208 protein-coding genes, 7 tRNA genes and 1 pseudogene (2 of these 216 only partly in view) are annotated in these 230686 nt (G+C 49.3%); 138 read left to right on the forward strand and 78 right to left on the reverse strand.

Features of this window, described 5'->3' with window-relative positions:
- From fliS to tnpA, 11 genes are all read left to right on the forward strand, one after another.
- Positions 1-333, forward strand: the 3' portion of a protein-coding gene (gene fliS, locus AGRI_RS00275) for a flagellar export chaperone FliS (protein WP_008983037.1). The gene continues 102 nt to the left of window position 1, outside the view; only the last 333 of its 435 coding nucleotides appear in the window; its start codon lies beyond the left edge, outside the window; its stop codon occupies positions 331-333.
- A complete protein-coding gene (locus tag AGRI_RS00280; protein WP_008983038.1) occupies positions 333-638 on the forward strand; it encodes a hypothetical protein in 306 nt (101 codons plus the stop codon). Before fliS ends, AGRI_RS00280 begins: the two co-directional genes overlap by 1 nt.
- Positions 639-659: 21 nt before the next feature.
- Positions 660-3476: a motility associated factor glycosyltransferase family protein gene (locus AGRI_RS00285; protein WP_008983039.1), complete on the forward strand. Its 2817-nt coding sequence runs from the start codon at positions 660-662 to the stop codon at positions 3474-3476.
- 168 nt (positions 3477-3644) lie between these two features.
- Complete coding sequence (locus AGRI_RS00290) at positions 3645-5582, forward strand: tetratricopeptide repeat protein (protein ID WP_008983040.1); 1938 nt, start codon at positions 3645-3647, stop codon at positions 5580-5582.
- Positions 5579-6295, forward strand: a complete 717-nt coding sequence (locus tag AGRI_RS00295) for a WbqC family protein (RefSeq protein ID WP_008983041.1) — start codon at positions 5579-5581, stop codon at positions 6293-6295. The genes AGRI_RS00290 and AGRI_RS00295 overlap by 4 nt, the downstream gene beginning before the upstream one ends.
- Before the next feature lies 1 nt (position 6296).
- Complete coding sequence (locus tag AGRI_RS00300) at positions 6297-6920, forward strand: class I SAM-dependent methyltransferase (protein WP_008983042.1); 624 nt, start codon at positions 6297-6299, stop codon at positions 6918-6920.
- Positions 6917-7582 carry an acetyltransferase gene (locus AGRI_RS00305; RefSeq protein ID WP_008983043.1) on the forward strand — a complete coding sequence of 222 codons (666 nt, stop codon included), beginning with the start codon at positions 6917-6919 and terminating at the stop codon, positions 7580-7582. The genes AGRI_RS00300 and AGRI_RS00305 overlap by 4 nt, the downstream gene beginning before the upstream one ends.
- A complete protein-coding gene (locus AGRI_RS00310; RefSeq protein WP_008983044.1) occupies positions 7579-8523 on the forward strand; it encodes a hypothetical protein in 945 nt (314 codons plus the stop codon). Before AGRI_RS00305 ends, AGRI_RS00310 begins: the two co-directional genes overlap by 4 nt.
- The gene (locus AGRI_RS00315; protein ID WP_008983045.1) at positions 8523-9350 is read left to right on the forward strand and encodes a phytanoyl-CoA dioxygenase family protein; all 828 of its coding nucleotides are present in this window, start codon (positions 8523-8525) and stop codon (positions 9348-9350) included. The genes AGRI_RS00310 and AGRI_RS00315 overlap by 1 nt, the downstream gene beginning before the upstream one ends.
- A gap of 23 nt (positions 9351-9373) precedes the next feature.
- Positions 9374-10519, forward strand: coding sequence for a dTDP-4-amino-4,6-dideoxygalactose transaminase (gene rffA / locus AGRI_RS00320; protein WP_008983046.1), 1146 nt, complete (start codon positions 9374-9376; stop codon positions 10517-10519).
- Positions 10520-10646: 127 nt separating this feature from the next.
- A complete protein-coding gene (gene tnpA, locus AGRI_RS00325) occupies positions 10647-11096 on the forward strand; it encodes an IS200/IS605 family transposase (protein ID WP_008983047.1) in 450 nt (149 codons plus the stop codon).
- Between the two features lie 189 nt (positions 11097-11285).
- Here tnpA and AGRI_RS00330 read toward each other — a convergent pair whose 3' ends face one another.
- The 8 genes from AGRI_RS00330 to pseB all read right to left on the reverse strand — a co-directional run bounded on the left by AGRI_RS00330 (position 11286) and on the right by pseB (position 18872).
- Positions 11286-12470 (reverse strand): class I SAM-dependent methyltransferase, encoded by a 1185-nt coding sequence (locus tag AGRI_RS00330; protein ID WP_040291121.1) that lies wholly within the window; start codon positions 12468-12470, stop codon positions 11286-11288.
- Between the two features lie 121 nt (positions 12471-12591).
- A complete protein-coding gene (rfbA, locus tag AGRI_RS00335) occupies positions 12592-13479 on the reverse strand; it encodes a glucose-1-phosphate thymidylyltransferase RfbA (protein ID WP_008983049.1) in 888 nt (295 codons plus the stop codon).
- Between the two features lie 22 nt (positions 13480-13501).
- On the reverse strand, positions 13502-13945 hold the full coding sequence (locus AGRI_RS00340; RefSeq protein ID WP_008983050.1) for a GNAT family N-acetyltransferase: 444 nt from the start codon (positions 13943-13945) through the stop codon (positions 13502-13504).
- Between the two features lie 3 nt (positions 13946-13948).
- Positions 13949-14998, reverse strand: a complete 1050-nt coding sequence (pseI, locus tag AGRI_RS00345; protein ID WP_008983051.1) for a pseudaminic acid synthase — start codon at positions 14996-14998, stop codon at positions 13949-13951.
- Entirely contained in the window at positions 14998-16029 is a 1032-nt protein-coding gene (gene pseG / locus AGRI_RS00350) for a UDP-2,4-diacetamido-2,4,6-trideoxy-beta-L-altropyranose hydrolase (protein ID WP_008983052.1), read from the reverse strand. The genes pseI and pseG overlap by 1 nt, the downstream gene beginning before the upstream one ends.
- Before the next feature lies 1 nt (position 16030).
- On the reverse strand, positions 16031-16729 hold the full coding sequence (pseF, locus tag AGRI_RS00355; protein WP_008983053.1) for a pseudaminic acid cytidylyltransferase: 699 nt from the start codon (positions 16727-16729) through the stop codon (positions 16031-16033).
- On the reverse strand, positions 16726-17874 hold the full coding sequence (pseC, locus tag AGRI_RS00360) for a UDP-4-amino-4,6-dideoxy-N-acetyl-beta-L-altrosamine transaminase (RefSeq protein WP_008983054.1): 1149 nt from the start codon (positions 17872-17874) through the stop codon (positions 16726-16728). Before pseC ends, pseF begins: the two co-directional genes overlap by 4 nt.
- Positions 17871-18872 (reverse strand): UDP-N-acetylglucosamine 4,6-dehydratase (inverting), encoded by a 1002-nt coding sequence (gene pseB, locus AGRI_RS00365; protein ID WP_008983055.1) that lies wholly within the window; start codon positions 18870-18872, stop codon positions 17871-17873. The genes pseC and pseB overlap by 4 nt, the downstream gene beginning before the upstream one ends.
- A 239-nt stretch (positions 18873-19111) precedes the next feature.
- Between pseB and AGRI_RS00370 the strand changes: the two genes are divergently transcribed.
- The 34 genes from AGRI_RS00370 (at position 19112) to AGRI_RS00535 (ending at position 52089) form a co-directional block, all read left to right on the forward strand.
- Entirely contained in the window at positions 19112-19897 is a 786-nt protein-coding gene (locus tag AGRI_RS00370) for a flagellin (protein ID WP_008983056.1), read from the forward strand.
- A gap of 128 nt (positions 19898-20025) precedes the next feature.
- Positions 20026-21510, forward strand: coding sequence for a sigma-54 dependent transcriptional regulator (locus AGRI_RS00375; RefSeq protein ID WP_008983057.1), 1485 nt, complete (start codon positions 20026-20028; stop codon positions 21508-21510).
- Between the two features lie 111 nt (positions 21511-21621).
- A complete protein-coding gene (locus tag AGRI_RS00380) occupies positions 21622-22680 on the forward strand; it encodes a sensor histidine kinase (RefSeq protein WP_008983058.1) in 1059 nt (352 codons plus the stop codon).
- Positions 22673-24016: a sigma-54-dependent transcriptional regulator gene (locus tag AGRI_RS00385; protein ID WP_008983059.1), complete on the forward strand. Its 1344-nt coding sequence runs from the start codon at positions 22673-22675 to the stop codon at positions 24014-24016. Before AGRI_RS00380 ends, AGRI_RS00385 begins: the two co-directional genes overlap by 8 nt.
- Before the next feature lie 74 nt (positions 24017-24090).
- Positions 24091-24429: a flagellar hook-basal body complex protein FliE gene (gene fliE / locus AGRI_RS00390; protein WP_008983060.1), complete on the forward strand. Its 339-nt coding sequence runs from the start codon at positions 24091-24093 to the stop codon at positions 24427-24429.
- 26 nt (positions 24430-24455) lie between these two features.
- Entirely contained in the window at positions 24456-26156 is a 1701-nt protein-coding gene (gene fliF, locus AGRI_RS00395; RefSeq protein ID WP_008983061.1) for a flagellar basal-body MS-ring/collar protein FliF, read from the forward strand.
- Positions 26149-27180, forward strand: coding sequence for a flagellar motor switch protein FliG (gene fliG, locus AGRI_RS00400; protein WP_008983062.1), 1032 nt, complete (start codon positions 26149-26151; stop codon positions 27178-27180). The genes fliF and fliG overlap by 8 nt, the downstream gene beginning before the upstream one ends.
- 16 nt (positions 27181-27196) lie before the next feature.
- Positions 27197-28003 (forward strand): flagellar assembly protein FliH, encoded by an 807-nt coding sequence (gene fliH, locus AGRI_RS00405; RefSeq protein ID WP_008983063.1) that lies wholly within the window; start codon positions 27197-27199, stop codon positions 28001-28003.
- A gap of 38 nt (positions 28004-28041) precedes the next feature.
- The gene (fliI, locus tag AGRI_RS00410; protein WP_008983064.1) at positions 28042-29385 is read left to right on the forward strand and encodes a flagellar protein export ATPase FliI; all 1344 of its coding nucleotides are present in this window, start codon (positions 28042-28044) and stop codon (positions 29383-29385) included.
- Positions 29382-29834: a flagellar export protein FliJ gene (gene fliJ, locus AGRI_RS00415; protein WP_008983065.1), complete on the forward strand. Its 453-nt coding sequence runs from the start codon at positions 29382-29384 to the stop codon at positions 29832-29834. Before fliI ends, fliJ begins: the two co-directional genes overlap by 4 nt.
- Before the next feature lie 86 nt (positions 29835-29920).
- Positions 29921-32131 (forward strand): flagellar hook-length control protein FliK, encoded by a 2211-nt coding sequence (locus tag AGRI_RS00420; RefSeq protein WP_008983066.1) that lies wholly within the window; start codon positions 29921-29923, stop codon positions 32129-32131.
- Positions 32132-32236: 105 nt separating this feature from the next.
- Complete coding sequence (fliL, locus tag AGRI_RS00425) at positions 32237-32752, forward strand: flagellar basal body-associated protein FliL (protein ID WP_008983067.1); 516 nt, start codon at positions 32237-32239, stop codon at positions 32750-32752.
- 12 nt (positions 32753-32764) lie between these two features.
- Positions 32765-33853, forward strand: a complete 1089-nt coding sequence (fliM, locus tag AGRI_RS00430; RefSeq protein WP_008983068.1) for a flagellar motor switch protein FliM — start codon at positions 32765-32767, stop codon at positions 33851-33853.
- Positions 33854-33858: 5 nt separating this feature from the next.
- Positions 33859-34236 (forward strand): flagellar motor switch protein FliN, encoded by a 378-nt coding sequence (gene fliN / locus AGRI_RS00435; RefSeq protein ID WP_008983069.1) that lies wholly within the window; start codon positions 33859-33861, stop codon positions 34234-34236.
- Positions 34236-34772 carry a flagellar biosynthetic protein FliO gene (fliO, locus tag AGRI_RS00440; RefSeq protein ID WP_008983070.1) on the forward strand — a complete coding sequence of 179 codons (537 nt, stop codon included), beginning with the start codon at positions 34236-34238 and terminating at the stop codon, positions 34770-34772. Before fliN ends, fliO begins: the two co-directional genes overlap by 1 nt.
- 8 nt (positions 34773-34780) lie before the next feature.
- A complete protein-coding gene (fliP, locus tag AGRI_RS00445; RefSeq protein ID WP_008983071.1) occupies positions 34781-35527 on the forward strand; it encodes a flagellar type III secretion system pore protein FliP in 747 nt (248 codons plus the stop codon).
- Positions 35524-35793: a flagellar biosynthesis protein FliQ gene (gene fliQ / locus AGRI_RS00450; RefSeq protein ID WP_008983072.1), complete on the forward strand. Its 270-nt coding sequence runs from the start codon at positions 35524-35526 to the stop codon at positions 35791-35793. Before fliP ends, fliQ begins: the two co-directional genes overlap by 4 nt.
- 10 nt (positions 35794-35803) lie before the next feature.
- Entirely contained in the window at positions 35804-36577 is a 774-nt protein-coding gene (gene fliR, locus AGRI_RS00455) for a flagellar biosynthetic protein FliR (RefSeq protein WP_193353420.1), read from the forward strand.
- A gap of 9 nt (positions 36578-36586) precedes the next feature.
- A complete protein-coding gene (gene flhB / locus AGRI_RS00460) occupies positions 36587-37717 on the forward strand; it encodes a flagellar biosynthesis protein FlhB (RefSeq protein ID WP_008983074.1) in 1131 nt (376 codons plus the stop codon).
- Between the two features lie 107 nt (positions 37718-37824).
- Positions 37825-39936 (forward strand): flagellar biosynthesis protein FlhA, encoded by a 2112-nt coding sequence (flhA, locus tag AGRI_RS00465; RefSeq protein ID WP_008983075.1) that lies wholly within the window; start codon positions 37825-37827, stop codon positions 39934-39936.
- Between the two features lie 9 nt (positions 39937-39945).
- Positions 39946-41373 carry a flagellar biosynthesis GTPase FlhF gene (gene flhF / locus AGRI_RS00470; RefSeq protein WP_008983076.1) on the forward strand — a complete coding sequence of 476 codons (1428 nt, stop codon included), beginning with the start codon at positions 39946-39948 and terminating at the stop codon, positions 41371-41373.
- Positions 41366-42232: a MinD/ParA family protein gene (locus AGRI_RS00475; RefSeq protein WP_008983077.1), complete on the forward strand. Its 867-nt coding sequence runs from the start codon at positions 41366-41368 to the stop codon at positions 42230-42232. Before flhF ends, AGRI_RS00475 begins: the two co-directional genes overlap by 8 nt.
- Before the next feature lie 47 nt (positions 42233-42279).
- The gene (locus AGRI_RS00480; RefSeq protein ID WP_197408356.1) at positions 42280-42960 is read left to right on the forward strand and encodes an RNA polymerase sigma factor FliA; all 681 of its coding nucleotides are present in this window, start codon (positions 42280-42282) and stop codon (positions 42958-42960) included.
- A gap of 42 nt (positions 42961-43002) precedes the next feature.
- Complete coding sequence (gene cheY / locus AGRI_RS00485) at positions 43003-43386, forward strand: chemotaxis response regulator CheY (protein ID WP_008949667.1); 384 nt, start codon at positions 43003-43005, stop codon at positions 43384-43386.
- A 26-nt stretch (positions 43387-43412) separates the two neighbouring features.
- Positions 43413-44162 carry a protein phosphatase CheZ gene (locus AGRI_RS00490; RefSeq protein WP_008983079.1) on the forward strand — a complete coding sequence of 250 codons (750 nt, stop codon included), beginning with the start codon at positions 43413-43415 and terminating at the stop codon, positions 44160-44162.
- Positions 44163-44177: 15 nt separating this feature from the next.
- Positions 44178-46349, forward strand: coding sequence for a chemotaxis protein CheA (locus tag AGRI_RS00495; protein ID WP_008983080.1), 2172 nt, complete (start codon positions 44178-44180; stop codon positions 46347-46349).
- Positions 46350-46360: 11 nt separating this feature from the next.
- A complete protein-coding gene (locus tag AGRI_RS00500; RefSeq protein ID WP_008983081.1) occupies positions 46361-47518 on the forward strand; it encodes a protein-glutamate methylesterase/protein-glutamine glutaminase in 1158 nt (385 codons plus the stop codon).
- Positions 47511-48254: a flagellar motor protein gene (locus tag AGRI_RS00505; RefSeq protein ID WP_008983082.1), complete on the forward strand. Its 744-nt coding sequence runs from the start codon at positions 47511-47513 to the stop codon at positions 48252-48254. The genes AGRI_RS00500 and AGRI_RS00505 overlap by 8 nt, the downstream gene beginning before the upstream one ends.
- A 3-nt stretch (positions 48255-48257) precedes the next feature.
- Complete coding sequence (locus AGRI_RS00510; RefSeq protein WP_008983083.1) at positions 48258-49229, forward strand: OmpA family protein; 972 nt, start codon at positions 48258-48260, stop codon at positions 49227-49229.
- Positions 49230-49231: 2 nt separating this feature from the next.
- Positions 49232-50008 (forward strand): ParA family protein, encoded by a 777-nt coding sequence (locus AGRI_RS00515; protein WP_008983084.1) that lies wholly within the window; start codon positions 49232-49234, stop codon positions 50006-50008.
- 1 nt (position 50009) lies between these two features.
- On the forward strand, positions 50010-50804 hold the full coding sequence (locus AGRI_RS00520; protein WP_008983085.1) for a chemotaxis protein CheW: 795 nt from the start codon (positions 50010-50012) through the stop codon (positions 50802-50804).
- 26 nt (positions 50805-50830) lie between these two features.
- The gene (locus AGRI_RS00525) at positions 50831-51325 is read left to right on the forward strand and encodes a chemotaxis protein CheW (protein WP_008983086.1); all 495 of its coding nucleotides are present in this window, start codon (positions 50831-50833) and stop codon (positions 51323-51325) included.
- Positions 51325-51759, forward strand: coding sequence for a DUF2802 domain-containing protein (locus AGRI_RS00530; protein ID WP_008983087.1), 435 nt, complete (start codon positions 51325-51327; stop codon positions 51757-51759). Before AGRI_RS00525 ends, AGRI_RS00530 begins: the two co-directional genes overlap by 1 nt.
- A gap of 12 nt (positions 51760-51771) precedes the next feature.
- Positions 51772-52089, forward strand: coding sequence for an EscU/YscU/HrcU family type III secretion system export apparatus switch protein (locus AGRI_RS00535; RefSeq protein WP_008983088.1), 318 nt, complete (start codon positions 51772-51774; stop codon positions 52087-52089).
- A gap of 10 nt (positions 52090-52099) precedes the next feature.
- On the opposite strand, the gene AGRI_RS00540 is transcribed toward AGRI_RS00535, so the two are convergent.
- The gene (locus AGRI_RS00540; RefSeq protein WP_008983089.1) at positions 52100-52687 is read right to left on the reverse strand and encodes a thymidine kinase; all 588 of its coding nucleotides are present in this window, start codon (positions 52685-52687) and stop codon (positions 52100-52102) included.
- Positions 52687-54735, reverse strand: a complete 2049-nt coding sequence (locus AGRI_RS00545; protein ID WP_008983090.1) for a recombinase — start codon at positions 54733-54735, stop codon at positions 52687-52689. The genes AGRI_RS00540 and AGRI_RS00545 overlap by 1 nt, the downstream gene beginning before the upstream one ends.
- A gap of 154 nt (positions 54736-54889) precedes the next feature.
- Here AGRI_RS00545 and AGRI_RS00550 point away from each other — a divergent pair, with 154 nt between their 5' ends.
- Both AGRI_RS00550 and AGRI_RS00555 read left to right on the forward strand, forming a co-directional pair.
- Positions 54890-55306, forward strand: a complete 417-nt coding sequence (locus AGRI_RS00550; RefSeq protein WP_008983091.1) for an MAPEG family protein — start codon at positions 54890-54892, stop codon at positions 55304-55306.
- A gap of 91 nt (positions 55307-55397) precedes the next feature.
- Complete coding sequence (locus AGRI_RS00555) at positions 55398-56591, forward strand: serine hydrolase domain-containing protein (RefSeq protein ID WP_008983092.1); 1194 nt, start codon at positions 55398-55400, stop codon at positions 56589-56591.
- Positions 56592-56631: 40 nt separating this feature from the next.
- Here the strand turns inward: AGRI_RS00555 and rlmA are convergent, their stop codons facing one another.
- Positions 56632-57420 carry a 23S rRNA (guanine(745)-N(1))-methyltransferase gene (rlmA, locus tag AGRI_RS00560; protein ID WP_040291124.1) on the reverse strand — a complete coding sequence of 263 codons (789 nt, stop codon included), beginning with the start codon at positions 57418-57420 and terminating at the stop codon, positions 56632-56634.
- 172 nt (positions 57421-57592) lie between these two features.
- Here rlmA and AGRI_RS00565 point away from each other — a divergent pair, with 172 nt between their 5' ends.
- A complete protein-coding gene (locus AGRI_RS00565) occupies positions 57593-57919 on the forward strand; it encodes a DUF440 family protein (protein ID WP_008983094.1) in 327 nt (108 codons plus the stop codon).
- Between the two features lie 42 nt (positions 57920-57961).
- Positions 57962-58507, forward strand: coding sequence for a hydrolase (locus AGRI_RS00570; RefSeq protein ID WP_008983095.1), 546 nt, complete (start codon positions 57962-57964; stop codon positions 58505-58507).
- 67 nt (positions 58508-58574) lie between these two features.
- Here the strand turns inward: AGRI_RS00570 and AGRI_RS00575 are convergent, their stop codons facing one another.
- Together AGRI_RS00575 and AGRI_RS00580 are read right to left on the reverse strand one after the other, a co-directional pair.
- Complete coding sequence (locus AGRI_RS00575; protein WP_008983096.1) at positions 58575-59354, reverse strand: S1/P1 nuclease; 780 nt, start codon at positions 59352-59354, stop codon at positions 58575-58577.
- 2 nt (positions 59355-59356) lie between these two features.
- Complete coding sequence (locus AGRI_RS00580) at positions 59357-60196, reverse strand: 23S rRNA (adenine(2030)-N(6))-methyltransferase RlmJ (protein ID WP_008983097.1); 840 nt, start codon at positions 60194-60196, stop codon at positions 59357-59359.
- A gap of 107 nt (positions 60197-60303) precedes the next feature.
- On the opposite strand from AGRI_RS00580, the gene AGRI_RS00585 reads away from it, so the two are divergent.
- A complete protein-coding gene (locus AGRI_RS00585) occupies positions 60304-61191 on the forward strand; it encodes a tRNA/rRNA methyltransferase (protein WP_008983098.1) in 888 nt (295 codons plus the stop codon).
- 10 nt (positions 61192-61201) lie between these two features.
- On the opposite strand, the gene AGRI_RS00590 is transcribed toward AGRI_RS00585, so the two are convergent.
- The 8 genes from AGRI_RS00590 to AGRI_RS16705 all read right to left on the reverse strand — a co-directional run bounded on the left by AGRI_RS00590 (position 61202) and on the right by AGRI_RS16705 (position 67477).
- Complete coding sequence (locus AGRI_RS00590) at positions 61202-61468, reverse strand: DUF1653 domain-containing protein (RefSeq protein ID WP_008610037.1); 267 nt, start codon at positions 61466-61468, stop codon at positions 61202-61204.
- Positions 61452-61871 (reverse strand): Holliday junction resolvase RuvX, encoded by a 420-nt coding sequence (gene ruvX, locus AGRI_RS00595; RefSeq protein WP_008983099.1) that lies wholly within the window; start codon positions 61869-61871, stop codon positions 61452-61454. Before ruvX ends, AGRI_RS00590 begins: the two co-directional genes overlap by 17 nt.
- Entirely contained in the window at positions 61871-62428 is a 558-nt protein-coding gene (locus AGRI_RS00600; protein ID WP_008949644.1) for a YqgE/AlgH family protein, read from the reverse strand. The genes ruvX and AGRI_RS00600 overlap by 1 nt, the downstream gene beginning before the upstream one ends.
- Before the next feature lie 38 nt (positions 62429-62466).
- Positions 62467-63426, reverse strand: a complete 960-nt coding sequence (gshB, locus tag AGRI_RS00605) for a glutathione synthase (RefSeq protein ID WP_008983100.1) — start codon at positions 63424-63426, stop codon at positions 62467-62469.
- Between the two features lie 8 nt (positions 63427-63434).
- Positions 63435-64163 carry a 16S rRNA (uracil(1498)-N(3))-methyltransferase gene (gene rsmE, locus AGRI_RS00610; RefSeq protein WP_083847121.1) on the reverse strand — a complete coding sequence of 243 codons (729 nt, stop codon included), beginning with the start codon at positions 64161-64163 and terminating at the stop codon, positions 63435-63437.
- Between the two features lie 117 nt (positions 64164-64280).
- Entirely contained in the window at positions 64281-65861 is a 1581-nt protein-coding gene (locus AGRI_RS00615; RefSeq protein ID WP_008983102.1) for an AbgT family transporter, read from the reverse strand.
- Positions 65862-66045: 184 nt separating this feature from the next.
- Positions 66046-67194, reverse strand: coding sequence for a methionine adenosyltransferase (metK, locus tag AGRI_RS00620; protein ID WP_008949640.1), 1149 nt, complete (start codon positions 67192-67194; stop codon positions 66046-66048).
- Positions 67195-67354: 160 nt separating this feature from the next.
- Positions 67355-67477 (reverse strand): hypothetical protein, encoded by a 123-nt coding sequence (locus tag AGRI_RS16705; protein WP_272941530.1) that lies wholly within the window; start codon positions 67475-67477, stop codon positions 67355-67357.
- Positions 67478-67573: 96 nt separating this feature from the next.
- Between AGRI_RS16705 and tkt the strand changes: the two genes are divergently transcribed.
- From tkt to AGRI_RS00670, 10 genes are all read left to right on the forward strand, one after another.
- Entirely contained in the window at positions 67574-69571 is a 1998-nt protein-coding gene (gene tkt, locus AGRI_RS00625) for a transketolase (protein WP_008983103.1), read from the forward strand.
- Positions 69572-69622: 51 nt separating this feature from the next.
- Positions 69623-70636, forward strand: a complete 1014-nt coding sequence (epd, locus tag AGRI_RS00630; protein WP_008983104.1) for an erythrose-4-phosphate dehydrogenase — start codon at positions 69623-69625, stop codon at positions 70634-70636.
- 39 nt (positions 70637-70675) lie between these two features.
- Positions 70676-71860 carry a phosphoglycerate kinase gene (locus AGRI_RS00635; RefSeq protein ID WP_008983105.1) on the forward strand — a complete coding sequence of 395 codons (1185 nt, stop codon included), beginning with the start codon at positions 70676-70678 and terminating at the stop codon, positions 71858-71860.
- A gap of 82 nt (positions 71861-71942) precedes the next feature.
- On the forward strand, positions 71943-73007 hold the full coding sequence (gene fba / locus AGRI_RS00640) for a class II fructose-bisphosphate aldolase (protein WP_008983106.1): 1065 nt from the start codon (positions 71943-71945) through the stop codon (positions 73005-73007).
- A gap of 244 nt (positions 73008-73251) precedes the next feature.
- Positions 73252-74022, forward strand: coding sequence for a DUF3450 domain-containing protein (locus AGRI_RS00645; RefSeq protein WP_008983107.1), 771 nt, complete (start codon positions 73252-73254; stop codon positions 74020-74022).
- 6 nt (positions 74023-74028) lie between these two features.
- Positions 74029-75396, forward strand: a complete 1368-nt coding sequence (locus AGRI_RS00650; RefSeq protein ID WP_008983108.1) for a MotA/TolQ/ExbB proton channel family protein — start codon at positions 74029-74031, stop codon at positions 75394-75396.
- 2 nt (positions 75397-75398) lie between these two features.
- Positions 75399-75923 (forward strand): MotA/TolQ/ExbB proton channel family protein, encoded by a 525-nt coding sequence (locus AGRI_RS00655; protein WP_040291200.1) that lies wholly within the window; start codon positions 75399-75401, stop codon positions 75921-75923.
- 11 nt (positions 75924-75934) lie between these two features.
- Positions 75935-76339: an ExbD/TolR family protein gene (locus tag AGRI_RS00660; protein WP_008983110.1), complete on the forward strand. Its 405-nt coding sequence runs from the start codon at positions 75935-75937 to the stop codon at positions 76337-76339.
- A 2-nt stretch (positions 76340-76341) separates the two neighbouring features.
- Positions 76342-76959 carry an energy transducer TonB gene (locus tag AGRI_RS00665; RefSeq protein WP_008983111.1) on the forward strand — a complete coding sequence of 206 codons (618 nt, stop codon included), beginning with the start codon at positions 76342-76344 and terminating at the stop codon, positions 76957-76959.
- Positions 76960-76962: 3 nt separating this feature from the next.
- Positions 76963-78228 carry a tetratricopeptide repeat protein gene (locus tag AGRI_RS00670; RefSeq protein ID WP_008983112.1) on the forward strand — a complete coding sequence of 422 codons (1266 nt, stop codon included), beginning with the start codon at positions 76963-76965 and terminating at the stop codon, positions 78226-78228.
- 91 nt (positions 78229-78319) lie between these two features.
- Here the strand turns inward: AGRI_RS00670 and prsR are convergent, their stop codons facing one another.
- From prsR to AGRI_RS00685, 3 genes are read right to left on the reverse strand one after another with little or no spacing between them, the layout of a single operon-like run.
- Positions 78320-79687: a PEP-CTERM-box response regulator transcription factor gene (prsR, locus tag AGRI_RS00675; RefSeq protein ID WP_008983113.1), complete on the reverse strand. Its 1368-nt coding sequence runs from the start codon at positions 79685-79687 to the stop codon at positions 78320-78322.
- A 1-nt stretch (position 79688) separates the two neighbouring features.
- Positions 79689-81755 carry an XrtA/PEP-CTERM system histidine kinase PrsK gene (gene prsK, locus AGRI_RS00680; protein ID WP_008983114.1) on the reverse strand — a complete coding sequence of 689 codons (2067 nt, stop codon included), beginning with the start codon at positions 81753-81755 and terminating at the stop codon, positions 79689-79691.
- A gap of 1 nt (position 81756) precedes the next feature.
- Positions 81757-82515 carry a S1 family peptidase gene (locus tag AGRI_RS00685; RefSeq protein WP_008983115.1) on the reverse strand — a complete coding sequence of 253 codons (759 nt, stop codon included), beginning with the start codon at positions 82513-82515 and terminating at the stop codon, positions 81757-81759.
- 181 nt (positions 82516-82696) lie between these two features.
- Here AGRI_RS00685 and AGRI_RS00690 point away from each other — a divergent pair, with 181 nt between their 5' ends.
- The gene (locus AGRI_RS00690) at positions 82697-83572 is read left to right on the forward strand and encodes a PEP-CTERM/exosortase system-associated acyltransferase (protein ID WP_008983116.1); all 876 of its coding nucleotides are present in this window, start codon (positions 82697-82699) and stop codon (positions 83570-83572) included.
- A gap of 4 nt (positions 83573-83576) precedes the next feature.
- Positions 83577-85187: an FAD-binding oxidoreductase gene (locus tag AGRI_RS00695; RefSeq protein ID WP_008983117.1), complete on the forward strand. Its 1611-nt coding sequence runs from the start codon at positions 83577-83579 to the stop codon at positions 85185-85187.
- A 146-nt stretch (positions 85188-85333) separates the two neighbouring features.
- On the opposite strand, the gene AGRI_RS16455 is transcribed toward AGRI_RS00695, so the two are convergent.
- The 3 genes from AGRI_RS16455 to prsT all read right to left on the reverse strand — a co-directional run bounded on the left by AGRI_RS16455 (position 85334) and on the right by prsT (position 90065).
- Positions 85334-86008, reverse strand: a complete 675-nt coding sequence (locus AGRI_RS16455; protein ID WP_156808340.1) for an Npun_F0296 family exosortase-dependent surface protein — start codon at positions 86006-86008, stop codon at positions 85334-85336.
- Between the two features lie 338 nt (positions 86009-86346).
- Positions 86347-87132 (reverse strand): PEP-CTERM sorting domain-containing protein, encoded by a 786-nt coding sequence (locus AGRI_RS00705; protein ID WP_008983119.1) that lies wholly within the window; start codon positions 87130-87132, stop codon positions 86347-86349.
- Positions 87133-87305: 173 nt separating this feature from the next.
- Positions 87306-90065: an XrtA/PEP-CTERM system TPR-repeat protein PrsT gene (gene prsT, locus AGRI_RS00710; protein ID WP_008983120.1), complete on the reverse strand. Its 2760-nt coding sequence runs from the start codon at positions 90063-90065 to the stop codon at positions 87306-87308.
- A 157-nt stretch (positions 90066-90222) separates the two neighbouring features.
- On the opposite strand from prsT, the gene AGRI_RS00715 reads away from it, so the two are divergent.
- Genes AGRI_RS00715 through AGRI_RS00770 form a run of 11 tightly spaced genes read left to right on the forward strand, consistent with a single transcriptional unit; the run spans position 90223 to position 105000 of the window.
- Complete coding sequence (locus AGRI_RS00715; protein WP_008983121.1) at positions 90223-91239, forward strand: polysaccharide deacetylase family protein; 1017 nt, start codon at positions 90223-90225, stop codon at positions 91237-91239.
- Positions 91236-93062, forward strand: a complete 1827-nt coding sequence (locus AGRI_RS00720; protein ID WP_008983122.1) for a carbamoyltransferase family protein — start codon at positions 91236-91238, stop codon at positions 93060-93062. The genes AGRI_RS00715 and AGRI_RS00720 overlap by 4 nt, the downstream gene beginning before the upstream one ends.
- A 1-nt stretch (position 93063) precedes the next feature.
- Complete coding sequence (locus AGRI_RS00725; RefSeq protein WP_008983123.1) at positions 93064-94206, forward strand: GNAT family N-acetyltransferase; 1143 nt, start codon at positions 93064-93066, stop codon at positions 94204-94206.
- Between the two features lies 1 nt (position 94207).
- Entirely contained in the window at positions 94208-95332 is a 1125-nt protein-coding gene (locus tag AGRI_RS00730) for a GNAT family N-acetyltransferase (RefSeq protein WP_008983124.1), read from the forward strand.
- Positions 95329-96594, forward strand: a complete 1266-nt coding sequence (locus tag AGRI_RS00735) for a glycosyltransferase family 2 protein (protein ID WP_237712989.1) — start codon at positions 95329-95331, stop codon at positions 96592-96594. The genes AGRI_RS00730 and AGRI_RS00735 overlap by 4 nt, the downstream gene beginning before the upstream one ends.
- Positions 96587-97942 (forward strand): O-antigen ligase family protein, encoded by a 1356-nt coding sequence (locus tag AGRI_RS00740; protein WP_008983126.1) that lies wholly within the window; start codon positions 96587-96589, stop codon positions 97940-97942. Before AGRI_RS00735 ends, AGRI_RS00740 begins: the two co-directional genes overlap by 8 nt.
- Positions 97942-99084 carry a glycosyltransferase gene (locus AGRI_RS00745; RefSeq protein ID WP_008983127.1) on the forward strand — a complete coding sequence of 381 codons (1143 nt, stop codon included), beginning with the start codon at positions 97942-97944 and terminating at the stop codon, positions 99082-99084. Before AGRI_RS00740 ends, AGRI_RS00745 begins: the two co-directional genes overlap by 1 nt.
- Positions 99085-101013, forward strand: a complete 1929-nt coding sequence (gene asnB / locus AGRI_RS00750) for an asparagine synthase (glutamine-hydrolyzing) (RefSeq protein ID WP_008983128.1) — start codon at positions 99085-99087, stop codon at positions 101011-101013.
- On the forward strand, positions 101010-102122 hold the full coding sequence (locus tag AGRI_RS00755) for a glycosyltransferase family 4 protein (protein WP_008983129.1): 1113 nt from the start codon (positions 101010-101012) through the stop codon (positions 102120-102122). Before asnB ends, AGRI_RS00755 begins: the two co-directional genes overlap by 4 nt.
- Positions 102119-103567 (forward strand): oligosaccharide flippase family protein, encoded by a 1449-nt coding sequence (locus AGRI_RS00760; protein ID WP_008983130.1) that lies wholly within the window; start codon positions 102119-102121, stop codon positions 103565-103567. Before AGRI_RS00755 ends, AGRI_RS00760 begins: the two co-directional genes overlap by 4 nt.
- 56 nt (positions 103568-103623) lie before the next feature.
- Positions 103624-105000 (forward strand): glycosyltransferase, encoded by a 1377-nt coding sequence (locus AGRI_RS00770; RefSeq protein ID WP_008983131.1) that lies wholly within the window; start codon positions 103624-103626, stop codon positions 104998-105000.
- Between the two features lie 46 nt (positions 105001-105046).
- Here the strand turns inward: AGRI_RS00770 and AGRI_RS00775 are convergent, their stop codons facing one another.
- On the reverse strand, positions 105047-105808 hold the full coding sequence (locus AGRI_RS00775; RefSeq protein ID WP_008983132.1) for an IS5-like element ISSpu10 family transposase: 762 nt from the start codon (positions 105806-105808) through the stop codon (positions 105047-105049).
- Between the two features lie 258 nt (positions 105809-106066).
- Here AGRI_RS00775 and AGRI_RS00780 point away from each other — a divergent pair, with 258 nt between their 5' ends.
- The 3 genes from AGRI_RS00780 to AGRI_RS00785 all read left to right on the forward strand — a co-directional run bounded on the left by AGRI_RS00780 (position 106067) and on the right by AGRI_RS00785 (position 108375).
- The gene (locus AGRI_RS00780) at positions 106067-107014 is read left to right on the forward strand and encodes a glycosyltransferase (RefSeq protein WP_008983133.1); all 948 of its coding nucleotides are present in this window, start codon (positions 106067-106069) and stop codon (positions 107012-107014) included.
- A gap of 122 nt (positions 107015-107136) precedes the next feature.
- On the forward strand, positions 107137-107394 hold the full coding sequence (locus AGRI_RS16635; protein WP_237712990.1) for a hypothetical protein: 258 nt from the start codon (positions 107137-107139) through the stop codon (positions 107392-107394).
- A gap of 60 nt (positions 107395-107454) precedes the next feature.
- Positions 107455-108375 (forward strand): sulfotransferase family protein, encoded by a 921-nt coding sequence (locus AGRI_RS00785; RefSeq protein ID WP_008983134.1) that lies wholly within the window; start codon positions 107455-107457, stop codon positions 108373-108375.
- Between the two features lie 50 nt (positions 108376-108425).
- On the opposite strand, the gene AGRI_RS00790 is transcribed toward AGRI_RS00785, so the two are convergent.
- From AGRI_RS00790 to AGRI_RS00830, 9 genes are read right to left on the reverse strand one after another with little or no spacing between them, the layout of a single operon-like run.
- Positions 108426-110057: a hypothetical protein gene (locus tag AGRI_RS00790; RefSeq protein WP_008983135.1), complete on the reverse strand. Its 1632-nt coding sequence runs from the start codon at positions 110055-110057 to the stop codon at positions 108426-108428.
- Between the two features lie 2 nt (positions 110058-110059).
- Positions 110060-111013 carry a glycosyltransferase gene (locus tag AGRI_RS16135; RefSeq protein ID WP_008983136.1) on the reverse strand — a complete coding sequence of 318 codons (954 nt, stop codon included), beginning with the start codon at positions 111011-111013 and terminating at the stop codon, positions 110060-110062.
- Positions 111010-111618, reverse strand: coding sequence for an acyltransferase (locus AGRI_RS00800; protein ID WP_008983137.1), 609 nt, complete (start codon positions 111616-111618; stop codon positions 111010-111012). Before AGRI_RS00800 ends, AGRI_RS16135 begins: the two co-directional genes overlap by 4 nt.
- Positions 111618-114179 (reverse strand): RIFT barrel domain-containing protein, encoded by a 2562-nt coding sequence (locus AGRI_RS00805; protein ID WP_156808342.1) that lies wholly within the window; start codon positions 114177-114179, stop codon positions 111618-111620. The genes AGRI_RS00800 and AGRI_RS00805 overlap by 1 nt, the downstream gene beginning before the upstream one ends.
- An 18-nt stretch (positions 114180-114197) precedes the next feature.
- Positions 114198-115679: an oligosaccharide flippase family protein gene (locus tag AGRI_RS16140; protein ID WP_008983139.1), complete on the reverse strand. Its 1482-nt coding sequence runs from the start codon at positions 115677-115679 to the stop codon at positions 114198-114200.
- A complete protein-coding gene (xrtA, locus tag AGRI_RS16145; protein WP_008983140.1) occupies positions 115676-117133 on the reverse strand; it encodes an exosortase A in 1458 nt (485 codons plus the stop codon). The genes AGRI_RS16140 and xrtA overlap by 4 nt, the downstream gene beginning before the upstream one ends.
- Positions 117133-118362, reverse strand: a complete 1230-nt coding sequence (locus tag AGRI_RS00820) for a TIGR03087 family PEP-CTERM/XrtA system glycosyltransferase (protein WP_008983141.1) — start codon at positions 118360-118362, stop codon at positions 117133-117135. The genes xrtA and AGRI_RS00820 overlap by 1 nt, the downstream gene beginning before the upstream one ends.
- 20 nt (positions 118363-118382) lie before the next feature.
- Positions 118383-119243 carry an XrtA system polysaccharide deacetylase gene (locus tag AGRI_RS00825; protein ID WP_008983142.1) on the reverse strand — a complete coding sequence of 287 codons (861 nt, stop codon included), beginning with the start codon at positions 119241-119243 and terminating at the stop codon, positions 118383-118385.
- A 2-nt stretch (positions 119244-119245) separates the two neighbouring features.
- A complete protein-coding gene (locus tag AGRI_RS00830) occupies positions 119246-120658 on the reverse strand; it encodes a TIGR03013 family XrtA/PEP-CTERM system glycosyltransferase (protein ID WP_008983143.1) in 1413 nt (470 codons plus the stop codon).
- Positions 120659-120864: 206 nt separating this feature from the next.
- On the opposite strand from AGRI_RS00830, the gene AGRI_RS00835 reads away from it, so the two are divergent.
- Genes AGRI_RS00835 through AGRI_RS00850 form a run of 4 tightly spaced genes read left to right on the forward strand, consistent with a single transcriptional unit; the run spans position 120865 to position 125604 of the window.
- Positions 120865-121503, forward strand: a complete 639-nt coding sequence (locus AGRI_RS00835; protein ID WP_008983144.1) for an XrtA/PEP-CTERM system exopolysaccharide export protein — start codon at positions 120865-120867, stop codon at positions 121501-121503.
- Positions 121504-121551: 48 nt separating this feature from the next.
- The gene (locus AGRI_RS00840) at positions 121552-123129 is read left to right on the forward strand and encodes an XrtA system polysaccharide chain length determinant (RefSeq protein WP_008983145.1); all 1578 of its coding nucleotides are present in this window, start codon (positions 121552-121554) and stop codon (positions 123127-123129) included.
- On the forward strand, positions 123126-123998 hold the full coding sequence (locus tag AGRI_RS00845) for an XrtA-associated tyrosine autokinase (RefSeq protein ID WP_008983146.1): 873 nt from the start codon (positions 123126-123128) through the stop codon (positions 123996-123998). The genes AGRI_RS00840 and AGRI_RS00845 overlap by 4 nt, the downstream gene beginning before the upstream one ends.
- Positions 123973-125604, forward strand: a complete 1632-nt coding sequence (locus tag AGRI_RS00850) for a TIGR03016 family PEP-CTERM system-associated outer membrane protein (RefSeq protein ID WP_008983147.1) — start codon at positions 123973-123975, stop codon at positions 125602-125604. The genes AGRI_RS00845 and AGRI_RS00850 overlap by 26 nt, the downstream gene beginning before the upstream one ends.
- Positions 125605-125640: 36 nt before the next feature.
- Here the strand turns inward: AGRI_RS00850 and AGRI_RS00855 are convergent, their stop codons facing one another.
- Positions 125641-126651: an ExeA family protein gene (locus tag AGRI_RS00855; RefSeq protein ID WP_008983148.1), complete on the reverse strand. Its 1011-nt coding sequence runs from the start codon at positions 126649-126651 to the stop codon at positions 125641-125643.
- Positions 126652-126871: 220 nt separating this feature from the next.
- On the opposite strand from AGRI_RS00855, the gene AGRI_RS00860 reads away from it, so the two are divergent.
- The 6 genes from AGRI_RS00860 to AGRI_RS00885 all read left to right on the forward strand — a co-directional run bounded on the left by AGRI_RS00860 (position 126872) and on the right by AGRI_RS00885 (position 127454).
- A tRNA-Ala gene (locus tag AGRI_RS00860) sits at positions 126872-126947 on the forward strand.
- Between the two features lie 12 nt (positions 126948-126959).
- Positions 126960-127035, forward strand: a tRNA-Glu gene (locus AGRI_RS00865).
- A 33-nt stretch (positions 127036-127068) separates the two neighbouring features.
- Positions 127069-127144 (forward strand) — tRNA-Glu (locus AGRI_RS00870).
- Positions 127145-127170: 26 nt separating this feature from the next.
- Positions 127171-127246 (forward strand) — tRNA-Glu (locus AGRI_RS00875).
- Positions 127247-127291: 45 nt separating this feature from the next.
- A tRNA-Ala gene (locus tag AGRI_RS00880) sits at positions 127292-127367 on the forward strand.
- A gap of 11 nt (positions 127368-127378) precedes the next feature.
- A tRNA-Glu gene (locus AGRI_RS00885) sits at positions 127379-127454 on the forward strand.
- A gap of 220 nt (positions 127455-127674) precedes the next feature.
- Here AGRI_RS00885 and AGRI_RS00895 read toward each other — a convergent pair.
- On the reverse strand, positions 127675-128259 hold the full coding sequence (locus tag AGRI_RS00895) for an arylesterase (protein WP_008983149.1): 585 nt from the start codon (positions 128257-128259) through the stop codon (positions 127675-127677).
- Here AGRI_RS00895 and AGRI_RS00900 point away from each other — a divergent pair.
- Positions 128258-128947, forward strand: a complete 690-nt coding sequence (locus AGRI_RS00900) for an ABC transporter ATP-binding protein (protein WP_008983150.1) — start codon at positions 128258-128260, stop codon at positions 128945-128947. The two genes, AGRI_RS00895 and AGRI_RS00900, sit on opposite strands and share 2 nt — an antisense overlap.
- Position 128948: 1 nt before the next feature.
- The gene (locus tag AGRI_RS00905) at positions 128949-131435 is read left to right on the forward strand and encodes an ABC transporter permease (RefSeq protein ID WP_008983151.1); all 2487 of its coding nucleotides are present in this window, start codon (positions 128949-128951) and stop codon (positions 131433-131435) included.
- A gap of 67 nt (positions 131436-131502) precedes the next feature.
- Here the strand turns inward: AGRI_RS00905 and AGRI_RS00910 are convergent, their stop codons facing one another.
- The 6 genes from AGRI_RS00910 to AGRI_RS16465 all read right to left on the reverse strand — a co-directional run bounded on the left by AGRI_RS00910 (position 131503) and on the right by AGRI_RS16465 (position 135639).
- Complete coding sequence (locus AGRI_RS00910; RefSeq protein WP_008983152.1) at positions 131503-132384, reverse strand: TIGR01777 family oxidoreductase; 882 nt, start codon at positions 132382-132384, stop codon at positions 131503-131505.
- A 42-nt stretch (positions 132385-132426) separates the two neighbouring features.
- Positions 132427-132792: a dihydroneopterin triphosphate 2'-epimerase gene (gene folX, locus AGRI_RS00915; RefSeq protein WP_008983153.1), complete on the reverse strand. Its 366-nt coding sequence runs from the start codon at positions 132790-132792 to the stop codon at positions 132427-132429.
- Positions 132793-132846: 54 nt separating this feature from the next.
- The gene (locus tag AGRI_RS00920; protein WP_008983154.1) at positions 132847-134163 is read right to left on the reverse strand and encodes an ATP-binding protein; all 1317 of its coding nucleotides are present in this window, start codon (positions 134161-134163) and stop codon (positions 132847-132849) included.
- Positions 134164-134841 carry a response regulator transcription factor gene (locus AGRI_RS00925; protein ID WP_008983155.1) on the reverse strand — a complete coding sequence of 226 codons (678 nt, stop codon included), beginning with the start codon at positions 134839-134841 and terminating at the stop codon, positions 134164-134166.
- 2 nt (positions 134842-134843) lie between these two features.
- Complete coding sequence (locus AGRI_RS00930; RefSeq protein WP_008983156.1) at positions 134844-135122, reverse strand: PepSY domain-containing protein; 279 nt, start codon at positions 135120-135122, stop codon at positions 134844-134846.
- A 235-nt stretch (positions 135123-135357) separates the two neighbouring features.
- On the reverse strand, positions 135358-135639 hold the full coding sequence (locus tag AGRI_RS16465) for a hypothetical protein (RefSeq protein WP_057785722.1): 282 nt from the start codon (positions 135637-135639) through the stop codon (positions 135358-135360).
- Here AGRI_RS16465 and AGRI_RS00935 point away from each other — a divergent pair.
- Positions 135631-135939, forward strand: coding sequence for a ComEA family DNA-binding protein (locus AGRI_RS00935; RefSeq protein ID WP_008983157.1), 309 nt, complete (start codon positions 135631-135633; stop codon positions 135937-135939). The two genes, AGRI_RS16465 and AGRI_RS00935, sit on opposite strands and share 9 nt — an antisense overlap.
- A gap of 13 nt (positions 135940-135952) precedes the next feature.
- Here AGRI_RS00935 and AGRI_RS00940 read toward each other — a convergent pair whose 3' ends face one another.
- From AGRI_RS00940 to AGRI_RS00975, 8 genes are all read right to left on the reverse strand, one after another.
- Positions 135953-137179, reverse strand: coding sequence for an EAL and HDOD domain-containing protein (locus tag AGRI_RS00940; RefSeq protein ID WP_008983158.1), 1227 nt, complete (start codon positions 137177-137179; stop codon positions 135953-135955).
- Positions 137180-137290: 111 nt separating this feature from the next.
- Positions 137291-138784: a sodium/proline symporter PutP gene (gene putP / locus AGRI_RS00945; RefSeq protein ID WP_008983159.1), complete on the reverse strand. Its 1494-nt coding sequence runs from the start codon at positions 138782-138784 to the stop codon at positions 137291-137293.
- Positions 138785-138966: 182 nt separating this feature from the next.
- Positions 138967-140610 (reverse strand): BatD family protein, encoded by a 1644-nt coding sequence (locus AGRI_RS00950; RefSeq protein ID WP_008983160.1) that lies wholly within the window; start codon positions 140608-140610, stop codon positions 138967-138969.
- Positions 140604-142397 carry a VWA domain-containing protein gene (locus AGRI_RS00955; protein WP_008983161.1) on the reverse strand — a complete coding sequence of 598 codons (1794 nt, stop codon included), beginning with the start codon at positions 142395-142397 and terminating at the stop codon, positions 140604-140606. Before AGRI_RS00955 ends, AGRI_RS00950 begins: the two co-directional genes overlap by 7 nt.
- Positions 142387-143373 (reverse strand): vWA domain-containing protein, encoded by a 987-nt coding sequence (locus tag AGRI_RS00960; protein WP_008983162.1) that lies wholly within the window; start codon positions 143371-143373, stop codon positions 142387-142389. Before AGRI_RS00960 ends, AGRI_RS00955 begins: the two co-directional genes overlap by 11 nt.
- Positions 143366-143866, reverse strand: a complete 501-nt coding sequence (locus tag AGRI_RS00965; RefSeq protein WP_008983163.1) for a DUF4381 domain-containing protein — start codon at positions 143864-143866, stop codon at positions 143366-143368. Before AGRI_RS00965 ends, AGRI_RS00960 begins: the two co-directional genes overlap by 8 nt.
- Complete coding sequence (locus AGRI_RS00970; RefSeq protein WP_008983164.1) at positions 143859-144806, reverse strand: DUF58 domain-containing protein; 948 nt, start codon at positions 144804-144806, stop codon at positions 143859-143861. The genes AGRI_RS00965 and AGRI_RS00970 overlap by 8 nt, the downstream gene beginning before the upstream one ends.
- 1 nt (position 144807) lies before the next feature.
- Positions 144808-145764: an AAA family ATPase gene (locus AGRI_RS00975; protein ID WP_008983165.1), complete on the reverse strand. Its 957-nt coding sequence runs from the start codon at positions 145762-145764 to the stop codon at positions 144808-144810.
- 223 nt (positions 145765-145987) lie between these two features.
- Between AGRI_RS00975 and fadI the strand changes: the two genes are divergently transcribed.
- The 3 genes from fadI to AGRI_RS00990 all read left to right on the forward strand — a co-directional run bounded on the left by fadI (position 145988) and on the right by AGRI_RS00990 (position 149803).
- Positions 145988-147298 (forward strand): acetyl-CoA C-acyltransferase FadI, encoded by a 1311-nt coding sequence (gene fadI / locus AGRI_RS00980; RefSeq protein ID WP_008983166.1) that lies wholly within the window; start codon positions 145988-145990, stop codon positions 147296-147298.
- Complete coding sequence (gene fadJ, locus AGRI_RS00985) at positions 147298-149433, forward strand: fatty acid oxidation complex subunit alpha FadJ (RefSeq protein WP_008983167.1); 2136 nt, start codon at positions 147298-147300, stop codon at positions 149431-149433. The genes fadI and fadJ overlap by 1 nt, the downstream gene beginning before the upstream one ends.
- A gap of 172 nt (positions 149434-149605) precedes the next feature.
- Complete coding sequence (locus AGRI_RS00990; protein ID WP_008983168.1) at positions 149606-149803, forward strand: hypothetical protein; 198 nt, start codon at positions 149606-149608, stop codon at positions 149801-149803.
- Here AGRI_RS00990 and AGRI_RS00995 read toward each other — a convergent pair.
- The gene (locus AGRI_RS00995) at positions 149789-150610 is read right to left on the reverse strand and encodes a LysR family transcriptional regulator (RefSeq protein ID WP_008983169.1); all 822 of its coding nucleotides are present in this window, start codon (positions 150608-150610) and stop codon (positions 149789-149791) included. The genes AGRI_RS00990 and AGRI_RS00995 overlap by 15 nt on opposite strands.
- 128 nt (positions 150611-150738) lie before the next feature.
- On the opposite strand from AGRI_RS00995, the gene AGRI_RS01000 reads away from it, so the two are divergent.
- Positions 150739-151086 carry a MaoP family protein gene (locus AGRI_RS01000; protein WP_008983170.1) on the forward strand — a complete coding sequence of 116 codons (348 nt, stop codon included), beginning with the start codon at positions 150739-150741 and terminating at the stop codon, positions 151084-151086.
- A 316-nt stretch (positions 151087-151402) separates the two neighbouring features.
- Here the strand turns inward: AGRI_RS01000 and AGRI_RS01005 are convergent, their stop codons facing one another.
- On the reverse strand, positions 151403-153472 hold the full coding sequence (locus AGRI_RS01005) for a putative bifunctional diguanylate cyclase/phosphodiesterase (protein WP_008983171.1): 2070 nt from the start codon (positions 153470-153472) through the stop codon (positions 151403-151405).
- A gap of 249 nt (positions 153473-153721) precedes the next feature.
- Positions 153722-156487 (reverse strand): insulinase family protein, encoded by a 2766-nt coding sequence (locus AGRI_RS01010; RefSeq protein ID WP_008983172.1) that lies wholly within the window; start codon positions 156485-156487, stop codon positions 153722-153724.
- Positions 156488-156706: 219 nt separating this feature from the next.
- Between AGRI_RS01010 and sixA the strand changes: the two genes are divergently transcribed.
- Complete coding sequence (sixA, locus tag AGRI_RS01015; RefSeq protein WP_008983173.1) at positions 156707-157195, forward strand: phosphohistidine phosphatase SixA; 489 nt, start codon at positions 156707-156709, stop codon at positions 157193-157195.
- Here sixA and smrB read toward each other — a convergent pair.
- On the reverse strand, positions 157192-157776 hold the full coding sequence (gene smrB, locus AGRI_RS01020) for an endonuclease SmrB (protein WP_008983174.1): 585 nt from the start codon (positions 157774-157776) through the stop codon (positions 157192-157194). The genes sixA and smrB overlap by 4 nt on opposite strands.
- 50 nt (positions 157777-157826) lie before the next feature.
- On the opposite strand from smrB, the gene prmB reads away from it, so the two are divergent.
- Genes prmB through AGRI_RS01035 form a run of 3 tightly spaced genes read left to right on the forward strand, consistent with a single transcriptional unit; the run spans position 157827 to position 161124 of the window.
- Complete coding sequence (gene prmB, locus AGRI_RS01025; protein ID WP_008983175.1) at positions 157827-158783, forward strand: 50S ribosomal protein L3 N(5)-glutamine methyltransferase; 957 nt, start codon at positions 157827-157829, stop codon at positions 158781-158783.
- Positions 158784-159890 carry a chorismate synthase gene (aroC, locus tag AGRI_RS01030; RefSeq protein ID WP_008983176.1) on the forward strand — a complete coding sequence of 369 codons (1107 nt, stop codon included), beginning with the start codon at positions 158784-158786 and terminating at the stop codon, positions 159888-159890.
- Positions 159891-159936: 46 nt separating this feature from the next.
- Positions 159937-161124 carry an MFS transporter gene (locus AGRI_RS01035; protein ID WP_008610128.1) on the forward strand — a complete coding sequence of 396 codons (1188 nt, stop codon included), beginning with the start codon at positions 159937-159939 and terminating at the stop codon, positions 161122-161124.
- On the opposite strand, the gene AGRI_RS01040 is transcribed toward AGRI_RS01035, so the two are convergent.
- Positions 161121-162518, reverse strand: coding sequence for a coniferyl aldehyde dehydrogenase (locus AGRI_RS01040; RefSeq protein ID WP_008983177.1), 1398 nt, complete (start codon positions 162516-162518; stop codon positions 161121-161123). The genes AGRI_RS01035 and AGRI_RS01040 overlap by 4 nt on opposite strands.
- 159 nt (positions 162519-162677) lie before the next feature.
- Between AGRI_RS01040 and AGRI_RS01045 the strand changes: the two genes are divergently transcribed.
- The 4 genes from AGRI_RS01045 to AGRI_RS01060 all read left to right on the forward strand — a co-directional run bounded on the left by AGRI_RS01045 (position 162678) and on the right by AGRI_RS01060 (position 166700).
- Positions 162678-163808 carry an ATP-NAD kinase family protein gene (locus tag AGRI_RS01045; protein ID WP_008983178.1) on the forward strand — a complete coding sequence of 377 codons (1131 nt, stop codon included), beginning with the start codon at positions 162678-162680 and terminating at the stop codon, positions 163806-163808.
- Positions 163808-164107 (forward strand): YfcL family protein, encoded by a 300-nt coding sequence (locus AGRI_RS01050; protein ID WP_008983179.1) that lies wholly within the window; start codon positions 163808-163810, stop codon positions 164105-164107. Before AGRI_RS01045 ends, AGRI_RS01050 begins: the two co-directional genes overlap by 1 nt.
- Before the next feature lie 104 nt (positions 164108-164211).
- Positions 164212-164826: a BamJ family beta-barrel-assembly machinery protein gene (locus AGRI_RS01055; RefSeq protein ID WP_008610132.1), complete on the forward strand. Its 615-nt coding sequence runs from the start codon at positions 164212-164214 to the stop codon at positions 164824-164826.
- 179 nt (positions 164827-165005) lie between these two features.
- On the forward strand, positions 165006-166700 hold the full coding sequence (locus AGRI_RS01060; protein ID WP_008983180.1) for a methyl-accepting chemotaxis protein: 1695 nt from the start codon (positions 165006-165008) through the stop codon (positions 166698-166700).
- A gap of 48 nt (positions 166701-166748) precedes the next feature.
- Here AGRI_RS01060 and dsbB read toward each other — a convergent pair whose 3' ends face one another.
- Positions 166749-167285: a disulfide bond formation protein DsbB gene (gene dsbB, locus AGRI_RS01065; protein ID WP_008983181.1), complete on the reverse strand. Its 537-nt coding sequence runs from the start codon at positions 167283-167285 to the stop codon at positions 166749-166751.
- Positions 167286-167472: 187 nt separating this feature from the next.
- On the opposite strand from dsbB, the gene fadR reads away from it, so the two are divergent.
- Positions 167473-168189 carry a fatty acid metabolism transcriptional regulator FadR gene (gene fadR, locus AGRI_RS01070; protein ID WP_008983182.1) on the forward strand — a complete coding sequence of 239 codons (717 nt, stop codon included), beginning with the start codon at positions 167473-167475 and terminating at the stop codon, positions 168187-168189.
- A 134-nt stretch (positions 168190-168323) separates the two neighbouring features.
- On the forward strand, positions 168324-170564 hold the full coding sequence (locus AGRI_RS01075; protein ID WP_008983183.1) for an aminotransferase class V-fold PLP-dependent enzyme: 2241 nt from the start codon (positions 168324-168326) through the stop codon (positions 170562-170564).
- 62 nt (positions 170565-170626) lie between these two features.
- Here AGRI_RS01075 and AGRI_RS01080 read toward each other — a convergent pair whose 3' ends face one another.
- On the reverse strand, positions 170627-171301 hold the full coding sequence (locus tag AGRI_RS01080; RefSeq protein WP_008983184.1) for a ChrR family anti-sigma-E factor: 675 nt from the start codon (positions 171299-171301) through the stop codon (positions 170627-170629).
- A complete protein-coding gene (locus tag AGRI_RS01085) occupies positions 171285-171875 on the reverse strand; it encodes a sigma-70 family RNA polymerase sigma factor (RefSeq protein WP_008983185.1) in 591 nt (196 codons plus the stop codon). Before AGRI_RS01085 ends, AGRI_RS01080 begins: the two co-directional genes overlap by 17 nt.
- A 252-nt stretch (positions 171876-172127) precedes the next feature.
- On the opposite strand from AGRI_RS01085, the gene AGRI_RS01090 reads away from it, so the two are divergent.
- Positions 172128-172730, forward strand: coding sequence for an FMN-dependent NADH-azoreductase (locus AGRI_RS01090; protein ID WP_008983186.1), 603 nt, complete (start codon positions 172128-172130; stop codon positions 172728-172730).
- A gap of 161 nt (positions 172731-172891) precedes the next feature.
- Entirely contained in the window at positions 172892-175360 is a 2469-nt protein-coding gene (locus tag AGRI_RS01095) for a S9 family peptidase (protein WP_008983187.1), read from the forward strand.
- Between the two features lie 50 nt (positions 175361-175410).
- On the opposite strand, the gene AGRI_RS01100 is transcribed toward AGRI_RS01095, so the two are convergent.
- Positions 175411-176109 carry an RluA family pseudouridine synthase gene (locus AGRI_RS01100; protein WP_040291224.1) on the reverse strand — a complete coding sequence of 233 codons (699 nt, stop codon included), beginning with the start codon at positions 176107-176109 and terminating at the stop codon, positions 175411-175413.
- 105 nt (positions 176110-176214) lie between these two features.
- On the opposite strand from AGRI_RS01100, the gene AGRI_RS01105 reads away from it, so the two are divergent.
- Positions 176215-176889 (forward strand): pseudouridine synthase, encoded by a 675-nt coding sequence (locus AGRI_RS01105; RefSeq protein ID WP_008983189.1) that lies wholly within the window; start codon positions 176215-176217, stop codon positions 176887-176889.
- Here AGRI_RS01105 and AGRI_RS01110 read toward each other — a convergent pair.
- The gene (locus tag AGRI_RS01110; RefSeq protein WP_008983190.1) at positions 176860-178323 is read right to left on the reverse strand and encodes a PAS domain-containing protein; all 1464 of its coding nucleotides are present in this window, start codon (positions 178321-178323) and stop codon (positions 176860-176862) included. The two genes, AGRI_RS01105 and AGRI_RS01110, sit on opposite strands and share 30 nt — an antisense overlap.
- A 241-nt stretch (positions 178324-178564) precedes the next feature.
- Between AGRI_RS01110 and AGRI_RS01115 the strand changes: the two genes are divergently transcribed.
- On the forward strand, positions 178565-179575 hold the full coding sequence (locus tag AGRI_RS01115; protein ID WP_008983191.1) for a Kelch repeat-containing protein: 1011 nt from the start codon (positions 178565-178567) through the stop codon (positions 179573-179575).
- On the opposite strand, the gene AGRI_RS01120 is transcribed toward AGRI_RS01115, so the two are convergent.
- Positions 179559-180032, reverse strand: coding sequence for a hypothetical protein (locus AGRI_RS01120; protein WP_008983192.1), 474 nt, complete (start codon positions 180030-180032; stop codon positions 179559-179561). The genes AGRI_RS01115 and AGRI_RS01120 overlap by 17 nt on opposite strands.
- A 288-nt stretch (positions 180033-180320) precedes the next feature.
- Here AGRI_RS01120 and AGRI_RS01125 point away from each other — a divergent pair, with 288 nt between their 5' ends.
- Positions 180321-181796: a DUF3360 family protein gene (locus AGRI_RS01125; protein ID WP_008983193.1), complete on the forward strand. Its 1476-nt coding sequence runs from the start codon at positions 180321-180323 to the stop codon at positions 181794-181796.
- A gap of 12 nt (positions 181797-181808) precedes the next feature.
- On the opposite strand, the gene AGRI_RS01130 is transcribed toward AGRI_RS01125, so the two are convergent.
- The 4 genes from AGRI_RS01130 to AGRI_RS01145 all read right to left on the reverse strand — a co-directional run bounded on the left by AGRI_RS01130 (position 181809) and on the right by AGRI_RS01145 (position 189918).
- Positions 181809-182801, reverse strand: coding sequence for a response regulator (locus AGRI_RS01130; protein WP_008983194.1), 993 nt, complete (start codon positions 182799-182801; stop codon positions 181809-181811).
- Complete coding sequence (locus AGRI_RS01135) at positions 182794-186093, reverse strand: MHYT domain-containing protein (RefSeq protein ID WP_008983195.1); 3300 nt, start codon at positions 186091-186093, stop codon at positions 182794-182796. The genes AGRI_RS01130 and AGRI_RS01135 overlap by 8 nt, the downstream gene beginning before the upstream one ends.
- 59 nt (positions 186094-186152) lie before the next feature.
- The gene (locus AGRI_RS01140; RefSeq protein WP_008983196.1) at positions 186153-188870 is read right to left on the reverse strand and encodes an HAD-IC family P-type ATPase; all 2718 of its coding nucleotides are present in this window, start codon (positions 188868-188870) and stop codon (positions 186153-186155) included.
- 133 nt (positions 188871-189003) lie between these two features.
- Complete coding sequence (locus AGRI_RS01145) at positions 189004-189918, reverse strand: LysR family transcriptional regulator (protein ID WP_008983197.1); 915 nt, start codon at positions 189916-189918, stop codon at positions 189004-189006.
- Between the two features lie 103 nt (positions 189919-190021).
- Between AGRI_RS01145 and AGRI_RS01150 the strand changes: the two genes are divergently transcribed.
- The 14 genes from AGRI_RS01150 to AGRI_RS01220 all read left to right on the forward strand — a co-directional run bounded on the left by AGRI_RS01150 (position 190022) and on the right by AGRI_RS01220 (position 204420).
- Complete coding sequence (locus AGRI_RS01150; protein ID WP_008983198.1) at positions 190022-191134, forward strand: muconate/chloromuconate family cycloisomerase; 1113 nt, start codon at positions 190022-190024, stop codon at positions 191132-191134.
- Positions 191135-191145: 11 nt separating this feature from the next.
- Complete coding sequence (gene catC / locus AGRI_RS01155; protein ID WP_008983199.1) at positions 191146-191436, forward strand: muconolactone Delta-isomerase; 291 nt, start codon at positions 191146-191148, stop codon at positions 191434-191436.
- A gap of 44 nt (positions 191437-191480) precedes the next feature.
- Positions 191481-192401: a catechol 1,2-dioxygenase gene (catA, locus tag AGRI_RS01160; protein ID WP_008983200.1), complete on the forward strand. Its 921-nt coding sequence runs from the start codon at positions 191481-191483 to the stop codon at positions 192399-192401.
- Between the two features lie 134 nt (positions 192402-192535).
- Positions 192536-193906 (forward strand): benzoate 1,2-dioxygenase large subunit, encoded by a 1371-nt coding sequence (gene benA, locus AGRI_RS01165; RefSeq protein ID WP_008983201.1) that lies wholly within the window; start codon positions 192536-192538, stop codon positions 193904-193906.
- Positions 193903-194409: a benzoate 1,2-dioxygenase small subunit gene (benB, locus tag AGRI_RS01170; RefSeq protein ID WP_008983202.1), complete on the forward strand. Its 507-nt coding sequence runs from the start codon at positions 193903-193905 to the stop codon at positions 194407-194409. The genes benA and benB overlap by 4 nt, the downstream gene beginning before the upstream one ends.
- 17 nt (positions 194410-194426) lie before the next feature.
- Positions 194427-195446, forward strand: a complete 1020-nt coding sequence (gene benC, locus AGRI_RS01175) for a benzoate 1,2-dioxygenase electron transfer component BenC (protein ID WP_008983203.1) — start codon at positions 194427-194429, stop codon at positions 195444-195446.
- Between the two features lies 1 nt (position 195447).
- A complete protein-coding gene (gene benD / locus AGRI_RS01180) occupies positions 195448-196239 on the forward strand; it encodes a benzoate diol dehydrogenase BenD (RefSeq protein WP_008983204.1) in 792 nt (263 codons plus the stop codon).
- An 81-nt stretch (positions 196240-196320) separates the two neighbouring features.
- Positions 196321-196980: a 3-oxoacid CoA-transferase subunit A gene (locus AGRI_RS01185; RefSeq protein WP_008983205.1), complete on the forward strand. Its 660-nt coding sequence runs from the start codon at positions 196321-196323 to the stop codon at positions 196978-196980.
- Positions 196981-196988: 8 nt separating this feature from the next.
- A complete protein-coding gene (locus tag AGRI_RS01190) occupies positions 196989-197648 on the forward strand; it encodes a 3-oxoacid CoA-transferase subunit B (RefSeq protein ID WP_272941529.1) in 660 nt (219 codons plus the stop codon).
- Between the two features lie 16 nt (positions 197649-197664).
- On the forward strand, positions 197665-198888 hold the full coding sequence (gene pcaF / locus AGRI_RS01195) for a 3-oxoadipyl-CoA thiolase (protein WP_008983206.1): 1224 nt from the start codon (positions 197665-197667) through the stop codon (positions 198886-198888).
- On the forward strand, positions 198878-199657 hold the full coding sequence (gene pcaD / locus AGRI_RS01200) for a 3-oxoadipate enol-lactonase (protein WP_008983207.1): 780 nt from the start codon (positions 198878-198880) through the stop codon (positions 199655-199657). Before pcaF ends, pcaD begins: the two co-directional genes overlap by 11 nt.
- Before the next feature lie 847 nt (positions 199658-200504).
- The gene (locus AGRI_RS01210) at positions 200505-201890 is read left to right on the forward strand and encodes an MFS transporter (protein ID WP_008983209.1); all 1386 of its coding nucleotides are present in this window, start codon (positions 200505-200507) and stop codon (positions 201888-201890) included.
- A 3-nt stretch (positions 201891-201893) separates the two neighbouring features.
- The gene (locus AGRI_RS01215; protein WP_008983210.1) at positions 201894-203075 is read left to right on the forward strand and encodes a benzoate/H(+) symporter BenE family transporter; all 1182 of its coding nucleotides are present in this window, start codon (positions 201894-201896) and stop codon (positions 203073-203075) included.
- A 22-nt stretch (positions 203076-203097) separates the two neighbouring features.
- The gene (locus tag AGRI_RS01220; RefSeq protein ID WP_008983211.1) at positions 203098-204420 is read left to right on the forward strand and encodes an OprD family porin; all 1323 of its coding nucleotides are present in this window, start codon (positions 203098-203100) and stop codon (positions 204418-204420) included.
- Positions 204421-204532: 112 nt separating this feature from the next.
- Here AGRI_RS01220 and AGRI_RS01225 read toward each other — a convergent pair.
- A pseudogene (locus AGRI_RS01225) lies at positions 204533-205758 on the reverse strand (Nramp family divalent metal transporter).
- A gap of 253 nt (positions 205759-206011) precedes the next feature.
- Between AGRI_RS01225 and AGRI_RS01230 the strand changes: the two are divergent.
- The 5 genes from AGRI_RS01230 (at position 206012) to AGRI_RS01250 (ending at position 212944) form a co-directional block, all read left to right on the forward strand.
- Positions 206012-207979: a methyl-accepting chemotaxis protein gene (locus AGRI_RS01230; RefSeq protein ID WP_008983213.1), complete on the forward strand. Its 1968-nt coding sequence runs from the start codon at positions 206012-206014 to the stop codon at positions 207977-207979.
- A gap of 43 nt (positions 207980-208022) precedes the next feature.
- Positions 208023-208382 carry a PAS domain-containing protein gene (locus AGRI_RS01235; RefSeq protein ID WP_008983214.1) on the forward strand — a complete coding sequence of 120 codons (360 nt, stop codon included), beginning with the start codon at positions 208023-208025 and terminating at the stop codon, positions 208380-208382.
- 100 nt (positions 208383-208482) lie between these two features.
- Positions 208483-211392 carry an alpha/beta hydrolase family protein gene (locus AGRI_RS01240; protein WP_040291144.1) on the forward strand — a complete coding sequence of 970 codons (2910 nt, stop codon included), beginning with the start codon at positions 208483-208485 and terminating at the stop codon, positions 211390-211392.
- A 341-nt stretch (positions 211393-211733) separates the two neighbouring features.
- Complete coding sequence (locus AGRI_RS01245; protein ID WP_008983216.1) at positions 211734-211943, forward strand: cold-shock protein; 210 nt, start codon at positions 211734-211736, stop codon at positions 211941-211943.
- A gap of 176 nt (positions 211944-212119) precedes the next feature.
- Positions 212120-212944, forward strand: a complete 825-nt coding sequence (locus AGRI_RS01250; protein WP_008983217.1) for a DODA-type extradiol aromatic ring-opening family dioxygenase — start codon at positions 212120-212122, stop codon at positions 212942-212944.
- Positions 212945-213204: 260 nt separating this feature from the next.
- On the opposite strand, the gene AGRI_RS01255 is transcribed toward AGRI_RS01250, so the two are convergent.
- The 3 genes from AGRI_RS01255 to AGRI_RS01265 all read right to left on the reverse strand — a co-directional run bounded on the left by AGRI_RS01255 (position 213205) and on the right by AGRI_RS01265 (position 215728).
- Positions 213205-213281: transfer RNA gene (locus tag AGRI_RS01255), tRNA-Val, on the reverse strand.
- 91 nt (positions 213282-213372) lie between these two features.
- On the reverse strand, positions 213373-214383 hold the full coding sequence (locus AGRI_RS01260) for a DUF3080 family protein (protein WP_008983218.1): 1011 nt from the start codon (positions 214381-214383) through the stop codon (positions 213373-213375).
- Positions 214355-215728 (reverse strand): MATE family efflux transporter, encoded by a 1374-nt coding sequence (locus AGRI_RS01265; RefSeq protein ID WP_008983219.1) that lies wholly within the window; start codon positions 215726-215728, stop codon positions 214355-214357. The genes AGRI_RS01260 and AGRI_RS01265 overlap by 29 nt, the downstream gene beginning before the upstream one ends.
- A 62-nt stretch (positions 215729-215790) precedes the next feature.
- Here AGRI_RS01265 and AGRI_RS01270 point away from each other — a divergent pair, with 62 nt between their 5' ends.
- Positions 215791-216414 carry a riboflavin synthase gene (locus AGRI_RS01270; protein WP_008983220.1) on the forward strand — a complete coding sequence of 208 codons (624 nt, stop codon included), beginning with the start codon at positions 215791-215793 and terminating at the stop codon, positions 216412-216414.
- On the opposite strand, the gene AGRI_RS01275 is transcribed toward AGRI_RS01270, so the two are convergent.
- Together AGRI_RS01275 and AGRI_RS01280 are read right to left on the reverse strand one after the other, a co-directional pair.
- Complete coding sequence (locus tag AGRI_RS01275) at positions 216411-216611, reverse strand: CPXCG motif-containing cysteine-rich protein (RefSeq protein ID WP_008610179.1); 201 nt, start codon at positions 216609-216611, stop codon at positions 216411-216413. The genes AGRI_RS01270 and AGRI_RS01275 overlap by 4 nt on opposite strands.
- A gap of 20 nt (positions 216612-216631) precedes the next feature.
- Positions 216632-217492: a fructosamine kinase family protein gene (locus AGRI_RS01280; RefSeq protein ID WP_008983221.1), complete on the reverse strand. Its 861-nt coding sequence runs from the start codon at positions 217490-217492 to the stop codon at positions 216632-216634.
- 139 nt (positions 217493-217631) lie between these two features.
- Here AGRI_RS01280 and AGRI_RS01285 point away from each other — a divergent pair, with 139 nt between their 5' ends.
- From AGRI_RS01285 to rplT, 6 genes are all read left to right on the forward strand, one after another.
- Complete coding sequence (locus tag AGRI_RS01285) at positions 217632-219125, forward strand: methyl-accepting chemotaxis protein (protein ID WP_008983222.1); 1494 nt, start codon at positions 217632-217634, stop codon at positions 219123-219125.
- Between the two features lie 59 nt (positions 219126-219184).
- Positions 219185-219667, forward strand: coding sequence for a DUF6436 domain-containing protein (locus tag AGRI_RS01290; protein ID WP_008983223.1), 483 nt, complete (start codon positions 219185-219187; stop codon positions 219665-219667).
- Between the two features lie 149 nt (positions 219668-219816).
- A complete protein-coding gene (gene thrS / locus AGRI_RS01295) occupies positions 219817-221733 on the forward strand; it encodes a threonine--tRNA ligase (protein WP_008983224.1) in 1917 nt (638 codons plus the stop codon).
- A 32-nt stretch (positions 221734-221765) separates the two neighbouring features.
- A complete protein-coding gene (gene infC, locus AGRI_RS01300) occupies positions 221766-222308 on the forward strand; it encodes a translation initiation factor IF-3 (RefSeq protein ID WP_082629007.1) in 543 nt (180 codons plus the stop codon).
- 91 nt (positions 222309-222399) lie between these two features.
- Positions 222400-222597 carry a 50S ribosomal protein L35 gene (rpmI, locus tag AGRI_RS16260; RefSeq protein WP_008949438.1) on the forward strand — a complete coding sequence of 66 codons (198 nt, stop codon included), beginning with the start codon at positions 222400-222402 and terminating at the stop codon, positions 222595-222597.
- A 17-nt stretch (positions 222598-222614) separates the two neighbouring features.
- Positions 222615-222971: a 50S ribosomal protein L20 gene (rplT, locus tag AGRI_RS01305; protein WP_008610188.1), complete on the forward strand. Its 357-nt coding sequence runs from the start codon at positions 222615-222617 to the stop codon at positions 222969-222971.
- 99 nt (positions 222972-223070) lie between these two features.
- On the opposite strand, the gene AGRI_RS01310 is transcribed toward rplT, so the two are convergent.
- The 3 genes from AGRI_RS01310 to upp form a co-directional block, all read right to left on the reverse strand.
- Entirely contained in the window at positions 223071-224195 is a 1125-nt protein-coding gene (locus tag AGRI_RS01310) for an META domain-containing protein (RefSeq protein WP_008983225.1), read from the reverse strand.
- A gap of 63 nt (positions 224196-224258) precedes the next feature.
- The gene (locus tag AGRI_RS01315; RefSeq protein ID WP_008983226.1) at positions 224259-225137 is read right to left on the reverse strand and encodes an alpha/beta hydrolase; all 879 of its coding nucleotides are present in this window, start codon (positions 225135-225137) and stop codon (positions 224259-224261) included.
- Between the two features lie 26 nt (positions 225138-225163).
- Entirely contained in the window at positions 225164-225790 is a 627-nt protein-coding gene (gene upp / locus AGRI_RS01320) for a uracil phosphoribosyltransferase (RefSeq protein WP_008983227.1), read from the reverse strand.
- A 211-nt stretch (positions 225791-226001) separates the two neighbouring features.
- Between upp and psrA the strand changes: the two genes are divergently transcribed.
- The 4 genes from psrA (at position 226002) to AGRI_RS01340 (ending at position 229849) form a co-directional block, all read left to right on the forward strand.
- Positions 226002-226661: a TetR family transcriptional repressor PsrA gene (gene psrA / locus AGRI_RS01325; RefSeq protein ID WP_008983228.1), complete on the forward strand. Its 660-nt coding sequence runs from the start codon at positions 226002-226004 to the stop codon at positions 226659-226661.
- An 18-nt stretch (positions 226662-226679) separates the two neighbouring features.
- The gene (locus tag AGRI_RS01330) at positions 226680-228995 is read left to right on the forward strand and encodes an acyl-CoA dehydrogenase (protein ID WP_008983229.1); all 2316 of its coding nucleotides are present in this window, start codon (positions 226680-226682) and stop codon (positions 228993-228995) included.
- 139 nt (positions 228996-229134) lie between these two features.
- The gene (locus AGRI_RS01335; RefSeq protein ID WP_040291226.1) at positions 229135-229629 is read left to right on the forward strand and encodes a GNAT family N-acetyltransferase; all 495 of its coding nucleotides are present in this window, start codon (positions 229135-229137) and stop codon (positions 229627-229629) included.
- A 28-nt stretch (positions 229630-229657) separates the two neighbouring features.
- The gene (locus AGRI_RS01340; protein WP_008983231.1) at positions 229658-229849 is read left to right on the forward strand and encodes a hypothetical protein; all 192 of its coding nucleotides are present in this window, start codon (positions 229658-229660) and stop codon (positions 229847-229849) included.
- Positions 229850-229967: 118 nt separating this feature from the next.
- Here the strand turns inward: AGRI_RS01340 and AGRI_RS01345 are convergent, their stop codons facing one another.
- Positions 229968-230686: the 3' portion of a Leu/Phe/Val dehydrogenase gene (locus AGRI_RS01345; RefSeq protein ID WP_008983232.1), read on the reverse strand. Its footprint extends 325 nt past the window's final position; only the last 719 of its 1044 coding nucleotides appear in the window; its start codon lies beyond the right edge, outside the window; it ends in the stop codon at positions 229968-229970.

Raw genomic sequence — 230686 nt, forward strand, 5'->3', positions numbered from 1 at the left:
GAGAATATGGCTAAGGCTAAAGGCTGTATTGACCGCAATGACTTCGCAGGAAAATCAGAAGCGGTATCTAAAGCAATTAGTATTATCTCGTCTTTACAAGGCTCTTTAGATATGAATGCGGGCGACATATCAGACAACTTGTTCGCGTTATATGAGTTCATGTTGAATCACCTTATCTTAGCCAGCCGCGAAAAAAGTATTGCTAAGCTGAATGAGGTAATGGAAATTCTGCTTACTATAAAAGGTGCTTGGGATCAAATCCCTGTGGCAGACAGAGAAAAAGGGTATCAGCTGCAAGCGCAGCGTGATCAACAACAAGCCGTAGGTGCCTGATGCAGCTTGCAAAAAAGGCAGAGCTATGTCAGAAGTTACGTGAAAAAATAGATCTGCTATTAGAAAGCGAAAGTTATGATATTGAGTTGGTGGTTGCATTAAACGATCAGCTTGGACAATTATTGGTTCAGGCTGTCGACCCCAGCGAAGATGTTGAACAGCATGCATTATTTTTACAGCAAAACCTTGACTGGCTTAAGGTTTCGATGGCAAAACTGTCTAAAGAGAAAGACGCTGTTGCTGTAAGCATGCTGCAAGTTCAAAAAGGGCGCCGCGCAAAGCATAGTTACACACAGCATAACTGAACTTTATAAAGGTTGAATGTAATGCTGAAGTATATCAATTATCAGTTAAACACTGACGAACTGGCGCAATCGTATTTAGAACAAACTGCAGCTAAGAACATTAAACACTACCTGCAAGACAATATTGCTGCGTTTAGCCACTACATGCCGAGTGTTGTCCCGCTTATCGAGCAACATAGCATGCAACAGTATTCAGTGTTTTGCAATAAATCGGGCGAACTTAACATTGTTGATTTTGCCACCGGCCGGGTTTGGTATGGCCCAACACCTTCGACTGAAGTCCGCACTGAAGTTGAACTTTTCTGTAATGCTGCGCCATTTTTTGAGTTAGACGCAGCAGACTTACCATTTCCTTCAAATGTCTGGCCGATTGAACCGTCACCAAAGCAAATAGACGTATTAGTGATGTTTGGCCTTGGTTTGGGACATCAGCTATCGACATTGCTGCAGAGCGTGTCAATTAAGTATTTAATCATCTATGAACCGAATGTTGACACGTTAGTCTGTTCTTTACAGAGTAACAATTGGCGGAAGATATTCGAAGTTGCTGAAAATATGGGCTGTCATATATTTTTGCAACTTGATAATGACGGTAGTACTGTTGCAGAAGATCTGACCGAGCTCAGCGAAGCCGCTGCTTTTAATCGGGTGTATGTTTACCGGCATTATTTTCATCCGGTGATGGATCAGGTGATTCTGCATCTGATGCGGCATAGGGGCGACAAACAGGAGTTACTTAGTAGCCGGCAACAATTTTTGCCTTTTGATGAAGTTCAGGATTACGTAGCAGAGCGTGCTGGCAATAATTTAGGTAATATTGTGTCTGGCAGCAAAATTCACGCTAAATCGCTTTATGAGAAAAACCTTACGGCGCTTAAGAAATATTACCCCAAAGTTCATGAAGAAATTATCAAGCACCAGCCCAAGCACTGGCAACTTGTAAAAGATATTGCCGGCAAACCAAACCTCTATCACGGTGAGCGCAGAGCGTTTTTTTATCAGCACATTTGGGATGAATCTGCGCAGCTGATCACATATTTTACGCAAAATCCTTATAAAGATGACGTACTGCTTGGACAAACCAGTGTAGATAAATTTCAGCACTACATTCATTATTCACATATTGCGAAAACTCAGCCTTTAATAAGTAAGCAGCTTAAGCAAAAAATTCATTTGCCTGAAGAAGTAGACTCTCTGTTATTGTTTGGTGTTGCTTTGGGCAAACATATTGAGTTGCTCACTGCAAAGCACAAAATCAAAAATTTTTATATTTGTGAACCGAATCTGGACTTTTTTGCCGCTAGCCTGCGTGTCACGGACTGGAGCGCGATTTTCGAGCAAGCAGAGAAAAACGGCCATCGGATTTATCTAAATTTAGGCGGTGATGGTTCCACCTATTTTTACGATTTGATGGCGCAGTTTTATCAAGTTGGTGCCTACTCAATCGCTAACACCTACATGTTCAGTGCTTATTACAATCATAAAATGCACCAGGCAATTGCTAACCTAAGGGCTGAGTTAAAAGTCGTGTTGGCACTTGGTGAATATTACGACCATTGTCGTTATGGTATTGCGCATACCCACAATAGTTTGGTTTGTGGCCATAAGTTTTTGAAACAAGACAACCAGCATTTTCGTCAGCTAGCTGCACTTGAACTACCTGTATTTATTGTTGGCAATGGTCCGTCGTTGGATAGTAGCTTCGAGTATATTCTGCAGCATCGGGAACAAGTTATTGTTATCAGCTGTGGTACGGCGCTGTACTCGTTGTATAAAAAAGGTATCACACCAGATTTTCACGCTGAGGTAGAACAAAATCGGTCAACTTACTGCTGGATTAGTCAGGTAAAAGATAAAGCTTATTTAAAGAAAATCCGGCTGATAAGTGTAAATGGTATTCACCCTGAAACGGCGGATTTATTTTGCGACACTTTGTTATGTTTTAAAGATGGAGAATCGTCGACCAACTTCTTCGATAGAGGGTTGAGAACACGTGACATTCATGTTGCTTCGCTAAGTTATGCTTACCCCACGGTAACTAATCTTGTCCTTAACTACGCATTACGCGTTGGTTTTAAAGTGTTTTACTTGTTTGGTGTAGATTTAGGTTATGCCGACGTCCGATATCATCACTCACAAGCATCAGCCTATTATCGTAAAGATGGCACTGAGGTATATGATTATCAGCAAACACATGGTGGAGGTTTACCTGCAATAGGCAATTTTCAACCATTAGTGTTTACCAAGCCTGAATTTGACATGTCACGCAAGTTATTAGAGCAGGCAATTGAAAAGGCAGGTCGCAAAGTTGAGGTATATAACTGCAGTAACGGTGTGCGAATAAAAGGGGCGGTGCCGTTAAAGCCGGAAAATATATTGTTCACTGATGTGCCAAAAAATAAAGAACAGTTACTGACTGAGCTGATAGCACAAGCTTTTTTTGACGATTTGCGCGAGCAGGGAAGCGCTATTTACGGCGAAATCGATTTTGACCTGTTCCGTCAGACAAAACAGGAATGGCTTGCATTGTTTGATATGGATATTAATACACAGGAGCAAGCGAAAAATTTCGTTAGTGAGCAGTGGCGTCTGTTGCAGCGCAAAGCCCGCCAGGCAGGGGATCCGACATTCTTCCTGTTTTATGGAAGCACCAATTATTTTGGTGGATTAATGACAAAAGTGGCTGCCTGTATTAGCAATGAAGATGAAGAGTTTTTGCGTGTATTCCATCAGGTTTTGCAAGTGTGGCGCGATTACGTAGTTTCAGCCTGCGATGCGTTTTTACTTCAGCCATTAAAGTTTGACGATGTCGATGTGGGGCATCTGTTTAGTAAGTAATGAAGTTGCCAATAGCGTGCTAGTAATAAATCTGGCGGATGAATGGCAAAAGCGGTACTGGCCAACATTTTTTGAGAAATGAATGTTTAAAAATTGACTCTGAATTATGGCATTATCTTTGCATGCGTGCTCTATAGTTAATTTATTGCACAGATTGGAAAGGTATTAATGGCAATTACTGAATGTAAGCCCAAAGGCATTTTTTTGCTGACTGTAGTGCAGACCGATGAGGTTGAGCAGCCGTCCAGCAGCGTCAGTCATATAGCCGATAATGTGCTTGAAGTAAAGGTAGCTTCGGCCAACGATATTGAACCGCTGCTGATAGCCCTCCGCCAATATTACAACACCTTTAGCGCGGTCTGTTTTTTATGTAGCGATGTTGAATTATATAATGAGCTTGCGCGCTATTTCCCGGAAATATTTCAATCCTTACTTAAGGTTCCATCTACTGAAGCATCAGATGCTGGTTGGTTCACTGAATATGCTGAGCAGGCAAAACCTCTACCTTACTTTGACCTTGCGACAGCCGAGCCGCTGGTATCGGAAGAGTTAAAGCAGCTCGTTGCGTTTTTTCAGCTGGATGAACGTCTAACAGATATTGCTGAGCAAGAGGCTATTGCCAATATGACACAGGCGTTTATCGCCAGATTGTCTGCTCAGCGTTGTGCGTTTTCGGCTTTTGTACAGATTCGTCTCTTAAGTTTTTTCGCTGGAAAAGTTAATAAATACGGCGATTCCTATTTTAGAAGTCTGGCACTTAAGTTCGGCGATAACTCGGTCTCAGGTGAGGATTTGTGGCGGCTTGTGCTTGACACGCGTTTCAGCCTCAAAGAACGTTTTTTTCTGTACAATCAGTTATTGTCGGTTGAGTTTAACGGATTAATCAAAGATCGGGCTGACTTTAAAACCCGCTACACGGCTTTTTCGTCTTTAGTAAAAGGTTTTGCTGCATCATTAGGTGAAGCCGGTCCATTTATTGACCAAAATGACAGAAACTCGTCTATTGTGTTTGTTTTTATCGGCCAGTTTCTCAGCCCCAATCATGCTCCCAGTAAAATAGTGCTGGAAACCATAAAAGCTTTATGTTTGTCGGCCAAAAAACAGGTAGTGTTAATAGATACCTGTGAATTGCTACCGGTAAATGGTGCTTTGCCATGGTACGACGCTGCCTATGCCAATCGCGGTCAGTATAAAGCTGACTCTCTAACCTTTGAGGGGGCAAGATTTAACTACCTGCAATTATCTGCGGGCATGCCTAACTCAGATGAAATTGCCGGCGTAGTGGATCTGGTCAAAACCTACAAACCTTACTTTACCATTACTGTTGGGGAAAGCCTGGTTGCAGATATTATAAGCCAGTGGGTGCCGAACGTAGTGGTTCCAACAGTAGCTCGCCTGCCTCATACTCTGAGTCAGTATCGGGTGTTTAATAAACGTTTTATTGCCAATGCTGATGATGTACCAGAAGCATTAAACCAGAGTATTTTATCCGTTGATATGTTGCCAGAGCGACCGATTGCTCATGGCAGTTTAACTCGCTCGATGCTGCAGTTACCAGAACAGGGAATTGTACTGGCGGTTCTTGGTAATAGGCTTGATGCCGAGATAACAGACGAGTTTATTAGCATGCTGTTGCAGTTGCCCACTAAAGCCTACTTTATTGTTTTTGCTGGTGTATTTAGGGGCTATGATGCGTTATGTGCTAAGTATCCGGCGCTAAAGGACATGTCGGTGAATGCTGGGTATCAGCAAGACTTAGTTGCTTTTATGCAACTTGTTGATGTGTACGTTAACCCGCCTCGCAGCGGTGGTGGCTTGAGTGCACTGTGTGCTCTTAGTGTTTCTGTGCCAGTGTTAACATTGAAAACTGGTGATGTATACGCATATGCCGGAGATGAATTTGCAGTTGCAACGCTATCGGATATGCTCAGCAAGTTAAGGTCATTTCATCAGGATCCTGCTCGACTGACAGCGCTTAAAACACAAGCTGGCGCCAGGTTTCTGGTTTTGGAGCAGCAAAGCGATAAGTACACTGATTTGTTTGACAAAGTGGTAGCAGGTCCATTGTTCAACCAACCTTCTTTTACTGTGGAGAGCAATCAGTGAAGCGTGTTGCTATTGTGCAGTCAAATTATATTCCCTGGCGGGGCTACTTTGGCCTTATTTCCTCGGTTGATGAGTTTATCTTATATGATGATATGCAGTACACGCGGAGAGACTGGCGTAACAGGAACAAAATTAAAACCAGCCAGGGGCTGTTATGGCTTACTGTCCCTGTTGATGTGAAGGGAAAATATTATCAGAAAATATGTCAAACACGAGTGTCAGACCAGCACTGGCGAAAGCAACACTGGCAAACGATATTGCAAAATTACAAAAAAGCGCAATATTTTTCAGATATAGCCAGCTGGTTGGAGCCTTTGTACTTAAATAGTGACGAATGGATGCTCACTGCGATCAACAAGCTGTTTATCAGTGCTATCTGTGATTATCTTAATATAACAACCAAAATTTCGCAGTCATCAGATTACCATTTAGTCGACGGAAAAACTGAACGCTTGGTAGATTTATGCCGCCAGGCTGGTGCGGGAGCATATCTGTCAGGCCCTGCTGCCAGAGAATATATCGATGATACGGTATTTCGCGAGCATCACATACAGTTGCACTGGGCCGATTACAGTGGCTATCTACCATATAGCCAACTTTGGGGGGGCTTTGAACCTTACGTTAGCATCATCGACTTACTCTTTAATTGCGGTCGTGGCGCCATAGATCATATTAAGCTACCCCCCGGTTCTTTGATGACGTTGGAAAAGTAAAATGAACAATGAAATTGTCAGCCAAGTGTCAGAATACTATAGTGAAAAACTTAACCAGTATGGTGAAACTCCGCGAGGAGTAGATTGGAATGGTGCAGAAAGTCAGTTGCTTCGCTTTAAACAACTAATGCGACTGGTTAATGATGACAAGTCATTTAGTATAAATGATATCGGCTGTGGATACGGTGCTTTTTATGAGTACCTAAGCACGGTCAATGCCGCGGTGGAGTATTGTGGTATTGACGTTTCTGCCGATATGGTCAAGGCCGCACAGCGCCGATTTTCCCATTGTAACAACGCTCGCTTTATCCATGCCAACACACCGGATGTACTAGCTGATTACAGCGTAGCCAGCGGGATATTTAATGTAAAGTTTGCTAACAAAGAAACCGACTGGTTGGCCTATATACTCAGTACATTGTCTCAGATGGATAAATTTAGTGCCAAAGGCTTTGCTTTTAATTGTTTAACGGCATTTTCTGACACAGAAAGAATGAAAGATAACCTTTATTATGCCGATCCATGTTATCTGTTTCAGTATTGTAAGACACAGTTTAGTCGCAATGTGGCGTTATTACATGATTATAACCTGTTCGAATTTACCATTATTGTGAGGAAGTCATGAAAAATAAATTGGTGATATTTGGTTCCGGGGACATAGCGCAACTCGCCCACTATTATTTTAGTGAAGACAGTGATTATGAGGTGGTGGCGTTCACAGTAGATGCAGCATACAAAACCGATGACACCTTCTGTGGTTTGCCGGTTATTGCCTTTGAAGAGTTGCAATCCGTATACAGTAGTGATGATGTCTATGTTTTTGTGGCACTAAGCTATTCCAGGTTAAATGCTATCAGAAAGGAAAAATACCTCACTGTTAAAAGCTTAGGTTATAAATTAGTGAGTTATATCAGTAGTAAAGCAACTGTTTTAAATAACCGGAATATCGGCGAAAACTGTTTTATTTTAGAAGATAACACGATCCAACCTTTCGTGCAGATTGGTAACAATATTACTCTTTGGAGTGGTAATCATATTGGCCATCATTCAGTAATAAAAGACCACACGTTTTTGGCATCGCATATTGTTGTATCGGGTGGCGTTTCGATAGGAGAGCAATGTTTTATCGGGGTTAATGCGACATTGCGTGACCATATTAGTGTTGGTGATCGCTGTGTTGTTGGTGCCGGCGCCTTGCTGTTGGAGAATGCGGAACCTGATGGGGTTTACAAAGGTGTGGCAACTGAACGCTCAACACGGTCAAGCTCTGGTTTGCGCAAAATATGAAGCGACAACCAATCTGGCACAAACAAGGATTGCTATATAGCCCGCAGCATAAAAAGCGCCATAGTAAACTGATCAGCCATGCAGCAAATCCGCTTGCGATCCACCTGCAAGATGATGTATTCCGCGTGTTTTACAGTGGCAGAGACCTACAAAATCGTTCATCAGTCGGCGCTGTTGATATTGATATTGTGCGTCAGGAAGTTGTCACAGATCATTTTGAACCGTTTTTTTTGCATGGAAAATGCGGAACCTTTTATGCTGATGGGGTTAGTATTGGTAATCACTATACGGTAGGTTCTAAAGGGTACATCCTGTTTATGGGCTGGCAGAACCCTCCTAATGGCCACTGGCGAGGTGATATCGGTCAGTTGATCGTTATGCCAGATTTCAGTCTCAAGTTAGCTCAGTCTCAACCATTGTTTGGCTCAGATGCTGTAGATCCCATCAGTCTATCCTATCCGTGGGTAATGCATACAGCTCCGGATCGCTACGATATGTGGTACGGCTCGACGATAAGCTGGGACGGTGGTAACGGAGAAATGGTGCATGTAATAAAGCATGCTTATTCGACGGATGGTCATATTTGGTGTAAGACAGGGGACTCCGTGCCCTACATGTTGAATTCAGCTCAGGCATTCTCGAGACCTGCTGTTATAAAGCATAGTAGTGGCGGTCTAGACATGTGGTTTTCGTATCGCAGCGGTCAAGGCCAGCGTTACCGTATTGGTTACGCCTATAATGATGGGGACGGCTGGCAATTGGCGTTGAAGCACAGTGGTATTACAGTTTCAGATACTGGTTGGGACGCAGAAATGGTTGAGTATCCATTTGTGTTTGAACACAAAAATACAACTTACATGCTGTACAACGGTAATGGGTTTGGCCTTACTGGTTTTGGTTTAGCAATATTGGATTATATGAGCACACCTGAGGCCTCCTGATGAAAAACGATTGCCACATTCCATCCAAGAGCTATGGTATTTTAGAACAAAAATACGTCGAAACGACACAAGATGCTCTCGCAGAGCAGTTTTTAGCCCAGGGCTTTGCGGTTCTGGACGTTGGTCTTTCAGAGCAACAGATTCAAGCAATAAAAAATGCCTTTGATGAACTGACTGAAAAATATATCCGACACTATGGTGCCGAAAAATTGAAAGGCTGCGATGAGTATCATACTGTGCGGGCGCCACTGCTTGTTGAAGAGCATGATGTATTTTTGCAGTTAGCATTGCAACCTCAACTATTGGACTTTATCTCAGGTATGATTAAGGGAGTGTTTATTCTTAATCAGCAAAATGCGATAACTAATCCGTCCCGGCAAGAATATAACCAAGGTTTGTGGCATCGAGACTTACCTTACCAGCATTTTGTCACATCGCGACCAATTGCGATAAATGCACTGTATTGCGTTGATGACTTTACACCTGACAACGGCGCAACTTTTGTGTTGCCATTTTCACATTTACGCGAAGAAATGCCATCAGCTGAGTACGTTCGGCAACATGCGACTCAGGTAAGTGCCAAAGCCGGTCAGTTTATTCTGATAAATTGTATGACGTATCACGCGGGAGGCTACAACAATACTGCCACTGCACGCAGAGCAGTGAACCATGTATTTAATATCCCGTTTTTTAAGCAACAGATTAAAATACCCGGCAATCTTAGCGCACAACATTTAACCAGGACGCAGCGGCAATTTCTAGGTTTCGAATATGAAGAAATCTCTTCTGTGGATGCGTTTATTTCGCAACGATTGAAGCGGGTCTGATGAGCGTATGAAAGGAAAACACTATGCAAATCTTGTTTAACAAACCTTTTATGACCGGCAGAGAAATTGACTATATTGCTAAAGCTCATGGTATTGGCAAACTGGCCGGTGACGGTGAATTTACTGCAAGGTGTCATCGTTGGCTGGAACAACATACAGGCTGCAACCGAGCGTTACTAACACATTCATGCACTGCAGCGCTTGAAATTGCGGCAATTCTACTGGATTTGCAACCTGGCGATGAAGTCATTGTGCCGTCGTATACCTTCGTGTCCACAGCGAATGCTTTTGTATTGCGCGGGGCGAAACCGGTTTTTGTTGATATCAGACCTGATACACTGAATATTGATGAGACGCTGATTGAAGCTGCTATTACATCTCGCACTCGGGCTATTGTGCCAGTTCATTATGCTGGCGTGGCTTGCGAAATGGACCAAATATTGAGTCTGGCCAAAAAGTATAATATTGCAGTTGTTGAAGATGCAGCGCAAGCTGTTATGTCCACTTACAAAGGGAAAGCATTAGGATCTATAGGCGATATTGGTACTTATAGTTTCCATGAAACGAAAAATGTTATCTCCGGAGAAGGCGGAGCCATACTGGTTAATCGACCCGATTTAGTGGTTCGTGCTGAAATTGTGCGTGAGAAGGGGACAGATCGGGCACGTTTTTTCCGTGGTTTTGTTGATAAATATACTTGGCAGGATATCGGTTCGTCTTTTCTGCCAGGGGAAATTATTGCTGCGTTTTTATTGGCGCAACTGGAAGAAGCTGAAAAAATAACCAATATTCGACTCGACTGCTGGAACTTTTACCATGCTCACTTGGTTTGGGCGCAAGAGCAGGGATTATTGACCCGACCTGTAATACCTGAACATGCCGGTCACAATGCACACATGTACTATGTTTTGCTAAATGCTAAAGTTGATCGACAAACCGTGATGGGAAAACTAAAACAAAAGCAGGTAAACACAGTATTTCATTATATCCCATTGCATGATTCGCCAGCCGGCGAGCGGTATGGTCGGGTGAGCGGCAGTATGGCCGTTACCGATGAAATATCCGGGCGTATATTACGTTTGCCGCTTTGGGTTGGTTTAACTCAAGCTCAACAGCTTCGGGTCATTGATGCATTGCTCACGAGTATCCAAGAGGCTATGTCAGCATAGCCTCTTTATTGTCAATCTTAAACCACCTCCTATGGAGGTGGTGATCGTTAATTCGGGGCTATGCCCGTAGAATACCCATGTTAGATACTTCGCTCGTTTGTAACCAGCAAATGAGGAAGTAAATAACATGAGTAGATATGAATCCGCATCACACGTCTTCTATCGGTGCCAGTATCACATCGTTTGGACGCCGAAGTACAGATACAAGATTCTGACAGGAAATCTTGGCAAAGAGCTGTACCGAAGTATTTATGTGTACTGTTCGATGAAGCGTTGCACAGTAGTAGAGCTTAATGTGCAGATAGATCATGTGCATTTAGTCGTGAGAACCCCGCCAAATGTAAGCGTGTCAGAGTTAATGGGCGTTCTGAAAGGTAGAACGGCAATCAGGCTGTTCAATAAGTTTCCGTACCTTAGGAAGAAGAAACTGTGGGGCAATCACTTTTGGCATCGGGGCTACTTCGTGGATTCGGTCGGGGCGAATGAAGAGATAATCCGTCGCTATGTAAGGCATCAGGACAAAGTGGCGAGAGAAGATGAAGAACGCCAGTTAAGGCTGGATGTTGAAAATAATTAAGCCCTCTTATAGGGGGCCAACGCAAAGCCACCTCTTATGGATGTGGATCTTTACTAAACGCTTTAAAAACAGCCGTAACTACATGCAGAAAAAACGCTATGTTGGCATTACTTACTTTTATTTTCAGCTCACGTTATGATGTGAAATATTTTTTGTCAGCATTTAATGTCATTCCAGTTTACCCTCGCTTTATACAGTTGGCACAATTATTTGGCTCTGGTTAAAACCTGCGGCGCTCAGTTTTTGCTCAACGGCAGGGCGAACAGAAGGGTTTAAGCCTATTAAAATTTGCTGATTGGTTACCCGTAGTTGGCCGAATTCAATAATCGGCTTATCAAACTGCCGCGCTCCAAGCACACTATCAACCGTTATCGCACTGACTTTGGCATAGGTCTTTGGCAGATAAGTACGAATTAACTGACTAAATTCTCCTGCTCCGAATAACAATAACGGTCGTGAAGCATCTAACTGTGACTTCAAGAGCGTATCCTGCTTGCTCCATTCAGCTAGAAGGCGACGTCTGACTTGGAACAGCTGTGTCGGTTTCGGCTCTTCCAATTGATATTGACCGCCAGTGGTCGGACGTAGCAAATACACTTGTGTCAACGTGTCCCAGCCGGCGACTTGCTGAGCAACCAGCTCCAAGCCAACCGCTTGACAACATAGTGCCAGACTTTGCGGCGTAAAATGGTAAAGATGGTCTGAAAACAAAAGTTCATTGCTGGCTGGTGTGTGTGCCGGACAACACACAATAAGACAGCCAGATGGCTCTATCATTTCACGGCACTGTTTTAGAAAAGCTCTGGTGTCGGCAATGTGCTCTATAACATTATTGGAAAAAATAATATCGAACTTGTGCTTGAAATGCTTGGTTGAAAACGTGTCAATAATAATATCAATATCATTTGTTTCAGGTACTTGTTCAGGAGACGGTTCTATCGACGTGATCTGAAGATGAGGCTTTAACTTTTTTAAGGCTAAAGCCGTGGCGAAGTTGGCTCCACCTATTTCCAGCACCCTAGCATCGCTTTTGCAAAGGGTACTTAGAATGCTTTGGTTACTGCTTGTCTCTAGTAAGTTGGCTATTCCATTGGCAACCGCTTGATGCCGTTTCAAATCAAACTCAGAGTTACCGCTTGAACGAAGATAGGCTTGTTCTGGCTGGTTGTTGCGGCCTAATAGCACTCCGCAATTAAAGCAATGCACTTTCGCTAGCGGTTCATTCAGCAGCAGGCCATCACTGCGCATTGCATAAGTCATAGATGTCGTAATGCTGGCGGTATTGTTACTTTGACAGATACTGCAACTGATGCCCGCCGTTTCAAACGGGCTAGAAATGTGCTGATTATGGCGTGTTCTGTTTTTTTGCATCATTCCTCATCCACAGTCTGCATTTATAAGATCAGAGTCGGCACGGTGTTAAGTGGTGCATTTAATTTTGCTACTTTGAATCTGTACTCAATATGCAGGGCATTATTCCAGCATAAAGAAGAGATTAGCATGAAAGCGGCATGGCTTTATTGATGATATTTTCGGCCAAGTAATCTTTATAGCCGCAATCAGGCATATTTTGCATAAGTGTTATTACCTGATCTTTAGAAAGCCAACCATTTAAGTGAGCAATTTCTTCTAAACAAGCAATTTGGTAGCCCTGGCGTTTTTCGATGGTTTCAACGAAAGTTGAAGCCTCCGACAAGCTTTCATGGGTACCTGTATCAAGCCAAGCGAAGCCTCGGCCCAATAACTCTATTTGTAACTGTTGTTGCGACAAATATATTTGATTTACAGAGGTTATTTCCAGTTCACCCCGTGCTGATGGCTGTGTTGATTTTGTGATATCAACAACCTGATTGTCGTAAAAATATAAGCCTGTTACGGCATACTTGCTTTGTGGGTGTATTGGTTTTTCTTCAATTGATTGCACTTTAAAGTTGCTATCAAATTTAACTACGCCAAAGCGCTCAGGATCTTTTACTTGATAACCAAAGATCACTGCGCCCGGCAGGCGGCTGCGTGCTCTATGTAATTTAGGGGTAAAGCCCTCACCGTAAAAAATGTTGTCGCCCAGCACCAGACATACTTCATCATTTCCGATAAACTTTTCTGCAATTAAGAATGCCTGAGCGATACCTTCAGGTTTATGCTGTACAGCATACTGCAGACTAATACCGAATTTGCTGCCATCACCCAGTAAGCGTTGAAATGCGGCTTGTTGGTCAGAAGTGGTAATCAGCAGAATATCGCGGATACCTGCCAGCATCAGAACGGATAATGAGTAATAAATCATCGGCTTATTATGAATAGGCAACAGCTGTTTGGAAATACCAAGGGTAATAGGAAACAATCGGCTACCTGTGCCACCAGCTAATAAAATGCCTTTCATCGCTCGCCCTTACGCTATGCCGTTAGTCTGATTTTTTAACAAAATACATAATACCGTTTTCGGTGCACTGATATTTTAAACCGGCGTGTTCGGCCACGCGTATTGATGCTATATTACTGGGCCGAATTTCAGCGACTATTTTTCCAGTTAGCTGGTCAACTAACAATTTCACCATAGCCTTCGCTAAGCCTTTGCCACGATACTCGGTGGCCAATGTCCAGGAAATAAGATGACTTTCTGCTGTTGAGTCCACTCTGACGGTGCCAACAGGTTGGCCGTTATATTCGGCGATAAACAGCCTGCGTTTCGGATTACTCAGGCTTTTTTCCAGCCAGTGCCTATGCTGCTGCTCAGTAACTAACTCTGGGTTAAGACTAAAGCGGCGTGTGTCTGCGTCATTACGCCAGTGCAACAAACGGTCTGCATCAGCCATATTGGCTAAACGCAGCAGGACAGACGCCGTCATGCCTTAGATTAACTCCCAGCTTAGCGGAGTGCCCATGGCGACATCCTGATTTACTCTACGACCGAGAAACTGTGGTAGATATTTCGGTGCCAGGCCAAGCCCCGGGCGCACAGAGCGCAGGTTTTCTGTAGTAAACATATCACCGGCTTTCATCTCTTTGGCAATATAGAGCGAGCGGCGGTGTATCCGTGAGACTATCTCTTTCTCAGTACAGCCATAATGCACCATACCAAGCGCATCATGCGCGCGGGCGGTTTCCTCTACCAGCATTTTTAGCTCTGTTGGCTCGAGGGAAAACTCGGCATCAACTTCACCACCGTTTCTGTCCAGTACAAAGTGTTTTTCGATTACAGTAGCGCCTAATGCGACAGCTGCTACAGAAACGCCTACGCCAGGGGTGTGATCAGACAGGCCGACCTGACAATTAAACAGCCGTGCTAAATGGGGAATGGTGCGCAAATTGGCATCTACCGGGCGGGCAGGGTAGTTGCTGGTGCATTTTAGTAAAATGAGATCTTTACAGCCGTTGCTGCGCAGCACCTCGACAGATTCTGCCAGCTCTGCTTGGGTTGCCATGCCGGTTGACATAATAACAGGCTTGCCTGTTTTAGCTACCGCCGCTAACAGGCCATGGTCGATATTTTCAAAGGAAGCGATTTTGTAGCCGGGCACATTAAGTGACTCAAGAAAGTCGACTGCCGTTAAGTCAAACGGCGAGCTAAATGCCAACATGCCTTTGCTAGTTGCATAGTCAAAAATCGGTTTGTGCCACTCCCAGGGGGTCATCGCAACTTTGTATAAGTTATACAGCGAGTTACCCTGCCACAGGCTATTTTTATCAGCGATAAAAAACTCGCGCTCGTGCACATCCAGTGTGATGGTATCTGGTGTGTAGGTTTGCAGTTTTAGTGCATGTGCGCCCGCCGCTGCGGCGGCATCAACTAAGGCCATGGCTTTTTCCAGCGATTGGCCATGGTTACCCGACATCTCAGCGATAATAAAGGGCTGTTGTGTTGGCCCAACCAAACGGTTACCTATTTTTATCTCTGACATTATATTCCCGCCACTACATTAAATATTTGCTCTATCACTAAAGGCGTACCGGCATGAGCCGGTACCAGGTTTTTCGCCTGCTGGCCAATTTCTTCAAGCAGTGCTGGCTGGGACAGGTAATAGCATAGTTGCTCTGCAAAGAACTCTGCTGACATTTCAGCAGCCTGACCCAACCAGACACAAGCGCCGAGCTCGTTTAAATAGGCCGTTGTCGCCTGCTGATTTTCGGCAACGGTAACGATTAAGCCCGGCAGGCCACAAATACACCTTTCCCAATGTGTGGCACCACCCGCGCCGAGCATGAGTCTTGCCCGCCGCATCAGTGTCGCCATATTTTTGCACTGTACGTGTAATTGCACATTAGGCAGACATGCGATTTGCTGCTCAAGCATTGCACGCCACGGGTTATTTGCACCTATTACTATATCGGCCGTGATTTGCATCGGCTTTAATTTATCAATAGCCTGAACTGCGAGTTTGGTTAAATTTTGCTCATCGCTGCCGCCAAATCCAACCAGAATATGTTGCGTTTGCCTAGGGTTATGAACCTGATAAAACTCATCTCGTAATAACGCATAACGTGGCCCCAGTAGCTGAGTGCAGGAAGGCGGCACTAAATGTCGATAACGCAAAGTGCTATCAGGGAACAGGTTTTGGTCAAGTAACAGATCGCAATCATGCTGGCGGTTTGCCAGATCGTCTATTACCATGATGTGCGTGCAGTAGGGACGCAGAATTTGACAAAAGGGAGCACTAAGTTGGTAGTGATCAACAACTAATAGCTGATAATGCCCGGTGATAACTGAGAGGCAAAATTGCGCATCTTCCTCCTCAGAGTTGATAGTCTGCGGGATGGTCATCACGTTGATATTCTGATCCCGCAACCAGGTGATCAAATTCCCATCGCTTTGCCGGCAAATAAACTCACAAGTCACCCCGTGTTGCTGCATAGCGCTTGCCAGAGTCAGGCAGCGCATAATATGGCCGCTGCCAAGCGTTACCGACGCATCAGCTCGTAACAGGGCTCTCATCTCAGATTTTTTCCTGCTGCAAAACTTGGTACAACAGTTCTGCCCGGTACCAATCCTCTGGGGTATCAATGTCCTGAACCAGGTGATCCGGTAGCACCAGCATTCGTGATTGCTGACTAAAGATCGTTTTATTTTTGTCCAGCCAGGAGCTAGCTTTTCCCCAATAAAGCTGCCCAGCATCATGGTATGCTGGTGTTAAATCTTGCGAGCGCTTTCCTATATTGCTTGGGTCAAACGGCGCTATGCCACCATTTTCGGTTATCAGCAACGCGCGTTGGATCGGAAATGAGAAACGAGCACCGGTAAACACATAATCAGCATCCTGCTGCTGCAGTAATTCGAGTCCGGCGCGGATGACATTAGCAGCCAGTAACGGTGTTGTCGCGTACACGCATGCGCAATAATTCACTGTCCAGCCAAGGTCTTGTAGTTGCTGTATCGCATCGCGAATTACTGCGCTAGTGCCTGTGTAGTCATCGGCCAAGGTTGGGCTACGCATAAATGGCACCTCAGCACCGTATTGGCGAGCTACGGCGGCAATTTCATCATCATCAGTCGATACGACTACTTTATCAACCACACCGCTTTGCAATGCAGCTTTAATTGGGTATGCCAGCATCGGCTGGCCACAGAAATTTTTGATATTTTTGCGTGGAATGCGCTTACTGCCACCACGGGCGGGAATAATCGCCAGCCTCATGCCAGCAGCCTCGCCAGGGTGTCTGCAATAAATTTCTGTTGCTCATTTGTTAACTCAGGAAACATCGGTAGACTGATAATCCGCTCATAAAAATCTTCCGCTACCGGTAAATCGCCCCAGTCAAATCCAAGTTGCTGATAATAAGGTTGAGTATGAATTGGAATGTAATGCACGTTGACGCCAATACCCGCTTCCCGCATTCCGGCAAAAACGGCGTGGCGTGTCGTTTTATCATTTAGCCGGATGATAAATAAGTGCCAGGCGCTTTTGTTAATTTTGTCCAGTGGCGGCAATTGCAGTGGCAATTCGGCCAGCAAATGATGGTACTTTTCAGCCAGTAACTGACGTTTCTGAACAATCGATTGTAACCGATGGCTTTGACTTAATCCGAGCGCAGCTTGCATATCAGTCATGCGATAGTTAAAGCCTAATAATAATTGTTGATAGTACCAGGCACCATGGCTTGGCTCTGTCATCAAATCTGCATCACGGGTAATGCCATGGCTGCGTAACAGCCGCATTTTTTCGGCAAACTGAAGATTATTGGTCAATGCCATACCACCTTCAGCAGTCGTTATGATCTTTACCGGGTGAAAGCTAAATACGGTGATATCGCTATAGCGACAGGTGCCTACTGGTTCGTTTTGATAACTTGCCCCCACTGCATGAGACGCATCCTCGATGATGGAGAAACCAAATTGTTGCCCTAAATCATGAATTTGTTTCATATCGCAGCTGGAGCCCGCCAGATGTACCGGGATTACCACTTGCGGCAGGCAGTTATTGTCACGGGCGGCTTCCAGCTTTTGCCGGAGTTTAGCTACCGACATATTGCCGCTTTCTGGCTCTATATCAACAAAGTCAACATCAGCGCCACAATAGCGGGCACAATTGGCTGAGGCAACAAAACTAATCGGTGAAGTCCAAACCCGGCTACCCGGTCCAACACCTAAAGCGAGGCAAGCAAGATGTAAAGCCGAAGTGGCACTGTTAACGGCTACCGCGTACTTAGCCGTCGTCAGCTCACAAAGACGCTGCTCAAAAGCCGGTACCGCCGGTCCCTGGGTCAGAAAGTCACTTTGTAATACTTCGGTTACAGCATCGATATCTGCCTGAGTAATATTTTGACGGCCATACGGGATCACGAAAGTGCTTCCTCATTAAACTGTCGCATCTGCCCAACACTGAGAAAGTCAGGATTCGTATCAGAGACATACTCAAAGCCGGGTGCCACAAGCTTACCTTGTTCGTTTAACGCATTAGTTGAAAAGTCGTTACTGCGATTAAAGAATTTAATCGCGGGTGCGATGACAAAATGGTCGCTGAACTCATAAGTATGATAGGACATATCACCCGGACACATCATTTCATGCAGTTTTTCACCAGGCCTAATCCCAATCACTTTTTGAGGTAAATGTGGTGCCATTGCTGTAGCCAGATCGACGATGCGAATTGATGGGATTTTCGGGACAAAAATCTCACCACCGAGCATGCGTTCAAAGTTCTTCAATACAAAATCAACACCCTGTTGCAAACTAATCCAAAAGCGTGTCATCTCGGGATGTGTAATGGGAATGTGGTCGCTACCACTTTTAATCAATTGTTCAAAGAAGGGCACGACGGAGCCACGGGAACCTACCACATTACCGTAGCGCACCACAGAAAAACGTGGCCGGCTACCTCCAGTCATATTATTGGCAGCAATAAACAGTTTATCAGAGGCCAGCTTCGTGGCTCCGTATAGGTTCACAGGGTTGGCTGCCTTGTCAGTTGATAGGGCAATGACTTTCTCAACATTAGTCTCAATAGCTGCATTGATCACATTTTCTGCGCCATTGATATTAGTGCGGATACATTCAGTGGGATTGTATTCTGCGGCGGGGACTTGCTTGAGTGCTGCAGCATGAATCACATAATCGACACCATGCATAGCACGCACCAAACGATATTCATCACGCACATCCCCAATAAAGTAGCGCATGCAACTTTGATTAAATTTTTGCTGCATCTCGTACTGCTTTAATTCATCGCGCGAAAAAATGATGATTTTTTTTGGTTTATAGCGCGTTAATAGCGTTTGTGTGTATTTATGGCCAAAGGAGCCGGTGCCGCCTGTGATCAGGATCGTTTTCCCATCAAACATAATAATCATCCGCAGTCAAAACTAATTACATTAAGCAGTTAGTGTGCCAAATTAGCAGGTTTTATCTGAAAAGCCATACTAATCAATAGCTCTTCGCTTCAGTGTAGATACTTTCTGCTGTGGGGCAAGATTCATCCCGTTATAATCGGCTAATATTGCAAATATGACGCAAAGTTGAGCACCTGAGTAATCCCAGCTATGCTTAAGCTATGTGCAACCCTGATGTACCGAGGTGTCAAATGAAGGTTACCCCTTCCAACGGCAATATTTTGAGTAACGTGATGCAGCAGCAACAAAAATTGCTGCAACAGCAAGCTACTGCAAAGCGTATTAACAGTGCAGCCGATGACGCGGCTGGCCTGCCAATCAGTAACCGTTTAACCAGTACCATCAATGCCCAGCAACAAGGGCAGCGGAATCTGGCAGATGGTATCGCCTTTGCACGGGTTTACGATCAGGCGTTGCAGGGGGTTAATGATAATCTTCTGGAGTTAGATCGTTTAGCGATAGCTGCGGGTAATGGTATCTACAGTGCGCAAGATCGGCAGGCGTTGCAGGCAGAAGCCGAGGGTTATCTGGCCAATATTCAGCAAGGTTTAGCAACAGAATTTGCCGGTAACCGCTTATTTACTGATTCGACGCGCAGCTTTAATGCCGGCGATGGTGAATTGAGCTTGCAAACCCGTGATGCGCAGGCGCTGTTGTCGGCACAGAATATCTTTAATCTCGACCTCACCAACCCTCAGGGTTTAACGGCTGCACAAAGCAGTATCCGCGCTGCCAGTGAACAAATCAGTGCTTTTCAGGCCGAAACCGGCGCCGGGATTAATAGCTTGCAAAGCGCATTAAATGCCGCCTCCGGGCGTGAACTGGCAACTTCTGAGGCGCGAAGCCGCATCGCTGACTTAGATTATGCCCGTGCCAGTAGTGATCGGGCGGCAGCAAATATTCTGACGCAAAGCTCCATAAATGTGGCATTGCAGGCCAGAGTTTCATCGGAACAGGCGTTATCCCTGCTGAGTTAACTGGCGTGGTTTTTCGCTGGTTTTTTGACGTAAACCTTGTTTTAGCGTCAAAAAACCAGCATTCCACCTTGCATACCCACACTTAGCTTGTACAATAAAGTCAAATAACCAGAATAAATTGTGCTGCTATGTCCTCCACACCGCCGCTGTATATCTTTGATTTACAATTAAATCGTGCTGAGCGTTTAGCCACTGTGCTGAGTTTTATTGGCGAGGCACAGCAAGTATTGACCGCTGAAAATGTGCTGGACAAATTACAGCAGCAGCCCGAAGCGGTAGTGTTGTTGGGGGCTTGTGGAGAGCTGGCACCTGATAAACTGGTACGGCAGTTTCCGGCTTCGGCTTTTTTAGTTGTCGGCGAGAGCCTTAGTTTCTTGCTGGAGCATGCTAACGTCATTGGCGTGTTATCCGAACCTTTTGCTTACGCCAGTTTGACGCAATTACTGCGCGATGCGCAGCAGTATCATCGTTTGCTGCCCACGCATAAACAGGCAGATAGCCAGGCCAAGTTTGATGGCATGGTTGGACAAACGCCGGCGATGCAGAAGGTACGGTTTTTAATTCAGCAGGTGGCAAAAACCGAAGCCAATGTGCTGGTGTTGGGGCCATCAGGTACCGGTAAAGAAGTGGTGGCACGCAATATCCATTTGTTGTCAAACCGTGCCAGTGGCCCCTTTGTGCCGATTAACTGCGGTGCGATTCCGGCGGAACTATTAGAAAGTGAGCTGTTTGGCCACGAAAAAGGTGCCTTTACCGGCGCCATTTCAACCCGTAAAGGCCGTTTTGAGTTGGCGCAGGGCGGCACGCTGTTTCTGGATGAGATAGGCGATATGCCGCAGCCAATGCAGGTTAAGCTACTTCGGGTGCTGCAGGAGCGGATTTTTGAGCGGGTGGGGGGCGCACAAACCATCAAAGCGGATGTACGGATTATCGCCGCTACGCATCGCGATCTGGAAACGATGATTAGCGATGGCAGCTTCCGTGAAGACTTGTATTACCGGTTAAATGTATTTCCAATTGAAACCCCTGCTCTTAGTGAGCGTGCCGACGATTTACCATTGTTAATCAATGAACTGTTACAGCGGCAATATCAGGCGCATCAGGCCAGAGTAAAGTTTACTGAGCGGGCATTAGAAAGTCTGAAGTTACATCCATGGCCTGGTAATGTCCGTGAGTTGGCTAATTTGTTAGAACGGATGATAATTATGTATCCGGATCAAGTGGTTGACGTCGCAGAGTTACCGAAAAAATATCAACACCTGGAAGTAGACTCTTATCAGCCGGTGTACCCCGAAGAGCTGCAAGAACGGGATTTACTGAATTCCTTATTTCAGTCACCCGATGAAGAAGCTGAGTCTGCAGCGGAATCTGAGACAACCTTAGCGGAAATCCAGTTCGCCTTTGCTGCGGGTACGCAACCCCTTGGATTACAAGATTTGCCGGATAGTGGTTTGGATTTAAAAGAGTTTTTGGCTGAGCTGGAAGTACGTTTTATTTCGCAGGCACTGGAGCGACATGACTTTATTGTGGCCCGGGCTGCTGAGGTGCTAGGTTTGCGCCGCACTACCCTGGTTGAGAAAATGCGCAAATATAATCTGGGCAAGGATGAATAAGGGTTGTCAGTTTTTTGACTGGATAAGTTCTTATAAATCATAATTTTAATGCTGGCATAATCTCTGCATGATCAGGTCTAGTTATTCACCAGACCTGAGCTATGTAACCCAATGTCTGATACCTCACGTTTTGAGCAAATTCTGCGGGCTTTGCCTTCCGGCGTCATTATTCTTGACGCCAAAGGTCTGGTAGTGGAGGCCAATCCGGTGGCTTTGGCAATGTTGGGTGAACCAGTGCTGGGGCAGCGCTGGTTAACTGTGATCAACCGCTGTTTTCAGCCACGTAGCGACGATGGTTTGGAAGTGTCACTTAAAGACGGGCGTCGCCTGCACATTGCGATCAGTGCGTTAAACCCTGGCCAGCTGATCGTGCTGACTGACCTAACTGAAACCCGCGCCTTACAGCAACGCTTGAATCATCTGCAACGTCTGTCAACCCTCGGCAAAATGATGGCCACACTGGCGCATCAAATCCGTACCCCCTTAGCCTCAGCTATGCTCTACGCCGAGAATTTAGCCAGTCCGCAATTGGCAGTGCCGCGACGTGAGCAATTCCAGCAAAAACTGGTGTTACGTTTGCGTGAGTTAGAGCAGCAGGTCAATGATATGTTGCTTTTTGCGCGTTCCGGTACAGCTCAAGCGGTGCAAGCCGTAAATCTGCAGCACTTGTTGCAGACGTTTTCCGAGCGCAGCGAGGCGATGTTAGCCAGCGCCAGGGCTGAGCTCCAGTTATGCTGCGCTGATGCTGAGCTGCTACTGCTGGCTAATCCGCAAAGCTTGTGTGAAGCCTTATTAAATTTACTGCAAAACAGCATCCAGGCGACCGGCTCCGGTGGGCAGTTCCGTGTCGTGTTGCAACGCGAAACCGGGTCGCAGCTCACTTTGCTAATCAGTGACAACGGTCCAGGTATTGCGCCTGAGTTATTACCGCATATTTTCGAGCCTTTTTTCACCCGCAAAGCCGGAGGCAGTGGTCTGGGGCTGGCAGTGGTGCAGGCGGTGATCCAGAGTCATCAGGGGCAGATCCATTACTTATTGCCCGCCGATCGGCCCGCAGGGCAGCTAAGTGGTGCTTGTTTTGCGATTACGCTGCCATTAATGGCACCAAGTGCGAAGAGCAGAGTGGCTTTAACAGCCAAACAGCTGCAACAGGAGACCAGTCATGTCTGATTTAGTGGTATTAGTCGTCGAAGATGATGCCGGATTACGCGAAGCCCTGTGCGACACCTTGTTACTGGCTGGCTATGCGCCACTGGCGGCTGACTGCGCCGAACAGGCGCTGTTACTGTTAAAAAAGCAAAAAGTCCAGCTGGTGGTATCAGATGTGCAGATGGGATCAGTGTCAGGCTTGAATTTACTGCAAACCCTGAATGAGCATTATCCGCAACTGCCGGTGTTATTAATGACCGCCTACGCTAACGTGCAGGATGCGGTTGAAGCTATGCGTTTGGGCGCCATTGACTATCTGAGTAAGCCTTTCTCACCGGAAGTGCTGGTAACGATGGTCAGTCGCTATGTGAAAGCTGTCTCAACGTCGGCTAATCAGCCGGTAGTCGCCGATCCGAAAAGTCAGGCGCTGTTACAACTGGCAGAAAAAGTGGCGCGCAGCGAGGCCAGTGTGATGATTTTGGGCCCAAGCGGCTCGGGTAAGGAAGTGCTGGCACGTTATATTCACCAGCAGTCCAACCGCAGTGGCGAACCCTTTGTCGCGATTAACTGTGCGGCGATCCCGGAGAATATGCTGGAAGCAACCTTATTTGGTTACGAAAAAGGCGCCTTTACCGGAGCGGTGAATGCCTGCCCGGGTAAGTTTGAACAAGCTAATGGCGGCACCTTATTATTAGATGAGGTGACCGAGATGCCGCTAAACCTGCAAGCTAAGCTTCTGCGGGTGCTCCAGGAGCGTGAGGTAGAGCGCCTGGGCGGTCGTAAGCTGATCAAACTGGATATCCGAATTCTGGCTACCAGCAATCGCGAGCTGCGTCAGGCTGTTAATGACGGCGTACTGCGCGAGGATCTGTATTACCGGTTAAATGTGTTTCCACTATGCTGGCCAGCGTTAAGCGAGCGGCCGGGTGATATCCTGCCGTTGGCAGAGCATCTGCTGGCAAGGTATGCCAGACAGCAGGAACGCAGTATCCCGTCTTTGACCGCCGCAGCGAAACAGCGCTTAGCAGGCTATAACTGGCCGGGTAACGTTCGTGAGCTGGATAATGTGATGCAACGGGCGTTGATTTTACAAAGTGGCAGCCTGCTTGAGGCGAACGATATCCTGCTCGAATCCCATCCTTTTGTGCCGAGCGCTGCGAGTCAGCATCCCGAAACGCTGGCGGAAGAAAGCCACTTTAAAGCCGAAATCCACCAACAGGAACACAAGCTGATCCTGGCTACCATGCGTGCTTGTGATCATAAACGCAAAGAGGCCGCAGCCAGACTTGGGATCAGTGACCGTACTTTACGTTATAAACTGGCCAGAATGCGCGACCTAGGTATCGAGGTGGCGTAACCCTTGCTGAGGTGGCATAGCCCTTGCTTAAGTCCCTGTATCAGCTTAACAGCAAATTTTTGACAGGCACTCTTATGCAAATCAAAGGTCAGGCGTTATACGCACAGATGCAAAGCATGGCCAGCCAGGCCAGAGCCTTACCGGCAGACGCTAAACCCGCCATGGATATCGCGCCGGTTAATGGTAGCCAGTCTGATTTTACTACCTTATTTAAAAATGCCCTGGGCAACGTTAATGATCTGCAGCAACAGGCCAGTGCGATGCGCAATGCTGTTGAGCTGGGAGATCCCAGAGTATCACTGGCTCAAGCCATGATCGCATCACAAAAATCATCATTGGCCTTTGAAGCCACAGTGCAGGTACGCAATAAAGTCGTTGAAGCGTACAAAGAAATTATGTCAATGCCGGTTTAAGCTAGGCAGGCAGTAGGAGAAGCAAGGTGGCAGAGAATCAATCAACTGAGCTGGCATTGACCAATACAGACTTTAATACCGAGGCTCAGGGTCAGAGCAAAGGCGGCATTTTAAATTCATTTAATAGCGGCGGCGATTTGGTACGCCAGATCACGTTGGTTGTGGCCTTAACCATTTGTCTGGCCATCGCCATTCTGATCATCCTGTGGGCGCGGGCGCCGGAAATGCGGCCCTTGGGTACTTACGGTACCCAGGAGCTGATTCAAACTCTTGATCACCTTGATGCGCAGAAATTCAAATATAAACTTGAAGGTAATGTCATTCTGGTTCCGGAGAATACATTACAGGATGTGCGCTTAAGTTTGTCTCGTGCCGGCATGACCAATGAACCTTCACTTGGCACGGAGTTTTTACTGCAGGATAGCGGCTTTGGCGTCAGTCAGCGGTTGGAAATGGAGCGCCTGAAACATAGCCGCGAACAACAATTAGCGCGTACCATCGAAGAGTTACAAAGCGTTGCCCGCGCACGGGTTCTGTTAGCCATTCCAAAAGAAAATGTTTTCGCGAGGCAACAAGCGCAGCCGTCAGCGACGGTGTTAGTTACTGCCCGCGGCGGCCGGGTAATTCGTGATAGTGAAGTGGATGCTATTGTCGATCTGGTTGCCTCAGCAGTGCAAGGTCTGGCACCAAGCCGGGTAACGGTAACGGACCAAAATGGCCGGCTGTTAAACTCAGGTTCAATAGATGGTAGCGCGGCCCGTAACAGGCGTGAGCTGGAAATTCAACGTAGCCGTGAAGACGAATATCGTCAGAAAGTTGACTCTATTCTGATGCCAGTGCTGGGGGTAGGTAACTATACCGCGCAAGTGGATCTGGTGATGGACTTTACCGCCATCGAACAAACGCAGAAACGTTTTAATCCGGATTTACCGGCAGTACGCAGTGAAATGGTTATCGAAGAAAGTAGCGTTGGCGGCAGTAGCGGCGGCGTACCCGGTGCCTTATCGAATCAACCACCGATGCCATCGGCAATACCAGAGCAGGCAACCGGTAACGCTAGCCAGGCCGTCGTACCGGGGCGTAACCATCGCGAGTCCACCCGCAACTTTGAGCTTGATACCACTATCAGCCATACCAGTCAGCAAAGTGGTATTATCCGCCGGTTGAGCGTCTCAGTCGCGGTAGACTATCAAAATGTCACTGCCGATGATGGTACAGTAGTGCCGACCCCGCGCAATCAGGCTGAGCTGGAGAATATTCGCCGCCTGTTACAAGGTGGGGTTGGCTTTGATGTACAACGTGGTGATAGTATTGAAGTGATTTCAGTGCCTTTTGTGCGTGAGGAAGTGGCGGTAGATACCACAGTGCCATTTTATTTGCAGGATTGGTTCCTGCAAGTGGTGAAGGTGGTGATGGGCGCCTTGCTGGTTATCGTCATTATGCTGGCGATAGTCAAACCCATGCTGCAAAAACTGATGAATCCGGCCGATACCTCTGATACCTATGATGAAAATGCGTTAAGTCAGGGCCTGGATTTAGGTGATGATTTTGATATGACAGCCTCAACGTTCGACGACAAAGCCGTAGGTTTTGCGCCAGACGGTACCCTGATGCTGCCAGATCTGCATGGTGATGAAGATTTATTACGAGCGGTACGGGCGCTGGTAGCGAACGAACCTGAACTGTCCTCTCTGGTCGTTAAAAACTGGTTAGCTGAAGATGAGTGAGAATAAAGCGATAAAAGAATTCGACATCAGCAAACTGGATGGTGTCGAAAAAGCTGCCATCCTGCTGCTAAGTTTATCAGAAGAGGATGCCGCACAAATCTTGAAGCATCTGGAACCGAAACAGGTGCAAAAGGTCGGTTTAGCGATGGCGCAAACCACGGATCTGAATCAGGCTAAAATTGCTGCGGTGCACCGGCGCTTTATTGAGCAGATCCAGAATTTCAGCACCATCGGCTTCCAGAGTGAAGAATTTATTAAGCGTGCCCTGACCGCGGCACTGGGTGAAGAAAAAGCCGCTAATCTGATTGACCAAATCGTTCTGGGTGGCGGTGCCCGCGGTCTGGACTCATTAAAGTGGATGGACTCAAAACAGGTTGCCAATATTATTCGCAACGAGCACCCGCAAATCCAAACTATCGTTTTATCTTATTTAGAGCCAGAGCAATCGGCGGAAATTTTATCGCAATTCCCGGAAAAGGTGCGGCTGGATTTGACGATGCGGATTGCCAATCTGGAGGAAGTACAACCGGCGGCGCTGCAAGAGCTAAATGAAATTATGGAGAAACAGTTTGCTGGTCAGGCTGGTACTCAGACCGCGAAGATGGGGGGCTTAAAAGCGGCTGCCGATATCCTGAACTACCTGGATACCAACCTGGAAGGTCAGCTGATGGATGCTATTCGTGAGCAGGACGAAGAGATGGCACAACAAATTCAGGATTTGATGTTTGTGTTTGAAAACCTGATTGATGTCGATGATCGCGGTATCCAAACTATCTTGCGTGAAGTACAACAGGATGTGCTGATGAAGGCACTGAAAGGCACAGACGAGAACCTGAAAGAAAAAATCTTCAAAAATATGTCAAAACGTGCGGCTGAATTATTGCAGGATGATCTGGAGGCGATGGGGCCGGTGCGGGTTAGTGAGGTGGAAACAGCGCAGAAAGAAATTCTGTCCGTGGCGCGTCGCTTATCAGATGCCGGTGAAATTATGCTGGGCGGTGGTGGCGGTGAGGAATTCCTCTAAGGGTTAAACAAACAGCATGACAACCGATGCCTTTCGTTTCAAAAAGCCTTTTTCACCTGATGCCGAGGCGGAAAAACTACTACAGGCTTGGCAAACGCTGGATTTAACTGAGGAAACCGAGTTAAAGCCAGGCCAGACTAATGCGCTGAATATGCGGCGGCCTGCGGCGACAAAGCTAGTCGCGCCAGAGGAGGAAAACCCGGAGTATAAACCCTTAACCGCCGAGGATATGGAGCAGATCCGCCAGGCCGCCTATGACGAGGGTTTTGCTGAAGGCAAAGAGGAAGGCTTTGGTAAAGGTTATGCCGAGGGGCGTCAGCAGGGGTTGGCGGATGGCACGGCACAGGGTTTGGCTGAGGGCAAAAAACTTGGCCTGAGTCAGGCGCAGCAAGAAATTGATGACAAGCTCACCCAACTTACCGCGCTGCTGTCGCAATTACAACAGCCGTTATCTGGTTTAGATCAACAAGTCGCTGGCGGGATCACTGAACTGGCTTTGGCGATGGCAAAAGCGGTGATTGGTGTTGAAGTGACCACCAACCCTCAGGTGATCCTGCAAGCGGTGCAGGACGCCACATCAGCTTTGCCACTACAAACCGAACAAATGCGGATTAAACTGCATCCGGATGATCTGGCGATTCTGCAGCAATATTACAGTGCGGAGGAGCTGCAACAGCGACACTGGCAATTGCGGGCAGAGCCCACAGTGGAGCGTGGTGGTTGTCTGGTTGAATCCGAAAAATCCAGTGTCGACAGAAGTTTGACGCAGCGCGTAAATACCAGTCTGGAACACTTCCTGCATCAGGCCTCTACATCAGACTAATGTCGCCGGTTCCGCACCGGCAAACTCATTGAGTACTTATGGCCGATAGCGCAAGTCTGCTGCAACATTTGCAGCAACAACATCAATATATTCATCGCAGTCGCCCGGCAGTTTCCGGCCGTTTGGTGCGGGTTGTCGGCTTGACACTGGAAGCCACCGGCTGCAGTGCGGCTATTGGCCAGGCCTGTCTGGTAGAAAGTGCCCGCGGGGAAATTCTGGCCGAAGTCGTCGGGTTTGCCCAGGAGCGGGTGTTTCTGATGCCGCAGGAAGAGATCGAGGGCGTAGTCCCGGGCGCTAAAGTCACCCCGATGCTGCAATATAAAGGTATACCACTGAGCATGGCGCTACTGGGCCGGGTGATTGACGGCGTTGGCCGGCCGCTTGACGGCAAAGGCCCTATTCCCGCCAGTCAATACGCCAGCGGTAAAGGCAAAGCTATTAACCCACTGCATCGCCGGCCGATCAAGCAACCGCTGGATGTTGGGGTGCGATCGATCAATGCGATCCTGACGGTGGGTAAGGGCCAGCGTATGGGCTTATTTGCCGGCTCCGGCGTCGGTAAGAGCGTACTGTTAGGTATGATGACCCGCGGTACCGCTGCCGATGTTATCGTCGTCGGCCTGGTCGGTGAGCGTGGCCGCGAAGTGAAAGAATTTATCGACGAAATCCTCGGTGAAGACGGTAAGGCTCGCTCTGTCGTGGTCGCCGCGCCGGCCGATGTGTCGCCCTTGATGCGCTTAAAAGGCTGCGAAACGGCAGTGCAGGTAGCCGAGTACTTTCGTGATCAGGGTTTGGATGTATTGCTGCTTATCGATTCTATTACCCGTTATGCGCAGGCGCAGCGTGAGATAGCGCTCGCGGTAGGAGAGCCACCGGCAACCAAAGGTTATCCGCCCTCGGTATTCGCTAAACTGCCGGCACTGGTTGAGCGTGCCGGCAACGGCTCGGGTAATCAGGGCTCGATTACCGCGTTTTATACCGTGTTATCGGAAGGAGACGATTTACAGGATCCAATCGCCGATGCGTCCCGCGCTATTCTGGATGGGCACATTGTACTGTCCCGTAACCTGGCCGATGCCGGTCATTTTCCGGCGATTGATATTGAAAAATCCATCAGCCGGGTGATGCCAGCTGTTACCAGTGAAGAGCATCAGCTGTTAGCCCGCAGCATCAAGCAGCTTTATGCCAGTTACCAACAAAGTAAAGACCTGATTGCTATTGGTGCTTATGTTCGCGGTAGCGATCCACAACTGGACCAGGCCATCAACATGTTGCCGCGGATCAACCAATTTTTGCAGCAGGGCATGAAAGAAGTGGTGCCCTATGACGATTGTTTAACGGCCTTGAGTCAGTTAGCGCCAACGCAGCGGGGTAGAGCATGAGCAGTAATAAACTCGCGATGTTAATCCGGGTACAAAAAGAGCGTGAAGAAAAACTGCAGGCGCAGTTTGTCAAAGCACAGCAACAGTTTCAGTTGGCGGAACAGAAATATCAGGGATTGGCGAATTATCGTACCGAGTATATTCAACAAAGTATGCAACAAGGCGCCATTGGCTTGGGTAGCCGGCAGTACAACCAGTACGTCGCCTTTATCAGCAAACTCGATGAGGCACTCAGTCAGCAAGGACGGGTAGTACAGCAAAGCCGCAATGTCGCCGAGCAGCGGCGCCAAAGCTGGTTAAAGATGCAAACCAAACGTAAAGCGCTGGAAAAATTAGTCGAACAGGCACAGCAACGCGAACAGTTGCTACAGCAACGGCAACAACAGAAACTGGCCGACGAATATGCGGCACAGCGTTTTTATCAACAGCAGCTGGCTGAACAGTACTAATCACAAAAAGTGGCCTGTTTTTTGTATGTAATGGTTATAAACCATTTTGCTACCCGTAGTAACCGCTGACAGAAGGCATCACAAACATGACACAGGGTTTACAGTTTTCAGTGTTATTTAGCAGCGCCGACAATATGTTAAGTATTGACGCGTCGGCAGCTAACCTTAGTCAGACGAGTCCGGAGCTGCAACAACAGGCCGAGCGCTTTCGGCAAGTATTGGCAAGCGAACAAGCCGATGGAACTGTCCGGCAAGATGTTGCCGCTGTAACACAAGACGTGGAACACGGGGTAAATCATCAAGCCAAGCCGGCGGTGCCCGGCAAAGACACTCAACTTAGCAAGGCAGCTAATGAATCTGCTGATACTAATAAGCAACCATCAGCATCTGACGAGTCTTCAAACGTTACTGACGCAGCTGGCGAGCTGCTTGGCTTAATCCAACGTGCTAACCTCACTGCCAGTCAGTTACAGAAAAAAGCGGACACTGCCGCTGAGCAGCACCATATAGTGCCGCAGCCGCAGCTTGATAAGGCTGAGCCGGTTGAAGATGAACTTTCGGTTATTCGCGACACTGCTTTACCTGTTGCATCTGACAAAGATTTGACAGCTCATGCCGGCAGTAAAGAGGATGACACTAAGTTAAAAGCTGTGACACCGGTTTTGTCTGAAGACCCCGTCACTCCTGAGTCTAATCCTGAAGTCACAGCTGATAATAAAACTTCCCTTAGGGTCGTAAATAGCGAGCTCGCGGCGACAGGCAGTGCGCAAGCACAAACACAGCCGGTTACACTGGCCGATACTCAGTTACCTGACGATGGTTTAACGCCAGTGCCGGGAACGGAGCAGAGTGAAGTTATTTCTGCTACTGCGCCTAAAGCTCAGCAAAGAGAAGCGGAACAAAAACGGGCTGATCGATCTGCATCAGAGGCTAAACTGTCAGCACAGGTTGCACAAAGCCAGGGTAATGATGCCAAATCTACGCCAACGGCAATAGCACAGAGTGTAATTAAGGCCGCTCATGCTGCCAGTGCTACCGACAAACTACCGCGAGCTGAAGGAGACTTAGCCGAACAGACTGCGCTGGATAGTGCGGTAACACCAAGCTCTGAGTTCGAAATAACCAGATCAGCGACAACGGGCACGGCTCAGTGGTCGGAGAGGATCAGAGTAAGTCCGGATGCAGAAGCATCTGAACAATCAGCACTAAGGCCGGCTAATACAAGTGAGCAGCAGCCAGCAGCCGCGCAATCAACTTATCCAGTCCAATCAGTCAGCAGCAAAGAAAAAGAAGCAAGCGCTGTATCTGGAGTCGCTGAACTGAGCCAAAGTAAAGCGTTAAACCAAGCTTCAACAGCGCCGGATGCGCTAGTTCAGCCAGTCATGACACCAACGACATCTGCCTTGTCTGGCCGGGAAGGGGCAGAACGCGACATTGCCGGTAATACCATACGAGAGGACGTAAGGTCTGTAATAGACGCGACAGCTGCAACTCAGGTAGCAGTGCAGGCAGAGGCAGTGGCTCGTACTGCACTAAGTCCTGCTGATTCTGCCAGCACTCAGGAGTCAAAAGCCAGCCGGCAGACTAGTCAACAACCAGCTAACATGGCCAGTAGCAATGATGTATTAAAGAGCGATACCAATGCTAAATCTACCGGCGATGAGCGGGGAGCGGAACAGGGAACCGAGCAACGCTTATTTCAACCTAGTCGTATAGATGTGACGCTGACATCCGGCTCCGCAGGCCAAGGCAGCACTCAGAGCGAGAGCTTTCAGCAGCAACTGGCCCGGCTTGACGCCTCAGTTGCCAGCGTTGTAGCCGCTCAGCGTGCAAGTGAGAAAACACCAGTGTCTGAGCTAAGCGCCCGACTTAAACAGCTTAATTTGCAGCAGCAAGATGCAGCGGGGCAGTTACGCGAACGCGTGCAGTTAATGGTGCGGCAGAATATACAGGTCGCAGAGATCCGTCTGGATCCGGCGGAGTTAGGGCAGATGCAAATCCGCATTAACTTACAGCAGGAACAGGCTTCAGTGCAGTTTATTGTGCAGCAGCAACATGCAAAAGAATTATTAGAACAACAAATGCCACGCTTGCGCGAGCTGTTGCAGCAACAGGGGATTCAGCTCGGAGAGGGGCAGGTGCAGCAACATAGCCGGCAGCAGCAAGGCAATGGTGATGGTAGCCAGCGCCCGGGACAAACAGCAAATCATTCAGCAGACAGTTTTAATGATGATTTGCCTGCTGCCAACACGGTTGAGGTACAACATCGGGAAAGGCTGGTGGATTATTATGCATAATCCGCTATTGTCGTTTCATCAACCGGACTTTTCGTTTACAAAGCGAAACCGCGGTGAGCATAATAACCAACTGCGAATTCTCAGCCTGGATGGGAGCCTATAGTAATGGCCGATAATGAGTTAGAGTTGGTAGATAAGGCAGCAAAACGTAAAAAGCTGATACTAATCGGTGCTGCTGTATTGCTGTTAGTGATTGCGGCTGGTGGGTATTTTCTACTATCAGGGGATAGCAGCGCGCCTGAGGGGGGGGTTGAGGAAGGCCCAGTGCCAACAGGTAGTCCGGAAAGTACCGCCATCAGCGGCACAGCTTTATACGTACAGATGCCCAGGCCCTTTGTGTTTAATGTGGCTGGCAGTAACCGGGATCGGCTAGTACAGATCCGGGTACAGATAATGGTACGGGGGGATGCGAATCAGGCCCTGGCGCTTAGACATATTCCGCTGATTGAAGGCACCTTGCTGGCGACCTTCAGTGCGGCAAATGCCGATGAGTTGATTACAACTACCGGTAAAGAAGAGCTGAAAAACCGTGCTTTGATTGATTTACAAAATGCCATGCTGGACGTGGTAGGTACTGTGGTGGTAGCAGAAATTCTGTTTACCGGTTTTGTCATGCAATAAGAGTGAGCAACCGTGTCGGATTTATTATCGCAAGATGAAATAGATGCGCTATTGCATGGCGTTGATGAAGTTGTCGAAGAAGAAGTCGACGCCAGTGAGCCCGGTGACGGCTCCCGCACTATGCAGTTCGATTTCTCATCTCAGGATCGCATTGTCCGTGGCCGGATGCCGACCCTGGAGATGGTTAACGAGCGTTTTGCCCGCCATATGCGGATTAGCCTGTTTAATATGATGCGTCGTACTGCAGAGGTCTCAATAAACGGCGTGCAAATGATTAAATTCGGCGAGTATGTGCACACTTTGTTTGTACCAACCAGCTTGAATATGGTGCGCTTTCGGCCGTTAAAGGGCACAGGCCTGATTACCATGGAAGCGCGGTTAGTCTTTATTCTGGTAGATAACTTCTTCGGCGGCGATGGCCGCTACCATGCCAAGATCGAGGGCCGCGAATTTACTCCGACCGAGCGGCGCATTATTCAGATGCTGCTGAAGTTAATCTTTGAAGATTATAAAGAGGCCTGGGCGCCGGTAATGGACGTGTCATTCGAGTACCTTGACTCTGAAGTTAACCCGGCGATGGCGAATATCGTCAGTCCGACCGAAGTCGTGGTGATCAGCTCCTTTCATATTGAACTGGACGGCGGTGGTGGCGATTTCCATGTCGCGCTACCTTATTCGATGCTGGAGCCCATACGTGAACTGTTGGATGCGGGGGTACAAAGCGACAAGGAAGATACAGACCTACGTTGGTCGAAAGCCTTGCGTGATGAAATTATGGATGTGAAAGTCGATCTCACCACCCGTATGCTGGATGTAGATTTAACGCTGCGCGATATTATGGAGCTAAAAGCTGGTGATATTATCCCGGTTGATATTCCGGGGCATGTCACGGTTATGGTTGAGGATCTGCCCACCTTCCGGGCTAAGGTCGGACGGTCGCGCGATAACGTTGCGCTGAAAATTATTGAAAAAATTAAACGCCCTGAATCTGTTAAGTCAGAACTACAGGTGTTCACCAAAGGTGGCCGGCGTCTGGATAATGATGCCGATATCTCAGAATTAGAAGCTGATCTGAATTTCAGCGACAGAGACAGAAGGTAAACAAAATGGCAAATGATCAGGACACCATGGACGAATGGGCAGCCGCCATGGCGGAGGCCGAGGGCGGAGCTAAAGCCGTCGAACTGGAAGAGTTGCAGGATGAAAAAGGTGCCGCAGTTGATAAACGCAAGCTGGATACCATTTTGGATATTCCGGTTACCATCTCAATGGAAGTCGGTCGGGCCAAAATCAGCATCCGCAACTTGCTACAACTGAATCAGGGCTCAGTTGTGGAGCTGGACCGGATCGCCGGTGAACCGCTGGATGTGCTGGTAAACGGCACGCTAATCGCGCACGGCGAAGTTGTTGTGGTGAACGACAAATTCGGTATCCGGCTGACTGACGTGATTAGTCAGATCGAACGGATTAAGAAGCTGCGCTGATGCTAAAACTGGTCGCAAAACTTGCGTTATCACTGCTACTGCTGCTGTCACCCATTGGTGTTACCGCATCGAATCAGGTGTCAGCAGAGCCAAGCCAACAAGTAGCAACAGCAGCGGCACAGAGTCAGGCAGAGGAGCCAGTTGCCGAACCTTTGCCCACTGAAAATAGCCGTCCCAACCGGTTAGTCAGCCGTGACGCTGTATTAAACCCTGGCAGCGATAATAGCAGTGGTTCAATGGCGCTTGGCAAAATCGCCATTTCTCTGGCACTGGTGATTTTGTTGGTGTTGGGTCTGGGCTGGTTATTCAAAAAATTGACATTGCGCCTGCCGGGCAGCCGGCATATGAAAGTAATTTGCACCCTGCCACTTGGGCAGCGTGAACGTATCTTAATTATTGAAATACAAGGAAAACAGCGGGTGATAGGTGTGACGCCTCACAGCATCAATTTGCTGTTTGAATTAGAAAATCCTCTTCCGGAAGAAAAGTTGGCATCAGATTTTCATACACAGTTGCAGTCATTCCTGAGAAAATAGACGTTTACATGCTGCGATTGCTGTTTATTCTGTTGCTGGCGCTACTAAGCCCACAACTGCTGGCCGATAATGGCACCTTATCGGCCGTTACTGTTACCACCAATGCCGATGGCTCTCAGTCCTATAGTGTAACGCTGCAAGTACTGGCCATTATGACCGCGCTGAGTTTTATTCCGGCGATGGTGATTATGATGACCAGCTTCACCCGCATCATCGTAGTACTGGCAATTTTGCGTCAGGCTATCGGTTTACAGCAAACTCCCTCAAACCAGGTGCTGATCGGCATTACGTTGTTTCTAACCTTTTTTATTATGGCGCCGGTGTTCAAAACTATTAATGAACAGGCGATCCAGCCTTATCTGGAAGAGACGCTGGATCCTGTGCAGGCGCTGGACGCGGCTATTGTGCCGTTAAAGGCTTTTATGCTGCATCAAACCCGGGTGCGCGATCTGGATACCTTTGCTCAGATTGCCGGGCTGGAGGTCGCTGAAAATACGCAGGATTATCCGATGACGGTGGTGATCCCGGCCTTTGTCACCAGTGAGCTGAAAACCGCGTTCCAAATTGGCTTTATGTTGTTTATCCCGTTTCTGATTATCGATTTGGTCGTGGCCAGTGTGCTGATGGCGATGGGTATGATGATGCTGTCACCGATGATTATTTCGCTGCCGTTTAAACTGATGATGTTCGTATTGGTAGACGGCTGGATCCTGGTGATGGGGACTCTGGCGACCAGTTATGGAGTAGGGACATGAGCCCGGAAACCTTTGTCGATGTGCTGCGCGACTCCTTATTTATTGTGATTTTGCTGGTTAGTGCCATTATTTTGCCTTCGCTGTTTGTGGGCTTAATTGTTGCGGTGTTTCAGGCGGCAACCTCAATTAACGAACAAACCTTAAGCTTCTTACCACGCTTAATTGTTACCTTGCTGGCACTGATTTTCGGTGGTCATTGGTTGGTGCGGGTCATCATGGACTACACCATCGATCTGTACCAAAGTATTCCACAGGTTGTTGGGTAGGCCAGCGTCAATGGAAATTCTGATGGCGACCCTGATGCAAACCATAGCGGACTTTTTGCTGCCGCTATGTCGGGTGTCCGGTATGCTGCTGATTATGGCAGGTCTGGGCGTGCGTAATATCCCCACCCGGATAAAAACCGGTCTGGTGGTGTTGATCACGGTGGTGATGATGCCGATGCTGCCGAAAACCGTCTATCCGGAACTGATTTCCTTTGCCATGGTGTTAGAAGTCATGTTGCAGCTGACGATTGGTTTTGCGCTGGGTTTTATCTCATTAATGTTTATCAATACCTTCGTGCTGGCTGGTCAGTTACTGGCAACGCAAACCGGTTTGGCTTTTGCATCGATGGTCGATCCTGCCAGCGGCATGACAGTGCCGGCAATAGGTCAGTTTTATCTGATCCTGGCGAGTTTATTATTCTTTGTTTTTAACGGTCATCTGATTATGATTCAGATGCTGGTGTTTAGTTTTGAAACGCTGCCAATTAACGGTGAGTGGTGGGATGTGACCAGCTACTGGACCATTATTGAGTTTGGTGGCTGGATGTTTGCTACGGCTCTGGCTATTGCTTTAGCACCCATAGTCGCCATGCTGGTGGTCAATCTGTCGTTTGGCATTATGACCCGTGCTGCACCACAGCTGAATATTTTCTCGATCGGTTTTCCGATTACTATGTTATCCGGCTTACTGATCCTTTGGCTGACGCTGGATACCTTCTTATTTCATTATGAAAAGCAATGGGAGCATGTCATCGACTATAGCTGCCGGCTGATTGGTTGCTAGGAGGCTGACGTGGCAGAAGATTCCGGCGCCGAAAAAACCGAACAGCCCACCCCCAAGAAGCTGCAAGACGCAGCGAAAAAGGGCCAGATTGCCCGCTCAAAAGACCTTGGCACGGCTTTTGTGTTAATCGGCAGCGCGGCGGCGTTGCTGGTATTTGGCAAGATGCTGGCAATGGCGATGCTGAATATTGGCCAGCGTATGATGCGGCTGGATCAAAAAGATATTTTTGAAACCAATAGTATGTTTACCGCCTGGGGCGATGCCGGCAGAGAGTTAGCGGCACCGTTATCAGGAATTTTTATATTAATTCTGATCGCCGCCTTTGTTGGTAATACCTTACTGGGTGGCTTTAATTTTAGTTGGGAAGCCGCTGGTCCGAAGGCCAGTAAAATGAGCCCAATCCAGGGTTTTAAGCGGATGTTTGGCTTGCAGGCGCTGGTGGAGCTGGTAAAAAGCATCTTAAAAGTTTTGGTGGTGGTGGGGATCGCTTATTTACTGTTAAAAGTGTTCTTTATGGATATTATGGCGCTGTCGCTGATGAGCGAGCCAAATAATATCGAATCAGCGCTATATTTTCTGGCTTGGTTGTTTTTGGGCCTGTGCGCCAGTATTTCGGTGATTGCGGTGGTCGATGCGCCCTATCAGGTTTGGAATCATACCAAACAACTGAAGATGTCATTGCAGGAAATTAAAGACGAACACAAAAATTCCGAGGGTAGCCCGGAAATCAAAGCCCGCATCCGCCGTACCCAAATGCAGATGTCGATGAAACGCATGATGCAACAGGTCCCGACCGCAGATGTCATAGTGACTAACCCGACACACTATGCAGTAGCGCTAAAATACGATCAGGGCAAATTCCGGGCACCGGCAGTGGTCGCCAAGGGGGTCGATGAAGTCGCAATGCATATCCGGAAAATCGCCTCTGAGCATAAAATCCCGATTATTGAGTCGCCGGCACTGGCACGCTCCATTTATTACACGACAAAACTGGATCATCCAATCCCGGAGCAGCTGTTTGCTGCGGTAGCCCAGGTGCTGGCTTATGTATTCCAGCTCAATTTGTATCGTAAGGGTAAAGGCAGCCGGCCGAAAGCGCTGGCAAAAGAGTTACCTATTCCTGAGGATGTGCGGCACTAAGGTGATTCGTTAGCGCTGCTAATTTCGCCACTTGCGCGACTAGATATCCACAATGGAACACTTCTTGCTGAAACCTGCTGTTGTGTCAACACTTTGTCAGGTCACGCATGCAGTTAGCCCAGTATTTTAGTAAATTCGATAAAGCTCATCTTCGGCATCTCAAGGGAGTGGGCACGCCCATTCTGATCCTGGCTGCGTTAGCGATGGTGGTATTACCGCTACCGCCGCTGATGTTGGATGTGTTGTTCTCTTTTAATATTGCGTTGGCACTGGTGGTGCTACTGGTGACTATCTACACCAAAAGACCGCTGGATTTTGGTATTTTCCCCAGCGTGCTGCTGGTGGCAACCATTCTGCGTTTAGCGCTGAACGTTGCCAGCACCCGGGTGGTGTTACTTGAAGGTCATAACGGTGGTGACGCTGCGGGTGCCGTCATTGAAGCCTTCGGCTCGGTGGTAATTGGCGGTAACTATGCCGTTGGTATCGTTGTATTCCTGATCTTAATTATCATCAACTTTGTGGTGGTGACCAAGGGTGCTGGTCGCATCGCTGAAGTGTCGGCCCGTTTTACGCTGGATGCGATGCCAGGTAAACAAATGGCGATTGATGCTGATCTTAACTCTGGTTTGATTACGCAGGAAGAAGCCCGTACCCGCCGCGAAGAAGTCACCAGTGAAGCCGATTTTTATGGCTCGATGGACGGTGCCAGTAAATTTGTCAAAGGTGATGCCATAGCTGGCATTGTAATCCTGGTGATCAATCTGGTTGGTGGCTTGTTTATCGGCATGATGCAACATAGCCTCAGTTTTGGCGAGGCGATGGAAATTTATACCTTACTGACGATTGGTGATGGCCTGGTAGCACAAATTCCCGGTTTATTACTGTCTATCGGTACAGCGATTATCGTCACCCGGCAGAATAAAGAGGGTGATCTCGGCAAGCAGATGCAAAGTCAGCTTGGTGATAACACTGATGTGTTATTTATCGCCGCCGGTGTGATGACCCTGATGGGAATTGTACCCGGTATGCCACATTTCGCCTTTCTATCATTAGCGGCTCTGTTGGGTGGCGTTGCCTGGTATACCAAAAAACTGGCAACGGCTAAGGTCGCACAACTACAGCCCCGACCTGCTAACGTAAGTGGTCAGCAAATGGCGGATAGTCAGCCGGTTAAAGAAATTGGTTGGGATGATGTTCAGGGCGTAGATGTTATCGGTTTGGAAGTGGGTTACCGTTTAATCCCCTTGGTCGATAAAGCGCAGGGCGGCGAGCTATTAAACCGGATTAAAGGTGTACGTAAAAAGCTATCGCAGGAATTAGGTTTCCTGGTGCCGCCGGTACATATTCGCGATAACCTGGATCTGGAACCCAACAGCTATCGGGTGGCGTTAATGGGAGTGACGAACGGTGAGGGAGAACTGCGCCATGATAACGAGCTGGCGATTAACCCGGGGCAGGTGTTTGGTACCGTCAAAGGCATCGCCACTAAAGATCCTGCCTTTGGTTTAGATGCGGTCTGGATCAGTAAAGATCAGCGTGAGCATGCCCAAACTCTGGGCTATACCGTGGTTGATGCTGCCACCGTTGTTGCTACTCATCTTAGTCAAATTCTGACCAATAATGCCGCCAGCCTGCTCGGCCACGAAGAAGTACAGAATCTGCTGGATATGCTTGGTAAGCATTCGCCAAAACTGGTCGAAGGCCTGGTACCGGAAACCTTGCCGCTGACCGCAGTAGTAAAAGTACTGCAAAATCTGCTACATGAAGGCGTACCAATCCGCGATATGCGGACTATTGTGCAAACGCTGGTGGAATATGGTGCTAAGAGTCAGGATATTGACGTCCTGACCGCAGCCTGCCGCATTGCGCTGCGCCGGCTGATAGTGCAGGAAGTGGTTGGTAGCAAACAGGAAATTCCAGTGATTACCTTTGCGCCGGAACTCGAGCAAATGCTGCATCAATCCATGCAGGCAGCCGGTAACGACGGCGCCGGCATTGAACCGGGATTAGCCGATCGCATCCAACAATCGTTGCAGGAAGCACATCAAAATCAGGAATTGACCGGTGAAAGTGCGGTAATGCTGACGTCAGGAATTTTACGCTCAGTGATGGCACGATTCGTGAAATACACTATTCCAGGATTACGGGTGCTGTCGTATCAGGAGATTCCGGATGACAAGCAAATCCGCATTGTTAGCGTTATCGGTCAGTCGAACTAGGAGTAACTCATGAAAATCAAACGCTTTGTTGCCAAAGATATGCGCAGCGCCCTGGCTGAAGTCAAAGAGTTTCTCGGACCGGATGCGATTATCCTGTCAAATAAAAAGGTCGCTGAAGGGGTAGAAATTGTTGCCGCTATTGATGCCGAACCTGCCGCCAGCAGCAAGCCAGCCGCAAACGCGCGGGTGGAAGATATTACGCCGCTGACCAAGCGCGCCGAACCAAAAGTCAATATCCGGATTGATGATCAGGCAGAAGCAGAGCCGGCCGATTCGTTACGGGCCTTGTTAGCCCGGCAGATGCTAAAGCAACAGAGTCGTGAACTGGCATCGGCTAATGCTAAGCCAGCCGCTGCTACAGACCCATCTGCTGGCCAGGCACCAGCCGCTGCCGTGAACCGGGCGCCGCAGTTTGAACGTCAAAATTCTGCCGCTCAGACGATGAATTCGCCGCAATGGCAGGAGTTAAGCAAATTACAACAACAGCAAGCCGAGCTGATGCAACAACAGTTTGCGCAAATGCAGGCGGAAATGTTTTCAATGCGCCAATTGTTACAGCATCAGGTTTCTGGATTAATGTGGCAGGATCTGGCACGACGCGAGCCGGTAAGGGCATTAGTGATCGAAAATCTGCAACAACTGGGTTTGTCGGAGCAGGTGGCTGATCAACTTGCTTGCTTTATGCCGGAAGATTTAAATGTTAAAGATGCCTGGCAAACCGCATTGGAATTACTTGCCGGGCAGTTAACCACAACTAACGATGACATTTTACGCCGGGGCGGTGTGGTCGCGCTGGTTGGGCCGACGGGCGTTGGCAAAACGACCACAGTAGCAAAACTGGCCGCGGGCTTTGCCAAACGGCATGGCGCCGATCAAGTTGCGTTGATCACCACCGACTGTTTTCGTATCGGTGCTTTTGAACAGCTGGCGACCTTTGGCCGGATTATTGGTTGTCCGGTTAAGCAAGCAAAAGACAGTGAGGAACTCTCTGTCTTGTTGAATCAACTACAACAACGTAAACTGATTTTGATTGACACCGCCGGCATGAGCCAACGGGATCTGCGTCTGGCCGAGCAACTGGCATCACTGGTGCATAACTCCCGTGTCAAAATCCGTAGTTATCTGGTATTGTCTGCGACAGCACAGGCAAAAGTGATGCAGGAAAGTATGCAACAATTCAAGCGCATAGCGTTGTCAGGTTGTATATTTACCAAGCTTGATGAATGCTTAAGTCTGGGTGAAGCCATTAACGTGGCGTTGCAACAGGCGTTGCCTATTAGTTATCTGACCGACGGGCAGCGGGTACCCGAAGACTTAAAAGTAGCAGACGCAGCAGAGCTGGTGGCACAGGCCGAACAATTACGATTACAACATTGTGCACCATCACATCAGTGGTACCAGAACGAGATGTCTCAAGTAGATGCAGTGTATGCCTAATAATTTAGCAGCAGATGATCAGGCCAGTGGTCTCAGACGCATGAATAAACAAAAAAGCAAAGTCATATCGATTACCGGTGGCAAAGGTGGGGTAGGTAAAACCAACATCACCCTGAACCTTGCTATGGCCCTGGCACAACTCGGTAAGAAAGTGTTAGTACTGGACGCGGATTTAGGACTAGCGAATTGTGATGTGATGCTTGGTCTTAGAGTTGAAAAAAACTTGTCTCATGTGCTGGCAGGTACTGCCACCCTAGACGATATTTTGGTCACCGGGCCTTTTGGCATTCAAATTATCCCAGCGACGTCCGGCAATCAGGATATGACCGAATTATCGCCGGTCGAGCATGCCAGCCTGATCCGGGCGTTTAGTGAGTTGCAGACCCCGGTTGACGTGTTACTGGTGGATACCGCGGCTGGTATCTCGGATATGGTACTGAGTTTCTCGCGGGCGTCACAGGATGTGCTGGTGGTAGTCTGTGATGAACCCTCTTCGATTACCGATGCTTATGCTCTGATGAAAATTCTCAGCCGTGATCATGGGGTAGAAAAATTTAAAATTGTTGCCAATATGGTGCGAAGCATCAAAGAAGGGCAGGAATTATTTGCTAAACTGACTCGTGTTACCGACAGATTTCTTGATGTCAGTCTGGAGTTGGTTGCAACAGTACCGCAGGACGAAAACGTACGGCGGGCGGCGCGCAAACAAAAAGCCTTTATTGACGCCTATCCGACCACAGCTGCCAGTATGGCCGTAAAAGCCTTAGCATTAAAAGCCGTGAAATGGCCCTTGCCTGATACGGCATCCGGTCACTTGGAATTCTTTCTGGAACAACTGGTGCAGCCGCAATCTGAGTAGGGGGTTCTGTGAACAGTAAGTTAGCCGCTTATGGTGGTGTGGACCAGATGCAACAAATGGTGGAACGCCATGCCCCTTTGGTTAAGCGTATAGCCTACCACTTACTGGCGCGTTTACCGGCCAGTGTTCAAGCTGATGATCTGATCCAAGCCGGGATGATCGGCCTGTTAGAGGCTGCGAAAAACTTCGATGGCTCAAAAGGGGCCAGTTTTGAAACCTTCGCCGGTATTCGGATCCGCGGCGCTATGCTTGATGATATCCGCCGTGGCGACTGGACGCCACGCTCGGTGCACCGTAATGCCCGCCTGATTGCCGATACCATCGCCGAACTGGAAGCGCAGTTAGGTCGCGATGTTAGGGACTTTGAAGTTGCAGAAAAACTTGCTATCTCTTTAGATGAATATCATCATATGCTTAGTGATGTAAGCTCTGGTCGGATTATTGGCATTGAAGACTTGGGAATATCTGAAGATGTACTGGTTACGGCGGATGATGTTGAACATGATCAACTGTATCAAGAACAGGCTAATGAAGCCTTTAATTCAGCCTTAGTAAAACATATCAGTAGTTTACCGGAGCGGGAAGCGTTAGTATTGTCGTTGTATTATAATGACGAACTAAACTTAAAAGAGATCGGGGCGGTGCTGGATGTCAGCGAGTCACGGGTCAGTCAGATTCATAGTCAGGCATTGGTGCGGTTAAAAGCCCGAATGCAGGCTTGGTTGTAATGTTTCCTGCTTTGCAGGACGACTTTCTCTTCGGAGGGGACTTTGGATAAGAACATGAAAATTCTCGTGGTGGATGATTTTTCAACCATGAGACGTATTATCAAAAACCTGCTACGCGATTTGGGCTTTACCAACATATCTGAAGCAGACGACGGCAGCACTGCCTTACCAATGCTGCAAGGTGGTGACTTTGATTTCGTGGTAACGGACTGGAATATGCCGGGCATGCAAGGTATCGATTTATTGCGCGCCATTCGCGCTGATGCCAAATTGAAGCATATCCCGGTACTGATGGTCACAGCCGAAGCCAAAAAAGAACAAATCATCGCCGCCGCGCAGGCTGGCGTAAATGGCTACATCGTCAAACCTTTTACTGCAGCAACCTTACAGGAAAAGTTGGCGAAGGTATTCGAGCGGATAGGTTAAGCCGTATTTAACCAAGGAGTCACACCATGCCTGCTGCTACGGCCCCGCTGATTACACTTGAACAGGCTAAGGAATTAGTCCAATTACTGGAAATGGGTGAGCAGGATATTGCGAACCAACTGGTGCAGCAACTGGGTATGCCAGGTTCATCAGAGCTGTTCGCAGAAGTGGGGAAACTTACCCGCCAACTGCATGACTCCCTTAAAAATTTTCAGATTGATCCTTCCCTTAGCAACATTCTCGAAGAAGATATTCCAGACGCGAAAAAGCGCCTGAACCATGTTATTGATATGACGGAACAGGCCGCCAACCGTACTATGGACGCGGTAGAGTCTTGCCTGCCGATTGCCGATGAATTAAACCAACAACTTAATCGCATTATGCCGCAATGGCAGAAGCTGATGACACGGCAATTACAACTGGGTGAATTCAAAACACTGTGCCACGGCATGGATGGCTTCTTAAAACAAACCGTCGATCAGTCAACCTTGTTAAATCAGTTACTCACCGATGTGCTGATGGCGCAGGATTATCAGGATCTGACCGGACAGATTTTACGCCGGGTCATCGAGCTGGTCAGGGAAGTTGAAGAAAGTTTAATCGGCCTGTTAACGGCTTTTGGTAAAAGCAACACCCAATTTCTGGAACAAAAACCAGCGAAGAAAAAAGTTCTGGCGGGTGAAGCTGAGGGGCCGATCATCGATAAAGAGGATCGGGACGACGTGGTTAACGGCCAGGACGATGTGGATGACCTGTTATCCAGCTTAGGTTTTTAACGGAGGTGCTTACTGATGAGTTTTGATATGGATGAAGACATCCTCCAGGACTTTCTGGTCGAAGCGGGCGAAATACTTGAACTGTTACAGGAACAGCTGGTTGAGCTGGAAAACAATCCACAAGATACGGCGCTGTTAAATGCGATTTTCCGCGGCTTCCATACCGTAAAAGGTGGCGCGGGCTTCCTGTCATTGGGTGAGCTGGTCGATGCTTGCCACGGTGCAGAAAATGTGTTTGATATTCTGCGCACCGGTAAGCGTCAGGTTACCCCGGAACTGATGGACGTGATCTTGCAGGCGTTAGATGCTGTCAATGCCATGTTTGCAGAAGTTAAAGCGCGGCAACCACTGACACCGGCCGATCCAGCCCTACTGGATGCACTGCATTTTTACTCTGAACCCGAACGACCAGGCGAAGCCGCACCAAACGCTGCACCTGCAGCCGTCAGCCCGAAAGTTGAAGCACCTGTTACCCCAAGTGCCCCTGCGGTAGTTGCGTCCGGTGACGATGCTCTCGATAGCATGACCGAAGCTGAGTTTGAGCGGATGCTCGACGAGTTACATGGTGCTGGTGCACCTGGCCGGTCAACAGCAGCTGCAGCTGCGCCTTCAACACCGTCGGCATCGTCAGCGTCTGGCGATGATATTACCGATGATGAGTTTGAAGCCTTACTGGATCAGTTACATGGTAAAGGTAGTTTCCAGCCTGAAGTAAAAGCGAGCCCCGCGTCACCAGCACCGACAGCAACACCGGCGGCGGCAGCGAAAAAAGACGATGAAATTACCGACGATGAATTTGAAGCGCTGCTGGATCAGCTGCATGGTAAAGGCAAAGCGCCGGTAGAAGCCACACCGAAAGCCGAAGTAGAGCGCCAACCCACTCCGGAACCTGTGGCCGCACCGGCGGCAGTACCTGCCAAAGCCGCAGAAGCACCGGTCGCGCCGGCAGCAGGTGCTGCGGCAGATAAAGGCGCAGTTGCCGCGGAAACCACAGTAAGGGTTGACACCAAACGCCTTGATCAAATTATGAATATGGTCGGTGAATTGGTGCTGGTGCGTAATCGGTTGGTGAGTCTATCCAGTTCAGCGCAAAGTGAAGAAATGAGTAAGGCGATTGCTAATCTGGATGTTGTGACCGCCGATATTCAGGGCGCCGTCATGAAAACCCGGATGCAGCCCATCAAAAAAGTCTTCGGCCGTTTCCCCAGGGTGGTGCGGGATTTAGCACGCTCACTTAAAAAGGATATTGAACTTATTCTGGAAGGTGAAGAAACCGATCTGGATAAAAACCTGGTCGAAGCCTTAGCCGATCCACTGGTGCATTTAGTGCGAAACTCTGTCGATCACGGTATTGAGTTGCCGGATATCCGTCAGGCCGCCGGCAAGCCTCGCACCGGGATCGTGAAATTAGCGGCGCAGCAAGCGGGCGATCATATCCTGCTAACCATTCAGGACGATGGCGCCGGTATGGATCCGGAGAAATTAAAAAACCTGGCGATCAAGCGTGGGGTTATCGATACCGATACCGCCGCCCGGATGTCAGATACCGATGCCTTTAATCTGATTTTTGCGCCTGGTTTTTCCACCAAAGAGCAAATCTCTGATATCTCAGGTCGTGGCGTCGGTATGGATGTGGTGAAAACCAAAATTACTCAGCTTAACGGCACTGTACACATCCACTCCAAACTTGGCGAAGGTACACTGCTGGAAATTAAAGTCCCGCTCACCCTGGCTATCTTACCTACGCTGATGGTTATTGTTGGCAAACAAACCTTTGCGTTGCCGCTAGCGGGCGTGAATGAAATTTTCCATCTGGATCTGGCGAAAACCAATATTGTCGATGGTCAGTTAACTATTGTCGTGCGTAACAAAGCTATTCCGCTGTTTTATCTTGAGCATTGGCTGGTGAAAAACTCGGATAAAAAGCTGCGCCGGGCGCAAGGTCATGTGGTGATAGTGCAAATCGGTCAGCAACAAGTGGGTTTCGTCGTTGATCAGTTAATTGGTCAGGAAGAGGTGGTGATCAAAGCGCTGGACGCACTGTTACAAGGCACACCGGGTATGGCCGGGGCGACCATCACCTCAGACGGTGGTATCGCACTGATCCTTGATGTACCGAATTTATTAAAACATTACGCGAAAAAGTCAAAAATAAAATTTGAACAATTCAACCGACTCCATGGGTAAATAGGGATTTTATGGCCATTCGGGTATTAATTGTTGATGACTCCAGCTTTTTCCGTAGACGTTTACAGGAAATCTTGTCGGCAGATCCAGAGCTGGAGGTTATCGATAGTGCAGTTAATGGCCGGGAGGCAGTCGACAAAGCGCTGGCGCTGAAACCTGATGTGATTACCATGGATATCGAAATGCCGGTGTTGGATGGTATTTCGGCGGTACGGGAAATCCTGAAAGTTCAGCGTATCCCCATCCTGATGTTCTCCTCGTTGACGCATGAGGGTGCCAAAGCAACGCTTGACGCGCTGGAAGCCGGGGCGGTTGATTTTTTACCAAAGAAATTCGAAGACATCGCCCGTGACAAACAGGAAGCTGGGGATGTGTTACGGGAGCGGGTTAGAGCTGTTGCCAGGCGTCGGCCATTAGGACGCAGTACTTTTAGTAGTTCGGTATTAGCCCGCTCAGCCAGTTCGACGCTAGCGCGGCGACCATTGGAGCCGCAGCGGCCAGAGCTTAGAAATGCTACCGATACCGAGCGTGTTGGCCGCTTTGAACGCCCGGCCTTAACACCGCGCACTCACTTTGCTGCCAGTGGTAAAGACTATAAGTTGGTTGCTATCGGGACCTCAACCGGTGGTCCTGTGGCACTGCAACGCATTCTTACCGCCTTGCCGGCAGACTTTCCGCTGCCAATCATCTTGATCCAACATATGCCTGCTGCCTTTACCGGCGCTTTTGCCCAGCGCTTGAACAGCCTGGCCAAGATCACTATTAAAGAAGCCGAAGATAACGATGTATTAAAGCCCGGTGTCGCCTATCTGGCACCTGGTGGTAAGCAAATGCTGGTTGATGGCAGTGAAAGTCAGGCCCGGCTGCGCATTAAAGAAGATGACTCGCCACGCATTACCTTTAAACCCAGTGTTGATATTACCTTTGCCACAGCGGCAAAAGTGTTTCACGACAAGGTACTGGCAGTCGTATTGACCGGGATGGGCGCTGACGGTCGGGAAGGCGCGCGGTTATTAAAGCAGCAAGGCTCAGCAATTTGGGCGCAAGACGAAGCCAGCTGTGTAGTATATGGTATGCCACAAGCTATCGCCGCAGCAGGATTAATGGATGTAGAGGTCAGTTTGGAAGATGTCGCCCCCAGACTGTTGACGGAGCTCAGGCATGGATAAACTGGCATTAACCGGTCTGGTACTGGCTTTAATTGCGATCGCTGGTGGTTTTATGCTGGAGGGCGGCAGCCTCAGCACCTTATTGCATTTTCCGGCTTTTATTATTGTGCTTGGCGGCACCCTTGGCGCTGTCATGTTACAAACGCCTTTTAGTCAGTTCCGGCTCGGGGTGAGTTTATTACCCTGGGTTTTTCAATCCTCACGCTTACCTGTCAAGCGCACCATTAGCCGTATCGTTGACTGGGGTGTGGCCGCACGCAGTAATGGATTCTTGTCGTTAGAGGAGGCCGCTTTACAGGAGTCAGATCCCTTTTTACACCGAGGCTTAAATCTGTTGGTCGATGGTGCCGATGCAGCGCAACTGCAAGCGACTTTGGACGCTCAGTTAAGTCTGGAGCGTGAGCGCTTGTTGCGTGGCGCCCGTATTTTTGAAGCTATGGGCGGGTACAGCCCAACCATCGGTATTATCGGTGCAGTATTGGGCTTGATCCAGGCGATGGCGAATATTAATGAGCCGACTTTGCTTGGTGCCGGTATTGCTACGGCTTTTGTCGCCACTATCTATGGGGTGGGGTTTGCTAACCTGATATTTATCCCGGTTGGCAATAAGCTGAAAAACCTGATTCATCAGCAAAGCCTTTACCATGAGTTGATCATCGAAGGACTGGTCTCCATTGCACAAGGCCAGAATCCAAAGTCGATTGAGCCAAAACTGGCTACTTATCTGCCGGGGTAGCTGATGTACCGCCAGCGTAAACTGCATCATAAGGGCGAACGCGAGGATCTGGACCGCTGGCTGGTGTCTTATGCCGACTATATGACGTTAATGTTCGCGCTCTTTGTCGTGCTGTATGCACTATCTCTGGTCAAAAATGAAGAGTTCAGCGTACTGACCGAATCCCTGACCCGGGTGTTTGAAAAACCAAAACAAAGTGAAACCGGCGTCACCGGGCCAGCCCTGCTTACGCAAAATACACCGCAAAGCGAACTGCCAAAATATGGCTCCTCTATCGATACTGCTAAAGGTCCGGAATTAGTTGCTGATGCGACCCGCCTGGCGCAATTAGATCAACAGTTTCTGGGTAGTCCGCTGGAATCGCTGGAGCAAGAATTAACACAGTCATTAAGTCAATTAGTCGAACAAGGATTGGCAAGGGTGCGAGAGGAGCAGGACTGGTTGATTATTGAACTGAATAGCGGTTTACTTTTTCCATCCGGTAGCGCCAATACCAATAGTTCGGCGCGGGTCGTGTTACAGGAAATTAGTAAAATTATTAACCCAATCAATAATTTTTTACGCATTCGCGGCTACACTGATAATATCCCTATTGCTAATGAATTATTTTCGTCGAACTGGGAATTGTCGGTAGCGCGTGCTACCTCAGTGGTTCGGTTGCTGGAGAGCCTGGGTACACCGTCACACCGGATGGCGATCGAAGGTTATGGACAGTATGCGCCAGCAGCAGATAATAGTACCGCTGCCGGCAGAGCGGCGAACCGTAAAGTTGAAATTGCGATTTCACGTTTTGGCCATCGGCCGGTCGCGGCATCCAATGGTGAAAGTGCCGCTGCGCTGGCCGAGTCGACCGCACAACCAGCAATGGCTGAAGAAGAGGGCAGTATCAGAGTGATTGCGCTGCCCGGTGGCGGTATCAGAATTACCACCCGGCGTGACAATCCGGATGCGCTGCCCGAACAACAGGATCCTTAGACGTGGTTATTTGGACAATTGCGAATCAAAAAGGTGGCGTCGGTAAAACGACCACTACTGTGACCCTTGGTGGTTTACTGGCAGAGCGCGGGCATCGCGTGTTACTGGTAGACATGGATCCTCATGCGTCGCTGACTTACTATTTCGGCATTGATGCTGAAGAGTTAGAAGTCAGCGTCTATGATATTTTTACCCGTGGTAAAACCATTACCCGCGAAGAGATCTTGCAGTCACTTTGTCCGAGTACCGCAGAGCGTCTTGATATTTTGCCTGCCTCAATGTCACTTGCGACCTTAGATCGTTCTATGGGTAATAAAGGTGGTATGGGCTTGATTCTGAAGAAAGCCTTAAAACTGATTTCCCGGGATTATGATTATGTGCTGGTTGATTGTCCGCCGGTGATGGGAGTGCTGATGGTTAATGCACTGGCGGCCTGTGATCGGGTGTTGATCCCGGTACAAACCGAGTTTCTTGCCCTGAAAGGTCTGGAGCGGATGATCGCTACCATGGCGTTAATGCGTAATGCGCAACAGGAGTTGGCTTTTACCATTATTCCCACTATGTATGACAAAAGGACCAAGGCCTCGCTGGAAGCCTACAAAGAGCTGAAAGCAAAGTATCAGGATCGGGTTTGGTCGGCAGTGGTACCGGTAGATACCAAATTCCGTGATGCCTCGCTGGCGCAAACCCCGCCAAACGTCTTTGCTGGCACATCACGCGGGGTTTTTGCTTATAACACGCTACTGACCTATTTGTTGCAATTAGGTCCGGAGGCTTAATATGAGCCACTTAATTGCCAGTCAAAAAGTTATCCAGCATTACTTGTCTGCGTTGCTAACGGAAGACGAGCCGCTGGCGCCACAGGAAACGGCCTTAGCTGAGACGAAGAAAGCCGAGTTAAATCGCTTACTGGCGCAGGCCACGCCCGTTGCCGCGCCTGTTGAAAACGTAGTGGCAGCGCCGGTACAGACCCAGGTTGTGCAGCCTGTGGCTAAAGCTACAGTGGCACCTGTTGTTACAGAAACTGCTGTGCCTGTCGCAGCACCGGTACTCCGCGAGCGGGCTATCCCGATTGCCGAGCGGCTGGCGGTAACGCCTCCGCCGCAGCTAAAAGTAGAAAAGGCTTACCGGCAAGGTAGTTTTCAGGCGCTCTTCTTCAGTGTTGCGGGCCTTAGAATTGCCGTACCACTGACAGAGCTGGGTGGTATTCATGAACTGGGCCCGATTAATAATTTGCCTGGTAAAGCAGATTGGTTCAAAGGCATTATGTTGCACCGGGCGCAAAAAATTCAGTTGGTCGATACGGCACGCTGGGTGATGCCAGAAAAATATACTGCTACACTGGCAACAGAGCTAAACTATCAATATGTTATTATGCTTGGCACCAGTAATTGGGGCCTGTGCTGTGAGCTGCTGATTGATACCATTAATCTGGAGCCGGAGCAGATAAAATGGCGCGAGCAGGAAGGGAAACGTCCCTGGATGGCTGGCCTGATTAAAGAACAGAAATGTGTGTTGGTTGATGTCGATGAGCTGGTTAAGTTGTTAAACCAGGGGCTGGATGTCAACGCCTGAACCCGCAAACCAATAAGGAGCTGTAGATGAGCAATAAGTTTTCTGGCCAGGCTGATAAAAATCAGGTCGCGGATCTGGTATTACAGTGGGTGACCTTTCGCTTGCAGGAAGAAACCTACGGCATTAACGTGATGCAGGTGCAGGAAGTACTGCGCTATACCGAAATTGCTCCGGTACCTGGCTCTCCTGACTATGTGCTGGGTATCATCAACTTACGTGGTAACGTAGTCACCGTTATTGATACGCGGGCCCGTTTTGGCTTACCGCCAGCCGAAGTCAGTGACAATACCCGGATTGTCATTATCGAAGCAGAAAAACAAGTCATTGGCATTCTGGTTGATAGTGTAGCGGAAGTGGTATACCTGAAACAGTCCGAAATTGATAATGCACCTAATGTCGGCACTGACGAGAGCGCGCGCTTTATTCAGGGCGTGGCGAATCGTGAAGGTGAGTTGTTGATCCTGGTGGATCTCAACAAGATGTTAAACGATGAAGAATGGGATGAGATCAGTAGTATCTGATGACTGCCACCCTGACACTCTACTTGTTAATTCTGTTCCTGTTCCTGTTACTCATTGCAGTGATAGTCTGGGGATGGCTGAAATTTAACAAGCAACAAGCGCAGCTTACGGTGTTGACCGCGCAGCTGGAGTCGGCGCAACAACAGAAGGTCTCGCAGCAAACCGAGACCGAAGAGCTCAGAGCCGGGGTAATTGGCGTTGGCCAGCGTGTGCTGGTGTTGCAGGAACAACAGCAGCGATTGCAACACGAATTCGCTGAACTGCAAGCACAACATCAAGCGATAGCGTTAAGTGATCCGGAAAGTAAAATTTATAGCCGTGCAGTGAAAATGGTTGAGCTGGGCGCTGATCTGGAAGAGATCATTCGAGAGTGCGAATTACCCAGAGCTGAGGCTGAACTGCTGTTTAATTTACACCGCCAAAAACGAAGCTAGGCGGGTGCGTTGATGACTGGCCAGGCAGATCAACAACCGGAATTAACCGCCGCCGCACTAAAGTATGATGGCCAGGCGGCACCGCTTATTGTCGCCAAAGGCCACGGTCAGCTGGCAAAGGATATCATTGAACTGGCGCGCGAGCATGGTGTATTAATCCATGAAGACGCCGAACTGACCCGCCTGCTTAGCAAATTGGAGTTGGGCGAACAGATCCCGCGCGAGCTTTATCTGATCATTGCCGAGTTAATTGCTTTTTCCTATGTACTGCAAGGTAAATTCCCGGATAACTGGCATAATATTCATCAGCGCATCGATCTGAAAACCTGACCCTCAGCGACTAATCTGGATCTTGCCAAACCAAATCTTTAAAGTGTTGCCGGCACATCGAGACATAACTTTCGTTACCGCCGATCTGCACCTGTGAACCAGCGGTTGCCGGTAAACCCTGCTCATCTAAACGCACCACAAAGTTGGCTTTGCGACCACAGTGACAAATGGTTTTTAACTCTATCAGCTTATCAGCCCAGGCTAGCAACGCCTGACTGCCAGCGAAGGTTTCACCTAAAAAGTCGGTTCGTAAACCAAAAGCCAAAACCGGGATCCTCAGCTTATCGACCACATCGGTAAGCTGCCGCACCTGAGCTTTAGTTAAAAACTGCGCTTCATCAATCAGTACGCAATCGAGCCGGCCTTGTGCAACGATACTGGAAACGTGTTCAACAAAATTAAAGTTGCCATCAAATACATGGGCATCCATTGCCAGGCCGATGCGGGAGCTGACCTTACCCAAACCAAAGCGATGGTCTAACGCGGCGGTGTAAATCGCCACGACCATGCCTCTTTCCTGATAGTTATATGCGCTTTGCAGCAAGGATGTCGATTTACCGGCATTCATCGCCGAATAATAGAAATACAGTTGCGCCATTATTTTCCCTTGTTTATTAATTCATTGGCGGGAGAGGAATCGTCAGTTTTTTTGGCACTGGCAGTCGTTTTCGCCAATACCGTCACCGGAAAAAACAGATTGAGAGGGTTTTGTTTAATTTGCTCCAGTACGCTTTTCAGCAGTAGAGAAAATTGACCAATCCGGGTACCCCGGGCGCGCAGCGCCACGTTTAATGCCAGCGTAAAACTTACCCAAAGATTGACAAAACCAATCAATAACACCAGCACCAGATAAAACAGAAAGCTAAAAGGCCCAAGCTCACCGCTAACGGTGCTATAACCCAGATTGGCTGAGGCAAAGGCCACATGACGAATATCCAGCGGTAATCCAAGCAGATAGCCCAGATAGCCTGTCATACCTAATAAGATGCCAAAAATAAAATTACCAGCGATGGGGCCGTAATTATCGTGCCAGTAATCGGCCACGGCACGGCGGGGACGTTCCGGTAATATTTTACGTAACAACGGGTGATGAAATAAGCGTTGCCGCAAATCGAGATAGTTGGCCCGGTTTTCAAAAAAGCCGGCAATAATCCCAGAGCAAAATAGCCAAACGCCGGCAATGGCAGCAAAAAACAGTGAACCATGCCACGGTGATACAGCCTGTAATTGATAGCCCACTTCACTGCGGCTAAGTAGCGGTTGTTGGGCCCACAACGCATAACTTAAAGCGATAATTGATGCGGTTAATACCGCAATACTGACGTTGCCCCAGACGGCCGCCCATTGTGAGCGGTTTACATCTAACAACAGGTTCGCCAGTTTTTTGTGCGCCGCCCGGCCGTTTTCGCCTTTCTCGACTTCAGCCGCAAAACTGGCTGCTGTCATTGCCGGCTGCTTGGTCGCGACCGTCAAGCCCAACATATGGATCAGCACAAAACCTAAGCCATAATTCAGGCTGACCAATAACGCATTAGCGAACGGTGACAGTTCCTGGCGTTCAATATAAATTTTTAGCAGCGCCATACTGGCGATAATCACGCCGGCCCCGGCTGCCGACGCGAATAAACGCAAATACTGACTTTTGTCACGGGCAATATAATGTTCGCCATGGCTGCTTTTATTGACGCTAATACTCTTTGATAAGAGCTGCGTGCTGCTGCGCCACAGGGCCCGCACACTGCTATTGTCCCGGCTGATATCCAGCAATTGCTCGGTCAGTTGCAGGCTTTGTGCACGCAAGCTGGCTGGGTCCTCACATCTGACCAACTCAACCAGCTGGGCAATGCGCTCCAGCGTTTGTTCCAGCCGCTCCAGCAAGTGTGCCACGGCAACGGTGCTACCTGCAGCCGCAGCACGGCGGCGTAAGCGGTCAACCTGCTCATGACACTGCTCCAGCATTACCTGATAGTGTGCGACGTCATAAGCTGGCAACCTTGTATCCTGCAGGCGCTGCCGGCAATGTGTAACCAGTTGCGTCAGTTCACGGTGCAGTGCAATAAAGGCTGAATCGATATTATTCAACCGTTTATCTAACCGCATTAAGTCAGGTTCCATTTCCTCAGCGGCGATCCAGACACTCAGCATTTCCAGCGCACACAACGACTCTTCATGTAAATGCGCATCCAGTTTTTGCAGTTGTGCTGTGCTGGCATGGGCGAGCAATAACTCGGTTAACTGCCGGAATAATAACGCTGCGGCGGGGTCGTCATCGTCATCATGGCGGATTTCTTTATACAGCTCGGCTAACACATCTTTTAACTCGCTCAGGTCGCGTGGTGCCGGGTTAATTTTTTCATACAACCGGCCGGAGAGTTCCCGAAAAAATCCACGGCGGGAAAACACGCCCAAACTCACTAACGCCGGGTATAAATGGACCTGGGTTAGCCAATGTAAGATGGTATCGGCAATCTTGGCACATTCAGCTTTGTGCAGGGGCAGCGCCTCCAGTAACTTCTGGTTGCGTTTACGGCGCTCGAAACTAAAACGGGGGTAAGACAACCACTGCACTAACTGCCGGACTAAACACAAACCATCCTGTTCGCTGGCCAGCGCTTTGATTAACATCACCGCATTTAATTTTTCCATCCACACCTCATAACTTGCGCCAAGTGCGACGCCGGGTTTTATCATACCGCAAGCTTAGGTAGCAGGTGCAGAAAAAAAGTTTCGATATCACCCTTGGTGCGGTCGCACAATACAGGCATACTGGTCGGATGTTACTGAAAACGAGACGAATAAAATGGAAAAATGGCTGTTAATACCGGTATTTGTGCAGATACTTTTAACCAGTGTCGTGATGATTTTAATGGGCCGGCGTCGGATCCGCGCTGCGAAAAATAAGGAAATCAGCATTACGGCCTTTCAGACTATGGATTTACGGGGCGCCAATGAGCAGGTGATTGCCACCAGCCGTAATTTCGACAACCAATTCCAAATGCCGATGCTGTATTTGTTCAGTGTGGTGTTTACGCTGCAACTGGGCTTGGCCGATCTGACCTTTCTGTTGTTAGGTGCCGCCTTCGTGGTGCTGCGGATCTGGCATAGCTGGATCCACATTGGCCGTAATATTTTACGCCAACGTTTTCGGGTATTTTTACTCGGCTGTGTCGTGTTATGGGTTATTTGGATCCGGCTGCTGGTTCTGGCGTTACTGTAAAAGAATTACGCCTTGCACTGGCGTCAGGCTGCGCCCAGTTGCTAAGATGTAAGGCAAAGGCTAACGCCATGCCAAAACTGAAGGTTTGATAATGTTGTCCAGACTTTTACTGATACTGGGATTGTTGTTCGCGACGGCTGCGGCTAAAGCCGAGGTACCGGCTGAGCTGGTGCAGAGTTTTGATCAATATTTCCAGCAGCAAATGCAAGAGCAGGGGATCCCCGGTGCATCCTACGCTATTGTTTATAAAAACCAGATTGTTGCGGCCAAAGGTTATGGCGTGCGCGAGGTTGGCTCCAAGCTGCCAGTTGATGCTTACACGGTATTTAGAATCGCCTCGGTCTCGAAAACCTTTGCCGGTGGTTTGGCGAGCATTATGGCGGCGCAGGGACATTTTCGCTGGGACGATCCGGTAGTGCGCTATGTACCGGAATTTAGTTTTAAAACCCGCTCCTACAACAACAAACTCAAGGTTGAGCATTTACTGGCGCAGAGCACCGGGGTCATTGCTAATGCCTACGACAATCTTATCGAGGCTAATTTTGAGCCGGAGCGGATTATTCCGCATTTTAAAAAGCTGGATCCGCTGTGTAACCCGGGACAATGCTATGGTTATCAGAATGTGTTGTTTAGCCTGATTGAACCGGTACTGCAGCAAACCACCTCGCAAGACTATGCCACCTTGCTGCGGCGTAATATCTTTGAACCGTTAAAGATGCCGACGGCTTCCGTTGGTCTTGAAGCCTATTTAAATAGCCCCAACCGCGCTGCACCCCATGTAAAAGCCAGAGGTAAATGGCATGCACGCTCGGTAAGTGAAAGTTATTACCGTTATGCACCGGCAGCCGGGGTGAATGCCAGCGCGGTGGATTTGGGATACTGGCTAATCGCACAGCTGGGTTACAATCCCGATGTGTTATCCGAGCCACAGTTAGCGGAAATTACCAATAAGCGGGTGCGTACAGTGCGCGACTTACGGCGTAGAATGTGGCGGGACTATATCAAAGATGCCCATTACGCCCTGGGCTGGCGGGTCTATCAGTTTGGCCAGGAACAACTGGTTTATCATGGTGGCTGGGTACAGGGTTTTCGGGCGGAAGTCGCATACTCGAAAGAGCGGGAGTTAGGTCTGGTGATCCTGCTAAATGCTGAATCTAATGTACTGGCCGAACTTAGTACGCATTTCTGGTCAACGATGTTTACCGCACTACAGCAGCAGGATCGCGCTGCGATGCTGGCTGGCTGTAAATTACCGGCCGCCAAGACAAAAACAGCAGATTGCTAAATCTGCTGTTGGTTTGGTATCGCGCGTCTGCGAAGCGATATCACTTTTGATACAGATCCAGGTAGAAATCGCATTGTACCGCCGGTTTTGTAGCGATAAAGGCAGCCAGGGTTTCCGGGTTAAATTTCCAGCCCAGTGGAACCATCGTAATCAGCGCCCGTAAATCATCGGCCGGCAGTTGTAACTGAAAGCTTAGCCGCTGCCGTTTGATATGCTTTAAGCCACTGATGGCGATGATATCGTCACTGTGTAACCGCACCTGCGGATACAAAGCGGCTTTAATTTGCTGTAAATGTTCCGGTGCCGGGCTTACACTCAGCAACACACCGCCATCGGCGAGTACCCGGCACAGCTCCGCATCCAGTGACGGGGCATAAATCCGCAGGATGGCATCAAAGCTGGTTGCTGCGAAAGGCAACTGATAACTGCTGGCCACAGCAAACCGGATTGCCGGATATTGCCGGGCAGCAGCTTTAATCGCCGCTTTAGAAATATCTACGCCATAAAGTTGTAATTCAGGTCGTGCTTGCTGAATTTGCCCACTGTAATAACCTTCACCGCAGCCCAAATCCAATAGCCTGGTAACCGGCAAGACGGCAAGTTGTTCGAGCAGAGCACTGACTACCGGTTGATACCAGCCAGCTTGCAAAAACTGGCGTCTGGCTTGCATCATCAGCTGATTATCACCCGGATCTTTGGATTTCTTTTGCTGTACCGGCAGCAAATTTACATAGCCTTCGCGGGCCACGTCAAAGCTATGGCGCTGCGGGCAGCGGTACTGCATTGCTTCTTGTGTAAGGGGCGCCTGACAAAGTGGACAAAGATACATAACCAAACCTGTAAGCGGATCTGCCTGTGGATGAGATTAACGGGCAGAGCCTGAAATTTTTATGCCGATGATTATACACTGATTGCCGTTTGCATAATGCGCTCTTTAGCAGCAAAAGCTGCCCGTCTATCAGAGCGGTGTTATACTGCGGCAGATTATGCAGGAGAATAAGATGCACGATGTAGAACTCTGGTCACTGGATGAACTCTGTGACCATGCTTTTGCGATTTTCGAAGAGCTGGCAGTCGATAACTTAACCGCCAGTGACTATCAGGCCTATCAACAACATTATGAAAGTCAGAGTTATGTTGATTTAGTCCCGCCGGGAGAGGGCTGGGAAGAGCTTGCCGGCACTGAGCTGGATCCACAGCTGCACTTTGAAGCGCAAATTGGTTTAGCGGGTGAAGCTGGTGCACCGGACCGGGTGCTGGCGCGTATTCTGTTAAGCCGGGATAAAGATGAAAGCCTTTGTCATGCGTTATGGCGCGGTCAATTTTAAGTTAGCTGTTTTAAGTCAGCCGAATCAGTTCAGGAGTACTTCATGTTACTTAACGCCGGGCAAAGCCAGCTACTGGTGATCGATTTACAAACCAAACTGGCACCCGCCATCGACTTGACTGATGAAGTGGAACGCGCAGCGATCTGGCTGTTACAGGTAGCGGGTTTATGTCAGGTGCCGGCGCTGGCGACTGAACACTATCCCAAAGGCCTCGGACACAGCTTGCCCTCGATACTGGAATGGCTGACACCGGATGCGGTGCTGGAGAAAATCCATTTTAGTGCCTGGCGCGAAGCCGATATTCAGCAGCGGCTGGCAGAGAGTGGTCGCCGTCAGGTGGTGGTAATAGGCACCGAAACCCATGTCTGTGTGCTGCAAACCGTTATGGATTTGCTGACGGCGGGCTATCAGGTATTTGTGGTGACGGATGCGGTAGGCTCCCGCACCGCGGAGAACAAGCACCTGGGGTTAAACCGGATGCAGCAGGCGGGTGCAGTATTGGTGAGTCGTGAGATGGTTGCCTTTGAATGGCTGGAGCGGGCTGGTACAGAGTTATTCCGGCAAATTAGTAAAGGCTGGATCCGCTAACAGCGACTTGAGTGATTTTAGGCATCTGCCCCAAAACAGGCTTGAGGGGCAGCTGCCATAAGTTGGGCTAGTCGCCCAGTATCTGTTCCAGCACTAATGCCAAGCGCACTGCTGCCTGCTGCAAGCGGGTTAGCAGCACGCCCTGGTATTGTTCCAGATAGGCATCGTCAATCAACATGCCGGGGCGGTAATGTTGATAAATATCATAGGTAATGGCCGCCGACTCATTAGCCCAATCCATTACCTCGCCCTGTTGCCAGCTGGCGCGCTGTTCAGCGGTAATTTGTTCAAATAACTGCTCCTGCAGCAGAAAATCCTCATCATAACCGAGCTTAGTCAGCATATTGCCGTCCCAGACGCCATGCAGATTGGTTGGCTGTTCATGGCTGTAGAAGTAGACCGCTGTGCGGTTGCCGCCAAGGTCATCAGCATAGCTGACATGTAATGGCTGATGCAGATCACCCAGGTGATGTGCTAAAAACAGCAGGGCTTGCCAGTCGTTGCTATCGGCGCTCAGGCGCTGCTGCATCATGCTAATCGCCGATAAAATGCAGCCCTGCTCCGGGCAATATTCGGCTTTAACCTGTTTTTCGCCGCGCGGCATATTGACGTAGTGGTGCGGCGCCGTCCAACGAAACTCCTCATGGCTGCGCACTTCATCCGGCCAGGCACAGGCGGCACCAAACTCATGGTGCGGCGAGGCTTCAACCAGGCTGGCAACGTGCTGCTGTGCCTTAGCGGACAACAGCTGCAACGCCATATCACACACCATGGCATGACCGGTGCGGCCAAAGCCATAGCTATAGCTACTCAGGGTTAACAATAAAACAGCAATAGCCAGGCGCATGGTTATTCTCCAACAATTTGCATAATCTGATAGTGGCTGGCGGGGTTGCCCAGCTGTTGCTGCACTTCAGATAGCGCCGGTGCCAGGCTTTGTGCCAGGGTATAGGGCGGGTTAATCACCAGCATACCGCTACCGGTCATGCCATGGCCCGGGCTGTCGGCATGCAGGTTAAATTCAATCCGCAGCTGATTCTTAATGCCGGTGGCGACAATGGCGGCAATAAAGGCTTCAATGCTGCTACGCTCAATTACCGGATACCAGATAGCATAGGTCGCTTGTGGGAAGCGTTTATAGGCTTCCTGCAGGCCTTTAATCAGATCCTGATATTCGCTTTTCAGCTCATAGGGCGGATCGATTAATACCAGGCCGCGTTTCACTAAAGGTGGCAGCATCGCCTTAATACCGGCGAAGGCATCAATATTCTCAATCCGCGTTAAACGACGCTGTAAAAACTGGCTTTGCAGCAGCGGAAAATCACTTGGATGCAGCTCGGTGGCCTGCAGCTGATCGCCGGCGCGCAGCAGCATGGCGGCAATCTTGGGTGAACCGGGATAGAAATTCAGTTCGCCATCCGGGTTTAACTGCTTTACGAGATCCAGATATTTGCCAAGTAACGGGCTTTGCGGCTGATAGTGCCACAGCTTGCCGATACCTTCAGTATATTCGGCGGTTTTCTGCGCCTGGCTGCTTTGCAAGCTGTACAGGCCGGCACCGGCATGGGTATCGTGATAGCACAGCGGTTTATCTTTTTGCAGCAGGTAATCCAGAATGGCAACTTCGGTCAGATGTTTTAACACATCGGCATGATTGCCGGCGTGAAAACTGTGGCGGTAACTGAGCATGCATTAACCTTAGATCGGGTTCAGGCTGGCAAGGATACTGCGTTAGCGTAAAAAAACAAGTATCATAGCCGCCGGTCTTAAGCTTAGTTAATCCGTCAGGAATCCGCATGTCTGCCAGCAACAAGAAATCATCCGCCGCCAAAAGCCGCGACCCACTGCAAAAGCCCTGGCAGCGCCAGACAAAAGCGAAAGCCGCTGTTAGTTCCAACGCTACGGCTGGGCTAAGCTCGCCGAAAGCCGCTGCCAAAGAAACGGCAAAGGCGCCGCGGCAGGAGGAAAGCAAAGTTTATGGCGAAAATGCCTGTCGCGAGTTATTCCGCCAGCGCCCGGAAGCGATTATCCGGCTTTATATCAACAGCGAGTTAGCGCCCAAATTTTCGGACTTAATGAAATATCTGGCGCAGCAAAAGCGAGCCTATCATCTGGTGGATGAGACTGAGCTGGAAAAAGTAGCCGGCAGTCAGCATCACGGTGGCATAGTGCTGCTGGTGAAGCGCAAGCCGGTCACCAGCCTGGCACTGTATTTGCGGCAAAAGCGTAAACTGGATTGTTTACTGGCACTGGATGGGGTCGGCAATCCGCATAATCTGGGCGCCATTACCCGTAGCTGCGCCCACTTTGGCGTAAACGGCATTATTATGCGCGAGCCGCAGTTACTGCAATCCGGTGCCGCTTTACGCACTGCTGAAGGCGGTGGTGAGTTTGTCGATGGCCTGGCATGTGATGATTTACCGCTGGCACTTAAGCTTTGTAAAGACGCGGGCTATACGCTGATTACCACATCCAGCCATGGCGGCAGCTCGCTCTATAACACGGCCTTGCCGGCCAAAGTGGTGATTGTATTTGGTGAGGAGATGTTTGGCGTATCGAAAAATGTGGCCAAGAGTGCCGATATTGCGCTGCAAATTCCGGGATCGGGCAAGGTAGAGTCACTGAATGTCAGTGTTGCGGCCAGCCTGATTTTAGGCGAGTGGTACCGGCAGCAGCAAGGCTAATGCTGGCGGCCTAATCGGCGACTGGCAGGGTTAAACCTGCCGGCGGCTCAGTGCCGATATATTGAAAACGTGGGATCAGCTCACCGGCAATTTCAACGTTTTCGGCAAACATGGTGGCAGGGCGGGCCCAAAGGCCAAAGTCAGCATACAGTGCCCGGTAGATCGCCAGCCATTCCTCAGTTTCACTGTGCCTGGCCAGGTCCAGCAACTGATAATAAGCGCCTTTATAATGCTGATAATAACCCGGCGCTAACGCCGGTTTAGCCTTGTTGTTCATACCAGCCTTCAAAAATAATCTGCGCCGACAGGCTATCCACCTTATCTTTGCTTAAATTGCGATAGCCGCCCTCGGCAAATAAACGGCTACGCGCATCGGCGGTGGATAAACGCTCATCATGATAAGCAATAGGTAAACCAAAGCGGCCATGCAAGCGGTTGGCAAATTTGCGGGTACGGGCGGTAAATTCCTGCTCGCTGCCGTCCATATTCAGTGGCAAGCCGACTAACAATAGCTGTGGTTGCCATTCCTGAATTAAGCGTTCAATTTGCTGCCAATCCGGGATGCCGTCTTTGGCTTTTAACGCCGCGAGCAAGGTGGCGCTGCCAGTGAGCTCTGAGCCTACGGCCACGCCGATGCTTTTAGTGCCATAATCAAAACATAAAATAGTGCGGGCGGTCATCAGGCGTGTCCTGCCTCACCGGTAAGTTGCCACGGTTGAATACCGATACTGGCCGTAGCTTTTTGCCATTTCTCGGCATGGCTGAGATCAAAAATAATGCGGTTGTCGGCCGGGATCACTAACCAGCTGTTATCGGCGATTTCCTGCTCCAACTGGCCGGCAGTCCAGCCAGCGTAGCCCAGCGCCAGTAAGAATTTCTCCGGTGCCTGTTCGGTGGTCAGGTCCTGCAAAATATCTTTCGAGGTGGTGACCATCAAACCATTTTCCAGCTGTAAACTGCTGTGATAACCGGGTTTGGCGGTATGCAACACAAAACCACGGTCATGCTGTACCGGCCCGCCCGCAACCACCTTAGCCTGTGCCGCCGGACTCTTGGCGTCATAGCTGATTTCCAGCTGCTCTAACAGCTCAGCCAGTGATACATTCATTGGATGATTGACCACTATGCCCATGGCGCCTTCTTCGTTATGTTCACACAGGTAAGTCACACTGCGTTTAAACATCGGATCGTCCAGTGATGGCATTGCGATTAAAAAATGATTCTGGAAACCTTGCATACTGTTCTCCTTGATCAACCTGTGGTGCGACCAACTTACTACGAACCTGCTGCCAGGCGACGCTCGATAGCATCAAATAACATACCGGTAATACTGATCGGGAAGGCGGCTTCGATTTCCCGAATACAGGTCGGGCTGGTGACATTAATTTCGGTCAGTTTGTCACCGATCACGTCCAGACCGACGAAGATTAAACCTTTGGCCTTTAAGGTTGGGCCTATGGCTTTGGCAATGGCCCAGTCGCTGTCTGACAGCGGACGGGCTTCGCCACGACCGCCGGCGGCTAAATTACCGCGGGTTTCACCCGAAGCGGGGATCCGTGCTAAGCAGTATGGCACAGGTTCGCCGTCAACCACTAAGATTCGTTTATCGCCATCGACAATTTCCGGAATATAGCGCTGCGCCATCGCATACTGACTGCCATGGGCGGTGAGCGTTTCTAAAATTACACTGACATTCGGATCTTCAGGTTTTAAGCGGAAGATCGAGGCGCCACCCATGCCATCCAGAGGCTTTAAGATTACGTCCTGCTCTTGCTGATAGAAGGCTTTTAAGCGCTTAGCATCGCGGCTGACCAGGGTTTTCGGCGTAAACTGACTAAACCAGCTGGTGTAGAGCTTTTCGTTGGCATCGCGCAGGCTTTGCGGCTTATTGACAATCAGCGTGCCGGCATCTTCGGCGCGCTCCAGCATATAGGTGGCATAGATATATTCGGTATCAAAGGGCGGATCTTTGCGCATCAGAATCACGTTGAGCTCGCTCAGCGCCAGATCCTGTTCGCTACCAAAGTGATACCAGCGCTCCGGGTTGGGCTCGACGCTCAGTAAGCGCGTACGGGCGCGGGCCTGACCTTGCAGTAAATACAGATCCGCCATTTCCATATAGTGGATTTCATAGCCGCGGCGCTGCGCATCCAGCAGCATGGCAAAGCTGGAGTCTTTTTTGATATTGATGTCCGCAATCGGGTCCATCACGATACCAAGTTTAATTGCTGTCATGCTTATCCTCAGGCGAGATCGCCAAATTGCAGTTGCAGGGCGCTGATCGCGGTCAGCGCTGCCGTTTCAGTGCGCAAAATTCTCGGACCCAGCGTAATACCGGTAAAGCCGGCGGCCGCGGTTTGGCTGACTTCAGTATCGGTAAAGCCACCTTCCGGACCTATTACCAACTGAATATCGCTGGCCGGAGTTAGGGTCTTAATGGTGGCGGCAGCGCGCGGATCCAAGGTCAGCCTTAAAGCTTTTGTTGGGGAGGCCAGCCATTGTTGCAAACTAACCGCCGTATGCACTGTTGGCACCACACTGCGTCCGCTTTGCTCGCAGGCACTGATCGCAATCTTTTGCCACTGCTCGGTACGTTTCGCCAAACGCTCGGCATCCAGTTTTACGCCGCAGCGCTCGGTAAACAGCGGGGTGATTTCGGTCACGCCAAGCTCTACCGCCTTTTGAATGGCGAAATCCATCCGGTCACCACGGGAAATGCCCTGACCTAAGTGGATACGCAGCGGGGATTCGACCGGATTGTCGCTGCTGCTTTCGATAGTGACCAAAAGCTGTTTCTTGCCGACTTCGCTGATGGTAGCGGCATAGTTTTTACCATCGCCATTAAACAATTGTAACGGCTGTCCCGCTTGCATTCGCAGCACCCGGCCGACGTGGTTGGCCGCGTCGTCGCTTAGGGCAAGCCTAGCCCCTGCCGGCAAGTCTGATGGCTGATAGATTCGTATTGTTCGCATCTTGTCGTTCTGTTTAACTGAAAAAAGCCTGAGGCTAATATTAACAGTGTTTCGCGCCAACCCGCTGCTAATCGATAAAAAAAGGCCCCGCAGGGCCTTAGTCAAAACGCGTGTTGCTTAGCGGTTAGGAATATACTCGTATGAGGCACCTAAGCCCAGCGGAATATCCAGTGCCCAGAAGCCAAGCAGGAAGGCAGTCCAGAGTACCAGCATTGCAATAGAGTAGGGCAGCATTAACGCTACCAGAGTACCAATACCGCTGTTCTTCACATACTTTTGACAGAACACAACGATCAGCGGGAAGTACGGCAGCAGTGGCGTGATAATGTTGGTCGAAGAGTCACCAACGCGGTAGGCTGCCTGGGTCAGATCCGGTGAAATGCCCAGTTCCATCAGCATCGGCACCATGATAGCGCCAATCAGAGCCCATTTGGCAGAAGCAGAGCCGACAACCAGGTTAACTAAACCGGATAAAAACACGATACCTACCAATGTCATTGCCAGTGGCAGTCCCATGGCTTTTAACGCATTGGCGCCTTTTAACGCCAGTAATACCCCCAGATTCGACTGGTTAAAGGCATACAGGAACAGCGCACAGAAGAACGCCATCACGATATAGTAGCCCATACCACTCATCGCATTGCTCATGCCTTTGATCACATCGCGGTGAGTTTGTACCGTGCCGGCGACATAGCCATAGACAATACCTGGTATCAGGAAGAACACAAAGATCAACGTTACAATCGACTTCATCAGTGGCGAGGCAGCAACCAGCAGCGGGTTCATCCCCTCGACAACTTGCTCAGCCGGGGCGGCCCAAGGCGTAACGGTTGGCAGCACAATACTCAGCGCCAGCAGGGCGGCAACGACAAACATCGAAATCACAGCAGCGCGTAAGCCTTTCCGCTCTTGGGCGCTAAGTGCATCCATTTTCACCATTTGTGATGTATCGCCATCAACCTTAGTAGCTTGCAGGCGCGGTTCAATCACTTTATCCGTTAAAAACCAGCCAACTAATACAATCAGGAAGGTAGAAGCGGTGGTAAAGATATAGTTATTTAACGGGTTGATGGTAACAGTTGGATCCAGCAGCTGAGCTGACACCTGCGTCATACCGGCCAGTAGCGGGTCCAGGCTGGAGGGCACAAAGAAAGTGGCCGAGAAACCACCGGAGACACCGGCAAAGGCTGCGGCAATACCGGCCAATGGATGACGGCCCGCCGCGTAGAAGATTACTGCACCGAGCGGAATCACCAGCACATAGCCGGCATCTACCGCCACATGGCTTAGGACACCCACGGCAATTAACACCGGGGTTAATAACATCTTTGGTGTCACGGCCAGGATAGAGCGTAAACCGGCATTAATAAAGCCGGTATATTCCGCTACCCCTAAACCTAACATCGCAACCAGCACCACACCCAGTGGTGGGAAGTTAACGAAGGTCGTTACGATATTGGAGGCGAATAAGGTTAAGGCATCACCCGACAGCAAATTGACGATTTGTACCTGTTGGCCGCTTCTCGGGTCAATTTCAGTAAAGGTCATCCCGGAAAATAACCAGGACAGGCCCCAGACGATAACCATTAACAGTGCAAAGAGCACGGCCGGATCGGGTAATTTGTTCCCGATCACCTCAATGGTATTGAGCGCACGGTTCATCCAGCCGTTTTTCACGGCGGCGGTTTGTTCTGACATAGCAGTTCCTTTTTCTTGCTTTTTTATTGTGTGATTGCCAGCAGCAATCAGACCCTGGAGGCTAAAACGCCCTAATAATACACAAAAGCGCGCCTCGGGTAAGCGGCAAATCGGCTGAAGCGCCAAATTAAAAAGAAAAAAGGAGAGTCTCCTCTCCTTTTTCAGCCGTTAAGCATTAAGTCGCTTACTTTGCGTACTGACGTAACAGCTCAGCTTTATCGGTTTTCTCCCACGGGAACTCGTTACGGCCGAAGTGACCGTAAGCCGCCGTAGGCTGATAAATTGGCCGCTCCAGATCCAACATTTGGATCAGGCCATAAGGACGCAGATCGAAATGCTCACGTACCAGTTTGATCAGCTCGTCTTCACTCAGTTTGCTGGTACCGAAGGTTTCCAGGCTGATTGAAGTGGGTTCGGCAACACCAATAGCATAAGACACCTGCAGCTCCAGACGCTCTGCCAGGCCAGCCGCAACCAGGTTTTTCGCGACATAGCGAGCAGCATAAGCCGCTGAGCGGTCAACCTTTGATGGATCTTTACCAGAGAAAGCACCACCACCATGGCGCGCCATACCACCGTAGCTATCTACGATAATCTTGCGGCCGGTTAAACCACAGTCACCCATAGGGCCACCGATCACAAAACGACCGGTTGGGTTGATAAAGAACTTGGTTTTGCTGTTTAACCACTCCGCCGGTAATACTGGCTTAATGATTTCTTCCATTACCGCCTCACGCAGATCAGCGGTGCTGATGGTGTCACAGTGCTGGGTAGATAATACTACGGCATCGATACCGACTGGCTTACCGTCTTCGTAAATAAAGCTTAACTGCGACTTGGCATCCGGGCGTAACCACGGCAGGGTACCGTCTTTACGCACCTGGGCCTGACGCTGTACCAAGCGGTGTGAATAGGTAATAGGAGCCGGCATCAGCACGTCGGTTTCGTTACTGGCGTAGCCAAACATTAAACCCTGGTCACCCGCGCCTTGCTCACGCGGATCAGCTTTATCTACACCCTGATTGATATCGGGTGATTGTTTACCAATCGCATTTAATACAGCGCAGGAGTCGGCGTCAAAACCCATATCAGAATGGGTGTAGCCAATTTCACGTACGGTTTTGCGTACCAGCTCTTCGATATCAACCCAGGCAGAAGTCGTGATTTCGCCACCGACTAACACCATACCTGTTTTAACGAAGGTCTCACAGGCAACACGCGCCTTGCTGTCTTGTTCCAGGATCGCATCCAGTACCGCATCGGAAATCTGATCAGCGATTTTATCCGGATGCCCTTCAGATACAGACTCAGACGTGAAAATATGTTGTGCCATCTGTTAGTTTCCACCACGTTAGTTAATACATAAAGCGCCGTGACACTGTCACAGCGCTGAGATTAAGCAGGCGCAGCTGTTGCCAGTTCAGTTTAGCCGGCAGGCGCCAAAAAAATAGCCGCTTATTTTAGTGAAAGCCCCCGGCGATTACCAGAAAAATTTACGCCCAGACGTCTTTCATGCCGGAAATTACGTAAACGCGAGCTACCAGATCACCGCGCTGCAAAAAAGGTCGCAGATAATCATTTGCCATCTGACGGCGGCTGGGTGAAAATACAGCCATCTAAACCCCCACAGTAATCGTTTTAGTAACAGCCTGTGTCGGGTTACACTGCAAACCTCAAGTCTGAATAATCAGCGCAATTTGTCAGGAGTCTGCATGCCATCTCGTAAACAACTCGCCAATGCCATCCGTGCCTTAAGTATGGACGCGGTGCAAAAAGCTAAATCAGGCCACCCGGGCGCCCCAATGGGGATGGCCGATATTGCCGAAGTGTTATGGCGTGACTATCTGAAACATAACCCGCAAAACCCAGGCTGGGCCGACCGCGACCGCTTTGTACTGTCGAATGGTCACGGCTCGATGCTGATCTATTCGCTGTTACATCTGAGCGGCTATCAATTGTCACTGGATGATCTAAAACAGTTCCGCCAGCTGCATTCTAAAACCCCGGGTCATCCGGAGTTCGGTTATGCGCCGGGCGTAGAAACCACCACCGGACCGCTGGGGCAGGGTATTACCAATGCCGTGGGGATGGCGCTGGCCGAAAAAGCGCTGGCGGCGCAGTTTAACCGCCCCGGTTTTGACATTGTTGACCACTATACTTATGTGTTCCTGGGCGATGGCTGTTTAATGGAAGGGATTTCGCACGAAGCCTGTTCCTTGGCCGGTACTCTTGGTTTAGGTAAGCTGATTGCGTTCTGGGATGATAACGGTATCTCGATTGATGGCCATGTTGAAGGCTGGTTTACCGATAATACCCCTGCGCGCTTTGAAGCCTACGGCTGGCATGTGGTGGCCAATGTTGATGGCCATAATCCGGAAGCGATTAAAGCGGCGATTGAACAGGCACGCGCCGTGACCGACAAACCGACACTGATCTGCACCAAAACCGTCATCGGTTATGGCGCACCGAATAAAGGTGGCAGCCATGACTGCCATGGTGCACCACTGGGTGAAGCGGAAATTGCCGCTGCCCGCGAATTTTTACAATGGCCTTACGCCCCCTTTGAAATCCCGGCGGATATCTATGCTGACTGGGATGCCAAGGCGACTGGCGCGGCAGCAGAACAAAGCTGGCAACGGCGCTTTGCTGAATACGAAAAAGCTTATCCGGAACTGGCTGCTGAGTTTAAGCGTCGTCATGCCGGTACCTTACCTGCCGATTGGGCAGCGCAAAGCCAGGCGTATATTGAGCAATTACAAGCCAACCCGGCGACCATCGCCACCCGTAAGGCCTCACAAAATGCGTTGAATGCCTTTGGCCCGCTATTACCGGAGTTTATGGGTGGCTCGGCCGACTTAGCCGGCTCCAACCTGACCATTTGGTCTGGCTCTAAGCCGCTGACCAGAGACGATGCCGCCGGTAACTATGTTTACTACGGAGTGCGCGAATTTGGTATGTCTGCCATGATGAATGGTATCGCGCTGCATGGTGGCTTTGTGCCTTACGGCGCGACCTTCCTGATGTTTATGGAATATGCCCGTAATGCAGTGCGGATGGCAGCCTTGATGAAGCAAAGAGTGATCTTTGTTTATACCCACGATTCAATTGGTTTGGGTGAAGATGGTCCAACGCATCAACCGGTCGAGCAGCTGGCCAGCTTACGTGTTACCCCGAATTTGATGAACTGGCGCCCTTGCGATCAGGTAGAATCAGCGGTGGCCTGGCAGCAAGCGATTGAGCGCCAGGATGGCCCAAGTTCGCTGATTTTTACCCGCCAGAACCTGGTACAGCAGCCGCGTACCGCAGCACAACTGGCCGCGATTAAGCGCGGCGGCTATGTACTGCTGGACTCTGCCGCGACGCCTGAGCTGATTATCATTGCTACCGGCTCCGAAGTAGAGCTGGCGATGCAGGCTGCTAAAACGTTGCAAGCCGAAGGTAAGGCCGTGCGAGTTGTGTCTATGCCATCGACGGATGTGTTTGAGCAGCAAGATGCCAGTTACCGTGAAGCCGTGCTTCCAGCCAGTGTCAGTAAGCGGATTGCGGTGGAAGCCGGTATTATGGATACCTGGTATAAATATGTCGGTTTAAATGGCGCCGTGATCGGTATGCAGACGTTTGGTGAGTCGGCACCGGCGGAGCAGCTATTTGAACACTTTGGTATTACCGCAGCTAACGTGCTGGCGACTGCCAGAACCTTGCTGGCGTAATTCTGGTTTTGCAACGGGCCCTTACCGGGCCCGTTTTTTCATGCTGAGCTTATGACAATAAAACTGGCAATAAACGGCTTTGGCCGTATCGGTCGCAACATTTTGCGCGCCATTTATGAAAACGGCTGGCAACAGCAGTTACAGGTGGTGGCGATTAATGAGCTGGCGCAAGCCGAAGGTGTGGCGCATCTGTTACGTTACGACAGTGCCCATGGCCGTTTTCGCTATCCGGTTGCGGCGATCCCGGGTGGCTTGAGTGTCGCCGGCGACAAGATTGCACTCTTTAACGAACCTGATCCGCTGGAATTACCCTGGCGCGAGCTTGAGGTGGATATTGTGCTGGAGTGTACCGGTGTTTTTCACAGCCGGGAACATGCCAACTGGCATTTGCAGGCCGGTGCCAAAAAAGTATTATTTTCGCACCCGGCGGACGCCGATATCGATGCAACGGTAATTTACGGCATCAATCAGCATTTGTTAGACGCGCAGATGCAGGTGATATCGGCCGGTTCCTGTACCACTAACTGTATTGTGCCGGTGATCCAGGTACTGGATCAGCACTTTGGTGTTGAAAGCGGCACTATTACGACCATTCATGCCTCGATGAATGACCAGCAGGTGATTGATGCCTATCACCCGGATTTACGCCGTACCCGCGCTGCCAGCCACTCCATTATTCCGGTGGATACCAAGCTCGCACTGGGGATCGAGCGGATTATGCCGCATCTGGCCGGGCGTTTTGAAGCCATAGCAGTGCGGGTACCCACTATCAATGTTACGGCGATGGATCTTAGCGTTACCCTACATCAGGACGTGACCATCACCGAGATTAACCGGGTATTGCGTGCAGCCGGTCAGACCGCACTGAGCGGCATTTTAGATTACACTGAAGCGCCGCTGGTGTCGGTCGACTTTAACCATGATCCGCATTCCTGCATTGTCGATGGCAGCCAAACCCGCGTTAGCCACAAAAGATTAGTGAAATGCCTGGTGTGGTGCGACAACGAATGGGGCTTTGCTAACCGGATGTTGGATACCGCCAGAGTGATGAGCCAAAATTTTTAATTGCAACTTTAATTCGAGTTTAATCCCAGGGAGAGAAAGATGTCTGTGATCCGTATGAGCGACTTAGATCTGCACGGCAAACGTGTACTGATCCGCGAAGATTTAAACGTACCGGTTAAAGACGGCGTGGTAACCTCAGATGCGCGCTTAAAAGCAGCAATTCCTACCATTGAACTGGCGCTGGCTAAGGGCGCGAAAGTGATGGTGATGTCGCATCTGGGCCGCCCGGAAGAGGGGGTGTTTGACGCCGAATCTTCAATGCAGCCGGTAGCAGACTATCTGGCTAAAGCCTTAACGGCACCGGTGCGGCTGGTGGCAGACTACCTAAAGGGTGTTGAGGTTGCACAGGGCGAAGTGGTGGTATTTGAAAACGTACGCTTTAATAAAGGCGAAGGCAAAAACAACGATGAGCTGGCGCAAAAACTGGCCGCGCTTTGCGATGTGTTTGTGATGGATGCCTTTGGTACAGCGCACCGCGCTCAGGCGTCGACTCATGGTGTCGCCAAGTATGCTAAGGTCGCCTGCGCCGGTCCGTTACTGACCGCAGAGCTGGACGCCTTGGCTGCCGCTTTGAAAAATCCAAAACGACCACTGGTTGCTATCGTCGGAGGTTCTAAAGTCTCCACCAAGCTGACCGTACTGGAGTCACTGTCCGGTATTGTTGATCAGCTGATTGTGGGGGGCGGTATTGCCAATACCTTTATTGCCGCTCAGGGCCACAATGTCGGTAAATCCCTGTGTGAAAACGACCTGATCCCGGAAGCACAGCGCCTAATGGCGCAGGCGAAAGCCCGCGGCGGCAATATCCCGGTACCAACCGATGTCGTAACAGGTAAAGCCTTTAGTGCCGAAACAACGGCTGAGTTGAAAAACGTCGCTGCCGTAGCTGCTGACGATATGATTTTTGATGTTGGCCCGACCACCATCGCTGAGTTAACCGCTATTTTGAAAAACGCCGGTACCATTGTCTGGAACGGTCCGGTCGGTGTGTTTGAATTTGACCAGTTTGGTGCCGGTACCAAGGCGCTGGCTGAAGCTATTGCGCAAAGTAATGCCTTCTCGATAGCTGGCGGTGGCGATACGCTGGCTGCGATTGATAAATATGGTGTGGCAGAGCAAATTTCCTACATTTCGACCGGTGGTGGTGCATTTCTGGAATTTCTGGAAGGAAAAACCCTGCCAGCAGTGGCAATTTTGGAAGAACGGGCGCAGAATTTAAAATAACCTGGCTTCATCGATAAAATTCATAAAAAAGACATAAAACTATTATTCTGAAACTGTACCTTAGTATAAAAGAGAGGACCTCATGGCTCTGATATCCTTACGGCAAATGTTGGATCACGCTGCCGAATTTAGTTATGGCGTGCCGGCGTTTAACGTAAACAATCTTGAACAGATGCGTGCCATTATGCTGGCGGCAGACAAAACCGACAGCCCGGTGATTGTGCAGGCGTCGGCCGGTGCCCGCAAATACGCCGGTGCGCCTTTCCTGCGGCACTTAATTCTGGCCGCGGTAGAGGAGTTTCCGCATATCCCGGTGGTAATGCATCAGGATCATGGCACTTCACTTGCGGTGTGTCAGCGCTCAATCCAACTGGGCTTTTCGTCAGTGATGATGGATGGTTCGCTTGGTGAAGACGGCAAAACACCAATGGACTATGCTTATAACGTCGAAGTAACGCGTCGCGTTGTGGAAATAGCGCATGCCTGTGGTGTGTCAGTTGAAGGTGAATTAGGTTGTCTGGGCTCGTTGGAAACCGGCGAAGCGGGTGAGGAAGACGGCATTGGTGCGGATTGTAAGCTCAGTCATGACCAGATGTTGACCGATCCGGAAGAAGCGGCGCAATTTGTGCGTGAAACGCAGGTTGATGCGTTAGCCATTGCTTGTGGCACTTCTCATGGTGCTTACAAGTTCAGCCGGCCACCAACAGATGACATTCTGGCGATTGATCGCATTAAAGCCATTCATGAGCGGATCCCGGACACGCATTTGGTGATGCATGGTTCGTCTTCCGTGCCACAGGATTGGTTAGAAGTTATCAATGAATATGGTGGTGCTATTCCGGAAACCTATGGTGTGCCGGTTGCGCAAATCCAGCAAGGGATCAAGTACGGGGTGCGTAAAGTTAATATTGATACTGACTTACGTTTAGCCTCTACCGGTGCGATTCGCCGTTATCTGGCAAAACACCCGGCGGAATTCGATCCGCGCAAATATTTACAGGAATCCGTAAAAGCAATGGCGGATATCTGTATTGCCCGTTATGAAGCCTTTGGTTGTGCCGGGCAAGGCAGTAAAATCAAGCCGTTGTCATTGGATGCGATGGTAGATTTATATGTCTCGGGGAAGTTAACACCGAACATTAAATAACCAGAGTTTTTAATAGGCGATAAACAAAATGATGATTCTGTTTATCGCTGCTTAAAATTGGTGCTAAACCGCTGCTCAAGGCGCATGATTACAGCCTTTTAAGCGCGGGGTGTCTGTTGACAACCCGCGTTTTACCTGTAATGATGCGGGCGGTTTACCCTCTAAACGAGGGTCTGCTGTCGTTGTTAAACGGCGACCCTTACAACATCAGGTTACGTTAATCAGCAATAATTGGTTGGGAACTATGTTTAATAAAAAAATTCATATGAGCCTCGTTGCCTCAGCACTGGCGGGCAGTTTTGCCTTCGCTGGCGCAGCTGTAGCAGCAGACTTAAAAGATCTGCATCAGGCCAACGCGCAAATCCAGCGCGCGGCAGTACAATCTCAGGAAAAGATCAACACGATTTACGAACAGACTCAGGAACTGTTGGGTGAATACCGTGTTGTTGTAGATCAGACAGACAACCTGAAAGTATACAACGACTTCTTAGCAACTCTGGTTGCCGACCAGCAGCGTCAGATTGACCGTATTCAACGTCAAATCGACGGTTTAGAAAAAACCAACCAAGGCACCGTACCTTTGATGTTCCGCATGATTGACTCGTTAGAGCAGTTTATCAATGCCGACATCCCACTGCGTACCGAGCGCCGTTTAGAGCGTATTGAGCGCCTGCGTGAGCTGATGGCTCGTTCAGACGTACAACGTTCTGAGCAATTCCGCCAAATCCTGGAAGCCTATGAAATTGAAATGGGCTACGGCACTGAGTTAGCTGCTTTCCAAGGCACACTGAACACCGGTGGTAGCGAAATTACTGTTGATTACGTGCATATCGGTCGGTTAGCGCTGATGGCAATGGCACTGGATGGTGGCTCAGCATGGGTTTACAACAAGAGCAGCGGCAGCTGGGATAAGTTACCTGATTCATACCTGACCTCGGTCGGCAACTTCATCAAGATGGCACGTCGTGAAGCCACGCTTGAGATGGATCGTGTACCACTTTTCGCAGCGGAGTAAGAATAGATGAAAATGGCAATTAAAAGTTTAGTCGTCGCTGCGGCAGTTACCCTTTCTGCTTCAGTAGCCTTTAACGCGACTGCAAACACTCAAAAGCTGGACCAGTTATTACAGCAAATTCAACAGCAACGTACCGTTGAAGGCCGTGTCAACCAGGAGCGTGAACGTGCTTTCCTGGCAGAGCGTGCTGATAAACAAGCGTTATTAAACACTGCCAAGCGTCAGTTAGCTGAAGAAGAAGCCCGTGGTAAGCGTTTACAGCAACAATATGCGCAAAACGATATCGCTATCGCTCAGAAACAACAGGAACTGCAAAGCGCCCTGGGTACTATGGGTGAGGTATTTGGTGTTGTTCGTCAAACTGCAAACAAAACTGTAGGTACTATCAGCAGCTCAATTATCAGTGCTCAGTATCCTGGTCGTGATGTAGCGCTGCGTGATATCGCTGCTGCCACTGAATTACCAACACTGGAGCAGATGGAAGAACTGTGGGTAGCAATGTTAACCGAGATGGCCGAGTCTGGTAAGATTGCCAAGTTCGACGCCGAAGTGGTTGAGCTGGCTGGTGGTACTTCAACTCAGCGCGTAACGCGTTTTGGTGCTTTCCACCTGACGACTGCTACTGACTATTTAATCCGCAACGTAGACACTGACCAGATCCAACCACTGGGCCGTGCTCCACAGTCTAAGATTCACAACTCAGTTGCCGCCTTTAACAGCGCGTCTGCAGGTGAACTGGCTGGTTTATATGTTGACCCAACTAAAGGTAACTCTCTGTTACGTCTGAACCAGCAACGTTCAACACTAATGGAATACTACCACCAGGGTGGTACTGTTGGTTATCTGATCACAGTATTACTGTTCATCGGTTTACTGATTGCCTTAGAGCGCGTTCTGGTGCTGTCTGCCGTTGGTGCTAAGATGCGTTCACAGCTGAAAAACCTGAATGCTCCATCTGAAAATAACCCACTGGGTCGTATCCTGAAAGTTTACCATGACAACAAAGCTGCTGACGTGGAAAACCTGGAGCTGAAACTGGATGAAGCTATCCTGCGTGAAACACCAAAAGTTGACCGTGGTATCGGCTTAATCAAACTGTTTGCTGCTGTGGCGCCACTGATGGGTCTGTTAGGTACCGTTATCGGTATGATCCTGACGTTCCAGCAAATTACACTGTACGGTACTGGTGACCCGAAACTGATGGCCGGTTCTATCTCTCTGGCGCTGGTAACTACTGCTCTGGGTCTGATTGCTGCGCTGCCATTATTATTCGTACACAGCATTGTGCAATCACGTGCTAAGTCAATCCTACAAATTCTGGATGAGCAAGCTGCGGGTATCGTAGCGGCTCACGCGGAGAAGGAGAAAGCCTAATGATGCTCCAGCTAGTAGGGCTGTGGGAATCGGTACAGGATTTTATCCATACGGGAGGCAACGTCCTGTACGTTGTCGCCGCGGTGCTCTTCATTATGTGGGTATTGATGATTGAGCGCTACTGGTATGTCACTTCGATTTTTCCGAAAACGAAACGGGAAATTATCGCGAAGTGGGATGCCCGGGAAGATACGACTTCTTGGTATGCGCATAAGATCCGTGATTGCTGGATTTCTGAAGCGACGGATAAACTCGACCAAAGAATGTTACTGATAAAGACACTGGTTGCAATGTGCCCCTTGGTGGGTCTGCTTGGAACAGTAACTGGTATGATTGCGGTGTTCGATATTATGGCCACCCAAGGTACCGGTAACCCACGCACTATGGCGGCGGGTATTTCCATGGCAACTATTCCAACAATGGCCGGTATGGTTGCCGCCTTGTCGGGTGTATTTTTCAGTTCGCGGCTGGAAGTGAAAGTGAAACGGGAAAAAGCAGATCTCGTTGACAGCTTACCGCATCATTAAGAGAGAATTTTATGGCACGTAAACGTATACGCGAAGACGAAGAGGCCGCAATCGACATTACGCCGATGATGGATATCGTTTTCATTATGTTGATTTTCTTTATCGTAACCACTTCATTCGTGAAGGAAGCCGGTATTGACGTCAACAAACCAGAAGCCACGCAGGCGACGAAAAAGCCAAGCGCGACCATCTTTATTGCAATCCGTGCAAACGGTGAAGTATGGATGGATAAACGGCCGGTAGATGTAGAGCGGGTTTCTGCAAACATCGAACGTTTAAGAGCTGAGTCACCTACTGATACTATTATCATCCAGGCTGACAAAGAGGCGAAACACGGTGTAGTAATGGAAGTTATGGATCAGATTAAAGCTGCTGACCCAGCACTGGTCATTACTGTTGCCGGGGAGAACAACTAATTATGGTACGTTTCCTAACATCGTTAATTATCGGTGCCGTGGTAACGTTCCTGTTGTTTCTGATTATGGCGCTGCTCATTGAGGGCAGCGGCGACCGGCGTCCTCCTGAGCAGGAGCGTATTATCATCGAGATTAATACGACACCGCCGGATTCAGATACACAGACGCGGACACCACCACCACCACCGCCACCGCCACCACCGGCGCAGCCGCCACAGCAGCCGCAGCCGGAGCCTGAGATGAGTAATACTGCCGGTGCAGTATCGTTCAATATGCCAGGCTTGGATTTAGGCGCTAACACAGGTTTAGGTGACCCGGGTTCATTATTACGTGACGGTGATGCAACACCTATCGTCCGGATTGAGCCGCGCTACCCGGTGCAGGCAGCCCGTGATGGTTTGCAAGGTTGGGTAAGATTACGTTTTACTATTATGGAAGATGGTAGCGTAGACGAGGTTGAAGTGATTGAAGCTGAACCACGCCGCGTATTTGACCGTGAAGCAATTCGTGCGTTACGGCGCTGGAAATACAGCCCGAAAGTTGTTGACGGTAAACCAGTGCGTCAGCCTGGCCAACAGGTACAGCTGGACTTTACTTTAGATATGGCTCAGGGAGGCTAAGGTATGAAAAAATTATCTCTGCTTACTTCAGCATTAATGGTCGCTGCGGCCGTTAGTTTTACCGTGCCGGCGATGGCGCAAGTAACACTGACTGACGCAGACCGTGCCCGTATCGAAGAGCGTAAAAGCCGTAAAACACAGCTACCCGGTGAACGGGTAGGTCGTGGTGTTACCAAAGCCTTTGAGCTTTACAACGAAGAAAAAGTTGATGAAGCTCTGAAAGTATTATTAGAAATTCGCGGTGGTAATGATTTCGATAATGCTTTCTTAGCGCGTTTTATTGGTAACTTATACGCCCAGAAAGACCCTAAGCAGGCGATCAAATATCTGGAACAGGCGACTAAGCCGGATGTGCTGAGTTTCGCCGATCAGGCAGGTTCGCTCAAATTAGTTGCTGATTTGCAATCGATGGAGAATATGCATCGGGATGCAATCAAAAACTACGAGTCCTGGCTGCGTTTTACCGGTGAAAATGATGCCGACGTCTACCTGCGTATTGCCAACGCGTACTATCAACTGCAGGACTACCAGAAAGTGCTGGTGCCGATTGATAATGCGATTCGGTATGCCAGAGAGCCCAATAAGCAACATTATATGTTGAAGATGGGCGCACTGTACGAGTCAAAGAATTATCCAAAGACAGTCGAAACCGTAGAAACTATGGTGCAATTGTTCCCAGAAGAGCGCCAGTTCTGGGTATACCTGGGTAACTTTTACACTCTGGTAGAAAACTACGAGAAGTCGCTTAGTGCGTTACAAATTGCCTATAACAACGGCTATTTGGAATCAGAGTCGGAGTTAAAGTTAATTGGTCAGATGTATGCGAATAACAATATTCCATACAAAGCAGCAACTCTTTATGAAAAATACTTAAAGAGCGGTAAGATCAAAAAAGATCGTACTATGCTGACGGCCATTGCTTCTAACTTCCAGGCTGCGCGTGAGTTTGGCAAAGCTGCGCAGTACTACGGTGAGCTGGCTGCGCTGACCAACGAAGCTGACGCTTATCGTCGTCAAGGCTTTGCATATATGTCGATTCAACGTTATAACGATGCCATCAAAGCCTTTGAAGCTTCGTTAGCGCGTGAATCTAGCAATGCTGGTCGGGTGCATATGAGCATGGTTGATGCGTATCTGAGTCAGGGTAAACTGCGTGAAGCTTTCGCTTCGTTACAGCAAGCCAAACGTGACTCAGCAACCGCTCGTCAGGCTAACAGCTACGAAAACTACATCAGAGAAAAAGCCCGCGTTAAAGGCATTACTCTGTAAGCTAGTTGCTTAGAAATAAAAAACCCGCTGCGGCGGGTTTTTTTATGCCTCAAATCAGAGAGTGTTGAGGCTTACTGATTTCAGTGCCTGCTTATTGTGTCAGCTCGTTATCGCTTTGTTTTAAATCATACAGCTTATATTTTTCGATCAGCGCATACAGTGTCGGTCGGGTGATACCTAAGAGATCGGCGGTCTTCGACAAGTTACTATTTGCCAGTGCATAAGCGTGGCGAATACCTTCCGATTCGGCTTCTTCACGGATCTGCCGTAATGTCGGGCAGCTGGCTTTGCTGGTGCTATGTTGTAACCCTAACTCTTCGGCACTTAGAAACTTACTCTCGGCCAGGATGACTGCAGATTTTAGTTTATTCTGCAATTCGCGGATATTTCCCGGCCAGCTATGTGCCAACATTGCCTGGGTCGCGCATTCAGTAAAACCCTGAATTTGCGTTTTGTATTCCTGATTAAAGCGATGTAGCAGGGCTTTAGCAATCAAAATAATGTCATGACCACGATTGCGCAGGGCCGGGATCTTTAGCACGATTTCACTGATCCGATAATACAAGTCTTCCCGAAAACTTTGCTGCGCCACCATTTCCGTCAGATCGCGATGCGTGGCGCAAATAACCCGAACATCGACCTCAATTTCACTGCGCCCACCAATGCGTTCTATTACGCGCTCTTGTAAAAAGCGCAGCATCTTGGCTTGAAGCGATAGCGGCATATCGCCAATTTCATCCAATAATAAGGTACCGCCATTGGCACACTCGATTTTGCCCAAGGTGGTCTTTACCGCACCGGTAAAGGCACCTTTTTCATAACCAAAGAGTTCGCTCTCTAGCAGGTTTTCGGGAATCGAGGCGCAGTTAATGGCAATAAAGGGCTTGTTAGCGCGAGGACTTTGTCGGTGAATAGCACGGGCGAACACCTCTTTACCAGTACCACTTTCACCCAATAACAAGGTCGTGATTTCAGTTGGCGCAATCTTTTCTACCGTGCGGCAGGCTTTCTGAATTGCTTCACTATTACCAATAATATCGGCTTGCTGCTGATAACTGGCACGCAGTGCTTTGTTTTCATTTTCCAGCTCAGTCAGTTTAAAAGCACGCTGTAAAATAATGTTTAAGACGTCAGCATCGAGAGGTTTTTGATAGTAATCATAGGCACCCAGAGCGATAGCTTGCAACGCATGGCTATTATCGGTGCTGCCAGTAATCACTATTACTTTGGTATCGGGTTTGCTGCTTAAAATGTCGGACAGACAAGCCATACCTTCAGAAGCATTCGCTGGATCAGGTGGTAAACCTAAATCCAGTGTCACCACTGCAGGCTCAAAGCGTCGTAGCTGTGTCATAGCTTGTTGGCGATCCGATGCAAAAACCAGCTCGTAGTCACTCAGACTCCATTTCAGCTGCTTTTGGATCCCCAAATCGTCTTCAATAACTAAAACGGTATGCATATTACAATCCTTGTCCCGCAGGAGCTGCCGTTGTGGTGTTGTAAGAGGAGTGTAACGGAAGTCGGATGCTAAAGGTAGTGCCTACCCCTGGTTCACTGCTGACCGTAAGGGTGCCGCCAGCTTGCTCGATAAAGGTTTTCGCGTCATACACACCTATCCCCATACCAGCGTTACCTTTGGTGGTGTCAAAAGGCTTAAACAGCCGTTGCTCGATAAAGTCAGCGGTCATGCCGCAGCCTGTATCCTGAATATGTATTACCAGGTCGTGTTGCTCTTGTGCCAGGTAGAGGTCAATTCGGCCATCGGTTGCGGTAGCATGTTGTGCATTATCCAGCAGGTGAAACAGCACATTAGCGAAGCGGTGTTGGTCCAGAGTCAGTTGGTAATCCTCTGAGAAGTGCAGTTCTGGTGTTGGTGCTTTATTGGCACAGCGCTCGGTAATGACTTTTTGGATTAAGCGGCCAACTGAAAAGCTGCTTTGGCGCTCAGCGGCAGACTGTTTAGTGCTAAGTTGTTGCAGCATATGCTCCAGACGTTGTTGCATAGCACCAAGAGTCGCGAAGCTATCGTCAATAAACTCCGGGTTATGTTTATGCTTAATAGCGTTACGTAACAGTAAATCCAATTGTGCCTTAATATTTTTTAAGTCATGAACAACAAAAGCAGACATTCTGCTAAAGGCGGCAAACTGCGCATTTTCACTCAATTTGTCGCTGCTTTGCATCAATTGTAGTAGTGCTGAAACTTGCTCAGATACCACGCTCAGGTAGTCCCGAAGTTCCCAGTTTAGTGGTAAGCGTTGTGCCGGGTCAGTTTGCATCAGACAGACGCCCCATAATCCTTCCTGGGTGCGGATCGGCAGTAACAGCTGGCTATGGAGTTGAGTTCTATCAAGACCCTGAAGTAGACGGCTGTCATTACTGCTCAGATCAAGTTGCCAGTGTTGGTCTCGATAAGTCTGATAATAGCGTTGTAATAACACAAGCTCAGTTTCGCTCAGTGCCGGGCTTTGAATATTAGCGAGCACTTTAACGCTGGCGTTAGCCTGATATTGGATCAGGGCTCCCTGATTATAATTTATGGCTGCCAGCCAGACTTTTAGTACTTCCTGATAACGGTTATCCTGGGATAAATTGATCGCTTGCAAACCACGGGTCAGTTTTAACCATTGTTCGCGATAGTCAAAACGATTTTCAAAAAAGTGTTTCTCAATAAACACCTTAATTTTGCGACGCATTGTTGCAGAAAATAGCAACAACAACATCAGGACAAAACCAAGAACAATAAAGCTGGTTTGCAGGAGTTCAGACCAACTACCACCGACATAACGCAGATAAAAGCCCGTTAGTGCTAATAAGCAGAGATACACACCCGCAGCGAGAACCAGTGTACTTTGCAACACCACATCGCGCGAAATATACACCCTGATATCCCAGGCACTGATCCGCCGGATCGAGACGGTTAGAACCGGCACTAATACTGCGAATACAAAGCCCCTGGCCTGCCACAGCTGTATATCGATGCGGGCAAACAGTGCTGATTCAGCGAGTAGGACAAAGTCAAAAATAATACTGGCGGCCAGTGCAATAACCAATGGTTTAAATTGCCAGCGTTCAGAAATGGATGCTTTGCGGTACAAGGCCTCTAACATCGCCAGTTGAACAACACAAAATGCCAGACTGCCGGTGTATAACAGGCTACTGTTGGCGGGTAAAAGCAGGGCGATTAATAACCAAACTATAGCCAACAGTGCAGTAATTAAGGTGTAAGGCTTGTTAATAAACTCCAGAAGATATTTATGGGGCTGTAAGGCGGCTAATAAAAACAACAACAGGGTGAGCTGACGACTAAGTTCGACAATCTTGGAGAGATTATTGCTATATGGCGAAGCTTGTGTCACCGCATAATACAGTGCCCAAACAAAGCTGCTGAGAACAAAAACGATTAATAGTAATTTAGGTACATTGCGGCTGCGGGTAGTAAGGACGAGAAGCAATAAACCAAAATAAGCGAAAGCTGCCAGGGTAAAGCCAATTTGCTCTGGCGAGAGTACTGCTAACCAATCCATATTAATTCGGTTGCTCCAGCAAGTTAATCAGATGCTGAACCGGAATTGCATAGGTAATACCACTGGGATCGCTGAGTACAGCTTCACGGGTACTTTTAATATAAACCTGATTGATAATGCCAATCACTTCACCGCTGTCTGCCAGATACAACGGGCTGCCACTATTACCTGGATAGGCCATAAGATCGAGCTGATAAACCAGGTAGGGGGCTCCCAGGCGTCTGACGGCAGCTGCATGCAGGTTTGCGGAATTATCTACCGGTATGGCTATTGGAGTATGGGCGGCGATTATTCCCCGGTGTGTAGCGGGATACAAGCCTAGTATCTGAGTAATTGGGAAGCCGGTAATCGCAACCTCAGCACCTTCAGTAACCAGATTATTACTACGATGCAGCGTTAATTGCGGTAAAGATTGTTCGATATGTAAGATCGCCAAATCATATGCCATAGCGGTGTCTTGTTTCTGAATGAAATGCTGCACCACCTGACTACCCTGACCAGATAATACAACGTATTGCTCTTGGCGATTGCTATCCAGTGGTGCCGCGATGACATGATAGTTCGTTACAATACGATTACCCGGGGTTACCACAAAACCGGTGCCGACGAGTCGAACTCTGGGAGAAGCGGTCGGGTTAAAAATACCAATGGCGACGATTCCGGGCTTTACTTGCTTAATCGTGTCAGATAATGGCTTGGCTGAGGCTGCCAGAGGCAATAATAAAGTTAAAATCAATAAATTGAGAAAAACATGCCGCATATCAATTGCTCACCTTAGCGTATTCCATTGTTATGTATTAATCTTAAACCAAGAGTGTGAAAAATGCGCGTGAAAATAGTTTAATAATTAACAAACAAGATCTTGTGTTTTTTTAATTGATGGTGAACAGTATAGGGTGTTGCAACCACCATGAGTGCCGTAGGCAGAGACAGAGGGAATTATGAAAAGGCTCAGAGCGTTGGCGGATAAACCGGTGATCGGTGGCATGGTGAAAAAGGCAATATCGACTCTCGCGAGCAATGATGCCAAACATATCTCAGAACACTTTTCTAAGTACCTTAAACCACAAGTTGCGGCATCGGACGATTTGAAGCACGAGGTATTTCGCCTAAGACACAATGTCTATTGTGAAGAGTTACACTTCGAAGATCTCAAACCAAACCATGAAGAGTTTGACGAGTTTGATGCGCATTCTATTCATTGTTTTATACGCCATGTTGCGACCACGCAAATGGCTGGCACAGTGCGGCTTATTACGTCAGATTCTGCAGAACAACTGCTGCCGATAGAAAAATTCTGTATGCATGCCATTGAAGATCAAAGCCTCAGCCCAAAAAATTTTCCAAGAGAGAATATTTGCGAGTTCTCCCGATTGGCTGTGCCGGCCATGTTCCGTAAGCGGGCAATCGACAAGTTCGCCGGCGCCGCAACCGGTGCGATAGATGAGACTACCTTTTCCGCGAATGAATTGCGCTGCTTTCCATACATTGCGATTTGCTTGTATATGGCCGCTGCTGCTATGGCTTTTCATACCAATCGCTTACATGCTTTTGTGATGATGGAACCCCGTCTGGCGCGAAGTTTGAGTTTTGTAGGTATTCATTTTAAACAGCTTGGAGAGCCAGTTGAGTACCACGGCAAGCGTGCTGCTTACTATATTAATTCTGACATGTTCCGGAAGAATATTTCGTCAGGTTATATCAAGTTAATGAAGTCTATTGAGAAAGAGCTTTTCGCAGAGCAGAAGCCTGTTGGTCAGGTTGATACGATACCGGATAAGACCTTAATCTTTGTACCCTCCTTAAGCGGATTGTAGAGTGATGCTTGCCGAGCGAATTCGCCAGCATCTATCTGCTGACGCTGAGATTGTGGTTGCTGCCAAGGAACTGCAAAGCTATCGTTATAATTGCGAGGGCAACCCTGACAATGTGCACCTGGTGGTAAAGGTCAAAACAGAGTCAGATATTCTGGCGTTGTTAGCGCTGGCGAGAGAGTTAGCGCAGTCAGAGCAAGCTTTTCAGGTTTTTCCAATCAGTACTGGTCGTAACTGGGGTTATAACTCAGCAACCCCTAATAGACCTGCTGTTATCCTTGATCTTGGCGCTTTAAACAAAATCAGAGTAATAGACGCCAATTTGGGCTTATTTGCAGTGCAGCCCGGCGTTACCCAACAACAGCTACGGGATTTCTTAGATCAGCAACAACTTGCCTTTATGGTACCCGTTACTGGGGCAGGCCCCAGCTGCAGTATTCTGGCAAACGCCCTTGAACGGGGTTATGGCATAACACCCTACACCGATCATTTTGGTGCGGTAACCGCAATGCGGGCCATCCTGGCTGATGGCAGCATTGTGCAATCTGCCGTAGCTGAATTAGACCAAAGCGCCGAACAGCTAATCGATCATACCTACAAATATGGCGTTGGGCCCTACCTGGATGGGCTTTGGACGCAAAGTAATCTCGCTATAGTCAGTGAGCTAACCCTTAGGTTAAAAGCGCAGCCACAGGCATTTGAAGCATTTTATATCCAGTTTCAGCACGACACGGATTTTGAAGTTGCGCAGCAAATCGTATTTCAGATTTTACGTGATCTGGAAGGCGTAGTTGGCTCAGTCAATATAATGGACCGCCGAAGGGTTGCGGCCATGATGGCGGATAATCCAAATGGTCGGGCGGCTCACCAGGTAATGTCAGATAGCCAGGTTGCCCGGATCGCTAAAGATTATGATATTCCGGCCTGGACCATTGCCGGGACTTTGTACGGACGCAGTAAAGTGGTACTAGCGGCTGCTAAAGAGGTTAAGCTACTGATTGCTGGCAGAGCCTCTAAAGTGTTATTTTCCAGTAGTTTGCTAATTAAAGCCGGCAAATTGGCGGTTAAACTCTTTCCCTCCTTATTAGCAAAGCCGGCAAAAATGTTAGCTTCGTTAGATGCCGGCATTGATATTATGCGCGGCATTCCAAATCAGGTGGCGCTGCCATTGGCGTACTGGCGTAATCCGACTACGATACCCGATCGCAATCGGCCGTTAAACCCTGCTACCGATAATTGCGGTCTACTTTGGTACGCGCCTTTGGTGCCGATGCGGGCCGTGGCGATGCGAGACTATATTAACCATATCAGAAGTGTGTGTCCCAGATATGGTATCGAACCCATGATCACCTTTACCAATCTGCGGCACGATATGGTAGACAGCACTATCCCCATCGTGTTTAACCGTAATGATCCGGTAGCAATGCAGCAAGCTAAAGCGTGTTTGCACGAGCTGGTGAGTATTGGTTTAACCAAGGGTTGGGTGCCGTATCGGCTTAATTTAGAGCAGCAGGCAGAATTGATTAGTGATAAAGCCATGTTTTGGCAGGTGGTTAAAAAACTAAAATTCGTGCTTGACCCCAATAATATCATTTCTCCGGGCCGGTATTCTCTTTAATAGTTTGTAAAAAGCGAATAGAGACAGGCATTCTGATACAAATGGCAACGTAGTTTTTTAGATTTGCGTCTTTAGTCAGTTAACGACAATAAAAAAAGATGGCGAATTAGGCGCCATCTTTTTTATGTTATCAAGCTTTAGTCGTATTACGATTTTTGACGTCTTCTGTTTAAAAGCAGACCAACTAAACCCAAACCAAGAATACCAATTGATGCTGGAGCAGGTACTGTAACAGCTGAATTCAAACCAACAACGATGTTGTCGATTTCAAATGCACGTGAACTCGTGTTGGTCATTCTGAACGCTGTAAAGTTCTCATTTTGATTAAATACAATGTTAACGTAGCGGTTAGAATTGTCACGGTTACCAGATTGCAGTTGGAAAATATCCAGAATGGTAGTGCCGGTCAAAATGTTAAAAACGTTATTACCCAGCTGAAAATTAATTGGTACGAAAACATTATTAACGATATTACCAAACTCAAGAGCGTTATAGGTGTCAATACTACCGTAATAGATACCTAAATATCCGATATAGTCACCTGGTCTTTGTTGGGCGATAAAACCGGTATAGTCAACAACCATTGACGCATTGGCCGGGTTAACATTGTAATGCGGTGCATAACCAAAACATGTTGTATTGGCGTTGTCATGGGCAGCCTGCGCTGTATTGCCCTGTTGAACACCAATGCCACCTGTGCCGCTTACACTAAGCGCTCCGGCAGAGTTTACACCACAGCCAGCAGTCTGAATTTCTAACCAGCTAGGCAGAGGTGTGCCATAAACTCCAGTGTTTCGACTTAATATACGACATGTAGTCACTGCATATAGGGTGCCAGATATATAACTATTTGTTATTTCTTATAAAATGAACACTTTTTTTGGGGGGTATGTGCGGTGTGTAAACTATTCTGACACTGGTCTTATTTCTACCGCAATATAGGTAATGCGTTCGAAGAACGGGGTTTATTGAATAGTAAAATAGAAACGGTATAAGTAAACAGCCTGGAGCTTTGCGGATATCTCTTTATTCCACTAAGTAGGTTATACAGCCTAACATCGCTAACTGCTGATTATTAAGCCTCTCTACCATATTTATCTGGCACTCTTAAAAATGAAAAAAGGCGGTTAAATCCGCCTTTTTTAAAAAAAATTATAAATCACTTCTTCATAAAACGGCGAGTACCCGCCAAACCCAGAAGACCTAAACCTAACAAAGCAATTGAGGCTGGTTCTGGTATGGATGCAAATTGTCCATTAGCTGAACCAGTACGGATACCACTGAACTCGGCAGAGCCTTGTAGGAACAAGTCTGACATACCAGTGTTACGGTCTAGCTCACTAACTACGCCAGGTAAACCACCTGTAACGCTTAAAGTTGATTGGACAAATCCACCTAAAATTGAACCGTCTAACCAGAAATTATCAAATTTTAAACTTGCCCATAAATTACCGCTCTGGAACCCATTAACATTCAGGTAAGAGTTTGATGTAACTGAAAAAACGCTCACTGGACTCTGGTAGTAAATATTTAACCAGGAATTGGTAGTATCAAAAATGACAGAACCACCACTGACGCCTGACACAGCTAAACCGCCAAAAGCGAACGTCAATACGCAACTGGTACAGTAGCTGAACTCACCAGGGATGCCAATATTGCCAAGTAACGTACGGCTGTCAAAAATCTGGTCGAATAAACCAACACCAGATAACAAGCCTGCGCCAGGTGTTACCGCATTGCCATCTACGAGTCTAGTTATACCATTGATATCAACTGTGTAACTAGATGGATCCGCATACCATTGTTGGAAGTTAAAGCTACCCGCGATTCCACCGTTACTGATTGGGTCCCATGTTACACCGCCAGCGGTAACAGGCGATGCGTCCACAGAGTAGCTTGCTACCGCAAGTGCCGCAGCACCGATAAAGCTCGTTACATATTTCATCTCGTTCTCCTTGATAAATCTTCTGATACGAAGTTTCATCCTTACATGCTTGAAACGTGCCAACTTTAGTGTGTTTTTAAGTTATTGATTTTTATGCATTTTTATATTGGCTGCATGGCGGGGAGCGAGTTTGTGTAAAAAATGCTGACAGCCAAAGCTGTCAGCATTGAAGGTTAGAGAGAGGCAGACAATTGTTGTTGCCGAGCTTTATGCTCTGCAGATCCGGCATTAATACTATTAAGCACCTCGCGAGCTTTTACTGTATTCCCAATTTGGATTAGTGATTCTGCATAATTGAGTTGTACTTCAGGATGGTTCGGGCGGATCGCCAACGATTTTTCAAATTGGACGATAGCTTCCTTGTGTTGACCTTGAAGCTTTAAAATTTTACCGTAGGTATCAAGAATATCGGGATGCTGGGGTAGTTTACCCAAGGCTTTTTCAGCATATGGAAGCGCTTTTTGTGCTTCGCCACTCTGAGCTAAAACCCAAGCATAATTATTCAGGATAAGCGGGTTTTCTGGATCCTTTTGAAAAATATCAAAATAAATCTCCCTGGCTTTTTCAACATCATCCTGCAGTACTAAACTGCCATAAAAGCTATATACTCTTTGATCTTGTCCATGCTTGGCAAAATGGTCCTCCAGAAAACGGATCGCACGACGGAATGACACATCTCTGGCTAATGCTTCTGCGATGGCAATAGCAGTTAAGGAATCTGGAACGGCATTGTAGGAATCCTGAAGTGTTTTTAGTCCAAGGGCTAGTTGACCTGCCAGCAGCTGCATTCTGCCTTTATGGAACAACATTTGTGGTTGGCTGCTAATCTCTTTTGGTAACTGTTCCAGAACGGCAAGAGCTGCTGGATAGTCTTCAGAGTCATTAAGTAAGGCCAGTTGCACTAATTTTATGTTGGTGTCGTTTGGTAACCGTTTCCGCAAATTATCAACAACAGCTAAGGCCTCTTTCATTCGCTTATTCAACGCAAGAATATTCGCATATGCCAGAGCGGCTTGTTGATTTCGCTCATCCTGTTTAAACCAACGCTCTGTAACTGCAAGTGCCTGTGGTAGTTTTTGTTGATTGACATAGGCGTTTGCCAGCACCGGATAACCTGTAACTGGAAAACCCGTGTTATCGCTTAGTTTTGGTTCCAACAAAGCGACTATGGCATCAAACTGTTGCTCCTGTTGATAGATAGTAAGTAACAAGCCCAGTAGGCCTTGATTATCCGGTGCCTTTTGTTGCGCTGCCTGGATCTGAGCAATAATGGGGGACGTTTCTTTGTTCAGCGATTTATTAATACCGTATAAACCAAGGTATGCTGGGACATAGTCAGGCTGCAAATTCACCGCTTTTTGCAATAAGGCTATAGCTTGGTCTGGTTGTTCTTGTTGTTGCGCCACGGCAGCCAACAAATACTGAGTGAACGCATTTTTTGCGTCCGCCTGCTCTGCTTCATTAAGGAACTTCTCTGCCTCAGTAAAATTGGCCGATAGCATCGCGGTTAAGGCTTTAAGGTTATAACCAGTATTTGCGGTTTCAGGTTGTTTTAACCATTCATCAGCCAGCGCTGACGCCTTATCATATTGTTGTTGGCGAATATAACTGGCAGCAAGTGTCAGACGCGCGTCATGCCGGGCCGGATCTATCAGTAACGCTTGTTCAAGATCCCGGATCCCCGCTGTCATTTGTTCAGGGATGCCGAGCTTAAGTTGCCCCATTGCTGTTAATGCCCGGCTATCCTGAGCTAATCCGGCATCTTCCATTTGTCGCAGAATGTCATTGGCAAGGTTAGTTTCACCTGCACGTAATAATTGGAATGCAGTTGCAGCGGCAAGGTTAACATCGTCAGCTGTAAGATTAGTAGTACTTAACGAGCCCGCTGCGCTGGTTAACTCGCCGGCCTGCAGTTGTAATGCAGTATAAAGTCGCTGTGCCGGCGGATACACACCAAGTTGTGATTGCACAGTGGCCAAATGCGCCAGCGCCTGACTATTTAACCCCAACTGGTTATAAATAATCCCCGCTAAAATTCGGCTTGCAGTGGTGCTGAAGCGGTTTGCAATAGCACGGTCAATATATTCTTTAGCTTTGTTGAAGTCTTTTTGTTCGTAAGCAACGATAGCACTCAGGTAATTTGTTAAGCCATGTTCTGGTGCAAAACGCATTATTTGCTCGAGTTGCGCCCTGGCTTTATCTAATTCCTGATTTTTCAGTTCCAATTGCGCAACACTAAGTCTGCTGCGAAGTGCGGTAGGGACCAGTTTTAAATAGTCATAGTAAAGCGCCAGCGCTGCGTCCTCTTTGCCGAGTGAAGATTGCAATTGTGCCCGGAACAGCAAATTTTCCGCTGCGGTATTACTGTTTGCATCGATAGCTTCCAAAGTGGCTAATGCCTCTGCGGCTGCATTATTTCTGATATGAAGCATCGCTTTCGCAAACTGTTGTAAGTCCGGCTCAGGTGCATCAACCAGCTTATCGAAGGTCGGTAGAGCATTTTCACCCGTTCCCATCTCAATCTCAGTGAGGGCCCGATAGAAACTTAAATAACGTAGTAAGGAGTCAGACAGAGTATCTTCACCTTCCATAGGTTCCAGCAGTTGCTTGTAATTTTCAGAGCGGAAACGAGTTTGGATAAGCTCCTGTGCAATCTCAGGTAAGGCAATTCCGTTGGCGATGGCTCGCAGAAGTTCTTTTTCGGCGGAGATGTAGTCGCCTGTTTGCATGTAAATGCGTCCCAGCAATACCCGGTAATCGCCATTATCCGGTGCGGCAGCAACGGCTGACTTGAGTTCTATAACCGCTTCATTAAAACGTTGTTGTTGCGCGAATTCGGTAGCTGAAGCGAAGTGCTCCTCGGCTGATTTTCCGCCACAACCGCTTAATATTATACTCAGTGCAATTGCAGCAGGCAGATAGGTTTTTTTCATGCGAACATTCTCCATTGCTCAGAACAGCCGGTGAGGCTTTTCTACCGGGCGGCAGACTAACAGTTTAGACGAATTAAAATGTATAAGATCATTCTTCCAGCATCATATTGCTCGCCGGCCAAAAATCAAGCATGATAATAACAAGAATGCTAACAGAATGCTAAAAGCGCAGGTGCATGGATTGCCGATGTTTACAAACCGTTCTGATGTTGAAAATATAACTAGTCAAAAGCCTTTGTTGCAGGTCGTTATTGACACTGAAGAAGAGTTTGATTGGTCTAAAGGCCCGGACAGGTCTAAAGTTTCTGTAAAGCATTTGCAGCAGTTACACTTGATACAGGATATTTTCGAGCAGTACGGTTTAAAACCTTGCTATGTTGTTGATTACCCTGTTGCGACAGATCGTACCAATAACCAATTGTTAGTAGATGCTTTTCGTCACGATAAGTGTGAAATTGGCGCGCATCTGCACCCATGGGTCAACCCACCCCATAACGAGCCGCTTTCTATCTCGAATATGTATCCCGGCAATTTGCCGTATGAGCTGCAAAAGCAAAAGCTACAGGCGTTAACGTATAAAATAACTGAAACCTTTGGTTGCAGGCCTGTTATTTACAAGGCTGGTCGTTACGGATTTGGGCCTAATACACAACAAATTCTTGAAGAATTAGCTTATCAAATCGATCTTTCTGTTTGTCCGGCGTTCGATCACAGCTACGACGGCGGGCCGGATTATCACAATTTTGGTGTTAATCCTTTTCTTTTCGGCAAGAATTTGCTCGAAATTCCGCTTACCGCTGCCTATGTCGGCATTGCGGGGAGTTACTCTCATCACTTATTTAGTTTCGCTAAGCAATATGAAAAATTTCGGCTTCCGGGAGTATTTGCCCGGAGTGGGGTAGTTGACCGGCTTGTGTTGTCACCTGAGGGATTTACTACTGCAGAGCATGTCAAAATCACGCAATTTTTGCTCAAACGAAATGTAAGAATTTTTACCTGGAGTTTTCACAGTTCCAGTATTGTTGTGGGTAATACCAGCTACGTGCAATCTCAAAAGCAACTGACCGAGTTCTTAGATCGATTTAAGCGATTTTTTGACTTCTTTTTTGACACTCTCGGCGGTGCAGCAACCAGTCCAATTCAGTTTAAAAGTTTAATGGAGAAACAAAAATGAAGGTGTTAGGTATTTCACCACTGGACAAAGATGCAACTGTATCCGTCGTGGTTGATGGCAAAATTATTTTCGCTGCTGGCGAGGAGCGATTCTCAAGAGTTAAGCAGCAAGATGGCTTTCCTAAACTGGCATTAGAGGCTGCACTGGCTTATACCGGCTTGCAAATATCTGACTTTGACGACGTGGCCTATGCCTTTATGAATTGGGGAAGCGAAGCCGATGTCATAAACCGCAATCTCGACGAAGAAAAGGCCTTTATTGAACGTTTTGAGCCCCAAAATTTGCAAGAGCAAATAAAGGAAGCGTTAAAAAAAGTACCGGAACGCGTTCAGCCAATTCATGGTTTGACTGAGCCAAACGCTAAAATGGAAAAAGGCTTGTTACACAACTCCTATTACAACATGGCGGGTATTCAGAAATTTGCTTCAAACGGTATAGCATTAAAAGGCTCTAAAGCCTGGGCAGAGGAAGCTGTAAGTTCTTTTCAACGCTGGGAAAAAGAATTAACTGCAGGTCTCGCTCAGTTTGGCTGGAATAAGCCCGTTAAACGTGTTGATCATCACATGTCTCACGCGGCTAATAGTTACTATTGCAGTGGTTTTGCCGAGGCGTTGTGCATCACTTTGGATGGATATGGCACCGGACTTGCTGGTTCAGTTTGTGAAGCTAAAAATGGCAAAATAAGACGCCTACATGGCGTCAGCTACCCTAACTCGTTAGGAACACTTTATGAACATGTCACTTCAAGTTTGGGTTTTAAGCCGGGTAGACACGAAGGCAAAATTGTTGGGTTGGCTTCCTACGGCGATCCGGATATTTTAAAAGATATATTGTTGTCCCGGATTGAGCAGAAAGACGGTGATTTTAAGATCTATGAGGCCAATAATATCTACTTTTCGCGTTATTTAGCTTCCAAATTCCCTAAAATTGATGTTGCTGCAGCTTATCAGCGAGTATTAGAAATTGTCGCAGTAAATTTTGTGCAACACTGGGTAAAGAAAACAGGTATTTCTAATGTTGTACTCTCTGGTGGTGTTACTGCAAACGTTAAGTTAAATCAGCGGATCTTTGAAGTCCACGGCGTTGAACAGCTTTTCGTGTATCCAAATATGGGAGATGGGGGCTGTGGTACCGGAGCTGCATTGTATATCAGCCAGCATGGGCAAGTACAACCGACTATTGAGAACGCCTATTTTGGCCCTGATTACTCTGAGCAAGATATGCTGAGCGCTCTGGAAGAGGCGGGTTTACAAGCTGAACGCCCAGAGAATTTAGCGGCAAGTGTCGCCGCGTTGATTAATGAAGGGCAGGTTGTTGCCAGATTTGATGGCCGAATGGAGTACGGACCTCGAGCCTTAGGTAATAGGTCCATTATGTACCATGCGCGCGAACCAGAGGTAAACCAATGGTTAAATAAGCGCTTAGGGCGAACGGAGTTTATGCCCTTTGCACCGGTCACGTTATTTGAGGCGCGAGAGAGGTGTTATCACAACATAGCCGGCGCCGAACATACGGCGGAATTTATGACTGTGACTTTTGATTGTACAGAGTTCATGAGAGAAAACTGCCCTGCAGCTGTTCATGTTGATGGCACGGCTCGTCCCCAGCTGATTAAACGGGATGTGAATCCTGGCTATTACGATATTTTAAAAGAGTATGAGAAATTAACCGGTATTCCAAGCCTGATTAATACCAGTTTCAATATGCATGAAGAACCTATCGTTAACAGTCCAAAAGATGCAGTGCGAGCCTTTTTAGATGGCAAGCTTGACTATTTATTGCTCGGTCCGTTCTTGGTTAAAAATCCGGCGGAACAGCATTAAATTGAATACTTACCAGCCAGAATATGCTGCCAGCACATACCCGCTGACAGATATTACAAATCTAGCTGCTCAGTGGCAGGAGCTTGAAAGCAAAGCTGATAACCCGTTTTTTCTGTCATGGCAGTGGATAGGAGCATGGTTAACTGCATTTCAAAGTCAGGTGACGGTTATCGCCGTCCATTACAACGAAGTACAGTTAGTCGCATTAGGGTTGTTGGTATCAAGAAACACTAGACGTCACGGCGTATTAAGTAGTAAGTGTTTGTATTTGCATCAGACTGGTTTACCAGAGTCTGATCAAATCTGGATTGAGTACAACGGGTTTCTAACTGACAAAGAGCATACCGCCCACGCTGAGCAAATTGCGCTACGCTTTATTCGAGAACATTTGAATTGGGATGAGTGGGTTGTTGGAGCAATCGAAGAGTCGAAGTTAAACCTCTATTGCAAAGAACTTAATACTTCTTCTCATTTATTGTGGGAAGCGCCATGCTACGGTATTGATCTGGTTAAGTTGCGAAACACAGCGCAACCTTATTTGCAAACGCTCTCAGCAAATACCAGGTACCAGATAAATCGTTCACAGCGCTTATATGAACAGCATGGACGTTTAAAACTTTTGCGACCAGATTCGCTTAGTGAAGCTCTGGATTGGTTCAATAAAATTGGCCCACTGCATATCAGGCGTTGGGGTGATGGTCTCGCTCAAAGTGGTTTTGCCAACCCACTTTTTGTGCAATTCCATCATCAGTTAATCAAACAATCCTGGAATCAATTCGTCGACATCGTTGCCCTTGAGCTTAACGGTATGCCAATTGCATTTTTTTATAATTTTATATATCGGCGGCGGGTCTACTTTTATCTGGCAGGATTAAAGGTAGAGCAAGATAGTAAACTAAAACCGGGATTGCTGGGGCACGCAATATGTATTGAAGATTACGTGAACCGAGGTATTGATTTTTATGACTTTATGGGAGGCGAAGAGCGTTATAAAAGTCAACTTGGTATCTGTCATTCAAAGTTAGTCAGAGTTACGTTACAGAGAAATCAGTTTAAATTTCTATTGGAACAGCAAGCAAGAAAAGTAAAACACCAGCTTTTCGGGACTGATACGGCGGCTAGTAAATTCAGAGGACGAGGTTAGCGTGTCTTTCATAGAACCGGTGCAGCACACAAATATAGCGCTTTTATATGAATGCGATGACGAAACTAACGTTATCTTAGACCGTTATGTTCAATCCCATCCGAATGGCAGTGTTTATCACCTGTCAGCTTGGCGTGATGCAATTAAACTAGCCTATAAGCACCAAACGATGGTTCTTATAGCTATGAAAGGGCAGGATATTGTTGGTTTCCTACCGTTATGCTGCATGTCTATCCCGATTTTTGGTAAGCATTTGATTGCCCTACCTTTTGCAGATTACTGCTCGGCAATCGCAGACGAACCAGAAATCGAAATTCAGCTAATTGAAGAGGCAAAAAGGCAGCTTATTAAAATAAGTGCTAAAAAGCTCGAAGTTAGAGATTCAGAGTTTGAATTAGTGCAGTCTAAAGCAATAAATCCCTCAGAAGAACCATGCGAAAACCATCTTTCGCTTCTAAAGGCTAAAGTACGGATGTTAGTCCATTTACCAGCCAGCGCAGATTTACTAATGTCTAGCTACAAACCTAAATTGCGTAGTCAAATCAAGAAGGCGCAAAAAAATGGATTAACAGCAAAAATTGCGGATGATGAAGATGCTTTAAACCTTTTCTATCGCGTTTATGCCCGAAATATGCATCGTTTGGGCTCTCCCGTGCACAGTTTCCGATGGTTTCAAGCTTTGCGTAAAAATCTGCTATCGTTGGGTGCATTTCAAGTTGTGTTAATTGAATATCAGGAAAGTGTTGTTGGTGCGGCTATTGTTCTGCATTTTGGTAAATCTGCTTGGATACCATGGGCGTCAACACTACAGGACTACAATCACTTAGCACCAAATATGTTGATGTATTGGCAGATACAGGCCTACCTTTCTGATAAAGGGGTTCGTGTATTCGATATGGGCAGATCAACAATTGGTGAGGGAACTTATCGATTTAAAGCGCAATGGGGGGCAGTAGCTGATCCATTGCGTTGGACGGTTTATCGGCCAACTGATATTGCGGATAGTAAAGAGACAAAGATCGGCTCTGTGAAGCTAAGACGGTTAGCTGAGAAAATGTGGCGTTTGCTTCCATTACCAGTAGCAACGGCCTGTGGCGCGTACTTGAGAAGATATATTTCATTATGATGATGACAACGTTCCTGGTTTTAACCATTATCTGTTTGCTCATTCCGCCATACGTTTATCTTGGCTACCCGTTGATTTTGTGGTTACTGAATAAAGTCGGCTTCAGGCGACTTCACTCTTGCTCTGAGATTACCCCGAGAGTGACTTTAATTATTTCTTGCTATAACGAAGCGAAAATCCTGCGGCAAAAGTTACATAACAGTTTGGAACTCGACTATCCCGTTGAAAAATTGTTTGTCGTAGTGGTATCAGATGGTTCTGATGACGGTAGTGACGATATTGCCAGAGAGTTTATCGGTTTGCAGGTGCGACTGGTGCGTCAGGAAGGTCGCTTGGGTAAAACGATGGGGTTAAATCTGGCACTAAAAGATCTTGACACTGACATTGTGGTTTTTTCCGATGCCAATGCAATGTATGAACGGCAGGCAATTCGAAATTTAGTGAAACATTTTGCCGATCCAGAGGTTGGGTATGTTGTTGGTGCCGCTCTTTATACGGATGGCAAAAATAATGCCGCAGCAGCAAACGAGGATCTCTATTGGCATTATGAAATGACCATTAAAAAGTGGGAGAGCCAATTACACTCAGTCGTAGGTGGCGATGGTGCCATTTATGCGATTCGGCGTGAACTTTGGGAACCGCTACAGCAGCGTGATATTAACGATTTTGTAAATCCCCTGCAGCTTGTCGCCAAAGGTTATCGTGGCGTGTTCGAGCCAGAAGCGAGATGTTTTGAGGAAACGGCTGGAAATTTCTCCAAAGAGGCCAAACGTAAAGAACGTATTGTGAATCGGAGTTTACGTGGCCTGTTCAGAGTTAAAGCAGTGATGAATCCGCTTCGCAGTGGTATTTTTAGTTATATGGTGATTTCTCATAAGCTTCTGCGTTGGTTAATTCCTCTGTTCGCGGTATTAACTTTCCCCGGTGCTTTAGTGCTTGCCTCACAGAGTGTTCTGTTAGGTCAAATCCTGATGCTTGGCGCTTTGTTACTACTTATTCCTTCATTTATCGGTTATCTCGGGCAGAACTATCCAAGGCTACCCTGGGTATTTTCTTTTCCGTACTATTTTGTCAGCGTTAATTTTTATGCCCTTATGGGGATTATCAGCGCTTTAATGGGGCGAACTCAGATCACCTGGAACTCTTCGAGACCTCACACCGCTGAATTGAACAAAATTAGTGGGATTTCATTAACCGGGGGATTGAGTTATTTAGTTCTGATTGTCTGCGGTGCCGCCGCCTTGTGTTGGCCTTATGTCTAAAATTGCACTGTTCTTTCTGCTAGCGTTAGTCGCTGGTGTTATCGCTACATTTGCCTATACCCCAGTAGCTGCTTTTTTAACTTATCAAATGGTTTATTTTTTTAATCCTGATAATCGCTGGTGGGGGGCGTCCATTCCTGGGCTTCGTTATTCCCTTTTTATCGCTTTAGTAATGATCGTAGTATTTATCTCAAAATACCGCCAATTATCTGAGTTAAGCCCTTGGTCGCGGCAACCAATCTTAAGGTGGTTGTTAGCAATCTTGGTTATGTATTACATCATGTACTTCTTTGCTATTAACCCTTTATTTCACGACAAATTTACCTTTGAATTTACCAAGTTGATTGTAATTATCTGGATAGCTTACAAGCTAATTAATTCTGAGTGGGCATTAAAAGCTTCGATGTGGGCATATATTTTAGGGGCGACATACGTTGGCAAGCTCGCGCGCGATGTAGGAAGAAATAGTAGTGCCCGAGTAGAGGGAATTGGAATGGCAGATGCGCCTGATGCCAATGATACTGCAGCAATACTGGTTCCTCCGCTGGTTTTCTTATTATATTTTGCATGGTTAGGAAACTGGAAAGTTCGTGCGCTAACGGCTGTTTGTGCGGCATTTATTGTAAACGGGCTGGTGTTGATCAATAGCCGAGGTGCATTTTTAGGCGCGATTGTAGGTTGTGGTTTCTTTCTAATTTATATGATTTTTTCGAGGTTTCAGCGAAAGTGGCAACGGCCTATGGCTGTTCTAATTATTGCTACAGGTTTATCGGGCGCTTTTTATCTTGCGGATGATACTTTTTTTGCCCGAATGGAAACTTTAAAAGTACAAGAAGACGGCAGTAGAGGCGGTGATGACCGTGTAGATTACTGGTTTAAAACCTTTGATATGATGCGCGACTATCCAATGGGTCTCGGTATTTTTGGTTATCAGACTGTTAGCCCGGCTTATCTGGATCAATCACAACTCGCCTCTAACTCTGGCAATCGTGCCGTACACTCCACATGGTTCCAGATTTTAAGCGAGTTAGGCTGGTTTGGCTGGCTTCTTTTTGCCGGGCTATTCTGGCGGTTATGGCGATTAACACAACAAACTAAGTTTTATGTGCTGCAACGTGGCCAAACCAATCAGTATTTTTTAATACTGGCATTAGAGGGGGCACTGTTTTCGTTTTTAGTTGCAGCAACCTTTATCGACAGAGCTCGGGCTGAGGTTATGTATTGGTTAATATTATATCTGGCCGTAGCATCGAATATTTTCTATTTACGTTTGAATTCTCCGGTACAAAAGGGAAGCAGCACTGCTGTTGCTCAAAATCGTAGCGGATTAACTAAGGACCAGATTTGATGAGAGTGCTGCAGTTTATTACACCCTCAGGTTTTTACGGTGCTGAGCGCTGGGTGTTAGCTCTGGCAAATAATTTACCGTCAGCTGATATGGTGTGTGATTTGGCGGTTACCGAAGAAGGGCCGGCACAAGATTTGTCAGTCGCACGACTTTATCCGCATTCCGCTGGTTTAGTGCATTATGTTTCAATGAAAGGCCGTTTTGATTTTGGCGCAGTAACAAAGCTGGTTGAGATAATAAAGTCCCGGAATATCGATATTATTCATACCCATGGTTACAAATCAGACATTCTCGGTTTATTAGCTGCCCGTAAAGCCGGCATCAAAATAGTCAGCACGCCGCATGGCTTTTCTAACAATGTGGGTTGGAAATTGCGCTTGTTTATCAGATTGGGTTTATTCGCTTTAAAGTTTTTTGACAAAGTGGCCCCCCTATCTGAGCAGTTGGTTTTTGATTTAAAACGCTATGGGATCAAAGATAAACAGTTACACTTTATCGAGAACGGTGTGGATTTGACTGAGTTGGCACCATATCGCAAAACCATTCCAGCAAAAGATTTCAGTGCCGGTAGCGGACTACACTTGGGATATATCGGACAATTGATCCCCCGTAAAGGCTTAGCTGATTTACTGCAGGCTTTTAATCTTTTATGGCAACGTTTTCCGGACTCAAAATTAACGCTTATAGGCGAGGGTAGCCAGCGTAGTGAGTTGGAGGCATTGGCTAAAACACTGCCTGCCGCCAGCGCGATTTCATTTTTGGGCTTTCGGGGCGACCGGATTGTCTTATTGAAGGATTTTGATGCTTTTGCTTTAACATCGTCGTTAGAAGGGATCCCCAGATGTTTAATGGAGGCGATGGCCGTTGGTGTTCCTGTAGTAGCTTACGATATTCCAGGCGTTGACCAACTGATAACCCACGAATCAACTGGTCTGTTAGCGCCTTTAGGTGATTGGCAGCAGTTAGCTAATCACCTTATTCGGTTAGCCGCTGAACCAGAGCTAGCGAATAAAATTAGCCTTGCAGCGAGACAGCTGGTTGACCAGCGTTTTTCTGCGGCACGCATGGCCGCTGAGTATCAACAACTTTTCCTCGAATTGCTGCAGTCGCCAAAGGCGGCGGCTACTTTGGAGCATGATTAGATGTGTGGCATTGCCGGCTTTTCAGTTAATGCTTCTCTACCTCCCGGGCTAACTGAGCGTTATCTGCATGCTATGGGAGACGCCATTGCGCATCGTGGACCAGACGCGACTTCCTTATGGCATGACACACAATTTGCGATGGTGCACCGTCGGCTGAGTATTATTGACCTTAGCGCTGCAGGTACACAACCGATGCGTTCGCCATGTGGGCGCTATGTCATCGTATTTAACGGTGAGATTTATAATTATCAGATACTAAAGCAGCAATTGTTGGAGCAAGGAGCGGTTTTCAATACTCAGACCGATACAGAGGTACTGTTAAAGTTATTTCAGCGTGATGGTAAGGATTGTCTGACGCACTTAAATGGCATGTTTGCTTTTGTGGTTTGGGATACCAAGCTGAAACAGGTATTTATGGCGCGGGATCGTTTAGGTAAAAAGCCGCTTTATTACTATCATACGAACCAATGCTTTGCCTTCGCTTCAGAAATAAAAGCCCTACTAAAACTACCTTTTGTGCCAAAGCAGATCCGCCAGGATGCGGTGAAAGACTTTTTCTTTTATCAGTATGTACCTGATCCGAAAACAATCTTCGCAGGTCTGTTAAAATTACCGCCAGGTCATTATTTACACTTTTCCCTTACAGATAAAGTGTTACCGCAGCCAACCAAGTATTGGCGCCTAAAATTTAAGGTAAACGGGCAGCGTAGCTCAGGTCAGATCCAGGAAGAGCTAACAGCGTTAATAGATGATGCGGTAAAAATCAGGATGGTTAGTGATGTGCCACTGGGTGCTTTTTTAAGTGGCGGTGTGGATTCGAGCGCAGTCGTAGGCATGATGGCTCAGCACAGTGCGACGCCTGTAACAACATGCGCTATTGGTTTTGCGTCTGAACAGTTTGATGAAGTACAGTATGCCCGCCAGATCGCAGAACGGTTTGCGACGTCACATCATGAGTTCACAGTAAAAGAGAATGTCACCGATAGCTTTGAACAAATCAGCCGTTATTTTGATGAGCCTTTTGCCGATCCATCATTTATACCAACCTATTTTGTCGCCAAGCTAGCCAGGCAACAAGTTACCGTTGCACTTGCCGGAGACGGTGGAGACGAAAGCTTTGCCGGTTATAGTAAATATGTTGTCGACCAGACAGAGCACGGCTTACGTCAACGTATTCCTGCAGCGATACGTGAAAAGGTGTTTCCCTCGCTCGCCCGGTTGGCGGGATTGAGTCAGGCGACGCCTTTTCGAAAGGCGCGCTCTTTATTGACGGCGCTGGCCACGTCTTCGGACGAAGCGTTTTTTGTTACTAATAGCTTTTTTAGTGCTGAACTATGGCAATATCTGGTGAAAGGTGATTTCGCCATTAGCACAGCAGATTACCGGCCGTCAGAAATCACCTGTGCGCGTTATCAGGAGGCTGATGCTGAAGACCATCTGTCTCGTGTGCTGTACACCGACATCAATACCTATCTGCCGGGTGATATTCTGGTAAAAGTTGACCGAATGACGATGGCAAACTCTTTAGAGGCCCGAGCGCCTTTGCTTGATTACCGGGTTGTTGAGTATGCTGCGGGGATCCCATCTAGCTTAAAGCTACATGGCAAAGACAAGAAACATATTCTGAAACAAAGTCTGAAAACATTATTACCCGAAGACATCTTATATCGGAAGAAAATGGGCTTTTCGGTTCCGTTATCACAGTGGTTAAGCAAGGAGTTACGCCCCTCGGCTGACAGATTGTTTTATCAAGCCGACTCGGGTCTGGCGCAATGTTTTGACATGCGCAAAGTACAGCAATTATGGCAGCGGCATCTTGCCGGTGAGCACCAATTCACCCAAGAACTTTGGAGTATGTTGGTGTTTGAGCAGTGGTGGCAGCATTATATGACTGACAGCAATATAGCCGATAACAAGGTAGTGGTATGAGTAAGTTGCGTGTTTTGCATATTACTTTTGATATGGCAATAGGCGGCACCGAGCAAGTTATCCGGCAACTGGTATTAAATCTTCCAACCGAAATTGAATGCCAGATACTCTGTATTGACGGCCGTGTCGGCGATATCGGTCTGGCATTACAACAGCAAGGTACGAAAGTGCATGTCCTACCCAGAAAGGCGGGCTTAGACTGGCAACTCATTCGCAATATCCGCAAGCTCGTTCGGGAAGAACGTATTGATATTGTTCATTGCCATCAATATACACCCTGGGTGTATGGCTGGTTTGCGCATTGGCGTACGGCTGCAAAGGTCGTGTTTACTGAGCATGGACGTTTTTATCCCGATCGTTATCGTATTAAAGCTTGGCCATTGAACCTGATTATGGCATTTAGTTCTTCAGCATTAATTACTATTTCCCAGGCAACAAAACGTGCTTTGGTTAAATATGAATGTGTACCACCATTTTTAGTCAAGGTTATTTATAACGGAATTCAATCATTATCACCTGATATTGAGGCAACAAAAGTCCTTCGTGATGAATTGCGGGTCGACAAAAGCGTGCCTGTAATCGGTACTATTGCCAGGCTGGATCCAGTCAAAAATCAATTTATGATGCTGCGGGCATTCGCCGATCTGCTCCAGCATCAAAGAAACCTTATTTTATTATTAGTTGGCGATGGCCCTATCAGGCGAGAGCTGGAGCAGTTAGTTGATCAACTACAGATAAGACCTAATGTTCGTTTTACAGGTTTTAAAACCAATATTTCAGATTACCTCGCGCTAATGGATATTTATTTATTGAGTTCACACACGGAAGGCACATCAATGACCTTATTAGAGGCGATGAGTTTGGGACTGCCATGCGTAGTAACGGAAGTTGGTGGAAATCCGGAAATTGTTGCTAATAATATTAACGGTTTACTAAGCCCTGACAACGATGCTAAAGCTTTTACACAAAATGTAGCAAAGCTATTACAAAGCCCCCAGCTTCGCAAAACTTTGGGGGATGCCGGTAAAGCTCGTTTTTGCCAGCACTTTTCAATCGAGCATATGCTTAAATCCTATTCAGATATTTACTACCGGGTTGCCGGGAAATGAGCAATGTTCGCAGTAGTATATTGTTCTCTTTTGCCGGTAAATATGGTTCAAAGCTGATCAATCTAGTCAGTACGATTTTCATAGCTCGCCTGCTGACTCCAACAGAGATAGGAACTTTTGCCATAGCTAGCTCCGTAGTGATGATTTTGGCGGAAATTCGGTTACTCGGAGCGGCTGCTTATTTAGTGCGGGAGGAGTCGATTGATGAGTTGAAAATCCGTAGGGCTTACGGTATTACCTATTTAATGTGTTGGGGACTTGCATCAATTTTGATTGTTGGATCAGGCTTTATTGCAGATTTTTTTAATCAACGCGAGTTGCAAGGAGTGTTTCTTATCCTCGCCGCCAGTTTCTTTTTAGCTCCATTTATAAGCATTCCCAATGCTATTTTGGTGAGAAACTATCGTTTTAAACAAGTGACAATTATCGACTTAGTTGCTCTGATAATTCAATTAGTTGCGACATTATGGCTAATTAGTTTTGAATTTGGTTTTTATGCCTTAGCTTGGGGTCAGTTGGTTGCAATGCTAACCCGAATGATCTTCAGTTTATATTTTACCCGGCAGATTCGTGTTTACGCTCCCTGCTTTCGGGGGATGGGAGAGATTGCGAGGCTAGGGGTATACACCTCTGCTGCTAATATTGTACGACGGATTCACTATACGATATCGGATATTGTGATCGGTAAGATGGGCACAGCGGCAGAGGTTGGTGTTTTCTCCCGTGGCATGGGGTTCGTCGACTTTATCAGTAAGAGTGTATTAGATGGTGTCGGCTCAGTAGCCCAACCTTATATGTCTGACTTGAAAAGGCGTGGTAATGATTTAGGGCAAGCCTATATTAAAGCTACAGCCTTACTTTGTAGCCTGGTGTGGCCCGTGTTGGTTGTCGCGGGCTTTGCGGCTCTACCTGCAATCCGTTTACTTTTTGGTAATCAATGGGATAATGCAGCGCCAATTGCTTCAGCTCTGTCGTTTTGGATGTGTATAAAAGTAATCAGCTTTTTTTCTCCGCCGTTATTAATAGCAGTAGGCCGGGAAGCGGTAATGTTTAAGCGTGACGTTTTACTATTTGTGTTGTTAGCGGGGTCTCTTATCTTGAGTTATCCCATGGGATTAACCACCATGGCGCTAACCTTTATACTTAATGGTTTAGTAGAAGTGTGTATTACATTGTTGCTGGTAAGAGTAACAGTGCAGGTATCCATAAAAGCATGTTTAATATCGCTTTTTAAACCTATGCTATTATCACTGGGGTGTTTGGGCGCTAGCACCATACTTGATTATCTTTACCCATTTTCTTCCGGTTCACCTCTGGTAATTTTTCTATTATTAACGTTCGTAATGCCACCAATATGGTTATTACTTTCAAGATGGCTTAAGTTACAAATATATACGGAAGCGACTAAAATCTTGCTAGCAGCAATGAAACGAATAGCTCGATAACCTTATTTCATAGTTTTAATCGCATACGTCAAAGTAATAATGGGAATGGACAATACATGCAACCAAAATTAAAAGTCTTATTTATTGCTTATTTTTTCCCGCCTGTTAGCGGTGGAGGAATTCCCGGAGCAATGCGTGTTTTGAAATTTTTACGATTTATTAATGCTGAGGCATATGTACTAACAAAAAAAGCAGACGTTTTAAGCCAATCAGATGAAAGTATTAGTTGTGAATTACCACCAGAACGTATTTTACGAGCCGGCAAAATTGATCCTTTTGGTCGGTTATTAAAATTCCAATATTGGTTAAAGACGTTGCTACGCAAACGGCATCATCAAGAATCAAGTACTGATAGCTTAAGTAAAAGCTCGGTATTTTCAGATCATTCAACCCACAGCCAAAAAGCATTGGCTGTTAGAGTCAAAGATTTTATCTATAACCTTAACTATTTTCCGGATCAGGCTAGTGTTTGGATAATACCTGCGTTTTTCGCAGGTAGAAAAGTGATAAGAAAAAAAAAGATTGATGTGATCTTCGCCACAGGCTCACCTTGGTCATCGCTAATATTAGGTTATTTACTTAGTAAACTTACACGGAAGCCCTTAGTGGTTGATTACCGCGACCCTTGGATAAATAACCCCTTTCACCATACAAAAGGAGCTTTCTTAGATCGCTTAGCTGCGAAACTAGAGCATAGGATAGTTAAGCATGCTACTTTTGTTAGTTTAAACACAGAACCCCTAATGGAGGAGTTCTTATATCGTTATCCATCGTTAGATAAAAGTAAGTTTATCGTCTTACCTAATGGGTTCGAGGAACAGGATAGCAACAACCAATATTCTTATGATGAAACAAAGTCAGAATTAGTGATTCGACATGCAGGGTTTTTATATGGTCCCAGGGATCCATCTGTTCTGCTAGATGCCATACAAACCGTCAATCAACAAGCAATAACAAGCAACATGCCGAACCGTTGGGTATTTGAACAGATTGGTGCAGTAAGTTTAGGTTATGATATTAAAAAAAAATATCAGCAGATGTTGTCTGATGGGAGTTTCAAGATCTTACCTCAAGTGCCTTATGCGGAATGTCAGCGCTTACTGAAGCAAGCAGATCTATTGGTAAATATCCAACCAGGCACTAAAACCCAAGTTCCGTCGAAGATATACGACTACCTTGCAGTTGACCGACCTATACTAAATATTACGCCACATGACGGTGCGCTAGGTCGTATGGTTAAAAAATATCAGCTAGGTGCTTGTTTTGATTTTACAGAGAAACGATCGATAGAGGAGTATTTAAATAGTAAGTTGGCACTACAAGAATGGCGTTCGTCGGAAATATATTCTTCGAAAAGTTGTTTTTCTATTAAAAATGTTGCCGAAGAGCTTGAGAATATGTTTAATAAAATAGTGAGAAGACAAAAAAGTTAATATTGCTTATTTTTACTAGGGCCTGTTGATCTTTGCTGTTCATAATTCAGCCAACCCACATTGGCAGCCATATAAGGCAGCAAGCCAAGGCCAGTGTACTTGCATAATTCCGGGCTAATTTATCATACCTTGTTGCTACTGAGCGGTAATGTTTTAGCCTGGCAAACACGTTCTCAACCAGATGGCGATGTTTGTACAGACACCAGTCAATATCGCCATTCCCAATCTTCGAATTACGCTTGCGCGGTATGTTAGGGACGCCCTTTTTCTCTCGGATCTGCTCTCGTATCTTCTCGCTATCATAGCCCCGGTCAGCGATAACGTGTTCGGCATCAGGCAGCTGTTTTAGTAATTCTATGGCAGCTTTACTGTCATGAACCTCACCGCCTGTCACAATAAAATCTATTGGCAAGCCGCAACTATCCACTGCCATATGGATTTTCGTCGTGTTACCACCACGACTTTTCCCAACCGCTTCTTTATCTTCTGAGCGAGCACCTGTCGCATGCTGATGCGCTTTGATGATGCTGCCGTCTATAAATTCCCACTCTAAATCAGCCAATTGCCTTAACTCTGCGAATAGCTGCATTAGAATGCCTTTCTTAGACCACAGGTTAAAACGCCGGTAGATGGCGCTCCAATCTCCAAAAGCTTCTGGCACATCGCGCCAAGGGCAACCGACCCGCATCCGATACAAAATGCCTTCGAAAGTATTTCTGTGTTCCGGCTTGTCATATACGCGGCCCGTTTTAAGCATCAATCTGATTAGCTTTGACCAGTACTCGTCTGTTAACATTGTTCTTGGCATGATGGGTTGTCATGGTTAGTTTTTGGCGAAAGTAATTATACCAGCCCATCATGCTGTCTAATAATCCATCACGAAAGATCAACAAGCCCTAGATAAATCTAAAAATTATCAGGATGCTTTCTGAACGATATTGGTGAAATTTTTTTAAGGTGCTAAATAACATTATGAAAAATATAGTTTGTGCTAAATTTCCTGTTTAGAAGAATAAATTAACGTGGTTGGCCTTAACGATTTCATTAGATAAAATAAGGATGTTAAATGAAAAAGTTTAATTTAAAAGAAAAATCAGAGCTAGATAATTATATATTGTCAGTAATAATAGCTACCTCAGCAAGAAAAGAGAGAGAAAAAAGCATTCTTCAGGCAATAAAAAGTATTAGAGCGCAGGAAGATGTTTCTTCCACTATAATAATAGTGGCAAATGGGCAAAGTTGCGCCCCCGATATTTTGAATAAACTTTGTAATATGGAAGGGGTTGAGCTCTATTATTTTCCAGATAAAGATTTCCCAACATCACTTCTAATCGGGCGACAAAAAGTTAGGACACCCTACTTCTCTTTCTTAGATGATGATGACGAATATATATCTGATACTTTGAAAGAAATTATTTTTTCGTTAGAACAAGATAAAAACTTAGATCTCGTGGTTGGAAATGGTGTTCGATTTATTAATAATGCTGACCGTATTAGATTTCCTAGTATAAAAAAATTTAAAGGGAACGAGTTGAAAACGCTAGTAAGTCCTGGAGGAAATTGGCTAGCTAGTTGTGCTGCTATTTATAGAACATCAAGTATTGGCGAAGTTTATTTTACTGACTTTGCTAGATACTGTGAGTGGACTTATCTGGCATTCAAGTTGTCTTTAGAAAAGAATATTGGCTTCATAGATGTTATTTCATACAGGATACACGATTCTCAAGAGTCTTTATCTAAGGGGTTAAATTATCAGATCGGACAGTTTGAGGCTCTTAAGAAAATATATAATTTGAATCTTCCTTCAAGTATAAGAACAAAAGTTTTAAATAAAATATCAGATCAAGCCCATTCTATTTCAGGTTTAAAACTAAATACAGGAAATTTTGGCGAAAGCTGGCACTATCATGTTATAAGTCTTCGCAGTTTTAGTGGAATAAGATATTTACTTTACACAAGAAAAATCTTGATTGCATTTTTCAAAGATATTATATGGAATAAAAACGGAAATTAAAGTTCGAATATAACTACTCCTAAATAGCTGTTCAAAAAAGTAGACCACTCAGTAAAGAGAAATCATTGCGATTTATGCGGTTAGACCAATCGCTAAAAAGAACCGCTTCACGCTAAGGACGAGTGGATATTTATCTGTACCCTAAAAAATCTGTGCAGATTTGGAACCTTAGCGAACCGGGGCAATTGGCTATACCTGGACAGAACAAGAAACACTATCTTTCGGGAGCATTGCACAGCCAGGCTGGGCAAATTGTTTATGTAGATGGCGAGCGCAAAAACAGCGACACCTGTCACCGGCAATGCAAAAACGGTAACCCGAATCATCTCAAGCGTTGGCCACAAGAAGTGCCTTCTCTAAAATACGAAGCGGTTAAATAACTTGATTTATACTTGTAGTGAACTATTTTAATAATGTAATTTAATACTTAGAGATAAAAAATGGCTAGTGAAGCTAAGCAACTTTTTATACTTGGTGCCCCGCGTTCAGGTACGACTTTTTTGGCAAGTCTTCTATCGAAGACGAGATTTGGCTCACCATTTGAAACTCACTTTATTCCAAAATATTATAAAAAACTAAACAAAATTGGTGATCTGAATAACTTTAAAAATTTTCAATTACTCCTTAATCGGATTCTTAGAGAGCGACCTGTTATGCAATGGCGGCTAAGAATAAATAGCAAGGAGTTTTACGAAAGTTTTAATGGTGACGTGACGTATCCAAAAATTGTTAACAAACTTTGCGCCTTGAATCGCAGTACTGAAGCGATATGTTGGGGAGATAAAACTCCTTGGTATCTCGGAGAGTTAGATTTAATAAATTCAATGTTTCCTGATGCAATTTATATTTATATTGTTCGAGATGGCAGAGATGTGGCATTGTCATTACTACAAAAAGAATGGGGGCCGAATAATCTTTACGCCTGCGCGAGATATTGGAAGAATCTCAATTCTCAGACAGAATTGATTTCTGAATTGGAAAGAAATAACCAGCTAATAAAAATTAAATATGAAAACTTACTAGATAACCCGCATGATACCCTAAAAAGGGTACTAACATTTCTTAAAGAGGAAGCAAGCGACGAGCTGTTAAAATTCTCGTTGGCCAAACTGAAAGGTAATAATAAAAACAAATGGGTAGATAGGTTTAGTAATTTTGAACGGTATGTTTTTGAGTCTACGGCATCGACTACTTTGCAAAGATTTGGTTATCCGGTCAAATATCAAGAAAAAAATTTGCCGATTCTTTCTGTTTTATTTTGGGTGCACGACAAAGTTAAATGGTCTATTTTTTTTCTTAAAACTAATATCATTGACGGCATAAAAATAAAGTATTTTGGCAAGCAACCGTTTTCTGATTAATTTCCGCTATTAATATTATTATTTTTTTAAATTTTTTTATTTCTCCTCGCTCATTGGATGTGTTTTATTTTTTCAATTAATTTAGATTTTTTGTCATCAAAGTTGGTTGTTGTTATTGTGTTTTCTTTTTCTACGCTTTTCTCAAAATTATTTATAAAAGGTATTGGCTCTTTATTGTGAAAGTAGTTGTTCTTTATAGAAGGGGTTGCGCCGCGGAAATGGAATATTGCATTTATAGCAAACGGCCTGTTATATTGCCTAGATGACTCATCTGAGACATCATAAATAATATTATTGTGAACCTCAAAATTTCCGAGAATAGAACCCCCTATCTTAACTGCAAAAGGCGCAGTCCCGTTTCTCTTTTCAGATATAGGACCAAGTCCCGTTTCTATTAAAATATTATCTGTTATTTTCACATTTGTTATCCAACATCCATGGTCACGACCAGACGTATATACATTTATACCCGGTCCCCTTTGCCTAAAGATAACGTTATTATGTATTAATAAGTTACCGGAAACATGATCACAAGGATTGTTTCTGCTATTAGTCTCATCGTAGAAATGAATACCATAACGTGCCATATTATTGTGAAGGAAATTCCACCCAAGTTCCGGTGCTTGAATATTCCTAAGACCTTTATTTGTTCTGCGTGTAAAGTAGGTAGTATGATGAAAGTGCGAGGTTTGGCGACATCCAATCTCAGTTATTTCATTACCAAACACTTTCAAATCTTCTATGTCGAATCCCGTTCCAGAGATGGCACCACTCATACCATTCGAACATTTTCCCTCTATGTCAGTGACTTTGTTACCAATAATTCTACCGAATTGTGTCGTTTTAATTTGTATTGTAAAGGGGCTTATTGGTGGAACGTAGGGAGAGTCATCTTTGGGGTCATTCATGTTGCCACCCTCTACGGTGAATTTTGAGATTACTATTGCTGTGGAGAGATAAGGATGGATACCCCATGACGGACTTCGAACTATAGCCACCGAGCCAGGGTAACTTACGAAAGAAATATGTGCATCTATATTGCCCTCTAAGGCTCTAAGAAACATTGCTGCCTTACCTGTTTTATGTAACTCTTCAACTCCATGGCTATAAACTATATCTCCGGCTATAAGTCCTTTGTTACCCGGAGCTTTTTTTATCGCTGCATCTCCATTTATAAATTGCCAAGGAGAGTCAAAACTACCTATGTTATTGTTATTACCGTTTAATTTTATGTGGAATATTCGTCCATTATTAACTTTGAATTTAATTTTAGATGAGACTAAGTCGTTACTGGTGATGAAAAAAATCTCACCTTCACCTGTTGAACTTTTAGGGATAGAAAAAGCAACTTCATAAAGTTGATGAGATTCGTATAGATTAGCCGGCCCGCCGGGCAACTTACCATCAGCCTTTTTCCAATAGTAGATATGGGCGGCTGGTCGGGTCTTGCCTGTGCTATCTGTAAAGAATACTTGTCCTTGTTTCTCGCCTAAGTGATAACCCCACACCGTGACAATGGCGCCTTCTCCCAAGCCATCGCCTAAACCGCTGGCAGGTCCATTAATCAGGTCGGAAAAAGCAAGTACAGGCGATGGTCCTGTATTTGAAATATCTTCAGACTGGCTATATCCGTCGACTGTTATTAACCAAAATAAACTCAGAAAGTACAGGATTTTTTTCATAACTAAGTATTGACCCTATTTCTGGCTGTAGGCCTGTTTTTATTAAACTGCCATGCCAAGCTTCTGGCGATTAAATAAAAATAGTATAAGGAGGCGCTGCCTAGGAACAGTCGAATATTCACAAAGCCAAATTTCTGTACTGTTAATCCAATAAGAATTATTGCGGTCATTAGTACATAAATGACTGGTATTAAGACACTTTTAGTGAAAAACAGGGTAATAAGAGTGAGCAAAAAAATAAGTAGATGGCAGGTGCTAATGATCGCAACTTTAGACTCGAGGAACAGACTGAGGTTTTTATATTCATTTCGGCCATGCCACATTTCCCTTTGCATAAACCCTTTCAATGATGCTGGATAACCTTCATGCCAGGCAATTAGCTCAGGTGCCGGTTTAAGTGTGGCTCCTACTTTTAAAGCACGCTGGCAAAAGTCATAGTCTTCGCCTGTTGTAAGCTCAGAACTAAATCCAGCAATTTTATTAAAGAGTTCCCTGGTTACAATTAAATGACCGGAATTGATATAGTTTTTATTTTTCTCAGTGTTAAGCCGGCTATACCAATAGCGATTAACGAAACTTGTCTGACTTGCTGCACGGCAGCGTGATCCCATAATGGTTAGCGGATTTCGGGTGAGTTCCTTGACCACTTTTTCAAAGTTTTCTGGCCAACTACTATCTAGATGAACATCAGCATCGATAAACACCAAAACTTCGGCATCGCTTAGCATAGCGCCCTGATTACGGAGTTCACCGATGGATACGCCCGGATGTATTGTTACTCTGGCACCGAAATTATTAGCGATTCCCGGGGTATTGTCCGTTGAACCATTATCCGCAACGATGACAGCGTCACAATTTCCAAACAGCTTTTTGATAATAGTCAAAGTAGCAGGTAAATGAGCGGATTCATTAAGCGCAGGAATTACAATACTGATCTTGGTGTTAGCAATTATCATTCGGCTGCATCCTGTTGCTCAGTGGCGCGATTTCGCACTATCTTTGCCGGGTTGCCTGCATAGATTGTCGGTTCGGTAGCGGTATCCTTTGTCAGGACACTGCCTGCCGCGACAATACACTGATCCGCCACATCAGCCATAATTATAGCCCCATTACCTAACCAGCAATCTTCGCCAATACTGATTTTAGTAAAGATCCCACCTTGTTGCTGAATAGGTTTGCTGAGATCACTGAACTCATGCTGATTCTTTCCGCTTAAAATATGAACGCCACTACCTAGCAGGGTATTTTTACCGATGCGGCATTTGCCAATATTCCCTTGTGGGCCGATATAAACACCCTCTGCAATGCTGGTATCGCGGTGTGAGAAGATAGTGAGAAAACCAATGCTGATATTATCAGAGGTGTTGGGGCAGGTTAGATGATAAAACGCGGCTCTTAAATAAATACCAATTTTACCTGGGATCAGGCTTAGCAGCTGCGAAAAGCTTTGAAAAGTGCTTTCTCCTTTACTGAAAAGATTTAGCAGCAAAAATAGTAAAAAGCACGGCAGTGCCAATAATATAAAAATCTTTTTTATTAAGAATTTGATGATGTTTTTCATCAGTTGTTCATCCGTGTTTTTATCCAGTTCCGCTCTCGTTTAAAGCGGCAGGTTAGCAGTGCCTTAGCTAATTTATAACTTATTCGCGACAAAACTGGAATCAGCGAATGCGAAGAGCTTTCAGGTATAGATTGAGCAACCAATGCTGCTGCAGGGAAACCTTCCTGCGCATAGTGTGGTCCGAAATTTTGCAATAAAATTATCTGAACTCTGGAAAAGTGCAGCTCTTTTGACTGCGCCAAGCCAGCAGTTATTGCTGTCAGCCAGCAATTAGCTTTATCCAAAAATATCGATGCCTCAGCAGGGCTTAATTCGGCCGCCTGAAACATCAGCATGGCTTTGCGGATGTCTTGTGCCAACCAGGTATCGTTTGCAAATTCTAATTCTGTTGCAGCGCTAAGGTACAAACGCTCATGCTGTACCATCCAACGACAATAGGCTAAAAAGCTCTCCCTTGCATAATGAAAATCAGCATCAAATTCGCCGAGTAGCTTCTTTAGTTGCAGATATCTGGCGATCGATGTCAGTAAGATGGTGTAAGACCAGGCAACTTCAACATCTAACAGGTTGCGGCTCTCAATATTATCGGTTGCAGCAATAGAGTGCTTTATTACCGTTGCGCATTGTTTTAAGTATCTCAAGTTCAGCGATAAATCATAAGCATCAAGCAGTGCAGTAATATAGTTACCCGTGCCTCTGGTTAAGGGGAAAAGAGACTGCGCTTTGCCTTTAATTCGTGTTAAAAGGGCAGGGAGTTCCCGGCTTTTAATAGCCCACAGCTGATTGAATAATCCAGGTGCTTCGCCATGTAATGCGTTCATCCATTCAGCTAACTGAATCACTGCGGCTTTTGATTGCGGGTTACCGGTTAGCCAAAAGTGATATTTTAAGCCTGTTGTATAGCAGTGTTCGGTAGCTGGTCCGCCCCCTGTTTGTCCGGGGATCGAGCTGGTTTGATTATGCTTAGAGTAGGTACGATGGGTTGCGGTATGGGCCGGTAAATAGTGATCAGTGTGCCAAAACAAGCCATTGTTATATTCGACCCTATCTTGTTCGGTGTGATAGATATCAATATCAATAACGTGGCGGGCCAGCTCATCCATAAGTTGAAACCATCGGCTATCGCCAGTTAAGGCAAATTGACGGGCAAAGCCAAACACCGGGTCGTATTGATTATTGTAATGTGAAATATAAGCTGCATGCTCGGGTGGCAAATAAAGTGACTCATGATCTGCGAAAATATCCCCGAAATTTCGCCAACCATATTCGTCTATAATATCTCTTTTCGCAGAGAAGCTATGCTTACCATTTAGGGCTGGTGTCAGTAAAGCGTTTACCGGATCATCGTCTTGGAGCGGGCCGAACCATGGAAAGGCATTTGCTGTGTGATAGTGCGCTACTGCTAGTTGGCACCTCAGTGGTTGCTGTAACCAATGCAGGGTGCCAGTTGCGTAACCTACAGCGACGGCAAAGCGCTGTGTTTTGCGTTCTCCGCCCTGTAGCTCATAATTTTGCCCGGTTATTGCGGGAAACAAACAAAGCTTTAAACGGTCTTTTTTGCAGCTGATGGCTGAAGGAAAGTTTTGCCAGAATTCTGCCTGGGCAATTTGGCATGTCCAGTTTTCGCCGTTAAGCTGTGCCACAGGGCTAGCTTGTTCGGCCTGTGCGATTTCATTATCGTTTTGAAAGACTTTATAGCCTTTGTAAAGTAGCTTTACCTCACCCTGTGCGTTTTGGTGATTTGCGCTTCGCCAGTTAGCCTTGCCACTTGAAGCCTGTAACAGCTGTAGTTCATCTGATTCGCTAACATCAAGCCATTCGCGCTCAGGTGAGGGCTTAAGTGCCGCCTTGCCTGACTGATGACTTTTTAGCAACGCAGAGAAGGCATGAAATTGAATTGAACCGGGATCACCGAGATCCCACAGCCCGCCCGGATGCATAGCGCGTTGTGGATTATGTAAGCGGGCTTCCACCTCGATAATGCCCGCCTGATGCCAGAAACGCAAAAGTAGGCTAATGCGAAGCGTTGGCGCGGTAGCCCCCAAAAATCCGCTTACCAGCAATTCATCAAAAACTGGGCCTGAAACCCAGTGTTCAGTGTTTTGTTCGACCAGAAAAACGGTGGTTTGACCGTCCTGATAAGCGAATTCAAAGCTAAGATCCCAACATTGCTCGTCTTGGCGTATTTTTGTACAAAGCGTTTGCGTGTTAACACTATATTGCGTGAAATCGCTCTGCAGTAACCAACCTGCACTGGTTTTTTCTAGTCTGGACCTGACGTCAGGTATGGCTTGCGGTTCAGCGTGTACTGTTAAGGTTAGACAGCCTGAAAAATTTGCCGCCACACTTAAAATGCAACTAATTTGCAGCCAACGAATGCTGCCGTCTGGCCAATAGGTTAATACCTGATATTGGGCAAAAATAGGTTTTGCTGCCAAAGATAACGTTAAGTGATGAGGATGACTTAGTTCTCCTTGCGCAAAAGGAATGCTAAATTTAACAGGTTCAGCCGTCCTGGCTAGGCCTGATTGTTCACATATTTGTATGTTTATTATCCGCATTAGTAGCAGCTTCTCGAATTAAACTTTAGTAAAAATAAAATGTAGTCTTGCCGGCATTAATCGCTGTAGATGTGTTTGGAATATATGTATCTCCATCGAGATCAGCGAGGTGATTCGGCAGATAAACACGAATCCGATGACAAAAGCGCAACAAAAAATAAGTCCATTCAAAATAATCTCGACTAAAACAGGTAAATTTATTAACGGTGCTATAAGTTCAACCATCAGCACACTTAGCAATAGACCAAAGCAAGCTGGAAGCAGCATTAGCAGCAGCTTAATCCAATTAAATGTGGTTTTGCGTTCCAGGATTGCCATCAGAGAGACTGTTGTCAAAATTGCCAACCAAGCTCTTAGCCAGGTTAGTTCGAGTAAGATAGCTGACTGAAAATACAACAAGGATGTCACAATTATTGCAGTAGAAACTAAATCAAACCAAAACAGGAGTCGTGCCTGCCCAACAGCGAGGCAGGCGTTACAGCACAACGAAAACAAACAAAATGTAAAAAAATACAGCGAAAATGGCTGCAGCAGTGGGGCATAACTTAACCATTGTTCACCCAGTAATACAGACACGATAGATACCGGATATAACCACATAAAGCACGATATGGGTAAAAGTAAACTACTCAGCAATGCGAGACTGAAGCGCGTACGATACGCAAGAGTTTGTTGCTGATGACGATCATGAGCTATCGCAGCCTGGAGAGGTTCTGAAGCTGGAATCACCAGGTTTAATGCCGGCATGATTGCAAGTTCACGTAGTAAATGAAAACCGCCCAACTCCCGGGTGCCAAACCAGCGCGATACCAAAATGCTATCGATCTGTGAGCGGGTAAAGCCTACGATGCCCCTTAAAATAAGCCACTTAGAGAATCGCCACTGCTCGTTGATATTCCGAAAATCTAGTTGCGGTCGATAGCTGCTTATCCGGTAAGAGCCGAGGGTAAAAACAAGAGTGGCAATAAGATTACCTATCACTATTGCCCAGAAGGTCTGCCAAATAAGTGCTATGGAAATAACAAAGCAGAAACTAGCGACCTTTTGCCACAAGTGAAGCTTGAAGACAGGTTTATAGTTAAGCTGTTTAGCCTGAAGCATTAATATCGGGTTACGAACAGCTTTTATTGGTAAAACCAGGCTACTTACCCAAAGTGCAAGACATAACTGCGGTGCGTTGAAGTATGCAGAGATAAAAGGCGCACTTGCTATAATCAACAGCATCATCAACGATTTTATGCCGAGGTCGAGTGACCAAGCTGTATTAAGATCCTGATCACTAACATTATCTTTTTGAATAATATAATGTTGGTTACCCGTGTCAGCGAGAATATCAAATAACTGCAGTGAAATCGCAACCAGGGCTATGATGCCAAATTGCTCTGGGGCTAATAATCTGGCGAGAATTAAGGTACTGATAATTCCTAAGCCACGCTGCACCACTTGTATCAGCAATAAAAAGCTACTGCTTTGAATCACTTTTTGGGAGACGGATTTCATTGCAGGTTATTTTCTGCTGCTGTTACAAGTAAATCTTCACTCACGGCCAGTAAAAGCTGCCTCGCTTGTTCATCATTTACTCCTGTGGTTGAGAAAGCCGTAACGGAAGAGTTAGTTGTTTTAAAGCGAAGTAATTCATAAAGTTGTGCCAGCTTTGCTAAGTGTGGGCGGCTGGTTTTAATGTCTCCGACATGAAAAGTATAAAGTACGGCCCGGGAGCGTCCCTGTGTATTTCTCAGGTAAAGAATCTCCGCCTGTTTCAAAGTGCCATCTCCGAGCTGTTCTCTGCCAGTTATTGTCCAGCGGTCACGATCATAGAGGCGATTATGCCAGCTAATCATTTCACCTTTGTCTTGTCTCAAAGCATAGCTGGCATGTAAAAACTCTACGTTGTTCTCAATGTGGAGCAAATCTCTTGTCAAACCATCATAAAAGGTTATACCCCAATCGGAATTTTCGTTAAGTGGGTATTGCTGAAACTTTCCTGATGCTACGCCTGGGGTTTTAACTTCGGTAAAAGGGAGGTTAGTTCGAACTAACAGCGCCATGACAAGTGAAGCCATCAAAATACCTGCTGTGGAAAGGTTGGTAACTTTACTTATTTTCTTGTCATGCTCCTGCGGAATAGCCGGTAAATCTATCGAAGGTGTTGGGTCTGCAAAACGATTGCCCAGCCAAAACATCAGATAAATCACCAGAAAAAATACCAGCCAGCCGTAGTAGTAATGGTCAGCGCCAAAGCCAAGTTTAAAATCAGAAACCTTGGCGACAAAAATTAACAGAAATGCTCTGAGACTGTTCGCGATGATTGAGACAACAACCGTTAAGACAACAAAGCTAACTTGTTTGTAGAATTTACTGTAGGAGATATAGGCGTATAAACAGGCTAACGAAAGTGATGCTATCAAAAAATTTAAACCTGAGCATGCAACGGCAACTTCAAACAGGCCAAAGGCAGTATGCAGATATAAGCCTTCCCGATATACCGGAATTGAAGATATATTGAGCAAAATGACCGTCAGGTAAGCGGTAACATCTTGTAGCGCTGGGTTGATTGCCTCACCAAAAGGGACCAGAAAATAGAGAAAAATTAACGGAAAGCGCAGGGTGCTTACAACAGCGGTTCCGTAACAAGCCCAAACAGTGAAAATGACAAATGAAATAATACTGAAATGACTGACAAAATTGACTTCAATCAGATACGCACTTAACCAAAGACCCACAAATAGCGTTGCTGCTAATGCCGCAGGCAGAGAATAGGATGCAGAGACATTAACCAGCTGAATTCGTCGACGCCATAACAACCAACCAAAAATGGGTAGTATCAAATAACAGTGCATAAAAGTTTCTGAGCGGCGCCACAGAAGTTCCATCTCACGTAAACTTGGCCAGACCAAGATCACAAATGCCATTAAAATCAAAAGAAAAATAATATTTCGGTTGGTCAGATTCATTATAACTCCCTGTTTAATAGCGCCATCCTGACAGGTTGGATTGTTTTTGACCAATTAGCATGGTTTTCGACCCATCTTCTTAAGTTTATTGCCGGGATTGGGTGCAGTAGCAATTTGACACAGGCAGCTATGGTTTCTTCAGGGGAATCGGCAATAACCAGGGCTGGATCTTTAGGTAAGTTTAAACCCTGACTGGCAACTTTAGAAATGACTAATGGCTTTGCCATCGCCATGGCTTCCAAAACTTTATTTTTTATGCCGCCTCCCATTTGCATCGGCGCTATAGCTAAAGCCGATTGGCTAAAAAAAGGGCGGGTATCAGGCACAGTACCAGTGACCCGAATATTCTTACTGTGTAACTTGAGAATTGCTTTAACCGGGTGGCTACCAACAATCCACAACCTCGCATCCGGGATCTGCGCACAGATATCTGGCCAGCAATGCTCCACAAACCACAATACTGCATTTATGTTGGGCGGATAACTCATGACGCCAGTAAAAATAATGTCATAGGGGTTTGCTTTAACACCCGCAGTAGGGTTGTAGTAATTAAGATCCACACCATTTGAATAAAAATCGAGATGCGCTTTATCGCTTTCATTAGCAGCAAATCGCTGACATTCTTCAGCGCTAACGAAATACGATTTCTGCATCATCTTAAAGATGTGCTGCTCGGTTCCTGAAAGTAATATGGCTTCCCGTTGAAATAGCCATTTCTTCACGCCACAACTATTTTTAGCATATTCAAACCATTTTTCTGAATCGACATCAACAAAGTCGATGACCTTATAATGTTTTTCCCAAGGCTCTGACAAAACGTATTGCGCCATAGAAGAACAATAAACTAACACCAGTAGATCTGGATGCTTCTGCCGTAAGGCGTTAACCCATTGTTTTAACTCACCAGAGTAAAACCAGGCGTTAGTTATTGTAGTGTTAGTGAGTATTGCGGGTATCAGTTGGAAAAAACGTTTTAATCTGGGCAGGTGAACTAATTTAACTGAATAACACCATTTTTTGAGTGCTACATCATAAGCTTGTTCTTGCTTGGTTTCGGTTAGTGCGGCGAGATGAATATTGAAATCGACAGACAATTCCCGAAGAAGGTTAAACGAGCGGATCTTGTCACCTTTGTCCGCAGGGAAGGGTACTCGGTGACACAACAGCAACAGCTCGGGCTTTGCAGAGGCGACCAGATTAGATCGTTGTCCAGATTCGGTTCGCTCCATAATGGATCTTAGTCCGTCGCTTAAATGTGCTTAGCAAGACTTTTTGCGTACACCTGGTGAAGTGATTGCCAGCAGTAGTCCTGCAATAAATAACCGAGTTTAGTTTCCATTCGCTTCAAGTTTACATAATGCCTGAACTTAGACTTTAAACTGGCATCTTTTACTCGTGGTTGCTCGGGATCAATTTCCCAAGGATGAAAATAAAACATATAGGGAGATGGGGTTGAATCCAGGTATCGATTGATAAAACGTTTGCTAAGCCAATATGGTAACAATCTAAAGTAGCCACCTCCAGCTATTGGTAGTTGTTTACCTGCTAAATTTAGAATTGGCATGGGACATTCCCAAATGCCTTCCGGACGCATATAGGGCTGCTGTGGCCAGTCTGGTGTGCCATATAAATCGTGTTTTACCGGATAAGTACTGGAACTATATAAATAGCCGGCTTTTTTTAACTCAGCAAAGGCCCACTCATTGGTTTTATCAATAGAAAAGCTAGGTGCACGATAGCCGAAGACCTCGGCGCCAGATAAATCTTCCAGAAGTGCCTTTGTTGCACGTACGTCCTGAGCGAATTCCTGCTGGCTTTGTTGGGTTGCCTTAGTGTGGTTGTAACCATGGCTTGCTACTTCATGGCCCCGTTGATTAATTTCTTTGACCAGACCAGGAAAACGCTCAGCGACCCATCCCAACAAAAAAAACGTTGCTTTGGCGTCATGTTCGTCAAACAGATCGAGTAAACGGTGGGTATTTTTTTCTACCCTTACCGGCATAGAGTTCCAATTTTTAGGACTAATATTCTTTTCAAAAGCCGCAACGTGGAAATAATCTTCGACGTCAACGGTAAGTGCGCTAACTGGTTTTACAACATTATCTGCCACTATTAGCGCCCTTTACCAAAGATAACGATTTCGACAGTTCGGATCAGAATGGTCAGATCAAGCAGTAAACTTCGATGTTTAATATAGTACAAATCAAACTTTAATTTTTCCATAGCGTCTTCTGCTGAGGCGCCATATGGGTACTTTAACTGCGCCCAGCCTGTTAAGCCTGGTCTGACATTATGGCGCTGCGCATAGTAGGGGATATCTTTTGTTAATTGGCTAACAAACTCTGGCCGCTCAGGCCGTGGACCAACAAAGCCCATCTCACCTTTAAGTACATTGAACAGCTGTGGTAGCTCGTCAATTCGATATTTGCGAATAAAATGGCCAACTTTGGTGACACGGCTGTCGTTTGTGGTAGCCCATTGCGCACCATTTTTCTCCGCGTCCTGACGCATACTTCGGAATTTGATAATTTGAAAAGGTTTACCATCAAAACCAACCCGGATCTGGCGATAGAGGATAGGCGCACCAGTTTTCCGACCGTCTTCCAGATAGATGCACAGCGCCGTAATTAACATAATCGGCCAGGCGAGTAGCAAAGTAATTAAAGCCAGAATAACATTTAACCGATAATCAAGGCTGGTGCGGAAACGTTGACTAATCGACAAGCCGTTGGAATAAATAACCCAGCTGGGGTAAATAAGATTAACCGCAATTTGACCGGTTTCGCTCTCAATAAAGTCTAGAATGTCTGTTACATCGATGCCGCGGGTTTTGCATTTAAACAGAAGGTCAACCGGCAACATATTGCGTCGCTCATCGCAGGCAATAACGAGCTGGTCAATGTTATTCTCTTCAGCAAAGGTAAACAGGTCGTTTTGGAAGTCCAGAGTGATAAGTTTTTCGTCAGGAATATAACCTGGTTTGTCGCCGGGAATATGCACAAAACCGACAAGCTCAAAATAGCGGCGGTCTACTGTGCGGCGCATTCTTTTTTCGATAATGGCAGCTCGCTCCCCTGAGCCTAATATTAACACCCTGCGGCGGCTAAGCTGTGAAATGTCGTGGTACTGAAAAAGCGCCCGGAATGCAGCGACCAGCACTACAGCTAACAGACTACTGAGCAACAATGTTAACCAGCCAGGTGACATTTGTGGCGACAGGTTGAAGACCAGCAATTCCAGCAATGCAAAGTTAAACAGCTGTGTTAAAACTAATCGTTTTATAATTCCGGTATTGGTTTCACGAAGTTTTTGGTCGTACAAACCTAAGGAGAGCGATGACAGCATACTGCCGCAGGTAAATACAAATACATACCCGAGTTGCCATTCGGCATTGAGGGTCAGAGCCAGACCTAATTGAGTACCAGCAAGATAGCCCAGGTGGCAAGCCAGTAAGATTAAGCTCAACTCGCCAAAAAGCAGGATCGTGTCCGATACTTTGAAGCGATTGTTCCTTTTATTGAGCATATAACTTCCTTGACGCAAAACTGCAGACAACTATTACAGAGGGCTTACAGCAAGAGACCAGCAGTAGTCTCAAACGCACGAACCTTAATCTAGCTGAATTCTGGCTTAATTTCTAGCCAGTTTTTTAAATAAAAGATGTAAAAAGTGCAGCCAAACGACTATCTTTTGGTTATATTGATTTCGCATCAGACAAAAGGATGAGTTTTATGACCAACGCCGCTCTAACTAAAAATGCAGTATTCGCTGCTGTAATTATGGCTTTAGGCTTAACCGGCTGTGCCCAAAACAATACACTACCCAAAGCTACCGTTCAAAATTCACTGACCACAACGGTTGAGAATTACCAGTATCTGATAGGCCCCGATGATACCCTGACGATCTTTGTATGGCGTAACCCGGAGCTGTCGGGAACCTTTATCGTGCGTCCTGATGGCCGTATTTCTACCTCTTTGGTTGAAGATATCCCGGTAAGTGGTAAAACGCCGACTCAGTTAGCGCGGGATATGGAGCAGATTCTGGCTAAGTACATCCGTGATCCTGTAGTTACTGTATCGGTTAACAATTTTGTTGGTCCATATAGTGAGCAAGTACGGGTGATTGGTCAGGCGACCAATCCGCAGGCAGTAAATTATCGCCAGTATATGACGTTATTGGATTTGATGATTGCAGTAGGGGGCTTAACTGAGTTCGCCGCGGGCAACAGTGCGAAACTGGTAAGAACACAAAATGGCTCACAACGAACATATGAAGTGCGGTTAGATGATTTGATTCGGGATGGAAATATCACAGCCAATGTCGATATTCTGCCCGGTGATATCATTATTATTCCTGAGGCCTGGTTCTAACGCGATAAGGCATTACGCATTTAACTTTGGATCTTTCAGGGAGGAGTAATGAGAGAGATTCAGCAGGCGTTAGAGTTACTAAGCACTTATTTGCAGGGTGTTTGGTTGCGCCGCCGCTACATTATTATAACCGCTTGGTTGGTTTGCCCGGTCGGCTGGTTCTATGTCTATAAGATGCCGCCGACTTATGAGGCCAGTGCCAGACTTTATGTTGAAAGTAGTACCTTCCTTGAGCCAATTCTAAGGGGGCTGACTATTAACACCAGTCAGCGCGACGAGATTAACTTAATGGCCAGGACATTGTTAAGTCGCACTAACTTGCAGAAAATAGCGCGTCAAGCTGATTTGGATTTACAAACAAAAACCGATCAGGAGTTTGAAGCGCTAATCGATCGTTTGTTGAAAGATATTAAAGTTTCAGGTACCAGTCGCGAAAATATTTACTCAATAAGTTATACCAACCCACAGCCTCAGGTTGCGTTAAAGGTGGTACAAGAGACATTAAATACTTTTATGGAAAACCGGATAGGCTCTAATCGGGCAGATTCTCAAGCAGCTCAGGAGTTTCTGGATCGTGAGATTGCGGACTACGAGCGCCGTTTAGCTGAAGCTGAACACCGGTTATCGGAATTTAAGCAACAACGAATGAATGTGCTGCCGGGCTCAGAGACTAATTATTACACTCAGTTAGCGGCAGAAAAGCAACGCTTGGAGACAGCGCAGCTTGAGTTATCCGAGATGGAGACCCGGCTTGCGGCAGCACGTGGTCAGTTATCAGGCATCAACCCTGCCGATGGCAGCTCGTCCAACATCACAACCCAGTACGACGAACGGATTAGGCAGTTGCAAACACAGCTGGATAGTGCGTTGATCCGTTTTACCGATAACCACCCCGATGTACTGGAGATCCGGAGATTGCTGGATAGTTTGGTAAAGCAACGTGAGAACGAGCTTGCTGCGCTCGCAAAAGCCGGTAATGCTAATTCAGGTTCAGGATTCGTTGCCACGCAAAACTCGCTCTATCACGAATTGCAACTTAATGTAGCCCGTCTCGAAACCGAGGTGGCATCGACCCGGGTTAGGGTGGGCGCATTTCAAAGACGGGTAACCGAACTGGAAGGGCGCTTAAATCTGATACCAGAGATCGAAGCCGAGTTTTCGGGTTTGAATCGTGATTACAATGTTACCCGCTCGAAGTACGAAGCCTTACTGGCTCGCCGCGAAGCTGCTGAGCTGGCCCGACGTGCTGACGCGTCAGAGCAGGATGTGCAGTTCAAAATTATTGAGCCACCTCGGGTACCTTTTGAGCCGTCCGGCCCGAACCGTCGCGTGCTTTATTCGGTTGTGTTACTCATCGGTATTGGTGCTGGCATTGGTATGGCGTTTTTACGCAGCCTAATCTCCCCGGTATTAAGTCGTGCCTCTCAGCTTGCCACTATTAGTAATTATCCTGTGTTTGGCGTGATTTCTCACACACGTAAAGCGCAGATCTTAAGACAGGTTCGGATGCACTTTGTCTATTTTTCAGCATTAAGCTTGTTGTTATTGTCTCTCTACATAGTCTTGATGAGTAATGACATTATTTTCGGCCGTTCTGCTGAGTTGTTACTGAGGGTAGTAAGGTGAGCATTATTGAAAAAGCATTAGCCCGCAAAGCCGGTCAGGTATCGCCAAGCATTGGCTCATCTGATCCAGAAAACAATGGCCGGCAGGCAGCGGGTTTTGACACAAACTTACTCGAATCTGATAGTGCGGGCTCTGCAGCAAACTATGTTGATATCGATTTGAAAGCACTGGAACAGCAGGGTTTTGTGTCGTTAAGTACACAACGACGGCTGATCAACGAAGAATACCGGGTCATCAAGCGAAAACTGATTACTAATGCGTTTGGTCAGTTGGCTGCGACTTTACACCATCCTAATTTAATAATGGTGTCCAGCTCCCGGCCCGGTGAAGGTAAAACCTTTTCATCGATAAACCTGGCCTTGAGTATTGCGTTGGAGCAAGATAAAACCGTGTTGTTGGTCGATGCCGACGTACTGCGTCCAAAGGTCGCCAAAACGCTCAATGTAAGTCACGCCGTTGGTTTAACGGATTACTTGCTGGATCCGGAGATAAAGGTTGCCGATATTCTGCTCAACACCAATGTGCCACGGCTAAAGCTAGTTACGGCGGGTACGCCTCATCATCTGTCTACCGAGTTATTAGCATCGGACCGTATGCTCAGGCTGGCCGCTGAATTTGCCAATCGTTACGCCGATCGGGTTGTGATTTTCGATGCACCGCCACTCTTGGGGGTAAATGAAACCGCTGTTTTGGCGACGATGTGCGGGCAGGGGGTTATGGTGGTGGAGGAAAACAAATCGCGCTTGGCTGAGATTGAACAATCCGTAGCGTTATTACCTTCGGAAATGGCAGTCGGATTTTTAATTAACAAAGCGCATCGTAATCAGGGAAAAGGATACGGTTATGGGTACTATTATGGCGCGGGTTAGAACCTTCGGCAGTAAAAGATATTGGCTATGCCCGGCGATGACGGTGCTGCCGTTGGCTTTGGTTGGTCCACAAGCTATTGCTGCCGAAAGTTTATTTGACGCCTCCCTTAAAAGTGCAGTGTACGGGTATCAGTTAAAGACGGCAGAGCAAAGTAATAAAACGGATGATTTAGTTTGGGAGTTAGCGCCGACAATAAACTGGCAGCGACAAAGCGCTGCGATGAAAACACGTATCAACTGGCGGCACGAAACCTTGTTCTACAAAGATGCACAACCGGACAAACGCAGTTTTAACGAGTTTGATTTTAATAATCAGATTAGCTTTTTTCGCGAACGTTTAATCTGGTCTTTGGATGCCTCGCAAGCCTACCAAATTAGAGACAGTCGTCTGGGGATTTTCTCTGACAAAATTACCGGTGCAGAAAATTTAAGTAAAACTAACCGTTATGGTTCAGGTTTGTTATTTCGTAATCTAAGGTCGGCAAAATACCGCACTGAGCTGGATTTGAGCTATCGGAATTATGATTCTGCTGCCGCTGAAGTCGATGATGGACTGCTTAGCTATCGTACTGAAGCTTATGATGGCCGCTGGTTGTTTGGAACTAACGACAGAGGGCTGAATTTTTTCTGGCAGTATAATGGCAATATACAGCGTGCAGAAAGATCGACTGACAACAACGTTTCCGGTCTTTTACACGGCCTGGTTGTCGGTGTACCCTTTGCTCCTAAATTTTCGGTTATCGGTCGCGCAGGTTCAGAGCGGCTGGATAACGGCCGAGAGTATGATAATAGCTTTGATTATTTTGGTGCGGGCGTGGAGTTTCGGTTCGGCGCACGCTCCCGGATAAATGTTACGATGAACCGAAGTGATTCTGAAGCCTTCGGTCAGCGCAAGGAAACCGATACTTACGCTGCGTCACAGTTTTTAATTGCACCAACTCGCCGTACCAGCCTGGAAGGGTCTTTTGACCGCCGCTATTTTGGCCGCACCTGGGATTTACAGGGTAAATATGATCTGCGCTTTTTATCGATGCGGCTGCGAATTAGCGATAACGTTAGAACGCAAAACCAGTTTGACCGCGAGTTAGAAGATTTAGGAATTTTTGTCTGTCCGGTAGGCAGTACCGATTTATCGGGTTGTTTTAAGCCGCCAACCGACAAGTATATGCCGGTGTTTGGTGAAACCTTACTGCAAGTGCGGGGGCCAAACTCTGAGTTACGTGAAGAGCTGGTCGAACAACGGAATCTTAGCTTGACAGTAGCGTACAGCAAGAATCGGCTCAATGCGTCAATCACGTTGTCGGACACCGAATTACGCTACGTCGAGTCGGGTGATTTTAGTACGAATCAGGGAGCGGCTCTGCAACTGAGTTGGAAGTTAACGGAACACAGTCAGCTACTGGCAAATGTAAATTACTATGACATCGATTACCGTAACGAGAATCGTAAAGACGAGAACTTGTCTGCATCTGTTAGTTATCAACAGCAATTGACTAAACGCTCAGATCTACGGTTTACCATCAGACGTCTCGATCGAAACTCTTCAATCGCAGAATTTGATAACAGCGAGAATCGGGTTTGGATGGAGTACACCTACAAGTTCTAAAGCAACAGCCGGATAATTAATCCGGCTGCCTGTTGTTTAGCCTAAGCCCTGGTCGCGTTGCCGCTTTAAAATTAACTCATCCAATTCTTTTAACATTCTGATTTTCAGCTCTAGAGAGTCATTTAATAGTTGTTGCATGGGTTTATCTTGCTCGAGCTCAGCACTAGCTTGTACGTTTGCTGCCGATGATGCAGCAGGTTTTGCTGTGTTGCTCAGGCTGGGGGCCGCTACCTGATGGGCTACTTCGCCATTAACTTCATCGACGACTTTCTGCACATGCTCCGCCGAGAGAAAAGACAGCTGCTCTAAAAAACCCAATAATAACACTCTATCCATCAACAGGTTGATTTTACGCGGAATACCGCGGCTGAAACGATGGATAACCGGGTAGCTGTCAGGGCTGAGTAGCGGTTCGTTGATGCCGGCAGCTCTTAATCGAAACTCAATATATTCCCGAGTTTCTTCTTCCTGTAACGGGGTTAAGTTCGATGAAGCAATAATCCGCTGCCGAAACTGCTCCATATTCGGCGCCTGGATAATGGCATTTAATTCGTTTTGGCCGAGCAGAAAACTTTGTAGTAGGGGCGAGCCATTGATTTGGAAATTAGACAACATCCGTAACTCTTCAATCGACTCGAGTGGCAGGTTTTGCGCCTCGTCTACCAGCAGTAATGCCCGCCGGTGCTGAGTGTGTAATCGTTTCAGATAAATATAAATCGCATCCAAATAGGCTGCTTTGCTGTGCTCATTTACAACCAGATTAAAACTGCTGGCGATCATGCGGATCAGATCGTCCGGAGCCAGCTTAGAGGTGACGATTTGCCGGGCAATAATTTCATCCGGGCTTAGTTGTGCTAACAGTTGATTGGCGATAGTGGTTTTGCCGGTGCCAACATCGCCGGTAATCACGATAAAGCCTTCGCCTTGCGACAAACCATATTGCAGATACGCCAGGGCCTTTTTATGCAGCCTGCCGGCATAGAAGCAACCGGCACTCGGGGTTAGCTGGAAAGGGCGCTCAGAAAACCCATAATAAGACTCGTACATAAAACTCCTTATGCTGCTCCAAATCTTCCTGGTTCGGGAAAGGCGTGACGGTGTAAATGCTGTGCCTGCAGCTATTTAACCACTTTTTTTCGCCAGAGTCTAAAATTTGCCCGAACAATCTAACCCTTATAAAAAATTGTTGACAGGGATCAGCCGTCAACCTAGAATGCGCCCCGTGTTCAGCGATAACGCTTGCGTGGCGATGAACATAGAAAAGTGTGGGGCTATAGCTCAGCTGGGAGAGCGCTTGCATGGCATGCAAGAGGTCAGCGGTTCGATCCCGCTTAGCTCCACCAAGATTTATCTGCGTCCCCTTCGTCTAGAGGCCTAGGACACCGCCCTTTCACGGCGGTAACAGGGGTTCGAATCCCCTAGGGGACGCCACTAAATCTACACACTTTTCACGACTGTTACAGCGTCCCCTTCGTCTAGAGGCCTAGGACACCGCCCTTTCACGGCGGTAACAGGGGTTCGAATCCCCTAGGGGACGCCACTTCAGTCACACCAGCACACTGTTATGTCCCCTTCGTCTAGAGGCCTAGGACACCGCCCTTTCACGGCGGTAACAGGGGTTCGAATCCCCTAGGGGACGCCACTCATGAAAGTGGTATTTTCCTGGACTAACAGTTCCACATCTTTCGGGGCTATAGCTCAGCTGGGAGAGCGCTTGCATGGCATGCAAGAGGTCAGCGGTTCGATCCCGCTTAGCTCCACCAATTTCCAGTGCGTCCCCTTCGTCTAGAGGCCTAGGACACCGCCCTTTCACGGCGGTAACAGGGGTTCGAATCCCCTAGGGGACGCCATCTTTTATCTCTGATCTGTTTCATATTCTAGTTAATTGTATCGCCGTGATGGCGGTGTGACACCGCGCGATCATTTTGCACGGCGGTAACAGGGGTTCGAATCCCCTAGGGGACGCCATTTTAACTTCCAACATTAGGACACCGCGCTGCCCAATTTCCACGGCGGTAGCAGGGTTCGAATCCCCTAGGGGACGCCATTTTAACTTCCAACTCTTCATTATTATTCTGTAAGTTGTTGCAGCAGCGGTAACATTAAGTCGCGGATCAGCGGCTGCGCCTTCGCATTCGGGTGGATGCCATCCTGCATCATCAACTCTGGCCTGACGGCAATCTCATCCATAAAAAACGGCCATAGCGGGATCTCATTAGCTGCGGCCAGCTGCGGGTATATTCCGGTAAAGCGTTCGACATAACGTGGTCCATAGTTTGGCGGGATCCGTATTTGCATTAACAATGGCTCGGCATTATGCTGCTTGACCAGATTAATCATTTGTTGCAGATTGTTGGCAATTAATTGCGGATCAAAACCGCGTAAACCATCATTGCCACCCAGTTCAATTAATACCCAGGTTGGTTGGTGCTGTTTAAGTAAAGCGGGCAGGCGGGCTAAGCCACCACCAGTGGTTTCACCGCTAATACTGCCGTTCACCAGTTCGATTGGGCTGTCTGCCGCCAGCAATGCTGGCCAGCCTTGATGTTCTTGTAAGCCATAAGCGGCGCTTAAACTATCACCCAGAATCAGTAACTTTTGCGCCAGCGTTGGTTGGCTAAATAAACAGAAAATTAAAACGAAGATAATGCGCATGACAACAACACCTGAAGTTCATATTAAAGCGAGTCATTTGGCTAAACGGGTTAACCTGACTGAAGGATCACTCACTATCCTGCATGATATCAGCCTGACAATCAATCGCGGGGAGTCGGTTGCTATTGTGGGCGCGTCCGGCTCAGGCAAGTCAACCTTACTTAGCTTACTGGCAGGTTTAGACCAACCTACGGCTGGGGAAGTGTATTTAGCTGGTCAGCCGCTACATCAACTGTCGGAAGATCAGCGGGCCGCCGTGCGGGCCAGTCAGGTAGGCTTTGTATTTCAATCCTTCTTATTGTTGCCGGCACTGACGGCGCTGGAAAATGTCACTTTACCGGCCGAACTGGCCGGGGATCGCCGTGCCCGTTCCCGCGGACTGGAGCTATTAGCCTTGGTTGGCTTGAGTGAACGTGCGGATTTTTACCCGTCACAGCTGTCTGGCGGTGAACAACAACGGGTAGCCATTGCACGGGCTTTTATAACCCGGCCCGCCATTTTATTTGCGGATGAGCCATCGGCGAATCTTGATGCGGTTACCGGGCAACGTATTGAAGACTTATTATTTGAGCTTAATCAGCAGCAGGGAACAACCTTAGTATTAGTGACGCATAGTGACGCCTTAGCCAAACGCTGTCAGCGACAGCTGAAGATGCAGGCTGGTCGCTTTATCACTGAGGAGCAATAAAATGGCAACCGCAATCGCCTGGCGCCTGTTCTGGCGCGAACTAAAACGCGGTGAGCTGTGGGTAATCGCCTTTGCGCTGTTCTTAGCCGTATTTTCAGTGGTCAGCCTGAGTGGCATTACGCAAAGCGTAAAATCGGCGTTAGAACAACGCAGTGCGCATTTTATTGCCGCAGACAGAGTCTTGGGTTCCAGCCAGCCGTTTGATGAGCAGATTTTTGCACTGGCAGCAGAGTCGGGCATTGCCAGTGCCCGACAAATGCAATTTGACTCGATGTTATTCAGTAGCGCGCAAATGCAGTTATCGACAGTTAAAGCGGTGAGTAACAGTTATCCGCTGCGGGGCGACTTGATACTGCAGCGTTCCGATAACCTGTTAACGGGTGAAGCCGGTGAGTTAGTACCGGGCACAATTTGGCTGGAGCCGAGGCTGTTTGATTTGCTGCAGGTTGAGGTTGGGCAGAGCCTGGAGTTGGGGAATACTCAGCTGTTGGTTGGTGGGGTTATTGTCAACGAGCCCGATGCACCACTCAGTGTATTCGGCGGCAATCCAAGGGCGATAATGCATATCGACGATGTGGCCGCCTCCGGGATAGTGCAACCGGGCAGCCGCATCAGTTATCGCTATCTGTTTGCCGGCAGCAATAGTGAATTGGATGCCTTTAGCCAGGCAGTGACCCCGCTATTGACGGTGCATCAACGCTGGCGGGATCGGGATCGCCAGTCGGCGTTAGGCAGCGCCTTGGATCGCGCCGAACGCTTCCTGCTATTAGCCGGTTTATTGGGTATCGTACTGGCTGCTTGCGCAGCGGCAGTCGCTGCCAGCCGCTATAGCCAGCGCCACTCGCAGGCTGTGGCAATTATCAAAGCGCTGGGTGCTACAACGCAGCAGGTTAGAGTGATCTATTTTGGTCACTTGCTGCTGGTCGTGCTCTTTAGTCTGGTACTGGGTTTAGCCGTAGGCCAGGTCGCGTTAACCGGCGCAGAGCTCGGTATTAAGCACTATGTCGGTGATTTTCGCCCCGAGTTTAGCTGGCGGCCCCTGTGGTTGGGGGCCTTAACCTGTGTGTTATGCGCCTTGTTGTTTGCCGCCCGGCCATTATTGCGATTAACGGTAACGCCTGCGATCCAGGTATTAAAGCAACCGTTGCAGCAAATGACTATCGACAGACTACAGCTGCTAACCGGTGCTGCCGCCGTATTCGGCCTGATGTGGCTATTTGCCGGCGACTGGTTTATCAGTTTAGGGCTATTTCTGATTTGCGCCGTCTTCGTGGCGATTTTACTGGGTGGTGCGATGTTACTGGTTAAGGCTGCCAAACCGGTTGCTGCGGGGCAAAGCAGTGCCGGTAAGCTGGCGCTGGCGAATTTACGCCGCCGGCTATGGGCCAATAGCTTTCAGCTGATTACTTTTACGCTGGCGTTGTTTCTGGCCTTGCTGCTGTACTTCGTCCGCGCTGAGTTAATCGGGCAGTGGCAGCAGCAGATCCCACCAGGTGCTCCCAACCACTTTTTAGTCAACGTCTCTGAAGCGCAGCGTAGCACACTGGCAGACTTTGCGGCGGAACATCAGTTGCAAACGGATACCTTTTACCCGGTGGTAAGAGGGCGGCTGGTGCAATTAAACGATGAAGTGTTCCGTGAGGAAGCAACCAAGGAAGATCGCAGCGAGCAGCGCACCGGCATCGGGCGGGAACTGAATTTGACCTGGCTGACTGAACTGCCGCCAGCGAACAAGGTTATCGCCGGAACCTGGTTTGGCAGCGACGCAACGGCCGAGGTCTCGGTCGAGCAAGAACTGGTTGAGCGTTTAGGCCTGAAATTAGGCGATACGTTGCATTTCTCTATTGGCGGGCAAGCCGTAACAGCACAATTGACCAGCATCCGTCAGGTTGACTGGAACAGCTTACAGCCGAACTTTTACATGATTTTAAGCCCGGATCTGCTGGCAGATTTCCCCGCCAGTTATATCACGGCGTTTTATCTGGAGTCAGAACGTTATCAGTTGGTGAACCAGTTATCACGGTTGATGCCCACTGTAACGGTAATCAGTGTTGAAGCCATTATTCGCCAGGTGCAGGATATTATTGCTCAGGTGACGCTGGCGCTAAGTTTTATTCTGATTATTATTGCGCTGTCAGCGGTACTGGTGTTAGTGGCTCAGGTACAAGCCACACTAGAGCAGCGGGAGCAGGAGCTGGCGATTTTACGTACTCTTGGCGCCCGTTATGCCTTTTTGCGTAATGCCTTGTTACTGGAGTTCACCTTTCTGGGCATTCTGGCCGGCATTTTTGCGACGGTGCTGGCCGAGGTGTTGTTACTCACCTTGCAACAACGCCTGTTTGAGTTACCCTTTAGCCCACATTATGCGCTATGGTGGTTAGGACCACTGGCAGGTGCCGTTATTGTGTCGTTATTGGGCTGGTGGCAACTACGTAAACTACTACGAATTCCTGGTGCGGTACTGATCCGGCGGGTTATTCAAAGTTAAAGCGAGATGCTACTTAAGTAAAAACCGGCTTGTGCCGGTTTTTTACCAGGTTCGATCCAGGGCGTGATTAAAGCGCTAACGCAGCCAGTGCCTGCTGTAAATTGGGATAGCGAAATTGAAAGCCGGCGTCTAACAGTTTTTTCGGGATCACCCGCTGGCCGTACAGCAAAATATCCGACATTTCACCAAACAACAGTTTTAACACCGGCGCGGGCATTGGCAGCAGCGCGGGGCGTTTTAGGCGTTTAGCCAGCTCAGTACTGAATATCGCATTGGTGACTGGTTTGGGGGCTGTTGCATTGACCGCACCGCTGATCTGGTCGTTATGTAGCAGAAAGTCAATTAGTGCCACCATATCATCCAGATGGATCCAGGACATATACTGGTCACCGGAGCCAATTTTGCCTCCCAGGCCGAGTTTGAACGGTGGTAACATCTTTTTCAAGGCACCACCATCTGCGGCCAGTACCACTCCGGTTCTGATTAGGCAGACCCGGGTCTGTGGGCTGTTAGCCTGCCATGCCAGGTTCTCCCAGCGTGCACAGATATCATGGCTGAACTCGGGAAAAAACGCCTGATACTCTTCGCTGATCTCCTGCTCGCCCTGGCGCCCATAAAAACCAATAGCCGAGCCACTAATGAGCACAGCCGGCGGTGTGCTGGCAGCCGTGATATGCTGCACCAGCTGTTCTGTGAGTTGCCAGCGGCTTTGGCAAATCCGGTCTTTTTGGGCATCGGTCCAACGTTTGTCAGCTATCGGTTCACCGGCGAGATTAATCACGGCATCCAGCTGATTAAAATCAACCTTAGCCAGGTCGGTAATATACTGTACCGCGCTGCTGCCGGGACGCACAGTCCGGGTTAGCACGGTTAGCTGATGCTCATTTTGCCAGTGCTTTAGCAGGGCACTGCCAATAAGACCGGTACCACCGGTTAGCAGGATCCGCATAGCGGCACTCCTTAATGGCTTAATCTGTTAAGTATAGCTGCTTTAGGGCTTGTTGACCGATAAGGTCAAAGATACCGAGTCTGCGAAGCGCAGCGCATGGGGTTTATCCACTTCAACTTCAGCATAGCTGACACTGGGATGCGCGCTGGCCAGCGCCAGCACGTCGGCGGTTAATTTTTCCAGCAGTGCAAAGCGATTGTTTTCAACCAGGGCAATAATCTGCTTGGTAATAGTGCGGTAATTCAGAGCCTTGTCCATTTCATCACTATTAGCTGCAGCCTCGGCGCTATATTGAATACGGGCATTAATCACCACGTCCTGCTTATTTTTAATTTCGTCCTCATTGATGCCAATAAAGGTACGTAGACGGAGGTTTTTAATTTTAATCACGGCTGGGTTCAGCGCCATAACAGAATCCTTAAGTTGTTTTGCGATCCTTTACGCCGGGCGGACCTAAAGCGATCAGCTGTCTTGTGGTAATTGCAGCGTAAAGCGGGCGCCTCCCAGCGGGCTATCGTCGATATGGATCGCTCCGGAGTAAGAGTTGACTAATTCAGCAACAATCGACAAGCCCACGCCATGCCCCTCCTGATAGGTATCCAGCCGGGTGCCGCGTTGAAACAATTCAGCCCGCCGTGCTTTGGCGATCCCCGGGCCATCATCTTCAATCACCAGCGTAAAGGGAGTGGTTTGCACCTCGAGTTTTACCTGACGCCGACAGGCCTTACAGGCATTATCAAGCAGGTTACCGAGGATCTCCATCAAATCGGTCTCATCGCCACGGAAAAAGGCGTCGGGCGCGCACTGTATCTCAATCTGACAGCCTTTATCCTGATAAATCCGGCGCAGCGCGTTGCTGACTTTTTCGACTACCGGTAGCATCGGGGTTTGTTTTTTCCAGATATCCTGACCAGAGCTACTGGCTTTTTTTAACTGATGCTCAATCATCACCGTAATGCGATCAATTTGTTCTTTGAGCTCGGGTTGTTGCGCCAGTGGCGAAGTGCGTAACACGGCGACCGGTGTTTTCAGCGCATGAGCTAAGTCACTTAAATGGTTACGATAGCGCAGTTTCTGCCGGTTCTGGTTTGCTAACAGCAGATTCAGATCCTCTTTAATCCCTCTGAGTTCTGATGGGTAATTCCCAGTCAGATGGTCCTGACGACCTTTTTCCAGTTGGCGGATCTCGTGATCCAGCCGGGTTAACGGCTTTGTCGTCCAGTAGTATGCCAGAATACTCAACAGTGTCAGGCCTGCCGCTATACCGGTAAACCAACGCAAAAGGGTAGAGCGGAAACTCTGGTGCGGCGCCAGCAACAGTTGTTCGCTTTGCACCACATGGATCGTCAAGGGTCTGGCGCTTTCACCGGTGTCGAACAAAAAGGCGATACTGAGCACCTGATAATTTTGTTCCTGTTCCACCGCATAAAAAATATGCTGACCGGGCGTCAGTTCAATATCGGGCAGGTTAAAAGACTGATTTAAAGAAGAGTCTGATTGCCATAGCAGTTGCTGACCATCTGTGACGTAGGCGGTTAAACCTGAATCCGGGCGGTAGAAGTCCGGCGCCAGGGTATTGTTGGTCAATTCTATTTTGTCATCAACCAGATTTAACTCGGACAAGATGGCGTACATATGAACTTCCATCTTTTGCTCGGCACCGGTCAGGAGTTGCTTATAAAACGCTTGCTCAATGGCGACAAAGGAACTGGGCAATAACAACACCAGCAATACGGCACTCACCAGTCCCTGTCGCAGTTTAAGTGGGATAACTCTCATTTATTCTACAGTCAGGTTAAAGCGATAACCCCGGCCACGTAAGGTCTCGATCGGTTTGAGTTCGCCATCCGGATCCAGCTTTTTGCGCAGGCGTAAAACAAAGACCTCAATCACGTTACTGTCTAAATCAAAATCCTGATCGTAGATATGCTCCGTCAACTCGGTTTTCGAAATCACCTTGCCCGGGTTGAGCATAAAATACTCTAAAACCTTGTATTCGTATGCGGTCAGACTAACTTCATCATCGGCCAACCAGACTTGCTGTGTGCGGCTATTTAACGATATTGGCCCGGAGCGTAATAACGGATCCGGCTGACCGGCTGCACGACGGATCAGCGCGTTACAACGTGCCAGCAGCTCTTCGTTGTGAAAGGGTTTGGTCAGGTAGTCGTCGGCGCCAGCATCCAGGCCTTCTACTTTTTCCTGCCAGCTACCGCGGGCGGTCAAAATAATGATCGGTGTTTTTATTTCCTGTTTACGGGCTTTACGGATCACCGACAGGCCATCTAATTTTGGCAAGCCCAAATCAATAATCGCCAGATCATAGGGGTACTCGGACAATTTAAACCAGCCATCCGCGCCATCTGTCGCCAGATCGACGCTAAATTGCTGTAGTAACAACTGTCCTTTAATTTGTTCCGCTAACAGTTTTTCATCTTCAACCACTAATACCCGCATACTTATTCTTCCCTTTGTACCCGGCCATTGCGGCCATCAACTACCACATTGACTACTCTGCCATCGGACTGCATCACCCGGACTTTAAATTGTCTGCTGTCTGACTGCACTTTTAATACCCGGCCCGGATAACGCTCCTGTGCCAGACGGGTTGCTTTTTCTTTATTGATCTCACGTTTTACCGGATGTTGCTGTTGCTTAGGATCCGCTTTCGGTTCCGGTGCGGCCAGTAACGGCGGCGAAACCCATAACATGGCCAAGATCACTAATACAAATTTCATAACATCCTCCTACCTCTGGCCGGCAACGTTAGCACATGCAGCAGGCCTGCCAGATACTGTTCACCAAGGGGAACGGCAACTAAAACTTCGACATTTCAACAGCTAGCGTTATTGTAGCGCTTACCTAACCACTTTATCAGCTGTACTGTACTTAATTCTGAACCAGGCGGCAATCTGCAAAATGACATTCCCAAGCCCTAGCGCTCTTTGCAATTAGCATCGAATTCATCATTGATTACTTATTGCAAAGAACACTAGCACGAAGCATAGCGTTCATAGCCTTAATTGCTGCTGAATCATTTTGTAAATAATTTGGTAAATTTAGTTTTAATAAAGTTGCAAAAATAAAAATTAAGGCTAATTTTATTGTGGTTGGTATGTTAAGGCTTGTCACTGTGGCTGCAATGCCTGATCTCGTCGCCCTGTAATGCCAACCTGGAGCGACAGGATCTGGTTGCAGGCAGCTGTGAGCAGCAGCGCTGACAGCCGTTTCGGGAGGAAACATAACATGAAACATCTACTTATTTCTGCTTTCCTGGCAGCCCTGGTGATTGGTGCGAATGTCAGCCTGGCTAATACCAATACCCAGCAAGTCAGTAAAACCGCCGCCGCCGAAGCCAGCACTAAGCTGAAATTGAATCAGGCCAGTGCTGAACAACTGGCTGCAGTTCCTGGCCTGGGTAAGGTCAAAGCGCAGGCGATTGTCGACTATGTGCAGCAACATGGTGCGATTAAAAGTGAGGCCGATCTGACCAAGGTAAAAGGTATTGGCAATAAACTGGCGGCTAAGGTCGCAGAGTACGTCAGTTTTGACTAAACCGGAACCGGCCTTAGGCAAGCTCGCCTAAGGCCTTCATTTGCTCATTTGCCCATTGCACGGCATGATGGTAGGCATCAGGAATTTTATTAGCGGGTAATTTCAAGGTATTAATAAGCTGCGTCGCCTGTTCCCAGTCCGCATTTTCATAACACTCAATCAGTCTGATATAGGTAGCCAGTACACCGCTGCGCTCCACTAACGCAACCTTAATTTCAGCCGCCAGTGGTAGCTTTTCCATTACACTTTGAATCGGCTCATCGAGAATGGCATCCATCAACGACATCATCCCGGTGAGATAAGCTTTATCTTGCGGTACATTGCTCGATAACGCCGCTAAACCTTCTGCAAAGCAGGCGCGGGTCATCGCCATGCGCAGCAATTCAGCCGGTTTGTCGGTACTAATTTGCGCGGTAAAGAGTAGCGAGAGGAATTTCTTCAGCTCTGCCTGACCTAACACCACCAGCGCATGTTTAATGGTTTCAATCTCTGCCCGGCGCCGAAAAATGGCTGAATTACTGTAACGCAATAATTTGTAGGAGAGGGTGACGTCACGTTTAAATACCTCGGTGATCTTCACCAGATCAATTTCTGCCTTCGAGGTTTCATATAACAGCTCTGCCAGGGCAAGTTGTGCTGGTGACAGGGCTCGAGTCTGCAGAATTTCCGGCTTTGAGAAAAAAAAGCCCTGAAAATAGTCGAAACCTTGCTTCAAAGCATGTTGGAAGGCTTCATTAGTTTCGACTTTTTCTGCCAGTAACTTAATATGTGGAAAATCGGTAAGCGCCTGCTTAATCTCATCGATAGTTTCGTCGCTGGTGGTGCGAACATCGATTTTGATGATGTCTACATACGGATAGAAATGGCGCCAGACATTGCGATGCACATAATCATCTAATGCCAGCGTGTAGCCCTGTTCTTTTAGTTCCTGACATTCGGCCAGTAAGCGTTTACCAGGTTGAATGGTTTCCAGTACTTCTACCACAATTTGCTCGCGCGGCAGCATGCTGGGATATTTTTTAACCAGGGTTTCTAAAGTAAAGTTGATAAAGCCGGGTTTATCGCCAAGAAAATCATCCAGGCCAAAACTAAATTGGCTACCTTCAATCATTTTAGAGGTAGCCTCGTCGCCATCAATGTTCGGGAAGGCATTAACCAGACCGTCCCGAAACAACAATTCGTAACCAAATAACTGTTTATTTTTATCCAGAATTGGCTGGCGCGCGGCATAAAAATACATAACCAACAAGTCTCCGGTAACATAGCGACAGCGCTATTGTTATTGCCAGCCTGAAAACTGGCAATAACTATTATCCCTACAGCTAGTTTAGCATCGCTTAATTGTTGTGAGTTAACTGTTTTTTATTTGCTGCTCCATTTTGCCGAATAATTGTCGGATCGACGGGGCGGGAGCTTTAGTGCATAAACTCACGCCAACAATAGCGAGCGTACTGAGGATAACACCAGGCACAATTTCGTACATTAACTGGCTAAGCCGTTGGCCATCGACGGTAACAGGGGCGTAGATCCAAATCAGTACCGTCAGTGCACCGACAATAATACCGCTCAGCGCACCAGCAAAGGTCATTCGCGACCAGTACAGGCTAAGGATAATTAACGGACCAAAGGCCGCACCAAAGCCTGCCCAGGCGTTACTGACCAGCTGCAATACCGAGCTGTTGCGGTCAAACGCGAGGGCAATGGCAACCAGTGCTACCAGTAATACCGACAACCGGCCAATAACCACCAGCTCAGTCTGCGACGCGTTACGTTTGACAAAGGCTTTATAAAAGTCTTCGGTCAGTGAGCTTGAGGTGACCAATAACTGTGATGAAATGGTGCTCATAATTGCTGCCAGGATCGCAGCCAGCAGGAAGCCACTGATGAGCGGATGAAACAGAAATTGTGAGAACACAATGAAAATAGTTTCCGGATCATTCAGTGTCATTTCGGTTTTTGCGACATAGGCGATACCAACAAAGCCGGTCATGACAGCGCCGACAATGGTCACCAACATCCAGCTCATACCGATACGTCGTGCGACCTTAATATCTTGTACTGAGCGGATCGCCATAAAACGTACAATAATATGCGGCTGGCCGAAATAGCCAAGCCCCCAGGATAAGGCTGAAATAATGGCTAATGCTGAGCTGGCACCCACCCAGCTTAGTAAGTCCGGATTGATCCGATTCACGATTTGGTTAACTTCGGTCATGCCGCCTAAATGATCAATTGCGACTATCGGAACCAGCACTAACGCCAGAAACATCAGACAGCCTTGCACAAAGTCGGTTAAGCTCACCGCCATAAAACCGCCAATCAGGGTGTAAATGACTACCACACCGGCAGTAATAAACAGACCGAGTTCATAGTTAAGCCCAAAGGAGCTCTCAAATAATTTACCGCCGCCGACGACGCCGGATGACGTATAAAGGGTAAAAAATACCACTATAACCAGTGATGATACTATGCGCAGTAAGCGTGTTTTATCTTCAAAGCGTTTTTCAAAGTAATCCGGAATGGTGATCGCATCCTGAGCGATTTCGGTGTACACCCGCAACCTGGGGGCAACCACCAGGTAATTCAGATAGGCTCCGATTAATAAGCCCACGGCGATCCAGGTGCTACTTAATCCAGAAATATACATCGCACCGGGCAAGCCCATCAGCATCCAGCCGCTCATATCGGAAGCACCGGCAGAAAGCGCCGTAACACTGGGGCTGAGTTTCCGGCCGCCGAGCATATAGCCTGATACGTCGTTGTCGGTTGTTTTATAGGCATAAAGCCCGATAGCAATCATCGCCAGAAAATAAATGGCGAGCGCAACAAGGGTGGCAGTTTCCACGCAGAAAGCTCCTGTTTGTTCTAGGTTTTAGTAAAGTGAGCTGACGTTTGCTGACGACACTGAGTAGGCAGCGCATCAGCAAAGGTCAATTCGCTTTAAATGCTAACAAGATGTGCCCGGGGTTGCCAGCGCTTTTATGCTGACTTAACTTGCCGGGCCGGGGATCTGACGAATATTCCGGATTATTCCGGATAGAGCGCAGTCAATGCAGAGCGTTGCGAAGTTGCAGTCGCTTTGGGTAATTGCTGCCAGGCCTGATACAGCATATCGCCTTGCCAGGGCGTATTTTGCTGACCATAGAGCTGTTGTTCCAGTTGTAACAGTGCGTCAGCAAAGGCGGGGGTACCGGCGTGGCGGCGCAATTCGCCCAGACTTCTTGGCGCTGGTTGAAAACGCTGTTTGCCCCAATACAATAACGCTTGCGCCGCCGCCTTTGCGTCGCCAGTCTGACACGCGCGTTGCAAGGCTTTGGGGCTATAGCTGGCATCGGATTGGCTTGTTGGTGCTGTACGGGCAATAGAAGCACGCCGCTGCAGCAGATAGCCAACCAGCAAGAGTGAGCTTAACCACAAACCAGCTAACAGATTGCTGGTGTAGTTCCATTGCCAGTGGTTAGCGGTGGGCGTCTGAGTTTGCACTTTAGTTTGGATTACTGGCGCCGGACTTATTGGCTGTTGCGCCTGACCGCTGACTTGGAGGGTCCGCTCTGGCAGTACCGCATAGTCTAGCTGGTTGGTCTGATTATTCCACCACGGCAGTCGGATTTCAGGCAGGACAAGGCTGCCATTGCTGCTGGCGATAAGGGCTGTGGTATAGACTTTTTGCGCGACCATCCGCCCGCTGCGTTCAGCACCCCGGCTTTGCGGTTGCTCCTGATAAGCTCTGATCCCGTCGGGGTATTGTTGACTTAATTCGGGTAACTGGTTTGCTGCGACATCAACTGCCGACAGGGTAATAATCCGGGTTACCGGCTCACCGGCTTTTAGCTCAGCGCCTTCTGGCTGCCATTCTTCGGTTAGCGTGACCAGGCCAGCAACCAGCCAGTTACCGGGAAAGTTGTCCGGTTGCGGTTTAATTTCCAGCCGCACGGGCTCTGCTTCGGCCATCACGGTTTTACTGCGCGAAAAATAGTTATAGCGGCTTGGATCGCGATCAATCATGTCACCGGTAAAGAGGGGGGGCTGGATACTCAGGTTACCGCTTTGCTGCGGTGTAATGGCATAACGCCGGGTAATAGTGCGGTAGCGTACACCATCAACCAGTGCTGTCCCTTCGACATCCGGACCCAGCCGCTGAATTTCAGCGCCCTCCAGTGCCGGCTCAGTTAAGTTGCCGCGCTGCAGGTCACCGCTGAAATAAATCACCACATCGTAGTACAGCATCTGCTGCACATAGACTGACGGATAGCCGGAGAGCTTCGCCTCCAGAAAGATATCTTGTTTGGTTTGGCTCTGTGCTTGTTCGATAACTTCGAGTGCAATAGGGGTTGAGCTAATGCCATTAATCGTAAAAGCCGGGATCCGAAAACTGCCGGTACTCCTTGGAAACAGCGTCAGACTCCAGCTGGTACTATGACTGGTGCGGCCATTAATTACCTGAGTGCTTTGACTTACCGCCGGCACCATAACCCGAAAGTCCTGTTGTAGCTCACGATAATCAAGCGCATCGGCGCTAAGGCGGGCGTCAGCAGTGACGACCAGAGTAATAGCTTCGCCAAGCATCGCCGGATTTTTATCCACCGAACTTTGCAGGCTGCTAAACGCCATCGCTGCACCGCCAAATAGCAATTGGCTAAACAAAATAACGACAAGTAAGCGGGTTACCATTCCTGTTGAGCTCCTGGCGGCGGGGCAGTGCGCCGTTTTTGTTGTTCCAGTAACATGCGGTTGCGCAGCAGCAGACCCGGATCGTCCTGCACTTTGCGCAATAAATTTTCAAGTTGTTGCTGTTGCTCTGGCGTGGCATTGGGCCAGGGCTCGGTGATTTGCCGCTGCGGTTGCGGCTCAGCAGACAGCTCTTCAGCTTCGCCCGCGTCACCGGCAGGGCGTGGCTGAGCTTGTTTAGCTTGCTCTTCGCCTGCTGCTGGTGCGGCATCTTGTTGAGTCTGGGTGTTGTCTGCTTGCTGCGGCTCAGCTTCGCCCTGTTCTGCCGGCTGGTTTTGCTCGGCCGATTGCGGATCACCCTGCTGGTCTTGTTGATCCTGCTGTGATTGTTGGTTTTGCTGTTGTTGTGCTTGCTGCTGTTGCTCTTTTAACAGCTGTTGCATCAACTCGGCGTTTTTACGTGCATTTTCATTATCAGGTTCGAGTTCTAACGCCTGCTGATAGGACGAGAGCGCCTGCTCGAACTGCTGCTGCATGGCCTGGGCATTGCCGAGATTCTGCCAGGCGGCAGCATTGGGTTGCGTGCTCAGTGCTTGTTGATAGGCGCTGGCGGCTTTGGCATAGTCCCCGGCGCGGTAAGCGGCATTACCTTGCCACAAGGGATCGGTAAATTTTTGTTGGGCAGCGCTAAAGTCACCTTGTTGATAATCAGCAATGGCTTGTTGCTGTTTGTTTTGCCATAAATCACGCCAGCTCACCGCTTCAGCCGGTGGTAAATACACTAACAGGCAGACCAGCAGGACAGCCGATCGCCGTCCCAGCCACAGCGCCAGCGGCAGCAGCAACCACACCAGATAGACGGCAGCATCCTGCCAGTTATCTCCCAGCCTGGCTTCAGTATTATCCCGGGTATCTTCAGGTTGGCTAAAGCCAGCCAGCAGCGCCTGCAAATCACTGTTATCGGCGCCGGCTTGCTGATACTCGCCACCACCCTGTTTGGCTAAAATACTCAGTTGCTGTAGTGGTACTCTTGGTACGACGACAGCTCCCTGACTGTTTTTTAGTAACTCGCCGTTTTCCAGACGAACTACCGCCCCCTCGGCCTGGCCAAACGCCAGAATGGATAACCGGTGCGGGTAATTATTGAGCAGTTGCTGCAATGCATGATAGCTGTCTTGATCAAAGCCATCGGTAAACAACATGACTTCACCGCGGCTGTAGCCTGCCTGTCGCAGCACCTCGTCAGCTAATTGCAGCGCATGCAGCACATTAGAACCCTGGCCCGGTAGTAATTCGGGTTTTAAATTCGGGATCTGCAGTCGGATATTATTGTAATCGATGGTCAGCGGCGAAATCACAAAGGCTTCCGCGGCATAGCTGATCAATGCCAGGTCACCCTCGCGTAATTTATCAACAAAATCCAGTGCTTTAAAACGTTGTTGAGTTAAGCGGTCTGGCACCATATCGGTTGCCCGCATCGACATCGACATATCCAGAATCAACACCGTCGCTTTTTTTACCGCCAGCGCCGGTTGCGGCAGTTTTTGCCAACTTGGACCACTTAGCGCCAGTACGGCTAACAACCAGCACAGAGCCAGTATGGGGAGAGCCCAGGGCTGTTGACGCTTTAATTGTTCACCCAGCAACACCACGGGCTGAAGATGGCGGGCAATCAGATTTTGCCACAGGCTGTGTTGCTGGCGGTGACTACGTAACAACAGCCAGAGCAATACTGCGGGTACCAGCGCGAGCAGCCAATAGGGTCGTAATAAATGTAAATCAGCGAGCACCTGATATTACTCCTGTCCAGTCAATACGCCGCGCCGCCAGCCAGAATGAGCAAAGCAAAGCCAGGGCCAGGGGGTAATGCAGTAAACTCCGCTGTGGCCGGTAGGTGAGTTGTTCTCGTTCAATCGGCTCCAGTTCATCAAGCAACTGATAAATTTGCCGCAGCTCTGCCGGACTGCGGGCACGGAAGTAGCGCCCGCCCGTTTGCTCTGCGATTTGGATTAATAAGGGCTCATCCAAATCCTGTGATGGATTAATTACGCGCTGGCCGAAAATACTATTTTGCACCATTTGCTCGGCGCCCAAACCGACAGTATAAATCCTGATCCCAGCCGCTATGGCGAGTTTCAGCGCTTCCTGCGGCTGAATGTCGCCAGCGTTATTGGCACCATCACTGAGTAAAATCAACACTTTATTGGTGGTGTCGTAACTATTCAGGCGCTTTACACTGAGGCCAATAGCCTCACCGATCGCAGTACGTTGCCCGACCAGACCCATTACCGCATCGTCCAGAAATTGTTGTACTGTCGCTAAATCGAAGGTTAACGGGGCTTGCTGATAAGCGGCATCGGCAAACAAGATTAAGCCGACGCGATCGCCTTGCCGCGCCTGAATAAAATCCCGCAATACGTTTTTCATTGCTTCCAGGCGGGTAAAACGTTGACCATTTAGCTCCATATCCGGAATATCCATCGAGCCGGAGAGATCCAGTGCCAGCATCAATTCCCGGCCCTGTTGCGGCAGTGCCACCGGCTCACCCAGCCAACGCGGTTGGCTGGCACTAAACACCAGTAAACACCAACACAATAGCAATACCAAACGACTACTCAGCGGAGCCGCAGCTGCTTCGCGCTGCTGCTGGCCGAGTTTGGCCAGCGCCGGCAGTTTGAGCGCCCGGCCGGCAGGTTGCGGTAGCTTTCGTATTAACCAGGGCAGGGGCAAGGCTAACAACAACCAGGGATAGCTCAGATCAAACATGCTGGCCTCCGCTGGAGAGGATCGGGCTAAGTTTAGTCGCGTTAAAGGCTTGCAGATACAGCCGGGCTGCGTGATACAGCTGTTGTCGGTCTGCAACGCTATGTTGCGACGGGGCCTGATATAACAACACGCTCAGATCCGGTAAGCGTACATCCGGTGGTAAGCACTGTTGCCAATGCTGCTGCCAATCCGCTGTGCCAGCGCTGAGTAGCGGATGACTTGGCCAGTAGCTTTTCAGCAAACGTTTTAAAAGTTGATTCAGCTGAGTCGCCAGTAGTTCATCCTGTGGATCTAAGCGCTGAAATTCACGCCAGGCCTGTCGTTTTGCTGCCTGCTGCTGCCAGCGGCGCCACAGATGATAGCTCAGCATAGCTAAACCCAGGGCCGCGAGTGCAATCAGCAACCAGTGCCCGGGTGCCAGCAAGGGCGTATCAGGGTAGGGCGGCTCGTTAATATCGGCCAGTAAACTAAGCAGTTGTGCCTGATCAGTCATGATAAGCTCCGGCCAGTTGCGACAATAAGGGTGCGGCGCTACTCAGCGTTAACCACTGACAGCCCTGGCGCAACAGTTTGGCTTTGCACGCGGCAAGAGCTTGCTGTTGTTGTTGTTGATAGCGCTGTTTTAGTTTGTTGTTTAAATCCACTACGGCGGGGCTGCCTTGTTGGGCACTGACTAATGCCTCGCCATACAGGTTGTCGGGCAGGTTCAGTTCCAGCGGATCGGAAAACTGACAACAATGAATTTCGTTATGTTGTTTTAACACCTGTAAATGTCGTAACGCCTCATCATCAAGCTGATTAAAGTCGGATAAAATATACAGCAAACTGCCTGGCCTTAATACCCGGCGCAGTTCAGCCAAGGCGTTGGCCAGCGTCATGCCCTGATTAGTCTGTTGTTGCTGATGCACATCCAGCAGTGCCTGCAGGTAGCGCAGTACGCCTTTACTTCTGCCAAGCGGTTTGAGTAAAACATGTTGCTGTTCACTAAATACCAGGCCGCCGAGTTTATCGCCCTGGGCTTTACAGTGCCAGCCGAGCAGTGCCGCCAGATGCGCTGCCTGTACAGATTTTAACAGCAAGGTGGAGCCAAAACGCATGGTTTCGCTTAGATCGGTCAGAATAAATACCGGCCGCTCCCGCTCTTCGCGGAACAACTTGGTATGCACCCGACCGGTGCGGGCAGTAACACGCCAGTCGATAGCCCGGACGTCATCACCGGGTTGATAATGCCGCACTTCATCAAATTCCATACCGCGGCCTTTACTGCGGGCCAGATAGCTCCCAGCCAGCTTACTCTGGGCGTTACGCCCCGGTTTTAAATCCAGCAACCGGGTATGGCGCTGATACCATAACAATTCTGGCAGGGCTAACTGTACGCCAGTCGCCTGCAAACTCTGGAACCAAGTTGTCGGATCAAAGACCGGGTTACTCATTTCAAGGTACTGCAACCAGTTCTAGGATGTCAGTCAGTACCTGGTCGGTACTGATACCCTCAGCCTCGGCGGCGTAGGTCAGAATTAAGCGATGGCGCAGCACATTATGAAATACGGCCTGAATATCTTCCGGCGTAACAAAATCTCTGCCGGCTAACCAGGCGCGGGCGCGGGAACAACGATCCAGGGCAATTGTTGCCCGTGGGCTGGCGCCATAGCCGATATAGCTGGCCAGTTTGGCGCTGTAGGCTGCAGGTTGGCGGGTGGCCATCACCAGTTGCACCATATAGTGCTCCAGGCTCTCAGCCAGATGCAGTTTTAATACCTGCTGGCGGGCAGCGAAAATATCCGCCTGACTGATGGGGGCCGCTTTAACCGGTGTTTCATGGCGGGCTTCGGCGCGGGTTAAGCGCAGGATCTCCAGCTCGGTCGCGCTATCCGGGTAATCCACCTTTAAATGCAATAAAAAGCGGTCAAGCTGAGCTTCCGGCAGCGGATAAGTGCCTTCCTGCTCCAGTGGGTTTTGCGTCGCCATCACCAGAAACAGCTCCGGCAGTTTATAAGTATTGCGACCCACGGTGACCTGTTTCTCTGCCATCGCTTCCAGTAGCGCAGACTGAACCTTGGCGGGGGCACGGTTAATTTCATCCGCCAGAATTAAATTATGAAACAATGGACCGGATTGAAAGGCAAAGGCGCCGGTCTCCGGCCGGTAGATATCGGTGCCGGTCAGATCAGCCGGCAGTAAGTCAGGCGTAAACTGAATACGGTGAAATTCGGCTTCTACACCCTGCGCCAGCGCGTTCACTGCCCGGGTTTTCGCCAGACCTGGCGGGCCCTCGACCAACAGGTGACCATTGGCTAATAGCGCCAGCAAAATGCCTTCGGTTAATGCTGGTTGTCCCAGTACCTGACTATCCAGATAAGATTTTAATGACGCAAAAGCCTGTACCATCATGATTTCTGTCTTATTCTTTAAAAGTGGTTGATTTATGACCGCTTTATCCGGCCTGACTATGGCGAATAGCGACGTTAGGACTCATAACTCTTTATAAGGTTCCCACTATGCTAATACAAGAGTTTTAAAACAACTGTTTTAATTTCGGTAGACAGTGGTTACAATCGGATGAATATCAGAGGTCTGACCTGTAATCAGGCCATCAGAAAACAAGAGGATAACTATGGCAGCGCCTATCAACCTGAGAACCCGTGATGGTGAGCGGATTGCGATCGTCTCCGGGCTTCGTACGCCTTTCGCTAAACAAGCTACTGAGTTTCATGGCGTATCCGCCCTGGATCTGGGTAAGTTGGTGGTTAACGAACTGCTGATCCGGGCTGAGCTGGATCCGGCTCTGGTCGAGCAGGTGGTATACGGTCAGGTGGTACAAATGCCGGAAGCACCGAACATTGCCCGCGAAATCGTGCTCGGCACCGGCATGCAGGTGCATACCGATGCCTTTAGTGTTACCCGGGCCTGTGCCACCAGTTTTCAGTCAGTAGTCAGTGTTGCCGAATCCATGCTGGCCGGTGTTACGCAGATCGCCATTGCCGGTGGTGCGGACTCCAGTTCGGTATTACCAATAGGTGTGAGCAAGAAACTGGCGCGCGCCCTGGTCGATGTTAATAAAGCCAAGACCCTGGGCCAGAAACTGGCAATTTTCCGCCGCTTGGGCCTGAAAGACTTACTGCCGGTTCCACCAGCGGTAGCCGAATACAGCACCGGCCTGTCAATGGGCGATACGGCTGAACAAATGGCGAAAAGCCATGGTATCAGCCGGGCGGCTCAGGATGAACTGGCACACCGCTCGCACACCCTGGCGGCGGCTGCCTGGCAAGCCGGCAAGCTGGCCGATGAGGTTATGACCGCCTATGTTGAGCCGTACAGCCGCTATTTAAAGATCGATAACAATATCCGGATGGAGTCGAAGCTTGACTCCTACGCCAAATTAAAGCCGGTATTTGACCGGGTGCATGGTTCAGTAACGGCGGCAAACAGTACGCCGCTGACCGATGGTGCTTCTGCGGTACTGATGATGACCGAAGGCCGCGCCAAGGCGCTGGGTTATACCCCCTTGGGTTATCTGCGCAGCTACGCCTTTTCGGCCATTGGCGTACATGAAGATATGCTGATGGGCCCGTCTTATGCGACGCCGATCGCGCTGGATCGCGCCGGGATGAAACTGTCGGATCTGACGCTGATTGAAATGCATGAAGCCTTCGCTGCTCAGGCGCTGGCCAATATGAAGATGTTTGGCAGCCGTAAATTTGCCGAAGAAAAGCTGGGCCGCAGCGAAGCCATTGGCGAAATTGATATGGATAAGTTTAACGTTAACGGTGGTTCACTGGCTTATGGCCACCCCTTTGCCGCGACCGGCACCCGCTTAATAGTGCAAACCCTGAATGAATTAAAACGTCGTGGTGGTGGCATCGGCCTGACCACTGCCTGCGCCGCCGGCGGTTTAGGTGCAGCGATGATTGTGGAGACCGAATAATGACTGACACAGTAAGCAGCTTTAGCTTAAGCATCCGCGATGACAAGGTGGCCGTGATCACCATGGATATTCCGGGTGAAAGCATGAATGTCCTGAAAGCCTCGTTTGCCGATGAAATTGATGCCATGCTGAAACAGCTGGCTAACGACAGTACCTTAAAAGGCGTGGTCTTTATCAGTGGCAAAAAAGATTCCTTTATTGCCGGCGCCGATATCAGCATGCTCGATGCCTGTCAGACGGCAGAGCAGGCGGAAACCATTGCCGCGATGGGACAACAAATGTTCGACCGGCTGGAGCAACTGCGCCTGCCGGTCGTTGCTGCGATCCATGGCCCTTGCTTAGGTGGCGGTCTGGAGCTGGCACTGGCGTGTCATGCCCGGGTTGCCAGCAGCAGCCCGAAAACTGTGCTGGGTTTGCCGGAAGTACAGCTGGGCTTACTACCCGGCAGTGGTGGTACCCAGCGTTTACCGAAGTTAGTTGGCGTGCAAAAAGCGCTGGATATGATCCTGACGGGTAAGCAATTGCGTGCTGCCCAGGCGAAAAAGCTCGGTCTGGTCGATGAAGTGGTGCCAGAGAGCATTCTGCTGGATGCCGCAGTGAAAAAAGCACTGGCCGGTAAACCCCGGCGCGAAGCGAAAAAGCAGAGCCTGCTGGATAAACTGCTGGAAAATACCGGACCAGGTCGCAAACTGGTGTTTTCACAGGCGCTAAAACAAACGCTGAAGAAAACCCAGGGCAATTATCCTGCCGCCCTGCGGATTATTGAAGTGATTCAAACCGGCGTCGAGCAAGGCTATCAAAAAGGCCTGGCCGCAGAGGCCAAAGCCTTTGGCCAGCTTTGTATGACGTCAGAGTCGGCGGCACTGCGCAGTATTTTCTTTGCCACCACTCAGATGAAGAAAGAAAGCGGTGCCGGTGATGCTAAACCGCGTAAGGTGCGCAAAGCCGCAGTGCTGGGCGGCGGCCTGATGGGCGGCGGTATTGCCAATGTCAGCGCCACCAAAGCCGGTGTACCGGTGCGGATCAAAGATATCGCTGAACAGGGTATTAATAATGCGCTGAAATACAGCTTTGATATCCTGAACAAAAAATATAAAAAGCGCTTTATCAGCAAGGCCGAGATGCAAAAGCAGCTGCTGTTGATCACTGGCACTACCGATTACAGTGGTTTCCATAATGTCGATATCGTGGTTGAGGCGGTATTTGAAGATCTGAGCTTAAAGCAGCAAATGGTGGCCGATATTGAACAGCACTGTGCGGAGCATACCATCTTTGCCAGCAATACCAGTTCGTTACCTATTCACAAAATTGCCGAAAAGGCAGCACGGCCGGAAAATGTGATCGGTCTGCATTACTTCTCACCGGTAGATAAAATGCCGCTGGTAGAAGTGATTGCGCATGACAAAACCTCTGCGGAGACCATCGCTACTACGGTTGCTTTCGCCCGTAAGCAAGGCAAAACGCCGATCGTGGTCAAAGACGGTGCCGGTTTCTACGTCAACCGTATTCTGGCGCTGTATATGAATGAAGCGGCCAATATTCTGCTTGCCGGTGAGCCGGTAGAGAAAATTGACCGTGCGCTGGTCAAATTCGGCTTCCCGGTCGGCCCGGTGACGCTGCTGGATGAAGTGGGTATTGATGTTGGCGCCAAAATTTCGCCGATTTTAACGGCTGAGCTCGGTGAGCGCTTTGCCGCACCAGCTGCCTTTGACAAACTGCTGGCCGATGGCCGTAAAGGCAAGAAAACCGAAAAAGGGTTTTATCTTTATGGTAAGGCGGCGAAAAAAGGTAAAAAGCTGGTTGATGAGTCGGTGTATGCAGTGCTTGGCGTAACACCGGCGCCGGCGCTAAATAGCGATGAAATTGCCAGCCGCTGTACCGCGCAGATGTTAAATGAGGCGGTACGTTGTCTGGAAGAGGGTATTATTGCCTCGGCCCGGGATGGGGATATTGGTGCCATCTTTGGTATCGGTTTCCCGCCGTTCCTTGGTGGTCCGTTCCGCTATATCGATAATCTGGGTGTCAATAATCTGGTGGCGACCTTACGGCAGCTGGAAAGCCGCTTTGGTAGCCGCTTTACGCCGTGCGATACCTTGTTAAAAATGGCGGAGCAAGGCGAGCGTTTCTATTCATAGCTTCACCGCTTCCCAGTAACAATCATTAATTGTTACTGGTCGAACTATTAAAGGGCCTGCGGGCCCTTTTTGCTGCCTTTTTTGTATAAAAATGCAACTAAAGGATAACAGCAAGACGTCTGGATTGCTGATATAATCGCCAGCTCAGATTGCGTTGTAGAGGAGTGACCAGGTGTTATTGGTTCCGGTAGTTTGGTTAATGGTAGCAGTGGGGGTTTATATTGCAGCACTACGCAGTGGCATGGCCGCGTTGCGTTGGGCGGTTGCAGCCATCTTTACCGGTCCGTTATTGTTACCGCTGTTTAACAGCCACAAGCGCTTATTATTGCGTCGCGCCCGTGGCCGCAATGCCGGTTTATTCCGCCCCTAAGGTCAGTAGCTGTTGACTGATCTGTTTAATCAGATTGTCTTCACGTCGCTCCCGATGGCATACCAGGTAATAAGGTAATACCAGGCAGGGAAGTTGTGGCATGGGTTGTAATTGCTTGCTGCTCAGATATGGCTGCAGTAACGGCGCCGGTAAGTAGCTGTAAACCGCCTGGTGTAATACTGCGTCTAATGCCAGCTCACAACTGTTAGTGCGCAGGGTGGTCCGGTTTGCCGACGGATGGCCCGGATGATTGCCCCAATCCAGATGGCAGTACGCCAGCTCGTCCACCACCGCCGAACCCTGGCATACCGCTAGCAAAGTAACTTGTCCTTGCGCAACAGCATACAACTCGTCGGTTTTTGCCGGTTCGGTTAGCAGCGCCAGATCCAGCTGTTGGCTCAGTAGCTGTTGACTCAGGTGCTCCCGCGACAACAAATCGATACGCAGATTCAATTCTGGCAGCCGTTGTTGTAACGCCCTGAGCGGTGCTGCGAGCAGCGAATTGACAAACAGTGGTGCTACCCCAAGTTGGAAATAACAGGGCTCATTGACGCTGTTGGCAACGTCCTGGCGGGCTTTTTGTAGCGCTGCCAGCATGGTTTGCGCATGTGGCAACAAACGTTCCCCTGCGGCTGTTAACTGAATGTTATTGCGATGTCGGATAAAGAGATTTACCCCCAGTTGTTGCTCCAGTTGACGGATCCGAAAACTCACCGCAGATTGCGTGAGGTATAAATTTTCAGCAGCCTTACCAAAATGGCGGGTGCGCTGTACTTCCAGGAAGGTTTTCAGTAAGTCAGTATCCAAGCTAGCCTCAAATTAAATTTATCGTAACCATAAAAAACTTTTGTTTTACGACAGGAATTTTGTTAACCATACTCCGCACAGTTTAAACAGGCTGGCTTGATATTCAACGACATGAGAGGAAAAAAGTGATGCAGCAAAGTTTTGTCGCTAATCGTCGCTTTTTCGATGACCGGAATTTCCCGCGTGGTTTTACCCGGTCCGGGCGCTTTACCCTGGCAGAGGGCAATCTGCTGGAGAAACACGGTTTAGCAATGCAGGAACTGGAGCAGGGTGCGAGACAGCCAGCTAACGACGAAGAACAGCGCTTTGTGCTGGTGTGTCGTGGTGAGGCGGAAGCCACTTCAGTCTATGAAAAAACCTGGCTAAAGTATAAACAACGGCTGGCTGAGAAGCGTAAGTTCCACACAGTGTTTGGCAAAAAGCGTATCGCTGATGGTTCGGACGACTTTTCTTACGTCGAGACCGATGCCGATTAAAAAAAGCCCGTCAGGGCTTTTTTACGGCTGTAACCTAGGGCGTGTTGACGTTTGCTGCTTGTTTTTGCAGCCGTTTGGCTGGTGTTTATACAAGGCAGAGCTTGTGATGTGTAGTTATTCTACATGAACAAGCGATAACGCAGTAGAAACGCCAGCCAAACGCTGCCCGAAGGGTTCGCGCTGGCGGCGCTTTGCTCTTTGTCACTCGTCACTTATTTAGAATAACTAAACTGCGCTCCTCGTTTCGCGATCAAAGCGCCGCCAGTGCGAACAAAATCTAAGCAGCAAGCGTCAACACGCCCTAGATTAACGAGTCCTAAAGCAACGCGACCTTAGGGCGTTGTTTCTTTTGCTCTACCAGAAAGGCGGCAAAGTCTTCCGCCGACAGCGGCTTGCTATAGTAGTAACCCTGAATAATTTCGCAGCGCAGCTTACGCAGTTGTTCCAGTTGTTCGTGGGTTTCCACGCCTTCAGCTACGACACTTAAGCTCAGGTTGTGGGCGATAGTGACAATGGTATCAACCATATTGCGACCACGGGCACTGCTCATATCGTCAATAAAGGCTTTATCGATCTTCAGCGTATTCAGTGGGAATTGTTTCAGATAAGCCAGCGAGGAGTAACCGGTGCCAAAGTCGTCCATCGCCAGGTGAATGCCGCGGGCACGCAGTTTTTTCATGGTATCAATCGCCAGTTTTGGCGACTGCATTACCGTACCCTCAGTAATTTCCAGCTCCAGATGATAAGAAGGCAGATCGGTTTGCTGCAGAATATCGTCAATCTGGTCACACAAAAATGGCAGCATAAATTGCTTAGCCGACAGGTTCACCGCGACGCGGCCATGGAATAATCCCTGAGCAATCCAGCGTTTTACATCGATACAGGCTTTACGTAATACCACGGTACCGATATCGACAATCTGGCCGGTTTCTTCGGCAACCGGAATAAAGCTGCCTGGGCTGACCAGGCCACCTTTTGGCGTGATAAAGCGCACCAGCGCTTCCATCCCGACCACCTTGCCGCTGAGCAGATCCATCTTCGGTTGATAAAACACCGTAAAATAATCTTCTTTCAGGCCATGACGGATCAGGTTTTCAATTTGCAGTCGTTTTACCGCCTGTTTGTTCATGGTGTCATTAAAAAACAGATAGCGGTTGGCGCCTGAACTCTTGGCGTGGTACATGGCCGTATCAGCGTTACGTAGTAACGCCTGCGGATCCTTACCATCCTCCGGGAATAACACTATACCAATACTGCTGGTAACGGCTAATTCGTGCTGATCAACGGCAAAAGGCTTATTGATTTGCTCCAGCAGGCTTTTCGCCAGACTGGTAATGGCGTGGATATCGTTAGTATTGTCCAGTAACACCGCAAACTCATCACCACCCAGCCGGTACAGTTTCTGGCGGAACAATTTGTTGTTATGCAGGCGCTCGGCCAGTTTGCAAAGCAGGGCGTCACCCAGCTCGTGACCCAATGAGTCGTTAATCTTTTTAAAGTTATCCAGATCGAACACTAACAGTGCATGTTCGGTTTTGTCGGTTACCAGGCTGGCCAGTTTATTCATAAAGACCGCGCGGTTGGGCAAGCCGGTCAGGGTGTCACTGTTGGCCAGCCGGCTTAGCTCAGCTTCGCGTCTCTTGCGGTCAGAGATATCGGAAAATACTGCCACATACTGCGTAATAAAGCCTTGCTCGTCTTTGATCACGTCAAAGGTTAACTCTGCCTGGTAGTAATCGCCGTTGGTTTTCAGTTCCCGGATCTCACCACTCCAGCGCCCGTCTTTAACCAGTTTCTTTTCAATTTCTTGGATAAAGCGCGGCGGATACAACGAAAGCTGAAAGCGGCTTTGTAACACTTCATCGCGACTCTTGCCGGTGATGACGCTGAAGGCCGGGTTAACTTCGATAATATTGAATTTGGTATCACAGATCAGCACCGCATCGGAAATGTTTTCCAGACAGCGGGCAAACAGTTGCATTCGTGCTTCAGCTTGCTTTAATTGGCTGATGTTTTTCAGGGTACCGGTCATCCGTTGCGCTTTACCGGTCTCGTTATATGAGACAACCTTGCCGCGGTCTAACACCCAGATATAGGTTTCATCCGCGGTTTTAACCCGGTAACTGGCTTCAAAAAACGGGCTGTTACCGGCCAGATGTTGCGATAGCGCGTGGCTGACCCGTTCCAGATCCTGAGGATGAATCAGCTGTTTATTCGGTGGGAAATCTTCAGTCTTTGGGGCTATCGCCAGCGGCTCAAGCCAGGCACTGGAGCGATAAAGTTCGCCGGTTTCAATGTTCCAGTCCCAAAGTTCATCACCGCTGCCCCAAATCGATAAGCGTAAGCGTTCTTCGCTTTTCGCCAGCGCCTGATGGTAACGCCGCATCCGCCGCAAACTGAGTTGAGCTAATAGCAGTCCGGTAAGTGCCAACGCGAGTAAAACGTGGAATAAATAAGGCTGTACAGCATCCCAGCTAAGGGCCGCTGCAGCGAGGGGCAAGAAGAATAACGTTGCTAGCGTTAGCCCCAAAAGTGTCAGGGTAAGAAAAGTAATTGTTTTATCGCGCACTTTATTATTTTTTTATACTGCTTTTGGGCTAAGTTAACCAAGAAAAACGGTACTGTCAAAAGCAATTTACTGCCGTTGCAATATTTTCAGTAATTCAGCTTTATGCAAAGATTGTACATAATTATTTTCCGGCGCACTGTCTGTCGCCAGAATCAACACCGGATAGTCTTTCGCCAGCAATTGTTGTAAGAACGCCAGAAAGTCGCTGGCGGTTAACGCATTTAAACAACTAAGAATTTGCTGATTTAAATCAAACTGATAGTCAGCCTGGCCCAGCGCCAGCCAGAAACGTTTGGCACGGGCGCTCAGGCTGGTATCCCGCTCACAAAGCTGAGCCGCCAGCCCTTGCTTTAATGATTGAAACTCGTCGTTATCCAGTAAACTTAACTCGCTCACGCATTGCTGAAAAAACTGCACTGTTGCCTGGTAGAGTGCGGCGGCAGGATAAGCCGGTGACTGAACATAAAACGCCATGCCGGGCAGGGTGTTGACCGGCACATAACCGGTGCCGACCAGATATCCAAGCTGTTGCTCGGTGCGCAGTTGATGAAAATAGCGCGGCGCCAGTAAGTGGTTCGCTAACATAAAGCGCGCCATCTGTGCCGGTGACTTGTCAGTCGCTGCCAGATAGGCGACCAAAGCATGGTCCGCCTGATGCGGATTGGCACTGCATAACCAAACTGGTCCGGGCTGAGCATAGCGATATTGTACAGCGCTGAGCGCCTGGCCCGCAGCCCCCTGAGCGCCTTGCCAATCGGTTAACAGTGTCTGCAGCTGTTGGGCATCTGCCGGACTCCAGTTGCCGAGCAGCAAAGCTTCAAGATGTAACTGTTGCCACAATTGCTGCCTGAACAACGAAAAGTCGGCAAAGCTTAACTTAGCAAGGGCTTGCGCCAGCTCTTCCGGTTCAGGGTTTTGCGGTTGTAGCAGCGCAGACAGTTGACTGAATAACCGGGCAACAGGTTTGTTCTTGCTACTGTTTTGCCAGTGCCGGCATAGCTGTTGTTTTAACTCCGCAAAACGCTGCGGACAAAACACCGGATCTGGCAGTTGGCGCAGCAAATCGGCAAACAGCGCTAATTGGTTCGCAGTTAAACCGTTGGTTTGCAAACTGATCCCTTGCCGGTGCACGTGTAAAAAGTAATTTAAACCCGCAGTCGTTGCCGCGTATAGTTGTTGGTTAAAGCGATCCAGCAGTAGTTCTACCCATAGCCGGCTGGCTGCTTGTTGCCGGATAGTGGCACAGCTTTGTGGTAAGGTAATTTGCAAATAAATATGACCTTTGGGACTGGCAAAGTCGGTGTCTGCTTTGTACCACAACTGCAGTGCCGGCTGGTTACAAAAGTGTTGCGGGCTGGTCATATGCGCCGCTTTATCCAGTAATTTGAGTTCAGATTGCAAATACGGATTAGGTAGTGGCAAGCTTAGTTCTGGCAAGGGCGATTGAGTATCCAGCGTGGTTAACCAGTTCGGATCCAACGGCTGTAACTGATAAGGCGTGTGATACCAGCGTGCCTCGCGATCTGTGGTGACATCATCTGCAACTAACATCAGTCGCAGGTTACGGCTGCAAAAATAGTCCAATAACTGGCGATATAGCGCCTCGGGTGGCACTTCCATCCGGTAGTCACCGAACAGCACATCCTGCAGTGGATAGTGCTGCATATTCAGCGCCAGATCGGTCGCAGTTTGTAACACTGTCGCCGGCTCATAAAAGCGGTAAGCCCAGTTTAATAATTTCTGGCGCTCGGCAAATAAGTTGGCCGGGAAGGGGCTGTCTTTTAGTAAACGCACTTTGGCAAACAGTGCTTGCACGATTTGTCGGTACTGTTGTCGTCCGGCCACAGTGAGTTCAAATGCCAGAGTAAAGTCTTTGTAGTTACTGCCGTCAATACCACCGCCGGCACTCAGCTGATTAACCAGCCCCTGCTGTTTTAGCAGCGCCAGTAATGAACCCGGGCCCTCATCACCGAGCAGATGAGCGACAAAACTGACTACTTTATAGCGATACCAGGGTTGGATATCCGGTAGCGCAAAGCTGATGACCAGCCGGTTACTGCTTTTGTGCGGCTTAATGTTTAGTTGTAACTGCTGCTGTTGCTCCAGGTATAGCGGGACTTGTAACGGTGCTTTCGCTGGCAGGTGATCACTGATCTGACTGAAGCTTTGTATTGCCAGAGTGCGCAGCTCGGCCAGGCTTTGCGGGCCAATCAGACAGACACTCATTCTTTGGGCACTATATTGCTGGTGGAAGAACTGACTGACGGCCTGTTGCAAGCTGTCGCCGGGGCGATCAGCCAAAGTTTGGGCGTTGCCAACAGAAAATTTGGCAAAGGGATGCGCCGGATTAATGCTTTCTTTGTGCACCTGATAAATTCGCCGGCTATCGTCTTTCAGCTTTAAAGAGAACTCAGCTTCAATAGCCTGACGTTCTTTTTCGACATAGTCACTACTGAACAGCGGTTCGCTAAACATGGCAGCGAAGCGGCTTAAACCGGCGGCAAAGTGCTGCTGCTCGATATCAAAATAGAATTGACTGTGTTCGGTACCGGTCCAGGCGTTGTGACTGCCGCCATGCTCACTGATAAAGTGTTGTAACTCGCCGGCTTGCGGGTAGGCGCGACTGCCCAAAAACAGCATATGCTCCAGAAAATGAGCCAGGCCTTCCCGGTCTGCAGGATCGTCAAAGTGGCCGACGTTGACTGTCAGCGCGGCGGCGCTTTTTTCACTATCAGCCTGATGAACCAACAGCACGGCCAAACCGTTAGACAATTTCAGGTATTCAAATTGTCTGGGATCATTCGGGCTTTGCAGGATAGATGTGCTTGCCAAGTGATATCCTTTGGAGTGGCTGGGAGTACCTTGCCTCTCATAGCGATAAGTAATAACCAGCATGAGTCTTATGCTTTAATAGCAGTTACGCTGGCCGCTGACTTTCATTATCATAGCGCACTATTTTCACCTGACGCATGCTTATTTGCTAAACAGCCGACCAGATGGGACAGACAGACCACCGAGATGGGACAGATAGAGTAGTATGGTAACAACTTCATGGTAAATATCGTGATTATGCGTCACGGCGAAGCCGAGCCGCCAGCAGTTGACGATCAGCAGCGAGCTCTGACCACACAGGGGCGCGGTGAAGTTCAGCAAATGGCAAACTGGTTGGCGCAGGCATACCCGGCCTTTGATTACCTGTGGGTCAGCCCCTATTTGCGAACCCGGCAAACGGCGGCACTGATGTTGGAAGCGCAGCAACGCGGATGTCAGTTGCAGGTGATGCAGCAGTTAGTACCCGATGGTAAGGCAGAACAGGTGAAAACCGCTCTCGATTTATTGCTCGCTGAACAACCTGATGCCAGAGTGTTATTGGTATCGCATATGCCGTTGGTAAGCTTTCTGGTGGAAAGCCTGACCGAAACCGGCAGAGCGCCGATCTTTACCACTGCAGCCTTGTGCTGTATCGACTATCAGACGGCACGGGGCGGAAAATTGCTGGAGCAAAATTCGCCACTCGAATTGACGTTGTTAAAAAGTTAGCGCCGGCCAGCAGCGGGCAGTTCGCGAAATTGCTGCTCGGTACTTTGATTAATTTTAAGCAATAACAACAGCGCACCATGCTTGCCCCAGCTTTTTGGGGCGGTGTGAAAGGCGCGTACATTTGGATGTTGCACCAGCCAGTTTGGTACCTTACGTGCCAGTATGCCCAGCCCCTTGCCATGTACGACGCAGGCGCAATTAAATTGCTGCTGCTGGCAATAATCCAGTAAGCCAGCCAGCTGTGTTTTCGCTTCATTGGCTGTCATGCCGTGTAAATCCAGTACCACCTGCGGTTCTAATTCACCGCGGCGTAAGCGGCCGGCCAGCATCGGATCGTCACCCTGCTGCACATAAGACAAGCTGCCGCTGGTGTCGGTAATGGCTTCATATTCATCGGAGAAAAAGAACAGTTTTTGCGCAGATAGCTCAGCGGCAGCTGTCGGCAGGCGTTTTTGCTTGCTGCGTCTGACAACTGGCGGTATCTTGTCCTGCTCAAGCGGGCGGGCACCGGCGACACTGTCGCGAAACAGGGCTCGCTCTTCGACGCTGAGTGCATCGGGCTTCGGCTTTTTTTGCTGCATCGGCCTTAATCTATACTATCTTATTAGCTGCTACCGGAGCCAAGGATACCATGTCTGACACCTTACCCGCACCCTTTAGTCCTGAATTACTGGACCGCGCCTATAGCGAACTGCAGACCCTGCATGACTGGTTACGTTGGGCCGTTAGCCGGATGCATCAGGGTGGGGTCTATTTTGGCCATGGTACCGATAACGCCTGGGATGAAGCCGCAGTGATGTTGTCGCATGTGTTGTACTTGCCGCCCCTGCGTGATGAAAAGTTATTTAGCGTGCGCCTGACATTAGATGAGAAACAGCAATTTGTCGCGCTGTTAGAGCAGCGAATTACCCAGCGCATTCCAGCTGCCTATCTGACTCAGCAAGCCTATTTTTGTGATCTACCGTTCTATGTCGATGAGCGGGTGTTGATCCCGCGCTCACCGATTGGCGAGCTGATTAAGCAGCAGTTTCAGGGGCTGTTACCGGCTGGCAGCAGCCCGGCACAGATTCTGGATCTCTGTACCGGCTCGGGCTGTATTGCCATTGCCTGTGCGGTGGCTTTCCCGGAGGCGCAGGTTGATGCCGTCGATATCAGTGAGGATGCTCTGGCCGTATGTGAGCTGAATATTGCCGAGCATCAGCTGCAGGAGCGGGTCTACCCCATTCTGTCAGATGGCTTTAGTGCCCTTGCCGGTCAGCAATATGATTTAATTGTCACTAACCCGCCTTATGTCGATGCTGAAGATATGGCTGATCTGCCGGATGAATACCGGCATGAACCGGAACTGGGGCTGGCGTCAGGTATCGACGGCTTGGCATTAACGCGGCAGATCCTGCGCGATGCGGCCGCACATTTAACCGAGCAGGGTATTTTAGTTTGTGAAGTGGGCAATAGTATGGTTGAATTGCAGTATAGATATCCAGACGTCCCATTTCGCTGGCTGGAGTTTAGTGCCGGAGGCCTTGGCGTCTTTGCACTGAGCAAAGCACAACTTGTCGCTTGCCAGCATTTATTCGAGGAAAGTTAAATGGCAGGTAACAGCATCGGCCAGTTATTTAAAGTTACGACTTTTGGTGAAAGTCATGGCCCGGCGATTGGCGGCATTGTCGATGGTTGCCCGCCCGGTATGGCATTAACTGCCGACGATTTACAATTGGATCTTGATCGGCGCAAGCCCGGCACGTCGCGCTACACCACACAGCGCCGCGAAGAAGACAGTGTCAAAATCCTCTCTGGTGTGTTCGACGGTCAGACAACCGGTGCCAGTATTGGATTATTGATTGAAAATACCGATCAGCGGTCGCAAGACTATGCCAATATCGCCACTCAGTTCCGGCCTGGCCATGCCGACTATACTTACTGGCATAAATTCGGCATTCGTGATTACCGCGGCGGCGGCCGCTCGTCGGCGCGCGAAACGGCAGTGCGGGTCGCGGCCGGTGCCATTGCTAAAAAGTATCTCGCTGAGCACTGCGGTATTGAGATCCGCGGCTATTTACAGCAACTGGGGCCGATTAAGGCCGAGCAGCTGGATTGGTCACAGGTGGAACAAAACGCCTTTTTCTTCCCGGATGCGACTAAGCTTGAGGCGCTGGATGACTATATGCGGCAGCTGAAAAAAGACGGTGATTCGGTTGGCGCGCGGGTTAATGTGGTGGCAACCGGGATGCCGGTCGGTCTGGGTGAGCCGGTGTTTGATCGTCTGGATGCGGATATCGCCCATGCGATGATGAGTATCAATGCCGTTAAGGCAGTGGAAATTGGCGATGGTTTTGCGGTAGTTGAGCAGCGTGGCTCCACCGGACGTGATGAGCTGACACCGCAAGGCTTTACGGCGAATCATGCCGGCGGTACCTTAGGTGGGATTTCCAGTGGCCAGGATATTCTGGTCAGCATGGCGTTAAAACCGACTTCCAGTATCAGTATTCCGGGCAAAACCATTAATACCGCCGGTGAAGTGGTGGATGTGGTTACCAAGGGTCGACACGATCCCTGTGTCGGTATCCGTGCAGTACCGGTAGCCGAAGCCATGCTCGCCATTGTGCTACTGGACCATCTGCTGCGCCATCGCGCCCAAAATGCCGGGGTACAGGTCGGTACGCCGGATATCGCGGCACTGGCACGGCAACAGTAAAGTAATTAATACCGCTTTTTAATCACACTAGTTTAACGGAACAGTCGTGTTAACACTTGCCACCAAGCCAGCCCTTGCGCTGGCTTATTTTGCTTATTTCGGCGTCTTAGGCCTGTTTGTGCCTTATTTCGGGCTGTTTTTGGATGGCCGCGGCTTAAGCTCGGCGCAAATTGGCTTATTGCTGGCGCTGGTCACGGCGACGCGGATCGTTGGCCCGGCGCTGTGGGGCACGCTGGCTGATAAAACCGCCAGGCCGCTTAGCATTATGCGCTTTGGCGCCATTATCGCGATCCTGGCCTGGTGCAGCAGCTTTGTTGATGCCGGCTTTTGGCCCTTGCTGGCCGGTTTCGCGCTGTTTAGTTTTTTCTGGACTGCTATCTTACCGCAGCTCGAAGTCTGTACCTTCCATGCGCTGAACGATGATGCCGGTGCTTACAGCCGCATCCGCACCTCCGGCAGTGTCGGTTATATCATTCTGGTGCTGCTCGGCGGTTATTTATTTCAGCGTTTTGGCAGTGAGTTTATGCCGGCGACAGCGCTACTGTTTTTAGGCTTACTGCTACTGAGCTTATTTAAACTACCGCCGCTGCCTAAGTTGTCAGCCAGTCAACAGGTGCACTTATCCTGGCGTCAGTTATTCAAAAGTAAGGTACTGTGGCTCTTTATGGGCGCCGCCTTAATGTTGCAGATGAGCTTTGCGCCCTACTATGGTTTTTTTACACTATATTGCCGCGATCTGGGCTATAGCGGCACTGTTACCGGCTTGCTGATTGGCGTGGCGGTGGCGGCGGAGATCGTCGCCTTTTATTTTGCCGGCCGCATTTTGGGCCGTTTCAGGCTGGGGCATTTACTGGCTGCCTGTTATGGCTTAACCGCGCTGCGCTGGTTAATCGTTGCTTACCTTGGTGATCAGCCGCTGGTGCTGGCAGCCAGTATGCTGTTACATGCCGGTAGTTTTGCCATTGCTCACAGCGGTGCCATGCAGTTTATTCAGCAGTTTTTCCCCAAGGCGCAGCGTGGCCGCGGTCAGGCGTTTTATGCCGGTATTATCTATGGCGGTGGCGGGGCTATCGGCGCCTATATTGCCGGTATCAGCTGGCGCGATGGGGCTGGCGCCAGTGCTACCTTTACGTTGGCAGCACTGGCAGCGGCAATAGCGATGCTATTGGCGCTAAGTTTACCGCGCACTATGCCGCGAGCGGATGATAAAGCCGCAAACATCAACACGCCCTAGCGTATTAACCACTTAAGCAGTGCTTTAAACAGCGGCCGGTTAAAGGGCGGGTAAATCAGAATGCTGCTACTAAAGCGGCCTTTCTGGTGTACCGCCTTGGCGTGGGAAAAACGCCAAAAGCCCTCAGGGCCATGGTAGTTACCCAAACCTGATGGCCCGATGCCACCAAAGGGTAAGTCCTCCTGTGCCACATGCAGCAGCGTATCGTTAATGCAAACGCCACCGGCATGGGTTTGGGTTAATACTCGCTGTTGCAACCGCTTATCTTCACTAAATAAGTACAGCGCCAGCGGCCTGGGTCTGGATTTAATATAGTCAAGCGCCTGCTCAAAGCTGTCGTAGCCGATAATCGGCAACAAGGGACCGAAAATTTCCTGCTGTAAAATCTGACACTCCTCGGGCACATCAACCAGCAAGGTTAGCGGTATCCGGCGCTGTTGTTGTTGCTGCTCGCTGACCATCACTGCACAGGGATAAGCGGTTGCGCCTTTAGAGAGAGCCTCGCTTAGCAGCTGCTGTAAGCGCTGATAATGCTGCGTATTGATCACCGCGCTGTAATCGGGGTTAGTCGCAAAATCAGGATAGAGCTTGGCAAAGTCGGCTTGCAGTTGGTTAATCAAAGCCGTGATCCGAGCCTTAGGCACTAACACATAATCGGGCGCGACACAGGTTTGGCCGGCATTGGCGGTTTTGCCAAATAGTAAGCGTTGGCTAAAATGCGCTAAGTCGGTATCCGCTGCCAGCAGCGCCGGGCTTTTACCGCCCAGCTCAAGCGTCACTGGGGTAAGATTGGCCGCCGCGGCCTGCATTACTTTGCGCCCGACGCCGGTAGAGCCGGTAAACAACAGATGATCAAAGGGTAGGGCGGCAAAATCGGCGGCAACCCCAGCATCGCCCTGAACCACACTAACACAGTCAGTTAAGCCCTCTGCAAGCATTTCAGCCAGCACCGCATTGGTTGCCGGAGTAAATTCCGACAGCTTCAGCATCACCTGATTACCGGCAGAGAGTGCCGCCATAAGCGGGCTAAGTGCCAGAAAAATGGGGTAATTCCACGGCACAATAATACCAACCACCCCTAACGGCTGCGCCAGCACAAAGTTTTTTGCCGGCGCAAAAGTATAGTGCACGGCACGGCGCTGCGGTTTTAGCCAGCCTTTAAGCTGTGACAACTGATATTTGATGCCCTGCAAACTGGGCGCAACTTCCAACAGTTGCGTCTCAACCCTGCTGCGCTGGCCAAAATCGCTGGCCACGGCTTGTTGCAACGCGGTGTTGTATTGTTGCAGCAATTCGGCCAAACGCTGCAAGCGTTGCTTGCGTGTAGCAAGTGACGGATAGGGTTCGGCATTAAACTGCTGTTGATGCTGTTGAAACAGGCTTTCTATGCTCATCAGAACTCACTACTTTTCAGAACACGCTGGGTTATGCCGGTACTCTAAAGTAGTCCAACCAGTGGAGCAAGCGTTGTCGAGCAGCACAGCGCTGGGCAAGCCGCAGTCAAATCGCTACAATGCGCAGCAATTTCGAAAGCTGTCACACAGGTGAGGTCGATGACAACGCAGTTTCGCTTGGGTTTGATTGTTAATCCGTTGGCTGGTTTAGGCGGCAGTGTCGGTTTAAAAGGCAGTGATGGCATGGCGGAGCAGGCGCTGGCGCTCGGCGCGGTACCAATGGCGCAGCAGCGAGCCAGGCAGAGCCTGGGGCAACTGCTGCCGCTACGCGACAAGGTGCAAATCGTCACCGTCGCAGGCGAGATGGGGCAGCAGCTTTGTCAAGAGCTGGGTTTTGATTATCAGCTGTGTTATACCCCGGCGACTTTACCCACTACGGCCGACGACACCGAGCAGGCCGCTGCCGTGATTGCCGAATCCGGTGTTGATTTACTGCTGTTTGCCGGTGGTGATGGTACAGCGCGTAATGTCTGTAGCGTTGTCGGTGATAAAACTACTGTCTTAGGTATCCCTGCCGGTTGTAAGATCCATTCCGGCGTGTATGCGATTTCGCCGCTGGCCGCCGGTAAGCTGCTGGCGAAACTGGTCGCCGGTGAGCTGGTCAGTCAGCAGGAAGCCGCAGTGATGGATATTGATGAAAGTGCCTTTCGTCAAGGGGTCGTTAAAGCCCGCCGCTATGGCGAGATGCGCATTCCGGCAGAGCTGCGTTATGTACAAAGCGTAAAAATGGCTGGCAAGGAATCAGAAGAGCTGGTACTGGATGATTTAGCGGCCTATGTCGCTGGTTTAATGGAACCAGATGTGCGTTATGTGATGGGCTCTGGCTCGACGGTTGCCGCTGTGATGGCGGAACTGGGGCTGGACAATACCCTGCTGGGTGTTGATGTGGTCGAAAATGGTCAGCTGCTGGCCAAAGATGTGACCGCAGCGCAGCTGCTGGAGCTGGTGCAGAATACCCCCAGTAAATTGATTATTACCTTAATTGGCGGTCAGGGCCATGTGTTTGGCCGCGGTAATCAACAACTCTCGCCGGCCGTGATCCGCTCCATTGGCCGCGACAATATTCTGCTACTGGCGACTAAGAGCAAGCTGCAGCAACTGAATGGCCGGCCATTACTGGCCGATACTGGCGATCCGGTGTTAGATCGCGAGTTACAGGGCTTAATCCCGGTGCTGACCGGTTACAACGATTATGTGATTTACCGCTTAGGTTATGAGGACGAAGCATAATGCAAGATAGCAATACCGAACACTGCAATACCGAATACTTTATTGCCCGGGCGGCGGAATTTTTTGATCAGTTAGTGCCAGTTGCCACTGACGATGAGCTGTTTGCCGCCGGCTATTTACGTGGTCATGTTGATTTAGCCGTCGGAACCCTGCAACTGACCGAACAACCTTTTAGCCTGGCCACCTTGCTGCAGCAGGTGAACAGCAGCCTACAGCAGGCGATTGCCCAGGGCGAGCTAAACGCAACTGACGAATTGCTGGTGCAGGATATCTGGCAACGTTTACAACAGGCGGCCTGAGTTAAGGCGGCCTGAACAAGACTTTTGGCGGTAATTGACGTAAGATACTTCCATCTTTTAACAGTGGTGCTGCCCGGCGGCACCCGTCAATATAAGTGAAACCCATGTCAAAATTTACTACGTTAGAGCAGCACGCCAGCTACGGTATCGGCTTACAAATGGGTCAGCAACTGGCTGATCGTCCGTTCGATGGTTTAGATATTACTGCTGTCGCCGCCGGTTTAGCCGCTGCGTACAACGAGCAGGCGCCAGAAGTTAGCGATGAGCAGATCCGTGCTGCTTTTACCGTTATTAGCCAGCGCATGCAGGCGGAAGAGCAGGAAAAAGCCCAGGCCTTAGCAGAAGCCGGTGAAATGTTCCTGGCGGAAAATGCCAAGCGTCCGGAAGTAACCGTTACTGCTTCTGGCTTACAGTATGAAGTTCTGGTAGCCGCCGAAGGCGATAAGCCCACCGCAGCCTCGACCGTTCGTACCCACTATCACGGTACCCTGATTGATGGCACTGTGTTTGATAGCTCTTATCAACGCGGTGAACCAGCAGAATTCCCGGTATCCGGCGTTATCGCTGGCTGGACTGAAGCGCTGCAACTGATGGCGGTAGGTTCAAAACTGCGGCTATATATTCCGCATAACCTGGCCTATGGTGAGCGCGGTGCCGGCAATGCCATCGCACCTTTCAGCACCCTGGTATTTGATGTAGAACTGCTGGCGATTCTGTAACCCTTAGTTTCCGCTTCCATGTGAAAAAGCCGGCGTTGCCGGCTTTGTGCTTTTAATGCTGATAAAATTGCTGAAAAGATCAGCAAACAGTCGCCTAAGCCCCCAGTTTTTCTGCAGTTTTCTAAACAGACGTTATACTTTCAGCAGAGGTTTTTTATTCACCGAACTGAGAGTAGCTTATGGCAAATTTGACCATTCAAACCCGTATCCTCCTGCTGGCGTTATTACCCAGCACCTTACTGGCAATAGTGCTGGTGACTTTTAGCTTAATGCAGGCGCGTAGCCTTGGCCAGCAGGGCGTGGATGGCTTTGCAGAGGTGTATAGCCAAAGCCAGCAGGCAGTAATTAAAAACTATATGGAGCTGGGTAAAACTGCCATTGCTCATCTTTATAATGCCCCGGATGCAGCGACCAATCCGGCTATTCGAGAGGAGGCGATTAATATTTTGCGCCAACTGCGTTTTGATGACAGTGGCAGCATGGGCTACTTCTTTATCTATGATCAGCAGGGCGTCAATGTGATGCACGCCGCTAACCCCGCCTTGCAGGGCCGTAATCTGATGGAGCTAAAGGATCCTAATGGCGTTGAAGTGATTCGGGGCCTATGGAATGCCGCCCGCAGTGGCAAAGGTTACTTGTATTATCACTGGAATAATCCGGAAACCAATACCACGGATCCAAAACTGGGTTATGCCGAAGAGCTGACCAAATGGGGTTTAATGTTGGGTACCGGCTTTTGGATCGACAGCCTGGATAAACAGGTTGCAGTAATGCAGCAACGGGTCGATGACTCGCTGGCAACCAGCCTATGGAGTTCGATTGTTACCGCGGCTATTGCGTTAATTGTGATTACCTTGCTGGCGCTGGTGGTGGTACGCAGTATTATTACGCCGCTAAAATCGGCAGTAAGCGCCATGACCGACATTGCTCAGGGTGGCGGCGATTTACGGCATCGCTTAACTGCTGAGGGTAACGATGAATTGGCGCAACTGGCACAGGCTTTTAACCGCTTTGCCAGTCAGGTCCGGGATCTGGTGGCTCAGGTAGCGGGCTCAACCAAGACCCTGAATCACAGTGCCAATGAACTAAATGGTATTATGCGTCAGGCCGGGCAGGGCGTGGCACGTCAGCAATCTGAGAGTGATCAGGTGGCCACGGCAATGAACGAAATGGCGGCTTCGGCACAGGAAGTGGCAGATAGCGCGATGCGGGCGTCTGAAGCCGCGGCTAATGCCGAAGATCTGGTCAGTAACTCCAAGCAAACGCTACTGCAAACAGTGCGGGTGATTGATGGCCTGGCGGAGCAGGTTAGTCACGGTGTCTCGGTTATTGGCGATTTAAGCAAAGAATCCGACAGTATCGGCGGAGTACTGGATGTGATCCGCAGCATTGCTGAGCAAACCAACCTGCTGGCACTGAATGCGGCTATTGAAGCGGCGCGCGCCGGCGAAGCGGGTCGTGGTTTTGCGGTGGTTGCAGATGAAGTGCGTACTCTGGCCAGCCGCACCCAACAAAGTACCCAGGAAATTCAGCAGATGATCCAGCGGCTGCAAGCCGGTATTAAGGGCGCCATTGATCTTATCAGCCGGTTAAAACAAAGCAGCCAAAGTAGTGTTGACGAGATCCGGCAGGTTGAGCTGGCGCTGAATCAAATTAGTAGTGCGGTTAATACCATTAACAATATGAATGCGCAGATCGCCACCGCCGCCGAGGAGCAAACTCATGTTTCCGGCGCCATTAACGAGAACGTACATCAAATCGTGGTGGTCACCGAAGAAACCGCTGAGGGAACGCGCCGCGCTTCCAGCACCAGTGAACGCTTAAATGCGCTGGCCGCTGAACTGGATAGTCTGGTGGGGAATTATAAAGTCTAATTATCACAGGGTGAGTCAAAAATTAAGGCCGCTGTTGCGGCCTTAATGTTAACCCCGATAAGGATTACGTGAGAGCTTAGCCAACTGACTTAGCAGAATCAGCAGCGCGCTGAGTGCATAAGCTGCCATTAATACCCGGCTCCAGCCCGCCATCGTTAAACCAGCAAACTGCCAATCAACACCGCCACAGGTACCGGTGACTTCAAATACTGCCGGTAGCCATTTATCTAACGCCAACCATGCCGGGAAATCCGCGAATAACGCACAGGTGGTAAAACCGCCACTGGCGAGTGTTTGTTCTATATTGACCAGCTCTTGTGCCTGAAATAAGCCATATAAGGCACTACCAAGCCAAAGTAAGGTGCCTGACAGACGCAACAGCAGCTGACGCGGCGCCAGTAATACTAATAAGGCGGCGACTAAGATCCCGGCAAAAGCGACCCGGATATAAATACATTTGATACAAGGTTGGTAATTAAGTTGGTATTGAAAATAGAGGCCGGCCAGCTCCATCGCCAGAGCGGTCAGCGCTAACAGTAGCCAGGGCCAGCGCTGCATTGATAAAGATTTCAGTGTTTTAAACATGGTTATTGGTATCTGTTGTTGTTGTTTTGTTGGCTAATCTAAGGGATTTCGACAAAATTCACAATGCGGCTACGACGTGAATAACCCGCTTGGCAAGCTATTTTTACATGCTGACTTGTTAATGGCATCGGCTCTGGTACAATCAGTGGCAACTAATAAGAACATTTATTGACACGGATAACGGTGCATGACCAATCTGATTAAAGCGCAAAGCCCGGCGGGTTTTGCCGAAGAATATATCGTCGATTCCATCTGGAATGGCAAATTTGCTCCTGGCTCCATTTTACCTGCAGAGCGTGAACTGTCTGAATTAATTGGTGTTACCCGCACGACGCTGCGCGAGGTATTACAACGTTTGGCCCGTGATGGCTGGCTTACCATTCAGCATGGCAAACCGACTAAGGTAAATAACTTCTGGGAAACCTCAGGTCTGAATATTCTGGAAACCCTGGCACGTCTGGACGAAGAGCGGATGCCGGATCTGGTCGATGAGTTATTATCGGCGCGGACTAATATCAGTGCTATCTATATTCGTGGTGCGATTAAAACCCATAAGCAGCAGGTGATTGATTTTCTGACCGGCTCCGAGCGCCTGGAAGATACTGCCGAAGCCTTTGCTGACTTTGACTATAATTTGAATCATGAGTTAGCTCTGCATTCGTCGAATCGTATTTATGTATTAATCTTAAATGGTTTCCGCGGCCTGTATAACAAAATTGCCCGCTTTTACTTCTCCAGCCCGGCAGCGCGGGAACTGGCCCGTCAGTACTACCAACAGCTAAAAGCGCTGGCACAGGCTGGCCGACACGATGACGTGGTGATGGCTGTGCGTAAATACGGTATCGATAGCGGTAAGATCTGGTCTGAACTGCGGCCGACCATTCCCCGTGATTTGATGGAATAAGTTACGCCGATACAAACAAAAAAGCCGCAGCTTCGCTCTGCGGCTTTTTTGTAGCTGGTCGAGCTGGGCCGAACTAATAAAATGATATAAGATATTCCCAATAGTTATATAGCTTACTGTGCACGGAGTCTGTCATGCCAGCGGTACCTGAGACCTGTCGGAAACTGAGTGAAATTTATCTGGATAATAATGCCACCACCCCAGTATTGGCAGGTGCCGCGGCTGCGGTACAGCACTGCATGCAGCAGGGCTTTGGCAATCCCAGTAGCAGCCACAGCACGGGTATTAAAGCGAAAGCCTTGCTGGAGCAAACCCGTAATCTGGCCCGGCAGTTATTGGGTGCCAGCAGTGGTGAGATTATTTTTACCTCTGGAGCAACAGAAGGGATCCAGACCTCAGTACTATCGGCGTTACTGGCGATCCGTGAGCGCGGTTTAGCCGGAGCCAATACCTTATTATTGTATGGCGCCACCGAACATAAGGCGGTACCTGAGAGCCTGAAACACTGGAATAGCGTGCTGCAGCTTGGTGCAAGCGTAAAGCCAATCCCGGTATTAGCAAACGGTTTACTGGATTTAACGGCGTTAGCGGAGCTGTTACCGAATGCGGCTCTGGTATGCACCATGGCTGCCAATAACGAGACTGGGGTGCAACAAGATTTACGCGCCCTGGAAAAATTAATCCGCAGTATAAAACCCGATGCTTACTGGCTAGTTGATTGTGTGCAGGCGCTCGGTAAGATGCCGCTGCAGTTGGCGGCGACGACGATCGATTATGCGCCCTTTAGTGGACATAAACTGTATGCCCCTAAGGGTATCGGTTTTTTGTATGTGCGTAAGGGCGCACCGTACCAGCCCCTGATCACTGGTGGTGGGCAAGAGGGCGGTTTGCGTTCGGGTACGGAAAACCTGCCGGGTATTGCGGCACTGCATTATATTTTTGAGCAATTACTGAGTAATGAGCAAAGTGTTTTTGCCAGTAGTGAACAGCTACAGCAGTTTCGTCAACAATTACTGGCGGCATTGCAGCAGCTGTTCCCGTCCCTGGTGTTAAACAGTGAGTTACCTTATGCCCTGCCCACCACCCTAAACTTTTCGGTACCGGGGTTTTTCGCCAAAGATATTCTGGATCTTTTCGATGCCGCCGGGATCCGCGTCAGCTCAGGCTCAGCCTGTAGCTCGAAAGTCACAGGCAGCTTTGTTTTAGATGCAATGGGGTTGGCGCGTTGGCGCAGCGAGGGCGCGATCCGGTTATCCTTTGGTCCGGCGTTTACGGCGCAGGAATGTCAGCAGGCCTGTCAACGACTTATCGATTTAGTGCCGGTAGTACAACAACATGGTCTGGTGTTAACGGATGGCGACCCGTTGAATATTCCAAGTGCCAGTGGTCTGTACCAATTTAAATTTGATGCCTGTTGTACGTATATACTGCTGTGCCCACAAAGCCGACAGGCGGTGATTATTGATCCGGTGCTGGCGTTAGCCGAGCGCTTATCCAATATTATCCAAAGCCAGCAGATTAGCCAGGTTTGGGTATTAGAAACGCATTATCATCAACAGCCCGGGCAAGCTGCGCAGCTGCTGCGGCAATTATTTAGTACGGCCGCAACGGATGTGTTTGGTTGGCCAGAGGCTGTCGCTGAGATAGCGGTTGATTCTTTTCTGTTACGACGGCTGGCGACACCGGGGCATAGTGATACGGCCTACAGTTATTTGTTAACGCAGCACGGTGATTTAAAAGCCGCCTTTGTCGGTGATTTGATTTTAGCCGGTGGCATTGGCCGCACCGACTTGCCTGGCAGTGATGCGCTGGCGCTGCAACAGAGTGTACAGCGGCTGGCGCAGCAGCTTTATCCTGACACGCTGCTGTTCTCCAGCCATGATTATGCGCAACGTTTTGTTACCCGCCTTGATCTGGCCTTGACCGAAAGCCCACTACTGGAAAAATTACTGGCTAATGCGCCAGAGCAGGAATGGCGACAGGCGCTTAATCAGCAATGTCAGCAGTTACAACAGGCCAGCAGTTATCTGTGTGGTTATGTTGAAGTGACAACGGATGATGCTATAGCGTTAGTTAAACCGGCACAGTTGCCGCAATTACTTAGTACGCAGCAGCCCCTGGTAATAGATGTACGTGAACCCTATGAACAAAGTGCCGGTGCTTTGAGCCAGTATTTACCTGCCAGCGCCAGGATCCAACAAGTACCGTTATCGCGTTTATGTGATGCCGTACTACAGCACAGTTTAACGCCTGATTTACCTTTATTGTTAGTTTGTCGTAGTGGCAATCGTAGTTTGTTAGCTGCCAGAGTATTGCGGCGTCTGGGCTTTCGGCAATTGTGGAATTTACAGGGCGGTGTGGCTCTACTCAGTTAGTCGGGGCAGGCAAAAAAAACGCCGGCAAGGCCGGCGCAAACATGCTGCATCAGGTTGTTTACTCAGTAAAAAAACTGTTGGAGCGGGTTTAACAGCCGCGTTAAACCCTTATTAAACTTCAATGGCGCGCTTAGCACCGACAAACACAAGCAATCTTCATCCGCCCGGGTATGGGGAGTATGGGTATCTGCTGGCGTATTGATTAACAAATCCCCGGCACCATATTCACCGTTCTCGTCACAGATGGTGCCACTTAACACCAGCGTCATTTCCAAGCCGAGATGGGTGTGATTGGGTATTTCAGTACCTTTATCAATATAAAGCAAAGATACATGCATTTTATCACCAGCCGGTAACTTGGCTGTTGCCACACCACCTAGCTGTAACCATTTGCCATGCTGATTAGCCAGGCGGCTCAGCGCGCGTGGTACGCGAAACTCTCGACCATTAATGTTGACTGTCACGGCATCGCGTTGCTGCGTCTTACGCGGCTTTTCAAGCTGAGGCTCAGCGGTAATGGCGGAAAAAAGTGCAGCGAAATCGTCAGCCATCACTGGTGCATCATCAGCAGCCAACGAGCTTGCCTGATCATTGTGAATATCCTGACACAGGCGCTGGCAATGCGGACATAAATCAATATGCGTTGCTACCGCCAAAGCGACATCAGGCGCCAGCGTACCTTCAACATATTGTTCCATTAACATCATACCGGGATGATATTTAACTGCGTGTGTCATCTAATGCCTCTCTCAAACGATCCAGAGCCAACCGAATCCGGGACTTTACGGTACCAAGCGGGATATCCAGCTCTTCTGCTACTTCCTGATGTGATTTTTCTTCCAGATAAACTTTTTGCATTACCAGGCGCTGTGCGATAGGTAAAGCATCAAAATAAGGTGCCAGCTTTTCACTCAGCAACATGGTTTCCCACTGATCGCTGGACGATTCTTCCAACTCTGGATAATCGCCATCGGCCCATAAATCATCGGCACTGATATCGTCTTTGCGGCTTTGTTTTTTGCGCAACATGTCAAAGCGCACATTACGGGCGATAGTAAAAATCCAGGTTGATGCGCAACCGCGGCTGGCGTCAAACAAGCGGGCTTTTTTCCACACATTCAGCATGGTGTCCTGCACCATTTCCAGCGCTTGTTGTTCATTACCAAACATTTTCATGCCAAAGGCTTTTAATCTCGGCGCGAAATAATTAAATAACTCAGCGTACGCAGCTTTATCAGCGTTTAACGCTACAAAGTTGAGTGAATCTTCCCACTGCCCGCTGCGGATATGTGGCTCGGCACTAATGGTCATTCGTTCTGGCATCCTGGTCGCTGTTCCGGAGAGCTCATGATGCCTTGTCAGCGCGGTAGAATCCAACATATTTGACTTTCCTGGCTGTACCAGCTGTTAACTTATGGGTTCATGGTGTTTTACGCAGGCTGCTGCCGCCTGGTTTGTTTTTTAAACTCTCAAAAAATAGAACGTATTTAGCAAAATAATCAGATTTTTTTTCTAAAAATTATAAGTAAACTGCTTTCATTAGATTCGCCAAAGGAGGCAAAGATGAAAAACGTTCTGGTTATTAACAGTTCTATTAGCGGTGCCAACGGTAATTCGACGAAATTAGTCCAACATCTGTTAGCCCAGCTGCCACAGGTGCAGGTAACAGAGATTGATCTGGGTGCTAAACCCTTACCTCATTTAGAAATGGCAGAAATCGGCGCCTGGATGACGCCTGCTGCAGAGCGTAGCGCAGAGCAACAAGCCCTGGCTGCTCACTCAGACGATTTGATTGCAAAAGTACAAGCTGCGGACGCCGTGATTTTTGGTGTGCCAATGTACAACTTCGCATTACCAAGCCAATTAAAGGCCTTGCTGGACCGTCTGGCCCGCGCTGGTGTTACCTTCAAATACACCGAAACTGGCCCGGTGGGGTTACTGCAAGACAAGCCGGTAATTTTTGCGCTGGCGCGTGGTGGTGTTTACGCCAATACGCCGGCTGACTCACAGGTACCGTTCCTGAAAACCTTCTTTAACTTTATCGGTTTAACCCAGCTGCATTTTGTTTATGCGGAAGGTCTGAATATGGGGCCGGATGCGGCTGAGAAAGGTATCAGTGCGGCACAACAGCAACTGACCGAACTGGCAAAGCAGCTATTCGTCTAAGTTTGCCCGACGTTACACCTGTTACACCTTGTCACAAAGCCGGCAGCTGCCGGCTTTATGTTTTTTAGCGTATCTGTTTTGCATTCAGCCGCATAAGGTTGCGTTCTGTTGGTAGCCTTTGTATAACTGTGCGGTCCTGTCACAAAGTAAGAATGAGAACAATGAAAACTTTCCGCAAAGCCTTACTCTCACTGAGTCTGAGTGCATTGTGCTGGCATAGCACTGCTGTTCAGGCGAAAGCTGAAGTACAAACCTGGAATACCAATACCGTCACTGTCGAGCAGGTATTTACTGCTGATCCTGGCATCCGTTTAACGATGGAACAAATTATGGCCGATCCGGACTGGCTTGGCCGGCAACCGGAAACGGCGTTTTGGGCACCGGATAGCAGCGCTGTTTACTACCAACGCAAACGTGAAGGCAGTGAATTGCGCGACTGGTTTAGCCGCCCGCTGCAGGCAGAAGGTAATGGCGAACTGGTAAAACTGGCGCATTGGCATCAGATGGGTGCGGCGCAGCTGGTTTATAACACCGACCGCAGTAAAGCAGCTTATGTGTTTGAAGGTAATGTCTTTGTGTTGCAAAACGGCGAGTTATTGCAGCTAACGCGCAGCAATAATAGCCACAGCCGGCCACAGTTTTTACTGGATGGTCGCCTGGTGTATCAGCAAGGCTGGGATTTTATCGCTTATGATTTCGCGAACGGCAGCCACAGCGAGATTGCCAGCCTGAAAACAGAGGATGCGCCAAAAGCGCCTGCAGTGCCGAAAGGCTACCTGGCACAGGAACAGCACAAACTGATTGAGTTTGTTGCTCTACAACAGCGTAATCAGAGCGAACGCTATCAGGCAGAGCAGCAATTACGGCAGGAAAATGCCAGCCTGGCTGCTGCGGCTATTTATGTCGGCAAAGGCCGGCAAATTGTTGATGCCAGTTTATCACCGGCCGGTACTCACCTGGTTCTGGCAACCCGCAAACAAAGCAGCCGTAATGAAAAAGATATAATGCCGAATTACATCTCGGCGAGCGGCGATATTCTGGCGCAGCCGGTACGGCCAAGGGTGAATGATTTTAAACCCGAGCCACAGAAACTGATTCTGGTCGATTTGCGCGATGGCAGTCAGCATGAGCTTAGCTATACCAGCCTACCGGGTTACAATGAAGACGTGCTGGCTGATGTCAAAGCTGAAAATGCTAAAGCACGTGGTGAAACCTATAAAACCGCCAAAGTAATCCGCGATATCGGCCTAATGACCGACTGGTACTGGAGTCAGAGTGCGCTGCGCTGGCATCCGAACGGCCAGCAGCTGGCGGTCATGTTAAAGGCTTTTGATAACAAAGATCGCTGGATCGCGACTGTTGATCTGGCAGGCAAAAAGTTACAACCGCAGCACCGCTTACATGACAAAGCCTGGGTAAATTATGCCTTTAATGACTTCGGCTGGCTCAACAACAGCGAAACACTGTATTTCTTGTCGGAAGAGAGTGGCTATTCACACCTTTATACTAAGGGTTTGACAGATCGCAATGCGAAAAAGCTGACGGCTGGTACTTTTGAAGTTAGCAATCCGGTATTAACCCATAACGACCAATACCTGTACTACACCGCCAACGTCAGTCATCCGGGGATCTACAATGTTTACCGGTTAGCGCTGGCGTCTGGTAAAACGGAACAACTGACTAACTTACTGGGTAGTACTGAGTTTACCTTATCTCCGGATGAGCAAAAGCTGTTGCTGCGCCATTCGACTAACTTACTGCCGCCAGAGCTTTACGTCGCCGACGCGCGGCCGGGCGCAGCGCTGAAACAACTCACCAATACTGTATCAGAGGAATTCCGTAAGCTGCCGCTGGTAGCGCCTCAGGTGGTGGCGGTACCGTCCAGCCATGGTCAGCATCCGGTATTCAGCAAGGTTTATTTGCCGGCAGATTATCAGCAGGGTGAGCCACGTCGTGCTGTGATCTTTAACCATGGTGCCGGTTATCTGCAAAACAGTGATCTGGGTTGGTCAGGCTATTTCCGCGAGTTCTTTTTCCATAACCTGTTGGTGCAACAGGGCTATGTGGTGATGGATATGGATTTCAGGGCATCAAAAGGTTATGGTCGTGACTGGCGTACGGCGATTTACCGGCAGATGGGCACACCGGAAATTCAGGATCTGGTCGATGGGGTTGAATGGCTGGTGAAAAATGCCAATGTTGATCGCAAGCGCATTGGCACTTATGGCGGCTCCTACGGTGGTTTTATGACCTTTATGGCGCTGTTTAAAGAACCAGAGCTATTCCAGGCCGGTGCCGCGCTGCGTCCGGTGAGTGACTGGGCCTATTATAACCACCCGTACACGTCGAACATTCTGAACACACCGGATATTGATCCTATTGCTTATGAACGCAGCTCACCGATCTACTTCACCCAGGGCTTAAAAAAACCTTTGTTAATCAATGCACCAATGGTTGATGACAACGTGTTCTTCCAGGATGTGGTGCGGTTAGTGCAACGTTTAATTGAGCAGGAAATTATCCACTTCGAAACGGCGATCTATCCGGTTGAACCACACGGTTTCCGGCAACCAAGCAGTTGGTTAGACGAATATCGCCGTATCCACAAACTGTTCGAACAAAACCTTTAATCTCTACAACAGTTATCCACAGCACTCCGGTACCGGCCAGACCTCAGAGGTCATACCGGTACCGGAGTGCGGTCTGACCAGTTGCCGTCGGCGCTGACAAAATCGGTGTCGGCGGTAAAGCAGAGTGGTTGTTTACTGTAGGGCTGCAACAGCTGCAGCTCTGCTGCATGCAACAATAAGCGCGGTGCCGCAGCCGCTTGCGCCGGCGAGGCATAAAAATTATCCCCCAAAATCGGATGCCCGAGGGCTGCTAAATGTACCCGTAGTTGGTGCGATCTGCCCGTTACCGGTCTGAGTTCAACTAAGCTAGTGTTATTGCGAATCGCCAGCACCTGATAAAAGGTTTGCGCGGGTTTACCTGCGGCATCAACTTTTTGCCGGGGCGGCTGCAGCGGATCAGCACTAAGTGCCAGGCTAATCTCTCCATTTGGTGATGTTATCTCACCGGCAACGACCGCCAGATAGCGCTTTTTCACCAGACGCTCGGCAAACTGGCGCTTTAACTCGCGTTCAGCATTGCGCCGCAAGGCAAAAACAACCACCCCCGAGGTGCCAAGATCAAGCCGGTGTACCAGTAGGGCGGTTGGGTAGATGGCCTGCACCCGGCTTAACAGGGAGTCCGCCAGCTGGTCAGCCCGTCCGGGGTTAGTCAGCAAACCACTGGGTTTATTAACCACCAGTAAGTCTTTATCCTGAAACAGGATCTGTAACGGACTACTCGGTGGCTGATAGAATGAAAATTCAGACATAACAAAGCTCAACTGCGGCATTTAGCGGCAGCTTAATGGTTTTGGCGCTACCTGCAAGGCCTTTTTACGGCATAATAGCGCCAACAGAGAACAATGAGACCCAGTATGAGTGCCGAGTTAGAACAATTAGCGGTATTAGCGGCCAGTCCGGAAGCCTATGAAATTCTGTATCAGGACGATGTGTTGCTGGTGGTAAATAAACCCTGCCAGCTGTTGACGGTACCTGGCCGGCATCCGGACAATCGGGATTGTCTGATTAGCCGGGTGCAGCGCGAGTTTCCGGGGGCTCAGGTGGTGCATCGGCTGGATTATGATACCTCGGGCATCATTTTATTACCGCTGACAAAACGGGCACTGTCAGAGCTGAGTAAGCAATTTCAGGCGCGCACTATCCGTAAGTTTTATCAAGCCCGGGTTGGCGGGCAGCTGGCAAACGGGCAAGGCGAGATCAACCTGCCGATTGCCGCGGATCGACAACGACGGCCACTGTATAAGATATGTCAGCACAGCGGTAAACCTTCGTTAACCCGCTATCGCGTACTGTCATACCGGGCGGCAGATAACAGTTCATTGCTTGAGTTAGAGCCGGTAACTGGCCGTTCACATCAGCTCAGACTGCATCTGGCGGCGATTGGCCACCCGATCATCGGTGATCCCTTTTACGCACCGCCAGCGTTGGCCGAAGCGGCACCACGCTTACTATTGCACGCCGCCCAGCTGAGTTGTCAGCATCCGCTGACCGCAAAAGCACTAACCTTTAATGCCCCGGCCCTGTTCTAGCTGCAACAACACATTGATCCCGCTGGCACTTGGGTAAAGCCGCACGGTAGCGGGGTGCTCCTGATCAGGCAAGGTCAGGCTAAGGGTCTCGGTGCTTTGTTTGGCATAGCAACGCTGAATTGCTGTTGTTAAAGCGCTGTAGTCCTTACCTGGCCGGTACAATACCTCGGTAATAGACTTACCCAGCGCCGGGATTTTAGGATCGGTTAACAATTCCAGCGCTTTCTGGTTTATAAAAGTAAACGTCAGCTGGGTATCCAGCGCAAAGAAGGCATCGGTGGTCTCGTTTAGTGTTTGATATAAGGATAAGCGCAGATTATCGGTGTTTTGCCATAACGCCTTCTGTTGACTGATATCCATCGCCGAACCAAACCAATACATTACGTCGCCCTGCTCATTAAATATCGGTAAGGCTGAGGTTAAATGCCAGACATAGCTACCGTCAGCACTTAAAATCCGAAACTCAATATTGTAAGGTACTTTTGCGCTGACACAGTGTTGCCAGTGGCTGAGTACAGGAGCCTGCTCATCCGGATGCAGTAACTGCAGCCAGTCGGCAACGATACTGGCGGCATCCTGGCCACTGAAACTGGCAAAGGTTTCTGAGACATAATCGATTCTGCCGTCTGCGGTGGCGGTCCATACTTTCACCGGTAAACTGTCAGCCAGCTGCTGAAAACGTCGTTGCTGGATTTGTAAGCGCCGGGCTTCATCATAGTGTTGCTGGATATCTTGTAAAATACCCCGCAATACCCCCGGGCTGGCCGGATCGGCATAGGCGGTAAGTTTCACCCATACTGGCTGGGAGCTTTCTTGATGCAGCCTAAGTTCCAAACTCAGCGGATTGCTGGCTTCCAGCGTTTGCTCCAGCTGTAATTTAAGCTCTGGCCCGGCTTGTTGTTCAAAGCAACAAGCAAATTGCTCCAGCGTTAATTGCCGTACGTTAAGGCCGAGCAAGCGAGCGCTACTTTCATCCAGTTGCACCATCTTCAGATGATCATCCAACCACCAATGGCTGATGCCGGCTACCTGATTAGCCAGTTGCAAATCGAGCCGGGTTTGACTGGCCAGCACATGCTGGTCATGTTGGCTTTGGCGTAATGTGATAGCCTGGTCGCCAAACCACCACATTAAGACAATGGCTAAGCATGAGATACTGCGGTTTGCCAACACGTAAAACAAGGAAAAGTCTGCCGGGGCAGCCGGCGCGATAAAGAATCCCAGCCAAATGGCGATCAGTGAGACACTGGCGGTCAGAGTAAGCAGTTTACGCCGGTAACTTAGTCCAGCCAGCGCGACCAGCGGGGTGTAGAGTACACCATGGGCAAAACCCAGCTGGGTCAGACTATCAGCCAGTAAGATGGCACACAGCGCCAATAGCAGAAAGCCAGCGGCCAGATTATGATTTTGCATTAAGCGGATAAGTTTCGGCATTAGCATCCTTTGATGGCTCCCGTAGCCGCTGTGTTAAATAGTCATACGCACAAAAAACACGGTCAGACGGTTGGCGGGAGAAATTTTCCGTTTAGCTAAAGCGTGCTACATTGCAACTGCCACTTAAGTTATAGCAGAGCCGCTTTGAAGTACAATAGCTTTGCTATTTATCTGTTATTTAATGTTAATTTCAGGTTTTGTTGCGACATAAAACCGATCTCAGCCCGCCCGGAGTGAAAGCATGAATAAAACCGTGTCTGTGAGTTGCGCATTGCTTTGGTTAGCGCTAAGCGCTGGTGTGACTGCCGCCAGCTGGCAACGTCTGACGCCGATGCCGCTACCGGTACAGGAAATCTATCCGGTATTGCATCAGCAGGAGCTGGTGGTCGCCGGCGGTTTAAGCAGCGAGTTATCTGGCGAGCAACCACCGGTTACCGCACGAGTCCAGCGGTTTTTGCCGGCATCCCAGCAATGGCAGGATGGTGTGGCCTTGCCGGAGCCGCGGCATCATGGTTATTTGGTCTCAGTTGCGGATACGCTGTATTTGTTTGGCGGTTTTGTGATTTCGGAACAAGGCTGGTGGACCAATAGCCGGGATGTATTGCGTTTCGATGCGGCAAGCAATAGCTGGCAACGGGTTGCGCAGTTACCTGCTGCGTTAAGTGAAACAGTGGCCACCGTGATTGCCGGCAAAATCCATCTGGCATCCGGGCGCACCGTTAACGAACCTGCCAATGGTCAATGGCGTGATAGTTTCGATACCGCTGAGCATTGGGTTTTCGATCCGGTAACACTTAGTTTCACTAAGGCTGCTGCGGTACCGACTGCCCGTAATAGTGCAGCCGGTGCGATGCTTAACGGTCGTTGGCATCTGGTTGGCGGCCGTACCGTCACGACTGGTAATCTTGCAGTACATGAAGTCTATGACCCAAAGGATAATAGCTGGAGCACCCTGGCGCCTTTACCCCAAGCTCAGGCAGGTTTGGCTGCAGTAGTGGTGAACAACAGTTTGTTAGTCTTTGGCGGTGAGCACTTTGTGGATGGCGGTGGCGTATTTGACCAGGTTTGGCAATATCTGCCATCTGAGGACCGCTGGCAGGCCCTAACGGTGTTACCCATAGCCCGGCATGGTCATGGCGTTGTGGTAATAGACGAGCAAATCTATGTGATTGGTGGTGCGGCAGAAGCTGGCTTAAAGGCAACATTGGGGCAGCTGGATCGGCTGCAGCTGGAGACTAAATCTGCAAATTAATAGCCAAGCCACTAACGGAGCCTGCCGGTTTGGCAATCGCATTAAACAAGGCACTGGCGTTAAGATTCTGCGCCCGAGTGCTATCCGCATTAACAATGTTGATGCTATTGCTGGTGCTGGCTGCTTTGGTGTCATCGGCCTTGTTGGCATTGCTGCGTGACTGTTGCGCAGGCTGCAGCGCTGTATTTAACCGCTCAGTCAGTTGTTGCTGATTGATACTAAGCTGGTCCGCTGCAGCCAGATTTTGTTGTAACACCTTGGCTCGATTGGCAGCTTCCGTGGCTTCTGTATCGAGTTCACGCGCCGTTTGCTGCGCCTGACGCGCTTCACGCCTTTTAGCCGCTGCTTGTTGTTCCAGCGCTTGCGCTTGTTGCTCAGCTTGCTGCGCCTGACGCTCCGTTTGCTGACGCAACAGCTGATTCACCGGATATTGAGTATTGCTTATAGCGGGTATCATCGCTGTTTATACTCCTGAACAGGGGTTAAAAAACCACCTGTTGAATATAGTCTGCTGCAGTAAAAAAGCCAAGTTTACATTCGTAGCGCTGCTCAGTGGTAAGCCGCGTAGATACTGCGCTGTAGCGTCATCTGCTGACCGGTTTTAATATGCTGCCCCTGGCCGTTTTGGCAGTTACCCCCCACGCTGGTTAACCAGTTAAAGTGAAATAGCTATTCGACTTTAGCCACATTGACCGTACCTGCTGTTGTTCCTAGGATGCGCCCATTGGTTTTTTTGGTGGTTTCTATGTCCGTACAGCACAATTCTCCCTATCAACGACAACACCGGCCGCGTCAGCAGTTTTCCGATCGCAAAGCTTATTTAGAACACGAGCTGCAGGCTATGGCCCCCAGACGCTGGCGGCCGAATCTGCCATTGCGGGATTACCGCTTTGAGTGGGAAGACTTAGTACCGGCAACTGCCGCGACCATTGGCAAGATTGTGATGGTGGCGGCAATTGTCGCTGCCTTTGCCGGACCTTTGGGGTTATCGGATGCGTTTGTTATTGAAAACGTGCGCTTCGAAATGCTGATCGCCGCAGTGCTGTTCGTGATATTGGTCTCTGGCTTTTTAAATCCGGTTGCCAACCTGGCCGGAACCCATGGCCCGTTGATCCCACTAATCCCGCTCATCGTTGCCGCCGGCGGCCATCCGATGGCGCTGGGAATTATGATTGGGGTGCTCGGGTTTCTATTGGGGATCACTAAGGGGGGCTCACTACTGGCTAAGCTTACCAGTAATGGTGTTTGTGGCGGCTTGTTACTTTATTTAGGATTTATCGGGCTGCAGGCGCAAATCAAGCATTTATTTAGTTGGGCCAATGGATTTGACATGGGCTATCTGGCTTTTGTGATCATTCTGGCGGTCATTATACTGTATGCCTATTTGGAACATCTGCAAAAGCGTTGGCTGGCCATCCCGCTGGGAGCCGCACTTGCAGCTTTACTGGCCTGGGCTTTTGGTGCGCCTTTTGCGTTTCAGACAGAACCCGGCATCCCCAATCTTAACCCGGCGTTTTGGTGGGGTGAGGAGACCGGTTGGCAGCTTGGGTTGCCGAATGTGCAACATTTCCTGGCCGTTGCTCCTTTTGCGGTACTGGCCGTAGCTATGTGGTCACCGGATTTCCTGGGGCATCGGGTGTTCCAACAGTTAAATTATCCAGCAAAATCCGAACGGGTGTTGATGAATATTGACGATACCATGTGTGCTGCGGCGACACGTCAGGTTACCGGAAGTTTGCTCGGCGGTGGCAATATCGCCTCATCCTGGGGCACTTATATTATCCCGGCAGCGATAGCCAAAAGACCAATCCCCGCCGGCGCAGTGTTAACCGGGTTATTATGTATTGTCGCCGCGCTTTGGGGTTATCCGATGGATTTAGCGGTCTGGCCGCCGGTATTAAGTGTGGCATTGATGGTGGGTGTTTTCATTCCCTTATTAGAAGCTGGCATGCAAATGACCCGTGAAGGCAAAACCACCCAGTCTGCGGCGATAGTGATCTTTTCATCCGCACTGGTCAATCCGGTATTTGGTTGGTCGCTAACCGTGTTACTGGATAACCTCGGTATTATCGGTTGCAAAGAGCGAGGAAAAGATCTGGGACATCTGGGACGTTGGATAGTACCCGGCGTGGTTTTTGTGGTGCTTTGCGCAGTGATGGCGGCGATCGGAATGTTTCCGGGGATCCCGGCGTTACTCAGCGCTTTTCGAATCGAGCTTTAACACGTCAGGTGCTTAATCCGCCCAACGCGCTTTAATGTCGAGGATTTTTGGTAGCTCCTGCAGCAGCAGGGGCACCAGAGCCGGATCAAAGTGTTTACCGGCTTGCTGCTGAATAAACTCCAGCGCCTGCTCTACGCTCCAGGCCGCTTTGTATGGCCGCGCGCTGGTTAGCGCGTCAAATACATCGGTTAATGCCACTATCCGGGCCTCCAGCGGAATCGCGTCGCCGGCCAGACCATGCGGGTAGCCGCTGCCATCCCATTTTTCATGATGATAGCGGGCAACTTTGGCCGCCATCTGCATCAGGCTGGAGTCACATTGGCCAAGGATCTCGGCGCCTATTTCGGCATGCTGGCGCATAATCGCCATCTCGTCATCGGTTAGCCGCCCGGGTTTTAGCAGAATATGATCTGGTGTGCCAATCTTACCAATATCATGCATCGGTGCTGCATGCAGCAGTTCTTCCGCCCACTCAGCCGGTAAGCCGGCAGCCAGTGCGATTAGCTGCGCATAGTGGCTCATCCGTTTGACATGCATGCCGGTTTCATTGTCTTTGTATTCGGCGGCACGACCAAGCGATTCAATAACCTGTAAGCGGGTACGTTTTAATTCATCGGCCTTTACCAGCGATAAATGCGTTTTTACCCTGGCTCTGACAATGGCGGGGCTGACCGGTTTGGTGATGTAGTCAACGGCGCCGAGCGCAAAGCCTTTGGCTTCATCAACTTCTTCTTTCAGGGCGGTGACAAAGATCAGCGGAATGGCACTTAGCGTTGGATCGGCTTTGAGTCGCTGGCACAAATCGAAGCCGGTTAGCTGCGGCATCATCACATCAGACAAAATCAGATCCGGTCGTTGTTGTGCGACCAGTTGCAATGCCTGCTCGCCACTGGTGGCAAACATTAATTGATAGTCCTGTTGCAAAATCTGCTTCAGTACCCGCAAATTGACCGGTTCGTCATCGACCAGAAGCAAGCAGGGCTGATTGCTGGGCATACTAATCATCTTGCTCTCGCAGTTGGGGTAACAGGGTCGCAATCTGTTTGCGCGCGTTGTTAAAGTCAAAGTCTTCAGTGTGCTGCACTATGGCGCTGACGGCAAGGTGCCAGCGGCCAGTGGCGAAGGGCGCCAGTTGTGCCAGTAACGCATCCTGATAGCCAAAGTTCTGTAGCTGCTGATCGAGTACTTGCAGCAGGGTTGCCAATGATTGCGTTGGCACCTCAGCTGTGGCTGGTTCGATATCGCTTTGCAGCGCGCTAATAGCCTTGCGGGTTTGGCTGGCGACTTCACACAGTTGCCGCAAGCGGGGTTGGATTAATTGTGGTTGCTGTTGCTGCAATACGTGCTCGAGGTTACCGCAGGCAGTACTCAGGGCCGGTAGTGCCAGATTACCACAGATCCCTTTGTAAGCATGGCTTTGCTGTAACAGCCGGCTGAAGTTCTGTTCGCTCTCCGCTGTCAGTAGATCTTCGCACAGATGCTGCAACGGGCCGGCGGCGAAGCGCTGTAATTCGCGCCGATGGGCCGCTTCACTGCCCCACAGGGCACTACCATGGTCGCTATCCAACAGCTGGCTTGGCACACTGGCTGCAGCCGGCGTCGCGGCACGGGGGCTAAGAGGAAGTTGCAGCACCCGGGCAATTTCGGCAAACAGCAGGCTGATATCAATAGGTTTAGTGGCAAAGCCATCCATACCGGCAGCGAATACGGCCTCACGATCTTCTGCCAGCGCACTGGCGGTCAGCGCAATAATCGGTACTTTGGCCAGGCCCTGTTGTTGCTCGTTCGCCCGTCGCTGTTTACAGGCGGTCAGGCCATCCATTACCGGCATCTGAATATCCATTAGCACCAGATCCGGTGTTTGCTCTGTCAGTAACTGCAGTACCTCAGCACCATTGCGGGCGCGACGCACCTGATGCTGATCACGCTCCAGAATGGCGGTTAGTAAGTCAAGATTTTGCTCGATATCATCGGCAATAATCAGCTGTAACGGCGGCAGCTGTTGCGGGCTGCTGATCTGAGTACTCGCCTTGCCTGCGGTCAGTGGCAGGCTAACCGTAAAGCAGGAACCTTCGCCTGGCACACTGCTGGCTGTCAGAGCGCCGCCCATTAATTCGACCAGTTGTTTGCTGATGGTTGTACCCAGGCCTGTGCCGCCAAAGCGTCGGCTCATGCTGGCATCTGCCTGAGTGAAGGGGTCAAAAATACGCGACAGACGCTCCGGAGCAATACCGATACCGGTATCGCGGATCGCAATTTGTACGCCGTTAGCTGAGGTACTGACCTCCATTGTCACAGTGCCACGCTCGGTAAATTTAATGGCATTACCCAGTAAGTTTAACAGTACCTGACGCAACCGGTCGGCGGCACCGAAGTAATAGGGTTTGAGCTTAGGATCAAGGATTAACTTTAGCTCGATTTGCTTGTTACGCGCTTCGACCCACAGTGTGGAAACCACGTTATCCAGTAACTCAGTCAGGTTAAAGTCAGTCTGCTCCAGCTCCAGCTTACCTTTTTCCAGTTTAGCGCTATCCAGAATATCGTTTAGCAACACCAGCAGCGACTTTGCCGATTGTTGCACCGTGGCCAAATAACGCGGTGCCTCCGACGTATTAGGATTTTCCCGCAGCAGCTCAGTAAAACCTATCACTGCATTGAGTGGAGTACGGATCTCATGGCTCATATTTGCCAGGAAGGTGGTTTTTACTTCTGCCGCCTGTTCAGCTTGTTGCTTCGCCAGACGTAACTGTTCTTCCATTTCCCGACGTTCAGTAATATCCATAATAAAGCCATCCAGCGCGATCAGGTTGCCCTGTTCATCGCGCAGTGCATCGCCGTGCTCCAGCATCCAGCGCACACTGCCATCCCGATGACGAATACGGTATTCCAACTGAAAGCTGCTATCGTGGCTGATAGCATTCACCAGCGTATTGTCTTCGTCTAAGATCAAATCAGCCCAGCTAAGCCGTGGGGTTGGCAGCAGAAAGTCATGCGCCGGATAACCACACAGGCTTTCAACTGCATCACTGATAAAGAGCATGCTCCAATATTGGTCAGGTAAGCAGCGGTAGGCGGCGCCCGGAATATTCTGGATCAGCGAGCGGAATTTCTGTTCACTGAGTTGCAGTGATTGCTCTGCCTTTAACTGGGCCGAAATATCGCTTAAACAGGCGACATACAGCCGTTGACCATTCAGTTCGGTGCGATTTAATGCCAGTCGCACCGGGCGCGGCTCGCCATCGTCGGTCAGGATACTCAGTTTCCGCTCAGTACCAAGCAGCCCGGAAGAGCTGGTTGACTGGCTTTGTGCCAGTATCGCTTGATAATCGGCGGCAATTTCCGGCGGCACCAGGGTAGAAAAATGCCTTCCCGCCAGGCTATGTTCGCTGCAGCGAAATAGCAGGCTGGCGGCTTTGTTGTAATCAACAATATGGCCACTTTGGTCGACAGTAAGAATAGCATCCAGCGCTGTATCCATAATGGCGCTGAGTCTGGCAGCACTATTCTCTGAGCTATGCTTGGCATGATAAAACTTCATCACCGCTTGCAGCAATAACACCAGCAAGGTCACCAGAACACTAACACTGGTAACAATCAGAGCCATTTGCTGACTGTTTGCTACCTCAACGACGGCGGTAAAGCCGACCGGCGCGACAAAGCGCGCGGCCAGCATGCCAGTGTAGTGCATAGCACTGATTGCCAGGCCCATGACGATGCCGCTGAGTAGATTAAGTTGCCAGCTTGGCAGGCGGTTTTGCCAACTCCGCACCCCAAAGCGGATCCACAGTGCCAGCGTAGCCATGATGATGGCGACCACGATAGATAACGCAAAGTAGCCGGGATCGTAGCGTAACTGCACCGCCATTTGCATCGCCGCCATGCCGGAATAGTGCATGGCGCCAATACCAGCGCCGACCAGTACGCCGCCGCTAATCAGTTGCAGCGCTTTAATTTGCTCGCGTTGCAATAAATTCAACGCCACCCAGGATGCCAGCACACTGGGCAGTAAAGATAACAAGGTTATATTGGCGGCGTAGTCAACCGGCGTGCATAAACGAAACGCCAGCATCCCGATAAAATGCATTGACCAGATGCCGATACCCAGGCTGATACTGCCAGCCAACAGCCCCAGCTGTTGTTGCCAGCGTAATGGGTTTTGCCGGCTCAGCTCTACTGAAACCAGGGCAGCTGCCGAAGACAAGATGGCGATCAATAATGACAGCAGTACCAGTGCCAGATTGTAACTGCCGTCCAGAAAAATACTGTCGGCAGGAATGCGGAAAAGCTCAGTAATCACAGATACTGCCTCGTACTACCTATTACGACATCAGGCAGCATAGCTAACTTTCGACAGCCTTACCAGAGCAGCTTTTTCTCCACTTCTACCAATAACATAATCAGCACAGCGGCGGCCAGCGACCAGAGCCAGTGTTGCAGGCTAAGGGGTTGGGTGCCAAACCACAATTGCAGCAGTGGGCTATAGACAAAGGCTAACTGTAATAGGAGCAGGATGCCAATCGCCAACCAGGCAATCCAGTTGGTAAATAGTAGTGCGGGTTTCAGGCTAAAACTGTTTAAATGCCGGCTATTTAGCAAATAACCGGCCTGGGCGACCACCAGCGCCGTTACGGTAAGGGTGCGGGCGGAGGCCAGATCCAGGCCCTGTGCTAATGCCAGCTGAAATAGTGCCATGGCACTGCCACCTATCAATAAAGATACCAGCGTAATTCGGCGCAGAAAGGCGCTGTTGAGCAGAGCCTGACTGCTTTTTCTTGGCGGGCGCTGCATCACACCGGGTTCGGCCGGCTCAAACGCCAGTGCTAACGCCAACGTAATCGCGACCACCATATTCACCCATAAAATTTGTACGGGTGTCAGCGGCAGCGTCAGGCCAAATAATACTGCATAAAGCATCACTAAACCCTGAGCGCCGTTGGTCGGCAGAATAAACAAAATGGCTTTACGCAGGTTATCGTAAATGGTGCGACCTTCAGCCACCGCTGCTGCGATAGTGCTAAAGTTATCGTCAGCCAGCACAATATCCGCGGCTTCTTTACTGGCCTCCGAGCCTTTAATGCCCATCGCCACGCCAACATCAGCCTGTTTTAATGCCGGCGCATCATTGACGCCATCGCCGGTCATCGCCACCACTTCGCCCTGTTGCTGCAGCGCCTGTACCAGCCGCAATTTATGCTCAGGGCTGGTACGGGCAAAAATATCGCCGGCCAACGCCATCTGCTGTAATTGTTCGTTACTGGCTTGCTCCAGCTGTTTCCCGGTATAGACCTTGAGCGTGGCATCGGCCGCTAAACCCATCTCCCGGCCAATGGCTTCTGCCGTACCGGCATGATCGCCGGTGATCATCTTTACCCGGATCCCGGCGGCCCGACAGGCGGCAATGGCGCTAATGGCTTCCGGGCGCGGCGGATCGATAATACCAATCAGGCCATAAAAACAAAGCCCGGTTAGATCGCTAAGTCCCAGTTCGGTTTGTTCGGTATCACGGCCCGCAGCGGCCAGTACCCGCAGCCCTTGTGAGCTAAGTGTATTCAGTTGCTGCTGCCAGAATACCTCATTTAATGGCTCGGTTTGCCCCCGGGCATTCAGCTGCAGCGAGCAGCGCGGTAATAAGCGATCTGGCGCACCTTTTAGCAGCAATTGCCGGCTGCCGCTGCGGTGTTGCTCCAGACTGGCCATAAATTTATTTTCCGACTCAAACGGGATCACCGCTAAGCGCTGATGTTGCTCGCGTTCAAAGCCGGCTTTTTCCGCTAAACAAAGCAGGGCGCCCTCGGTAGGCTCGCCATGTACCAGCCACTGACCGTCTTTTTCCACCAGCTGACTATCGTTGGCTACGGCGATCACTTCAATTAACGCTGCCAGCGCCGGATGTGCTGCCAGGTTTACCGGCTCTTCTGCCAAGCGCAGCTGCCCTTGCGGCTGATAACCGACGCCGCTAATCTGATACAGGCCTTGTACGGTGACGACTTCTTTGGCCGTCATTTCGTTACGGGTCAGGGTGCCGGTTTTATCCGAGCAAATCACCGTTACTGCGCCCAGGGTTTCCACTGCATTTAAGCGCCGGGTAATGGCTTTGCGATCTGCCATTTGTTTTACCCCCAGCGCCAGCGTAATGGTCAGAATAGCCGGCAAGCCCTCAGGAATCGCCGCGACTGCAAAACCAATCGCCGCCAGAAACACCTCGGCGTGGCTATAGTCGTGTAGCAACATGCCGACAGCCAGCATTAACAGCGCCAGTAATGCAATTACCAGTGCCAGATAGCGGCCAAACTGGTTCATTTGCCGGGTGAGCGGCGTGGTAATACCCTGTACTTCGGATAACAACTGGTTGATTTGACCAATTTCCGTTGCCGCACCGATAGCGGTCACCACGGCGATACCGCGCCCTGAGGTGACCAGGGTGCCGGAAAAAGCCAGACAACTGCGATCGCCAAGTGCCGCATCCGGCGCAACAGGTTCGGTTTGTTTGGCTACCGGCTGCGACTCACCGGTCAGCGCCGACTCTTCAATCCGCAGCTCAGTGGTATCTAATAAGCGTAAGTCGGCCGGAACCCGATCCCCAGAGCGGATCTTTACCACATCGCCCGGCACCAGCTGCTCGGCCGGCACTTGCTGCCACTGGCCATCGCGACAGACATTGGCATGCACCGACAACATCTGGCGGATCCCGGCCAAAGCCTGTTCGGCCTTACCTTCCTGAATAAAGCCGATAACGGCATTAATAATCACCACCGCCAGAATCACTGCGGTGTCCAGCCAGTGGCCGAGCAGGGCCGTAACCGCAGCCGAAAATAACAGTACGTAGATCAGGGTGTCATGAAAGTGTTTAAAAAAGCGATACCACAGTGAGGGGCCAGCCGCCTGTGGCAGCAGGTTAGAGCCGTATTGCGCTGCCCGGTGCTGTGCTTGCGCCGCGGTTAAACCCTGCTCAGCGCTATTAAGCGTCGCCAGCACCTGAGCGCTGCTTTGGCTATGGGCGCTCTTGGGGCTATTGGCATTGATTGGGCTATGGGCATTCAGTGGTGCTGCCGTTGGTGGCTGAATAGTGGCCATAACGTTGTTCCTTTTTTCACCAATTAAGCGCAGTATGCCAGAAAAATCCAGCCAATAGCCTGCGCTACATCAAACGTCTCCGGTACCGGTAAGAGCTCAGACCTCCGGCCGGTACCGGAGACGTTTGGATAAGTTACAGCTCTTCGCGGATATAGCGGATGCGCTCGTCTTCGTATACCTGGTAGATGTTTTGCAATAATGCTTTTAAATCATCCGATTGTTCGCCCATGCGGATACTCATAATTACTGGCGACACCGCGCGCTGCTCGTCCAGATCCAGATAACTGACATCCTGGCGGATAAAGGCATGCATACTGCTGGGTACTATCGTCAGGCCTTCACCGGCGGCGACTAAACCGATAGCAATTTGCAACTCCCGCACTTCAATCACCTTATTCGGCGTTAAGCCGCGATCATAAAACAGCGCCAGGATCTGGTCGGCAAAGCTCGGTCGCGGCTGCTTTGGGAACACCAATAAAGGCTGATCAATCAGATCACGCAGCGTCAGCTTCTGGCCTTTTTGGGCCAGTGCATGCGAGGAAGGCAGCGCTACCATTAGCGGCTCTTCGCGCAGCAAAATACGCCGGATACTGGGATCCTCGACCCTTAAGCGACCAAAGCCAACATCAATTTTGCCGGCTTTTAGCGCTTCAATCTGCTCTGAGGTGGTCATTTCGTGCAGGGTCAGCTCTACGTTGGCATGTTGCTCGCGAAACTGGCGGATAATCCGCGGCAGCAAGCCATACAGCGTAGTGGCAACAAAACCAATCGATAAACTGCGCTCAATTTTGCCAACCCGCTGCGTCATGGTTTTGATTTCAGCACTTTTGGCCAGCAGCCGTTTGGCATGGGTATATAAAAATTTACCGGCTTCGGTCAGCTGCAATGGCCGGCTGCTGCGTTCGAATAAGCTGACGCCCAGCTCATCTTCTAATTGCTGAATTTGCCGGCTAAGTGGCGGCTGGGCAATAAAAAGCCGCTCCGCCGCGCGGGTAAAATTCTGCTCTTCTGCCACTGCGACAAAATACCGTAAATGCCGAATTTCCATCTTTTATACCTTTTTGGTATGGAGTTGATACCAACATAGTGTTGGAACTGCGATTAACGCCGAAGTATTGTCCGGTTATCCGATTTAACTATACCGAAACGATATGATCAAGGCGATTGAAACAATTCTGATAGATATCCCGACCATCCGGCCCCACAAGTTGTCGGTAGCGACGATGAGCACCCAAACTCTGGTACTGGTGCAAATCCAAACTGACGACGGTTACAGCGGCTGGGGCGAAGCGACCACCATCGGCGGCCTGAAATATGGCGACGAAAGCCCGGAAAGCGTAGCGGTGAATATTCGCCAGCATATCGCGCCCTTATTACTGCAGCAAGATGAGCGTCAGGTCGGCGCCCTGATGTACCGCCTGCGCAAAAATATCCGCGGCAACCGTTTTGCCAAATGTGCGCTGGAAACTGCGCTGCTGGATATTCAGGCACAGCGTTTGAGTGTGCCAATGAGCGAACTTTTAGGTGGCCGCCTGCGTGACAGCGTACCGGTGCTCTGGACTCTGGCCAGCGGCGATACCGTCAAGGATATCGATGAAGCGCAGATGATGCTCGACTTGCGCCGCCATAACAGCTTCAAACTGAAAATCGGTTTAAACAGCATTCAGCACGACGTTAACCATGTACTGGCGATTAAAAAAGCGCTCGGTGCTGACGTCAGTATCCGCGTTGACGTCAACCAGGCCTGGTCTGAACTGCAGGCCACCACCGCGATCCAGCAGTTACAGGATGGTGGTATCGACTTAATTGAGCAGCCACTAAAAGCGGAAAACCGCGCCGGCATGGCACGGCTGGCACAGCGCTTTAGCGTGGCCATTATGGCCGACGAAACCCTAAACGGCCCGCAGGATGCGTGGGAAGTGGCCCGCCTGAATGCCGCTGATGTGTTTGCGGTAAAAATTGCTCAGTCCGGCGGCCTGACCCAGGCCAAAGAGCTTGGCACCATCGCCCGTTTAGCCGGCATTAGCCTGTACGGCGGCACCATGCTGGAAGGCGCTGTTGGCACTATGGCCTCGGCCCAACTGTTCGCCACCTTCGATGAGCTGGAATTTGGTACCGAATTGTTCGGCCCGCTGCTGCTAAAGCAGGACATTCTGGCCGAGCCACTGCAATACCGTGATTTTGCGCTGCAACTGCCGACCACTCCGGGTCTGGGGCTGGCGCTGGATCTTGACAAAATTGCTGCCTGGCGTCGCCCGGCTTAAGGAGCTTTAGCATGTTATTTCAAGTACGGATGGATGTAAGCATCCCCGCCCATTTAAGCGAAACCGAGGTCAACGACCTCAAAAGCCGCGAAAAAGCGCTGGCGCAGCAACTGCAGCAAAGTGGCAAATGGCGCCATCTATGGCGCATTGCCGGCCAGTATGCCAACACCAGTATTTTTGATGTAGCCAGTAACGAAGAGCTGCACAACCTGCTGCTGTCGTTGCCGCTGTATCCCTTTATGCAGATTGAGGTCACACCGCTATGCCGGCATCCGTCCTCGATCCATGACGACGACCGTTAAACCACGCTCTCACTAATAATTTGATACCGACAGGGGACAACACCATGACACATAACGAAATTGACCAGTTAGTAAAAGGCTTTATTATCGACGCCGCCCAATCTGCAGCGAACCCGCGGGTACAGCAAATTGTACTGCGCTTGGTAAGTGACTTATTCAAAGCGATTGAAGATCTGGATCTTAGCGCCAGCGAAGTATGGAAGGGCTTAGAGTTTCTGCAGGAAGCCGGCGGCCGCATGGAGCTGGGCTTAATTGCCCCGGGCATCGGCTTAGATCGCTTCCTCGATATCCGTTTTGACGAAGCCGAAGCCAAGCTTGGTATCACCGGTGGCACGCCACGTACTATCGAAGGTCCGCTGTATGTGGCCGGTGCGCCTGTTGCCAAGGGCTTTGCGCGACTGGATGACGGTACTGAGTCTGAGCAAGGCAAGGTGTTGTTTATGCAGGGCACCGTCTATGGCGCCGATGGCAAGCCGCTGCCGAACAGCCAGGTTGAAGTTTGGCATGCCAACCTGCTCGGTAACTACTCATTCTTTGATAAATCGCAGTCTGATTTTAACCTGCGCCGCACCATCATTACTGACGACAACGGCCGTTATCAGTTCCAGAGCATCGTACCTAAAGGCTACGGCTGTCCGCCAAATGGCAGCACCGCCAAATTACTGGGGTTATTAGGTCGTCACGGTCAGCGCCCGGCCCATATCCACTTTTTTGTCAGCGCCGCCGGTCATCGCAAACTGACCACCCAAATCAATATCGACGGCGACGAATACCTGTGGGATGACTTTGCCTTTGCCAGTCGTGAAGGCCTGGTGCCGCCGGTGGTTGAAGTCAGCGATCCGGCTGAACTGGCCAAGCATGGTGTCAGCAAACCGTTCGCCTCAATTGATTTTGACTTCCACTTAAATGCAGAAGTGGCGGCCGCGCCAACGACAGAAGTTGAGCGGCGTCGCGCCCAGGCCTGAGCTTAGGCTTAGTTCGCCAGGAGTTAACTCCTGGTTCTAACCGGGTTCCCTTGGCGCAGCAGTTGGGTAAGCCATAGTAGAGACTGCTGCGCCTTTTTTCAGGCTATATGAAACTGATTTTGAGGTAACACACCATGTATATGATCGATCCGGACCGGCCGCTAAACGAGCGCACCCTGAACGACTTTTTAATTGAAGATCACGCCAAAGGCGACTACCGGCTGCATCGCAGCGCCTTTACCGACCAGCGTTTATTTGAGCTGGAAATGAAATATATCTTCGAAGGTAACTGGATTTACCTGGCCCATGAAAGCCAGATCCCAGATACCAATGACTACTACAGTACCTATATTGGCCGGCAGCCAATCTTTATTGCCCGCAACCGCGCCGGCGAGCTGAACGCCTTTATTAACGCCTGCAGCCACCGTGGTGCCCAGCTGTGCCGGCATAAAAAAGGCAACAAAGCCACCTTTACCTGTCCGTTTCACGGCTGGACCTTTAATAACAGCGGTAAGCTGTTAAAGGTTAAAGATCCGCTTGATGCCGGTTACTCAGAGTGCTTTAACAAAGAAGGCTCGCACGATCTGAAAAAAGTGGCGCGCTTTGAAAGCTACCGGGGCTTTTTATTCGGCAGTCTGAACCCGGACATCGCCCCACTGGCGGAGTTTTTGGGTGAAGCGGCGAAAATCATCGATATGATTGTTGATCAATCAGCCGATGGCTTAGAAGTGCTGCGCGGCTCCTCTACCTATACCTTTGATGGTAACTGGAAACTGCAGGCTGAAAATGGCGCCGACGGTTACCACGTTTCCGCCGTGCACTGGAACTATGCCGCGACCACCAACCGCCGTAAAGAAGAAGCCGCCAAGCGTGAAGACAATATCAAAGCGATGGACGCCGGCCGTTGGGGCCAGCAGGGCGGTGGCTTCTATGCCTTTGAACAGGGCCACATGTTGCTGTGGACCAACTGGGCCAACCCGGAAGATCGGCCGAATTTTCCGCGTTATCAGGAATTTGCCGACAAATTTGGTCAGCACACAGCCGATTGGATGATCCAGCGCTCGCGCAACCTGTGTCTGTATCCGAACGTCTACCTGATGGATCAGTTCGGCAGCCAAATCCGTCTGTTACGGCCACTAAGCGTGGATAAAACCGAAGTTACCATCTATTGCATTGCACCTAAAGGCGAAGCGCCAGAGGCCCGCGCCCGCCGCATCCGCCAGTACGAAGATTTCTTTAACGTCAGTGGCATGGCCACTCCGGACGATTTGGAAGAATTCCGCGCCTGTCAGCAGGGTTATGCCGGCAAGGTGATGGAGTGGAACGATATGTGTCGCGGTGCCACGCACTGGATCCAGGGCGCGGATCAGGCCGCACAGGAAATTGGTTTAAAGCCGGTGATGAGTGGCCTGAAAACCGAAGATGAAGGCTTATACACAGTACAGCACAGCTACTGGTTAAAAGTAATGCAAGACGCTCTGGCCAAAGAAGGAGGCAAAGTATGAATAAGCTGAGTAATAGCGCGGTTGATTATCAGCAACTTTGTGCCTTTTTATACCGCGAGGCGCGTCTGCTTGATGACGAACAATGGGATGACTGGCTGCAGTGTTATCACGATGAGGCGCAGTTCTGGATGCCTTCCTGGGATGACGACGACAAACTGGTTACCGATCCGCAGACCGAAATTTCGCTGATCTATTATCCAAACCGCGCCGGTTTGGAAGATCGGGTGTTCCGAATCAAAACCGAACGTTCCAGCGCTACCATGCCGGATACCCGCACCAGCCATAACCTGAGCAATATCGAAGTGGTAGCGCAGCAGGGCGATTTAGTCACGGTGCGTTTTAACTGGCACACCCTGAGTCATCGCTACAAAACCACGTTCAGCCACTTTGGCATGTCGCGTTATGTGATTGATTTTAGTGGCGATAGCCCGAAAATCCGCGACAAGTATGTGGTGCTGAAAAACGATTATATCCATCAGGTTATTGATATTTATCATATTTAATTGCCGGGGAGCCTGCTATGACCTTTCGTATTGCCTTACAGTTTGAAGACGGTGTCACCCGCTTTATCGACTGCAAAAACGGCGAGCTGCTATCCGATGCTGCTTACCGCCAGAAAATTAATATTCCGCTGGACTGCCGTGACGGCGCCTGCGGTACCTGCCGCGGCTTTTGTGAGTCGGGCAAGTACGAGATGCCGCCTGAGCTGTATATCGAAGATGCGCTAACCCCGGAAGAAGCCGCACAAGGCTATATTCTGGGCTGTCAGATGCGGCCTAAGTCTGATTGCGTGGTGCAAATTCCGGCTTCGTCGACCAGCTGTAAAACCGGCATGGCCGAATTCGCCGGCACCCTGACGGCGCTTAGCCAGCCGAGCGATTCAACCATTTGCTTTACTATTGCGCCAGAGCAACCTGCTGCGCTAAGTTTTCTCGCCGGGCAATACGTTAAGGTCGCCGTACCGGGCACCCAGGATAGCCGTGCCTATTCGTTTAGCTCCGGCCCGGGGCAGGATAGCGTCAGCTTTATCGTACGTAATGTCCCGGGCGGCCTGATGAGCAGCTTTTTAACTGACAGTGCGAAAGTTGGCCAGGCCATGAGCTTTAGCGGCCCTTACGGCAGCTTTTATCTGCGACCAGTACAACGGCCGGTACTGATGCTGGCTGGCGGTACCGGCATTGCGCCCTTTATGGCGATGCTGGATGTGCTGGCGCAAACCGGCAGTGCTTATCCGGTCAACCTGGTATTTGGCGTAACCCATGATCAGGATTTAGTTGAGCTGGACAAACTAGATGCTTTTAAAGCCACGCATAGCTGGTTTGACTATCGCACTGTGGTGGCCAGCGACGCCAGTCAGCACCCGCGCAAGGGCTATGTTACGGCGCATATTGACGACACCTGGCTCAATCAGGGCGATGTCGATATCTATCTGTGCGGCCCGGTGGCGATGGTGGATGCGGTACGCAACTGGCTGAATACCGCACAAATCACCCCGGTAAGTTTCCACTACGAGAAATTCTCGGCCAGTGTCGGAGCTTAAGATGAACGCACGCTTTTTAAATAAAGTCGTCCTGGTTACCGGCGCAGCCCAGGGCATCGGCCGAGGTGTCGCCGAAGCGCTGGCACAGGAAGCCGCCAAGCTGGTATTGGTTGACCGCGCCAGCTTTTTGCCGGAGGTGGCCGCGGAAATTAAAGCCGCAACCGGCCTGGCTGACAGCGATGTTCTGACCGTGGAAGCTGATCTGGAAAGCTGGAGCGGTGCCGAGCAAATGGTGCAGGCGGCGCTGACACAGTTTGGCCGCATTGATGTATTGATCAATAACGTTGGCGGCACCATCTGGGCCAAGCCATATCAGCACTATCAGCCGGATGAAATTGAAGCGGAAATCCGCCGCTCCTTAATGCCGACCTTATGGAGTTGTCGTGCAGTATTGCCAACGATGCTGGCGCAGCAAGGCGGGGCCATCGTTAACGTGTCATCAATTGCCACCCGCGGTATTAACCGCATTCCCTATTCGGCTGCCAAAGGCGGGGTTAATGCGTTAACCGCCAGTCTGGCATTTGAGCATGCGGCGGATGGCATCCGGGTCAATGCGGTCGCCACCGGCGGTACCGAAGCGCCACCACGCAAAGTGCCGCGCAACCCCAAACCACTGAGTGCCGACGAGCAGATCTGGTATCAGCAAATTGTCGATCAGACCATCGAATCGAGCCTGATGAAGCGCTACGGCAGCATTAACGAGCAGGTGCAGGCGATTTTATTCCTGGCCTCGGAACAGGCCTCTTACATTACCGGCACCGTCTTGCCGGTCGGTGGCGGCGATCAGGGCTAAGCGGCAAACAGGGCGAACCAGCGCCGATAACTCTTTAACTTAAGCTTTGCCAGTTGCTGGCACAGCGAAGCAGGTGAACAGATGATAGATAAAACTGTGGCGACCGCCGCTGACGCGGTGGCGAAAATTTACGATGGCGCAACGGTGATGATTGGCGGCTTTGGTAGCGCCGGCCAGCCGGCTGAGCTGATTGATGCCTTAATCGCTCAGGGCGCGCGCGAGCTTACCATTGTTAATAACAACGCCGGTAACGGCGACACCGGGCTGGCGGCACTGTTAAAAGCCCGCCGGGTGAAAAAGATTATCTGCTCTTTCCCGCGTCAGTCCGACTCCTATGAGTTCGATGCGCTGTACCGTGCCGGCGAGATAGAGCTGGAATTAGTGCCACAGGGCAACCTGGCTTGCCGGATTCAGGCCGCAGGTTCAGGCCTTGGCGCAGTGTTTACCCCTACCGGCTACGGCACCTTGCTGGCCGAAGGCAAAGAAACCCGCGAAATCAATGGTAAACACTATGTGCTGGAATACCCGATCAGTGCCGACTTTGCGCTGATTAAAGCACAGCAGGGCGATCGCTGGGGCAACCTGGTGTACCGTAAAACCGCGCGTAATTTCGGCCCCATTATGGCCGCCGCGGCTAAGGTCACCATTGCTCAGGTTAGCGAAATTGTGCCGCTGGGCGCGCTGGATCCGGAGCAGGTGGTAACGCCCGGCATCTTTGTTCAACAACTGGTTGCAGTATAAGGAGCCGCATGATGACCTATCAGCCATTAAGCCGTGATCAACTGGCGGCGCGGGTTGCCCGCGATATTCCGGAAGGTAGCTATGTCAACCTCGGCATCGGCTTACCAACGCGGATTGCCAACTTTCTCGATCCGGAAAAAGAAATCTTTTTACACAGCGAAAACGGCCTGCTGGGCATGGGTCCGGCACCAGCGCCGGGCGAAGAAGATCCGGAGCTGATTAACGCCGGCAAGGAGTTTGTTACCTTGCTAACCGGTGGTTGTTATTTCCATCATGGCGATTCCTTTACCATGATGCGCGGCGGCCATATCGATATTTGCGTACTCGGTGCCTTTCAAATCGCCGCCAATGGCGATCTGGCCAACTGGCATACCGGTGCTGCTGATGCCATTCCGGCTGTAGGCGGTGCCATGGATTTAGCCGTGGGCGCGCGCAAAGTCTTTGTTACTACCGATCATGTCACCAAAAAAGGCGAGCCGAAAATTGTTGAGCGCTGCAGCTATCCGCTGACCGGCGTCGGCTGTGTCGATCGCATTTACACTGATCTGGCGGTGATTGATGTGACACCACAGGGCCTGCTGGTACAGGAAATGGTACCGGGCATTACCCGTGAGCAGTTGCAGGCGATGACCGGTGCTGCACTGCAATTTTCCGCTAACTGTCAGTAAGCCCTAGGAGCTAACGATGAGTGAAGTCTATATTTGTGATGCCATCCGTACGCCCTTTGGCCGTTTTGGTGGTGCCTTAGCTGCCGTACGCGCCGATGATTTGGCCGCGGTCCCGATTAAAGCCTTAATGGCCCGCCAGCCGCAGGTTAACTGGCAGGCAGTGGATGATGTGGTCTATGGCTGCGCCAATCAGGCCGGTGAAGATAACCGCAACGTAGCGCGAATGGCAGCCTTACTGGCCGGCTTGCCGGTCGAAGTGCCGGGTACTACCGTTAACCGGCTCTGTGGCTCCAGTCTGGATGCGATTGCTATTGCTGCCCGCGCTATTAAAAGTGGCGAGCAGCAATTATTGATTGCCGGTGGCGTGGAAAGTATGTCGCGGGCGCCCTTTGTGATGGGTAAAGCCGACAGCGCTTTTTCGCGCAATCAAAAAATTGAAGACACCACCATCGGCTGGCGCTTTATCAATCCGCTAATGGCAGAATTGCATGGCGTGGATGCGATGCCCGCCACCGCCGAAAATGTCGCCGAAGATTTTAATATCAACCGCGCCGATCAGGACGCTTTTGCACTGCGCAGCCAACAGCGCGCCGCCGCAGCACAACATGCCGGTATTCTGGCGGCAGAAATTACGCCGGTATTGATCCCACAGCGTAAAGGCGAGCCGTTAGTCATCAGCGAAGACGAACACCTGCGCCCGGATACCACCCTGGCAGCATTACAAAAGTTAAAGCCGGTAGTCAAAGCCAGCGGCACGGTCACGGCTGGTAATGCTTCCGGCGTCAACGATGGTGCCTGTGCACTGTTACTGGCCTCGGCAGCGGCTGTCAAAGCGCAGCAACTGACGCCGCGCGCCCGCATTTTAGGTACCGCCGTCGCCGGTGTTGCGCCACGGATTATGGGCTTTGGCCCGGCACCGGCAGTAAAAAAGGTGCTGGCGTTAACCGGGCTTGCTCTGCAGCAAATGGATGTCATTGAGCTAAACGAAGCCTTTGCCGCGCAGGCACTGGCAGTTACCCGCGATCTGGGCCTGGCCGATGATGACGCCAGAGTCAACCCTAATGGCGGCGCTATTGCGCTCGGTCATCCACTGGGCGCATCCGGCGCGCGGCTGGTCATCAGCGCTTTACAGCAGCTGGAACGTAGCGGTGGTCGTTATGGTTTATGCACCATGTGTATCGGCGTCGGTCAGGGCATCGCCATGATTATCGAACGGCTGGAGGCAGCAGATGTTCGTTAAAACCGACGATAGGGTGCAACTTTACTATCAAACTGCCGGTGATCCGGCCAATCCGGCGCTGCTGCTATCCAACTCGCTGGGTACCCGCTGGCAAATGTGGCAGCCGCAACTGGCGGCTCTGACGAAACACTTTTATCTGATTAGCTACGACAGCCGCGGGCACGGCGAGTCGGATAAACCCGCCGGTCCTTACAGCCTGACCCGGCTGGGGCAGGACGCACTATGCGTTTTGGGCGCGCTTGGCATTAAAAAGGCGCATTTTTGCGGCATTTCGATGGGCGGCTTAACCGGGCTATGGTTGGCAGTCTATGCGCCGGAGCGGTTTTTAAAGATCGTCGTAGCTAATACCGCGGCGAAAATCGGCACAAAAGAAGGCTGGCAGAGCAGGGCAGCAGCGGTGCGTGAACAAGGCCTGGCAGAGCTTGCAACATCAGCGCCGCAGCGCTGGTTTACCCCGGGCTTTATTCGCAAGCATGCCGCTTTAGTTGAGCAGTTAACGGATACTTTAGCTGAGCAAGATAAAGAAGGTTATGCCGCCTGCTGCGATGCCCTGGCCGAGGCAGATTTACGCGCGGATCTGTCACGGATCCAGTTGCCGTTGTTGGTTATCGCCGGTAGTGCCGATCCGGTAACCACAGTGGCAGACGCCGAGGCGATTGTACAGGCTTGCCCTAGTGCCAGGCTGGTATCGTTAAAAGCCTCGCATATCTCCAATCTGGAACAACCTGCAGCCTTTAACCGGGCGCTAAGTCAGTTTTTGCGGAGCTAGTATCCAGCAGCGTCAGGATAAGTGCATCCGGCGGCTAAACGCGCCGTACAACTTTCCTGGGGCACGCCGTGAACCCATCCCTGGGGGCTCCTCTTTTTCATCCCTGAAAAAGACGTCCCCAGAAAAGTGCACTATGCATTTACCGCCTCGTTTGACCACTTTTGTAGTCCATATAGGATTCAACAGCGCTAAAAAACTTCTCCAGATGCTATAAGTAAAACCTTTGCAGCCAGGCAGCGAGCCGATATTGCTAAGCAAAGCGTCTTTCGCATGGATGCGAAAGAGGAGCCCCCATGGACGGGTTCACGGCGTCTTTGCGTGCAATATCGGCTGTAAGCAGCCTGGCGGTTCGCTGCAAATGCTCCTGCAGAATGCGTTACAACGTTGGTCAGCTGTCTCGCAATCTCGAAAAATACCCGGTTTGTGTTGCAAGTAAAACCTTTGTAGCCAGGCAGCGAGCCGATATTGCTAAACAAAGCGTGTACGGCATGGATGCCGGACAGGAGCCTACAGGGATGTATTTACGGCGTCTTTGTGTGCAATATCGGCTGCAAGCAGCCTGGCGGTTCGACTAAAACGAACTTATCGAAGCTGCAGATCTGCATTACCACTCAAGGATGGGTAACACCATTCTGCAATCAACAATAACCCTGCCTGTTTTTCATGCATATCCAAACCCGAATAGCAATAGTTTTCCATACTTTCTCGGTATAGTGACATACTGATTCGGTGTTGGATTATCACGCTATAAGCAGCGTATCTTCTGGTTAATGGTGAAAAATACACCATACCGATAGGGTTGCCTCGCCAGCCTATCCATCAACAGGAAGATAGAGAGAACACCGCAATGCCAAACACAACAATACACCCTGCCGGCAGTAACCGGCCCGACAACAGGCTCGATGTCAACCAAACCATCGACAACGCCCGCTTTAACCGCTTTCACTGGCGGGTACTGCTACTCTGTGCACTGATTATTATCTTCGACGGCTACGATCTGGTGATATACGGTGTCGTGCTGCCGGTACTGATGCAGGAATGGCAACTTACCCCGATGCAAGCCGGTGCCCTTGGCAGCTATGCATTGTTTGGCATGATGTTCGGTGCACTGTTTTTTGGTCCGCTGGCCGACAAAATTGGCCGCAAAAAAGCCATCGCCATCTGTGTGGTGCTATTCAGCGGCTTTACCTTTTTAAACGGCTTTGCCCGTGATGTCACCGAATTTGCCATCTGCCGCTTTATCGCCGGTTTAGGTATTGGCGGCGTAATGCCCAATGTGGTGGCGTTAATGAACGAATATGCGCCGAAGAAAATCCGCAGCACCCTGGTTGCTATTATGTTTAGCGGCTATTCGGTAGGCGGCATGTTGTCGGCCGGCCTCGGCATTTGGCTTTTGCCCAACTTTGGCTGGGAAGTTATGTTCTATCTTGCCGGCATTCCGCTGTTATTACTGCCGTTGATTATGCTGTTACTGCCTGAGTCGGTTGGCTTTTTAATTAAACGCGGCCGTCATAGCGAAGCGCGGCAAATGCTGAAAAAGGTAGAGCCGGCGTTGTCATTAACCACGCAATCCGAATTGCTTTTGGCCGACAATAAACCTGCTGGTAAACCGGTTAAAGAGCTATTTACCGACGGTCGTGCGCTGGGCACCCTGATGCTGTGGCTGGCGTTTTTCTGCTGCTTGCTGATGGTGTATGCGCTGGGTTCCTGGTTACCGAAGTTAATGGCCAATGCCGGCTATAGTCTGGGCTCCAGTTTAGCCTTCCTGCTGGTACTGAATTTTGGTGCCATCTTTGGTGCGGTCGGTGGCGGTGTACTGGGTGATAAACTAAATCTACCCAAGGTATTGGCGGTGTTTTTTGCTATTGCCGCGGTGTCTATTACCTTACTTGGCTTTAAACCACCGATGGTTGTGCTGTATTCACTGATTGCCATTGCCGGCGCCACCACCATTGGCAGTCAGATCCTGCTGTATGCCTGTGCCGCACAGTTCTATAACCTGAATATCCGTTCCACCGGTCTTGGCTGGGCGTCGGGAATTGGCCGTAACGGCGCCATAGTGGGTCCCTTGCTGGGCGGGTCTTTGCTGGCGATTAGCCTGCCATTGCAACTTAACTTTTTGGCCTTTGCCGTACCCGGCGTGATTGCATCTGTGGCGATGTCGGTGTTTGTATTAAGCCAGCGCAGGGGCAAGGCAGCACCGGCTTTTGTCTTACAAAAACAACGGGTATAAGCAATGCGAACTCTACTGCGGGATAGCTCAGTATCAGCGTTGGTGGCCGGTTTAATCGCGACCTTGATTTCCTATGCCGGCCCTTTGTTGATTATTTTTCAGGTTGCCGCTGTGGCGGAGTTACCCGCAGCCCTGCTGAGCTCCTGGATCTGGGCCATCTCGATTGGCAGTGGTGTACTGGGCATTGCCCTCAGTTATTACTACAAGGTGCCGGTGATTATCGCCTGGTCGGCGCCCGGCTCAGCGCTGCTATTAACACTGTTACCGGGATTAAGTTATGCCGAAGCCGTTGGCGCTTATCTGATGACCGCGTTGTTGCTACTGCTGCTGGGGCTAACCGGTGCCTTTGACCGGCTGCTAAAGCTGTTACCGCCGGCCATTACGGCAGCTATGTTGTGTGGCATCTTACTGCAGTTTGGCATGGCGGTATTTGGGGTATTGCCGCAAAACCCGCTACTGGTCTTGTTAATGTTACTGGCTTATCTGCTGGGGCGGCGCTTTTTACCGCGTTACGCCATCGTGCTGGTATTACTGACCGGGCTAACCATAGCATTGTGGCAGGGGCAGGTCGATACCAAGCTGATCAGCTGGCAGTTAGCCACAGTGGTGTGGACTACGCCGGTATTTAGCCTGCAGGCTTTGCTTAATGTGTCGGTGCCGCTATTGCTGGTGGCACTAAGCGGCCAGTTTATGCCGGGTATGGCAGTGCTACGACAAGCCGGTTACCCACTGGCCGCCAGCCCGCTGTTAACCCATAGTGCGCTGGGCAGTGCAGCGCTGGCGCCCTTTGGTTGTCATGGTTTAAACCTAGCCGCCATTACTGCGGCGATCTGCACTGGCAAAGATGCGCATCCGGATCCGGCCAGGCGCTATATCGCCGGTATCAGTGGTGGTGTGGCGTATCTGCTGCTGGGGATCTTTGGCGGCACTTTGGTGGCACTGTTTAGTGCTTTTCCCAGGGCTTTTATTGCGGCCTTAGCCGGGCTGGCGTTGTTTGGTGCTATTGCCGGTGCCTTGCACTCTGCCATGGCAGAGCCCAAAACCCGCGAAGCCGCCCTGATTACCTTGCTACTTACCAGCTCGGGCGTCAGCTTATTCGGTCTGGCTGCCGCCTTTTGGGGCCTAACCGCCGGCTTACTGACCCATGTTGTACTTACTTATAAACAGAATGAACTAACACCCTAATACTTTTTCGACAGGATTTTTTATGCGCAATGATATGTGTGGCGGCTTCGTGCGGCCTGAATTTAGCAAAACAAACCGCTCTAAAGCAGCTAAGTCTTTATCTTATATCGTTTTTAGTCTTGCAGCTGTTATTGCCAATGCCGCACAGGCTGATGGGGAAATCACCCCACTGTGGCAGGATAGCAAGCTTGATTTACAGCTAAGAAACTACTATTTCTCGCGTGAGTTTAGCGATCTTAAAAGTCCGGGGCCACGGCGCGCAACCGAATGGGCACAAGGCGCGGTGGCAAGCTTTAAATCCGGCTATAGTGCGACGCCGCTGCAGGTCGGTTTTGACGTGCATGCCTTCGCCGGCGTTAAGCTCGACAGCAGTCGCAGCAAAATTAACAGCGGTTTACTGGCATTGGACGACGATGGCACTGCCGCCGACAGCTACGGCCGGCTGGCCGGTACGCTAAAACTAAAGGCCGGCGGCACTGAGTTAAGAGTAGGGGAGTTGCTGCCGAATTTGCCGGTATTAACCTATAGCGATATCCGGTTATTACCGCCAACCTATCAGGGTGCCAGTTTGCATTCTGTGCTGAGCAGCAAGCTAACATTACAGGCTGGCTATCTGGAAAGTACTAGTCTGCGAAACCGCGCCGGGCGCGATAAATTACAGGCTATGCTGGGGCATGTGCCGCAGCGCCAGGTCAGCAGCGACAGCTTTCGCTATCTTGGCGCTGATTATCAGTTAACGGCGAACAGCCAGTGGCGGCTTTGGTATGCGCAGCTGGAAGATCTCTATCAGCAAGCCTATCTTAACTGGCAGCAGCAAATTGCACTGAATCAGCAGTTGCAGTTTAAAGCCAATCTTGGGGTGTTTTCGGCGCAGGAGCATGGCCGTGCGCTATTAAACCAGCTGGATAACCAGGCCTTTTACGCGCTGTTTTCGCTAAAGCAGGGCGCACATACCGGCTATATGGGTTATCAGCAAATGCGCGGCGACAGCGCCTTCCCTCGGGTATTTGCCAATGTCAGTATTCTGGGTAACGAAGTACCAACTTTTGAATTTGCCTCGGCCGGCGAAAAATCCTGGCAACTGCGTTACGACACCGACTTTAGCCACTTTGGCATACCGGGTTTAAGCAGCACCCTGCGCTATATTAAAAGTCATGGCGCCCGGGTGGGAACGGTAACTGATGGCGAGGCCTTTGAACGCGATCTCGATCTGGCTTACAGCGTGCAGCAAGGCGCATTAAAAGGCTTAAGCTTGCGGCTACGCAATGTCACGGCCCGCGCCAATTACCGCACCGATATCGACGAAAACCGCATTATTGTGCAGTACAACCTGACGTTTAACTAAGGCATAGTGATACCCGCAAAGCGTGCGCCCGCCAACTAACAAAGTTATCCACAGCACTCCGGTACCGGCCGGAGGTCTGAGCTCTTACCGGTACCGGAGACGTGTGGATAAGTTAGCTTAGGGCGAGGTAGAGCGTGCGGCTGCTTAACAGCAGGGTGATAGCCAGCACGCTAAAGCCCAGCAGATTTTGCCGGCGGTTATTGCGATAGCGCCCCAGCGCTTTAGCATTGACCGCGACTAACAGACAGAGCGTAATAACCGGTAATAAAATGCCATTGGCAACCTGGGCAAACCAGATCACGCTTAAAGGTTTTAGGCCCAGACTGGATACCGTAATACCTATTAGCATTACCAGCAGCCAGGTCAGGCGAAACTGCTGCGGATTCAGTGCCAATAAACCCTGCAACGCATAAGCCGCCGCCAGTGGCGCCGTGAGTGCCGATGATAAACCGGCCGCCAATAAGCCCAGCGCCATCAGATAGCGGGCACTGGCACCAAACAGCGGTTCCAGCGACAGTGCCAGCTCACCGGCGTTACTAAGCGTCAGCCCTTTGCCAAAAAATGCGGTAGCCGCCGTCGAGACTATTGCCAAAGTAATTAGGCCACCCAGCGGAATAGCAGTACGCAGATCGGCGGCAGACTCCGCCAGCGCCTGGGCTTTGTCGGTAGTTTGCCATTTACGGGCCGCACTGGCGGCATGTAAAAACAGCGAGTAGGGCACAACGGTAGTACCAACCAGCGCAATCACCGTTAACGTTGCGCCTTCCGGCAGTTGCGGTACGAAAAGTCCGCGCAGCATGGCCGACCATGCCGGTTGGGTTAGCAGCATGCTGCTGATAAAGGCCAGGCTCATTAATAGCACCAGGCCAATTAACCAGCGCTCAATTAACTGATAGCGGCCTTGCCATAGGATCGCCGCAGCGATGGCGCCTAATAGCAAAGCCCAGGGGTTCAGCTTGCTGTGCTCTGTCAGCGCAAGTCGCCAGGCGGTATCCCCCCAAATGGCTTCAGCACCCAGGCTGGCACCAGTCAGATTACCGCCCTGATAGGCACTGTTACCCAGCACAATAGCGGCAATAACCAGCAGATAAAGTAAGGCTCGCAGCAGCGGATGCTGCAGTTGCTGGCGCAAATTCTCACCCAGCCCCGACCGGTTACGATGCCTAATCGTGCCGCCATCTCCTGCAAAATCAGCGTTGCTAACACCGAAAACAGCAAGGCCCACAGCAAAGCATAACCAAAGTTAGCACCGGCCAGTGATGCAGTAACTACGGTACCAGGCCCAATAAAAGCAGCGGTAACCAGGGTGGCAGGGCCAAAGCGAAAGACGGATGACATAGTTGTTGCTAAGCAGATAGTAGTTAACTCAAGACTTTACTGAAGCACTGGCAGCAGATCCAGTTAATTCGCTTTTCGTTGCCTGATAGCAGGTTTCCTGTTGGTTATTAAAATTATTTTTCACCTTAACTTTATGATTAATATCGATAATAAAAAAATATTCGATTTTTCTAAATTTTTTTTGGCCGAATTTATAAATCGTCACGTAACAACGGAAGCGTAAAGAAACGCAGACAAAACGGAGAGTGTTGTCATGACTAATGTAAGTCAGCTGTTGTTAAACCTAAGTGTAAAGAAAAAATTGTTAAGTGGCTTTGCCGTGGTACTGGCCATCTTATTAACCATCAGTGCCCTGAGTTTTCAGGCTTTGGGCGCTTTAAGTGAACGCTTTACGCTACTGAACAACGTGAAAAGCATTAGTTTGCTGATCTCCGATGCCCGGCAGCAGGAAAAAAACTTTATCCTGCGCGGTGAGGTGCAGTATATCGACACGGCCATTGCCAATGTTGAGCAAAGTCTGCGTTTGTCTGACGCCGCTATCGCCGGCTTTAGCACGCCAGAAAGCATTACTCTGATGCAAACCCTGCAGCAACAGGCCCGCAGTTATCAGCAGGAACTGAAAAATTATCAACGACTTGAGCTGGAAAACCGGGCTCGTCAGCAACAGATGGAAGCCCAGGCGTACGCTGCCATCAGAAGCTTTAGCCAGTTGGAGCAAGACTTCCGGGCCAAGGCTACTGCTGCGATCGCGCGTCAGGGTAATGCCGAAACTATCGCTGCGCTAAGTTATTCGCAGCTGGCTGCTGATGCCAACCGTGCCTTGCTGGAGGCGCGACGCTTAGAGCGTAACTTTATTATCAGCAAGGATAATGCGGTTTATCAGGCACTGTTGGCACAGTTGGCAACGCTGGAGCAAATTATTCCGCAGTTACAGCAAAGTAGTAATGAGGCAATGGTGCAGCAACTGTTGGCCGAGGTGAATCAGCAGCTGGCGGCCTACCGCTCTGAATTTAGCAGTTTTCGCCAAATCAGTGCCCAGCTGGATAACTCTGAGCAGCAATTAACCGAGCAGGCTCGTGCTGTGGTATCTGATGCTGATTTATCGTTAGCGCGACAATTAGAGCGCCTGGCCGTGGAAGAGCAACAGTTAAAAACGGTATTACTGGTGTCCAGTGCGCTGGCGCTGCTCTTCGGCATCGCTGCCGCCCTGATCATCACCCGTCTGATTGTAAAACCGCTACAGCAAGTGGTGGCCGTGGCAGATAAAATTGCTGACGGCGATTTAACTGCCGATTTGGTCCCCGATCGTAGCGATGAACTGGGACAGTTGATGCAGTCTATGCAGCGCATGACGTTAAGTTTACGGCAGCTGATTTTGCGCCTCTCGGCAGGGATAACGCAATTGGCCAGTTCAACTGAAGAAATGGCGGTGATTTCGCAGCAAACCAGCACCGGTGTGGCACAACAAAAAATGGAAACCATGCAGGTTGCCACCGCAATGAATGAAATGACCGCCACCGTGCAGGATGTGGCCCGCAGTGCCGAGGAAGCGTCAACTGCAGCTACTCACTCAGCCGAGCAGGCTGAATTTAGCAACCGCATTTTAGATCGCACTATGAGCGGCATTAAAAATCTGGCGCAGGAGGTCAGTGATACGGCGGTATCCATTGCCGAATTGCAGCAAGAAGCCGCCAGTATCGGCGAAATTGTTAGCGTGATTTCTGGTATTACCGAGCAAACCAACTTATTGGCACTGAATGCGGCCATTGAGGCGGCGCGGGCAGGTGAAGCCGGGCGCGGGTTTTCTGTTGTGGCCGATGAAGTACGGCAACTGGCCAACCGGGCACAGCAGTCTACTACCAAAATCAGTGAAGTGATTAAGCGTTTACAGCAAAAAACCGAACAGGCAGTACAGGCGATGCAGGCCAATGCCGGCATGGCGAATGAGGTATTTAAATCGACGGATGATGCCACTGAGGCTATCGAACTGATTATTAGTAATATCAAGAATATTCAAGCGATGAATCAGCAAATTGCTGCTGCAGCCCTGCAGCAAAGTACGGTAGCAGAAGAGATTAACCGCAGTTTGACCAATATTCAGGTAGTAACAGAGCAGTCTTCGGTCGCGATTGAAGAAACCGCCAAAACCAGCAGTGCGCTCAGTCAGCTTGGACTGGAACAACAGCAACTGGCCAATCAGTTCCGGTTATCTGCTGCCTGAGAGAGCTGGCAGCAGGAGCTGCCGGCTGCACCTGGAGGGTGCCATGCTAGAAAAATATTCACAGTTAACTCCTGGCGCTTTCTTTATTCTGGAACGGGATAAAGTAGGAGATTACCGGCTGCCCTCGGCCAGTGAGAGTATCTACCGGATCACGGGTTACAGCGCTAAGACGTTAAAACGTAAGCCACACCTGTTTTTTGTTAATGTACACCCGGATGATATTTTGCAGTTACAGCAACAAATTCAGTTATCGGGCAGAGAATTACAGCAGTTGTATGTCAAGTGCCGGTTTTTGCACGCGGCCGGACATTGGGTTTGGTTAAGTATTAAAGCCGCACCGCAATATTTAAACTCAGGGGTGCGCTGGTGTGGTTTTACCTATGTGGTGAACCCTCAAGCTTAATTTTATCCCGCCAAATCGCCAGTTGGCAGGATTTTGCTGCTGGCGCAATTCTCCCTGTGCTAGGGTAAGCACTGCAAAATAACCAGAATAAGTGCTTGCTATGAAAAGACTTCAATACTCTGTTAGCCGTGTCGCCCTGGCACTGGCAGTCTCGTTTTCCCTTGTTTCCTGTAGTCAGCTTGGAACGACAACTAACACGGCGCAGCTGCAGCCAAGCGCCGTGACTATTGCGGCCAGTAGCGCCGATGTGACTCATCTTAAACCGTTAAGCCTGAGCGACATTATGCAGTTTCGCGAGATCAAAGAGCGTGCGGTTAGCGGTAATCAGCAGTGGCTGCTTTATACGGCTGAGCCGGATTTTGGCGACAGTACCGGCTATGTGCGGCATTTACTCAGCGAGCGCGAATTTAGTATTGAGCGCGCAGATCGTGGCCAGCTCAATCAAAGCGGTAGTTTTGCGCTGTTTCGCCAGCAGGCGCCGCTGTTAGCGCGTGAACAAGCTAAAAACGATAAGGCTAAACGTGATGCCCTAGCGCAGAACGCGGTATTAGTTAATACCACGACTGGCGAGCAGCGGGTATTTACCAATATCGAACGCTTTAGCTTTACCGGTGCCGGTAACTATGCCCTGTTACTGGCGCGCAAAGCCGATAGCAAAGACAGCAGCCAATTGCTCCAACTGCTGGATTTACAAAGCGATACGGTGAGCGATTTAGGGCAGGTGACAGAGTTTGCTACCGCCAAAGACTCGGACTTAATCGCCCTGGTCGTTGAGCAAGCAGGCATTGAGCAAGCCGCCACTAAGCAAACCACAACAGACAAAGCGGCAAAAAACACCAAACCAAGCCAGCAGGTGTTAGTTTATTTCCCTGCCGAGCAGCGCAGCCTGACACTTACTGAAGCTAACGCCGACATCAAACAGCAATTGCGTTTTAGCCCGGATGGCCAGCAACTGGTATTTTTTAGCGCCGCTAAAGCCGAAAAAGGCCAGGAGAGTGCGCAGCAACTTTGGCATTGGTCGGCTAAAAATTTAACAAGCAGCAATCAAAACCCGGCCCGGCCATTAGCTGTAGCACAAGATGGCTGGCTGTTAAGTGATAAGCAGGCACCGGAGTGGCGTGAGGATAGCCGGGCGGTACTGTTAGGTTTTCGGCCGCTCGTCGCGCCGGCAGAAGCTGCGGCGGCACTGGAAACGGACGAGCAACTGTTTGATTTAGCCCGCCTGGCCGCTGGGCGCAAGCTGCAGGTGTGGCATGGTCAGGATCCGCGGATTATCCCGCAGCAAAAAGCGGAGTATCAGCAAGCACAGCGCCGCACCGCTCCGGCTTTGCTCTGGTTGGATAATAGCAGTGTGGATAACAGTAGCCTGGCAAGCAGCGCCACACCACGACTGGTAGCGCTAAGTGCCGATATCGAAGATCGGCTGTACCCGTCGCAAAACCCGCAGGCGGCGCTGCTCAGCAATGGCCGTCCTTATCTGCAGCAACTGACCTGGCAGGGCCGGTTACATGATATCTGGCATGTTAATTTGCATACCGGACAGCGGCAGCAGGTCTTTGCCGGCAACCCACCTTACGAGCGTGCGCACCTCTCACCCTCTGGCCGTTATGCGCTGTATCAGCAGCAGGGCAAACTCTGGTTATTCGATAGCAGCGATGGCAGCAAACGTCAGTTGGCAGCGGATATCAAGGTATCCTGGGTTGATGAAATGCACGATCGGCCCGAGCCTGCCGCAGCTTACGGCGTAGCCGGCTGGCTAGCCGATGAGTCGGCGGTACTGGTTTATGATCGCTTTGATATCTGGCAACTGGGCCTGAATGGCGACAACCGTAATCTGACGGTTAATGGCCGCGACACGCACTGGCGTTACCGCTTTGAACAAACCGATGCCAAAGCGCAGGCTATTGCCGTGAATAGCAAGCTGCTATTACGCGGTTTTAACGAGCAGAGCAAACAAAGCGGCTTTTATCAGCTGAATTTGGCAACGGGTGAACGACAAACCCTGATCAGCGGCAATAAGCGCTACGATTTTGTTGAAGCGCTGGAGCAGCAGAATGCCTACTTGTTTACCGAGCAGAGCTTTCGTCAGTTTCCGGATCTTAAACTGTCGAAGCCTGATTTTAGTGAGCAGACTCGGCTAACTGACGTTAATCCGCAGCAGCGAAATTTCGTCTGGGGCGACAGTCATCTGATTGACTGGTTTACCGCCGATGGCGAGCGGCTGCAAGGCGTGGTATTAACACCGGATGGGTATGACCCAGCTAAGCGCTATCCGGTGCTGGTGTATTACTACGAGCAATTCTCTGACCGTTTGTTTAACTATAACCAGATGCGGGTGAATCACCGGCCGAACTTCCCGTTTTATTTAGGTCAGGATTATGTGGTGTTTTTACCGGATATCCGTTTCCGCGAAGGGGCGCCCGGGCCAAGCGCCACCGAGTCCTTACTGCCGGCGATTGACCGTTTAATTGAACTGGGGATTGCCGATCCTAAGGCTATTGGTTTGCATGGCCATAGCTGGTCTGGTTATCAAACGGCTTTTGTGATCACCGAAACCGATCGTTTTGCCGCTGCTGTCGCTGGCGCGCCGGTAGCGAATATGACCAGTGCCTATAGCGGTATTCGCTGGCAAACCGGCCTGGCGCGACAGTTCCAGTATGAAACCGGCCAAAGCCGAATTGGCGAGTCGATGTTCGACAATCTCAAACCTTATATCGATAATTCCCCGGTGTTTTTTGCCGATAGAATTAACACGCCGCTATTGATCCAATTTGGTGATAAAGACGGTGCTGTGCCTTGGGAGCAGGGGATTGAGCTGTATTTAGCATTGCGCCGCTTGGATAAAGATGTGGTAATGCTGCAATACGAGGGCGAAGATCACCATCTGGCGGACTTTGCCAACAAGGTGGATTACAGCATGAAAATGCTGGAGTTTTTTAATCACTACCTAAAAGGCGAACCGGCACCACTGTGGTGGCAGCAAGGGCAGCCGTATCAGCGCAATGACTAAGCACTAGTTAACATTATCAACACCAGGCGCCAACCCTTGTTGGCGCCTGGTTTAAACCGTAACAGGCATACAGCTTTTCTTAAGTAGTTTATTGGCGTTGGAGACGGCTGCGGTAAATAGCAGTTCGTTTAATTTTTATTTTCAATATTTATACAATAAGCTTTGACATCCCGGTTTAAACCTATACACTGGGCTGGCTTAATTAGCTTGTTCATTATTTATGCAAACCTTGAATGTTACTGCCGTTTAGTACCCTTTCCTGTATTCATAAGTTTAAACATCTCTTGCAGCACTATCGCCTCATCGCAGGCAACTTTAATTAATTAATACAGGTAACTCTTATGTCTACTCCAACTACCGGCACCGTAAAATGGTTTAACGAAGCTAAAGGCTTTGGTTTTATTGAACAAGCGTCAGGTCCTGACGTTTTTGCTCATTTCAGCGAAATTTTAAGCAGCGGTTTTAAATCACTGCAAGAGGGCCAACGGGTGCAATTTACCGTAACGGCCGGCCAAAAAGGCCCACAAGCATCAAAAATTTCTGTGATGTAAGGCTTAACCGCCTGCTCTGAGCCAGTAAGTTTTTTTGGCAAGGAACTACACGACAAAACCACTGCATCGCAGTGGTTTTTTGCTTTCAATCTAAAGTCATTATTAATTGCGGAGCGGACGTTATTCCGGCAGGAATAAGCTAAACTGGTACAACTTTACCACAGGAGCTGTTACTGATGTCTGAAGCAATGCCTGATTCGCCGCTAACGCAGCCGACTTATTTTATCCCACATGGTGCCGGCCCCTGTTTCTTTATGGACTGGAACCCCGCCAATACCTGGCAGCAGATGGCGGTGTTTTTACGCGGTATCGAGTCTGATTTACCGGCGCCACCAACAGCCATTTTGCTGATTTCGGCACACTGGCAGGATGACGCCTTTGCGCTGACCGCTGCGGCCAAACCCGATTTAATTTACGACTATTTTGGTTTTCCGGAGTCGACTTATCAGCTGACTTATCCGGCACCCGGCGCACCTGAGCTGGCGGCGGCGATTGCCGAACGGATTAGCGCAGCGGCTTTACCCAGCCGGCTGGAGCAGAGCCGCGGTTTTGACCATGGCGTTTTTATCCCGTTAAAACTGATGTTTGTCAAGGCAGAGATCCCGGTAGTGCAGCTGTCACTGCAACGCGGCCTGGATGCCTCAGCACATCTTCAGCTGGGCGCGGCATTGGCGCCGCTGCGAGAGCAGGGCGTACTAATCGTTGGCAGTGGCATGAGTTTTCATAATATGCGTGGCTATGGCGATCCCCGCTATACCGCGCCTTCAGAGATCTTTGATCGCTGGTTAACCGATGCCGTGCAGGCCGAACCGGCAACACGCTATGCCTTGTTGCAGCAGTGGCAAACGGCGCCCCATGCCATAGATTGCCATCCACGCGGGGCCGAAGAGCATTTGCTGCCGCTAATGGTTGTTGCCGGAGCCGCCGGCGCGGCAAACGGCCGTAAAGTGTATTCAGAAAATGTGCTGCGTACCCAGTTGTCAGCATTTCGGTTTGGTTAGAATGACGAGCACAGTTGGCTAGCTCGCAGGCTGTGTCGTCCGTTCAGCCAAGTAGCAAGGTCTGACAAATGAGGAATGATTTGCGATTTTGGGGTTTAACATCGCAGGTCGCGTCTCCGGTACGGCAAGCATACCGGAGACGGGCGCTTCGTAGTGAGCAGCTTATGTTTGCAAAATGTTTGCGGGCGTTAGAATGTACCAGTGTGTACCAGCAGTAAAAACAAAAACAGCACCATAAGGTGCTGTTTTTGTTAGGAATTTGGTGCGTCCTAGTGGACTCGAACCACCGACCCCCACCATGTCAAGGTGGTGCTCTAACCAGCTGAGCTAAGGACGCAAATGTTGTCGCTGACAACGGGCGCTATGTTATTGCGCGCCTTGCACTTTGGCAAGTGTTTTTAAGTTCCGGCGTTGTGTTTGCCTGAAAATTAGCCGGTCAGTCCCACCGGACACAGTTGGTTTAGTTGTTGGTACCAGCCAACGTGCTGCAGCAGCTGTTGTTGTAGTTCAGTAGCCGGTTGCTGATAGCGTTGCTGCAATACCGGTAGCAGGGCGCTATCCTGATAGAGTTCGGCCAGTAACGGCCAGCTTTGTTGCTGATAGCGCGTTAACTCAGCCAGGTAAGCCTGTACCTCGCCAATAAAGTATTTACGAAATACGGTACTTAGAATGGTTAGCTGCTCGGTTTGGCCGCGCGGGCAGAGGCTGGCCGGTTCAATCGCCAGCAACGCCGGGTTGATGCTGCCAAGCCAGCTTGCGGCGTAGCGCAGGCTATATTGCAAATCAGATAAAAAGCTAAAACGGTAGAGGGTTTCCAGTGCCTGTTCCGGATCGATCCGGCTGGCGCTGTACCAATCTTGTCGAGCCACGGCTTGTTTTAGCTCAACTAATTGCTGCAGCGCGCCCAGGCTCTCGGTAAAGCCGCTATTATCGCCGGGGGTAAGGGTGCTATTACTGCCCAGCCAGCGTTTGCGCAGCGTGTCATCGGTTTGCAGCATATTGTTCAGCGCGATAGCGATGCTGTGTTGTTTCTGCTGATACACTTGCTGTAATTGGCTGTTTAACGGTTCTTCCCACGGCTCAGTTAAGCATTGTTGCAAGGTGGCGAGAAAGCGCAGTTCGTAGTTTAAGCGTTTGCTGGCGGTAAACACCTTGCCCAGGCTGCTGTTGCGCTCTGCTATTAATTGATCCAGGCCGCAGCGGCGGGTGGCGAACGCATCAAGCAGGTCGATGCGTAAATCGGGTAAGGGTTGTTGCAGCGCCGATTTCGCGATAAAAGCCGGCGCGGCAGTCAGCTGTGGTGCCGGGCTATCCAGTGCCAATACCCGGTTTACCCGCTGCTGATAATCGCGCAAGGTGGCAACGCCCTGGCTGTCGCCACAGCCGCTTAACAGCAAACAGCAAAGCAGACTAAGCAGTAGCCCCCGTTTTAAATTCATGCTCCATCCTGTTGATTTGTTTACGTAATACCATTGCCAGTGCGATAGCGGCACAGGTTAAGCCGACAATAATACCCGTCCAGAAGCCATGAGGCCCCATCGGTTCGACCAGCCAGTTAGTTAAACCTAGTACGGCACCCAAACCAAAACCGATTGGCCAGTATGAGATTAGTGTAATAAAAAAGACCGGAGTGGTGATTTTCATGCCACGCAGGGCACAGGCGGCGACGACCTGTACGGCATCAGAGAATTGATAAATGGCTGCCAGTATTAACAGCGAGCTGGCCAGGGCGATTACCGCCGGATCCGGTGAGTACAAGGCGGCGACGTACTTTCTGAACAGCAGGGTAAAAATCACGGTAAGCAGCGACATCGCAACCGATAATACTATGGCCGTGCTGATCGCTTTTTTCAGCTCCATTAAGTTTTGCTCGCCGACCAAATGGCCAACCCGGATAGTGGTAGCTAAACCTAAGCTTAGCGGTAGCATAAAGACAATAGCACTGTAATTATGCGCCACCTGATGGCCAGCGACGGCGATTGGGCCTAAATGTACGATCACCAATGGAATACAGGCAAACAGCGTTACTTCAAAGAAAATCGAAAACGCAATGGGTGTGCCGATGCGGATTATTTGCCATTGATCTTTTAAGCTCAGCCACAGCTTTTCCGGCCAGTGGCGGTAGGGGCGGGTGCTGCGGCTGGTGTAGCCGTAAACCAGCATCGCAATAAACATCGCCACAAACACCAGACTGGTGGCGACACCACAGCCAGCACCGCCCATCGCAGGCATTCCCAGTTTGCCGTAGATAAAAATATAGTTGGCTGGCACATTAACCAGAATACCGACAAAGGCTATCCACATACTGGCTTTGGTATTGCCCAGGCCTTCAAACAGGTTGCGCATCACCATATAGCCCGCGGCGGGGAATAAGCCAAAGCTGACATAAAATAAGTAGTCGAGGGTTTTTTCCCGCAGCAGCGGGTCCATATTCAGCCTTGATAGCGGAATATCGGCAAATAACATCAACACGAATAACAGCGCTGCCATGATAAAGGCCAAATACAGTGCCTGTAACGTATAGTGGCTAATCGGTTTGGTTTGTTTACTGCCGTAGTACTGCGCCACAATCGGCGTTAAGGCCAGCAATAAGCCCTGCATCGTCAGCACGACCGGCAACCAAAGACCTGATGCCACAGCAATGGCGGCCATATCCGTGGCGCTGACGCGGCCGGCCATGACGGTATCGACAAAATACATCAGAGTTTGCGTTAGCTGGGCTAACACTATCGGGCCAGACAGTTTTAAAATGGTTCTGGCTTCAAAGCGGGAAAAAGGTAACATGAGCGCCAATGTCGTATCGAGCGTAAAAATAGGCGCGTAATGTACCACAAACAGAGGTGTGAATGTTTACCGGAATAGTACAAACCCAGGCTGAGATTACCCAAATTCACGATCTAAACGGCATTCGCCGTTTAACAGTGCAGGCGGGGGCTGATTATTTACAGCAGCTAACACGCGGCGCCAGCATTGCGATTAACGGTGTTTGTTTAACTGCCACCGAATTTGATAGCGCGGCCGGCTGGGTCTGTTTTGATGTGATAGCGGAAAGTCTGCAAAAAACTAACCTTGGCACTTTGGTCGTTGGCAGCCGCGTCAATCTGGAGCGCTCACTGCGTTTTGGTGATGAACTGGGTGGCCATATTGTCTCTGGTCATGTCCAGGCTACCGCGACACTGAGCGCGATTAAACGGGATGCTGATAATGTGGGCTTTGAGCTTAGTGTACCCGCCGAGCTGCTGCCTTATATCCAGCCGAAAGGCTTTATTGCGGTGGAGGGCTGCAGTTTAACCGTTGGTGAAGTGACGGCGCAGGGCTTTAGCCTTTATTTAATTCCTGAGACACTGCAGATCACCAATTTAGGCGGTAAGCAGGTTGGCGATAAGCTGAATATCGAATTAGATCAGCAAACGGTCACCCTTATCCGCACCGTAGAGCGGCTGTTAGCTGAACGCTTTAACAAGCCCTAATAGTACTGCTCGTCGTCGGCATCAACAAAAATCTGCACCTTATGCCGCATCTCATCGACATGCACCCGGATATGCATTGGATTGCAGCAATTGCTGCAATCCTCGGTGTAATCCTGATCTTCATCGGTGGCTTCGACACAGATATCCGTCGGGTGCCCGCAAAATGGGCATTGAATACTATGGAAAATGGGCTGCATCCCAACCTCCGTTTAATCTGTTAATGAAACAGCTGTTTAATCAGTTCCTGTGCCTGCAGCAGATAACTGCCCCGGAATTGATTGGCATGGTTTAGTACATGATACAAATTATAAAGGCTTTTGCGCTGTTGGTAGCCTTCATGCAGCGGATATACCGCCTGATAGCTTTGATAAAAGGCTTCCGGAAAACGGGCAAATAAACCGGTAAAGGCCACATCGGCTTCGCGATCACCAAAATAACAAGCCGGATCAAACACCACCGGGCCTTCGGCGGTAAAGCCAACATTGCCACGCCATAAATCACCATGTAGCAGGCTTGGCAGCGGTTTATGATGTGCCAGCAGCTGGCGGCTTTGCTCAACCATTTTATCGATATTACCTACGCCAAAACCTTGCTCGGCCAGTAACTGCAATTGCCAGCCTAAGCGCTGCTCTGAGAAAAAACTGCTCCAGTTGCTCTGCCACTGATTTGGTTGCACGGTCAGGCCAATAAAATTATCCCAATCAAAACCGAACATTGCCTGTTCATGCCGCGCATGCAGCGCAGCCAGCTGTTCACCGAGTTGTTGCCAGCCCTGTTCGGTTTCCATTTGTAGTGGCAAAAATTCCAGTACTAAAAAGGCTTTATCCAGCGTCTGACCAACACAGATCACTTCTGGTACCCGGATGGCGCCTTGCTGGGCCAGTTTTTGCAGCGACCACTGTTCATTTTCAAATTGCTCCAGCCGTTCGCGTTGGTTCAGTTTGACAAAAAATTGCCGGCCCTGGCCCTGAATATGCCAGGCCAGATTAACCGAGCCACCGTTTAGTGACGCCTTGTCGGTGATCTGAAAATCAATATCCAGCTCAGTGCTGATTTGTTCTGCAATACTTTGCCACATAGGTACCATCCTGTTGTTTGCCTAAACTGAGTATGGCTGATTTAGCGCAAATTTCCTTGATCCCGAATAAGGCAGGATACGTAAAACACACCTAATATTAGTTGTATCCAGCAGCGCTCGCTGTGCCATGGAGTTACCTATGACCACCCCACAACTGCGTTTCCGGCAACAGGCTTTTCAGATTGTTGCCGCCGTTAACCTATTACTGTTTTTGTTGTCGCTGGTGTTTGCCATGGTGTATGGCAGTTGGCTAAGTGCCTTGGTAATCGGGTTACCGGCGTTGGTGGTGCCGTACTTTTTATATCAATTACTCGGCGATCAGTTGCTGGCGCGGCTTAGCTACGGCGTTAGCTTTATGCTGTTTGCTGCCTTGCATATTCATCAGTCCGTTGGCTTAACCGAAATACACTTTGGCATCTTTGTGCTGCTGGCGATTTTATTCGCGTTTCGCGATCAGTGGGTGATTATCGTCGCGGCTTTGGTTATCGCCGTGCATCACTTACTGTTTATGTGGTTACAGCAGCAGAATATGGGCGTGTATTTACTGCCCGAGCAATATAATAGGCTATCGATTGTTATGATTCATGCCGCCTATGTGGTGGTGGAGGCTGCGGTGCTGGTGGTGATGTGCCGGCAGGCACTGCGTGAGGCACAGGTAGGGCAGGCATTATTTGATGCGACCGATGCCCTGCTAAATAACGAGGGGCAAATCGTACTGAATCAGCGCGCGCAGGCGTTGGACTCTCGCGTTATCGCTGGTTTTAACAAGGTGCTGAATTCATTGCAGCAGACGCTACAAACGCTGAACCAGTCAGTCACTGAATTGGATCAACAGTCTGATCAACTGGAGTTGGATGGACAGCAGTTAGCCGCCGGTATGCAGCAAAAGCTGCGAGAGGTGGAGCGGATTGCCGCAGCAACCGAACAAATGTCGTACAGCATTGCTGACTTACATCAAATTGCACAGCAAGTTGCTGCCGCCGCCGGCTCGGCGGAACAGGCCGCATTATCAGGTCAGCAGGCCGTCAGCGCGACCATTGGCTCGGTACAACAGTTAGCCCGGCAACTGAGCCAAACCGGTGAAAAAGTTAACGAGATGGCGCTGGCCACGACCGATATCCGCAAAGTATTGGATGTAATTCAAGCCATCGCCGAACAAACCAACCTGCTGGCACTCAATGCCGCTATTGAAGCCGCCCGTGCCGGCGAGCAAGGGCGTGGTTTTGCGGTGGTGGCAGATGAAGTTCGCACCCTGGCATCCCGTACTCAGGCATCGACCGGTGAAATTAAGCAGATTATCGAGCGTTTAGTCAGTAACAGCCGGCAATCGGTTGAAGTGGTGCAGCAAAGCGTTGCTCAGTTAGAAGATACCAGCCAGCATGCCAGTCAAAGTAATCAGCTGCTGGGTAGCATTTTGACAGAGGCACGGCAAGTCGCCTCCTCGGCTGCGACTATGTCTTCGGCACTGCAACAACAAAATAGCGCCAGTAATGAGGTAGCTTTTAGTAGTCAGCAGCTAAAAACCATGGCGCAGCAACAATCGCTGCAAAGTGAAGCTGTGGCCACCTCGGCTGGCCAGCTAGCGAAACTGGCCACACTGTTAAAACGGGAGACCCTGAAATTTATCGTCTAAGCGCGTTAGCGGGGCGCTTTTCTGAGCGACAAAAGCACGGTTTTGCTTGGGCATTATTTGTGAGTTGGCTGTTGTTAAGTAGTGTGGCACTTTTTCGCTTTGGTTTTAGCCATTACGGCGAGTTTGATCCGCAGCAGCAATGGTCAGCAGCCGCGCCGCAGGTAACGCTGGCAGCATTACAGATCCAGGATGCTACTGGCTGGCAGCTGGTGCATGTGCTGGATAGTCAGTGCGGTTGCTCGCGTCTGGCACAGCAACATGTTGCGACCTTAAGCCAGCAGTTGCAACTTAGTAGCAGTCAACAACATTATCGCTCGGCCACCGAGCTGGCGGCAGCCGGCTTCCGGTTGCCGGCGATACCCGCTGTGCTGGTGTTTGAACACGGGATCTTACGCTACGCTGGTCCTTATGCCAGTGGGCCGCTGTGTAGCGCCAGTAACAGTTTTTTACCGGCATTACTGTCAGGGCAAAGCCGTTTGCCTGGCAGTTGGTTAAATGGCGAAGCTATGGCTTGCCGTTGTCTGGTCAGTCCCGCCAGTTAATGATACTATGCGGCGGCTTTTTATTACTTCAGCGCGCGACGTCGTGCAGATGGCTTTTCGTTTAAGCCATTAACTGCCCGGCAAGTGCCTGAATTTTCACAACCCCACAAGTGACCCTTGGTATGGGCCACCACTGTTAAGGACTTATCATGCCAGTTATTACTCTGCCAGATGGCAGCCAGCGCGCCTTTGAACAAGCTGTTTCCGTATTAGATGTCGCCAAAAATATCGGCCCGGGTTTAGCTAAAGCGACCATCGCCGGTAAGGTCAATGGTGAGCTGGTCGATGCTTGCGAGCTGATCACCCAGGACGCCAACCTAAGCATCGTCACCATCAAAGATCAGGAAGGCCTGGAAATTATGCGCCACTCCTGTGCTCACTTATTAGGTCATGCCATCAAGCAGCTGTGGCCCAATGTGAAGATGGCGATCGGCCCGGTAATTGAAAACGGCTTTTATTATGATGTCGATCTGGAGCAGCCGATCAGCAGCGACGATTTAGCGGCGCTGGAAGCGCGGATGCTGGAACTGGCAAAAACCGAATACGATGTGGTAAAGCGCAAAGTCAGCTGGCAGGAGGCCTGGGATACCTTTAATGCCCGCGGCGAAAGCTACAAAATGGAAATTCTGGAGCAGAATATCCCGCGTGACAGCCAGCCGGCGCTGTATCACCACGAAGAATATACCGATATGTGTCGCGGCCCGCATGTGCCAAATATGCGCTTTTGCCAACACTTTAAAATTATGAAAGTAGCCGGCGCCTACTGGCGTGGCGACTCGAAAAACAAAATGCTGCAGCGCATTTACGGTACCGCCTGGGCCGATAAGAAGCAGCTTGCCGCCTATTTAACCCAACTGGAAGAAGCAGAAAAGCGCGATCACCGTAAAATCGGTAAGGCTCTGGGGTTATTCCACTGGCAGGAAGAAGCGCCGGGCATGGTGTTCTGGCACAACGACGGCTGGACCATCTTCCGTGAGCTGGAAACCTTCGTGCGTGAAAAGCTGGGGCAGTACGACTACGACGAAGTAAAAGGTCCCTTTATGATGGACCGGGTGCTGTGGGAGAAATCGGGGCACTGGGAAAAGTATGCCGAAAATATGTTTACTACCCAGTCTGAGCACCGTGAGTACGCCATCAAACCGATGAACTGCCCGGGCCATGTGCAGATCTTTAACCAGGGCTTAAAATCTTACCGTGATTTACCACTGCGGATGGCGGAGTTTGGTTGCTGTCACCGTAATGAGCCATCAGGTGGCTTACATGGTCTGATGCGGGTGCGCGGCTTTACGCAGGACGATGCGCATATCTTCTGTACCGAAGAGCAGGTGCAGACTGAAGTGACCAAGTGTATCAAGATGGTATTTGATACTTATAGCACCTTTGGCTTTAAAAACATTAAGGTCAAGCTGTCGACCCGGCCAGCCCAGCGTATCGGCTCAGATGAAATCTGGGATCGCGCTGAGCAGGGTCTGATCGATGCGTTAAAAGTCAATGAGATTGCCTACGACCTGCAGCCAGGCGAAGGCGCTTTCTATGGCCCGAAAATCGAATTTACACTGCATGACTGTTTAAACCGTGCCTGGCAGTGCGGCACTATCCAGCTCGATTTTGCCTTACCTGGCCGTTTGGGTGCCAGCTATGTGGCGGAAAGTGGTGAACGGCAGGTGCCGGTCATGATCCACCGCGCGATTTTGGGTTCACTGGAGCGTTTTATCGGTATTCTGATTGAAGAATATGCCGGTTTCTTCCCAACCTGGTTAGCGCCAACCCAGGTGGTGGTGATGAATATTACCGATAATCAGTCCGAATATGTGCAACAATTAGTAAAAACTTTCAAATCTCAGGGCATAAGAGCAATAAGTGACTTGAGAAATGAGAAGATAGGCTTTAAAATCCGCGAGCACACGCTTAAGCGCGTCCCGTACCTGGTGGTAGTTGGTGACAAAGAAGTTGAAGCTGGCGATATCGCAGTCAGAACCCGCAAAGCAGAGGATCTGGGCAAGATGTCGGTGGCTGCTTTTGTTGAAAAACTCACTGCAGAAATTAAAAACCGGACCGCGAGCTAAGCAAACAGGAAACTTTTTCGGAGGAACATACTATTAAAGTAGGAAAGAAAACATTACCTTCAAACCGTCCTAACCGGATTAATGAAGAAATTAACGTACCAGAGGTACGCTTAATTGGTGTAGAAGGTGAACAGCTGGGTGTAGTCAGTATTGCTGAAGCCAATCGTCTGGCAGAAGAAAGCGGCGCCGATTTAGTAGAAATTAGCCCGACAGCTGAACCGCCAGTATGTAAGTTGATGGACTACGGTAAGTTCCTGTTCGAAAAAGGTAAAGCTCTGAAAGAGCAAAAGAAGAAGCAAAAACAGATCCAGATTAAGGAAATTAAATTCCGGCCTGGAACTGATGAAGGCGATTACCAGGTAAAACTACGCAACCTGCGTCGCTTCATTGAAGAGGGTGACAAAGCTAAAGTAACGCTGCGCTATCGTGGTCGTGAAATGGCGCATCAGGAAATCGGTATTGAGATGTTGACTCGAATTAAAGAGGATCTGTCTGATATCGCCATCTGCGAATCTTTCCCGAATCGGGTAGAGGGTCGTCAGATGATTATGATGCTGGCCCCAAATAAGAAGTAATAAGCGCCCACAAGTTTAATAAGCTGCGGCACGCCGCAGTTTTTTAACGCCTTATTATTCGTTGTAACTTAACAATGCGAGTTTAAAAACTATGCCTAAGATGAAAACCAATAAAGGTGCCGCGAAGCGTTTCAAAAAGACTGCTTCTGGTAGCTTTAAACGTAAGCAATCACACCTTCGCCACATCCTGACGAAGAAGTCTTCTAAGCGTAAGCGTCAGTTAGGTCCAAAAACCTTAGTCGCTAAAGTCGATATCGCCGGCTTAGTCCGTTGCATGCCGTACGCATAAGTCATTAGGAGACAGAAATGCCAAGAGTTAAACGTGGTGTCACGGCGCACGCGCGCCATAAGAAGGTATTAAAGCAGGCTAAAGGTTACTACGGTGCCCGTAGCCGTGTTTACCGGGTTGCTTTCCAGGCCGTTATCAAAGCCGGCCAATATGCTTACCGTGACCGTCGTCAGCGTAAGCGTCAGTTCCGTCAACTGTGGATCGCGCGTATCAACGCTGCGTCACGGATGAACGGTTTATCTTACAGCCGTTTAATTGCAGGTCTGAAAAAGGCTTCAATTGAAATCGACCGTAAGATCCTGGCCGATATCGCTGTATATGACAAAGCGGCTTTCACTGCTATCGTAGCTAAAGCAAAAGACGCTTTAGTTTAAGATTAGTGTGAAGCATAAAAAAACCACCGCAAGGTGGTTTTTTTATGCTTGTTTGTTTGTATTTGACCCCGAACAAGGTTCGGGATCAGAAACCTAAGGTTAGTTAACGGCTGGGATTAATTCCATAATCACCTGGTTGTTATAAAACAACTGCAATTTATCAGCATTTACTTCGGCGCGGTCAGCTTGCTGCAGCTTCTCGGTAAACTGCTGTTCGATGTTGCTGGCATCGGCGCAAAACTTACGGGTACTGGCCAGTTGCTGCACGGCAAAGGTGTTGGCGCGCTGTTGATAGCTGGCATTAAAGTTATTACAGCCACTAAAGCCGTATAACTTATCTTTTTCAAAAATAAGCCGTACATTCAGTGAGTGCGGGATATAGCGATCGGCAATTTTTTCCGCGCGCCAGACAATGCCTTGTAAGTCTTTCATCGCAAATTGGTCCGGGCAGGTGGCATTGGGCCAGAACTGCTCGAACTTATCAATAAACAAGGTATCTGCACCATTCTGATCGGCGCCTTTACGGCCTACCAGGCTGGCAATTACCGCCTTGTTATTAAAACGACTATCTTGCTGGTACAGCCGCATCATCGGCAGATGGTTTTGTGTATTGGCGACAGGCAGACTCTCACCGGTTTTACATGTTACAAAGGTTGCCTGATTATTTTGCAGCCGGTACAAGCCTAACATTGGCTGACGGCTATCCAGTTTCTTAACAGCAGTTAAGCGATTCAGCTGATAGGCATCCGAGTTTAAGATCGGACGGCCTGATAAATCGGTCATCACTAATTGCTGATTAGAGCGGAAATGGAAGGAGGGCAGTGTAACCTGCTGGTTAACTAAATGCAGAGTACGACGCTCTAATAACCATGAACCGCTGATAAGTTCAACTTGACCCCGTTCCAGGTATTCCTGACGGGCTTCAAAGCGGCCATCACGGTACAGATTAATGTGGTAGCTAATACCCGGGCAATCGGCACAGGGCAACACGCCTTCAAAGGTCATATCACTATCAATAAAGATATGCTCAAAATCGGTCGCCAGGGCCTCAGTTGTTTCACTATTAGCAACCTCATTCGCATCGACCACCTCTGCTGGCACCGGAATAGCCGGTTTTTCAACGGGCGCCGGTCTGGATAATTTCGCCGGTGGCTCCGAGCCAAAGTAAGGTAGCTGACTACAGGCTGTTAAACAGAGTGAACTAGCAAGCAACAGTTTCTTCATAGCAGATCTCAGCAAAAAATTTGGCGCATTATAACGCAGCCGACCATTCGGCACAGGGCTATTTTAGCGATAACCCAGTAAAGTCCCTTTCACCTGCGCGGCAGTGTCCCGCGGGTGTTCTTGCATAAAGCAGTGACCACCGGCAACCTGCGTTGCCCGTACTGCTGGATTCAGCTGTTGCCACTTTGCCACCGCTTTGACCACAAAAGGAAAAGTCTGTTCACCGTAAAATACACTAATCGGTGCTGCCGCTTTGCGTAGTGCCGGCCATAATCCTTTTGGGTAGGAGCTGAAGATCTCGGCTTCCCGCTCGGGCCGGCATTTTAGCTGCAGCTCGCCGGCATCCGATTTTAAGGCATGGTCGACATAGGCGCCCAGTGCTTCCGGATGCCAGCTTCGAAATAAACTGCGGCTTTGCAGATACTCGACGGCACTATGCCGATCTGGCCAACGCTGCCGGCGGCGCAGTGCAGCTTTGGCTAATGGATTCTTTTTAAACAGCCGCACGCCTTCTAAGGTGCGGGCCAGGAGAATCATTGATGGCGGAAACAGTACCGGATCGAGCAATACAAGCCCTTGAAACAGCCCCGGATATCCGGCATGCATTAACGCCGTTAACACACCGCCAAAGCTATGGCCCATGCCATACACCGGGACATTACCGTACTGAGCGTGATGAGTTTTAAAAGCCTGGACGGCCAGCTCAGCGGCGACATTCCAGCCTAAAAAGGGGCCGCCATGATCGCTGTCGCCATGGCCCTGGGCATCAGATAAAAACAAATCGTAGTCGGCGGCTAACTCTGCCAGTAGTGGTTGATAACTGCGGGCACAAAAACCGTTGCCGTGCAAAAAGTGGATAACCGGTTTACCGGACACTGGGGTTTGCCAGCCGCGCAGGGTAAAGCCATAGCGGGTATGGAAGGACCAGGGAATTAACTGCATGCTCAGCCTTTATTTGTAATCAGTCTTTATTTGGTGCCAAACAACTTATCACCGGCATCACCTAAGCCCGGCAGAATATAGCCATGCTCGTTCAAGCCCTGATCGATAGCGGCGGTATAGAGTTCAATATCGGGATGAGCGTTTTGCAAAGCAGCAATGCCCTCAGGCGCTGCGACTAATACCAGCGCTTTGATTTGGCTACAACCCTGTTGTTTTAATAAGTCGATAGTCGCAATCATCGAGCCGCCGGTGGCCAGCATCGGATCAATAATAATCGCCAGCCGCTGGTCTATTTCCGGTGCCAGTTTTTGAAAGTAGGGCACAGGTTGCAGTGTCGTTTCGTCGCGGTAAATGCCGACCACACTAATACGGGCACTGGGGATCAGATCCAGCACGCCGTCAAGCATCCCCAAGCCGGCACGTAAAATCGGCACTACGGTCACTTTTTTACCCTGAATTTGTTTGATCTGACAGGGGCCGCTCCAGGCTTCAATCGTCACCGTTTCGGTTGGCAAATCTTTAGTGGCCTCATAAGTCAGCAGGCTACCCAGCTCTACGGCTAGTTGCCGGAATTGCCGGGTGTTGATGTCGGCAGCTCTGAGCAAACCAATTTTGTGTTGTACCAGCGGATGAGAAACTTCGACGACGCGCATGGTTAGCTCCCTTATTGCATAAAGTCATGATGTAGGCGGCGATGATACGGCAGGCAGGCAGCCATGAGCAAGTTTTACCCTGCCAGTCAGTTGTACCGAATTTTATTTGTCACTTGTCAGACCAGAAATGCGTTTGTGACTTGACAGACCAGTTATTCAAACGTACATTTCAAACAGGTGTTTAAAAGTATGTTTAACGGCGTAGTGAAGAATGAGCAGTAAAGTGCAGACTCAACAACGTATTCTGGATGCAGCCCAGAGCTTATTTGCGGAAAGTGGCTTTAATGACACCTCTTTACGGCAAATTACCACTAAAGCCGAAGTCAATTTGGCGTCGGTGAACTATCACTTTGGCTCGAAGAAAGAGCTGATCCAAGCAGTGTTACAGCGTTACCTGCAAGTACTGATGCCGCGACTGGATCAGGAGTTTGACCGCTTGCTGGCCAGTCAAAAACCGAATGATTTAACCCAGATCTTATCTGTCTTCGTGAAACCCTTGCTGGATCTAAACCAATTACAACGCCGCGGTACCCGTACCTTTTTACAATTATTGGGCCGCGGTTATACCGATGTACAGGGGCATTTACGTTGGTTTATCAATCATCATTATGGCCGCACGCTAGATAAGTTCGTGTTACTGGTGCAGCAAAGCTGCCCACATTTGCCGCAAAGCGAAGTGTTCTGGCGGCTGCATTTCTCGCTGGGTTCTATTGTGTTTACGATGGCTTCCAGTGATGCGCTGGCTGAGATTGCCCAGGCTGATTTTAATGAAGCGGTGGATATTGAAGGGGTGATCCGCCGTTTAATCCCTTATCTCGGTGCGGCTATTGCCGCGCCGGTTTATTCCCAAGACCTTAAAACCGTTGCCTGATGCTGGAAGGAAGCTGATATGGTGTATTTGTTAATAATAGTGGCAATACTGGTGGTGCTGTTTGGTGTAACCTCCATTCGTCGTAGTCTGATTACCAAGCCGGTGTTTGGTATTTTCAAGAAAATTTTACCGCCCTTGTCAGATACTGAGCGTGAAGCGATGGAAGCCGGTGATGTCTGGTGGGATGGCGAGCTATTTAAAGGCAAGCCAGATTGGCAAAAACTGCATGCCATTCCGAAGGCCGAGTTGTCAGCCGACGAGCAAGCCTTTATGGATAATCAGGTGGAAACCCTGTTGACTATGCTGGACGATTATAAAATCGTGCAGGAAGACCGCGATCTGCCAAAGGCGGTATGGGATTACATTAAGCGCGAAGGTTTCTTTGCGATGATTATTCCTAAAGCCTATGGTGGCCGCGAGTTTTCGGCCATTGCCAACTCAACCATCGTTTCTCGCATTGCTACCCGCAGTTTAACTGCCGCAGTCACCATTATGGTGCCGAACTCTTTAGGCCCGGGCGAGCTACTGATGCACTATGGTACTCAGGAGCAAAAAGACCGCTGGTTACCAACGCTGGCAAATGGTACCGATGTGCCGTGCTTTGCCTTAACCGGCCCGGAAGCAGGCTCTGATGCCGGCGGTATTCCGGATACTGGTGTAGTGTGTAAAGGCCAGTTTGAAGGTAAAGAAGTACTGGGTATTCGTCTGAACTGGGATAAGCGTTATATCACGCTGGCACCGGTTGCGACGGTACTGGGGTTAGCCTTTAAGCTGTATGACCCGGAAAAACTATTAGGTGATAAGGAAGAGCTGGGCATTACCTGTGCTCTGATCCCAACCAGCCACCCTGGTGTGCAGATTGGGGATCGCCATTTCCCAATGAATATGGCCTTTATGAACGGTACTACTTACGGCAAAGATGTGTTTATTCCGTTGGATTGGATTATCGGTGGTCCCTCTTACGCTGGCCGCGGCTGGCGGATGCTGGTGGAATGTTTATCAGCCGGCCGGGGGATTTCACTCCCAGCGCTGGCGACCGCAACCGGCCACTTAGCGGCGCGGATGACTGGCGCTTATGGTTATGTACGCCAGCAATTCGGCATGTCGATTGGCAAGTTTGAAGGTGTACAGGAAGGCTTAGCGCGCATTGGTGGTTTAACTTACACCTTAGAAGCGATGCGGGTGATGACCGCCGGTGCTATCGATTTAAAACTGAGCCCGTCAGTGGTTACGGCTATTGCCAAATACCATATGACAGAGATGTCGCGTACCTTATTAAACGATGCCTTTGATATTCATGCCGGTAAGGCCATTCAATGTGGTCCGATGAACTATCTGGCTCACGGCTATATGGGCGTCCCGATCTCGATTACGGTAGAAGGGGCTAATATCCTGACCCGTAACCTGATGATTTTCGGCCAGGGTGCGACCCGTTGCCATCCTTATGTATTGGCAGAGCTGGAAGCTGCAGCCAATCCAAATGCCGAAGAAGGTCTGGCGCAGTTCGATAAGCTGTTAATGGCGCATATCGGCTTTGCGGTAGGGAATACCTTCTCTGCCCTGTGGCAGGGTTTAACAGCCGGTGCCTTCAACAGCGCCCCGGTATCGGGCGAAACGGCCCGCTACTACAAGCAATTAAGCCGCATGAGCCGTGCGTTGGCATTAAGTGCTGATATTTCGATGTTGATGCTGGGCGGTGATTTAAAACGCAAAGAGATGCTGTCAGCCCGCTTAGGTGACGTGTTAAGTCAGTTGTATATTGCTTCCTGTGTGCTGAAGTTCTTTGAAGACAATGGTCGTCAGCAGGCCGATCTGCCGTTCGTGCATTACAGTGTGCAGCGCTCGCTGTTTGAAATTGGTAAAGCCTTTGATGGTTTCTTTGCTAACTTCCCGAACCGGGTTGTGGCACGGACTATCCGTACACTGGTATTCCCGTTTGGTATTGGCTACAAGATGCCGTCAGACGCGGTGGCCCAGCAAATTTGTGAAGCCTTATCTAAGCCAAATACGCTGCGCGATCGTCTGACCCATCTGTGCTATATGGGTAAAGATGAAGACGATGCTACGGGCTTAATGGAAAATGCTTTTGTCGCGATGTATAACGCTCAGCCATTGCTGAAGAAAATTGCCCAGGCGCAAAAAGCCGGTCAATTACCACGCAAACAGCCGCTGCTGGATAGTATTAACCAGGCGTTAGCGGCCAGTATTCTGACGGAACAGGAAGCGGACAGCCTGCGCAAGATGAACCAGCTGCGCTTTAAAGCCATCAGTGTCGATAGCTTTAAACCCGGCGTGCTGGAAGGCATGAGTGTCGGTAAACGTGATGCGGCGTAATTAATGCAGCAACAGGAAAACCGGAGCCAGGCGCTCCGGTTTTTTTATCGGTTCTCGATTGGTAAAGTCCGGAATAGCGTTAGAATAGGCCCGACCACGCATAACAGCAATAATAAGAGGTAACAATATGGCGCACAATATGGCACAAAGTACAATTCGTCTGGCCACGGTAGCCGATGTGCCACTGATATTGAAATTTATTCAGGGATTGGCGGAATATGAAAAGCTGGCGCATGAGGTAGTAGCAACCGAACAAAAGTTAACCGAAACCTTATTTTCAGCACAACCTGCCGCTGAGGTGGTGATTGCTGAATATCAGGGACAGCCTGCAGGTTTTGCGTTGTTTTTCCACAATTACTCGACCTTTCTGGCCAAGCCGGGTTTGTATCTGGAAGATCTGTTTGTGTTACCCGAATACCGTGGCAAAGGTTTAGGTAAATTACTGCTGACCTATTTGGCGAAACTCGCCGTAGACAGAGGTTGTGGCCGTTTCGAATGGTCGGTACTGGATTGGAACCAACCCGCCATCGATTTCTATCAGGCTCAGGGCGCGGTCTTAATGCATGATTGGCGGATCAATCGGGTAACGGGTGATAAGTTAACGGCACTGGCCAGCCAATATCAGCCTGTCTAAAGGCTGCAGTAGTATATTGGAGCAGTAGATGACGAAGGATCAGAAAAAGCAAAATACCAAGCCGGTAGTACCGGTAGAGCCGCAGCCAGCAAAAGTCGCGCCCAAAATGGTAAAGCGGCGGCAAAAAGGTGACTTTTGGATTAACCTCAGCATCGCCTTGTTTATCAGCGTTTGTCTGCTGATTCTTGGTTTTGAATTGTTAATTAAGATTGCCGGCTAGAAAGCATTATCAGTGACTGTTTGACCGCAAGCAGGGCTGTATCAGCACTAAAACAATAAGGGAGGCAATCGCCTCCCTTATTTGCTCCGCACATCGATAGCGCAGTGTCGCTAGAACCTTAGAGCGGGCCGCGGGCAATAATTTCCTGTGCCATCTGGTCGGCGACCGTGCTGGTGGGTTTATCTTCGGCATCGGCACGTTCAAAAATCCGCAGCAGCGTATCGTAAATTTGCATTACTTTAGCGGTAGACTCCGCAGCATTATAACCCTGTGGACGCATTTCAAAGGCCACGTTGATAATACCGCCGCCGTTAATAACGTAGTCCGGTGCATACAGAATGCCTGAATCACGTAGCTTCTGTCCATGCTCTGGCCGTTTTAACTGGTTGTTGGCACAGCCGGCAACCACTTTCGCTTTTAACTGCGGAATGGTGTCATCATTTATAGTGGCGCCCAGCGCACAAGGGGCGTAGATATCAGCTGCTACACCGTAGATATCATTCAGGCCGACGGCAGTGGCGCCAAATTGCGCTACGGCACGGTTTACCGCATCCTGGTTAATATCAGTAACAATCAGTTTCGCGCCTTCTTTGTGCAGGTGCTCACACAGATAGAAACCAACGCTGCCTAAGCCCTGCACGGCAACCGTTTTACCGGCTAAATCGGCAGAACCAAATTGATGTTTGGCCGCGGCTTTAATGCCCTGATAGGTACCCAGCGCTGTAAACGGACCCGGATTACCGCTTTTACCTTCTAAACCGGCAACAAAAGGCGTTTCCTGATGCACCTGCATAATGTCATGGGTAGTGATATTGACGTCTTCCGCACTGTAGTAGC

This window comes from Alishewanella agri BL06 (genome assembly GCF_000272005.1).
GTDB classification, from domain to species: domain Bacteria; phylum Pseudomonadota; class Gammaproteobacteria; order Enterobacterales; family Alteromonadaceae; genus Alishewanella; species Alishewanella agri.

What these genes read in the sequence shown, in the direction of transcription:
- AGRI_RS00305 (WP_008983043.1), top strand. Translation starts at nt 6,917, where the DNA reads ATGAAAAATAAATTGGTGATATTTGGTTCCGGGGACATAGCGCAACTC.
- AGRI_RS01075 (WP_008983183.1), top strand. Translation starts at nt 168,324, where the DNA reads ATGCCAGCGGTACCTGAGACCTGTCGGAAACTGAGTGAAATTTATCTG.
- AGRI_RS00300 (WP_008983042.1), top strand. Translation starts at nt 6,297, where the DNA reads ATGAACAATGAAATTGTCAGCCAAGTGTCAGAATACTATAGTGAAAAA.
- benD (WP_008983204.1), top strand. Translation starts at nt 195,448, where the DNA reads ATGAACGCACGCTTTTTAAATAAAGTCGTCCTGGTTACCGGCGCAGCC.
- AGRI_RS00745 (WP_008983127.1), top strand. Translation starts at nt 97,942, where the DNA reads ATGAGAGTGCTGCAGTTTATTACACCCTCAGGTTTTTACGGTGCTGAG.
- flhA (WP_008983075.1), top strand. Translation starts at nt 37,825, where the DNA reads ATGCAGTTAGCCCAGTATTTTAGTAAATTCGATAAAGCTCATCTTCGG.
- pcaD (WP_008983207.1), top strand. Translation starts at nt 198,878, where the DNA reads ATGTTCGTTAAAACCGACGATAGGGTGCAACTTTACTATCAAACTGCC.
- AGRI_RS16705 (WP_272941530.1), bottom strand. Translation starts at nt 67,477, where the DNA reads ATGGCTGTATTTTCACCCAGCCGCCGTCAGATGGCAAATGATTATCTG.
- AGRI_RS00775 (WP_008983132.1), bottom strand. Translation starts at nt 105,808, where the DNA reads ATGCCAAGAACAATGTTAACAGACGAGTACTGGTCAAAGCTAATCAGA.
- fba (WP_008983106.1), top strand. Translation starts at nt 71,943, where the DNA reads ATGGCTCTGATATCCTTACGGCAAATGTTGGATCACGCTGCCGAATTT.
- AGRI_RS16465 (WP_057785722.1), bottom strand. Translation starts at nt 135,639, where the DNA reads ATGTTTCATGTTATGTTTCCTCCCGAAACGGCTGTCAGCGCTGCTGCT.
- rfbA (WP_008983049.1), bottom strand. Translation starts at nt 13,479, where the DNA reads ATGAAAGGCATTTTATTAGCTGGTGGCACAGGTAGCCGATTGTTTCCT.
- thrS (WP_008983224.1), top strand. Translation starts at nt 219,817, where the DNA reads ATGCCAGTTATTACTCTGCCAGATGGCAGCCAGCGCGCCTTTGAACAA.
- rpmI (WP_008949438.1), top strand. Translation starts at nt 222,400, where the DNA reads ATGCCTAAGATGAAAACCAATAAAGGTGCCGCGAAGCGTTTCAAAAAG.
- AGRI_RS01220 (WP_008983211.1), top strand. Translation starts at nt 203,098, where the DNA reads ATGCGCAATGATATGTGTGGCGGCTTCGTGCGGCCTGAATTTAGCAAA.
- AGRI_RS00370 (WP_008983056.1), top strand. Translation starts at nt 19,112, where the DNA reads ATGAAGGTTACCCCTTCCAACGGCAATATTTTGAGTAACGTGATGCAG.
- AGRI_RS01045 (WP_008983178.1), top strand. Translation starts at nt 162,678, where the DNA reads ATGACAACGCAGTTTCGCTTGGGTTTGATTGTTAATCCGTTGGCTGGT.
- AGRI_RS00855 (WP_008983148.1), bottom strand. Translation starts at nt 126,651, where the DNA reads ATGTACGAGTCTTATTATGGGTTTTCTGAGCGCCCTTTCCAGCTAACC.
- AGRI_RS00850 (WP_008983147.1), top strand. Translation starts at nt 123,973, where the DNA reads ATGGGTACTATTATGGCGCGGGTTAGAACCTTCGGCAGTAAAAGATAT.
- AGRI_RS01215 (WP_008983210.1), top strand. Translation starts at nt 201,894, where the DNA reads ATGCGAACTCTACTGCGGGATAGCTCAGTATCAGCGTTGGTGGCCGGT.
- AGRI_RS00805 (WP_156808342.1), bottom strand. Translation starts at nt 114,179, where the DNA reads ATGCGGATAATAAACATACAAATATGTGAACAATCAGGCCTAGCCAGG.
- fliL (WP_008983067.1), top strand. Translation starts at nt 32,237, where the DNA reads ATGGCCGATAATGAGTTAGAGTTGGTAGATAAGGCAGCAAAACGTAAA.
- AGRI_RS01040 (WP_008983177.1), bottom strand. Translation starts at nt 162,518, where the DNA reads ATGAGCATAGAAAGCCTGTTTCAACAGCATCAACAGCAGTTTAATGCC.
- rplT (WP_008610188.1), top strand. Translation starts at nt 222,615, where the DNA reads ATGCCAAGAGTTAAACGTGGTGTCACGGCGCACGCGCGCCATAAGAAG.
- AGRI_RS01095 (WP_008983187.1), top strand. Translation starts at nt 172,892, where the DNA reads ATGAAAACTTTCCGCAAAGCCTTACTCTCACTGAGTCTGAGTGCATTG.
- benA (WP_008983201.1), top strand. Translation starts at nt 192,536, where the DNA reads ATGTATATGATCGATCCGGACCGGCCGCTAAACGAGCGCACCCTGAAC.
- AGRI_RS00935 (WP_008983157.1), top strand. Translation starts at nt 135,631, where the DNA reads ATGAAACATCTACTTATTTCTGCTTTCCTGGCAGCCCTGGTGATTGGT.
- AGRI_RS00475 (WP_008983077.1), top strand. Translation starts at nt 41,366, where the DNA reads ATGCCTAATAATTTAGCAGCAGATGATCAGGCCAGTGGTCTCAGACGC.
- AGRI_RS01100 (WP_040291224.1), bottom strand. Translation starts at nt 176,109, where the DNA reads ATGTCTGAATTTTCATTCTATCAGCCACCGAGTAGTCCGTTACAGATC.
- AGRI_RS00970 (WP_008983164.1), bottom strand. Translation starts at nt 144,806, where the DNA reads ATGAGTAACCCGGTCTTTGATCCGACAACTTGGTTCCAGAGTTTGCAG.
- AGRI_RS01245 (WP_008983216.1), top strand. Translation starts at nt 211,734, where the DNA reads ATGTCTACTCCAACTACCGGCACCGTAAAATGGTTTAACGAAGCTAAA.
- AGRI_RS00975 (WP_008983165.1), bottom strand. Translation starts at nt 145,764, where the DNA reads ATGATGGTACAGGCTTTTGCGTCATTAAAATCTTATCTGGATAGTCAG.
- AGRI_RS00330 (WP_040291121.1), bottom strand. Translation starts at nt 12,470, where the DNA reads ATGATGCAAAAAAACAGAACACGCCATAATCAGCACATTTCTAGCCCG.
- AGRI_RS00715 (WP_008983121.1), top strand. Translation starts at nt 90,223, where the DNA reads ATGCTAAAAGCGCAGGTGCATGGATTGCCGATGTTTACAAACCGTTCT.
- upp (WP_008983227.1), bottom strand. Translation starts at nt 225,790, where the DNA reads ATGCGCGTCGTCGAAGTTTCTCATCCGCTGGTACAACACAAAATTGGT.
- AGRI_RS00375 (WP_008983057.1), top strand. Translation starts at nt 20,026, where the DNA reads ATGTCCTCCACACCGCCGCTGTATATCTTTGATTTACAATTAAATCGT.
- fadJ (WP_008983167.1), top strand. Translation starts at nt 147,298, where the DNA reads ATGACTGACACAGTAAGCAGCTTTAGCTTAAGCATCCGCGATGACAAG.
- AGRI_RS00280 (WP_008983038.1), top strand. Translation starts at nt 333, where the DNA reads ATGCAGCTTGCAAAAAAGGCAGAGCTATGTCAGAAGTTACGTGAAAAA.
- AGRI_RS01130 (WP_008983194.1), bottom strand. Translation starts at nt 182,801, where the DNA reads ATGATTAGTATGCCCAGCAATCAGCCCTGCTTGCTTCTGGTCGATGAC.
- AGRI_RS00505 (WP_008983082.1), top strand. Translation starts at nt 47,511, where the DNA reads ATGGATAAACTGGCATTAACCGGTCTGGTACTGGCTTTAATTGCGATC.
- AGRI_RS00695 (WP_008983117.1), top strand. Translation starts at nt 83,577, where the DNA reads ATGCTTGCCGAGCGAATTCGCCAGCATCTATCTGCTGACGCTGAGATT.
- AGRI_RS01005 (WP_008983171.1), bottom strand. Translation starts at nt 153,472, where the DNA reads ATGCGGCGTTACCATCAGGCGCTGGCGAAAAGCGAAGAACGCTTACGC.
- AGRI_RS01115 (WP_008983191.1), top strand. Translation starts at nt 178,565, where the DNA reads ATGAATAAAACCGTGTCTGTGAGTTGCGCATTGCTTTGGTTAGCGCTA.
- AGRI_RS00830 (WP_008983143.1), bottom strand. Translation starts at nt 120,658, where the DNA reads ATGCTCAATAAAAGGAACAATCGCTTCAAAGTATCGGACACGATCCTG.
- sixA (WP_008983173.1), top strand. Translation starts at nt 156,707, where the DNA reads ATGGTAAATATCGTGATTATGCGTCACGGCGAAGCCGAGCCGCCAGCA.
- AGRI_RS01140 (WP_008983196.1), bottom strand. Translation starts at nt 188,870, where the DNA reads ATGGCCACTATTCAGCCACCAACGGCAGCACCACTGAATGCCCATAGC.
- AGRI_RS00720 (WP_008983122.1), top strand. Translation starts at nt 91,236, where the DNA reads ATGAAGGTGTTAGGTATTTCACCACTGGACAAAGATGCAACTGTATCC.
- AGRI_RS00500 (WP_008983081.1), top strand. Translation starts at nt 46,361, where the DNA reads ATGGCCATTCGGGTATTAATTGTTGATGACTCCAGCTTTTTCCGTAGA.
- AGRI_RS01090 (WP_008983186.1), top strand. Translation starts at nt 172,128, where the DNA reads ATGAAAAACGTTCTGGTTATTAACAGTTCTATTAGCGGTGCCAACGGT.
- AGRI_RS00780 (WP_008983133.1), top strand. Translation starts at nt 106,067, where the DNA reads ATGAAAAAGTTTAATTTAAAAGAAAAATCAGAGCTAGATAATTATATA.
- folX (WP_008983153.1), bottom strand. Translation starts at nt 132,792, where the DNA reads ATGGCGCTGAACCCAGCCGTGATTAAAATTAAAAACCTCCGTCTACGT.
- AGRI_RS00665 (WP_008983111.1), top strand. Translation starts at nt 76,342, where the DNA reads ATGGTACGTTTCCTAACATCGTTAATTATCGGTGCCGTGGTAACGTTC.
- AGRI_RS01060 (WP_008983180.1), top strand. Translation starts at nt 165,006, where the DNA reads ATGGCAAATTTGACCATTCAAACCCGTATCCTCCTGCTGGCGTTATTA.
- AGRI_RS00540 (WP_008983089.1), bottom strand. Translation starts at nt 52,687, where the DNA reads ATGGCGCAACTGTATTTCTATTATTCGGCGATGAATGCCGGTAAATCG.
- AGRI_RS01000 (WP_008983170.1), top strand. Translation starts at nt 150,739, where the DNA reads ATGCAGCAAAGTTTTGTCGCTAATCGTCGCTTTTTCGATGACCGGAAT.
- fliG (WP_008983062.1), top strand. Translation starts at nt 26,149, where the DNA reads ATGAGTGAGAATAAAGCGATAAAAGAATTCGACATCAGCAAACTGGAT.
- xrtA (WP_008983140.1), bottom strand. Translation starts at nt 117,133, where the DNA reads ATGAATCTGACCAACCGAAATATTATTTTTCTTTTGATTTTAATGGCA.
- AGRI_RS00495 (WP_008983080.1), top strand. Translation starts at nt 44,178, where the DNA reads ATGAGTTTTGATATGGATGAAGACATCCTCCAGGACTTTCTGGTCGAA.
- benC (WP_008983203.1), top strand. Translation starts at nt 194,427, where the DNA reads ATGACCTTTCGTATTGCCTTACAGTTTGAAGACGGTGTCACCCGCTTT.
- AGRI_RS00565 (WP_008983094.1), top strand. Translation starts at nt 57,593, where the DNA reads ATGCACGATGTAGAACTCTGGTCACTGGATGAACTCTGTGACCATGCT.
- AGRI_RS01105 (WP_008983189.1), top strand. Translation starts at nt 176,215, where the DNA reads ATGAGTGCCGAGTTAGAACAATTAGCGGTATTAGCGGCCAGTCCGGAA.
- AGRI_RS00785 (WP_008983134.1), top strand. Translation starts at nt 107,455, where the DNA reads ATGGCTAGTGAAGCTAAGCAACTTTTTATACTTGGTGCCCCGCGTTCA.
- catA (WP_008983200.1), top strand. Translation starts at nt 191,481, where the DNA reads ATGACACATAACGAAATTGACCAGTTAGTAAAAGGCTTTATTATCGAC.
- AGRI_RS01210 (WP_008983209.1), top strand. Translation starts at nt 200,505, where the DNA reads ATGCCAAACACAACAATACACCCTGCCGGCAGTAACCGGCCCGACAAC.
- AGRI_RS00570 (WP_008983095.1), top strand. Translation starts at nt 57,962, where the DNA reads ATGTTACTTAACGCCGGGCAAAGCCAGCTACTGGTGATCGATTTACAA.
- fliJ (WP_008983065.1), top strand. Translation starts at nt 29,382, where the DNA reads ATGAGCAGTAATAAACTCGCGATGTTAATCCGGGTACAAAAAGAGCGT.
- AGRI_RS00545 (WP_008983090.1), bottom strand. Translation starts at nt 54,735, where the DNA reads ATGGAAAAATTAAATGCGGTGATGTTAATCAAAGCGCTGGCCAGCGAA.
- AGRI_RS00315 (WP_008983045.1), top strand. Translation starts at nt 8,523, where the DNA reads ATGAAAAACGATTGCCACATTCCATCCAAGAGCTATGGTATTTTAGAA.
- AGRI_RS00895 (WP_008983149.1), bottom strand. Translation starts at nt 128,259, where the DNA reads ATGCGCATTATCTTCGTTTTAATTTTCTGTTTATTTAGCCAACCAACG.
- AGRI_RS00520 (WP_008983085.1), top strand. Translation starts at nt 50,010, where the DNA reads ATGAGCCACTTAATTGCCAGTCAAAAAGTTATCCAGCATTACTTGTCT.
- catC (WP_008983199.1), top strand. Translation starts at nt 191,146, where the DNA reads ATGTTATTTCAAGTACGGATGGATGTAAGCATCCCCGCCCATTTAAGC.
- AGRI_RS01125 (WP_008983193.1), top strand. Translation starts at nt 180,321, where the DNA reads ATGTCCGTACAGCACAATTCTCCCTATCAACGACAACACCGGCCGCGT.
- AGRI_RS00590 (WP_008610037.1), bottom strand. Translation starts at nt 61,468, where the DNA reads ATGAACAACAAGGCTAAACCGGCGTTAGCGCCGGGTTATTATCAGCAT.
- aroC (WP_008983176.1), top strand. Translation starts at nt 158,784, where the DNA reads ATGGCAGGTAACAGCATCGGCCAGTTATTTAAAGTTACGACTTTTGGT.
- fliI (WP_008983064.1), top strand. Translation starts at nt 28,042, where the DNA reads ATGGCCGATAGCGCAAGTCTGCTGCAACATTTGCAGCAACAACATCAA.
- AGRI_RS01055 (WP_008610132.1), top strand. Translation starts at nt 164,212, where the DNA reads ATGTCAAAATTTACTACGTTAGAGCAGCACGCCAGCTACGGTATCGGC.
- rsmE (WP_083847121.1), bottom strand. Translation starts at nt 64,163, where the DNA reads ATGCGAACAATACGAATCTATCAGCCATCAGACTTGCCGGCAGGGGCT.
- AGRI_RS00525 (WP_008983086.1), top strand. Translation starts at nt 50,831, where the DNA reads ATGAGCAATAAGTTTTCTGGCCAGGCTGATAAAAATCAGGTCGCGGAT.
- AGRI_RS00770 (WP_008983131.1), top strand. Translation starts at nt 103,624, where the DNA reads ATGCAACCAAAATTAAAAGTCTTATTTATTGCTTATTTTTTCCCGCCT.
- fliE (WP_008983060.1), top strand. Translation starts at nt 24,091, where the DNA reads ATGCAAATCAAAGGTCAGGCGTTATACGCACAGATGCAAAGCATGGCC.
- AGRI_RS01085 (WP_008983185.1), bottom strand. Translation starts at nt 171,875, where the DNA reads ATGACCATTAGTGCCGAGCCACATATCCGCAGCGGGCAGTGGGAAGAT.
- asnB (WP_008983128.1), top strand. Translation starts at nt 99,085, where the DNA reads ATGTGTGGCATTGCCGGCTTTTCAGTTAATGCTTCTCTACCTCCCGGG.
- AGRI_RS01240 (WP_040291144.1), top strand. Translation starts at nt 208,483, where the DNA reads ATGAAAAGACTTCAATACTCTGTTAGCCGTGTCGCCCTGGCACTGGCA.
- AGRI_RS00790 (WP_008983135.1), bottom strand. Translation starts at nt 110,057, where the DNA reads ATGAAAAAAATCCTGTACTTTCTGAGTTTATTTTGGTTAATAACAGTC.
- AGRI_RS00760 (WP_008983130.1), top strand. Translation starts at nt 102,119, where the DNA reads ATGAGCAATGTTCGCAGTAGTATATTGTTCTCTTTTGCCGGTAAATAT.
- AGRI_RS01150 (WP_008983198.1), top strand. Translation starts at nt 190,022, where the DNA reads ATGATCAAGGCGATTGAAACAATTCTGATAGATATCCCGACCATCCGG.
- AGRI_RS01280 (WP_008983221.1), bottom strand. Translation starts at nt 217,492, where the DNA reads ATGTGGCAAAGTATTGCAGAACAAATCAGCACTGAGCTGGATATTGAT.
- gshB (WP_008983100.1), bottom strand. Translation starts at nt 63,426, where the DNA reads ATGACAGCAATTAAACTTGGTATCGTGATGGACCCGATTGCGGACATC.
- AGRI_RS01275 (WP_008610179.1), bottom strand. Translation starts at nt 216,611, where the DNA reads ATGCAGCCCATTTTCCATAGTATTCAATGCCCATTTTGCGGGCACCCG.
- fadI (WP_008983166.1), top strand. Translation starts at nt 145,988, where the DNA reads ATGGCAGCGCCTATCAACCTGAGAACCCGTGATGGTGAGCGGATTGCG.
- tkt (WP_008983103.1), top strand. Translation starts at nt 67,574, where the DNA reads ATGCCATCTCGTAAACAACTCGCCAATGCCATCCGTGCCTTAAGTATG.
- dsbB (WP_008983181.1), bottom strand. Translation starts at nt 167,285, where the DNA reads ATGTTTAAAACACTGAAATCTTTATCAATGCAGCGCTGGCCCTGGCTA.
- AGRI_RS00535 (WP_008983088.1), top strand. Translation starts at nt 51,772, where the DNA reads ATGACTGGCCAGGCAGATCAACAACCGGAATTAACCGCCGCCGCACTA.
- AGRI_RS00585 (WP_008983098.1), top strand. Translation starts at nt 60,304, where the DNA reads ATGTCTGCCAGCAACAAGAAATCATCCGCCGCCAAAAGCCGCGACCCA.
- rlmA (WP_040291124.1), bottom strand. Translation starts at nt 57,420, where the DNA reads ATGTATCTTTGTCCACTTTGTCAGGCGCCCCTTACACAAGAAGCAATG.
- AGRI_RS00600 (WP_008949644.1), bottom strand. Translation starts at nt 62,428, where the DNA reads ATGCAAGGTTTCCAGAATCATTTTTTAATCGCAATGCCATCACTGGAC.
- AGRI_RS01120 (WP_008983192.1), bottom strand. Translation starts at nt 180,032, where the DNA reads ATGATACCCGCTATAAGCAATACTCAATATCCGGTGAATCAGCTGTTG.
- ruvX (WP_008983099.1), bottom strand. Translation starts at nt 61,871, where the DNA reads ATGACCGCCCGCACTATTTTATGTTTTGATTATGGCACTAAAAGCATC.
- AGRI_RS00755 (WP_008983129.1), top strand. Translation starts at nt 101,010, where the DNA reads ATGAGTAAGTTGCGTGTTTTGCATATTACTTTTGATATGGCAATAGGC.
- prsR (WP_008983113.1), bottom strand. Translation starts at nt 79,687, where the DNA reads ATGCATACCGTTTTAGTTATTGAAGACGATTTGGGGATCCAAAAGCAG.
- pseG (WP_008983052.1), bottom strand. Translation starts at nt 16,029, where the DNA reads ATGAGAGCCCTGTTACGAGCTGATGCGTCGGTAACGCTTGGCAGCGGC.
- pcaF (WP_008983206.1), top strand. Translation starts at nt 197,665, where the DNA reads ATGAGTGAAGTCTATATTTGTGATGCCATCCGTACGCCCTTTGGCCGT.
- flhF (WP_008983076.1), top strand. Translation starts at nt 39,946, where the DNA reads ATGAAAATCAAACGCTTTGTTGCCAAAGATATGCGCAGCGCCCTGGCT.
- pseB (WP_008983055.1), bottom strand. Translation starts at nt 18,872, where the DNA reads ATGTTTGATGGGAAAACGATCCTGATCACAGGCGGCACCGGCTCCTTT.
- prsT (WP_008983120.1), bottom strand. Translation starts at nt 90,065, where the DNA reads ATGAAAAAAACCTATCTGCCTGCTGCAATTGCACTGAGTATAATATTA.
- fliO (WP_008983070.1), top strand. Translation starts at nt 34,236, where the DNA reads ATGCTAAAACTGGTCGCAAAACTTGCGTTATCACTGCTACTGCTGCTG.
- psrA (WP_008983228.1), top strand. Translation starts at nt 226,002, where the DNA reads ATGAGCAGTAAAGTGCAGACTCAACAACGTATTCTGGATGCAGCCCAG.
- AGRI_RS01310 (WP_008983225.1), bottom strand. Translation starts at nt 224,195, where the DNA reads ATGAAGAAACTGTTGCTTGCTAGTTCACTCTGTTTAACAGCCTGTAGT.
- AGRI_RS01080 (WP_008983184.1), bottom strand. Translation starts at nt 171,301, where the DNA reads ATGACACACGCAGTTAAATATCATCCCGGTATGATGTTAATGGAACAA.
- AGRI_RS00910 (WP_008983152.1), bottom strand. Translation starts at nt 132,384, where the DNA reads ATGCGGATCCTGCTAACCGGTGGTACCGGTCTTATTGGCAGTGCCCTG.
- AGRI_RS01315 (WP_008983226.1), bottom strand. Translation starts at nt 225,137, where the DNA reads ATGCAGTTAATTCCCTGGTCCTTCCATACCCGCTATGGCTTTACCCTG.
- AGRI_RS01235 (WP_008983214.1), top strand. Translation starts at nt 208,023, where the DNA reads ATGCTAGAAAAATATTCACAGTTAACTCCTGGCGCTTTCTTTATTCTG.
- AGRI_RS00555 (WP_008983092.1), top strand. Translation starts at nt 55,398, where the DNA reads ATGTTGTCCAGACTTTTACTGATACTGGGATTGTTGTTCGCGACGGCT.
- fliQ (WP_008983072.1), top strand. Translation starts at nt 35,524, where the DNA reads ATGAGCCCGGAAACCTTTGTCGATGTGCTGCGCGACTCCTTATTTATT.
- smrB (WP_008983174.1), bottom strand. Translation starts at nt 157,776, where the DNA reads ATGCAGCAAAAAAAGCCGAAGCCCGATGCACTCAGCGTCGAAGAGCGA.
- AGRI_RS01110 (WP_008983190.1), bottom strand. Translation starts at nt 178,323, where the DNA reads ATGCCGAAACTTATCCGCTTAATGCAAAATCATAATCTGGCCGCTGGC.
- AGRI_RS00635 (WP_008983105.1), top strand. Translation starts at nt 70,676, where the DNA reads ATGTCTGTGATCCGTATGAGCGACTTAGATCTGCACGGCAAACGTGTA.
- AGRI_RS00550 (WP_008983091.1), top strand. Translation starts at nt 54,890, where the DNA reads ATGGAAAAATGGCTGTTAATACCGGTATTTGTGCAGATACTTTTAACC.
- prsK (WP_008983114.1), bottom strand. Translation starts at nt 81,755, where the DNA reads ATGGATTGGTTAGCAGTACTCTCGCCAGAGCAAATTGGCTTTACCCTG.
- AGRI_RS00705 (WP_008983119.1), bottom strand. Translation starts at nt 87,132, where the DNA reads ATGAAATATGTAACGAGCTTTATCGGTGCTGCGGCACTTGCGGTAGCA.
- AGRI_RS01250 (WP_008983217.1), top strand. Translation starts at nt 212,120, where the DNA reads ATGTCTGAAGCAATGCCTGATTCGCCGCTAACGCAGCCGACTTATTTT.
- AGRI_RS00530 (WP_008983087.1), top strand. Translation starts at nt 51,325, where the DNA reads ATGACTGCCACCCTGACACTCTACTTGTTAATTCTGTTCCTGTTCCTG.
- AGRI_RS00670 (WP_008983112.1), top strand. Translation starts at nt 76,963, where the DNA reads ATGAAAAAATTATCTCTGCTTACTTCAGCATTAATGGTCGCTGCGGCC.
- AGRI_RS00575 (WP_008983096.1), bottom strand. Translation starts at nt 59,354, where the DNA reads ATGCGCCTGGCTATTGCTGTTTTATTGTTAACCCTGAGTAGCTATAGC.
- fliH (WP_008983063.1), top strand. Translation starts at nt 27,197, where the DNA reads ATGACAACCGATGCCTTTCGTTTCAAAAAGCCTTTTTCACCTGATGCC.
- fadR (WP_008983182.1), top strand. Translation starts at nt 167,473, where the DNA reads ATGACCAATCTGATTAAAGCGCAAAGCCCGGCGGGTTTTGCCGAAGAA.
- AGRI_RS00490 (WP_008983079.1), top strand. Translation starts at nt 43,413, where the DNA reads ATGCCTGCTGCTACGGCCCCGCTGATTACACTTGAACAGGCTAAGGAA.
- AGRI_RS00340 (WP_008983050.1), bottom strand. Translation starts at nt 13,945, where the DNA reads ATGACGGCGTCTGTCCTGCTGCGTTTAGCCAATATGGCTGATGCAGAC.
- AGRI_RS00420 (WP_008983066.1), top strand. Translation starts at nt 29,921, where the DNA reads ATGACACAGGGTTTACAGTTTTCAGTGTTATTTAGCAGCGCCGACAAT.
- AGRI_RS01050 (WP_008983179.1), top strand. Translation starts at nt 163,808, where the DNA reads ATGCAAGATAGCAATACCGAACACTGCAATACCGAATACTTTATTGCC.
- AGRI_RS16140 (WP_008983139.1), bottom strand. Translation starts at nt 115,679, where the DNA reads ATGAAATCCGTCTCCCAAAAAGTGATTCAAAGCAGTAGCTTTTTATTG.
- AGRI_RS01145 (WP_008983197.1), bottom strand. Translation starts at nt 189,918, where the DNA reads ATGGAAATTCGGCATTTACGGTATTTTGTCGCAGTGGCAGAAGAGCAG.
- AGRI_RS00925 (WP_008983155.1), bottom strand. Translation starts at nt 134,841, where the DNA reads ATGCGGGTATTAGTGGTTGAAGATGAAAAACTGTTAGCGGAACAAATT.
- AGRI_RS16135 (WP_008983136.1), bottom strand. Translation starts at nt 111,013, where the DNA reads ATGATAATTGCTAACACCAAGATCAGTATTGTAATTCCTGCGCTTAAT.
- AGRI_RS01190 (WP_272941529.1), top strand. Translation starts at nt 196,989, where the DNA reads ATGATGACCTATCAGCCATTAAGCCGTGATCAACTGGCGGCGCGGGTT.
- AGRI_RS00510 (WP_008983083.1), top strand. Translation starts at nt 48,258, where the DNA reads ATGTACCGCCAGCGTAAACTGCATCATAAGGGCGAACGCGAGGATCTG.
- AGRI_RS00905 (WP_008983151.1), top strand. Translation starts at nt 128,949, where the DNA reads ATGGCAACCGCAATCGCCTGGCGCCTGTTCTGGCGCGAACTAAAACGC.
- AGRI_RS00920 (WP_008983154.1), bottom strand. Translation starts at nt 134,163, where the DNA reads ATGAGAGTTATCCCACTTAAACTGCGACAGGGACTGGTGAGTGCCGTA.
- AGRI_RS00690 (WP_008983116.1), top strand. Translation starts at nt 82,697, where the DNA reads ATGAAAAGGCTCAGAGCGTTGGCGGATAAACCGGTGATCGGTGGCATG.
- pseI (WP_008983051.1), bottom strand. Translation starts at nt 14,998, where the DNA reads ATGTCAGAGATAAAAATAGGTAACCGTTTGGTTGGGCCAACACAACAG.
- rffA (WP_008983046.1), top strand. Translation starts at nt 9,374, where the DNA reads ATGCAAATCTTGTTTAACAAACCTTTTATGACCGGCAGAGAAATTGAC.
- AGRI_RS00655 (WP_040291200.1), top strand. Translation starts at nt 75,399, where the DNA reads ATGCTCCAGCTAGTAGGGCTGTGGGAATCGGTACAGGATTTTATCCAT.
- fliR (WP_193353420.1), top strand. Translation starts at nt 35,804, where the DNA reads ATGGAAATTCTGATGGCGACCCTGATGCAAACCATAGCGGACTTTTTG.
- AGRI_RS00840 (WP_008983145.1), top strand. Translation starts at nt 121,552, where the DNA reads ATGAGAGAGATTCAGCAGGCGTTAGAGTTACTAAGCACTTATTTGCAG.
- AGRI_RS00645 (WP_008983107.1), top strand. Translation starts at nt 73,252, where the DNA reads ATGTTTAATAAAAAAATTCATATGAGCCTCGTTGCCTCAGCACTGGCG.
- AGRI_RS00615 (WP_008983102.1), bottom strand. Translation starts at nt 65,861, where the DNA reads ATGTCAGAACAAACCGCCGCCGTGAAAAACGGCTGGATGAACCGTGCG.
- AGRI_RS00290 (WP_008983040.1), top strand. Translation starts at nt 3,645, where the DNA reads ATGGCAATTACTGAATGTAAGCCCAAAGGCATTTTTTTGCTGACTGTA.
- AGRI_RS00835 (WP_008983144.1), top strand. Translation starts at nt 120,865, where the DNA reads ATGACCAACGCCGCTCTAACTAAAAATGCAGTATTCGCTGCTGTAATT.
- AGRI_RS00380 (WP_008983058.1), top strand. Translation starts at nt 21,622, where the DNA reads ATGTCTGATACCTCACGTTTTGAGCAAATTCTGCGGGCTTTGCCTTCC.
- AGRI_RS00950 (WP_008983160.1), bottom strand. Translation starts at nt 140,610, where the DNA reads ATGGTAACCCGCTTACTTGTCGTTATTTTGTTTAGCCAATTGCTATTT.
- AGRI_RS01265 (WP_008983219.1), bottom strand. Translation starts at nt 215,728, where the DNA reads ATGTTACCTTTTTCCCGCTTTGAAGCCAGAACCATTTTAAAACTGTCT.
- AGRI_RS01330 (WP_008983229.1), top strand. Translation starts at nt 226,680, where the DNA reads ATGGTGTATTTGTTAATAATAGTGGCAATACTGGTGGTGCTGTTTGGT.
- prmB (WP_008983175.1), top strand. Translation starts at nt 157,827, where the DNA reads ATGTCTGACACCTTACCCGCACCCTTTAGTCCTGAATTACTGGACCGC.
- AGRI_RS00740 (WP_008983126.1), top strand. Translation starts at nt 96,587, where the DNA reads ATGTCTAAAATTGCACTGTTCTTTCTGCTAGCGTTAGTCGCTGGTGTT.
- AGRI_RS00385 (WP_008983059.1), top strand. Translation starts at nt 22,673, where the DNA reads ATGTCTGATTTAGTGGTATTAGTCGTCGAAGATGATGCCGGATTACGC.
- AGRI_RS00820 (WP_008983141.1), bottom strand. Translation starts at nt 118,362, where the DNA reads ATGGAGCGAACCGAATCTGGACAACGATCTAATCTGGTCGCCTCTGCA.
- fliP (WP_008983071.1), top strand. Translation starts at nt 34,781, where the DNA reads ATGCTGCGATTGCTGTTTATTCTGTTGCTGGCGCTACTAAGCCCACAA.
- AGRI_RS00650 (WP_008983108.1), top strand. Translation starts at nt 74,029, where the DNA reads ATGAAAATGGCAATTAAAAGTTTAGTCGTCGCTGCGGCAGTTACCCTT.
- AGRI_RS00480 (WP_197408356.1), top strand. Translation starts at nt 42,280, where the DNA reads ATGCAACAAATGGTGGAACGCCATGCCCCTTTGGTTAAGCGTATAGCC.
- tnpA (WP_008983047.1), top strand. Translation starts at nt 10,647, where the DNA reads ATGAGTAGATATGAATCCGCATCACACGTCTTCTATCGGTGCCAGTAT.
- AGRI_RS00285 (WP_008983039.1), top strand. Translation starts at nt 660, where the DNA reads ATGCTGAAGTATATCAATTATCAGTTAAACACTGACGAACTGGCGCAA.
- AGRI_RS01335 (WP_040291226.1), top strand. Translation starts at nt 229,135, where the DNA reads ATGGCACAAAGTACAATTCGTCTGGCCACGGTAGCCGATGTGCCACTG.
- AGRI_RS01185 (WP_008983205.1), top strand. Translation starts at nt 196,321, where the DNA reads ATGATAGATAAAACTGTGGCGACCGCCGCTGACGCGGTGGCGAAAATT.
- fliN (WP_008983069.1), top strand. Translation starts at nt 33,859, where the DNA reads ATGGCAAATGATCAGGACACCATGGACGAATGGGCAGCCGCCATGGCG.
- AGRI_RS00940 (WP_008983158.1), bottom strand. Translation starts at nt 137,179, where the DNA reads ATGTATTTTTATGCCGCGCGCCAGCCAATTCTGGATAAAAATAAACAG.
- AGRI_RS00580 (WP_008983097.1), bottom strand. Translation starts at nt 60,196, where the DNA reads ATGCTCAGTTACCGCCACAGTTTTCACGCCGGCAATCATGCCGATGTG.
- AGRI_RS01340 (WP_008983231.1), top strand. Translation starts at nt 229,658, where the DNA reads ATGACGAAGGATCAGAAAAAGCAAAATACCAAGCCGGTAGTACCGGTA.
- AGRI_RS00660 (WP_008983110.1), top strand. Translation starts at nt 75,935, where the DNA reads ATGGCACGTAAACGTATACGCGAAGACGAAGAGGCCGCAATCGACATT.
- AGRI_RS01285 (WP_008983222.1), top strand. Translation starts at nt 217,632, where the DNA reads ATGACCACCCCACAACTGCGTTTCCGGCAACAGGCTTTTCAGATTGTT.
- AGRI_RS01260 (WP_008983218.1), bottom strand. Translation starts at nt 214,383, where the DNA reads ATGAATTTAAAACGGGGGCTACTGCTTAGTCTGCTTTGCTGTTTGCTG.
- AGRI_RS00735 (WP_237712989.1), top strand. Translation starts at nt 95,329, where the DNA reads ATGATGATGACAACGTTCCTGGTTTTAACCATTATCTGTTTGCTCATT.
- AGRI_RS00800 (WP_008983137.1), bottom strand. Translation starts at nt 111,618, where the DNA reads ATGAAAAACATCATCAAATTCTTAATAAAAAAGATTTTTATATTATTG.
- AGRI_RS00960 (WP_008983162.1), bottom strand. Translation starts at nt 143,373, where the DNA reads ATGTTTGATCTGAGCTATCCCTGGTTGTTGTTAGCCTTGCCCCTGCCC.
- metK (WP_008949640.1), bottom strand. Translation starts at nt 67,194, where the DNA reads ATGGCACAACATATTTTCACGTCTGAGTCTGTATCTGAAGGGCATCCG.
- epd (WP_008983104.1), top strand. Translation starts at nt 69,623, where the DNA reads ATGACAATAAAACTGGCAATAAACGGCTTTGGCCGTATCGGTCGCAAC.
- AGRI_RS00930 (WP_008983156.1), bottom strand. Translation starts at nt 135,122, where the DNA reads ATGAAATTTGTATTAGTGATCTTGGCCATGTTATGGGTTTCGCCGCCG.
- AGRI_RS00310 (WP_008983044.1), top strand. Translation starts at nt 7,579, where the DNA reads ATGAAGCGACAACCAATCTGGCACAAACAAGGATTGCTATATAGCCCG.
- benB (WP_008983202.1), top strand. Translation starts at nt 193,903, where the DNA reads ATGAATAAGCTGAGTAATAGCGCGGTTGATTATCAGCAACTTTGTGCC.
- pseF (WP_008983053.1), bottom strand. Translation starts at nt 16,729, where the DNA reads ATGAGGCTGGCGATTATTCCCGCCCGTGGTGGCAGTAAGCGCATTCCA.
- AGRI_RS00900 (WP_008983150.1), top strand. Translation starts at nt 128,258, where the DNA reads ATGACAACAACACCTGAAGTTCATATTAAAGCGAGTCATTTGGCTAAA.
- AGRI_RS00965 (WP_008983163.1), bottom strand. Translation starts at nt 143,866, where the DNA reads ATGACTGATCAGGCACAACTGCTTAGTTTACTGGCCGATATTAACGAG.
- AGRI_RS01230 (WP_008983213.1), top strand. Translation starts at nt 206,012, where the DNA reads ATGACTAATGTAAGTCAGCTGTTGTTAAACCTAAGTGTAAAGAAAAAA.
- AGRI_RS01270 (WP_008983220.1), top strand. Translation starts at nt 215,791, where the DNA reads ATGTTTACCGGAATAGTACAAACCCAGGCTGAGATTACCCAAATTCAC.
- AGRI_RS00685 (WP_008983115.1), bottom strand. Translation starts at nt 82,515, where the DNA reads ATGCGGCATGTTTTTCTCAATTTATTGATTTTAACTTTATTATTGCCT.